This is a genomic window from Streptomyces sp. NPDC111516 (assembly GCF_055635345.1).
In genome coordinates this window covers 55,265-282,607 of sequence record NZ_JBVKBV010000006.1, presented here as the reverse complement: position 1 = coordinate 282,607, position 227,343 = coordinate 55,265, and the positions used below count along the sequence as shown (strand labels likewise).

196 protein-coding genes, 1 tRNA gene, 3 pseudogenes and 1 riboswitch (2 of these 201 only partly in view) are annotated in these 227,343 nt (G+C 70.6%); of the genes and pseudogenes, 106 read left to right on the top strand and 94 right to left on the bottom strand.

The genetic code is table 11. The features are described 5' to 3' along the window. A protein-coding gene (locus tag ACZ7L9_RS15205) for a phosphotransferase family protein (RefSeq protein WP_471415588.1) crosses the window boundary here: on the bottom strand, positions 1-825 show its 5' portion. It extends 228 nt beyond the left edge of the window; the window shows 825 of its 1,053 coding nt (coding positions 1-825); its start codon is at positions 823-825; its stop codon lies beyond the left edge, outside the window. Between the two features lie 191 nt (positions 826-1,016). Here ACZ7L9_RS15205 and ACZ7L9_RS15200 point away from each other — a divergent pair, with 191 nt between their 5' ends. Further along, positions 1,017-1,808, top strand: a complete 792-nt coding sequence (locus ACZ7L9_RS15200; RefSeq protein WP_471415586.1) for a hypothetical protein — start codon at positions 1,017-1,019, stop codon at positions 1,806-1,808. Between the two features lie 124 nt (positions 1,809-1,932). After that, on the top strand, positions 1,933-2,226 hold the full coding sequence (locus ACZ7L9_RS15195) for an SCO0607 family lipoprotein (RefSeq protein ID WP_471415701.1): 294 nt from the start codon (positions 1,933-1,935) through the stop codon (positions 2,224-2,226). A gap of 48 nt (positions 2,227-2,274) precedes the next feature. On the opposite strand, the gene ACZ7L9_RS15190 is transcribed toward ACZ7L9_RS15195, so the two are convergent. Together ACZ7L9_RS15190 and ACZ7L9_RS15185 are read right to left on the bottom strand one after the other, a co-directional pair. Beyond that, positions 2,275-2,517: a hypothetical protein gene (locus ACZ7L9_RS15190; RefSeq protein ID WP_471415585.1), complete on the bottom strand. Its 243-nt coding sequence runs from the start codon at positions 2,515-2,517 to the stop codon at positions 2,275-2,277. Continuing rightward, on the bottom strand, positions 2,514-2,762 hold the full coding sequence (locus ACZ7L9_RS15185; RefSeq protein WP_351202622.1) for a hypothetical protein: 249 nt from the start codon (positions 2,760-2,762) through the stop codon (positions 2,514-2,516). Before ACZ7L9_RS15185 ends, ACZ7L9_RS15190 begins: the two co-directional genes overlap by 4 nt. A gap of 323 nt (positions 2,763-3,085) precedes the next feature. Here ACZ7L9_RS15185 and ACZ7L9_RS15180 point away from each other — a divergent pair, with 323 nt between their 5' ends. After that, the gene (locus tag ACZ7L9_RS15180; RefSeq protein ID WP_471415583.1) at positions 3,086-3,664 is read left to right on the top strand and encodes a GNAT family N-acetyltransferase; all 579 of its coding nucleotides are present in this window, start codon (positions 3,086-3,088) and stop codon (positions 3,662-3,664) included. A 125-nt stretch (positions 3,665-3,789) separates the two neighbouring features. Here ACZ7L9_RS15180 and ACZ7L9_RS15175 read toward each other — a convergent pair whose 3' ends face one another. From ACZ7L9_RS15175 to ACZ7L9_RS15165, 3 genes are all read right to left on the bottom strand, one after another. Next, entirely contained in the window at positions 3,790-4,374 is a 585-nt protein-coding gene (locus ACZ7L9_RS15175) for a rhodanese-like domain-containing protein (RefSeq protein WP_471415581.1), read from the bottom strand. Positions 4,375-4,497: 123 nt separating this feature from the next. After that, the gene (locus tag ACZ7L9_RS15170; protein ID WP_471415580.1) at positions 4,498-5,886 is read right to left on the bottom strand and encodes an MBL fold metallo-hydrolase; all 1,389 of its coding nucleotides are present in this window, start codon (positions 5,884-5,886) and stop codon (positions 4,498-4,500) included. 96 nt (positions 5,887-5,982) lie between these two features. Next, the gene (locus ACZ7L9_RS15165) at positions 5,983-6,306 is read right to left on the bottom strand and encodes a rhodanese-like domain-containing protein (protein ID WP_471415579.1); all 324 of its coding nucleotides are present in this window, start codon (positions 6,304-6,306) and stop codon (positions 5,983-5,985) included. 170 nt (positions 6,307-6,476) lie between these two features. Here ACZ7L9_RS15165 and ACZ7L9_RS15160 point away from each other — a divergent pair, with 170 nt between their 5' ends. Then, on the top strand, positions 6,477-7,745 hold the full coding sequence (locus ACZ7L9_RS15160) for an MFS transporter (RefSeq protein ID WP_471415577.1): 1,269 nt from the start codon (positions 6,477-6,479) through the stop codon (positions 7,743-7,745). A gap of 243 nt (positions 7,746-7,988) precedes the next feature. On the opposite strand, the gene ACZ7L9_RS15155 is transcribed toward ACZ7L9_RS15160, so the two are convergent. Next, the gene (locus ACZ7L9_RS15155) at positions 7,989-8,750 is read right to left on the bottom strand and encodes a phosphoglyceromutase (RefSeq protein WP_471415575.1); all 762 of its coding nucleotides are present in this window, start codon (positions 8,748-8,750) and stop codon (positions 7,989-7,991) included. Positions 8,751-8,989: 239 nt separating this feature from the next. On the opposite strand from ACZ7L9_RS15155, the gene ACZ7L9_RS15150 reads away from it, so the two are divergent. Further along, positions 8,990-10,309: an MDR family MFS transporter gene (locus tag ACZ7L9_RS15150; RefSeq protein WP_471415574.1), complete on the top strand. Its 1,320-nt coding sequence runs from the start codon at positions 8,990-8,992 to the stop codon at positions 10,307-10,309. 89 nt (positions 10,310-10,398) lie between these two features. Here ACZ7L9_RS15150 and ACZ7L9_RS15145 read toward each other — a convergent pair whose 3' ends face one another. Continuing rightward, positions 10,399-10,548 carry a hypothetical protein gene (locus ACZ7L9_RS15145; RefSeq protein ID WP_351075307.1) on the bottom strand — a complete coding sequence of 50 codons (150 nt, stop codon included), beginning with the start codon at positions 10,546-10,548 and terminating at the stop codon, positions 10,399-10,401. 269 nt (positions 10,549-10,817) lie between these two features. Further along, on the bottom strand, positions 10,818-11,498 hold the full coding sequence (gene phoU, locus ACZ7L9_RS15140; protein WP_471415573.1) for a phosphate signaling complex protein PhoU: 681 nt from the start codon (positions 11,496-11,498) through the stop codon (positions 10,818-10,820). 198 nt (positions 11,499-11,696) lie between these two features. On the opposite strand from phoU, the gene phoR reads away from it, so the two are divergent. Together phoR and phoP are read left to right on the top strand one after the other, a co-directional pair. Further along, positions 11,697-12,971, top strand: coding sequence for a two-component system sensor histidine kinase PhoR (gene phoR / locus ACZ7L9_RS15135; protein ID WP_471415571.1), 1,275 nt, complete (start codon positions 11,697-11,699; stop codon positions 12,969-12,971). Positions 12,972-12,976: 5 nt separating this feature from the next. Further along, positions 12,977-13,648 carry a two-component system response regulator PhoP gene (phoP, locus tag ACZ7L9_RS15130; RefSeq protein WP_470916301.1) on the top strand — a complete coding sequence of 224 codons (672 nt, stop codon included), beginning with the start codon at positions 12,977-12,979 and terminating at the stop codon, positions 13,646-13,648. Between the two features lie 88 nt (positions 13,649-13,736). Here the strand turns inward: phoP and ACZ7L9_RS15125 are convergent, their stop codons facing one another. Continuing rightward, complete coding sequence (locus tag ACZ7L9_RS15125) at positions 13,737-14,378, bottom strand: copper chaperone PCu(A)C domain-containing protein (protein WP_471415570.1); 642 nt, start codon at positions 14,376-14,378, stop codon at positions 13,737-13,739. A gap of 632 nt (positions 14,379-15,010) precedes the next feature. On the opposite strand from ACZ7L9_RS15125, the gene ACZ7L9_RS15120 reads away from it, so the two are divergent. The 6 genes from ACZ7L9_RS15120 (at position 15,011) to ACZ7L9_RS15095 (ending at position 21,621) form a co-directional block, all read left to right on the top strand. Next, positions 15,011-15,493, top strand: a complete 483-nt coding sequence (locus ACZ7L9_RS15120) for a CarD family transcriptional regulator (RefSeq protein ID WP_006380568.1) — start codon at positions 15,011-15,013, stop codon at positions 15,491-15,493. A gap of 333 nt (positions 15,494-15,826) precedes the next feature. Continuing rightward, entirely contained in the window at positions 15,827-16,573 is a 747-nt protein-coding gene (gene ispD, locus ACZ7L9_RS15115) for a 2-C-methyl-D-erythritol 4-phosphate cytidylyltransferase (RefSeq protein ID WP_471415568.1), read from the top strand. After that, entirely contained in the window at positions 16,563-17,066 is a 504-nt protein-coding gene (gene ispF, locus ACZ7L9_RS15110; protein ID WP_471415567.1) for a 2-C-methyl-D-erythritol 2,4-cyclodiphosphate synthase, read from the top strand. Before ispD ends, ispF begins: the two co-directional genes overlap by 11 nt. Before the next feature lie 318 nt (positions 17,067-17,384). Beyond that, entirely contained in the window at positions 17,385-18,788 is a 1,404-nt protein-coding gene (gene cysS, locus ACZ7L9_RS15105) for a cysteine--tRNA ligase (protein WP_471415565.1), read from the top strand. Positions 18,789-18,872: 84 nt separating this feature from the next. Further along, entirely contained in the window at positions 18,873-19,829 is a 957-nt protein-coding gene (gene rlmB / locus ACZ7L9_RS15100; protein WP_471415564.1) for a 23S rRNA (guanosine(2251)-2'-O)-methyltransferase RlmB, read from the top strand. 166 nt (positions 19,830-19,995) lie between these two features. Beyond that, positions 19,996-21,621, top strand: coding sequence for a DoxX family membrane protein (locus ACZ7L9_RS15095; protein ID WP_471415562.1), 1,626 nt, complete (start codon positions 19,996-19,998; stop codon positions 21,619-21,621). An 86-nt stretch (positions 21,622-21,707) separates the two neighbouring features. Here the strand turns inward: ACZ7L9_RS15095 and ACZ7L9_RS15090 are convergent, their stop codons facing one another. From ACZ7L9_RS15090 to ACZ7L9_RS15080, 3 genes are all read right to left on the bottom strand, one after another. Then, complete coding sequence (locus tag ACZ7L9_RS15090; RefSeq protein WP_389991200.1) at positions 21,708-22,418, bottom strand: nucleotidyltransferase family protein; 711 nt, start codon at positions 22,416-22,418, stop codon at positions 21,708-21,710. Positions 22,419-22,452: 34 nt separating this feature from the next. Further along, positions 22,453-22,866, bottom strand: coding sequence for a hypothetical protein (locus ACZ7L9_RS15085; protein WP_471415560.1), 414 nt, complete (start codon positions 22,864-22,866; stop codon positions 22,453-22,455). Positions 22,867-23,097: 231 nt separating this feature from the next. Then, complete coding sequence (locus ACZ7L9_RS15080; RefSeq protein WP_471415558.1) at positions 23,098-24,234, bottom strand: ABC transporter ATP-binding protein; 1,137 nt, start codon at positions 24,232-24,234, stop codon at positions 23,098-23,100. A gap of 179 nt (positions 24,235-24,413) precedes the next feature. Between ACZ7L9_RS15080 and ACZ7L9_RS15075 the strand changes: the two genes are divergently transcribed. Beyond that, a tRNA-Thr gene (locus tag ACZ7L9_RS15075) sits at positions 24,414-24,487 on the top strand. Between the two features lie 244 nt (positions 24,488-24,731). Further along, positions 24,732-24,929 (top strand): ABC transporter ATP-binding protein, encoded by a 198-nt coding sequence (locus ACZ7L9_RS15070; protein ID WP_471415557.1) that lies wholly within the window; start codon positions 24,732-24,734, stop codon positions 24,927-24,929. Positions 24,930-25,060: 131 nt separating this feature from the next. On the opposite strand, the gene ACZ7L9_RS15065 is transcribed toward ACZ7L9_RS15070, so the two are convergent. Further along, on the bottom strand, positions 25,061-25,561 hold the full coding sequence (locus ACZ7L9_RS15065) for a hypothetical protein (protein ID WP_471415555.1): 501 nt from the start codon (positions 25,559-25,561) through the stop codon (positions 25,061-25,063). 852 nt (positions 25,562-26,413) lie between these two features. Beyond that, positions 26,414-27,190, bottom strand: coding sequence for a polysaccharide deacetylase family protein (locus tag ACZ7L9_RS15060; protein ID WP_471415553.1), 777 nt, complete (start codon positions 27,188-27,190; stop codon positions 26,414-26,416). A gap of 310 nt (positions 27,191-27,500) precedes the next feature. On the opposite strand from ACZ7L9_RS15060, the gene ACZ7L9_RS15055 reads away from it, so the two are divergent. Both ACZ7L9_RS15055 and ACZ7L9_RS15050 read left to right on the top strand, forming a co-directional pair. Further along, positions 27,501-30,815 carry a right-handed parallel beta-helix repeat-containing protein gene (locus ACZ7L9_RS15055; RefSeq protein ID WP_471415551.1) on the top strand — a complete coding sequence of 1,105 codons (3,315 nt, stop codon included), beginning with the start codon at positions 27,501-27,503 and terminating at the stop codon, positions 30,813-30,815. Positions 30,816-30,861: 46 nt separating this feature from the next. Beyond that, complete coding sequence (locus ACZ7L9_RS15050; RefSeq protein WP_471415550.1) at positions 30,862-32,055, top strand: S8 family serine peptidase; 1,194 nt, start codon at positions 30,862-30,864, stop codon at positions 32,053-32,055. Positions 32,056-32,192: 137 nt separating this feature from the next. Here ACZ7L9_RS15050 and eccCa read toward each other — a convergent pair whose 3' ends face one another. Next, positions 32,193-36,203 (bottom strand): type VII secretion protein EccCa, encoded by a 4,011-nt coding sequence (gene eccCa / locus ACZ7L9_RS15045; protein WP_471415549.1) that lies wholly within the window; start codon positions 36,201-36,203, stop codon positions 32,193-32,195. Positions 36,204-36,419: 216 nt separating this feature from the next. Between eccCa and eccD the strand changes: the two genes are divergently transcribed. From eccD to ACZ7L9_RS14995, 10 genes are all read left to right on the top strand, one after another. Next, positions 36,420-37,808: a type VII secretion integral membrane protein EccD gene (eccD, locus tag ACZ7L9_RS15040; protein ID WP_471415547.1), complete on the top strand. Its 1,389-nt coding sequence runs from the start codon at positions 36,420-36,422 to the stop codon at positions 37,806-37,808. Between the two features lie 153 nt (positions 37,809-37,961). After that, positions 37,962-39,467 (top strand): type VII secretion protein EccB, encoded by a 1,506-nt coding sequence (eccB, locus tag ACZ7L9_RS15035; protein ID WP_471415546.1) that lies wholly within the window; start codon positions 37,962-37,964, stop codon positions 39,465-39,467. 109 nt (positions 39,468-39,576) lie between these two features. Then, positions 39,577-39,924: a hypothetical protein gene (locus tag ACZ7L9_RS15030; protein ID WP_471415544.1), complete on the top strand. Its 348-nt coding sequence runs from the start codon at positions 39,577-39,579 to the stop codon at positions 39,922-39,924. 67 nt (positions 39,925-39,991) lie between these two features. Beyond that, the gene (locus ACZ7L9_RS15025; protein WP_471415542.1) at positions 39,992-40,276 is read left to right on the top strand and encodes a WXG100 family type VII secretion target; all 285 of its coding nucleotides are present in this window, start codon (positions 39,992-39,994) and stop codon (positions 40,274-40,276) included. A 2-nt stretch (positions 40,277-40,278) separates the two neighbouring features. After that, entirely contained in the window at positions 40,279-40,695 is a 417-nt protein-coding gene (locus ACZ7L9_RS15020; protein ID WP_471415541.1) for a hypothetical protein, read from the top strand. Between the two features lie 140 nt (positions 40,696-40,835). Continuing rightward, positions 40,836-42,854: a hypothetical protein gene (locus ACZ7L9_RS15015; RefSeq protein WP_471415539.1), complete on the top strand. Its 2,019-nt coding sequence runs from the start codon at positions 40,836-40,838 to the stop codon at positions 42,852-42,854. Beyond that, positions 42,854-43,315, top strand: a complete 462-nt coding sequence (locus ACZ7L9_RS15010; RefSeq protein WP_471415538.1) for a YbaB/EbfC family nucleoid-associated protein — start codon at positions 42,854-42,856, stop codon at positions 43,313-43,315. Before ACZ7L9_RS15015 ends, ACZ7L9_RS15010 begins: the two co-directional genes overlap by 1 nt. Then, positions 43,308-43,634, top strand: a complete 327-nt coding sequence (locus ACZ7L9_RS15005; RefSeq protein ID WP_471415536.1) for a hypothetical protein — start codon at positions 43,308-43,310, stop codon at positions 43,632-43,634. Before ACZ7L9_RS15010 ends, ACZ7L9_RS15005 begins: the two co-directional genes overlap by 8 nt. Positions 43,635-43,647: 13 nt before the next feature. Next, on the top strand, positions 43,648-64,443 hold the full coding sequence (locus ACZ7L9_RS15000) for an EndoU domain-containing protein (RefSeq protein ID WP_471415534.1): 20,796 nt from the start codon (positions 43,648-43,650) through the stop codon (positions 64,441-64,443). Between the two features lie 126 nt (positions 64,444-64,569). Next, positions 64,570-66,222, top strand: a complete 1,653-nt coding sequence (locus ACZ7L9_RS14995; protein ID WP_471415533.1) for a hypothetical protein — start codon at positions 64,570-64,572, stop codon at positions 66,220-66,222. Between the two features lie 190 nt (positions 66,223-66,412). On the opposite strand, the gene ACZ7L9_RS14990 is transcribed toward ACZ7L9_RS14995, so the two are convergent. Next, the gene (locus ACZ7L9_RS14990) at positions 66,413-67,813 is read right to left on the bottom strand and encodes an NAD(P)/FAD-dependent oxidoreductase (RefSeq protein ID WP_471415531.1); all 1,401 of its coding nucleotides are present in this window, start codon (positions 67,811-67,813) and stop codon (positions 66,413-66,415) included. 60 nt (positions 67,814-67,873) lie between these two features. After that, positions 67,874-68,554, bottom strand: a complete 681-nt coding sequence (locus tag ACZ7L9_RS14985; RefSeq protein WP_471415530.1) for a rhomboid-like protein — start codon at positions 68,552-68,554, stop codon at positions 67,874-67,876. 6 nt (positions 68,555-68,560) lie between these two features. Between ACZ7L9_RS14985 and ACZ7L9_RS14980 the strand changes: the two genes are divergently transcribed. Genes ACZ7L9_RS14980 through ACZ7L9_RS14970 form a run of 3 tightly spaced genes read left to right on the top strand, consistent with a single transcriptional unit; the run spans position 68,561 to position 70,726 of the window. Further along, on the top strand, positions 68,561-69,496 hold the full coding sequence (locus tag ACZ7L9_RS14980; RefSeq protein WP_471415528.1) for an aminoglycoside phosphotransferase family protein: 936 nt from the start codon (positions 68,561-68,563) through the stop codon (positions 69,494-69,496). A 31-nt stretch (positions 69,497-69,527) separates the two neighbouring features. After that, positions 69,528-70,004: a GNAT family N-acetyltransferase gene (locus ACZ7L9_RS14975; RefSeq protein ID WP_471415526.1), complete on the top strand. Its 477-nt coding sequence runs from the start codon at positions 69,528-69,530 to the stop codon at positions 70,002-70,004. 44 nt (positions 70,005-70,048) lie between these two features. After that, positions 70,049-70,726, top strand: coding sequence for a pentapeptide repeat-containing protein (locus ACZ7L9_RS14970; RefSeq protein ID WP_471415524.1), 678 nt, complete (start codon positions 70,049-70,051; stop codon positions 70,724-70,726). Positions 70,727-70,748: 22 nt separating this feature from the next. Here the strand turns inward: ACZ7L9_RS14970 and ACZ7L9_RS14965 are convergent, their stop codons facing one another. Genes ACZ7L9_RS14965 through ACZ7L9_RS14955 form a run of 3 tightly spaced genes read right to left on the bottom strand, consistent with a single transcriptional unit; the run spans position 70,749 to position 73,243 of the window. Continuing rightward, positions 70,749-71,246, bottom strand: coding sequence for a hypothetical protein (locus ACZ7L9_RS14965; protein ID WP_471415523.1), 498 nt, complete (start codon positions 71,244-71,246; stop codon positions 70,749-70,751). Between the two features lie 36 nt (positions 71,247-71,282). Next, entirely contained in the window at positions 71,283-71,912 is a 630-nt protein-coding gene (locus tag ACZ7L9_RS14960; protein ID WP_471415522.1) for a response regulator, read from the bottom strand. Next, positions 71,909-73,243 carry a sensor histidine kinase gene (locus ACZ7L9_RS14955; protein ID WP_471415520.1) on the bottom strand — a complete coding sequence of 445 codons (1,335 nt, stop codon included), beginning with the start codon at positions 73,241-73,243 and terminating at the stop codon, positions 71,909-71,911. The genes ACZ7L9_RS14960 and ACZ7L9_RS14955 overlap by 4 nt, the downstream gene beginning before the upstream one ends. Positions 73,244-73,459: 216 nt before the next feature. On the opposite strand from ACZ7L9_RS14955, the gene ACZ7L9_RS14950 reads away from it, so the two are divergent. Together ACZ7L9_RS14950 and ACZ7L9_RS14945 are read left to right on the top strand one after the other, a co-directional pair. Next, on the top strand, positions 73,460-74,017 hold the full coding sequence (locus ACZ7L9_RS14950; protein WP_471415700.1) for a GlcG/HbpS family heme-binding protein: 558 nt from the start codon (positions 73,460-73,462) through the stop codon (positions 74,015-74,017). A gap of 67 nt (positions 74,018-74,084) precedes the next feature. Then, complete coding sequence (locus ACZ7L9_RS14945; RefSeq protein WP_471415519.1) at positions 74,085-75,494, top strand: M1 family metallopeptidase; 1,410 nt, start codon at positions 74,085-74,087, stop codon at positions 75,492-75,494. A gap of 34 nt (positions 75,495-75,528) precedes the next feature. Here the strand turns inward: ACZ7L9_RS14945 and ACZ7L9_RS14940 are convergent, their stop codons facing one another. From ACZ7L9_RS14940 to ACZ7L9_RS14930, 3 genes are all read right to left on the bottom strand, one after another. Then, on the bottom strand, positions 75,529-77,109 hold the full coding sequence (locus ACZ7L9_RS14940; RefSeq protein WP_471415518.1) for a M4 family metallopeptidase: 1,581 nt from the start codon (positions 77,107-77,109) through the stop codon (positions 75,529-75,531). A 228-nt stretch (positions 77,110-77,337) separates the two neighbouring features. Beyond that, entirely contained in the window at positions 77,338-78,840 is a 1,503-nt protein-coding gene (locus tag ACZ7L9_RS14935) for a M4 family metallopeptidase (protein ID WP_471415699.1), read from the bottom strand. 319 nt (positions 78,841-79,159) lie between these two features. Beyond that, the gene (locus ACZ7L9_RS14930; RefSeq protein WP_389791906.1) at positions 79,160-79,735 is read right to left on the bottom strand and encodes a TerD family protein; all 576 of its coding nucleotides are present in this window, start codon (positions 79,733-79,735) and stop codon (positions 79,160-79,162) included. Positions 79,736-79,961: 226 nt separating this feature from the next. Between ACZ7L9_RS14930 and arfB the strand changes: the two genes are divergently transcribed. After that, positions 79,962-80,396, top strand: coding sequence for an alternative ribosome rescue aminoacyl-tRNA hydrolase ArfB (arfB, locus tag ACZ7L9_RS14925; RefSeq protein ID WP_471415517.1), 435 nt, complete (start codon positions 79,962-79,964; stop codon positions 80,394-80,396). Positions 80,397-80,466: 70 nt separating this feature from the next. On the opposite strand, the gene ACZ7L9_RS14920 is transcribed toward arfB, so the two are convergent. Further along, positions 80,467-80,973, bottom strand: a complete 507-nt coding sequence (locus tag ACZ7L9_RS14920; RefSeq protein ID WP_471415516.1) for a flavin reductase family protein — start codon at positions 80,971-80,973, stop codon at positions 80,467-80,469. 370 nt (positions 80,974-81,343) lie between these two features. Here ACZ7L9_RS14920 and cdgB point away from each other — a divergent pair, with 370 nt between their 5' ends. Continuing rightward, positions 81,344-82,987, top strand: a complete 1,644-nt coding sequence (gene cdgB, locus ACZ7L9_RS14915; RefSeq protein ID WP_471415514.1) for a diguanylate cyclase CdgB — start codon at positions 81,344-81,346, stop codon at positions 82,985-82,987. Between the two features lie 151 nt (positions 82,988-83,138). Further along, positions 83,139-84,095, top strand: coding sequence for a carbohydrate-binding protein (locus ACZ7L9_RS14910; RefSeq protein ID WP_471415512.1), 957 nt, complete (start codon positions 83,139-83,141; stop codon positions 84,093-84,095). Positions 84,096-84,170: 75 nt separating this feature from the next. On the opposite strand, the gene ACZ7L9_RS14905 is transcribed toward ACZ7L9_RS14910, so the two are convergent. From ACZ7L9_RS14905 to ACZ7L9_RS14890, 4 genes are all read right to left on the bottom strand, one after another. Continuing rightward, positions 84,171-85,022, bottom strand: a complete 852-nt coding sequence (locus ACZ7L9_RS14905) for a class II fructose-bisphosphate aldolase (protein WP_471415510.1) — start codon at positions 85,020-85,022, stop codon at positions 84,171-84,173. A 59-nt stretch (positions 85,023-85,081) separates the two neighbouring features. Next, complete coding sequence (locus tag ACZ7L9_RS14900; RefSeq protein WP_471415508.1) at positions 85,082-86,077, bottom strand: 1-phosphofructokinase family hexose kinase; 996 nt, start codon at positions 86,075-86,077, stop codon at positions 85,082-85,084. A gap of 163 nt (positions 86,078-86,240) precedes the next feature. Next, complete coding sequence (gene nagA / locus ACZ7L9_RS14895; RefSeq protein ID WP_471415507.1) at positions 86,241-87,395, bottom strand: N-acetylglucosamine-6-phosphate deacetylase; 1,155 nt, start codon at positions 87,393-87,395, stop codon at positions 86,241-86,243. Then, on the bottom strand, positions 87,395-88,327 hold the full coding sequence (locus ACZ7L9_RS14890; protein WP_471415505.1) for an ROK family protein: 933 nt from the start codon (positions 88,325-88,327) through the stop codon (positions 87,395-87,397). Before ACZ7L9_RS14890 ends, nagA begins: the two co-directional genes overlap by 1 nt. Before the next feature lie 206 nt (positions 88,328-88,533). Between ACZ7L9_RS14890 and ACZ7L9_RS14885 the strand changes: the two genes are divergently transcribed. Next, positions 88,534-88,800: a DUF3263 domain-containing protein gene (locus tag ACZ7L9_RS14885; RefSeq protein ID WP_471415504.1), complete on the top strand. Its 267-nt coding sequence runs from the start codon at positions 88,534-88,536 to the stop codon at positions 88,798-88,800. A gap of 66 nt (positions 88,801-88,866) precedes the next feature. Next, a complete protein-coding gene (gene otsB / locus ACZ7L9_RS14880; protein ID WP_471415502.1) occupies positions 88,867-89,745 on the top strand; it encodes a trehalose-phosphatase in 879 nt (292 codons plus the stop codon). A gap of 5 nt (positions 89,746-89,750) precedes the next feature. Here otsB and ACZ7L9_RS14875 read toward each other — a convergent pair whose 3' ends face one another. Further along, positions 89,751-91,142, bottom strand: a complete 1,392-nt coding sequence (locus ACZ7L9_RS14875; protein WP_471415500.1) for an alpha,alpha-trehalose-phosphate synthase (UDP-forming) — start codon at positions 91,140-91,142, stop codon at positions 89,751-89,753. A 62-nt stretch (positions 91,143-91,204) separates the two neighbouring features. Then, positions 91,205-92,155 carry a glucosyl-3-phosphoglycerate synthase gene (locus tag ACZ7L9_RS14870; RefSeq protein WP_471415698.1) on the bottom strand — a complete coding sequence of 317 codons (951 nt, stop codon included), beginning with the start codon at positions 92,153-92,155 and terminating at the stop codon, positions 91,205-91,207. 153 nt (positions 92,156-92,308) lie between these two features. Next, positions 92,309-92,435: riboswitch (SAM riboswitch) on the top strand. Positions 92,436-92,452: 17 nt separating this feature from the next. On the opposite strand from ACZ7L9_RS14870, the gene thrC reads away from it, so the two are divergent. From thrC to groL, 4 genes are all read left to right on the top strand, one after another. Beyond that, positions 92,453-93,754 carry a threonine synthase gene (gene thrC / locus ACZ7L9_RS14865; RefSeq protein ID WP_471415498.1) on the top strand — a complete coding sequence of 434 codons (1,302 nt, stop codon included), beginning with the start codon at positions 92,453-92,455 and terminating at the stop codon, positions 93,752-93,754. Positions 93,755-93,784: 30 nt separating this feature from the next. Then, positions 93,785-94,063, top strand: coding sequence for a MoaD/ThiS family protein (locus tag ACZ7L9_RS14860; protein WP_391745890.1), 279 nt, complete (start codon positions 93,785-93,787; stop codon positions 94,061-94,063). Positions 94,064-94,485: 422 nt separating this feature from the next. Then, the gene (locus ACZ7L9_RS14855; RefSeq protein ID WP_003967346.1) at positions 94,486-94,692 is read left to right on the top strand and encodes a cold-shock protein; all 207 of its coding nucleotides are present in this window, start codon (positions 94,486-94,488) and stop codon (positions 94,690-94,692) included. A 333-nt stretch (positions 94,693-95,025) separates the two neighbouring features. Then, entirely contained in the window at positions 95,026-96,648 is a 1,623-nt protein-coding gene (gene groL, locus ACZ7L9_RS14850; protein WP_358861679.1) for a chaperonin GroEL, read from the top strand. Positions 96,649-96,766: 118 nt separating this feature from the next. Here groL and ACZ7L9_RS14845 read toward each other — a convergent pair whose 3' ends face one another. The 6 genes from ACZ7L9_RS14845 to ACZ7L9_RS14820 form a co-directional block, all read right to left on the bottom strand. Further along, entirely contained in the window at positions 96,767-98,008 is a 1,242-nt protein-coding gene (locus ACZ7L9_RS14845) for a hypothetical protein (protein WP_471415496.1), read from the bottom strand. A gap of 286 nt (positions 98,009-98,294) precedes the next feature. Continuing rightward, entirely contained in the window at positions 98,295-99,140 is an 846-nt protein-coding gene (locus ACZ7L9_RS14840) for an alkaline phosphatase family protein (protein WP_471415494.1), read from the bottom strand. 7 nt (positions 99,141-99,147) lie between these two features. Next, positions 99,148-100,236 (bottom strand): ABC transporter ATP-binding protein, encoded by a 1,089-nt coding sequence (locus ACZ7L9_RS14835; protein WP_471415493.1) that lies wholly within the window; start codon positions 100,234-100,236, stop codon positions 99,148-99,150. Beyond that, complete coding sequence (locus ACZ7L9_RS14830) at positions 100,233-101,024, bottom strand: ABC transporter permease family protein (RefSeq protein WP_471415491.1); 792 nt, start codon at positions 101,022-101,024, stop codon at positions 100,233-100,235. The genes ACZ7L9_RS14835 and ACZ7L9_RS14830 overlap by 4 nt, the downstream gene beginning before the upstream one ends. Next, positions 101,009-101,860, bottom strand: coding sequence for an ABC transporter permease (locus ACZ7L9_RS14825; protein WP_471415490.1), 852 nt, complete (start codon positions 101,858-101,860; stop codon positions 101,009-101,011). The genes ACZ7L9_RS14830 and ACZ7L9_RS14825 overlap by 16 nt, the downstream gene beginning before the upstream one ends. Next, positions 101,860-103,005 (bottom strand): ABC transporter substrate-binding protein, encoded by a 1,146-nt coding sequence (locus ACZ7L9_RS14820; protein WP_471415488.1) that lies wholly within the window; start codon positions 103,003-103,005, stop codon positions 101,860-101,862. Before ACZ7L9_RS14820 ends, ACZ7L9_RS14825 begins: the two co-directional genes overlap by 1 nt. A gap of 170 nt (positions 103,006-103,175) precedes the next feature. Here ACZ7L9_RS14820 and ACZ7L9_RS14815 point away from each other — a divergent pair, with 170 nt between their 5' ends. Then, positions 103,176-103,844: an HAD family hydrolase gene (locus ACZ7L9_RS14815; RefSeq protein WP_471415487.1), complete on the top strand. Its 669-nt coding sequence runs from the start codon at positions 103,176-103,178 to the stop codon at positions 103,842-103,844. Here ACZ7L9_RS14815 and ACZ7L9_RS14810 read toward each other — a convergent pair. Continuing rightward, positions 103,841-104,548 carry a GntR family transcriptional regulator gene (locus tag ACZ7L9_RS14810; protein WP_471415697.1) on the bottom strand — a complete coding sequence of 236 codons (708 nt, stop codon included), beginning with the start codon at positions 104,546-104,548 and terminating at the stop codon, positions 103,841-103,843. The genes ACZ7L9_RS14815 and ACZ7L9_RS14810 overlap by 4 nt on opposite strands. Positions 104,549-104,695: 147 nt before the next feature. Further along, positions 104,696-106,306: an adenosine deaminase family protein gene (locus ACZ7L9_RS14805; protein ID WP_471415484.1), complete on the bottom strand. Its 1,611-nt coding sequence runs from the start codon at positions 106,304-106,306 to the stop codon at positions 104,696-104,698. Positions 106,307-106,886: 580 nt separating this feature from the next. Between ACZ7L9_RS14805 and ACZ7L9_RS14800 the strand changes: the two genes are divergently transcribed. From ACZ7L9_RS14800 to ACZ7L9_RS14780, 5 genes are all read left to right on the top strand, one after another. After that, the gene (locus tag ACZ7L9_RS14800; protein WP_471415483.1) at positions 106,887-108,191 is read left to right on the top strand and encodes a N,N-dimethylformamidase beta subunit family domain-containing protein; all 1,305 of its coding nucleotides are present in this window, start codon (positions 106,887-106,889) and stop codon (positions 108,189-108,191) included. Positions 108,192-108,378: 187 nt separating this feature from the next. Next, the gene (locus tag ACZ7L9_RS14795; RefSeq protein ID WP_471415482.1) at positions 108,379-108,627 is read left to right on the top strand and encodes a hypothetical protein; all 249 of its coding nucleotides are present in this window, start codon (positions 108,379-108,381) and stop codon (positions 108,625-108,627) included. Continuing rightward, a complete protein-coding gene (locus tag ACZ7L9_RS14790) occupies positions 108,617-108,850 on the top strand; it encodes a hypothetical protein (RefSeq protein ID WP_471415481.1) in 234 nt (77 codons plus the stop codon). The genes ACZ7L9_RS14795 and ACZ7L9_RS14790 overlap by 11 nt, the downstream gene beginning before the upstream one ends. Before the next feature lie 279 nt (positions 108,851-109,129). Next, positions 109,130-109,594, top strand: coding sequence for a helix-turn-helix domain-containing protein (locus ACZ7L9_RS14785; RefSeq protein WP_471415479.1), 465 nt, complete (start codon positions 109,130-109,132; stop codon positions 109,592-109,594). 253 nt (positions 109,595-109,847) lie between these two features. After that, positions 109,848-110,108 (top strand): hypothetical protein, encoded by a 261-nt coding sequence (locus tag ACZ7L9_RS14780; protein ID WP_471415477.1) that lies wholly within the window; start codon positions 109,848-109,850, stop codon positions 110,106-110,108. Positions 110,109-110,214: 106 nt separating this feature from the next. Here the strand turns inward: ACZ7L9_RS14780 and ACZ7L9_RS14775 are convergent, their stop codons facing one another. Together ACZ7L9_RS14775 and ACZ7L9_RS14770 are read right to left on the bottom strand one after the other, a co-directional pair. Further along, entirely contained in the window at positions 110,215-110,547 is a 333-nt protein-coding gene (locus tag ACZ7L9_RS14775) for a hypothetical protein (RefSeq protein ID WP_471415476.1), read from the bottom strand. A gap of 393 nt (positions 110,548-110,940) precedes the next feature. Continuing rightward, positions 110,941-111,201 carry a hypothetical protein gene (locus tag ACZ7L9_RS14770; protein ID WP_471415475.1) on the bottom strand — a complete coding sequence of 87 codons (261 nt, stop codon included), beginning with the start codon at positions 111,199-111,201 and terminating at the stop codon, positions 110,941-110,943. Between the two features lie 341 nt (positions 111,202-111,542). Here ACZ7L9_RS14770 and ACZ7L9_RS14765 point away from each other — a divergent pair, with 341 nt between their 5' ends. The 7 genes from ACZ7L9_RS14765 to ACZ7L9_RS14735 all read left to right on the top strand — a co-directional run bounded on the left by ACZ7L9_RS14765 (position 111,543) and on the right by ACZ7L9_RS14735 (position 115,664). Continuing rightward, positions 111,543-111,761: a hypothetical protein gene (locus ACZ7L9_RS14765; protein WP_471415472.1), complete on the top strand. Its 219-nt coding sequence runs from the start codon at positions 111,543-111,545 to the stop codon at positions 111,759-111,761. A 30-nt stretch (positions 111,762-111,791) separates the two neighbouring features. Further along, positions 111,792-112,007, top strand: coding sequence for a hypothetical protein (locus ACZ7L9_RS14760; RefSeq protein WP_471415471.1), 216 nt, complete (start codon positions 111,792-111,794; stop codon positions 112,005-112,007). Positions 112,008-112,074: 67 nt separating this feature from the next. Further along, on the top strand, positions 112,075-113,928 hold the full coding sequence (locus tag ACZ7L9_RS14755; RefSeq protein ID WP_471415469.1) for a zinc metalloprotease: 1,854 nt from the start codon (positions 112,075-112,077) through the stop codon (positions 113,926-113,928). A 61-nt stretch (positions 113,929-113,989) separates the two neighbouring features. Next, entirely contained in the window at positions 113,990-114,679 is a 690-nt protein-coding gene (locus tag ACZ7L9_RS14750) for a hypothetical protein (protein ID WP_471415467.1), read from the top strand. 134 nt (positions 114,680-114,813) lie between these two features. Next, positions 114,814-115,107, top strand: a complete 294-nt coding sequence (locus tag ACZ7L9_RS14745; RefSeq protein WP_471415465.1) for a transposase — start codon at positions 114,814-114,816, stop codon at positions 115,105-115,107. A 20-nt stretch (positions 115,108-115,127) separates the two neighbouring features. Further along, positions 115,128-115,400 carry an IS3 family transposase gene (locus ACZ7L9_RS14740; RefSeq protein ID WP_471415463.1) on the top strand — a complete coding sequence of 91 codons (273 nt, stop codon included), beginning with the start codon at positions 115,128-115,130 and terminating at the stop codon, positions 115,398-115,400. 21 nt (positions 115,401-115,421) lie between these two features. Then, the gene (locus ACZ7L9_RS14735; protein WP_471415461.1) at positions 115,422-115,664 is read left to right on the top strand and encodes a hypothetical protein; all 243 of its coding nucleotides are present in this window, start codon (positions 115,422-115,424) and stop codon (positions 115,662-115,664) included. Between the two features lie 17 nt (positions 115,665-115,681). Here ACZ7L9_RS14735 and ACZ7L9_RS14730 read toward each other — a convergent pair whose 3' ends face one another. After that, positions 115,682-116,131: a helix-turn-helix domain-containing protein gene (locus tag ACZ7L9_RS14730; RefSeq protein WP_471415460.1), complete on the bottom strand. Its 450-nt coding sequence runs from the start codon at positions 116,129-116,131 to the stop codon at positions 115,682-115,684. 211 nt (positions 116,132-116,342) lie between these two features. Between ACZ7L9_RS14730 and ACZ7L9_RS14725 the strand changes: the two genes are divergently transcribed. Further along, positions 116,343-117,188, top strand: coding sequence for a COG4705 family protein (locus ACZ7L9_RS14725; RefSeq protein ID WP_471415459.1), 846 nt, complete (start codon positions 116,343-116,345; stop codon positions 117,186-117,188). On the opposite strand, the gene ACZ7L9_RS14720 is transcribed toward ACZ7L9_RS14725, so the two are convergent. Together ACZ7L9_RS14720 and ACZ7L9_RS14715 are read right to left on the bottom strand one after the other, a co-directional pair. Next, positions 117,169-118,563: an ATP-binding protein gene (locus ACZ7L9_RS14720; RefSeq protein ID WP_471415457.1), complete on the bottom strand. Its 1,395-nt coding sequence runs from the start codon at positions 118,561-118,563 to the stop codon at positions 117,169-117,171. The two genes, ACZ7L9_RS14725 and ACZ7L9_RS14720, sit on opposite strands and share 20 nt — an antisense overlap. Continuing rightward, positions 118,563-119,237, bottom strand: coding sequence for a response regulator transcription factor (locus tag ACZ7L9_RS14715; protein WP_471415456.1), 675 nt, complete (start codon positions 119,235-119,237; stop codon positions 118,563-118,565). Before ACZ7L9_RS14715 ends, ACZ7L9_RS14720 begins: the two co-directional genes overlap by 1 nt. 144 nt (positions 119,238-119,381) lie before the next feature. Between ACZ7L9_RS14715 and ACZ7L9_RS14710 the strand changes: the two genes are divergently transcribed. Both ACZ7L9_RS14710 and ACZ7L9_RS14705 read left to right on the top strand, forming a co-directional pair. Next, on the top strand, positions 119,382-120,068 hold the full coding sequence (locus ACZ7L9_RS14710; RefSeq protein ID WP_471415455.1) for a response regulator transcription factor: 687 nt from the start codon (positions 119,382-119,384) through the stop codon (positions 120,066-120,068). Positions 120,069-120,127: 59 nt separating this feature from the next. Continuing rightward, positions 120,128-121,522, top strand: coding sequence for a sensor histidine kinase (locus tag ACZ7L9_RS14705; RefSeq protein ID WP_471415453.1), 1,395 nt, complete (start codon positions 120,128-120,130; stop codon positions 121,520-121,522). Here ACZ7L9_RS14705 and ACZ7L9_RS14700 read toward each other — a convergent pair. Genes ACZ7L9_RS14700 through ACZ7L9_RS14685 form a run of 4 tightly spaced genes read right to left on the bottom strand, consistent with a single transcriptional unit; the run spans position 121,508 to position 126,127 of the window. Continuing rightward, positions 121,508-124,144, bottom strand: a complete 2,637-nt coding sequence (locus tag ACZ7L9_RS14700; RefSeq protein ID WP_471415452.1) for an ABC transporter permease — start codon at positions 124,142-124,144, stop codon at positions 121,508-121,510. The genes ACZ7L9_RS14705 and ACZ7L9_RS14700 overlap by 15 nt on opposite strands. After that, complete coding sequence (locus tag ACZ7L9_RS14695; RefSeq protein ID WP_366136986.1) at positions 124,141-124,866, bottom strand: ABC transporter ATP-binding protein; 726 nt, start codon at positions 124,864-124,866, stop codon at positions 124,141-124,143. Before ACZ7L9_RS14695 ends, ACZ7L9_RS14700 begins: the two co-directional genes overlap by 4 nt. Then, complete coding sequence (locus tag ACZ7L9_RS14690) at positions 124,863-125,564, bottom strand: ABC transporter ATP-binding protein (RefSeq protein ID WP_471415450.1); 702 nt, start codon at positions 125,562-125,564, stop codon at positions 124,863-124,865. Before ACZ7L9_RS14690 ends, ACZ7L9_RS14695 begins: the two co-directional genes overlap by 4 nt. Next, entirely contained in the window at positions 125,528-126,127 is a 600-nt protein-coding gene (locus tag ACZ7L9_RS14685; RefSeq protein WP_471415448.1) for a hypothetical protein, read from the bottom strand. The genes ACZ7L9_RS14690 and ACZ7L9_RS14685 overlap by 37 nt, the downstream gene beginning before the upstream one ends. A gap of 238 nt (positions 126,128-126,365) precedes the next feature. Here ACZ7L9_RS14685 and ACZ7L9_RS14680 point away from each other — a divergent pair, with 238 nt between their 5' ends. Continuing rightward, complete coding sequence (locus ACZ7L9_RS14680) at positions 126,366-126,971, top strand: Uma2 family endonuclease (RefSeq protein ID WP_471415447.1); 606 nt, start codon at positions 126,366-126,368, stop codon at positions 126,969-126,971. Positions 126,972-127,030: 59 nt separating this feature from the next. Here the strand turns inward: ACZ7L9_RS14680 and ACZ7L9_RS14675 are convergent, their stop codons facing one another. The 3 genes from ACZ7L9_RS14675 to ACZ7L9_RS14665 all read right to left on the bottom strand — a co-directional run bounded on the left by ACZ7L9_RS14675 (position 127,031) and on the right by ACZ7L9_RS14665 (position 130,628). Then, positions 127,031-128,581 (bottom strand): PTS transporter subunit EIIC, encoded by a 1,551-nt coding sequence (locus ACZ7L9_RS14675; RefSeq protein ID WP_471415445.1) that lies wholly within the window; start codon positions 128,579-128,581, stop codon positions 127,031-127,033. A 47-nt stretch (positions 128,582-128,628) separates the two neighbouring features. Further along, positions 128,629-129,594 (bottom strand): N-acetylmuramic acid 6-phosphate etherase, encoded by a 966-nt coding sequence (gene murQ / locus ACZ7L9_RS14670; protein WP_471415443.1) that lies wholly within the window; start codon positions 129,592-129,594, stop codon positions 128,629-128,631. A gap of 116 nt (positions 129,595-129,710) precedes the next feature. Beyond that, the gene (locus tag ACZ7L9_RS14665) at positions 129,711-130,628 is read right to left on the bottom strand and encodes a MurR/RpiR family transcriptional regulator (protein WP_471415441.1); all 918 of its coding nucleotides are present in this window, start codon (positions 130,626-130,628) and stop codon (positions 129,711-129,713) included. A gap of 134 nt (positions 130,629-130,762) precedes the next feature. Between ACZ7L9_RS14665 and ACZ7L9_RS14660 the strand changes: the two genes are divergently transcribed. Continuing rightward, on the top strand, positions 130,763-131,131 hold the full coding sequence (locus tag ACZ7L9_RS14660; RefSeq protein WP_471415439.1) for a hypothetical protein: 369 nt from the start codon (positions 130,763-130,765) through the stop codon (positions 131,129-131,131). Further along, complete coding sequence (locus ACZ7L9_RS14655) at positions 131,128-131,403, top strand: DUF4031 domain-containing protein (RefSeq protein WP_471415437.1); 276 nt, start codon at positions 131,128-131,130, stop codon at positions 131,401-131,403. The genes ACZ7L9_RS14660 and ACZ7L9_RS14655 overlap by 4 nt, the downstream gene beginning before the upstream one ends. Positions 131,404-131,452: 49 nt before the next feature. Here the strand turns inward: ACZ7L9_RS14655 and ACZ7L9_RS14650 are convergent, their stop codons facing one another. From ACZ7L9_RS14650 to ACZ7L9_RS14640, 3 genes are all read right to left on the bottom strand, one after another. Beyond that, on the bottom strand, positions 131,453-132,727 hold the full coding sequence (locus tag ACZ7L9_RS14650; protein WP_471415435.1) for a Cmx/CmrA family chloramphenicol efflux MFS transporter: 1,275 nt from the start codon (positions 132,725-132,727) through the stop codon (positions 131,453-131,455). A gap of 79 nt (positions 132,728-132,806) precedes the next feature. Further along, positions 132,807-133,490 carry an HD domain-containing protein gene (locus tag ACZ7L9_RS14645; RefSeq protein ID WP_471415433.1) on the bottom strand — a complete coding sequence of 228 codons (684 nt, stop codon included), beginning with the start codon at positions 133,488-133,490 and terminating at the stop codon, positions 132,807-132,809. 206 nt (positions 133,491-133,696) lie between these two features. Next, the gene (locus ACZ7L9_RS14640; protein ID WP_471415696.1) at positions 133,697-135,898 is read right to left on the bottom strand and encodes a heavy metal translocating P-type ATPase; all 2,202 of its coding nucleotides are present in this window, start codon (positions 135,896-135,898) and stop codon (positions 133,697-133,699) included. 334 nt (positions 135,899-136,232) lie between these two features. Here ACZ7L9_RS14640 and ACZ7L9_RS14635 point away from each other — a divergent pair, with 334 nt between their 5' ends. Continuing rightward, positions 136,233-136,922: a copper homeostasis protein CutC gene (locus ACZ7L9_RS14635; RefSeq protein ID WP_471415431.1), complete on the top strand. Its 690-nt coding sequence runs from the start codon at positions 136,233-136,235 to the stop codon at positions 136,920-136,922. A 276-nt stretch (positions 136,923-137,198) separates the two neighbouring features. Here the strand turns inward: ACZ7L9_RS14635 and ACZ7L9_RS14630 are convergent, their stop codons facing one another. Continuing rightward, complete coding sequence (locus tag ACZ7L9_RS14630; protein ID WP_471415429.1) at positions 137,199-139,343, bottom strand: HelD family protein; 2,145 nt, start codon at positions 139,341-139,343, stop codon at positions 137,199-137,201. Positions 139,344-139,749: 406 nt separating this feature from the next. Here ACZ7L9_RS14630 and ACZ7L9_RS14625 point away from each other — a divergent pair, with 406 nt between their 5' ends. Beyond that, complete coding sequence (locus tag ACZ7L9_RS14625) at positions 139,750-139,941, top strand: hypothetical protein (RefSeq protein ID WP_471415427.1); 192 nt, start codon at positions 139,750-139,752, stop codon at positions 139,939-139,941. 75 nt (positions 139,942-140,016) lie between these two features. Here the strand turns inward: ACZ7L9_RS14625 and ACZ7L9_RS14620 are convergent, their stop codons facing one another. Next, positions 140,017-141,660: a DNA repair helicase XPB gene (locus ACZ7L9_RS14620; RefSeq protein ID WP_471415425.1), complete on the bottom strand. Its 1,644-nt coding sequence runs from the start codon at positions 141,658-141,660 to the stop codon at positions 140,017-140,019. Between the two features lie 138 nt (positions 141,661-141,798). Beyond that, complete coding sequence (locus ACZ7L9_RS14615; RefSeq protein WP_471415423.1) at positions 141,799-144,258, bottom strand: helicase-associated domain-containing protein; 2,460 nt, start codon at positions 144,256-144,258, stop codon at positions 141,799-141,801. A gap of 75 nt (positions 144,259-144,333) precedes the next feature. On the opposite strand from ACZ7L9_RS14615, the gene ACZ7L9_RS14610 reads away from it, so the two are divergent. The 3 genes from ACZ7L9_RS14610 (at position 144,334) to ACZ7L9_RS14600 (ending at position 146,222) form a co-directional block, all read left to right on the top strand. Then, positions 144,334-145,416, top strand: a complete 1,083-nt coding sequence (locus ACZ7L9_RS14610) for a hypothetical protein (protein ID WP_471415421.1) — start codon at positions 144,334-144,336, stop codon at positions 145,414-145,416. A 180-nt stretch (positions 145,417-145,596) separates the two neighbouring features. Then, positions 145,597-145,818, top strand: a complete 222-nt coding sequence (locus tag ACZ7L9_RS14605; protein ID WP_471415419.1) for a type II toxin-antitoxin system VapB family antitoxin — start codon at positions 145,597-145,599, stop codon at positions 145,816-145,818. Then, positions 145,815-146,222: a PIN domain-containing protein gene (locus tag ACZ7L9_RS14600; protein ID WP_471415417.1), complete on the top strand. Its 408-nt coding sequence runs from the start codon at positions 145,815-145,817 to the stop codon at positions 146,220-146,222. Before ACZ7L9_RS14605 ends, ACZ7L9_RS14600 begins: the two co-directional genes overlap by 4 nt. A gap of 104 nt (positions 146,223-146,326) precedes the next feature. Here the strand turns inward: ACZ7L9_RS14600 and ACZ7L9_RS14595 are convergent, their stop codons facing one another. The 3 genes from ACZ7L9_RS14595 to ACZ7L9_RS14585 are packed head-to-tail and all read right to left on the bottom strand — an operon-like array spanning position 146,327 to position 149,282. Next, entirely contained in the window at positions 146,327-147,196 is an 870-nt protein-coding gene (locus ACZ7L9_RS14595; RefSeq protein ID WP_471415415.1) for an ABC transporter ATP-binding protein, read from the bottom strand. Then, entirely contained in the window at positions 147,193-148,275 is a 1,083-nt protein-coding gene (locus ACZ7L9_RS14590) for a FecCD family ABC transporter permease (protein ID WP_471415414.1), read from the bottom strand. The genes ACZ7L9_RS14595 and ACZ7L9_RS14590 overlap by 4 nt, the downstream gene beginning before the upstream one ends. Beyond that, complete coding sequence (locus ACZ7L9_RS14585; protein WP_471415412.1) at positions 148,272-149,282, bottom strand: FecCD family ABC transporter permease; 1,011 nt, start codon at positions 149,280-149,282, stop codon at positions 148,272-148,274. Before ACZ7L9_RS14585 ends, ACZ7L9_RS14590 begins: the two co-directional genes overlap by 4 nt. A gap of 109 nt (positions 149,283-149,391) precedes the next feature. Between ACZ7L9_RS14585 and ACZ7L9_RS14580 the strand changes: the two genes are divergently transcribed. After that, entirely contained in the window at positions 149,392-150,027 is a 636-nt protein-coding gene (locus ACZ7L9_RS14580) for an HAD family hydrolase (protein ID WP_471415410.1), read from the top strand. Between the two features lie 550 nt (positions 150,028-150,577). Here ACZ7L9_RS14580 and ACZ7L9_RS14575 read toward each other — a convergent pair. The 4 genes from ACZ7L9_RS14575 to ACZ7L9_RS14560 form a co-directional block, all read right to left on the bottom strand. After that, positions 150,578-150,904, bottom strand: a complete 327-nt coding sequence (locus tag ACZ7L9_RS14575) for a DUF1048 domain-containing protein (protein ID WP_471415409.1) — start codon at positions 150,902-150,904, stop codon at positions 150,578-150,580. A gap of 1 nt (position 150,905) precedes the next feature. Further along, a complete protein-coding gene (locus tag ACZ7L9_RS14570) occupies positions 150,906-151,262 on the bottom strand; it encodes a DUF1048 domain-containing protein (protein WP_471415407.1) in 357 nt (118 codons plus the stop codon). Beyond that, positions 151,259-151,585, bottom strand: a complete 327-nt coding sequence (locus ACZ7L9_RS14565) for a PadR family transcriptional regulator (RefSeq protein WP_171164436.1) — start codon at positions 151,583-151,585, stop codon at positions 151,259-151,261. The genes ACZ7L9_RS14570 and ACZ7L9_RS14565 overlap by 4 nt, the downstream gene beginning before the upstream one ends. Before the next feature lie 393 nt (positions 151,586-151,978). After that, positions 151,979-152,440 carry an ATP-binding protein gene (locus ACZ7L9_RS14560; RefSeq protein ID WP_471415405.1) on the bottom strand — a complete coding sequence of 154 codons (462 nt, stop codon included), beginning with the start codon at positions 152,438-152,440 and terminating at the stop codon, positions 151,979-151,981. 211 nt (positions 152,441-152,651) lie between these two features. Between ACZ7L9_RS14560 and ACZ7L9_RS14555 the strand changes: the two genes are divergently transcribed. The 6 genes from ACZ7L9_RS14555 to ACZ7L9_RS14530 all read left to right on the top strand — a co-directional run bounded on the left by ACZ7L9_RS14555 (position 152,652) and on the right by ACZ7L9_RS14530 (position 161,411). Next, positions 152,652-153,503 carry a helix-turn-helix domain-containing protein gene (locus tag ACZ7L9_RS14555; protein WP_471415403.1) on the top strand — a complete coding sequence of 284 codons (852 nt, stop codon included), beginning with the start codon at positions 152,652-152,654 and terminating at the stop codon, positions 153,501-153,503. 11 nt (positions 153,504-153,514) lie between these two features. Next, entirely contained in the window at positions 153,515-153,709 is a 195-nt protein-coding gene (locus tag ACZ7L9_RS14550) for a DUF397 domain-containing protein (RefSeq protein ID WP_471415401.1), read from the top strand. A gap of 695 nt (positions 153,710-154,404) precedes the next feature. Continuing rightward, entirely contained in the window at positions 154,405-154,812 is a 408-nt protein-coding gene (locus ACZ7L9_RS14545) for a CU044_2847 family protein (RefSeq protein ID WP_471415400.1), read from the top strand. Positions 154,813-154,882: 70 nt separating this feature from the next. Then, complete coding sequence (locus ACZ7L9_RS14540) at positions 154,883-156,982, top strand: VMAP-C domain-containing protein (RefSeq protein WP_471415398.1); 2,100 nt, start codon at positions 154,883-154,885, stop codon at positions 156,980-156,982. A gap of 116 nt (positions 156,983-157,098) precedes the next feature. Next, positions 157,099-157,983 (top strand): AAA family ATPase, encoded by an 885-nt coding sequence (locus ACZ7L9_RS14535; protein WP_471415695.1) that lies wholly within the window; start codon positions 157,099-157,101, stop codon positions 157,981-157,983. Positions 157,984-158,000: 17 nt separating this feature from the next. After that, positions 158,001-161,411, top strand: coding sequence for an SAV_2336 N-terminal domain-related protein (locus ACZ7L9_RS14530; protein ID WP_471415396.1), 3,411 nt, complete (start codon positions 158,001-158,003; stop codon positions 161,409-161,411). 104 nt (positions 161,412-161,515) lie between these two features. On the opposite strand, the gene ACZ7L9_RS14525 is transcribed toward ACZ7L9_RS14530, so the two are convergent. Further along, complete coding sequence (locus tag ACZ7L9_RS14525; RefSeq protein WP_469577301.1) at positions 161,516-161,740, bottom strand: hypothetical protein; 225 nt, start codon at positions 161,738-161,740, stop codon at positions 161,516-161,518. 210 nt (positions 161,741-161,950) lie between these two features. Between ACZ7L9_RS14525 and ACZ7L9_RS14520 the strand changes: the two genes are divergently transcribed. Further along, positions 161,951-162,334 carry a cold-shock protein gene (locus ACZ7L9_RS14520; RefSeq protein WP_471415394.1) on the top strand — a complete coding sequence of 128 codons (384 nt, stop codon included), beginning with the start codon at positions 161,951-161,953 and terminating at the stop codon, positions 162,332-162,334. Positions 162,335-162,346: 12 nt separating this feature from the next. Here ACZ7L9_RS14520 and ACZ7L9_RS14515 read toward each other — a convergent pair whose 3' ends face one another. Genes ACZ7L9_RS14515 through ACZ7L9_RS14500 form a run of 4 tightly spaced genes read right to left on the bottom strand, consistent with a single transcriptional unit; the run spans position 162,347 to position 165,844 of the window. After that, positions 162,347-163,204 carry a 1,4-dihydroxy-6-naphthoate synthase gene (locus tag ACZ7L9_RS14515; protein ID WP_471415392.1) on the bottom strand — a complete coding sequence of 286 codons (858 nt, stop codon included), beginning with the start codon at positions 163,202-163,204 and terminating at the stop codon, positions 162,347-162,349. Continuing rightward, entirely contained in the window at positions 163,185-163,895 is a 711-nt protein-coding gene (locus tag ACZ7L9_RS14510; RefSeq protein WP_471415391.1) for a futalosine hydrolase, read from the bottom strand. Before ACZ7L9_RS14510 ends, ACZ7L9_RS14515 begins: the two co-directional genes overlap by 20 nt. A gap of 29 nt (positions 163,896-163,924) precedes the next feature. Next, on the bottom strand, positions 163,925-164,404 hold the full coding sequence (locus tag ACZ7L9_RS14505) for a DUF2771 domain-containing protein (RefSeq protein WP_471415389.1): 480 nt from the start codon (positions 164,402-164,404) through the stop codon (positions 163,925-163,927). 27 nt (positions 164,405-164,431) lie between these two features. After that, positions 164,432-165,844 (bottom strand): MFS transporter, encoded by a 1,413-nt coding sequence (locus tag ACZ7L9_RS14500; protein ID WP_471415388.1) that lies wholly within the window; start codon positions 165,842-165,844, stop codon positions 164,432-164,434. A gap of 458 nt (positions 165,845-166,302) precedes the next feature. Here ACZ7L9_RS14500 and ACZ7L9_RS14495 point away from each other — a divergent pair, with 458 nt between their 5' ends. The 3 genes from ACZ7L9_RS14495 to ACZ7L9_RS14485 all read left to right on the top strand — a co-directional run bounded on the left by ACZ7L9_RS14495 (position 166,303) and on the right by ACZ7L9_RS14485 (position 171,878). Beyond that, complete coding sequence (locus ACZ7L9_RS14495; RefSeq protein WP_471415386.1) at positions 166,303-167,238, top strand: DUF3027 domain-containing protein; 936 nt, start codon at positions 166,303-166,305, stop codon at positions 167,236-167,238. Positions 167,239-167,535: 297 nt separating this feature from the next. Next, the gene (locus ACZ7L9_RS14490) at positions 167,536-170,799 is read left to right on the top strand and encodes a sacsin N-terminal ATP-binding-like domain-containing protein (protein ID WP_471415694.1); all 3,264 of its coding nucleotides are present in this window, start codon (positions 167,536-167,538) and stop codon (positions 170,797-170,799) included. 194 nt (positions 170,800-170,993) lie between these two features. Next, positions 170,994-171,878 carry a calcium-binding protein gene (locus ACZ7L9_RS14485; RefSeq protein ID WP_471415385.1) on the top strand — a complete coding sequence of 295 codons (885 nt, stop codon included), beginning with the start codon at positions 170,994-170,996 and terminating at the stop codon, positions 171,876-171,878. A gap of 51 nt (positions 171,879-171,929) precedes the next feature. Here ACZ7L9_RS14485 and ACZ7L9_RS14480 read toward each other — a convergent pair whose 3' ends face one another. Further along, entirely contained in the window at positions 171,930-174,410 is a 2,481-nt protein-coding gene (locus tag ACZ7L9_RS14480) for an HAD-IC family P-type ATPase (RefSeq protein ID WP_471415384.1), read from the bottom strand. A 125-nt stretch (positions 174,411-174,535) separates the two neighbouring features. Beyond that, positions 174,536-174,859, bottom strand: a complete 324-nt coding sequence (locus tag ACZ7L9_RS14475) for a DUF2530 domain-containing protein (RefSeq protein WP_471415383.1) — start codon at positions 174,857-174,859, stop codon at positions 174,536-174,538. Between the two features lie 219 nt (positions 174,860-175,078). On the opposite strand from ACZ7L9_RS14475, the gene ACZ7L9_RS14470 reads away from it, so the two are divergent. Beyond that, on the top strand, positions 175,079-176,533 hold the full coding sequence (locus ACZ7L9_RS14470) for an NCS2 family permease (RefSeq protein WP_471415382.1): 1,455 nt from the start codon (positions 175,079-175,081) through the stop codon (positions 176,531-176,533). Between the two features lie 33 nt (positions 176,534-176,566). On the opposite strand, the gene ACZ7L9_RS14465 is transcribed toward ACZ7L9_RS14470, so the two are convergent. Then, complete coding sequence (locus tag ACZ7L9_RS14465; protein ID WP_471415381.1) at positions 176,567-176,782, bottom strand: ribbon-helix-helix protein, CopG family; 216 nt, start codon at positions 176,780-176,782, stop codon at positions 176,567-176,569. A 146-nt stretch (positions 176,783-176,928) separates the two neighbouring features. Between ACZ7L9_RS14465 and ACZ7L9_RS14460 the strand changes: the two genes are divergently transcribed. Both ACZ7L9_RS14460 and ACZ7L9_RS14455 read left to right on the top strand, forming a co-directional pair. Continuing rightward, the gene (locus ACZ7L9_RS14460; RefSeq protein WP_471415380.1) at positions 176,929-177,369 is read left to right on the top strand and encodes a MarR family winged helix-turn-helix transcriptional regulator; all 441 of its coding nucleotides are present in this window, start codon (positions 176,929-176,931) and stop codon (positions 177,367-177,369) included. Positions 177,370-177,462: 93 nt separating this feature from the next. Beyond that, positions 177,463-178,797 carry an MFS transporter gene (locus tag ACZ7L9_RS14455; RefSeq protein WP_471415378.1) on the top strand — a complete coding sequence of 445 codons (1,335 nt, stop codon included), beginning with the start codon at positions 177,463-177,465 and terminating at the stop codon, positions 178,795-178,797. Between the two features lie 73 nt (positions 178,798-178,870). On the opposite strand, the gene ACZ7L9_RS14450 is transcribed toward ACZ7L9_RS14455, so the two are convergent. Beyond that, positions 178,871-179,431, bottom strand: coding sequence for a Uma2 family endonuclease (locus ACZ7L9_RS14450; protein ID WP_471415693.1), 561 nt, complete (start codon positions 179,429-179,431; stop codon positions 178,871-178,873). A gap of 130 nt (positions 179,432-179,561) precedes the next feature. Here ACZ7L9_RS14450 and thpR point away from each other — a divergent pair, with 130 nt between their 5' ends. Continuing rightward, positions 179,562-180,134 carry an RNA 2',3'-cyclic phosphodiesterase gene (gene thpR / locus ACZ7L9_RS14445; protein ID WP_471415376.1) on the top strand — a complete coding sequence of 191 codons (573 nt, stop codon included), beginning with the start codon at positions 179,562-179,564 and terminating at the stop codon, positions 180,132-180,134. 299 nt (positions 180,135-180,433) lie between these two features. On the opposite strand, the gene ACZ7L9_RS14440 is transcribed toward thpR, so the two are convergent. The 5 genes from ACZ7L9_RS14440 to ACZ7L9_RS14420 form a co-directional block, all read right to left on the bottom strand. Next, positions 180,434-180,589: a hypothetical protein gene (locus ACZ7L9_RS14440; protein WP_471415375.1), complete on the bottom strand. Its 156-nt coding sequence runs from the start codon at positions 180,587-180,589 to the stop codon at positions 180,434-180,436. Between the two features lie 52 nt (positions 180,590-180,641). Next, the gene (locus tag ACZ7L9_RS14435; protein WP_471415373.1) at positions 180,642-181,637 is read right to left on the bottom strand and encodes an aldo/keto reductase; all 996 of its coding nucleotides are present in this window, start codon (positions 181,635-181,637) and stop codon (positions 180,642-180,644) included. 122 nt (positions 181,638-181,759) lie between these two features. Further along, the gene (locus ACZ7L9_RS14430; RefSeq protein ID WP_471415371.1) at positions 181,760-184,048 is read right to left on the bottom strand and encodes a peptidoglycan recognition protein family protein; all 2,289 of its coding nucleotides are present in this window, start codon (positions 184,046-184,048) and stop codon (positions 181,760-181,762) included. 198 nt (positions 184,049-184,246) lie between these two features. Further along, positions 184,247-185,224, bottom strand: a complete 978-nt coding sequence (gene pip / locus ACZ7L9_RS14425; protein ID WP_471415369.1) for a prolyl aminopeptidase — start codon at positions 185,222-185,224, stop codon at positions 184,247-184,249. Between the two features lie 61 nt (positions 185,225-185,285). Then, positions 185,286-187,427 (bottom strand): zinc ribbon domain-containing protein, encoded by a 2,142-nt coding sequence (locus tag ACZ7L9_RS14420; protein WP_471415367.1) that lies wholly within the window; start codon positions 187,425-187,427, stop codon positions 185,286-185,288. Between the two features lie 356 nt (positions 187,428-187,783). On the opposite strand from ACZ7L9_RS14420, the gene ACZ7L9_RS14415 reads away from it, so the two are divergent. From ACZ7L9_RS14415 to ACZ7L9_RS14390, 6 genes are all read left to right on the top strand, one after another. Continuing rightward, positions 187,784-188,302, top strand: coding sequence for a hypothetical protein (locus ACZ7L9_RS14415; protein WP_471415365.1), 519 nt, complete (start codon positions 187,784-187,786; stop codon positions 188,300-188,302). 142 nt (positions 188,303-188,444) lie between these two features. Continuing rightward, entirely contained in the window at positions 188,445-188,909 is a 465-nt protein-coding gene (locus ACZ7L9_RS14410) for a MarR family winged helix-turn-helix transcriptional regulator (protein WP_471415363.1), read from the top strand. Continuing rightward, complete coding sequence (locus ACZ7L9_RS14405) at positions 188,906-189,784, top strand: ABC transporter ATP-binding protein (RefSeq protein WP_471415361.1); 879 nt, start codon at positions 188,906-188,908, stop codon at positions 189,782-189,784. The genes ACZ7L9_RS14410 and ACZ7L9_RS14405 overlap by 4 nt, the downstream gene beginning before the upstream one ends. Next, on the top strand, positions 189,744-190,607 hold the full coding sequence (locus ACZ7L9_RS14400) for an ABC transporter permease (protein WP_471415360.1): 864 nt from the start codon (positions 189,744-189,746) through the stop codon (positions 190,605-190,607). Before ACZ7L9_RS14405 ends, ACZ7L9_RS14400 begins: the two co-directional genes overlap by 41 nt. 417 nt (positions 190,608-191,024) lie before the next feature. Beyond that, positions 191,025-192,425 carry an isopeptide-forming domain-containing fimbrial protein gene (locus ACZ7L9_RS14395; protein ID WP_471415358.1) on the top strand — a complete coding sequence of 467 codons (1,401 nt, stop codon included), beginning with the start codon at positions 191,025-191,027 and terminating at the stop codon, positions 192,423-192,425. A gap of 315 nt (positions 192,426-192,740) precedes the next feature. Next, entirely contained in the window at positions 192,741-193,145 is a 405-nt protein-coding gene (locus tag ACZ7L9_RS14390) for a nuclear transport factor 2 family protein (RefSeq protein ID WP_471415356.1), read from the top strand. A 38-nt stretch (positions 193,146-193,183) separates the two neighbouring features. On the opposite strand, the pseudogene ACZ7L9_RS14385 reads toward ACZ7L9_RS14390, so the two are convergent. The 3 genes and pseudogenes from ACZ7L9_RS14385 to ACZ7L9_RS14375 form a co-directional block, all read right to left on the bottom strand. Then, positions 193,184-193,457: pseudogene (locus tag ACZ7L9_RS14385) on the bottom strand (transposase); the annotation flags it as partial. Positions 193,458-193,464: 7 nt separating this feature from the next. Further along, entirely contained in the window at positions 193,465-193,644 is a 180-nt protein-coding gene (locus ACZ7L9_RS14380) for a DUF397 domain-containing protein (RefSeq protein ID WP_471415355.1), read from the bottom strand. Then, positions 193,641-194,405, bottom strand: coding sequence for a helix-turn-helix domain-containing protein (locus ACZ7L9_RS14375; RefSeq protein WP_471415353.1), 765 nt, complete (start codon positions 194,403-194,405; stop codon positions 193,641-193,643). Before ACZ7L9_RS14375 ends, ACZ7L9_RS14380 begins: the two co-directional genes overlap by 4 nt. A gap of 129 nt (positions 194,406-194,534) precedes the next feature. Between ACZ7L9_RS14375 and ACZ7L9_RS14370 the strand changes: the two genes are divergently transcribed. Continuing rightward, a complete protein-coding gene (locus ACZ7L9_RS14370; protein ID WP_471415352.1) occupies positions 194,535-194,954 on the top strand; it encodes a hypothetical protein in 420 nt (139 codons plus the stop codon). 210 nt (positions 194,955-195,164) lie between these two features. On the opposite strand, the gene ACZ7L9_RS14365 is transcribed toward ACZ7L9_RS14370, so the two are convergent. Next, positions 195,165-195,920, bottom strand: a complete 756-nt coding sequence (locus tag ACZ7L9_RS14365; protein ID WP_471415350.1) for a helix-turn-helix domain-containing protein — start codon at positions 195,918-195,920, stop codon at positions 195,165-195,167. A gap of 239 nt (positions 195,921-196,159) precedes the next feature. On the opposite strand from ACZ7L9_RS14365, the gene ACZ7L9_RS14360 reads away from it, so the two are divergent. From ACZ7L9_RS14360 to ACZ7L9_RS14335, 6 genes and pseudogenes are all read left to right on the top strand, one after another. Next, complete coding sequence (locus ACZ7L9_RS14360; RefSeq protein ID WP_471415349.1) at positions 196,160-196,831, top strand: DUF4097 family beta strand repeat-containing protein; 672 nt, start codon at positions 196,160-196,162, stop codon at positions 196,829-196,831. A 27-nt stretch (positions 196,832-196,858) separates the two neighbouring features. After that, on the top strand, positions 196,859-197,815 hold the full coding sequence (locus tag ACZ7L9_RS14355; protein WP_471415347.1) for an ATP-binding cassette domain-containing protein: 957 nt from the start codon (positions 196,859-196,861) through the stop codon (positions 197,813-197,815). Beyond that, positions 197,812-198,576, top strand: a complete 765-nt coding sequence (locus ACZ7L9_RS14350) for an ABC transporter permease (RefSeq protein WP_471415345.1) — start codon at positions 197,812-197,814, stop codon at positions 198,574-198,576. Before ACZ7L9_RS14355 ends, ACZ7L9_RS14350 begins: the two co-directional genes overlap by 4 nt. Positions 198,577-198,581: 5 nt before the next feature. Further along, on the top strand, positions 198,582-198,716 hold the full coding sequence (locus tag ACZ7L9_RS14345; protein ID WP_471415344.1) for a hypothetical protein: 135 nt from the start codon (positions 198,582-198,584) through the stop codon (positions 198,714-198,716). Positions 198,717-198,880: 164 nt separating this feature from the next. Continuing rightward, positions 198,881-199,099, top strand: a pseudogene (locus ACZ7L9_RS14340) (cysteine hydrolase); the annotation flags it as partial. Positions 199,100-199,248: 149 nt separating this feature from the next. Next, entirely contained in the window at positions 199,249-199,911 is a 663-nt protein-coding gene (locus tag ACZ7L9_RS14335; RefSeq protein ID WP_471415342.1) for a hypothetical protein, read from the top strand. A gap of 67 nt (positions 199,912-199,978) precedes the next feature. Here the strand turns inward: ACZ7L9_RS14335 and ACZ7L9_RS14330 are convergent, their stop codons facing one another. Then, positions 199,979-200,749, bottom strand: a complete 771-nt coding sequence (locus ACZ7L9_RS14330; protein WP_471415340.1) for a class I SAM-dependent methyltransferase — start codon at positions 200,747-200,749, stop codon at positions 199,979-199,981. 420 nt (positions 200,750-201,169) lie between these two features. On the opposite strand from ACZ7L9_RS14330, the gene ACZ7L9_RS14325 reads away from it, so the two are divergent. Beyond that, positions 201,170-201,805 (top strand): TetR/AcrR family transcriptional regulator, encoded by a 636-nt coding sequence (locus ACZ7L9_RS14325; RefSeq protein WP_471415338.1) that lies wholly within the window; start codon positions 201,170-201,172, stop codon positions 201,803-201,805. 156 nt (positions 201,806-201,961) lie between these two features. On the opposite strand, the gene ACZ7L9_RS14320 is transcribed toward ACZ7L9_RS14325, so the two are convergent. After that, positions 201,962-202,648 (bottom strand): GDSL-type esterase/lipase family protein, encoded by a 687-nt coding sequence (locus ACZ7L9_RS14320; protein ID WP_471415336.1) that lies wholly within the window; start codon positions 202,646-202,648, stop codon positions 201,962-201,964. Positions 202,649-202,706: 58 nt separating this feature from the next. Here ACZ7L9_RS14320 and ACZ7L9_RS14315 point away from each other — a divergent pair, with 58 nt between their 5' ends. Beyond that, a complete protein-coding gene (locus ACZ7L9_RS14315) occupies positions 202,707-203,699 on the top strand; it encodes an SdiA-regulated/phytase-like domain-containing protein (RefSeq protein ID WP_471415334.1) in 993 nt (330 codons plus the stop codon). A gap of 48 nt (positions 203,700-203,747) precedes the next feature. On the opposite strand, the gene ACZ7L9_RS14310 is transcribed toward ACZ7L9_RS14315, so the two are convergent. After that, entirely contained in the window at positions 203,748-204,359 is a 612-nt protein-coding gene (locus ACZ7L9_RS14310; RefSeq protein ID WP_471415332.1) for a Uma2 family endonuclease, read from the bottom strand. A gap of 180 nt (positions 204,360-204,539) precedes the next feature. Here ACZ7L9_RS14310 and ACZ7L9_RS14305 point away from each other — a divergent pair, with 180 nt between their 5' ends. Further along, positions 204,540-205,091 (top strand): GNAT family N-acetyltransferase, encoded by a 552-nt coding sequence (locus tag ACZ7L9_RS14305; protein ID WP_471415330.1) that lies wholly within the window; start codon positions 204,540-204,542, stop codon positions 205,089-205,091. Here ACZ7L9_RS14305 and ACZ7L9_RS14300 read toward each other — a convergent pair. Then, a pseudogene (locus tag ACZ7L9_RS14300) lies at positions 205,042-205,532 on the bottom strand (Uma2 family endonuclease). The gene ACZ7L9_RS14305 and the pseudogene ACZ7L9_RS14300 sit on opposite strands and share 50 nt — an antisense overlap. Before the next feature lie 96 nt (positions 205,533-205,628). On the opposite strand from ACZ7L9_RS14300, the gene ACZ7L9_RS14295 reads away from it, so the two are divergent. Both ACZ7L9_RS14295 and ACZ7L9_RS14290 read left to right on the top strand, forming a co-directional pair. Further along, a complete protein-coding gene (locus tag ACZ7L9_RS14295) occupies positions 205,629-206,204 on the top strand; it encodes an IS607 family transposase (protein WP_471415329.1) in 576 nt (191 codons plus the stop codon). Next, positions 206,197-207,825, top strand: a complete 1,629-nt coding sequence (locus tag ACZ7L9_RS14290; protein WP_471415327.1) for an IS200/IS605 family accessory protein TnpB-related protein — start codon at positions 206,197-206,199, stop codon at positions 207,823-207,825. The genes ACZ7L9_RS14295 and ACZ7L9_RS14290 overlap by 8 nt, the downstream gene beginning before the upstream one ends. A gap of 169 nt (positions 207,826-207,994) precedes the next feature. Here the strand turns inward: ACZ7L9_RS14290 and serC are convergent, their stop codons facing one another. From serC to ACZ7L9_RS14255, 7 genes are all read right to left on the bottom strand, one after another. Further along, positions 207,995-209,113: a phosphoserine transaminase gene (gene serC, locus ACZ7L9_RS14285; RefSeq protein ID WP_471415325.1), complete on the bottom strand. Its 1,119-nt coding sequence runs from the start codon at positions 209,111-209,113 to the stop codon at positions 207,995-207,997. A gap of 106 nt (positions 209,114-209,219) precedes the next feature. After that, positions 209,220-210,428 carry a cytochrome P450 family protein gene (locus tag ACZ7L9_RS14280; protein WP_471415324.1) on the bottom strand — a complete coding sequence of 403 codons (1,209 nt, stop codon included), beginning with the start codon at positions 210,426-210,428 and terminating at the stop codon, positions 209,220-209,222. After that, a complete protein-coding gene (locus ACZ7L9_RS14275; RefSeq protein WP_471415322.1) occupies positions 210,425-211,717 on the bottom strand; it encodes a cytochrome P450 in 1,293 nt (430 codons plus the stop codon). Before ACZ7L9_RS14275 ends, ACZ7L9_RS14280 begins: the two co-directional genes overlap by 4 nt. After that, positions 211,714-212,364, bottom strand: coding sequence for a GTP-binding protein (locus ACZ7L9_RS14270; protein ID WP_389999830.1), 651 nt, complete (start codon positions 212,362-212,364; stop codon positions 211,714-211,716). The genes ACZ7L9_RS14275 and ACZ7L9_RS14270 overlap by 4 nt, the downstream gene beginning before the upstream one ends. Beyond that, entirely contained in the window at positions 212,345-212,707 is a 363-nt protein-coding gene (locus ACZ7L9_RS14265) for a DUF742 domain-containing protein (RefSeq protein WP_471415320.1), read from the bottom strand. Before ACZ7L9_RS14265 ends, ACZ7L9_RS14270 begins: the two co-directional genes overlap by 20 nt. Further along, on the bottom strand, positions 212,704-213,156 hold the full coding sequence (locus tag ACZ7L9_RS14260) for a roadblock/LC7 domain-containing protein (RefSeq protein ID WP_471415318.1): 453 nt from the start codon (positions 213,154-213,156) through the stop codon (positions 212,704-212,706). The genes ACZ7L9_RS14265 and ACZ7L9_RS14260 overlap by 4 nt, the downstream gene beginning before the upstream one ends. Further along, entirely contained in the window at positions 213,153-214,601 is a 1,449-nt protein-coding gene (locus ACZ7L9_RS14255) for a sensor histidine kinase (protein WP_471415317.1), read from the bottom strand. Before ACZ7L9_RS14255 ends, ACZ7L9_RS14260 begins: the two co-directional genes overlap by 4 nt. 369 nt (positions 214,602-214,970) lie before the next feature. On the opposite strand from ACZ7L9_RS14255, the gene ACZ7L9_RS14250 reads away from it, so the two are divergent. Beyond that, positions 214,971-217,817, top strand: a complete 2,847-nt coding sequence (locus ACZ7L9_RS14250) for an FAD-binding and (Fe-S)-binding domain-containing protein (RefSeq protein ID WP_471415315.1) — start codon at positions 214,971-214,973, stop codon at positions 217,815-217,817. 13 nt (positions 217,818-217,830) lie between these two features. Here ACZ7L9_RS14250 and ACZ7L9_RS14245 read toward each other — a convergent pair whose 3' ends face one another. Beyond that, positions 217,831-218,742, bottom strand: coding sequence for a LysR family transcriptional regulator (locus ACZ7L9_RS14245; RefSeq protein WP_471415313.1), 912 nt, complete (start codon positions 218,740-218,742; stop codon positions 217,831-217,833). Between the two features lie 151 nt (positions 218,743-218,893). On the opposite strand from ACZ7L9_RS14245, the gene ACZ7L9_RS14240 reads away from it, so the two are divergent. The 7 genes from ACZ7L9_RS14240 to ACZ7L9_RS14210 form a co-directional block, all read left to right on the top strand. Then, complete coding sequence (locus tag ACZ7L9_RS14240) at positions 218,894-219,871, top strand: EamA family transporter (protein ID WP_471415311.1); 978 nt, start codon at positions 218,894-218,896, stop codon at positions 219,869-219,871. A gap of 87 nt (positions 219,872-219,958) precedes the next feature. Continuing rightward, a complete protein-coding gene (locus ACZ7L9_RS14235; protein ID WP_471415692.1) occupies positions 219,959-220,378 on the top strand; it encodes a hypothetical protein in 420 nt (139 codons plus the stop codon). Between the two features lie 209 nt (positions 220,379-220,587). Then, positions 220,588-221,382 (top strand): TIGR03084 family metal-binding protein, encoded by a 795-nt coding sequence (locus ACZ7L9_RS14230; RefSeq protein WP_471415309.1) that lies wholly within the window; start codon positions 220,588-220,590, stop codon positions 221,380-221,382. Continuing rightward, complete coding sequence (locus ACZ7L9_RS14225) at positions 221,379-223,100, top strand: acyclic terpene utilization AtuA family protein (RefSeq protein ID WP_471415307.1); 1,722 nt, start codon at positions 221,379-221,381, stop codon at positions 223,098-223,100. Before ACZ7L9_RS14230 ends, ACZ7L9_RS14225 begins: the two co-directional genes overlap by 4 nt. Beyond that, positions 223,097-224,704 (top strand): acyl-CoA carboxylase subunit beta, encoded by a 1,608-nt coding sequence (locus tag ACZ7L9_RS14220; protein WP_471415305.1) that lies wholly within the window; start codon positions 223,097-223,099, stop codon positions 224,702-224,704. Before ACZ7L9_RS14225 ends, ACZ7L9_RS14220 begins: the two co-directional genes overlap by 4 nt. Positions 224,705-224,712: 8 nt before the next feature. Further along, complete coding sequence (locus ACZ7L9_RS14215) at positions 224,713-226,686, top strand: acetyl/propionyl/methylcrotonyl-CoA carboxylase subunit alpha (protein ID WP_471415303.1); 1,974 nt, start codon at positions 224,713-224,715, stop codon at positions 226,684-226,686. Beyond that, positions 226,683-227,343 carry the 5' portion of an acyl-CoA dehydrogenase family protein gene (locus ACZ7L9_RS14210; RefSeq protein WP_471415301.1) on the top strand. It continues 500 nt past the right edge of the window, so the window shows 661 of its 1,161 coding nt (coding positions 1-661); the start codon lies at positions 226,683-226,685; its stop codon lies beyond the right edge, outside the window. Before ACZ7L9_RS14215 ends, ACZ7L9_RS14210 begins: the two co-directional genes overlap by 4 nt.

The window sequence follows — 227,343 nt, the reverse complement described above, 5'->3', positions numbered from 1 at the left end:
CGCGTCGTCCTCCATGTTCGCGAACAGCGCGAGCGATACGAAGTCGGCGACCGGATCGCCCCAGAACATCCGCTCGCCGTCGACGATCCCGCCGATGGTGCGCGCGCCGGGCTCCCCGTCGACGAGCAGGTTGCCCTGCCACAGGTCGAAGTGGACCAGGGCGGGCCGGGTGACGTCGTCGAGCACGGGGGACGCGGCGGCGAACAGCGCACGGATACCGGCCGTCGAGCGCGGCAGCCGGGCGCGGTAGGTGTCGGCGTCGGCGAGGACGGCATCGGTCATCGCGGTGAACGCCTGCCGCCAGGTCGGCGACAGCGGTCCCAACGCCTGCCCCGGATAGCCGAATCCGGCGGGGCCCGTGACGGAGTGCAGGCGGGCGACGATCCGCCCCAGCTCGTTCCTCAGCCGGTGCTCCTCCGCATCGGACATGGCGTCAGGGGCGATCTCGGCCCAGGGCCGGCCCGGGCACGCCGACATGATCACGTACGGACCGGTCGGGGGCTCGGATGACGTGGATGCCTCCGAGAACTCCGCGAACTCCGAGAAAATTTGAGTGAGTTCGCTGTGCAGGACGTGGGGGACCACCGCTGTCGACGCCCTCGCACTGGTGTAGAACTCGACCTCGTTGACCAGCAGATCGCGCTCATAGCTCATGAGGGTCCCGGCGGCCGCGGGCGGCGGTATCTTCACCACCCAGTCGCTGCCATCGGTGAGAGCGATCCGGGTCACGGCGTTGAACGTGCCTCCGGCAAGGGGAGTGCACGTGGTTATCCGTTCCTCCGTCACGCCAACGGCTCGGAGAACACGCGAAGTTGTCTCATCCATCTGCACGAGCGGAAATGCCCCTCTGTGTCGGAAATCGTTAGGGCTTGCGGTGAGGGCCTGGGCCTTCACGGGACGATCACGGCGCCGTCACGATCACATCCCGTGCCCTCCTTTGTTGATCAACAAACCAACTCCCGCTCATAGAGTGGGCAAAACCCGAAGACCCCAGCTCAGAGAGACGGACCGGACTCATGCGATCCTCCGCCATACGCCGTACCGCTGTAGCCGCCGCCGCGGTGTCCCTGGCTCTGCTCGCCACCGGTTGCGGGGGCGGCTCGGACTCCGATTCCGCTTCCGGCGGCAAGAGTGCGGATGCCAAGGGCAAGGAGTCCGCGGCCGCGAAGCCGGCCAAGGCGCTGACCGCCGCCGAGCTGGAGAAGGCCGCGCTCACCCAGGGCGACGTCAAGGGGCACAAGATTTCCAAGGCCGCGGCCAAGGACGTCGTCCCCGTCGAAGACATCAAGGTCGAGAAGGAGGTCTGCGCCCCGCTCGCGCACGCGCTGATGGGCGCGCAGGTCGGTGAGCCCGGAGCGTTCACCAAGCGGACCGTCGTCAGCGAGCCCAAGAAGGGCAGCATGGACAAGGACGGCGCGGACCCCGAAGAGGCGTTCAAGACGGCCTTCGACATCACGACGACGCAGCTTGCCCTCGGCTCGTACGACGGCAAGGGTGCGGAGGAGTCCGTCGCCTCTCTGCGTACCGCGGCCACCGAATGCGCGGGCGGGTTCGACTTCACGGCGGCCGGTGAGAAGCAGAAGGTCGGCAAGGTCACCGAGGAGCAGGTCAAGGGCGGCGAGGAAGCGGTCGCCTGGACGGTGCAGCTGGAACAGGACGGGGAAAAGGTCCAGTTGAAGCTGGTGGCGCTGCGTCAGGGCCCCACGATCGCCTCGTTCTCCTCGATGAACCTGGCTGCGATGGGCGGGGGCGGGGACTTCGAGCTGCCGACCGCGGTGATCGACGCGCAGGCCGCGAAGCTGGCGTAGGGCTCCGCTGTAGACATGAGTACGTATTCGTGCTCGTGATCGGTGTCTCGCTTTCCGGGCAGGCTGGTCGTACCAACAGCCCCCGAGGGAGGCAACTGTGCACGGAAGCAACCGACATGGCCGCGTGGGCGGGTTCGCGGTCGGCGCCGCCCTGGTCTCCGCGACCGCGGCGATGCTGACCGCGGGCTGCTCGCTCCAGGACGCGATCTGCCGGGGCGGCGAATACCCGGTCATGACCGTCGGGAGCACCGGATCGGCGTGCGTGCCCAACGGCGAGGATCCGCCCAAGGGGTACGTCCGGTATCCGGAGGGCAAGGTTCCCAAGCACGTGGGCGACAAATGGGACACGTACTGGGAGACCCACTCCGTGGACGAGAACGGCAGGATCATCGACGTTCCGGCGGACTCCGGGGAGTGAGCAGGTCCCGCTCGTGGGCGCCGGTGTCCGCGTCCGGCACCCGTTTGTTCAGGGCAGTGGGACGAGCCTCACCACGGTGACGGTCAGGACCGACCCGGAGACGTAATAGAGCACGATCGCCCCGGCGACCGTCGCCTCGCGCCGGTCGCGCTCGCCCTTGACGGCCGACGACCCGTGTCCGTACGGGTCGAGGCCCAGGGTGCGTGCCATCTCGTCGCGGAAGGTCTCGCCTTCGCGCATCTTGGCCAGGGTGTCGTCGGCGGGCGGGGCGTAGGAGATGCGGAAGCTCAAGCTACGGTCCGCCTCTCGGCCTCGTCCTGCGCCAGCCGGTCCAGGATCTTCTCGGCCTCCGGATCGGGTACGGCCTCCAGCATCCAGTGCCGCATGACCGCCTGGATCTCGCCCACGCCGGCGTCGTTGATGGCGCGGTCGAACTCCTCGCGTCTCTCCTCGGGAAGGGTCGCCCGGATGTCCGGGATGCTGTTGGGCACGTCGACTTCGGCACCGCCGACGAAGGTCTTCAGGGGCTCGCCCATGGTTGCTCTCCCCGCTCTCCTTGCTCTCTCCGCACGGCCTGCCCGGTCGGCTCCGCCCTTGCGCGGGCCGGTACTTGGGTCACGTTAGCGCCAGGCCCGGAGACGGGGGCGGAGCCCACGCGATACGTTTCCGCCGGGGTCGGAACATCATGGGACATACTGCTGCGCGACGGGGCGTCAGGTGGCGGCAATAGTCGGGGGCCCACCAACTGGCCGCTGACCTGGCGGGTTTTGCGGCCGAGCACGTACGAAGCGTCCGGATCGCCACCGTCCGCGCCCCGGAGCCCGCGGTGGCCGGCGTCGCACCCGTAAGGTGCGGCCCCATGAACATCGACTTCCGGCGCCTGAGCGACTCCGATGCTGATGCCCTCATCCGCTTTCTGACCGGAGAGAGGTGGCCCTTCCATGTGATCAGCGAGGTGGACGATGCGACAGCACGCCAGTGGGTCGCCGAGGGGCGCTTCGCGAGCGAGGAGAACCGCAGCTTCTGGATCGTTGCGGACGGGACGTCCGTCGGTCTGGTCCGGCTCATGGAACTGTCCGACGATACGCCCCTGTTCGATCTGCGGATCCGGTCCGCGCACCGGGGCAACGGCATCGGGGCGCGGACCGTGACGTGGCTGACGCGATACCTGTTCACGGAGTTCCCGGAGATACGTCGCGTCGAGGGCACTACCCGACAGGACAACGTCCCGATGCGGCGCGTCTTCCTGCGCTGCGGCTACGTCAAGGAAGCGCACTACCGCGACGCGTGGCCGGCATACGACGGAACGGTCCACGACACCGTCGGCTATGCGATCCTGCGCCGCGACTGGACGGCGGGCACCGTAACGCCTCCCCTGTGGGACGACGATCCGATCGACAGGACAGGACCTGGACGATGCGGCACCAGGGATTCGTGATCGACTTCGACGAGGTGGCCGGCGCCGTCGAATGCATGACGACGGGCGAACACCGGCCCGCCGCCCACCACTTCGACGGCCTTCCGGACACCACACGGCTCACGGGTTCACGACGGTGTGCCCGATCATGACGTGCCTCGCAGTTCTGCGATCACGTTGCGGATATCGGTGCGCGGTCCGCGGTTGTAGGGGAGTTTGGACAGCAGGACGCCCATGGCACAGGAGTTGCTCAGAGCCGCGTACGTCAGGCCTGCGCCGACCGCGGTGCCGATGAGGTGCGCGCCGGGAACGAAGAGGCCCACCACTCCGGTGGCAAGGACGATCGAACCGGCGACGAGCCGGACCTGGCGCTCCATGTCCCAGCGGTCGGCGCCGCGGTTCGCGGGAGCGCCTGCCATCTCCCAGGCGCTGATGCCGCCCTCCAGCACACGGAGGTTCGGCAGGCCGGCCTCGGCCAGAGCCTTTTCGGCCTGGGCGGCACGGTCCCCGGAGCGGCAGACCAGGATGACGTCCTCGTCGAGGTGGGCCAGCAGTTCGTTCCGGTGCTCGCGCAGGGTCGCGAGGGGCACGTTGTAGGCGCCGGGGATGTGGACCGTGCGGAACTCGCCGGGCGTGCGCACGTCGAGGATTCGCGGTGCGCGTTCCTCCTGTACGAGTCGGTGCAGGACGGCCGGGGTGATTGAGGAGGTCTGGGCGGACTTCTCAGCCATGGGAGGCTCCGTTCGAAGAGGGGTGTGTGGATACCTGGGGGGATTCGGAATCGGCTGGGTGGCCGACCGGACGGGGGATGACCCCTGCCCGGGGCGTGCCGGGAGTTCGCGGGAGGAGGACGGTCAGACGCCGGCGGGTTCCGCCGACAGGGCCCAGGCGGCGTAGCCGCCGAGAAGGTCGGAGACGTCCTTGAAGCCGCGGTGGCGCAGCAGGCTGGCCGCGATCGAGGAGCGGTGGCCGCCGGCGCAGTGCAGGACGAGGGGCCGGTCGGTGGGGATCTCATCCAGACGCGTGGGCAGTTCGCTCAGGGCGATGTGCGTGGCGCCCTCGATGAAGCCGTTCGCGCCGCGCTCTCCGCAGGTGCGTACGTCGACGAGGAGCGGGGGGTTCTCCCCCTGCAGGGCGGTGCGCAGCTGTGCAGCGGTCAGGCGGCTTGCGGGAGCGGCCTCCTCGGCCAGCTCCTTCAGGGCGTCCTCGGGGTTGCGGAGGTAGCCCACCGCACGGTCGAAGCCGATGCGGGCGAGGCGGGTGACGACTTCCTCCTCCCGGTTCTCCGGAGCCATCACGATCAGCTCGTCGGACGGGTCGAGGACGGTGCCGGCCTGTTCGGCGAACCGGCCCTCGGCGGGTACGTTGACCGCCCCGCGCAGGTGACCGTTGGCGAACTCCTGCGGGGCCCGGGCGTCGACCACGACCGCCCCCGCCTGCCGCAGCTCGGTGAACTCGGTCAGGGACAGCGGGCGGGGCGCCGCGGCCGAGTCGAACAGGCCGCGGTCCTTGCGGTTGAGTTCCGCGTCGAAGGCGAAGTACCCGGGTGCGGCGGACTGGCCGGCGGTGACGAGTGCGACGAAGTCCTCACGACTCATCGGCGCACAGGCGTAGTTGGTGGCGCGCTGTTCTCCGATGGTGGACTGCTTCTCGGTGGAGAGGTTCTTGCCGCAGGAGGAGCCGGCGCCGTGGGCGGGGAAGACCCGGACCGCGTCGGGCAGCGCCATCAGCTTGTTCTGGACGCTGTCGTGAAGCATCGCACCGAGTTCGTCCGCGCTCACGCCCACGGAGGCGAGCAGATCGGGGCGGCCGACGTCGCCGATGAACAGCGCGTCGCCGGTCAGCACTCCGTAGGGAACCGTGTCGTCGGCGTGCTCGTACACCAGGACGCTGATCGACTCGGGGGTGTGGCCGGGGGTCTCCATGATCTGCAGGGTGACATCGCCGAGGGAGACACGTTCACCGTCGGTGAGCTTGCGGATGGGGTACTCGGTCTCGGCGCGGTGGCCGTAGCCGATCCAGGCACCGGTGTGGTCGGCCAGCTCCAGGTGACCGGCGATGAAGTCGGCATGGAAGTGGGTGTTGATTACGCCCACGACGGTGAAGCCGTGCGCCTGGGCGTCGGCCAGGTACTCCGAGACGTCTCTGCGCGGGTCGACGACCACGGCCCGGCCGGTCGTCTCGTCGGCGATCACGTACGACGCCTGGGAGAGGCAGTCGAGGTAGTACTGGGTGAAGAACACGGCAGACCCTCCGTCGGGGGACGCGCACCCGGCCGGGTGCGGAAAGTCGGTCGAAGGCGCGTTGGCGCCTTTTGAACAGGCCCGGGGTTTCGGGCTTCAGGCGGTCTCGGCCGCAGCACCGTGGTCGATGGGGCGACCTGCCCGGGCCCAGGCGGCGGTCCCGCCCGCGACCGAGACGGCGTCCACGCCGAGAGTCCGGAGGTGCTCGGTGGCCAGGCCACTGCGGTTGCCACTCGCGCAGATCACGTAGACGGTCCGGTCACCGGGCAGGGCGCTCACGACAGCGTCGAGCGTGGACAGTGGCGCGGGACGGGCGCCGGGCACGTGGCCGGCCCGGTACTCGTCCGGCTCCCGGACGTCGATCACGAACGCGCCGTTCGCGAGCTTTGCCGCGAAGACGTTCAGGTCCACTTCACGCATGAAGATGCCTCGTTCCAGATACCCCCCTAGGTATTGACGCCTTCGACCGTAGGCGGATGCGCGGCAGGAAGTCAAATACCCCCATGGGTATCCCATGTCACATGGTGAAAAATACCCTCGGGGGTATGCTGACCTGCGAGTAATCGGATCTTGAGAGGGATGGCGTAGCGATGGAACAGCGGACCGGCGCGGTCTCGCCCTCGCATGGAGTGCGGCTGGGCCTCCGGGAGAACTGGGCTCAGTTCACCCTGCTGGTGGTCGTCACGGCCAGTGTCGGTGCGCTCGTCGGTCTGGAGCGCACGACGGTTCCGCTCATCGGCACCGAGGTCTTCGGGCTGACGAGCAACCTGGCCGTCTTCTCCTTCATCGTCGCCTTCGGCCTCACCAAGGCCCTCACCAACCTCGCGGCAGGCACCCTCACGTCCCGTTTCCGCCGCAGGCAACTCCTCCTGGCCGGGTGGCTCGTCGGCATGCCGGTGCCCTTCATGCTGGCGTGGGGCCCGTCCTGGTGGTGGATCCTGGCCGCGAATGTCCTGCTGGGCGTCAACCAGGGCATGACGTGGTCGATGACCGTGAACATGAAGATCGACCTCGTGGGGCCGGCCCGCCGGGGTCTGGCCACCGGGCTGAACGAGGCCGCCGGATACGTCGCCGTCGGCACGACGGCCCTCCTCACCGGCTACCTGGCAGCCTCCCACGGCCTGCGACCGGCCCCCGAAGCGATCGGCATCGTCTTCGTCGCCGCCGGGTTCGGCCTTTCGCTCCTGGTACGGGACACCGGCGCCCATGTCGCCCTGGAACTGTCCCGGATGCCGCCCGCCCGGGCCCCCAAGGAACGGAATCCGTCATTCTCAACCGTGTTCGCGCGCACCTCGTGGCGCGACCGCTCCCTGCGCGGCGCGAGCCAGGCCGGCCTCGTCAACAACCTCAACGACGGCCTCACCTGGGGCGTCTTCCCGCTGCTCTTCGCCGACCACGGGCTCGGCATCGCCGCCATCGGCCTGATCAAGGGGCTCTATCCGCTCCTGTGGGGCATGGGGCAGATACCCGCGGGCCACCTGGCAGACCGGATCGGCCGTAAACCGCTCATCGTCACGGGAATGCTCGTCCAAGCCGGCGGTCTCCTCGCAGCGTTGGCGATCCTCGACCGTCCCCTCCTGGCGGGCGTCCTCTCCGCCGTAGCCCTTGGGCTGGGCACCGCGATGGTCTACCCGGCGCTCATCGCCTCCGTCTCCGACCGCGCCCACCCCGCCTGGCGGGCGAACGCGCTGGGCACCTACCGCTTCTGGCGCGACCTCGGCTACGCCGCCGGAGCTCTCGTCGCGGGCGTCCTCGCCGACGCACTCGGCCTGAAGGCGACCGTCCTCGCCGCCGCCGCCCTCACCGCGCTGTCCGGTCTGCTCGCCGCGCGCTGGATCACGGAACGACCGGGCCGCTAGGCCCTGTCCGGCCGGTCTTCGCGGGCCCGGAACGTCTGGCACGGCACCTCGCCGCGTTGTCGGAGTCGCCCGAGTACGTCCAGTGCGAGGACGATCCTCCGCCTCGCGATGCACCGCACCGGACGCCCCGGGCCGATCCACGAAGATCGACAGGACAGGGCCTGGTGCCCAGGAGCGGCCCCAGCGAAGCAACAAGCCCCCTGTCGCGGAAAAACCGCGGGCAGGGGGCCGGCAGCGGACGAACTACTTCTTCTTGCCCTGGTTCTTCACGGCCTCGATGGCGGCCTTCGCCGCGTCCGGGTCGAGGTACGTGCCGCCCGGCTTGACCGGGCGGAAGTCGGCGTCCAGTTCGTAGGCGAGCGGGATGCCGGTCGGGATGTTCAGGCCCGCGATGTCGGCGTCGGAGATGCCGTCGAGGTGCTTGACCAGGGCGCGGAGGCTGTTGCCGTGGGCGGCGATCAGGACCGTGCGGCCGGCCAGGAGGTCCGGGACGATGCCGTCGTACCAGTACGGCAGCATGCGGACGACGACGTCCTTGAGGCACTCGGTGCGCGGGCGCAGCTCCGGCGGGATCGTCGCGTAGCGCGGGTCGTCGCTCTGGGAGAACTCGGTGCCGTCCTCCAGGGCGGGCGGCGGGGTGTCGTACGAGCGGCGCCAGAGCATGAACTGCTCCTCGCCGAACTCGGCGAGCGTCTGCGCCTTGTCCTTGCCCTGCAGGGCGCCGTAGTGGCGCTCGTTCAGCCGCCAGGAGCGGTGGACGGGGATCCAGTGGCGGTCCGCGGCTTCCAGCGCGAGCTGCGCGGTGCGGATGGCGCGCTTCTGGAGGGAGGTGTGCAGGACATCGGGGAGCAGGCCGGCGTCCTTGAGCAGCTCACCGCCGCGTACTGCCTCCTTCTCGCCCTTCTCGGTGAGGTTGACGTCCACCCAACCGGTGAACAGGTTCTTCGCGTTCCATTCGCTCTCGCCGTGGCGGAGGAGGATCAGCTTGTACGGTGCGTCGGCCATGGGTCCGAGCGTAATCGAAGCCGTTCGGGCGCTGCGCGGCCGGTCACGGGGCGGACAGGTCGGGGACAGTGGGGGGACAGGTGGGGCGGGTGAGGGGTGTGAGGCCGGCCCGGGGGCGTGACGATTGACGGGCGGCGTCAATTGAGTAGCGGACCGGAATCCGGGATTCGTAATGTTCGGGTGGCCATCGGACCTCTTACTGATGGTGTCCGTTCTGTACTTCCCTGGGGGGATTCCGTATGTCTGTCGCCGGTCTCAGACGGGCCGCACATGAATCCGTGTCCGGCCTCCCCAGGGAGTTCTGGTGGCTGTGGACCAGCACGCTGGTCAACCGCCTCGGGGCGTTCGTCGCCACGTTCATGGCGCTCTACCTGACCCTGGACCGGGGGTACTCCGCCTCGTACGCCGGTCTGGTCGCGGCGCTGCACGGGCTCGGCGGGGTCGTCTCCTCGCTCGGGGCGGGGGTGATGACCGACCGGCTCGGCCGGCGGCCCACCATGCTCATCGCGCAGACCTCGACCGCCGTGTCCGTGGCCGTCCTCGGGTTCATGGTCCACCCGGTGGCGATCGCGGCCGTCGCCTTCGTCGTGGGCATGGCCAGCAACGCCTCGCGGCCCGCCGTGCAGGCCATGATGGCGGACATCGTCCGGCCCGAGGACCGGGTGCGGGCCTTCTCGCTCAACTACTGGGCGATCAATCTCGGCTTCGCCGTCTCCTCGGCCGGGGCCGGGTTCGTCGCCGAGTACAGCTATCTCGCCGGGTTCCTGGGCGAGGCCGCGATGACGCTGGTCTGCGCCTTCGTCGTCTTCATGAAGGTGCCCGAGTCGCGGCCCGAGAAGTCGGCGGTGCCCGGCCGTGCGGTCGGCGGCGCGGACGAGGTCCGGCTCTCCACGGTGCTGCGCGACGGGCGGTTCATGAGCGTCGTCGGGCTGTCCTTCGTGATCGCGCTGATCTTCCAGCAGGGGTACGTGGGGCTGCCGGTGGCCATGGGGGCGGACGGGTTCTCCAGCTCCGACTTCGGCACCGCCGTCGCCGTCAACGGTGTGCTGATCGTGGTGCTCCAGATCCCGGTCACCCGCTTCATCCAGCACCGCGATCCGCGCCGGCTGCTCATCATGTCGTCGCTGCTCGCGGGGTACGGATTCGGGCTGACCGCGTTTGCCGGGTCCGTCGCCGTGTACGCGCTGACCATCTGCGTCTGGACGGTCGCCGAGATCGTCAACTCGCCCATCCAGACCGGTCTCGTGGTCCGGCTCTCGCCCGCCCAGGGCCGGGGCCGCTATCAAGGCATGTACACGATGTCCTGGTCCGCGGCGGCGCTGATCGCACCCCTGATGTCGGGTGTGGTGATCGACCGCTTCGGGGCGGCGTGGCTGTGGGGCACCTGCGCCGTCCTGGGCACCGGGGCCGCGCTCGGGTACTGGCTGCTGATGCGCAATCTGCCGGCGGAGGACGCTGCCGCCTCCGGGGGCGGCAGCCGGGTGGCGGAGAGCGGCGGCGAGGGGAGCGGTGTCCCCACTGCTGCCGGGGCCGCGCCTTCCGCCGAGCCGGCGGGCTGAGACGGGCCACCCACACACGACGGCGCCCCGCGCGGAGCAGCGAGCAGCCTGCTCCGCGCGGGGCGCCCTTCGGCTCCCGTGGCGGCCGGTCAGCCGCAGCAGCCACCGCACTGGCACGGGGCCCCGGACTGGCAGCCGCATCCGCAGCCCGAGCCGCAGCCGCAGGCGCCGAGCACGGTCAGGTGCACCACGTCGGCGGGTGCCTCCTGCTGGGGGTCGGTCGTGGGGGAATCGGCCATGGTCCCTCCTCTAGGCGTACGACAGGGCCGTACGCCACAGCGACGCGCGCACGACCGGGGCGTACGGACAAGACGTGCCGCCCCACCCCATTTCATGCGCGCCCGGGCGGGCGCGTCAACGGCGCACACGCGCAGAGACGCATGTGCGACCGAATGCGACCGCGTACGCCCCGCACCCCTGTGTCACGGCCCGCCACGGCCCACGGCCCACGGCCCATGGCCCACGGTCCCGCGGGGCCACGCCCGCAGTGACCCCGCTTCCCGCCCCGCTACGCGCTCTCCACCGCCGTCTGCTGCTGCTGGATCTCGTCGGCGTGCTCACCCGTCACCAGGTAGACGACCCGCTTGGCGACCGACACCGCGTGGTCGGCGAAGCGCTCGTAGTAGCGGCCGAGCAGCGTCACGTCGACGGCCGTCTCGATGCCGTGCTTCCAGCGGTCGTCCATCAGGTGCTGGAACAGCGTGCGGTGCAGCAGGTCCATCTCGTCGTCGTCCTGCTCCAGCTGAAGTGCCAGATCGACGTCCTTGGTGATGATCACCTCGGCGGCCTTGGCCATCAGGCGCTGCGCCAGCTGCCCCATCTCCAGGATGGTGGCGTGCAGGTCGTGCGGCACCGCCGTTTCCGGGAACCGCAGCCGGGCCAGCTTGGCGACGTGCTGGGCGAGGTCCCCCGAGCGCTCCAGGTCGGCGCTCATCCGCAGTGACGTGACCACGATCCGCAGATCCGTCGCCACGGGCTGCTGGCGCGCGAGCAGGGCGATGGCCCGCGCCTCCAGGTCGTGCTGCAGGTCGTCGACCTTCTGGTCCGCGGCGATCACGCTCTCCGCGAGCTTGAGATCGGCATCGAGCATGGACGTCGTCGCCCGGCCGATCGCCGACCCGACGAGTCGGGCCATCTCGACCAGCCCCTCGCCGATCGAGTCGAGTTCCTCGTGGTAGGCGTCACGCATGGAAGTCCCTCTCCAGTCCTCTGTGCAATGCCGGGGCAGGCTGTGAGCCCCACGCTGCCACCCTGGGCGGCGTACGCGTCGGCTTCCGGCCGCCCAAGTGAACCAACCCTTGCTCCTCGGTGAACTCTGGGCGACGAGTGTTCGGACAGGCACTTGGATGGCTGGGAGAGTCCTCCCGGACCCGCATAACCTTGACGTATGGACGTGAACGCGGCAGTCGCCGCAGCTGCGGCGATCGGCGGTGCGTGTACCGGCGTGATCGCCATGCTGGCGTTCCGCTGGAGCGAGCGCGACCAGAAGAAACCGACGCGCACGTCCCTGCGGCCCGACAGCAATGCCTCCCTTCCCCCGGGGGTGGACACGGTCCTGTCGGTGCTCAGCTCCTCCGCGGTCGTGCTCGACGAGAGCGACAGCGTGGTCAAGGCCAGCTCCGCCGCCTATGCGCTGGGACTGGTCAGGGGCGGGCGGCTCGCTGTCGAGGCGATGCTGACCATGGCCCGGGACACCCGTCGTGACGGTGAGATACGCCAGGTCGAACTGGACCTTCCCCGGCGCGGTACCGGCCGCGGCGAGGCCCTCGCGGTCTCCGCCCGGGTCGCCCCGCTGGGTTCCCGGCTGGTGCTCCTGCTGGTCGAGGACCTCACCGAGGCCCGCCGTATCGAAGCGGTGCGGCGCGACTTCGTCGCCAACGTCAGCCATGAGCTCAAGACCCCGGTCGGCGCGCTCTCGCTGCTCTCCGAGGCCGTGATGGACGCCTCCGACGACCCGGAGGCGGTGGAGCGGTTCGCGGGGCGGATGCAGATCGAGGCGACCAGGCTGACCAACCTCGTACAGGAGATCATCGACCTCTCCCGGGTGCAGAACGACGACCCGCTGGAGGACGCCGAGCCGGTCCGGGTGGACGAGCTGGTGGCCGAGGCAATCGACCGCTGCCGCCAGCAGGCCGGCTCGAAACAGATCACCATGGCGGCGGGCGGCACCGCGGAGCTCCGCATCTGGGGCAACCGCGGCCAGCTCGCCGCGGCGCTCGGCAACCTCGTCGAGAACGCCGTCAACTACAGCCCCGCCCGTACCCGAGTGGGCATCGCCGCCAGGCGGCTGTCCGTACCCGGCGGGGACCAGATCGAGATAGCCGTGACCGACCAGGGCATCGGCATCTCGGAGAAGGACCGCGAGCGGGTCTTCGAACGCTTCTACCGCGTCGACCCGGCCCGCTCCCGGGCCACCGGTGGCACCGGCCTCGGCCTCGCCATCGTCAAGCACGTGGCCGCCTCGCACGGCGGGGAGGTCACGGTCTGGAGCTCGGAGGGCCAGGGCTCCACCTTCACCCTGCGGCTGCCCGAAGCGGGCTCCGTACGAGAACGCGACCGCAGCCCGGGCGGACCGCTCATCGTCAACGGCGACGAGGGCCCCTACGGACCCGCTCACCCCGACACCCGTGAACCATTCCCTGCCCCGGAGGTCCTTCCGTGACCCGAGTGCTTGTCGTCGAGGATGAGGAATCCTTCAGCGACGCCCTGTCGTACATGCTTCGCAAGGAGGGCTTCGAAGTCGCCATCGCGGCGACGGGCCCGGACGGACTCGACGAGTTCGAGCGCAACGGCGCCGATCTCGTGCTGCTCGACCTGATGCTGCCGGGCCTGCCCGGTACGGAGGTCTGCCGTCAGCTGCGCAGCCGGTCCAACGTCCCCGTGATCATGGTCACGGCCAAGGACAGCGAGATCGACAAGGTCGTCGGCCTGGAAATAGGCGCCGACGACTACGTCACCAAGCCGTTCTCCTCGCGGGAGCTCGTCGCCCGCATCCGCGCGGTGCTGCGCCGCCGCGGTGAGCCGGAGGAGGTCACGCCGGCCGCCCTGGAGGCGGGCCCGGTCCGGATGGACGTGGACCGCCACGTCGTCACGGTCTCCGGCGGCAAGGTCGACCTCCCGCTCAAGGAGTTCGACCTGCTGGAGATGTTGCTGCGCAACGCGGGCCGGGTGCTGACCCGCATGCAGCTGATCGACCGGGTCTGGGGCGCGGACTACGTGGGTGACACCAAGACCCTCGACGTCCACGTCAAGCGCCTGCGCGCGAAGATCGAGCCCGACCCGGGCGCGCCGCGCTTCCTGGTGACGGTGCGGGGCCTGGGGTACAAGTTCGAGCCGTAGACCGACCCGTGCGCGATGGCGGAGGGCGCCCCCTGGAGGGAGGCGCCCTCCGCCGTTCACGTGCCTGCGTGCGCGCGTCCCGCGTCGGTCAGCCGGTCTGCGCCGAGGCGGACGCGGAGTCGGTCGGAGCGACCCCCTCGTCCGTGGAACCGGAACCGGAACCGGACTCGGACCCGGGCGCGCCGGCGGTCGCCGAGGCGGTCGGCGCCACCGGCAGCGAGCTCGGGCCGAAGCCCGTGAAGTAGCTGGTCGCCGGAACGACGAAGGCGCCGAGCGGGATCTCCCCCGTCGAGCTGAACTTGAAGACGACGGGCTGCACGTTGCCCGCCTGCGCGGCCTCGCGGCCGTTCTCGATCACGGCGGACGCGTTGCCCTTGCCGCCGAGGACCACCTTGCCGCCGGCCGGAACCACGACGGGTCCCTTGCCCTGGGCGGCGTGCAGCTGCACCGCGGCGCTCGTACCCGGCAGGGTGATGGCGTCCAGGGTCTGCTGCTTGGTGCCGTTGTTGAAGAGCGTCGCGGAGACGACGGCCGGGCCCACCGCGTTGCGCTCGGGCTGGGTGATGACGTTCGCGTTCTGGATGCTGATGTCACCGGAGGTGGTGGCAGCAGAGTCCGGCCTGACCTTGAGCGTCGCTGCGTCATTGCCCGCACCGCACGCGGCGAGCGAGGCGATCGAGAACACGATGGCTGTGGCGGCGAGAGCGCCGTGTCGAAGGCTGCGGCTCACGGCGGCGGCAACTCCTTGAACGTTCGGACTGCGGACGGGAGGGGCGGGCGACTTAAAGCCGCCCTAAGGGTGTGTCAGCGGCCTTAGGCTACCGAGCCGCCCCTCCCGCCCCGCACCCGACCCGCCCCTACGCGCCCCTTCGTGGTCCGGCCCGGTGCCGTTCGGGGCCCGTCCCGGGGTCGGGGTTCACGGAACGGAGTACCACCGAAACCCTCGACACGTGCCGTTCACATATCGCTGGTGATCAATTCATGGAGCGCGTCATGGAGCGTGGCGCATTCCGTTCGTATTAACCGATCGATCGGGGTGCTGGGCAATATCCATTGATCAACCACGCGTGTGTCCGAGCGGGTGATCGATCTCCGAACGGAGTACGTAAAGTTCATCATCCTGAACCCGGCAAAACGGGACGTTCAACCACTTCGGAGCGGGGTTCCGATGCCTGTAACGTGCGTGTTTCGCCTCGCCTGTACAGCCGCTCCGACCTGCGAATACCGTCTCCCCTGAGCCTTCCGCAGCACGTACGTGTCGCTGTTGTCAAGCCCCGAGATATGCCCTGACCTGCGAAAACGCCATTCAGGAGAAGCTGTTCTCGTGTTACTCTTGATAGCCACGGAAGGGGTACCTGTCACATGACGTTCAAGGTTGGCGACACCGTGGTCTATCCCCATCACGGGGCCGCGCTGATCGAGGCTATCGAAACTCGCCAGATCAAAGGCGTGGACAAGACCTACTTGGTGCTCAAGGTCGCCCAGGGCGACTTGACGGTTCGTGTGCCGGCGGACAATGCGGAGTTCGTGGGCGTACGCGATGTGGTCGGGCAGGAGGGGCTGGACCGGGTCTTCGAAGTGCTGCGTGCACCGTATGCCGAAGAGCCGACGAACTGGTCCCGGCGCTACAAGGCAAATCTGGAGAAGCTCGCCTCGGGCGATGTCATCAAGGTCGCCGAAGTGGTTCGCGACCTGTGGCGTCGTGAGCGCGAGCGTGGACTCTCCGCAGGTGAGAAGCGAATGCTCGCCAAGGCTCGCCAGATTCTGGTGAGCGAGCTCGCTCTCGCGGAGAACACGAACGAGGACAAGGCCGAGGCTCTGCTCGACGAGGTACTCGCGTCCTGAACCGGCTCACGCCGGCCGTAAATAATGTGCCGCGGTGCCCGCTGACAACCGTATTCACGGGATGTCGTCGGGCGCTGCGGCATGTTTGGATTCGGCCACGACATGGCCGGATTTCGCCCCGACTCACCGATGCGTTGGCTTCATCGGCAATCCCCCGGATACGTTGCTCGCGATCTTGCGCAGCCCACCCTGAGCGGCCGGTGCGGCGTGTCCCTCGTCGGCCGGGTGTCACGGAAAGGGCCCGGTCGAGTCATGGCGTGGCGCCCGGCTCGCTTGTGGCCATACCCATGTCGGCCGTGGAAACAAACATGCAGAAGCTTCGGAGTGCAACCGATGTCTGATCAATCGCGTCCGTACCGCACAGCCGCCGTGATTCCCGCGGCCGGCCGCGGCGTACGGCTCGGCCCGGGCGCCCCCAAGGCGCTCCGTGCGCTGGGTGGGACGCCCATGCTCATCCATGCGGTACGGGCCATGGCCGCGTCCCGTTCCGTCTCCCTGGTTGTCGTCGTGGCGCCGCCGGACGGCGCCCCCGAGGTCAAGAACCTGCTCGACGAGCACGCCCTGCCCGAGCGCACCGACTACCTCGTGGTGCCCGGTGGTGAGACCCGCCAGGAGTCGGTGCGGCTCGGCCTCGACGCCCTGCCCGAGGGCATCTCCGCCGTCCTCGTCCACGACGCGGCCCGCCCGCTGGTGCCCGTCGACACCGTGGACGCGGTGATCGAGGCGGTACGGGACGGCGCGCCCGCCGTCGTGCCCGCGCTGCCGCTCGCCGACACCGTCAAGGAGGTCGAGCCGGGTGCGCCGGGGGAGCCGGAGCCGGTGCTCGGCACGCCCGTGCGGGCCCGGCTGCGCGCCGTACAGACCCCGCAGGGCTTCGACCGCGACACGCTGGTGCGCGCGCACGAGACCGTCGCCGTCAGCGGCGAGGGTGCCACGGACGACGCGGGCATGGTGGAGCGGCTCGGGGCGCCGGTCGTGGTCGTACCCGGGCACGAGGAGGCGTTCAAGGTGACCCGGCCGCTGGATCTGGTGCTGGCCGAGGCGGTACTCGCGCGCAGGAGGGCGAACGATGGCTTCTGAGGAACGGACCGGGCCCGTGATCCCGCTCGTCGGGATCGGCACGGACATCCACGCCTTCGAAGAGGGCCGCGAGCTGTGGTGCGCGGGGCTGCTGTGGGAGGGCGAGGGCCCCGGTCTGGCCGGGCACTCCGACGCCGATGTCGTCGCGCACGCCGCGTGCAACGCGCTCTTCTCCGCCGCCGGACTCGGCGACCTCGGGCAGCACTTCGGCACCGGGCGGCCCGAGTGGTCCGGCGCCGCCGGGGTCACCCTGCTGACCGAGGCGGCGCGGATCGTGCGGGCCGAGGGCTTCGAGATCGGCAACGTCGCCGTTCAGGTCGTCGGCGTACGGCCGAAGATCGGCAAGCGGCGGGACGAGGCGCAGCGAGTGCTGTCGGCCGCCGTGGGGGCGCCGGTCTCGCTCTCCGCCGCCACCTCCGACGGGCTCGGCTTCACCGGGCGGGCCGAGGGGCTCGCGGGGCTCGCGACGGCGCTGGTCTACCGGGTGGGCTGACACCGGGTGCAGGGTCGCCCCGGCGGGCGGTGCGGTTCTCGTCCTGGGCCCGGGGTGCGGGGTTTCGTCCTCAAGCGCCGGGCGGGCTGGATTTTCGGCACCGTGCCCCCGTGGGTGCGGGCCGCCTGCCCGGAGGGGCCCCGGGCCACCACCCGCCGGGCAGGCGACGGTGCCCCGGGACACGGCGCCGAAAAAATGGAGCCCGTCCGGCGATTGAGGACAAAGGCGGCGGGCACTTTCGGGCGCCGACAACACGAAGTTGTTCCGCAGGCCCCAAGGGGGCACTGCGCACAGCTGCGCGCCCACTACCCTTGAGGCGTGACTATTCGCCTGTACGACACCAGCGCCCGGCAGATCCGTGACTTCGTCCCGCTCACAGCGGGCTGTGTCTCGATCTACCTCTGTGGCGCGACTGTCCAGGCCGCCCCGCACATCGGGCACATCCGGTCCGGGCTGAACTTCGACATCATGCGCCGCTGGTTCGAGTACCGCGGCTACGACGTCGCGTTCATCCGGAACGTCACCGACATCGACGACAAGATCATCGCGAAGTCGGCCGAGCACGGCCGCCCGTGGTGGGCCATCGGATACGAGAACGAGCGGGCGTTCAACGCCGGATACGACGCGCTCGGCTGCCTCCCGGTCACCTACGAACCGCGGGCGACCGGCCACATCCCCGAGATGATCGAGATGATGCGCGGCCTGATCGAACGCGGTCACGCCTACGCCGCCGACGGCAACGTCTACTTCGACGTGCGCTCCTTCCCCGGCTATCTGGAGCTCTCCAACCAGGACCTGGACGATCTGCGCCAGCCGTCCGGCGAGGGCGAGACCGGCAAGCGCGACCAGCGCGACTTCGCGATGTGGAAGGCGACCAAGCCGGGCGAGCCCAGTTGGGAGACCCCGTGGGGCCGCGGCCGGCCCGGCTGGCACCTGGAGTGCTCCGCCATGGCCCACAAGTACCTCGGCACCGCCTTCGACATCCACGGCGGCGGCATCGACCTGATCTTCCCGCACCACGAGAACGAGATCGCCCAGGCCAAGGCCTTCGGCGACGAGTTCGCCAAGTACTGGGTGCACAACGGCTGGGTCACCATGTCCGGCGAGAAGATGTCGAAGTCGCTCGGCAACTCCGTGCTGGTCAGCGAGATGGTCAAGCAATGGCGTCCGATCGTGCTGCGCTACTACCTCGGCACCCCGCACTACCGGTCGATGATCGAGTACAGCGAAGAGGCCCTGCGCGAGGCCGAGTCCGCGTTCGCGCGGGTCGAGGGCTTCGTGCAGCGCGTCACCGAGAAGGCGGGCGAGACGGTCGAGCCCGCCACCGAGGTGCCGCCGGCTTTCGCCGAGGCGATGGACGACGACCTGGGCGTCCCGCAGGCGCTCGCGATCGTCCACACCACGGTCCGCCAGGGCAACTCCGCGCTCGCCGCCGACGACAAGGAAGCCGCCGTCGCCCGGCTCGCGGAGGTCCGCGCGATGCTCGGCGTCCTCGGCCTCGACCCGCTCGACGAGCACTGGGCGGGCGAGAGCGACCGCGGCGACGACCTGCACGGGGTCGTCGACACGCTCGTACGCCTCGTCCTGGACCAGCGACAGTCGGCCCGCGAGCGCAAGGACTGGCCCGCAGCCGACGCCATCCGCGACCAGCTCAACCAGTCCGGGCTCGTCATCGAGGACAGCCCGGCCGGACCACGGTGGACACTCGGCCCGCGCCAGTAGTCCCCCCATGTGCCGCCCGGCGATCCGGGCGGCACACTTCACTTATACGCACGCATGTCTGAGAAGCAACGAAACAGGTAGGTCATGGCCGGGAACAGCCAGCGCAGGAACCGCCGCACGTCCAACAAGAAGGGCGCGCAGGTCGGCAGCGGTGGGCAGCGACGCCGTGGCCTCGAAGGCAAGGGCCCGACGCCGCCCGCCTCCGCCCGCAAGGGACACAAGAAGAACCGCATCGCCAACGCCCAGGCCAAGCAGGCCGCGGCCCGCCGCCCCGCGCCGCGGCGCGGCGGCGCCAAGGGCACGTCCGAGATGGTCGTCGGCCGCAACCCGGTCTACGAGGCCCTGCGCGACGGCGTTCCGGCGACGACCCTGTACGTCCAGCAGTACATCGACAACGACGAGCGGGTCCGCGACGCGCTCCAGCTCGCCGGTGAGCGCGGCAACATCAACCTGATGGAGGCCCCGCGCCCCGAGCTGGACCGGATGACGAACGGCCTGAACCACCAGGGCCTCGTCCTCCAGGTCCCGCCGTACGAGTACGCGCACCCGGAGGACCTCACCGCCGCCGCGTACGACAAGGGCGAGGACCCGCTGATCGTCGCCCTCGACGGCGTCACCGACCCGCGCAACCTGGGCGCGATCGTCCGCTCCGTCTCCGCGTTCGGCGGCCACGGCGTGGTCGTGCCGGAGCGGCGCGCGGCCGGGATGACGGCGGGCGCCTGGAAGTCCTCCGCAGGCACGGCGGCCCGTACGCCGGTCTCCCGGGTGACGAACCTGACCCGGGCCCTGGAGAGCTACCAGAAGGCCGGCATCACCGTCGTCGGCCTCGCCGCGGACGGTGAGCACACCGTCGAGGACCTGGAGGCACTCGCCGGCCCCGTCGTCATCGTGATCGGCAGCGAGGGCAAGGGCCTCGGCCGTCTCGTCGGCGAGACCTGCGACTACCGGGTCCGCATCTCGATGCCGGGCGGCGCGGAGTCGCTGAACGCGGGTGTCGCGGCCGGGATCGTCCTGTACGAGGTCGCGCGGCGCCGGGCCTGACGTGCACCCGGACGGGGGGCGGCCGACCGGGGCGCCCCTTGCCGGAGACCATTGACGGGCCTCGGACACTTCGGGCCCGTCAAGGCAGTGTCCTAAACACACATCACTCGGTTAGATGAGTGTGGACACCAGAACGCCTCGGTTCGACGACCAACCTGCCCTGAGCATGACCAAGGTGAACTGCGACCCTGCGCAGGTCATCGTCAACCACGCCAGCTTCCGGGTGCAGCTCGCCCAGGGCCAGCGCGCGCGGCTGCGCGGTCCGGCCCCCGTCGGCGTGCCCAGGATCCCCGCCATGAGCGGCGGCACCGGAGCGGGGCGCGGCAGGCGCTCGCCCGTCGTATGGAGCGGCAGGTCCGCCCCAGGTGACCCCGGCGCCACCAGACTCCTGCAGGCCGTACGGAACTCCACCGCGGGCCGCCCGGCCACCGCGTACGACGCCTACGACCCCTATGCCGCCCACGCGGGCCACGAGTTCGACGGCGGGCTCGGCGCGGGCGGCACCCAGGTCATCGAGCGCCTGGAGGAGACCCGGCCCAACCCGGTCATCACCGCGCCCCACCAGCCGGGCCGCCACGGCAACGGCCCCCTGCTGCCGCCCATGCGCCGGGCGACCGGCGCCTACGACCCCGCCGACACCGGACCGTACGGCCGGGGAGCGTACGACCAGGACGACGCGTACGACGAGGACGCCGCGTACGACGAGGACGACTACGACGACAGCACCGCGGCCCGGGGCCGGCGCCACGGCTACGACTCCGTGCGGCACGGGTACTACCCCGGTCGCCGGATGAACCTCGGCGTCGTGCTCCTGCCCCTGCGGGTCTTCCTCGGCTTCATCTCGATCTACGCAGGCATGGGCAAGCTGTGCGACCCCGTCTACTTCGACGGCGGCGAGCGCGGCTCGATGGTCAAGTGGCTGACCTCGCTGCACCCCTGGGCGCTGGCCGAGCCGCTGCGCGACTTCGCGCTCTCGCACCCCGTCGGCGCCGGGCTGACCGTCGCCTTCCTCCAGGTCGTCGTCGGCGTCCTCACCGTCCTCGGCCTCTGGCAGCGGGTCGCCGCCACCTTCGGCGCTCTCCTCTCCGTCGCCCTGCTGGTCACCGTCAGCTGGCGCACCGTCGCCGCCTACGACGCGCCGGACATCATCTACCTTGCCGCCTGGAGCCCGCTGATCATCGCGGGCGCCCCCGTCTACTCCGTCGACGGACGCCTCGCCGGTGAGGCATGGCGCAGGCTCGGCCCGCGCTCGGCGATCTGGGACCTGCGCCGCCGGGTGCTCCGGCGGGGCGCCGTCGTCGCCGCTGTCGTCGTCGGCCTCACCCTGCTCGTGGGCTCCATGCTCGGTGGCGCGGTCCGCTCCTCCGAGGTCGTCACCGTGCCCGGCCCGGACGGCAACCCGACCAACCAGCTGCCCGGCTCCCCGCTCCCGCAGGAGTCCCGCAGCGGCCGGGCCTCCCACACGCCCGGCGGGCAGCGCCCCTCGCCCTCCCGCAGCAGCGCCGCCACCACACCCTCCGCCAAGGAGTCCACGCCCGCCGCGGGCTCGGTCCGCGAGTCCGGCCAGGCGGGGGCCGGTGCGGGACAGCCCAGCCAGACCCAGGGCACCGTCCAGCAGCCCCCCCAGCGGACGACCCCGCAGCAGCCCCCGTCCAGCAACTCCGGCCCGAGCTCCTCCGGCTCCACCGGCACCGGCGGCGGCTCCACCGGCGGCAGTACGGACAACGGCGGCGGCTCCACCGGCGGGACCTCCGGCGGCGGGCAGAACCCCATCGGCGGCCTGCTCGGCTGAGCCGCCGGGCCCGCACACGACGAAGGGGCGGTCACGGATGCGTATCCGATGACCGCCCCTTCGTCGTCCGGCGGGGGCCCGTCCGGCTACTGCCCGTCGAGCTCCTTGGCGGCCTCGGTCAGGTCCTTCGCCGTGTCGATGGCCCGCCAGTACGCCCCGTGCGGCAACGGGTACCCGGCCAGCCTGCGCTCGCGGGCCAGCCGCGGGAACGTCGTCCGCTCGTGGTCGCCCCGGTCCGGCAGCAGCGTCGTGAACGTCGGCGAGAAGACGTACACACCGGCGTTGATCAGATACGGGGACGGCGGCGACTCGATGAAGTCGGTGATGTGCCCGAACGCGTCCGTCTCCACGGCACCCCACGGGATCCGGGGACGGGCCAGGGCCAGGGTGGCGGTGGCGTCGCGCTCGGCGTGGAACGCGGCCATCTCGCGCAGTGAGAAGCGCGTCCAGATGTCGCCGTTGGTGGCGTACCAGGGCTGGCCCGGATCGGGCAGCCGGGCGGCGGCGTACTTCAGCCCGCCGCCGCGGCCCAGGGGCTCGGACTCCACGACGGTCGTCACGCGCAGCGGCAACACCGCCGAGTCCAGCCACTCCTGCAGCACCTCGGCCAGATGTCCGCACGACACCACGGCGTCGGTCACGCCCTCGGCGGCCAGCCAGGAAAGCTGATGGCCGATGATCGGAGTCCCGGTGCCCGGGATCTCGACCATCGGCTTGGGGCGGTCGTCGGTGTACGGCCGCAGCCGTGATCCCTGGCCACCTGCCAGGACCACGGCCTGCGTCGGATACGTATGCATGCCAGGCACGATATGCCGTGCCCGGACCGGCCGGTCAGCTGAACCGGGCGACGCCCGAGGCGAACGACGTGTCGCAGACGGGACGCGAGAACCGGTGGGCGCGCGTCGGACCGTACTGCTCGACCGCCGCACGGCCCAGTGCCCTGGCGATCGACATGCAGTGCCGGGCGAGCGAGGGACGGGCCTCGACGGAACGCTGCAGGTCGGTCAGCGCGACACCCGGGTCCTTCGCCCGGAGCTCCAGCAGCAGCCGGTCCCGCAGGACGTCCTGCGGGGTGCGCGCGTCGGCACGCTTCGATACGTCCTGAGTCGACGCGGCCAGGACCTGAGACTCGGAGTTGTGCGCTGCCCACGGCACGCTGGTGACGGCGAGGGTCCCGGAGAGGACCATCACGACGGGCAGTACGAAAGCGAGGGATCGGCCGATGCGGCGAGCGGTGTGGGTCACGCAGCGAGCGTAGCGGGCAGTGATGATTCGGCGACATTTCGTCACCCTTGAGGGGGACGGTTCGAGGGCGCTTTTCGAATCGAGCGTTGACGGGCCGCGGTGAAATGCCCGGTGTGCCGGGGAATCCAGCGCCCTGCGGACTCAAACCCGGACACGCCGCGCGGCGCGCGAGCGGCCCCGCACGGAGAACGTGCGGGGCCGCTGTGGTGCGCGTGCGCGGGGTGCGGGACGTCAGTCGGTGAGACGGGCGCCCGTCGAGGTGGAGAAGACGTGCAGCTCGTCCGGGCGCGGCACGACGTGCAGCTTGGTGCCCTTCTCCGGAACGGCGCGGCCGCCGACGCGGACGACCAGGTCCTTGTCCTCGCCGCCGACCTGCGCGGAGCCGTAGACGAAGCCGTCGGCGCCGAGCTCCTCGACGACGTTGACCGAGACGGCCAGACCGGCCGGGGCGTCGGCGCTGTCCTTCGAGAGGGACTTCGCGGCGGCGCCGCCGTGCTCGACGATGTCGAAGTGCTCGGGGCGGATGCCGACCGTGACGGTCGTGTCGCCCTTCTCCGCGGCGGCGGAGAGCGCCTCGCGGGAGACCGGGACGACGCTGTTGCCGAACTTCACGCCACCGTCGGTGATCGGGACCTCGACCAGGTTCATGGCCGGGGAGCCGATGAAGCCGGCCACGAAGAGGTTCGCCGGCTTGTCGTACATGTTGCGCGGCGAGTCGACCTGCTGCAGCAGACCGTCCTTGAGGACCGCGACACGGTCACCCATGGTCAGGGCCTCGACCTGGTCGTGCGTGACGTACACGGTCGTGATGCCCAGCCGACGCTGGAGCGAGGCGATCTGCGTACGGGTGGAGACACGCAGCTTGGCGTCGAGGTTCGACAGCGGCTCGTCCATGAGGAAGACCTGCGGCTCACGCACGATGGCACGGCCCATTGCGACACGCTGACGCTGACCACCGGAGAGCGCCTTCGGCTTGCGGTCCAGGTACTCGGTGAGGTCCAGCATCTTGGCGGCCTCTTCGACCTTCGCCCGGATCTCCGTCTTGTTCACGCCGGCGATCTTGAGCGCGAAGCCCATGTTGTCCGCGACGGTCATGTGCGGGTAGAGCGCGTAGTTCTGGAACACCATGGCGATGTCCCGGTCCTTCGGGGGCAGGTGCGTGACGTCGCGGTCACCGATGCGGATCGCGCCGCCGTTGACGTCCTCAAGACCCGCGAGCATGCGCAGGGAGGTCGACTTGCCACAACCGGAAGGGCCGACGAGGACGAGGAACTCACCGTCCGCGATGTCGATCTCGAGCTGGTCCACGGCCGGCTTCGTGGAGCCGGGGTATACGCGGGACGCCTTGTCGAACGTGACACTGGCCATGCTGAATCTTCTCCTTCACCGGCAGGAACGTGCCGGACGATCCGAGTAAGGGAGTGGTCTGGTCCACTTGGGTGAATCCTCAGCGACGCTACCTGGCCATGTGAAATCTGTCAGTAGTTCGAGGGGCGCGAAATTTTGGGACCGCGCAGGGAGCGGTGTTGGTTACACTGCTCCGGCACGCCTCCTTAGCTCAGCTGGCCAGAGCAACGCACTTGTAATGCGTAGGTCGTCGGTTCGAATCCGACAGGGGGCTCAGGCGGAACCCCAGCTCAGATGCGCTCTGAGCTGGGGTTCTTTCGTTCAGCGGACGCGGCGACGATGCCGGGAGCGGGTCGAGGGGGCGTCCGGACGCGAGTCCGCGAGTCGGACGCCGAATTCGCGGAGGCGTTCACCCATGGCTCAGAGGCTGACCGGACGGCCGGGCCGGCCGCTGGGGAGCAGTCAGGGCGAGTCCGTGCGCAGCTGTCGACGAGGCCCGCGCCGAACGCGGCCTGGCGATGCTGTTCATCACCCACGACCTGGCCGTCGTCCCGCACATCAGCGACGAGATGCTGGTCATGCAGCACGGCCGAGTCGTGGAACACGGTCAGGTCGACGCCGTCCTCGATCACCCGGCCGAGCCCTATACCCGGCGGCTCGTGGATGCGATCCCTCGCCCCGGCTGGGCCCCCAGGCGCGCAACTCGCACTCCCTGACCCACCGACAGCGCCGTCGGCGGGAAGGCGGCGGGCTCAGAGTGCGGAGGGACCCGTCGGCGATCGTGGCGTTCGACCCGATTGGAGCTGCTCCACCACTGTTCCCGACACCGTCGGCCCACCTGGCTCGGTCAGCTACCGACCTGGGAGCGTTCTCTTGGGGAAAGCTGCCTGGGCTCGTCGGCGGTGGCCGGGCTCGCGGGATGCTGCTGTCCGTCGGCTGTCGCGAACCGCGCGGGCGGCCGGACGTCGGCCATGCGCCGCTCCGGGCCGCGCCGCCGCAGCATGAGGTACCCGCAGAATGCGGCCGGGCCGAAGAAGATCTGGGTGAGGGGGACGACGGTGGCGAAGAACAGGTCGTACACGGCGAGCGCCAGCGCGAACCGGGAGACGTGCCGCAGCTTCAGGCCGCCCTGCGCGTTGAGGTTCGCGGCGCCGACCGCCATCAGCGTGATGACCAGGCTGTTGACCAGCCAGTACGGCGTGGCATGGGTGGGATCGTCCTCGGCGCTGCGCGCGGTGAGCCAGTCGGCGACCAGTAGACCGGTGATGAGCGACCAGCGCAACGGTCCCCGGCGGACGACCGGCCCGTAGCCGACCGCGAGACCACCGGCCAGGGTCAGCCCCAGCACGGGCGGCCTTGGTGGTGATGGGCACGGCGGTCAGTGCGGCCGGGTCGACTCCTGCTGCCGCGAAGTGGTCGGCGTAGAAGGGTGACTTGGCCGCGAGGCGTTCCGCGGTACGGCGCGGGGCCTTGTTCGTGAGGTCGGTACGCATCTGCGGGTCTGCGGCGGCGCCGCGCAGCAACTGTTCGACGTCCTCGCCGGGGGAGCCGAACTCGGCAAGTGTCGCCAGCGCGTCATCGACGAGCCTTTCGGCAGAGCGAATATTGATCGGACGGCCGAGCACCATGGCCAGCGCCATCCGGGGGTTCAATCTGCCTGTTTCTACGGCGAGTTCGCGCCACGGCGTGATCCGGAATCCGGACCACGGACGCGCGGAGCACGAGGGCATCGACAAGACGCTCGGCGCCGCCCCTTCCCGGATCGGCCGCCCGTCGGCCCGGTGGAGGCCCTCCGAACGGATACGTGAGCAGCGACAGGCAAAGCCGACGCCCGACGACAACGCGGGAGGCGGACAGGCAGAGCGGAGTGGAGCTGGCCTGGAACGCGGTCGAGGGCGCGACGGGCTACCGCGTGTACCGCTGGGACCGGGCCGCGGGCCGGTACGCGCCGCTGGCCGATCCCGACCTGCGCGCGTTCACGTGGTACACGGACACAACAGCGGCCTCCGGCACGACCCACTACTACTGGGTGACGGCCGTCCTCGCCGACGGCACGGAGACCGCCCCCCGGCGCGGGCCGGGACCGGATACCGCCGGCGGCGGGCCGACGGGTCGAGGCCTCACGGGCGGGGCGGGGGTTGTTCGTGTCTGTCTGCTGGTGCCGGGGGCGGGTCCGGATGTCAGTGCGGGCGAGCCTCACTCACCGCACGGGGAAGCCGAAGGAGTACCCCTGCTGCTTCAGCCAGGGCAGGATCTCGCGCAGAGCGGCCAAGGTCTGGGAGCGATCCCCTCCCGCGTCGTGGAAGAGGACGGTCGGCCCGTTGGAGATCTCGCTCTTGACGGTGGCGACCATGGTGTCCACACCGGGATGCTCGAAGTCTTTGGTGTCGACGTTCCAGCCCAGCGGTCGCATCCCCCGGGACGCGGCGAGCTGTCGGCTGTACGGGGTGAAAGCGCCGCCCGGGGCCCGGTAGTACTGCGGCCGGACGCCCCCGGACGCCTTGGTGATCATGCGTTCGGCATCCAGGATCTGCCGGGACTGGTATGCCTCGGACTTGGTGTCCATGGCGGTGTCGTGCGAGACGGTGTGGTTGCACAGCCGGTGCCCGTCTGCCACGACCGCCTTGACCAGGTCCGGGTACGCCTGGGCCTGCGTGCCCACCATGCAGAACGTAGCCTTCACACCGCTGTCCTTCAACAGTTGCAACACCCGCGGCGTCCAGACCGGGTCCGGTCCGTCGTCGATGGTGATGTTGACGCCCCGGGCGCCGCGGTCCGAGGCGTGAGCAATGTCCGCCGCCACCTTGGCCGCCTGGCCCTGGGGCTGGGCGGACGGCGCCGAGACACGCGCTTGAGGCCCCCCTCCGACGGAGTCGGCCTGCGCGGTCCACACCGAGGTGGCAGCGGCCAGCGCTGTCACCCCGAGCGCCGCCGCGAGAAGCCGGCCGTGCCGTGCCCTTCCCTTGTGCCGTGCCATGTCCGCCCACCCCTTTGCTGCCTCCGCCGATGCCGTGCACCCATGAAGACACACGAACGCCCCTACAAGATCCCTCGGTTACCAATCACGGACGAATCCGCAGGGGGCCGGCGACAATCGCGGGAGTTCCGCGACAGATGAGGGGGCGCAACGGCCTCGCCAAGGTGCCGGCGAGGGCGGGCCGGGTGACCACCTCCCCCGGACTCCGGCGGTGCAGGTCCGGCGCCCCGCGGCCGGAGATGCCTTGGCATGATGGGGTCCGGTCGGTCGGCCGTCGGCCCACCGGATTACCGAGCACGAGGGAGCCGCTGTGGCGCGCCATCTGATCGTCGTTGACCCGGCAGGGTCGGGCGACCACCGCACCATCGGCGAGGCGCTGACCGCGGCGCGCGGGGGCTCGGTGATCAGCGTCAGGGCCGGGCGGTACGACGAGAACCTCGTGGTGACGAAGCTGGTCACGGTCGTCGCCCACGAGCCGGGTTCCGCGGTCGAGATCGCACCGCGCAGCGGCAGCGCGGTGCAGGTGCTCGCGGAGGCCGTCAAGCTCTCCGGGCTGCGGCTGGTGGCGGGCGGGGGCGGGGACGAGGACGAACCGGTGGTGGACGTGCCGCGCGGTCAGGCCGCCCTGGAGGACTGCGAGGTGTACGGCAACTCCTGGGCCGCGCTGCTCTCGCGCGACGAGGGTTCGCTCGCCATCCGCGACACCACCGTCAGCAATCCGGCGGGCGCCGGGATCGTGGACCTGTCGTCGCGGACCAGCGTCGTCGAGCACTGCGTCCTGCAGCGGCTGGGCAGTTCGGGGATCGTGCTCGGCGAGGACGCGTCCACCGAGGTGCGCGGCTGCACCGTGCGGGACGCCGGGGGCAACGGCGTACTCGCCAACGGGCGGGCGCGCGGCAGCTTCACGGACGTCACGGTGGAGCGGACCGTGAAGCCCGGGGTCGCCGTGGAGGAGAACGCCACGACGCGGTTCACCGATGTACGGGTCGAGGACTGTGTGATCGGCTTCCACATATCGACGGCCGCGCAGACGGTACTGACCGACTGCGCGGCCACCGGCTCCACGACCCACGGCGTCACCCTCTCCGGCGCGACCGACCCCGAGCTGAACCGGATCCGGATCGACCGTCCGGGCGGCCACGGCATCGCCGTCACCGGGCGCTCCCGGGGCACGGTCGCCGATGCGCGGATCAGCGGGGCCCGTTCGGCCGGGTTGCTCGTGCAGGACGGATCGTCGACGACCGTGCTCCGTACGGAGATCGCCGAAGGCGCGGCGGACGGCATCCTCCTCACCGGCGGCTGCACCGCCCGTCTCGACCGGGTCACCGTGACCGCCGTCGCGGGGCACGGCATCGTCGTCGCGGAGGGCGCCGACCCGGTGCTGCGGCGGGTCGAGGTGGCGGACACCGGCGGGCACGGCATCGAGCTGCGCGGCGGGGCGCGCGGGAAGATCGAGGCGTCCGCGGTGACCGCGGCGGGCGGCTGCGGGGTCCGGGTCGACGGCGCCCGACCGGCTCTGCAGGGCACGGCCGTACGGTCCGCCGCGCGGGCCGGGGTGTCGGTCCTGGCGGGCGGCGTCCTCATGCTGGTCGACTGCGAGGTCGAAGGACCGGGCGGCGACGGGCTGGAAGTGGACGGCCCCGAGGCCGAGTTGACGGCGGTACGGGTCCGGGTGCGGGCTGCCGGACGGCACGGTGCGAGCGTCGGGGCGGAGGCGACGGCCGAGCTGACCGAGTGCGTCCTGACCGCGGGCGGCGGGGACGGGCTGCGGACCGTGAGCCGGCTGCGGGTGCGCGCCGCGGGGTGCACCATCACCGGCAACAAGGGTGCGGGCGTGCGCCGTACACCCACCGAGGGCGAGCTGGTGCTCGACCGGCTGACCAGCGAGGAGAACGGCGAGCCCGACATCACGGGCGACGCCGACGCCCCGGACGGCGCCCCCGGCGACCCGCGCGGGCCGCTCGCCCGGCTGGACGAACTGGTCGGGCTGCGTGCCGTCAAGGAGCAGGTCGCCACCCTGGTCAATGTCAACCGGCTGGCCCGGCGCCGCCGCGAGGCGGGCCTCCCGGTCCCGGCCACCGCCCGCCACCTGGTGTTCGCGGGCCCGCCCGGCACCGGCAAGACCAGCGTCGCGCGGCTGTACGGGAGCATCCTCGCAGCCCTGGGTGTGCTGCGCTCCGGGCATCTGGTGGAGGTGGCCCGCGCCGATCTGGTCGCGAAGGTGGTCGGCGGCACCGCCATGAAGACCACCGAGGTCTTCGAACGGGCCATGGGCGGGGTGCTGTTCATCGACGAGGCGTACGCGCTCACCCAGGGCGGCGGGTCGTCCGGTGCCGACTTCGGGCGGGAGGCGGTCGACACACTGGTGAAGCTGATGGAGGACCACCGGGACGACGTCGTCGTGATCGCGGCGGGCTACTCGTCCGAGATGCACACCTTCCTGGCGTCCAACCCCGGGCTGGCCTCGCGTTTCAACCGTACCGTCGAGTTCGAGAACTACACGGTCCCCGAGCTGATCACCATCGTGCGCAAGCAGTGCGAGCAGAACCGCTACACGCTGGGCGAGGACACCGAGCGGGCGCTGGCCGTGCACTTCGGGCGGATGCACAAGGACGCGTCGTTCGGCAACGCGCGCGCCGCCCGCAAGGTCTTCGAGGAGCTGATCGACCGGCAGGCGCTGCGGCTCGCCGAGATGCCGGAGGTCTCCGAGGACGATCTGACGACGCTGCTCCCCTCGGACGTCGGCGAGCAGGCGGCGGCAGCCATCGGCGCGGGTGAGAGCGAGCCCACGGACACCACCCGGTTCGACGCGATCATGGCCGAACTGGGCGCGCTGGTGGGCCTGGAGGAAGCCAAGTCGCAGGTGCAGGATCTGGTCAACCTGCTGTCGACGGCCCGCAGACGCCGGGCGGCCGGACTGCCCGCGCCGTCGGTCGGCCACCACCTGGTCTTCGCGGGCCCGCCCGGCACCGGCAAAACCTCGGTGGCCCGGCTGTACGGCGAACTGCTCGGCACTATGGGGGTGTTGCCCCGTGGCCAGCTGGTGGAGGTGGCACGGGCCGACCTGGTGGGCCGTTACGTCGGGCACACGGCGCAGCTCACCCAGGAGGTCTTCGCGCGGGCGCGGGGCGGGGTGCTGTTCATCGACGAGGCGTACGCGCTGACCCCGGCGGGCGGTTCGGGCGCGGACTTCGGGCAGGAGGCCGTCGACACCCTGGTGAAGCTGATGGAGGACCACCGGGACGACACGGCCGTGGTGGTGGCCGGCTACGAACGGGAGATGGACCGCTTCCTCGCGTCGAACCCCGGGCTGGGCTCGCGGTTCTCGCGCCGGGTGACGTTCGGCTCGTACTCGGCGGAACATCTGGTGGAGATCGTCCGGCGGCAGTGCGAACGTGACGGGTACGACTGCGCGCCGGAGACGGTGGAGTTGCTCACCCGGTACTTCGAAGAGGTGCCGCGCGACGAGAACTTCGGCAACGCGCGGTTCGCACGACGGGTGCTGGAGTCGATGATGACCCGGCAGGCGGGGCGGCTGAGCGGGATGCCGGAGGCCGGGCCGCAGGAACTGCGGATGCTGCTGCCCGAGGACCTGGTGGTCTCTTCGGGCCGGTCCGGCGGGTGAGGTACGGGGCTGGGGCAGCGGCCCAACGGGTCATAGGATCATGGCCATGCAGCCCCGCACCGCACTGCTTCCGGCCGCCGCGCTCGCCCTCATCGTGAGCGTCTCTGCAGCCGCCCCCGCCGAGGCCGCGGACAGTCCCAGCCTCCCCGCCGTCAGCGCCACTCCGCCCGACGACGGCAGTTGTGTCAAGCCGTCCACGAAGCACTCCGACCTCACTCCGTGGCCGCAGCGGTTCATCGCGCCGTCCCGGGCCTGGCCGTTGTCCCGGGGCGCCGGTGTCACCGTCGCCGTGGTCGACACCGGGGTCGATGCCGCGCGGGCACCTGCGCTCGCCGGGCGGGTGAAGGCCGGGCCCGATGTCGCCTCGGGCGGGACCGCCGGGAAGGACTGCACCGGGCACGGGACCTTCGTGGCGGGGATCATCGCGGCCGGGCAGAAGCCCGGCGTCGGCTTCGCGGGGGTCGCGCCCGACGCACTGATCCTGGCGGTCCGGGTGACCGCCAAGGACGGGTCGGTGACCGCCGACGGGGTGGCGGCCGGGATCCGGGCCGCGGTGGCCGGCGGGGCCCGGGTGGTGGACGTGCCCCTCGCGCTGGACCGCGGCAGTGCTGCGCTCACCTCGGCCGTACGGGACGCGGTGAGCCACGACGTGCTCGTGGTGGCCCCGGCGTACGGGAGTCCCGCCTCGTCGGGGGACGCGGCCCCGGCCGCCTATCCGGCGGCGCTGCCCGGTGTGCTGGCTGTCGCCGGGCTCGCTCCCGGGGGCGGCCCCGACCAGAAGGCCGCGCCCGCGACGGCCCCCGACATCGCCGCGCCGGGCACCAGTGTCATGAGCATCGGGCCCGGCGGCACCGGGCACTTCAGCGGCAGCGGGGCCGATCTGGCGACCGGGTTCGTGGCGGGTACGGCCGCGCTGGTGGAGGGATACCGTCCCGGTCTGACCGTCCAGCAGCTCACGGACCGGCTGACGTCGACGGCGTACCCGGGTGCCGGGAGCCGTGCGCTGAGGGGTGCCGGGACGGTCGATCCGGCGGGTGCGGTGACGGCCGTGCTGCCCACGTCGGCGCCCCGCCCCGCGCTCCCCGGTCCTGCCCCGCAGCTCGCGGCCAGTACCGGGGACAGCGCCCATGCGGGCGCCGTCGCGGTGGCCGGAGGCGCGGCGGGCATCGTCGCGCTGACGGCCTTCTTCGCGGTGGTGCTCCCGCGCGCCCGCCGCCGGGGCTGGCGCCCCGGGGTCTGACCCGGGGCTCGGGGCTCCGGAACGACGGGGCCCCTCAGCCGCGGAGCGTGGGCCCCCAGGACCACAGAGCCGGGACCACAGAGCCGGGACCACAGAGCCGGGACCACAGGATCCCGGTCCCTGTGGTCCCGGAGGGCTTACTCCGCCTCTTCTGCCTTCTCACCGCGCAGCGCCGTCTGCACCTGCACCGTGTTGCGGCGCGTGATGTACAGACCGCGTCCGGGCGGGAGCAGACGGGGCTTCGTACCGGTGATGATCTGGCCCTCGGTGGGCGGGCAGGACAGTTGCAGGACCGGGGTGTTGGCCTCGACGAGCCGGCGCAGCAGCTGGTCCGACATCATCGAGCGGGACGCGCCGTTGGCGCTGCGAGCCACGATTATGTGCAGACCCACCTCGGTGCCCTGCGCGAGATACGGAAGCAGCAGGGCGAACGGGTCGGGACCGCCGCTGCCGATCAGCTCGTAGTCGTCCACGACCACGAACAGCCGCGGCCCCTTCCACCAGTCGCGCCGCTTCAGCCGCTCCGGTGAGATCTCCGGCCCCGGCACCCGGTCGGCCATGGCGCGGGCGGAGCCGCTGACCATTTCCTGGAGCTGGGCCGGGCCGACCGCGTACCCGAGGCGGTAGGGCTCCGGTACGGCTCCGGCCAAGCGGCGACGGTAGTCGGTGACCATGACGCGGGCCTCGCTGGGCTCGTAGCGCCGGGTGACGGCCTCGCAGACCATGGCCAGCAGGTTGGTCTTGCCCGACTCGGCGTCGCCGACCACGACCAGGTGCGGGTTCTCCTCGAAGTCGTGGTGGAAGGTGTCCAGTTGGACGTCCCGCAGGCCGATCGGGACGCGCAGGTCGCCGTCCGGCTCGGGCAGTTCGGACGCGGGCAGGGTGAGCGGCAGCATCCGTACGGGCGGGGCCTCGGGCCCGTCCCACTCGGCGGCCGTCTCGCGGACCAGCGCGTCCACGCCGTCCGAGAGGGTGTCGACCGAGGAGTCCCCGTCGATACGGGGCAGCGCGGCCAGGAAGTGCAGCCGCTCGTCGGTGAGCCCCCGGCCGGGGATCTTCGGTACGGTCGCCGCCGCCCGCATGTTGATCGCGGAGTCGACCGGGTCACCGAGCCGCAGTTCGAAGCGGGTGCCGAGCTGGTCGCGCAGGGCGCTGCCGACCTCGCCCCAGCGGGTCGCGGCGATGATCAGGTGGACGCCGAAGTTGAGCCCGCGGGACGCGATGAGGGTGAAGGTGGGCACCAGGTCCATGAAGTCCTGGCGGATCGTGTTCCAGCCGTCCACGACGAGGAAGACGTCGCCGTACGGGTCGTCGGCGAACTCACCGGCCGCGCGCTTGCGCCGGAAGTCGGCCATCGAGCCCAGGCCGTGGTCGGCGAACTGCCGCTCGCGGCGAGCGATCAGCGCGGTGATCTCGGCGACGGTACGGAGCAGCCGTTCCGGGTCGAGGCGTCCGGTGACGCCGCCGACGTGCGGGAGGCCGGAGAGCGCGGCGAGCGCGCCGCCGCCCAGGTCCAGGCAGTAGAACTGCACCTCGCGCGGGGTGTGGGTGCGGGCGATGGCGGTGACGAGCGTACGGACGAGGGTGCTCTTGCCGCTCTGCGGTCCGCCCGCGATACCGACGTGGCCGCCCGCCCCCGACAGGTCGGCGGTCAGCTCGTCGCGCCGCTGGTCGAACGGCCGGTCCACGATGCCGACCGGCACGGTGAGCGGGCGGCGCGGCGTCGCCGAGCCGGGCGGGGGCAGCAGCAGGTCGAGCGTGGGCGGCTCGGCGAGCGGGGGCAGCCACACCTGGTGGGCGTGCGGACCCGACTCCTCCAGCCGCTCGACGGCGATGGTGAGCAGACTGGCGGAGGTCTCATCGGCTGCCGCCGCCTCGGCTCCCGCGATCGCCGGCGCGGGTTCGCTCTGCGGCAGTTGGCGCGGCGGAACCCAGCCCGCGTGGAAGGGGACGACCTGCCCGGCGACGACCGCCTGGCGTACCGCGGGGCGGACGACCCGGTAGGGACCGGAGACGAAGGCGGCCTTGAACCGGGTGAGCGTGCCGACGTCGTTCTTCAGCAGGCCGCTGCCCGGCTGCGGAGGCAGCTCGTACGCGTCCGGAACACCGAGCACACCGCGGCTCTCCATCGCGGAGAAGGTCCGCAGCCCCACCCGGTAGGAGAGATGGGACTCCAGCTGGTGGATACGGCCTTCGTCGAGCCGCTGCGAGGCGAGCAGCAGATGCACGCCGAGGCTCCGGCCGAGCCGTCCGATCATGACGAACAGGTCGAGGAAGTCCCGGTGCGCGGCGAGGAGTTCACTGAACTCGTCGACGACGACGAAGAGGGTGGGCAGCGGCGCGAGATCGGCGCCGCCTTCGCGGGCCTTCTCGTACTCCAGGAGCGAGGCGTAGTTGCCCGCCTTGCGCAGGAGTTCCTGGCGGCGTGTGAGTTCGCCGTGCAGCGCGTCGCGCATGCGCTCCACGAGCGCCGACTCGTCGGCGAGGTTGGTGATGACGGCGGAGGTGTGCGGCAGCCGGTCCAGACCGAGGAAGGTCGCGCCGCCCTTGAAGTCGACAAGCACGAAGTTGAGCGTCTCGGACGAGTGGGTGAGCGCGAGGCCGAGCACCAGGGTGCGCAGCAGCTCCGACTTGCCCGATCCGGTGGCGCCGATGAGCATGCCGTGCGGGCCCATCCCTCCCTGCGCCGACTCCTTGATGTCCAGGGCCACCTGGCTGCCGTCGGCGGCGAGACCGATGGGGACCCGCAGCCGGTCGCCGGGCGCGCGCCGTTCGTGCAGCTTGGTGAAGTCGGCGGAGTGCAGATCGTGGATGCCGAGCAGACCGGTCAGCTCCATGTCCTCCTGGAGCGGCTGCTCGGAGCGGGCGGTGGCGCCCAGCCGGAAGGGGGCCACGGCGGAGGCCAGGGCGCGGGCGGCGTGCGGGCCCAGGGTCTCGGGGCGGCCCACGGAGGTCTCGGAGGACTTGCCGTCCGGGTCGGTGGTGACCATCGAGAGGTCGTCGGGGGTGACCCGGAAGCGGAGTGTGCCGCGTGCGGGGGCGGCGTCGAGGGCCCCGCGTACGTCGATGACCAGGGCGTTGCGGTAGCCGGACCCGGCGATGCGCGCCCCGGCGGGGACCGCGGCGGTATCCAGGACGATGACCGTGTACGGCTCGTCGCGGCTCGGCTCGGAGCCCGGCTCGAACGGTGGACGCCCGCCGAACTCCTCGCCCAGCAGCGGCTCCAGCTCGGAGATGGCCTCGGCGACGAGGCGGGAGGTGCCCGCGCCGTCGGTGTCGGACGGGTGCTGGGCGTGCGGCAGCCACTTCACCCACTCCCAGCCGGGGAGCGCGCCGCCGTCGGCGACGACCGCAACGGCCAGGTCCTCCGGGGCGTGCAGGACGGCGAGCTGGGCGACCATGGCGCGGGCGGCGCCGCGGGCCGTCTCCAGGTTCCGCTCGGCAGTCGCGGCCGCGTCGGTCCCGGTCTCCTCCCCGCCCTTGCTGCCGGACAGCATGATGACCCGGGCGAAAGAGCGCATCCGGACCGCGATCGGCTGCCCCGGCACCGTCGAGTACGCGCGGATGAAGCGGCGCAGCGCGTGTGCGCAGAGCGGTTCGAGGTCCTCGACGGGCTTGGTGGAGAGGGGGTTGAGGGTGAGCGCGAGCTGACGGGTGCCGGTGGCGACCCGGACCTCGGCGAAGTCCTCATGGGTGGTGCGGCGTTCCCAGAGCCGTCCGCCGCGCGCCAGGGAGGCGAGCGAGCCGGGCTCGGGGTGGTGCCAGGCGTCGGCGCGCCGCTGCTCGTCGATGGCCTTGCGGATACGGCGGCGGCTGGTGGAGAGGTAGCGCAGGTAGTCGCGACGCTCGCCGCGCAGCCGCCGTTTGCGGTCACCGGCCGCGCGGATGAACTGGCTGACGAGCATGCCGACCGCGGACAGCAGCATCATGCCGATGGCGACCCACATCAGGACGCCGCTGCTCTCGCCGGGCCTGATGAAGATCAGTACCATGCCGAGCGAGCTGAGCGCCATGGGCAGATAGGTGATGACGCCGCTCATGGCGCTCTGGGGCTCGGGCAGTGCGGGTGGTTCCTGGAGGGTCAGCTCGCCCTGTGGCAGCTGCGGGCCCGGCCGGCGCGGCGGGCGCCGGAACGTGACGGTGCTCAAGAGGGCAGGGCCTTCCTGGTCCAAGGAGACAGGTGAATTACCTGTGGGTTAACGGGCGGACGAGAAACACTTGTCCGTTGTGCCGCAGGGCAATTTCAACAACCACCCACCAATGCCGGCGAGGTGGTTGATCCGGAGATCGGTTCGAACTCACGATAGTGTTCGCCCCGTTCCCGGGTCGACCCGCACACCCGGACGGGAGAGAATCGAAACGCCGTGAGCGACACCACCGTCGGATTGTGCCGAATAGCTGTAAGAGCGCCTGAAAATTCCTATGAGTTGGGCGTCCCGGTCGACGTACCGCTCGCCGATCTCATCCCGGTCCTCGTCGAGTACGCCGGCGGGGAACTGCACGACCAGGGTGCCGCCCACGGCGGCTGGACCCTCCAGCGGCTGGGCGCCGCACCCCTCGACGAGGAGGGAACCCCGCAGTCGCTCGAACTGCGCGACGGCGAAACCCTGTACCTGCGGGCCCGTCACGAGACGCTGCCCGAAGTCGACTTCGACGATCTGGTCGACGGCATCGGGGAGACGCTGCGGGCCCGCCCCGACACCTGGCATCCCGCGCTGACCAGACGGCTGCTGGTCGGCCTGGCCGTGGCCGGGCTCACCGCGGCCCTGTTCACCGTAGCGCTGCCCGGCCCCACCGGCTGGCGGACCGCCGCGGCTGCCGTACTCGCCGTACTGCTGCTCGCCGGGGCCACGGCCGCGTCGCGCGCCGTCGGGGACGCGGCGGCGGGCGCCGCTCTCGGGCTGATGGCCGTGCCGCATCTGGCCCTGGCCGGTGCGCTGTTGCCCACCGCCGGACACGGTGAGGACGTGTTCGGCCCCCGGTTGCTGGCGGGCGGAGCGGCGGCAGCCGGCGCCGCGGTCCTCGCGCTGGCCGCGGTCGGCGCGTTCGCCCCGCTGTTCCTCGGGGCCTTCACCGTCGCGCTGTTCGCGGCGGTCGGCGGCATGGTCTGCGCGGGCGGTGTGCCGCTGTCGCACACCGCCGGATACCTCGCGGTGGGCGCGGTCGCCACCGGGAGTTTCGTACCGGGTCTGGCCTTCCGCCTGGCGGGGCTGCGGCTCCCACCACTGCCGTCCAGCGCCGACGAACTCCAGGAAGGCATCGAGCCCTTCGAGGCCGAGCGGGTCCGGGTGCGTGCCCGGTCCGCCGACGCGTACGCCACCGGCTTCTCAGCCGCGCTCGGACTGATCCTGGCGGGCTGTGTGACGGCGCTGCTCACCGGGCCCGACTCGGACGGCTGGCCCGCGCCGGTCCTCGCGCTGACCCTCGGTGTACTGCTGCTGCTGCACACCCGGACCGTCGGCGGTGCCTGGCAGCGCCTGGTCATGGCGGTGCCCGGGGCGTACGCCCTGGTGCTCGCGGCCTGCATGGACGCGGTCGGAACCGGCATGCCGGGACGGCTGGAGGTCACCGGGTATCTGACGGCCGCCGCCGCGGTCGCGGTGATCGCCGCCTGGACCGTGCCCGGCCGCAGGCTGGTGCCGTACTGGGGCCGCGCGGCCGACATCCTGCACAGTCTGACCGCACTCGTGCTGCTGCCGCTCGCGCTGCTGCTGGCCGGGGTGTTCGGCACGCTGCGCGGCATCTGGGGCTGAGCTCCGGAGCCGGTCCGCCCGGCACCATGGAAGCGCAGGTCCGGGGCCGTACTCCGGTGATCCCGTGAGTGCAACCGAACCTCTTCACGTTCGGCACACTCACGGATCAGCCCGCTCACGATCAGCACACCGAGGTAGCAGTGAGGAACTCGCATGCAGTCCAGGCGTGACCAGGTCCAGGCCCATATGTTCGTCATGGGCCGGCTCTCCTCCGGCATGCAGCGCGCCGAGCCGGACGCGCCGGACAGTCCGACCGCCCGTACCTGGCGCGGCATCATGTGGGGTCTGCTGGCCGCCGCCCTCGCCGCGGTGGTCACGACGCTGTACGGGCTGATCTCGCCCGGTGGCGCGACCTCCTGGCGCACCGACGGCGCGCTGGTGGTGGTGAAGGACTCGGGGGCCCGGTACGTCTACGTCGGCGGCACGCTGCACCCCGTACTGAACGAGGCGTCGGCGCGGTTGCTGTCCGGGGACAGGCTGACCGTCCAGCAGGTCGCCGCCGCCTCCCTCGGGGACACCCCGCGCGGAACGCCGCTCGGCATCGTGGGCGCGCCCGACGGGCTGCCGAAGGGCGCGCTCGAACGGGGCACCTGGTCGGTGTGCGCGGGCCACGAGGACACCGGGACCGGCGGCACCAGCACGGTCACCTCCGTGGTGATCGGCGCCGAACCGGGCGGCGACGGACTGGGCGCGAAGGACGGCGTACTGGTGTCGTCACCTCACGGCGGGGTCCAACTCCTTTGGCAGGGAAGGCGGTTCGCAGTCGACACCAAGCACGGTGCGGCTGCGGCGCTCGGCTGGGCGGGGACCACGGCCCCGTACCCGGTCGGCGATGCCTTCCTCGCCTCGCTGGTGGCCGGGCCCGACCTGGCGGCGCCCGAGGTGCCGGGCCGCGGCGGGGCGGGTCCGCAGTTGGCGGGGGCGGCGAGCCGGATCGGCCAGCTGTTCACCGCCGACGGCGGCCAGCACTACCTGCTGCGCAAGGACGGGCTCGTGCCGCTGACCGACACGCTGCACCGGCTGGTGCTCGGCGACCCGCGCACCCAGGCTCAGGCGTACGGCGGCGGCGTGGTGAGCGAACGCATGGTGGGCGCCGCCGACCTGGCGGCCCATCAGGGTCCGGCGTCGGCGGCTGCGGCGCTCGCCGCCGACCTGCCCGTCAAGGCACCGCACCCGGTGTCGGTCGCCGCAGGTCAGGACGTGTGCGCGCGGGTCGCTTCCAGCGGCTCCGGGCACACCACGACGGTGGCGCTGGTCGCCGCCGCGCAGGTGCCGGGCGGGGCGCCGGACGCTGAACCGGGCGTACGGGCCGGGTGCCTGGCGGCCGACCGGATCTGGGTGCGGCCGGGCTCGGGCGCCCTGGTGACGACCCACTCCACGGCCGGGACCGGCGCCAGCCGCTACCTGGTCACCGATGCCGGCGCCGCCTACCCGGTGCCCGACGACGACGCTCTCAAGCAGCTCGGCTACTCGGCCAACGAGGCGGTACGGCTGCCCGCGCCGCTGCTCGACCTGCTGCCGACCGGGCCGAGTCTCGACCCGCAGGCGCTGGCTCAGGACGGAATCGTGCGGGCCGACCAATCCGCCTCGGAAGGCACCGGGAGCGAAAGAGTCGTACGCACCGGGAAACAACCCGATGAACGATGCGTCAACAATTGAAGCCAATGCTCAAGTGAAGATCAAATATTGCTCCTGCAGGGTCAGTTGAGCACTTCTGCTGAGTATCGTGGCGACACATGTCCGAATCCTGATGTGAATGAGGCCGACCATGGGTGACAGCACGCCTGGACTGTTCAACCGGCAGCAAGTAGACGTCGACAAGGCCCGCACCGCCCTGGAGAACCACGTGGCCACCATGGCCCGCGCGGGCGCGACGGTGTCAGCGATCCACGACGACGTGCGGATGGCGTACGTCGCCGACTCCTCCAGCATCTTCAGCAGCAAGCTCCAGCAGTGGATGCAGGCGTACACCGACGTCAAGGCCAAGGTCGACGCGCTGCACGCCTCGCTGTCGGCGGCCGACGTCATCCACAACACCAGTGAGATGGACGCCTCCCAGTACGCGAGCGCGTGGGACGGCGGCGGCAGCGGCTACTACCAGGCCCTCTCCGGCTGACCCACCGCCACTCGGCGCCACCAGCACTGCCTCTCCCCTCCCTCACCTCCTGAAAGGACGACCGGACATGGCGGACGTCACACTCGAAGTCTCGCGCGCCAACGCGGCCATCGACGACATGGTCAAGGCCAACACGGACATGGTGAACGCGCTCACGGAACTGCTCAGCCAACTCGGCGCCCTCAAGGCGTCCTTCTCCGGTCAGACCGCGGTCGTGTACCAGGACTTCCAGAACCAGGCCAACGCCGCCATCGAGACGATGAACGCCCAGTTCGGCACGGGTGCGCAGGCCCTCAAGGAAATGGTCGACGGCCAAATCGCGGGTGACAAGCGCGGCTCAGGGATGTTCTGACCATGGCCGACAACGAAGACGGGGGCACCGGCACCTTCAAGGTGACCGAGGGCTGGCTCAAGGGCGAGGCCCGCACGAAGGTCCTCGCGCTCCGGGACATGCTCCAGACGGGCCCCGACTACGGGACGCTGACCGAATTCGCGACCGAGGCGGGCGTCTACAAGGGAATCCTCACGGGCTCGGGCACCCTGGGCGCCGACGTGACTCTGCACAAGGTGTTCACTGCGCTCTGCTCAAGTCTCAAGACGCAGGTGGACGCCCTCGGGAACGGTTTCAACATCCTCTCGCTCGATATGGCGGCCGTCGACTCCATTCTCCAGAAGAGTGAGGACGACGCCGCCCTGACGGCCTCGGAGATGAACGCGGAACTGGCGGGAGCCATCAGGGCGTTCGGCGGCGCTCCCACGACCACCGCGTAACTCCGGTACGCCGCACCGGCACCGCTCGACGTCAGCGACGGGCGGTGCCGGCCCGCCCGTCGCCTGTACCGCTCAACCTCCGCACTGCTCACCTGTCTGCTCTGCTCAACTGTCTGCATCGCACTCGTAAGGAGCCCGCCATGGCCGAGCGGAAGTGGGAGGACGCGCTCGCCGTCGTCGCCCCCAAAGAAGGCGATCTGGCCAAGGTGACCAACCGTACTGAAGTGACCAAGGACCCGTGGTTCAAGACTGATCACCTGGTCACCGCAAAGGCTACGGCCGACGCCGGCACCCCCACAGGCTATGACTACGCCTGGTCGCAGACCTGGAACAAGCCCTTTGAGGCGAATTACACCTACCAGATCGGGTTCTCTCTGACGCCCGAAGTCGGGGACAACGCTCCGGATACCCCGCTTTCCAAGTTCATCCACGAACCCTGGGCCATAGTCGGGCCGCCGTTGAACACCCTGCTCGGCAACTCCTCGATCAGCCTGGGCAGTTTCGACACGGCTGGGATGATGCTGCGCGGGATGCTCAATCATCTGACCGATGTGCAGAACGAGCTCAAGTCGTGGGCCGAAGACATCGACGTGCCGGACTCCGAGATGCAGGGCACGGCGGCCGGGGCCTTCAAGCGGACCCTCGTGGCCGTGCAGCAGCAGGTGGCCTACCTCTACCAGGAGGTGACGAACTACGGGGACATCCCGGGTCGCCTCGACAGTGCGCGCAGCATGATCCAATCCGCGATGGGCGCGCTGGTCTACGCGGCCGATGGCTACCGCAACGGCGCGGGCGCCTGGCCCGCCAACCATGTCCACGACACGTTCTTCAATGCCCTCAACGGCGCGCATCTCCAGTTCGACGCGTCAGGCGATGCCTATCTCGACGTGCCGGGATTGGGAAATCCGAAGAATATCGACTTCTGGACCGCGCTGGAGCAGAAGTCGAAGGAAGCCTGGCTGGGCGGGCTGTCCTGGCTGGACACCGTCGCCAACGCGCAGATGAATTCCGTGGAAATCACCTACCAGCAGGCGATCGACGTGATCCCGCCGACCGCCCTCACTGCGCCGCCGTACCGCGATCCCAACGCGCCGAAGCCACCCGGCACGGACACGAACTCGGGCGACAAGCCCCCGGGCACCGACACCAACTCCGGCGACAAGCCGCCCGGCACGGACACCAACACCGGCGACAAACCCCCGGGCACCGACACCAACTCCGGCGACAAGCCGCCCGGCACGGACACCAACACCGGCGACAAGCCGCCGGGGTCGGCCGTCACCGGGCCGCCGAATACCAACTCCGACATCAAACCCCCGCCGCCGCAGTCGAAGACCACCGGTCCCCCGCAGACCAGCACAGGGAACGGCGCCGGCAACACGCTGCTCGACAAGAACAACCAGCCGATCAAGGACTCAAAGGGCAACGAAACCCAGATCCCGCCCGGGTCCCACATCAACAAAGACGGCACGATCACCGGTCCCGACGGCAAGCTGCTGTTGGGCGCCGACAAGAAGCCCCTCATGGCTCCGCCGAACTCCCACATCGGCCCCAGCTCCACGACCGGCAACAGCAGCAGCAACAGCAAGCAGCAACTGAAGGAACAGCAGGAGCTGCAGGAAAAGCAGCTCAGGCTGCAGAAGGCCAACCAGCAGCAGCAGCTGAAGAACCAGCAGGAACTGCAGGAACAGCAGCTGAAGCAGCGGAAGGCGCAGCAGGCCCGGGAGGTCGAGCAGGAGAAGGCCTACCAGCAGGCCCTCTCCCACGTCCGCGGTCAGGCCCGTACCGAGACCAGCATCAACGGGTACAAGACCGGAGGCGGCGGCAAGAACGGGCTGCACCTGGAGGAGACGCCGCCCCGGGTCAACGAGCGGCTCCCCACCAGCCGGAGCGTCGGCGACCCCAGGACCTCGGTCTCCGAGCGCGTCCGGGCCCGGACCTCGGCCAATGAGCCCAATCTGGCCGCCGCGACCGCGGCCAGGGAGTCCTCCGCGATGAACCGCACCTCGTCCAACGGCCAGCCGATGATGCCTCCCATGGGCGGCGGAGGCGGCGGCGCGGGCGGCGGCGAGCGCGACCGCGAGCGCCGCACCTGGCTGACCGAGGACGAAGAGACCTGGGGCACCTCCCAGGAAGCAGCACCGGGAGTGATCGGCTGATGGGTAACGGATTCCAGGAACAGCTCGACGAGATGATGGGAAAGCTCGCGGAGCACCGCGATTCCCTCCTCGCGACCCAGCGAGAGCTGGCCAAGTACACGGTCACCGTGCAGTCGAAGGACCGGATGCTGACGGTCGTCGCGGGCGCCCAGGGCGACGTGCGGGAGATCAAGTTCCATACGGACGCGTACCGCGATATGGCGCCCGCCGAGCTGGGTGCGGCGCTGGTCGAGGTCATCGGCCAGGCCAGGGAGCAGGCCGGGCAGAAGGTCCGCGAGACCATCTCGCCGTTCCAGGGAGCGGGCGCCGCCCTGCGCAAGTCGATGACGGGCGGCACCGAAATGGACGATTTGATGGGCCCGTTGCGGGAGATGTGGCCGGGGCCGGCGGGGCCTTCTGGCACGCCGGGCGTCGGCCGGAACGGCACGGGCAAGGGGAAGGGCGGTGCCTCGGATGGCTGAGAAGATCAGCACCATCGACCAGCTCAAGCAGCAGTTCGCTCAATACCCGCAGATCGGGTCGCTGATCAAGCAGATCGGCGACTACCTGGCCCAGATCGACAAGATCAATATCGCTGGCGGCGGCAAGGACGACGAGATCGCCAAGCAGTACCACGAGACCATCGACCCCGGCATGACACACCTGCACGACCTGCTGACCCTGCTCAAGACCCTGGTCGAACAGGTCGGGTACACGGGATCCGACGTGATGGGCCTGTTCGACCGGGTCGAGGAAGAAGCCAGGTCACTCGCGAGCAGCTGGTCGAGCGACGCCACATGATGAGAACACGCGGATGCTGACCCCCTCCCCCGCGGTCGAGTGGATAATGCATGCCCTCACGGGCATGAAGTGGCCACAGGCCAACGAGGACGAACTCCGGAACGCAGCGGATCTCTACGACTCCGTGGGCGAGGACTACAAGCAGCTCGACGATCAGCTCGTGCTCTTGCTCCAGAGCATCCAGAACAACTTCGAGGGCGACGCGGCCAATGCGTTCCTCAAGCTGGGCCAGGTCATCGCGGGCGGCGACAGTTCGTTCCTCGACGCGGCGGCCGAGCAGTCCCAGAACATGGCGAAGGTCGCCCGGGACACCGCGAACCAGGCCGAGTACACGAAGTGGATGATGCTCGCCCAGCTCATCGAGCTGCTGGCCGAGTTCATGTATGCCATGGCCTTCTCGTGGGTGCCCGGCTTCGGTGAGGCACTGCTGTCGGGACTGAGCTGGCGCACGCTCTTCACCCGGCTGTTCCTCAAGATGTTGATCAAGGAGCTGCTCAAGAGGATCGCTCAGCACGTCGCCCTCGGGGTCGGCATGGGCATAGCGATGGACCGCATCATCCAGATGATCCAGATAGACCAGGGCAATCGGGACAGCTTCGACAACAAGCTGCTGCTGGACGCGGTCAGGTATGGCGCGATCCAGGGCCTGGTCACCGGGCCGCTCAGCCTGCTCGCCCCAGGGATCGGCAAGTGGCTGGGCAACAAGCTCGGTACGGGCCTGTCGAAGCTCCTCACCAAGGAGCTGAAAACGGCCTTCAAGACCCTGGAGAAGGTCGGGGGCAAGGGCGGGGCTGGTGACCTGGCCAAGAACGTGGCCAAGGTACTCAGCGATCACGACCTCAGCCTCGCCAAGGGCTTCACCAAGGTCGGTGGAAAAGAGGGCGCCAAGGCCGCGAGCGACAACTTCATCAAGAACATGGGCAAGGAGTTCGCCAAATCCCCCTTCAACGGGCTGACGAAGGAGGAGGCCCGTCAGATCGGCAAGACCTGGGCCGAGACCGTCACCAAGCACTGGTCGGGCCCGACCAAGGGTGCGGCGGAAGCGCTCAGCAAGGAACTCACCAAGGAACTGAGCAGCAAGCTCGACAAGACCGCGCTGAAGGCGCTCGCCGACGACATGCCCCGGGCCCTGATGCACGTGGGATTCCAGGGCAACAAGCGCTTCCGACTGGGCATGGTGGGCAGTGGGCTGCTCGTCGAGTCCGTGGGCCAGAACCTCGGTGAGGGTTTCTACAACCTGATCTACCAGGACGGCTTCACCACGTCGTGGGACACCTTCGTCGCGGGCATGCTGACCGGCGGACTGAGCCACGCCGGACACGTGTATCTCGTCCACCCCGTTGTGCACGCCATGTCCCACCACTTCGACACGTCGGCGCTCGACGGCGGGTTCGACAAGGGCCTGGACAAGAACCTCGATGTGAGCGGCGGCGGATCGGACCCACTGAACAACGGGACGAACCCCACGACGACGAACACGACACAGAACACGGCTGCGAATACGACGCAGAGCACGACTGCGAATACGACGCAGAGCACGGAAAGCAACACCTCAAACCACACCACGACCGACGACGCGTCCGACAAAACCTCCGACAGCACGTCCAACCACACGGTCACGTCCCACGACCCGGTGACGCCGGTGAAGCCTGTGGTGACGGCCTCCTCGGACACGACGGTCCAGACCGTCAACCACACGAACGACGTGCAGCACACGGACACTTCGGACTTCCAGCACCAGTCCGAGGCCCCGGTGACGCCGGTCGCTCCGGTCACTTCCGTACCCCCGGCCAACCCGGCATCGACCACCCCGCCGAACCTGTCGTCCACAAACACGTCAACGGTCAACACGCCCAATGCGGCTTCCTCGCCCCGCCGGTCGAACCAATCCCCCCTTCTGCCGAACAATGGCGAAGGCAGCAGCAGCATCGAACTGAAGCCTCTGCGGCGCCCGACTTCCACGCAGACCACTTCCACCGACTTCGACTCGTCGCTCACGCAGACCAATGAATCGGTCTCGGCTCCGAAGTCCACGGCGAACAACGTCACGGAGACGGTCAACCAGACGGTTGATGTCAACGAGACGGTTTCGGAGACGCCGCCCCCTCCGAAGCCGCTGTCCCGCGACAGCGTCGTCTCCAGCGAGCACCGGGACAACTCGGCACTCGACACGGATCAGCTTCGGAACGAGCAGAACAGCCAGAGCAACCAGAGCAACCAGCAGGCCAACGAGCACTCCGTACAACAACAGCAGCAGTCCGACCAGCAGACCAACCAGCAGACGGATCAGCAGCTCAACCAGCACACCGGACAGCAGACCGACCAGCAGTCCAACGACCGGACGAACACGCAGACCAACGACCAGACGAACACGCAGACCAACGACCAGACGAACGAGCAGACGAACGAGCAGACCCCGGATGACGACCCCCGGCACGACGACACCCTGACGCCCCCCACGAATGGCCCCAGAGAGACCCCCGAGGGCGACCCCCGTCCTCCCCTCTGGCAGCACGACGTGAGCCAGTACGTCAAGCCGGCCGCCACGAATCCCCGTCCTCCGGAGACTCTCCCCACCGGCTCCGCCGCAGGCCACAGCAGCACCAAGCTGCTTCAGCCGCGCCAGGGCGCGAGCATCGGCCGGACGCTCCACGACAAGCTCAACGCCGCGCTCAACCGCAAGCTCAACGGCGACCGGGCCGATGACTCCGTGATCAAACAGATCGACGACGAACTGGCCCGGCACCCGGGCTCGTTCCTCGGCGACGGCCGCCGGTTCGTCGTCAAGCACAGCGTGCCCTTCCTCGGGACCAGCCTCACCAAGGCGAAGCGGACCGTGATGACCGTCAAGGCCATTCCGTACGCGGACGTATGGACCCACCACCCGGACTCCGAGGCGCGCGACCCGCACAAGCTGGACACCTCCCAGCAGCTCCAGCAGCAGACCGGTACGAACACCGGCACGTCCCGGGGCACTGGTCTCCAGGTGGGGTTCGCCGTCGGGGCGCTGCCGTCCGACGCCCGGATGCTGCTGGACCTCCGCGGGAGCGCCAGTCACAACCAGAAGCATGTCGTCGGCAGCCACGACCAGCGTTCGTTCCAGCGTGAGACGCGTACGACGGGCGGCAGCGAGTCCTTCCACCAGGACGTCTACTACCAGGTCGAGTTCCACCCGGACGAGCGGATCGAAGCCTTCGGCACGGGCGTCAAGAACGGTATGACGACCCGGGTCTCCAAGGGCTCCGCCGTGCCCAAAAAATCGGAGCTGCGCGTACCGCACAACTTCACCCCGCCGCCCGGCGCGCGCCTCGGCTCGCCGAGCACCGAGGGCTTCGGCCCGGTGAAGTCGCTCTTCGACTGGGCGGTCCAGAAGCTCGGAGCCAGGCCGGGCGGGTACAAGCACAAGCAGCTCAGCGACTACTTCAGCTCCGACCACTTCCACGGCATGTCCGACGAGCTGGCCCGTGGACCGCTGGCACCGCTCGATGTGCGCAGGCGCAACGGCAAGTCCGCGGGCAGCTTCCAGGTGGGCAAGGCGATATCCGGCGAGCACCATCTGATCGAGGTCGCGAACGACGCCGAGATGCGCATCACGGACGCCATCACGGTGAAGAACGAGGTCCTGGTCCAGGACAACCGGCGTTACGTGGTGGCCTTCTTCGGCGGGTCGCGGTTCGCCATCCCGACCGATCAGGCGCCACACATCTTCATGCAGCTCGGGCTCACCCTGCACTACAGCCACGACTCGAGCGAGGTCTCGCTCCAGGGCGGGAGCGTGGGCCGCAAGATCACCGGGCGGGTGAAGGGCAGCGACACGGCCCTCTACCTCCAGGAGCTTCAGGTCCCCGTCACCTTCGAGGGCGAGACGCGGATTCTCGACACCTGGAATCTCGTACGGCTGCCGGTGCGCGAAGCGCGCGAGCGGGCGGGCTGGGACCCCGACACCCACACCCGTCCCGAGGGGAGCGAGCCGCCGCTGCCCGCGCATTGGCGCAACGGCGACTACGACCTGACGCACACCAGGGCCACCGACCTCGTCATCGACAACAGTCACTCCCCGGACCCGACGTCCCCGAACGTACTCGTCGACCGGGTACTCGACTGGATCAACCGGACGCACGGCGACTCGGTGCTGGTCGCCCCGCGCCCGGGTGCGAACACAGCCGATCCGCGCAGCCAATGGACCAGGTTCACGCAGGCCATCAGCGGTGAGCGGGACCGGGCCATGGCCAACACCCGCATCATCATGGCCAAGTTCGACGAGCGGAACCTGGCGGCGACGCTCAACGAACTCGCCCACGACGGGCTGTCCGTCAAGCTGTTCGGCCGCAACCTCACCAAGGAGAACCTCTTCGCGCTGAACCTGAAGGCCGATCTCGATCCGCCGGTCTACCAGGGCACCGACCGTGACCGGATGACCCGCCAGAACAACAACGCCGGTGAGCGCGTGGGCAACGCCCACAGCACCACGCACACCTTCGGGGCCCAGGCGGGCGGCACCGTCGAACTGCGCTCGAACGCAACGTTCCGTACCGGTACGCCGGACCACATCGGTGTACTGGGGGCCAAGGCCGGCGCGAACCGCCAGCACACCCGGGGCAACGGCACCACGTTCACAGCCGGCCGCGAGGACGTGACGGCCACCCCGGCCGGGGTGCATTCCTTCCTGGCGACCGGCCGGTTCAAGGCCGAGCTGGTGGGCGTGCACCAGTGGCACGCGCCGTACCGCGCCCTCACGCTCGGCGGGGCGGGGCGCAAGATCCACGAGCCGGCCACCGTGGGCGGCCCCGAGGCCACGCTCGGGGACTTCAGCGTGATGCTCCATCTGTCGGAGCAGTACATGCCGAAGGTCGACCCGCATGCGGAGGGCGCGGCCAACCCGTTCGTCACCAGCCGCGAGACCACCTCGCGGGAGCTGGACTCGCTGACCGAGACCGAGGACCTGTGGGCGCCCTCGGAGTGGCAGCGCGGCGACTCGCTCAAGAACATCCCGCTCATCACCCTCTACGTGCCGACGGACCATCACCTCCAGCAGGCGGGCCCGCTGGTCGCGAACCGGGCGACCCGCGGTGAGTGGTCGCTGACCACCGAGGGGACCAGCCAGCACCAGCGGATGAAGAACGCCTTCGGTTCGATGTCGCTGACCTCCGACTCCGACCAGGTGTTCTCCCCGACGGGCAAGCAGCTCAACGACGTACGCGCCCCGGGTTTCCTGTACGGCGCGACGGGCGACATACGCCTCGTCGGACGGCGGGGGAACCCGACCGCCGTGGGCGGCCCCGTCGACCTCAAGCCGGAGATGAACCGCACCCTGGACCTGGCGGTCTCGGGCGGCGACAGCAAGGGCTGGGTGCTGTCGTTCGACGTGAACGTGGGGCACTTCCCCGCGCAGCAGACGGGCGTACCCACCACGACGCGTTACGGCTTCGGCGCCACCCCGTACCAGCGCTCCAGCGTGACCTCGAAGGGCGGCGGCAAGACCATCAGCCGGTCCGTCAACATCGTTCCGGAGAACGGGCAGTGGGTGCCGGTCACGACGGACGCCCAGTACCGCGTCGAGATGTCCGCCGACAAGCTCGGCGCTCTCACCCCGTTCCGCTCGAAGCTGCCCGCGTGGACCGGGCAGCTGGTGGACAAGGCGAACGCCTGGCGCGGACTGGTCTCCGAACAGGCGGCGCACGCGCTGAATCTGTTCAACACCGGTATCGCGCGGGTGCCCGGTCTCGCCGACGGGGCCGGGACCTGGTCGCACTCCTCGTGGTTCAAGGAGAGTCCGCTCGGGGTCGTCCCGGTGTCGGCGCCGAGCGGTCACGACGCGGGGCGGGCGCAGTTCATGCAGACCCTGCGCAATCTGCGGTTCACCCGCAACAGCCTGGAGTCCATCAGGACACTGCTGTCCGAACGGCACGGGCAGGCCATGGTCGAGTCCGGCATTCCGCAGCAGTACCGGGGCCGTGCGCCCTGGCGCGGTTTCACCGACAGCCTCCCTCTCGGGGGCAAGGAATACCGGGTGACGGTGAAGCAGGTCCCCGGCACCCGGACGGTCGAGGACTTCGGCTTCGGCGATGTGGAGAACGGCCACTCCGTCACCACCAGCAACAGCGCCTCGCGGGGCGTCACCCGCTCCCGCGGCCTTTCCGCGAACGCCACCGAACGCATCACCGGGCCGAACGGTTCGTCGGGCGGCCCGCTGGGGAACTCCAGCGGCTCGAAGGGGGAGAGCGGCGGCCAGAGCAGCTCTGAGTCGGAGACCGTGGCGCAGGTGACGGTGATTCCCGGCCCGCTCGCCACCGTCTCCACCACGTACGACGTCGTGGTCACGGTGGTGGACAACAAGGGCAACGTCGTCCTGGAACACACCTGGGGCGCCGGCAACGCGAAGAGCCAGGAGCCGCTGGCACTGCTCAAGCCGGGCGGGGAGAACGAGGGCGATGTGTACACACCGCCGCCCGCCGCCGTGGACGTGTGGCCGTCGAACAACGCGACGCCGGACAGGATCGGCCGGCACCTCACCCAGCACGTGTCCGGCGACAACCGGCCCGCCGGGCTGGTCCCCGGCAACGGGGTGCATTTCACGCGGGTACTCGGCTCCAAGAACGTCGAGGACCTGGCCCACATCACCCTGGCGAAGGCCGAGAGCCAGCACCTCAACGGCGGACACGCGGGCAAGGGGGTGGAGACCCAGGGTGTGCTCACCGGTGACCAGCTGGCCGAGGCCCGTGCCAAGGCCGCGAAGGTCAAACTGCTGTCGCCCGGCAAGGGTGGCGGCGACACGCTGACGACCGGCACCAGCGAGATGTCCCTGACCGGTTCGCTCATCGACGGTTCGGCGCTGGACGAGAACGGCTACCAGCCGCTCGGCCTGGTAGACGACACCGTCGTCGGCGGCGCCACCGGCACCCTCCAACTCCACCCGGCCTTCGACCTGTCGGGGGCCAAGCTCCTCGCGACGGCCGATGTGCGGATGGAGTTCGCCACCGGCACGGGTGAGAGCTTCGACGTGGGTGAGGGGCAGTCCCACAGCAAGAACGGCGGGATGGGCGGTGACGCCATCGGGGCCGACTCGCACAAGACGACCTACCAGGTCACCCCGGTCATCGCGCCGGGCGTCGGCTCGTCGGAGGAGTTCAAGTTCAACGAGGCGACCGCCGCCAAGATCAATATGAAGCCGGACACCGGGCGGGCGTTCCTCTTCTCCGTACCCACGAAGTGGCTGGCCGTCGCCGGGGTGCACCATCACATCAAGGACAGCTCGGTCGGCCGGCTGGCAGCCCGCGGGCTGACCTGGGAGGGCTACGACCCGCCGGGTCTCCAGGCCGGTGAGGCGGACACCGAGGTGCTCGCCTGGATCCGCGAGGACGTGGCCCGCGACCTGGGGCTCATCAACGACCAGAACCACCCCGAGGCGCTGTCCAATCAGTGGGACGACGTGACCAAGGGGTGGAAGGCCTGGAAGGCCAACCACGACGCGTACTGGAGCACCTACCGCCCGCTGACCGACCTGGCGTTCGTGGTGCAGGACGCGCAGCACCGGCTGGACGCGGCGACCACCCCCGAAGCCCGGCAGACGGCGCAGCAGGCGCTGGACGCGGCGAACGCCGAACTGAACGCGGTACGGGAGACGGTCCGGCCGAAGCTGGAGTCGCTGGAGCAGAAGCTGAGGGCCGCGGGCGAGCACTACCACGCGCTGCGGTCGGCCGCCGACGCCCTCAACGACTGGCACCGGCTCCCGGCGAACGAGCGCGGTGACACCACTGAGCCCCAGGTGCTGGCCTACGACCCGACCGTGAAGCACGACCACGGCGTGGAGAAGCCCGAACCCCCCGCCGACAGGTACTCGGAGTTCACCGACGACCAGGGTGAACTCCTGGGCGTGGAGGACCTTTCGTCCGGTCGGATCCACCCGGTCGGCCCGGTCTCGCACGACGGCAACGGCTTCTTCCGCTCCCTGGCCGAGCACCTGGTCCGGATCGATCCGAACCTGCTGGCGCAGCAGGGCATCGCCGTCCCGAAGGACCATGACCTCACCGGTGTGGCGAACGAGCTGCGTGCGCTGTTCGGAGAGACCCTCCGCGGGGGCGGGGACAACCCCCTGGCGGACTACACCCACCCGGACCTCACCGACAGGTTCGAGCCCGACGAGGTCCGCGCGGCCGGGCTGGAGAACCTGCTGGACAGGTCGACCCCGCAGGGCCGGGAGTACACCGAGGGCAAGTGGATTCCGCACTCGGCGGGCGCCCCCACCGAGAACCACCGTGCGGTACTGACCCCGGAGCAGCGGACCGCGCTCGCCGCGTCGCAGACGCAGCGGCCCGCCAACGAGGAGTCCGCGGCCAAGGACAGCGCGGGCGACCTGTACCCGCCGTTGGCAGCCCAGCTGTTCGGGGTGCCGGTGACGGTGATGGTGGACGGCAGACGCCATACGTTCCTGCCCGACGGGAGCGAGGCGACGGGCCACGAGGGCGCCGGAGCCGTCGAGCTGCTGCTGAAGGACGGCCACTACCGGCATGTGGATCAGACCAAGGACCTGAAGCCTCCGCAGGACCTGCCGTCCGACAACGACTCGATCTCTGAGAACCACTCCATCTCCGACAAGAATTCGGTGTCCGACAACGATTCGGTCTCCGACAAGCACTCGGTCTCCGACGACGGGTCCGACCTCGAACCCGTGCCGGGTGCGGCCCGCCCGGTGCTCAAGGTGCCGGACGACGCCTACTCGCAGCTCACTTCGCTATTGGTCAGCGCCCCCTCGGCAGTCGGGCCGAAGCTCCCCCACCTCGGGCAGAAGCTGAGGGCACTGGTCGACTCGCCGGACGAACTGCGCGCCACCGCTTCGACCGCGTCCGATGTCGAGAGCCACCAGGACCTGCACACGCTGGTGCTCGGCATGAAGGAGGCCGTGCACGCCCATGTGAGGGATCTGGGCCCGCACGGGCTCGCCGAACTGCTCCCCGATCTTCTCCCGCACACCTCCGTACCGACCAGTGAGGCGGCGGCCCGCAGGGCCCGCAACCTGCTGTTCAAGGAGGTGCAGAGGGCCGTCTCCGAGTGGGAGCACAGTGGGGACTCCCCCTGGTCGAAGAGTTTCCTGCCGCTGCTGGCCGGAACGTTCCACGTGGACCTGACCGTGCACACCCCGCCGTCGGGGACGAACCCCGGCGGGTCGGACCAGTTCCGGCCGGCGCCGGGGGGCGGTGCGCCGCTCTCCGTACACCTTCAGCAGAGCGGCTCGCACTTCGACGGGACGACGGAGCCGACCGCCCAGCAGCGGACCGAGTCGGCCCATGCCCCGAACACCTCGCCGAACGCCCCTCTGCAGACGCAGCACACCAGCCCGCACGATTCCCCGGCACCCGTCCTCCCGCACAAGCCCGCCGCCACGCCCACGCTCACCGCCGACTACTCCGTCGCCGAGCTCCCCCCGGCTCCCCTCCCGAAGCCGGTCACCGACGTCCAGTCGCTGGGCAAGGCCGAGATTCTGCCGCCCAGTGAGCGGACCATGGACAGGGGAGGGGCCGCCGCGTCCGTCTGGGAGCGCGGGTTCGCCGTCGAGCGCACCCTGCTCAGCGACGGCAGTGTGCGCTCCGATGTCACGGTGCGCATCCATCTGGACCTCCAGCCGGGCACCACCAGGAAGCACGTCGAGAACGCCAAGGAAATGGCGAAGCGCGGCGTCGACAAGTACTACAACGACCCGAAACACCGTCTCCCGAACGGTGATCTGCTGCATGTGAAGATAGATTTCGTCTTCGATCCCGCAGACGCGCACCGACAGGTGAAGCTGCACCCGGACCCGGACGGCACGGGCCGCGACAACAGCGCCACCTGGTACGTCTCGGAGGGCGGGGCGGGCTCGATCGACAAGTCGTACGTCATCGCGCACGAGACCGGCCATCTCCTCGGCTTCCAGGACCAGTACCGCGAGGCCATGGAAGGCCGGCCGTTCCGGCCGGTGTACGACGACCATTCGCTGATGTCCGGTTACGGCATCGACGACGCGGGACTCGTGCAGTTCGACATGGACCACATGACGTCCGACCACTACCTCTCGCCGTCACTGCGGATCATGCCGCGGGATCTGCTGCTGCTCTCCACGGCGGTCGACGCCGCCTGGTCGCACACCCCCGGCGTGGGCGCGGGCCCGCACGACAGGGCCAGGGTGCACATCCCGCTCGACGTACGGGAGCGGGTCCTGCGCGGCAGTGCCGGCACCGGCGCCAACGGTCTGCTCGCTCCGCGCGGCCCGTCCGGGCGGGTCCGCCTCGAAGCCACGGGACCGATGAACCCCAATGGCACCTACCAGGCGGGCAAGCGCCCGGACGGCAGCGACCAGACGATGTTCCCGGACCACTGGAGCCCCGAAGAGGTGCTGCACGCGGCCCGCCAGGTCTACCTCGACCACGTCAGGACCGACAGCCTGACCACCGACACCGAACGCTCCGGACGCAGGACGTTCGACGGTGTCTACCAGGGCGTACGGATCAAGGGCACCGCCGACACCATCGGCACCATCATCGACTTCGCGCCCCACTCCGACCAGAGCGGCCTGCTGCCGCCCACCCACCTCGAACCGCCGCCGCCCCGCGAGCTGTCCGACGAACCCGCGTTCAGCGAAGCCTCGATGCGCTTCGTGCTGCGCGGCGACCCCTCGACGCTGACCGGGGTGCAGTACGCACACGGCGAAGAGAAGCGCGAGCTGGCGCAGACGGACCGTGGCATCCGCTTCGAGAAGCTGACGGACCCCGACTTCAACGGCGTGCGCCGGGCCGAAGTGTGGTTCCGGAACCCGCCGACGGGACCGGGTAGGGCGACCCTGAAGGTCGGCGAGGGAGACTCGCCCGACGGGGTCATCCAGGACGGCTGGGGCACCAATCCGCGGATGCTGTTCCCCGAGGAGTGGACCGCCGGTGATCTGCGCGAGGGCGTACGCGACGCACACAACAGCGCCCTGGCCAACGGCCTCTTCGAGGTGCTGCCCGACGGCGGGTACCTGTGGGAGGGCGCGGCGGGCGGCGTGCGGATGCAGGGGGGCGTGAAGGACGGCGCGCACCGCTGGTTCCGTCCGACCCGCTTCCAGCCGCACCCGGAGTGGCACGCCGAGGACATCGTGGCGGTCACCTCCGAGACCCCGATGACATACGCCAGGGCGTCCGGCGGACTCGCCGACTTCCGGGTGTCGCACGTGGTGTTCACCAACGGGGACCGCGGACTGAACCTCACCCGGATCGTCCACTACCCGGGGAACATGCACCCACAGGCCCTCGCCGAACTGCGCGACAAGCTGGACGCGGTGCAGGAGCACATCGACGACACATACAACTCCGGGGAAGAGAGCAAGGAGAACGGCCGGCTCCCCAAGACCCGGTTCACCGTGGAGCTGCGCCCGACGACGCGGCCCGACCAGCCCGAGGACGGCGCGGACATCGGAGCACTGTCCGTGCACAGCCCCGAAGAGGCCGCGGCCCGGCTGCTGGGCTTCGACGTGGACCCGGACGTGGGCCGCCAGAATCTCGTACGCCAGGTCCTTGAGCACCGGCGCCCGACGCCCCAGTCCACCGACTCCTGGATCGCCCCCCACGATCAGCAGGGCGGGATACCGAACCCGCTGCTCACGGCAGACGTCGAGGCCGCGCTGCGCCGCAACACGCACGCCGGGCTCTTCGACGAACCCGGCCTGCTGGAACTGCTGGCCGCCCGCCGGTCCCAGGACCACGCCCCGCACGTCACCAAGGAGTCGACCGAGGCGGCGCTGGCCGCGCTCACCCAGGACGCATTCGCGTCCGACTACACCCACACCCCGGACGGCCGGCTGCCGGACGGCTGGACCCCGGACCGGCTGCGGCTGGCCGCACTGCGGGCGGCCCGGAGCAGCGCACCGCGCACCCCCGACCTGGACCAGCCGGGCACGCTCACCATCGTGACGACGCCCGAGCCGGGCGTGCAGCTCACCACTCGCATCAACAGCACCTCGCTGCTCATTCTCGGGGCCGAGATCGTCGAACTGCCGCAGCCGACGGCCCCGACCGGACACATCGAGGGCCCGGCCACACACCCGAGCGACCACACGCCGGTCAACCTGGACAGCACGGTCACTCCCGTCAACCCGGTCCATCTGGCCGCCGTCTCAAAGGCGTTGGGCCTGCACCCTGGATATCTGCGCAGTGTCCTGCCCGTTCTGTACCATGCCGCCACGCCGAGCGAAGCACTGCACACCCTGCAGACGCTGGCGACACGGCTCGGCGCGGGACCGGAGCTGGGCCCGTTCGTCCGGCGGATGTCGGAACTCGGGGTCTCCGCCGACGACTGGTGGGACCTGTCGACCCACCTGCACAGCCAGGGCGAGAGCATGCGCAGCCTGCTCGGCCCGGACACCCAGGAGAACCAGCGGCGGATCGACCGGTGGCAGCACACCGACGTGGTGGACACCGACGCAGTCACCGACGCCACCGCGCACGAGTTGGGTGTGCATCCGCTCGCCCTCACCCGGATCGCCAACGCCGTTCGGCTGCACACCCCTTCGGACGTGACCCGGCTCAATGTGGATGCCGAGTTCTGGCAGCGCCCCGCCACCCCGGAGGAGCTGGCGCTGGAGTATCTGGTCGACCACCACACGGAGATCGAGGATCTCCGCGCCGAGATCGACCGGCAACGATTCGACGAGGTGGCCGACGAACTCCTCGGCGAGGACCGCCACGAGAACGGCGACGCCGACCTCGACTACCACGGCTTCCTGAACTGGAGCAGGATGTCCCTCGAAGGTCTGCGGCACTTCACCGCAGCCGAGTTGGACTTCCTGGTCGGCAACTGGTCGGCGGTCAGGGACATCGTGCCGCCACCGCCCGGCTTCGACCTCGCTGACCTGCGGAGCAATCTGTACGAGGTGGAACACCTGTGCAACCTGGCCAAGTTCGCGGCCGTCAAGGCGAGCCGGGCCCAGGACCCGGCGGCGCTCGACAGTGCGCGGGACCGCCTGGCTCAGCTGGATCCCTACATCACGGAGCACCGCGCCGAGGTGGAGCAGCGGCTCGCCCAGCTGTGGTCCGAGAACCCCATGACCCCTGCCACTCCGGGCGCACAGACCCCTCCGGCCCACCAGGCCACACAGACGTACCCGGACTTCGACGAGGACACCGTGATGGGCGAGGACGCCCCGGTGGACTCGGACGGGGACATCGTGATGACCCCGAGCCCGCACCGGCCCCATCAGTCCCCGCCCGGGGGCGGTATGCCGCAATCCATACACGTTCAGCAGAGCGGCTCGCCGGTGGCCCCGACACACACCCCCATGCCCGCCCCCACGCCCAGGCTCAGCGCCGACTACTCCGTTGCCGAACTCCCCCCGGCTCCCCGCCCCGAGCCGGTCACCGACGTCCGTTCGCTGGGCACGGCCGAGATCCGGCGGCCCAGCCGCCTGACACAGGAGCTGGGCGGGGCCGCCGCGTCCGTCTGGGAGCGCGGGTTCGCCGTCGAGCGCACCCTGCTCAGCGACGGGAGTGTGCGCTCCGATGTCACGGTGCGCATCCATCTGGGCCTGCAGCCGGGCACCACCGCGAACCACGTCGCGAACGCCAAGGAAATGGCGACGCGTGGCGTCGACAAGTACTACAACGACCCGAACCACCGGTTGCCGAACGGTGATCTGCTGCGGGTGAAGCTGGAGTTCGTCGACGCTCCCGCACTGGCGCACCGAAGGGTGAGGCTGTACCCGGACCCGGACGGCACGGGCCGCGACGACAGCGCCACCTGGTACGTCTCGGAGGGCGGGGAGGGCTCGATCGACAAGTCGTACGTCTTCGCGCACGAGACCGGCCATCTCCTCGGCTTCCAGGACCAGTACCGCGAGGCCGAGCCGGGCGAGCCGTTCCGGCCGGTGTACGACGACCATTCGCTGATGTCCGGTTACGGCATCGACGAGTCGGGGCTCGTACAGTTCGACATGGATCACATGGGCCCCTCCCAGCAGATCTCGCCGACGCTGCGGGTCGTGCCGCGGGATCTGCTGCTGCTCTCCACGGCGGTCGACGCCGCCTGGTCGCGCACTCCGGGCGTGGGCGCGGGCCCGCATGACAAGGCCAGGGTGCACATCCCGCTCGACGTGCGGGAGCGGGTCCTGCGCGGCAGTGCCGGCACCGGCGCCAACGGTCTGCTCGCTCCGCGCGGCCCGTCCGGGCGGGTCCGCCTCGAAGCCACGGGACCGATGAACCCCAACGGCACCTACCAGGCGGGCAAGCGGCCTGATGGCAGCGACCAGACGATGTTCCCGGACCACTGGAGCCCCGAAGAAGTGCTGCACGCGGCCCGCCAGGTCTACCTCGACCACGTCAGGACCGACAGCCTGACCACCGACACCGAACGCTCCGGACGCAGGACGTTCGACGGTGTCTACCAGGGCGTACGGATCAAGGGCACCGCCGACACCATCGGCACCATCATCGACTTCCGCCCCCATCCCGACCAGAGCGGCCTGCTGCCGCCCACCCATCTCGAACCGCCGCCTTCCCGCGAGCTGTCCGACGAACCCGCGTTCAGCGAGGCGTCGATGCGCTTCGTGCTGCGTGGCGACCCCTCGACGCTGACCGGGGTGCAGTACGCCCACAGCGAGGACAGTCGCGAACTGGCGCAGACGGACCGCGGAATCACCTTCGAGAAACTGACGGACCCCGACTCCAATGGTGTGCGCCGGGCGGAAGTGTGGTTCCGGAACCCGCCGACGGGACCGGGGAGGGCGATCCTGAAGGTCGGCCAGGGCGACTCGCCCGAGGTGATCACTCATGACGGGCTCGGCGGCCATCCGCGGATGCTGTTCCCGGAGGCGTGGACCGCCGGTGACCTGCGTGAGGCCGTACGCGACGCACACAACAGCGCCCTGGCCAACGGCCTCTTCGAGGTGCTGCCCGACGGCGGGTACCTGTGGGAGGGCGCGGCGGGCGGCGTGCGGATGCAGGGGGTCGTGAAGGACGGCGCGCACCGCTGGTTCCGTCCGACCCGCTTCCAGCCGCACCCGGAGTGGCACGCCCACGACATCGCGGCAGTCACCTCCGAGACCCCGATGACATACGCCAGGGCCTCCGGCGGACTCGCCGACTTCCGCGTGTCACACGTCGTGTTCACCAACGGGGACCGCGGACTGAACCTCACCCGGATCGTCCGGTATTCGAGGAACATGCACCCGGAGGCCCTCGTCGAACTGCGCGAGAAGATGTCCGACGTACAGGAGCACATCGACGAGACATACAACTCGGGGGAAGAGGCCAACGAGAACGGTCGGCTCCCCAAGACCCGGTTCACCGTGGAACTTCAGGCGACGAAGCGGCCCGGCCAGCGGGAGGACGGCGCGGACATCGGAGCACTGTCCACGCAGAGTGTCGAGGACACGGCGGCCCAGCTGCTGGGCTTCGACGTGGACCCGGACGCGGGCCGTCAGGATCTGGTACGCCAGGTCCTCGAACACCGGCGCCCGATACCGCAGTCCACCGACGCCTGGGACGCCCCGGACGGGCAACAGGGCGGGACACCGAACCCGCTGCTCCCGGCGGACGTGGAGGCCGCGCTGCGCCGCAACACGCACGCCGGGCTGTTCGACGAGCCCGGTCTGCTGGAACTGCTGGCCGCCCGCCGGTCCCAGGACCACGCCCCGCACGTCACCAAGGAGTCGACCGAGGCGGCGCTGGCCGCCCTCACCCAGGACTCGTTCGCGTCCGACTACACCCGAACCTCGGACGATCAGCTGCCGGACGGCTGGACCCCGGACCGGCTGCGGCTGGCCGCACTGCGGGCGGCCCGGAGCAGCGCACCGCGCACCCCCGACCCGCTCCAGCCGGGCACCCTCTCCATCGTGACCACGCCCGAGCCGGGCCTGCAGCTCACGACCCACATCAACAGCACCTCGCTGCTCATTCTCGGGGCCGAGATCGCCAAACTGCCGCAGCCGACGGCCCCGACCGGACACACCCAGGCCCCGGCCACGCACGCGGTCGATCCGGTCACATCCGTCACGCCCGTCAGTCCGATCAACTCGGTCACTCACGTCAACCCGGTCCATCTGGAGGCTGTTTCCCGGGCCTTGGGCCTGACCCCCGCGCAGCTGCACAGCGCCCTGCCCGTACTGCACCATGCCGCCACGCCGAGCGAAGCACTGCATGCCCTGCAGACGCTGGCGGCGCGGGTCGGCTCGGGACCGCAGGTGGGCAGGTTCGTCCGGCGGATGTCGGAACTCCAGGTCCCCGCAGCCGGCTGGTGGGACCTGTCGAGCTTCCTGACCGGCCGGGGCGAGAGCATGCTGAGCCTGCTCGGCCCGTACACCCCGGAGGTCCAGCGGCGGGTCGACGAGTGGCAGCACAGCGATGTGACGCACACCGACGAAGCCACCAACACCACCGCACGCGAGCTGGGGGTGCATCCGCTCGCCCTCACCCGGATCGCCAACGCCGTTCGGCTGCACACCCCGTCGGACGTCTCCCGACTCAATGTGGACGCCGAGTTCTGGCAGGGCGCCGCCAGCCCCGAGGAGCTGGCGCTGGAGTATCTGGTCGGCCACCGCACAGAGATCGAGAACCTCCGCGCCGCGATCGACCGGGACCGGTTCGACGAGGTCGCCGACGACCTCCTCGGCGCGGAACGCCACGACATGGGAGAGAGCGACCTCGACTACCACCGCTTCCTGTACTGGACCGGGGTGGCCCACGAGGGTCTGCGGCCCTTCACCGCAGCCGAGTTGGACTTCCTGGTCGGCAACTGGGCGCCCTACCGGGACACCGGGCCGCAGCCGCCGCCCGGCTTCGACCCCGCCGACTACCGGAGGCATCTGGACGAGCTGGAGCACCGGCGGAACCTGGCCAAGTTCGCCGCCGTCAACGCGGGCCGGGCCGGGGACCGGGCGGCGCTCGACAGGGCGCGGGCCACCCTGAACCAGCTGCGCCCCTACGTCACGAGGCACCGCGCCGACCTGCGGCAGCGGCTCGCCCAGCTGTGGTCGCAGAACCCCATGACCCCCGCCACTCCGGGCGCACAGACCCCTCCCACCCAACCGGCCACGCAGACGCACACGGTCGCCGACGAGGACATCGTGATGGGCGAGAACGCCCCGGTGGACCCGGACGGGGACATCGTGATGACCCCGACCCCGCGCCTGCTCCACCAGTCCCCGCCGGGGGTCGGTGAGCCGCAATCCGTACACCTTCAGCAGAACGGTTCGCACTTCGACGGGACGACGGAGCCGCCCCTCGCCCAGCCGCCCGCCTCGCCGACCGCCCCGCTCCACACGCAGCACACCGGCCCGCAAGAGCCCCCGGCTCCCACCCTCACGCCCACCCTCACACCCGCCGCCAAGTACGCCGTCGTCGAACTCCCCCCGTCCCCCTTCTCCCCGGCCCCCCTCCCCGAGCCGGTCACCGACGTCCGTTCGCTGGGCACGGCCGAGATCCTGCCGCCCAGTAACCGGACCTTGCGCAGGGGCGGGGCCGCCGCGTCCGTCTGGGAGCGCTCGTTCGCCGTCGAGCGCACCCTGCTCAGCGACGGCAGTGTCCGCTCCGATGTCACGGTGCGCATCCATCTGGACCTCCAGCCGGGCACCACCGCGAACCACGTCGCGAACGCCAAGGAAATGGCGAAGCGCGGCGTCGACAAGTACTACAACGTCCCGAAACACCGTCTCCCGAACGGTGATCTGCTGCATGTGAAGATAGATTTCGTCGACGCTCCCGCACTGGCGCACCGACAGGTGAAGCTGCACCCGGACCCGGATGGTACGGGCCGCGACAACAGCGCCACCTGGTACGTCTCGGAGAGCGACAAGAAGGCGACCGACAAGTCGTACGTCATCGCGCACGAGACCGGCCATCTCCTCGGCTTCCAGGACCAGTACCGCGAGGCCGATTCGGGCGAGCCGTTCCGACCGGTGTACGACGACCATTCGCTGATGTCCGGCTACGGCATCGACAACGCGGGACTCGTGCAGTTCGACATGGACCACATGGCTTCCCCCGGACAGCTCTCGCCGACGCTGCGGATCACACCTCGGGATCTGCAACTGCTCTCCACGGCCGTCGACGCCGCCTGGTCACACACCCCCGGCGTGGGCACGGGCCCGCACGACAAGGCCAGGGCGCACATCCCGCTCGACGTACGGGAACAGGTCCTGCGCGGCAACCCCCGCACCGGCACCGCCGGCCTGCTCGCCCCGCGCGGCCCGTCCGGACGGTTCCGCCCCGAACCGACCGGACCGCGCAACCCCAACGGCACCTACCAGGCGGGCAGGCGGCCTGACGGCAGCGACCAGACGATGTTCCCGGACCACTGGAGCCCCGAAGAAGTGCTGCACGCGGCCCGCCAGGTGTACCTCGACCACGTCAGGACCGACAGCCTGACCACCGACACCGAACGCTCCGGACGCAGGACGTTCGACGGTGTCTACCAGGGCGTACGGATCAAGGGCACCGCCGATACCACCGGCACCATCGTCGACTTCGCGCCCCACCCCGATCAGAGCGGCCTGCTGCCACCCACCCACCTCGAACCGCCGCCGCCCCGCAAGCCCACCGACGATCCCGCGATCGGGGACGTCGCGCTGCGCTTCGTGACGTACGGCTCCACCCACAACAGGACCGGCGTCCACTACCAGCTGCCCGGTACGAACGGGACCGACGCGCAGCACGCCCAGGGCGTCTCCATCTACCCGATGTGGACCGCGCACCCGAACGGCACCCGGTGGGCCCAGGTCTGGTTCCAGGACCCGAACCTGCGGGGGCGGACGGAACAGGCCGCCGCCAAGGGCACACCGCCGCCGTCCCCCTATCTGCCCGGCGACCGGGAGAACGAAGCCGTGGTCGGCGTCGACGGCGAGGTGGCCGGCGCCCATCTGCTCTTCCCCTCCAACTGGTCGACGGGGGAGCTCCGGTCGGCGATCGTCAACGCTCACCGCAACGCACAGGCCACCGGTTCGCTGGTGGAGGTCCCGGAGGGCGGCTATCTGTGGGAGGGCGTGCACGACGGCGTACGGATGCACGGGCACGTCCGCGACGGCGAGCAGCTCTGGGTCCGTCCCTCGTCGTTCCAGCCGCCGCCCCCGGACCGCTCGCCCCAGGTGCTCGCGGTCACCACCCCCGTACATTTCTCGATGGGACGACCGGACGGCACGCCGGCTCCGTTCCGCGTCCAGCGGGTGATCCACCAGGACGGCTCCCTGGGGATGCGCATCACCCGGGTCCTGCCGCATCCGGAGCTGACGTCGGAGCAGCGCAACGAACTGTCCGAGCTGCTGCCCGAGATACGGCTGCAGCTGGCCGCCGATTTCAACCGGTCCGACCCGTACGGACGCCGCGAACTGAGCGTGGTCACCTTTGACGTGGAGCTGGCGCCGACTGACGACACAACGATGATCGGGTACAGCACGGAGCTGTCGAACATCGTGGCGGACTTCTCGAACCCGAGCACTGTGGAACACCTGATGGGACTCGACCTCTCCGACCAGCAGGGCGTGGACACCTTCGTGTACCAGGTCGCCGGTCTGCTGCCGCCGGTACCGGAGCTACCGGCCGGCTGGGAGGGCCCGGCGGGTCAGCCGCACCACGAGCAGGGCCCGGTCTGGACCCATGACGTGGCGGCCTCACTGCGCCGCAACACCCCGGCCGGACTGCTCGACGAGCCGGGCGTACGGGGATTGTTGACCCAGTACCGGAGCGAGAGACTGACCGGCCCCGGTACAGGCACGCATACGGGAGCGAGCACGGACACGGGCACGAACACCACCGGGAACGAGAACACCACCGCACCCACCAATGGGCCCACGGACGCGAGCACCGACCGCACGGCGGTGGCGGCCCAGGATCTCGGACTGCTCCCCTCCGACCTGACGAGCATCGCGGTCGCCCTGCGCGGTCCCGCCCCCCTCGGCCCGGCCCTCACCGCGCTCAAAGCCCTGACCGCACGCCTGGGCGCAGGCACCGGGCCACACTCCACGGCCGCACTCGTCCGGCGAATGACGGAAATCGGTGCGCCGCTCTCCTACTGGTGGCAGCTCTCGTCCCATGTGCACACCCAGCAGGGCTCGCTGCCCGGCGGGGCCATCAGGCGGCTCACGATGTCCGACGTGATCAACATGGATCTCGCCGACGCCAGGAGGATGTTCGCGCACTCGCTCGCCCACCAGCCGCCCCCCTTCTCCCAGGAGACAGCGGCTCAGGCCTTCACCCTCGGCGTACATCCGCACTATCTGACACGGTTGGCGGACGCCCTCCACTTGCACACGGACGATGTCATGAAGCTGCCCAGGACCAGGTTCATCTCGCGGCAGGCTCTCTCGCCCGAGCGCGTGGCGCTGGACTACCGGATCAGTGACCGCCGGAGGCTGGGGGATCTCGGCTTCGCCCGCGACCGCACACGGTTCAACGCCATTGCCGACGACGTGCTGGGCAGCGGGAGCGCCCCCTCGGAGGAGCTGTTCCGCTCCTTCATGTACTGGTCCACGGTCGCGGACCTGGGGCTCCACGGCTTCACGGATCAGCGCCTGAGACAGTTGGTGGAGCACTGGTTCATGGGCCCGACGGCCAACACCTCCCCGGTACCCACCGACTTCGACCCGCGGGCGGAACGGGACAGGCACACCGACCTGCTCCACGAGGTGGACCTCGCCGAGCGGTCGGGGCAGATGACCGCCGCACTGGCGAAGAAGCTGAAGGCGTACGAGCACCACGTCGAGCAGCAGTTGAAGCTGCTGGACCTTTGGTTCGAGGGGGGCGTGTTCCGGGAGGAAGGCCCACCCGCGACACTGTCCACGCAGATCTTCGCCGCACTGTCCGGCACGGACGACTGACACACACGACCGACGCACACGACCGACGCACACGACCGACGCACACGACCGACGCACGCCAGCGATGCACGCGACCGACGCACATGAGCGATGCGCTTGAGCAGGACGAGAAGCAGGAGAGGCGAAGTGGCCAAGGGGAACACGGAACCCGAGTCGAACAGCGAGGTGTCCGCTGCTGCGGAGACACCGGAGGAGGCGGTACCGGAAGCGGGTACGGAGACGGGAGCCGGAACACCGAAGCCCGCCGCTGCGACCAGTGCGCCCCCCACGGCCGGTTCCGCCAAGGTGACAGAGTCCGGGGCCGGTTCCTCGCAGGGAGCCGCCGTGGTGCTCGCCGGAGGCGTGATCGGCGCGGAGGTGCCTGCCGCCGCCCGCGTGACGGAGAGCACCGCACCGACGCCGGCACCGGCACCCGACCCCGAGGCCGCGAAGGAGCCCAAGACGGCGAAGGCAGCGACCGCGTCCTCGACGCCCGCAGTCGAGCCGGTTGCCGCCGAGAAGTCCGGGCCGCAGGCCATCGTGCAGCCCGCACCGGCTCCTGAACCGACCACGGAACCAGTCGCCACAGCAGCAGCAAGCGTTCCGGAGGCCACAGCAGCCACCACCACCGCGTCCGCGACGGCCGCCGCCACGACGTCCCGTGGACTTCCGGCACTCACCGCCGTACTGGGCACCCTCACCCGGACCCGGACCCGTACCGCCTCCGCGACCACCGCCATCACCACCGACGGTGCGGGCAACGGCCCCGAAGGCGTCGGCGCGAAGGACGAAGGACCGGCGCCCGGCAAGGTCTCCCGGCCGATGGTCGCGGCTGCCGTGATCGGCGGCGTAGTGCTGCTGTCCCTCCCGTTCGTCGTCGCCTCCTCGACCGGCGGGGACGGCCCCAAGCACAACAGCAGGAACACCGCCGCCGGATACACGGACCCCGCCCCGGGTGCGGACGGCTACGTACCACAGGTGGATGCTTCCAAGGGACCGCTGGGCAAGGGCAGTCCGAAGGCACCAGGAGGCACGGCGGGGACGACGGGCGGCGTGAACGCTCCCCCCATCATCGAAGCCGCGTCTGCGGACAACGTCGGCTCCGGGGAGCTGCCCACCGACACCAAGGCGGGTGACAAGGCCCCGAAGGACAAGGCGGGCGACAAGACCACGCAGACCAAGACGGGCTCCGACTCCGGCAAGCAGACCGGAACGAAGACGGACTCCTCGACGGGAAACAGCGCCGCCCCGACCCCGCAGAAGACGGCGGCCTCACCCACGGTGCTCTTCTCGGCGGTCGGCGGCCTGCACTGCACCAGCAGCGCGGTCACCTTCACCGAACGCGGCAAGTACACCGACGGCCAGAAGGGCTGGACCACTCACGACGGCTCCTACGCCGCAGGCGGCTGCAACGGCTGGTACCGCTCGATTCCCATGTCGGGCGACTCCAACGACAGCGACAACAGCGCGGTCTGGAACTTCCGTACCGGTGACGTGAGTTCGGGCAGTTGCAAGGTCAGCGTCTACATACCGAACGACAGCAACATCGGCCACGTCGGTGGCCAGCCCACGTACTACACCGTCCACGACGGCACGAGCACCGCGGGCTCCACCCAGCTCGGCCACTTCACGATCAACCAGGTGAGCCACCTCGGCCAGTGGATCGCAGCCCCCTCGTACAAGATCAACAGCGGCGTGCTGAGCGTCAAACTGCACGACCGCGGCGACGACTGGAGCTCGCCGTCACGGGCGAACGCCCACAACGCCGCCGCACCGATCCGGGTGGAGTGCACCAAGTAGCCGGACAGGACAGGGCCCAGGCCCTGTCCTGCAACGGTGTTTGCCGTGAACGGGTGGGCAGGTCGGTCGCTGGTGTTGTCATGAGTGGAGATCTTGCCGAGGTCGGTTCGTGGGCCGGTGAATTGAGTGCGGTGCAGGGGCGGTTCCTGCACCGATTCAGCAGGTCAGGGCCGCGCGAGTCCGGAGAGGGTCAGTGCCGCCCCGCCAGCCGGTCCGCGGCCTTCGCGACGGGGTCCGTGCCGGGACGGGGCGAGGTGAGTTCGCGGCGGTCGGCGGCCCGGTATGCGGCGTACATGCCGTGGACGCCGAGCCAGCGGAAGGGTTCCGGTTCCCACCGACGGACCTTGTGGTTGACCCAGGGGAGGGTGGTCAGGTCGGTGGGGCCCGACTGGCCGGAGTCCTGCTGGATCAGGTCGCGCAGGGTGCGGGCGGCGAGGTTGGTGGTGGCGACGCCGGAGCCGACGTAGCCGCCGGCCCAGCCGAGTCCGGTGGAGCGGTCGAGGGTGACCGTGGCGCACCAGTCGCGGGGGACGCCGAGGACGCCGGACCAGGCGTGGTCGATGCGGGCGCCCGCGGTGGTGGGGAAGAAGCGGACCAGGATCTCGCGGAGGGCCTCGATGGTTGCGGGCTGGGTGCGCCCGTCATTGTCGGTGCCGGAGCCGAAGCGGTACGGGACGCCCCGGCCGCCGAGTGCGATGCGGTCGTCGGCGGTGCGCTGGGCGTACATGTAGGCGTGGGCCATGTCGCCGAGCGTCTCGCGGCCGTCCCAGCCGATGGTGTCCCAGACCGACTTCGGGAGCGGTTCGGTGGCGATCATCGAGGAGTTCATCGGGAGCCAGGTGCGCTTCTGGCCCTTGAGGTTGGCCGTGAAGCCCTCGGTGCAGCGCAGGATGTACGGGGCGCGGACGGTGCCGTACGGGGTGTGGGCGTGCTTGGGCTTGATCTCGGTGACGGGGGTCGACTCGTGGATGGTGACGCCGAGCGCCTCGACGACGTCGGCGAGCCCCTTGACGAGTTTGACCGGGTGCAGGCGGGCGCCGTGCGGCGTCCAGGAGGAGCCGACGGCTCCGGTGACGCGGATGCGTTCGGCGGTCTCGCGGGCGCCGCGCAGGACCCGGCCGGTCTCACCGAAGGCGATCTCGACGGAGTGGAAGTCCTTGAGGCGGGCCAGCTGGGCCGGCGTGTAGGCCACTTCGAGTACGCCGCCCTGGTGGATGTCGGCGTCGATGTTCTCCTCGGCGGCCACACGGACGACTTCGCCGACGGTGTCGTTCATCGCCTGCTGGAGGCGTACGGCGGCTTCGTGGCCGTGGAGTTTCGCGTAGCGGTCGCGGCCCGCGATGCCGTTGTAGAGCCAGCCGCCGTTGCGCCCGGACGCGCCGTAGCCGCAGAACTTGGCTTCGAGAAGAGTGATGTTGAGGAAAGGGACGGCCTTCTTCAGGTAGTAGGCGGTCCACAGACCGGTGTATCCGCCGCCGACGATGCAGACGTCGGCGGTGGTGTCGCCGGGCAGGGGTTCCCGGGGGGCTGGGGTGCCCTGGTCCGCGTACCAGAACGATATGCCGCCGTTGGCGGTGTTGACGGTGCTCATGTTGCCCCTGCTTTGTCCGGTGTGAAGCCGTGGTTGCAGCTGTTCTCTATGGGCGGGAGGTTACTGCGCCGGAAGGGTCTTCGTCTGCGGCCGGGACCGGGACCTTGCCAGTGGGTAGCAGGCCAGGCCGATGAGTACGGAGGTGAAGTGGCCGAGGTCGGTGAAGGTGCGGCCGGTGATGAGCGGGATGCCGTAGAAGACGACGACGGCGAAGAGGTACACGTACCGCCAGGGATGCGGGACACGGTACGTGAGGATGGCGATGACGCCCGCGAGCGCGTAACTGACCCCGATGTCGAGCGTGTTGGCGGCGGACTCCGGTACCTGGCTGTGCCGGACGGCCCAGGCGAGGACGCCTTCGCTGACGAGGGTGGCGAGGATATGGGCGGCGATGACGACGGCGAGCCAGCGCAGGGTGCCGAGCCAGCGTTCGGCGGTGGCGTGGAAGACGGTGTAGAGCGCGGCGTAGGGGACCCAGTGGCCGCTGTCGATCCAGAAGGCGCTGGCGATCAGTGCGCGTACGGGGTCCCGGGAGAGTTCGTGGATGTTGGTCGAGCGCTGGCGCAGGAAGTCCTCTTCGAAGTCCGGTGACATCTGGTGGATGATCACGGTGGTGATGAAGAGTGCGGTCAGCCAGATGTAGGTGCCGGGTGCGCTGCGGATCCATGAGCCGGCGCTGCGGATCCACGAACCGACGGTGGTACGGCGCCGGGTGGGCGGGGCGGGGCTGCTCGGAGTCATATCCGATTGACGCACGGCTTTACGATCGTCCGCGTGATTGACATTCCGGCCGAGCTGATCGAGACCCAGTCCGCATACAACGGAGCGGCCGGGCGGGCCTTCGTCGCGGCGCTGCCGGGGTTGGCGGCGGAGTTTCTGGAACGGTGGGGGCTCCGTCGGGACGGTGCGGCGTTCCACGGGGTGTGCGCGCTGGTGCTTCCGGTCGTGCGGGTGGCGGACGGCCGCCGGGCGGCGTTGAAGCTGCAGCCGGTGGACGAGGAGACGGTGGGGGAGCCGGTCGCACTGCGGGTGTGGGGCGAGGCGGGTGCGGGGGCCGTGGAGCTGCTGGACCACGACGCAGCGACGGGGACGCTGCTGCTGGAGCGGCTGGACGGTCACCGCTCGTTGACGGGTGTGGCGGATGAGCGGGAGGCGGTGCGGATCCTGGCGGGGCTGCTGGGCCGGCTGTCGTCCGTACCGGCTCCGGCGGATCGCGGGCTACGGGGGCTCGGGGACATCGCGGCATGGATGCTGGAGGCGGCGCCGGGGGCGGTGGCGGAGTCGCCGGACGCTCAGGAGCGGCGGCTGCTGGCGGACTGCGCGGCGGCGGTGCGGGAGGTCGCGGGGGAGCCGGGGGACCGGTTGCTGCACTGGGACCTGCATTACGGGAATGTGCTGGCCGGGACGGAGGAGGCGCACCGGTGGGTGGCCATCGACCCGAAGCCGCTGGTCGGCGATCCGGGGTTCGAGCTGCTTCCGGCGCTGGCCAACAGGTTCGACGCGGCGGCGGTGCGGTGGCGGTTCGATCTGATGACGGAGGCGCTGGGCCTGGACCGGGAGCGGGCGCGGGCGTGGACGCTGGGGCGGCTGCTGCAGAACGGTCTGTGGGCGGTGCCCGGTGGGGTGCGGCGGCTGCAGCCGCACCAGGCCGAGATCGCCCGGCAGTTGCTGGGGCGGGTGTAGCGGGATACGCGCCCGTGTTTACGCTGCCCTCATGATTCGTACCGCTACCCCTGCCGATGTCCCCGTCATCCACGCCATGATCCGTGAGCTGGCCGACTACGAGAAGGCCCTGCACGAGGTGAAGGCCACCGAGGAGCAGCTGCACGAGGCGCTGTTCGGCGAGCGGCCCGCCGCGTACGCGCACATGGCCGAGTCGGACGAGGACGGCGAGGTGGTCGGCTTCGCGCTGTGGTTCCTGAACTTCTCCACGTGGCGCGGGGTGCACGGCATCTACCTGGAGGACCTGTACGTACGTCCGGAGCGGCGTGGCGGCGGGCACGGGAAGGCGCTGCTGACGGAGCTGGCGCGGATCTGCGTGGAGCGCGGCTACGAGCGTCTGGAGTGGTCGGTGCTGAACTGGAACGCCCCGTCCATCGCGTTCTACGAGTCGCTGGGCGCACGGCCGCAGGACGAGTGGACGGTGTACCGGCTGACGGACGGGGCGCTGGCGAAGCTCGGCGCACGGTAGGTCGCCGGCCTGGCATTGTCAGTGGCGTGGTTCACGATGGGGCCATGGCACGAAGCAGCAGGAAGACGGACACCATCGCAGCGGCGCGGCGGCCGGAGGTGCGGCTGCCGCCGCTCGTTCCGTACGAGGGGAACGGACTGGAGCCCGACGGGGACTACGACGGGGTGCGCTTCGAGGGGACGGATCTCGCGGACGAGTCGGGTCCGGGGGCCCGGTTCATGGACTGCGCGCTGGACGGCTGCGCGCTGGACCGTACGGAGCTGGTCAGGTCCCGCTTCATCGACTCGGTGCTGACGGGGGTACGGGGGGTGGGCACCGATCTCGCGGGGGCGTCACTGCGCGACGTGGAGGTGGTGGACGCTCGGCTGGGCGGGGTGCAGCTGCACGGTGCGGTGCTGGAACGGGTGCTGGTGCGCGGCGGGAAGATCGACTACCTGAATCTGCGGAAGGCGCGGCTGAAGGACGTGGTGTTCGAGGGCTGTGTGCTGTCCGAGCCGGATTTCGGGGATGCGCAGCTGGTGCGGGTGGAGTTCCGTGACTGTGTGCTGAAGCGGGCCGACTTCGGTTCCGTGCGGATGGAGTCGGTGGACCTGCGGACGGTCGCGGAGCTGGACATCGCGCGCGGGGTCGAGCGGCTGGCGGGTGCGGTGATCAGCCCGGCGCAGCTGATGGAGCTGGCACCGGCGTTCGCGGCGCAGATCGGGGTGCGGGTGGAGGCGTAGGGCCCGAGCGGGGGCAGGGGGGTCAGACCCGGGGGAAGCGGGCCTGGAGGTCCCAGATCACGGGGTTGTCGGCGAGACCGTCGTGCATGTCGGCGAGGTCGGCGATCAGATCGTGCAGGAAGTCGCGGGCCTCGCGGCGCAGCAGCGAGTGGCTGAAGGTGAGCGGGGGCTCGTCGCCGGGCATCCAGTCGGCCTCGACGTCGACCCAGCCGAAGCGGCGCTCGAAGAGCATCCGGTCGGTCGACTCGGTGAAGTCCAGCTCGGCGAACTGCTGCCGGTGCGAGCGGTTGCCGCGCGGGTCCTGGTCGATCTGCTCGACGATGTCGCACAGTGCCCACGCGAAGTCGAGCACCGGCACCCATCCCCAGGCTGTGGACACCTCGCGGTCCGCCTTGGTGTCCGCCAGGTAGACGTCCCCGGAGAACAGATCGTGCCGCAGGGCGTGGACGTCCGCGCGGCGGTAGTCGGTCTGCGGGGGATCGGGAAAGCGTCGGGAGAGGGAGTAACCGATGTCGAGCACAGTTCGATGGTGTCATGCCCGAAGGCGCCTCGACGCCTACGGCAGCAGCCGCTGCTCCTTCGCCACGGCGACGGCGCCGGCGCGGGTGTCGACGCCGAGCTTGTCGTAGATGCGGCCCAGGTGGGTCTTGACCGTGGCCTCGCTGATGAACAGGGCGCGGGCGATGTCCCGGTTGCCCAGGCCCTGGGAGAGCTGGGCCAGGATGTCGCGTTCGCGGTCGGTCAGGGTGGGCCGGGGCTTGCGCATGCGGGCCATGACGCGGCTGGCCACGGGCGGGGAGAGCGTCGTGCGGCCCTGCGCGGCCGAGCGGATCGCGGCGAACAGTTCCTCGGGGCGCTCGGCCTTCAGCAGGTAGCCGGTGGCGCCCGCCTCGATGGCGCGGGTGATGTCGGCGTCCGTGTCGTACGTGGTGAGGACCAGGACATGGGCGTCGGTGGCGGCGATCCGGCGGGTCGCCTCGACGCCGTCGATGCCTTCGCCGAGCTGGAGGTCCATCAGAACGACTTCCGGGGCGAGCTTGGCGGCCAGGGCGACGGCCTCCTCGCCGCTGCCGGCCTCCCCGACGACCTCGATGTCCGGTTCGCTGCCGAGGAGGGCGAGCAGCCCGGCGCGTACGACGGCGTGGTCGTCGCAGAGCAGGATGCGTACGGGCGGCGTCGCGTTCATGCGAGGTCCTCCGGGGCGGGGGTGAGGGGGACTGCGGCGGACAGGACCGTACCCTCGCCCGGTGCCGACTCGATCGTCAGTGTGCCGCCGAGCTGATGGAGCCTGGCACGCATCGCGGGCAGCCCGTGCCCGCGTACGCCACCGGTGGCCGTCCCGGTGCGCCCGGCGGGCGTGAAGCTCTGCCCGTTGTCGGCGATGTCCAGGACGACCCGGTCGCCGAGATGGGTCAGCGTCAGCGCGGCCTCCGTCGCGTGCGCGTGTTCCCGAACATTGGCCAGTGCCCCCTGCGCGATGCGCAGCAGCGCGGACTGCACACGGTCGGGCAGTGCGGTGTGCCGCTCGCCCTCCACATGGCAGCGGACGGTGAGCCGCCCCTGCGCCTGGGCCGTCTCGCGTGCGGCCAGCGCGTGCAGGGCCGCCTCCAGACCGCCGCCCTCCGCGAGATCGGCCGGGGCCAGGTCGTGGACGAAGCGGCGGGCCTCGGCGAGATTGCGCTCCGCGATGCCCGTCGCCGTACGGACATGGCGGCGGGCGGTCGCCGGGTCGGCGTCCCAGGTGCGGTCGGCGGCCTGGAGCAGCATCTGCTGGCTGGACAGGCCCTGCGCGAGGGTGTCGTGGATCTCCATCGAGAGCCGTTGGCGCTCGGCGAGGGTTCCCTCGCGGCGCTCGGTGGCGGCCAGTTCGCGGCGGGTGCGCAGCAGGTCGTCGATCAGTTCGCCCTGCCGCTCGGACAGTTCGCGCTGGCGCACGGCCTGCCGCTGCATGTGGACGAAGACCGCTGTCGCGACGGCCGCCACCGCGGGCGGGGCCAGCACCAGGTTCGGGTCGAAACCGTGGGCCAGCCGCAGTTGCGCGGCGACGACGAACACGGTGAGCAGGGCGACGAGCACGAGCGCCGCACGTGGCGGAAGGATCCGCAGCCCGGTGTAGAACAGCGGGACCGCGCACCACGCGAAGCTCGGCGCGAGGACGACCAGCACCATCCACACGGCGACCAGCACTCCCAGCCACACCACACTGCGCGGCGTCGGACGCGAACCGAGCACCGGCCCGAGCACGTACAGGACCGCGAGGGCGACGGACAGCGCGATGATCCACGGGGTGCGGGCCTCGCCGGGGTGCCGCAGCAGGAAGCGGGCGAGCGAGGCGCCGAGCAGCAGGAAGAACGCGGCATGCATCAGGAGCGTGAGCCGGCGCGCATCAGGGTCGCCGGCCCCGGAGCCGCCGTCCCCGCTCACGAGGGCGCCGGAGCCGCCGGTCCGCCCTGTGACGGTGCCGCGTGCCGGCCGGGTTCGGTGTTCCACCTCGTCCCCCTCGCTCCTCACCGTCATCAGCTCTGCTGACCTGCACAGGCACATCCATGGTCACCCCGGCTGACCACTCCCGCATCAACCGATCGGCCGATGGGACCGTCGGCCGTCCCGCGCGCCGCGTCGAGCCGGTTCGTCGACCGTACGGCCCCGGACACGGCAGGAGGATCGATCACAGAGCCGAACGGGCTCATCCAGTTCAACCACCGCACCGCACCGCTGCCGAAGGAGCCCACCATGAAGAAGCCGTCGCTGCGCACCCGCGTCCTGACCGGTGCCGTTGTCGCCGCCGCCCTCGGCGCCGGAACCTTCGGCGCCATGTCCGCAGGCGCCTCCACCCCGGCCGCCGCGCCCGCCGCCGCCGTCCAGGCCGACGCCGCGAACCGGAACCTCCAGCAGACCACCCACCTGACCGTGGCCGCCGCCACCAGGGCCGCACAGGCCACCCTCGACGCCGCGCAGAAGGAGAACCAGCGCGTCTCCGTCGCCGTCGTCGACCGCAACGGCAACACCATCGTCACGCTGCGCGGCGACGGCGCGGGCCCGCAGGCGTACGAGTCGGCCGTGAAGAAGGCGTACACCGCCGTCTCCTGGAACGCGCCCACCTCCGAGCTGGCCAAGCGCCTGGAGCAGGCCCCGAACCTCAAGGACATCCCCGGCACCCTGTTCCTCGCGGGCGGCGCCCCGGTCACCACCAAGGGCGCGCCGATCGCCGGCATCGGCGTGGCCGGAGCCCCCAGCGGCGACCTCGACGAGAAGTTCGCGAACGCCGGCGTCGCCGCCCTCGCGAAGTAGGTTCCCGGCGTGCCGACGTACCGCCGTTCAGAGGTTCCGCCCCCGGGGTCGGCCTAGGATCACAGGCGTGAACCAGCGAACACCAGTACGCCGCACGGCCTGCGCCGCAGTCCTCGGCCTGCTGGTTCTGACGACCTCCACCGGTTGCGTCGGCGGCGTCGAGGGCACCCCCGGCGCCGCCGGTCTGCGCGACCCGTACTTCCCGAAGCTCGGCAACGGCGGCTACGACGTCACGCACTACGACCTCGTCCTCGACATCGACCCGGTCGCCCACCACCTGAGCGGCACCGCCACGATCACCGCGCGCGCCACCCAGGACCTCAGCTCCTTCAACCTCGACCTCGCCGGGCTCACCGTCCGGTCCGCGATCGTCGAGGGCCGTCCGGCCCTCGTCAACCGGGCGGGCCACGAGCTGACGCTGCGGCCCGCCGCCGACGTCGGGAGCCGGCTCCGCAAGGGCAGGACGTTCCGTACGGTCGTCCGCTACTCCGGCACTCTGCAGACCCTCACCGACCCGGACAATTCGAAGGAGGGCTGGCTGAGGACCGCGGACGGATCGGTCGCGCTCGGCGAGCCGACCGGGTCCATGGCCTGGTTCCCCGGAAACAACCACCCGAGCGACAAGGCGTCGTACGACATCACCGTCACCGTCCCGAAGAGTCTGACGGCCGTCTCCAACGGAGAGCTGACATCGCGTAGGACCGCGGACGGCACCGCCACGTACCACTGGCACGTCGCCGAACCGATGGCGAGCTATCTCGCGACGGTCGCCATCGGCCGGTTCGACACGAAGACGTCGACCACGCCGGACGGCATCAAGGTGTTCACCGCCGCGGACACGAAGGTGGCGGCGGACAGCGCGCGGGTGCTCGTCCGCGTTCCGGAGGTCGTGAAGTGGGAGGCGGAACGTTTCGGCCCGTACCCCTTCTCCGCCACGGGCGCGATCGTCGGGCGGCCCGGGGACGCCGGATACGCGCTGGAGACCCAGAATCGGCCGTACTTCCCGGGACCGCCGAGCGCCGGGCTGCTCGTCCACGAGATGGCCCACCAGTGGTTCGGGAACTCCGTCACGCCCGAGAGCTGGCGGGACATGTGGCTCAACGAGGGCTTCGCGACCTACGCGGACTGGCTGTGGGAGGACGACAAGGAGGGCAAGCCGGTCCAGGGCCTGTTCGACGCGGCCTTCGAGGACGACGCCAACTGGGCCTTCCCGCCCGCCGATCCGCCGACCGCCGCGGACATCTCGCAGGCGCCGGTGTACGGGCGCGGTGCGATGGTCATCCACAAGATCCGGCAGGCCGTGCACGACGACAAGCGGTTCTTCGCGCTCATCAAGGGCTGGACGAAGGCCCACCGGCACGGCAACGCGTCGACCGCCGACTTCACCGCGTACGTGGAGAAGACGACCGGGCAGGATCTGACGGAGCTGTGGAACACCTGGCTGTACGGGAAGAGCCGGCCCGCCTCGAAGGGCTGACCGGCTCCCGCGTACAAGAAGTACGGCAGTGACGCTACTTCACGTTGACGCCGCTCCAGGCGGCGTCGACGGCCGCGAGCTCGGCGCTGTCGGCCCCGTACAGATCGGTCGCCGCCTTCTCGGTCGCCGTGCGGGCGGCCGCGTAGTCGGTGGTCGACGTCATGTACTCGGAGAGGGCCTTGTACCAGATCCGGACGGCCTTGTCCCGGCCGATGCCGGTGACCGTGGAGCCGTCGATGGTCGGGGAGTCGTAGTCGACGCCGTTGATCGTCTTCGCGCCGCTGCCCTCGGACAGCAGGTAGAAGAAGTGGTTGGCGACGCCGGAGGAGTAGTGCACGTCGAGGTCGCCGACGCTGCTGTCCCAGTAGTCCGCGGAGCCGCCGTCCTTGCTCGGCTCGTCCATGTAGCGCAGCGGGGTGCCGTCGCCGTTGATGTCGATCTTCTCGCCGATGAGGTAGTCGCCGACGTCCGTGCTGTTGTCGGCGGCGAACTCCACCGCGGTGCCGAGGATGTCGCTGGTCGCCTCGTTCAGGCCGCCGGACTCCCCGTAGTAGTCGAGGTTGGCGGTGGACGCGGTCAGACCGTGGCTCATCTCGTGGCCCGCGACGTCGAGAGCGGTGAGGGCGCTCTTGTTGTCGGCGCCGTCGCCGTACGTCATGCAGAAGCAGCTGTCGTCCCAGAACGCGTTGACGTACGCGTCGCCGTAGTGGACCCGCGAGTACGCGGCCTTGCCGTCACCGGCGATGCCGTCGCGGCCGAACGCCGACTTGTAGAAGTCCCAGGTCTTCGCGGCGCCGTAGGCGGCGTCGACGGCGGCGGTCTGGCGGTCGTTGCCGGTGCCGTCGCCCCAGGTGTCGTCGTCGTCCGTGACGAGGTCGCCGGTGCCGCTCTCGCCCTGGTTGAGGTCGTACGTCTTGTGGCCGCCGCGGTCGCCGTCGGTCAGCTCGAACCCGGAGCCGGACTTGGTGGTCGTCAGGTCGACCTGGCCGCTGTACTGGCTGTTGCCGACGCCGGTCTCGATCGCCTCGTAGCTCTGGAGCTTCTTGCCGGTGGTCGCGTCGGTGATGATGTGCAGCCTGCTGGGCGTGCCGTCCTTCTGTACCCCGGTCTTCACCGTCTCGAAGGCGAGGACGGGCTTGGAGCCGCCCGCCCAGATCACCTTGCGGGCGGCGGCCGCGGTCTTGATCTTCGCCGTCGTCGACGGCACCGCTATCCGGGCCCTGGTCGCCTTGGTGACGCCCTTGAGCTTTCCGCCGCGGGCGGTGTGGGTGACGAGATCGCCGCCGAGGACCGGGAGTCCGTCGTAGGTGCGCTCGTAGCGGGTGTGGACGGTGCCGTCGGCGTCCTTGATCACATCACGGACGATCAGCTTCTCCTGGCTGCCGAGCCCGAGGGACTCGGCGGTCGAGGAGGCGTCGGTCTGCGCCGACTTGATGGCGGCGGTGCGCTGTGCGGCGTTGTTCGCGCCGAAGGGGACGACGCTGCGAGTGGCGGAGGGGCCGGCGTTGCCGTTGTCGGGTGCGGCGTCGGCCGAACCGGTCTGGACGCCGACGACGACCATCGCGGCCACGGCGGCCAGGGCTGCGGCGCGACGGGTGTTCATGTGGGGGGTCATGCGTTCTCCGTTGCTCGTTCCGTGGGGGGTTACGAGCCGAGAGCGTGCCACCGAATGAGCGAAATTGACGGTGCACTAACAAATACCTCACATTTTTTTGACCACTTCTTGTCCGAATGGGGTTCGCCTGTGTTCGCTATGCGGCGGCAGAAACTGACGCCGCGTCCGGCCGGTCCCGAGGACCGGTCGGACGCGGCGTACCGCTCATCCACTGGCTCGCCTGATTGCCTAGTTGACGTTGATCCCTGACCAGGCGGCGGCGACGGCCGTGTACTCCGCGCTGCCCGCCCCGTACAGATCGGTCGCCGCCTTGAGGGTGGCGACGCGTGCCGCGGCGTAGTCGGTGGACGACGTCATGTACGTGGTGAGCGCCTTGTACCAGATCTGGACGGCCTTGGCGCGCCCGATCCCCGTGACGGTGGAGCCGTTGGAGGTCGGGGAGTTGTAGGAGACGCCGTTGATGGTCTTCGCGCCGCTGCCCTCCGACAGCAGGTAGAAGAAGTGGTTGGCGGGCCCGGACGAGTAGTGGACGTCGAGCCGGCCGACCGTCTTCGACCAGTAGTCGGCCGAGGCGCCGTCCTTGCTGGGCTTGTCCATGTAGCGCAGCGGGGTGCCGTTGCCCCTGATGTCGATCTTCTCGCCGATGAGGTAGTCGCCACTGTCGCTGCTGTTGTTGGCGTAGAACTCGACCGCGGTGCCGAACATGTCGCTGGTCGCCTCGTTGAGCCCGCCCGACTCACGGCTGTACTTCAGTCCGGCGGTGGACGCGGTCAGGCCGTGGCTCATTTCGTGTCCGGCGACATCCAGCGAGGTGAGCGGCTTGAGGTTGCCCGAACCGTCGCCGTACGTCATGCAGAAGCAGCTGTCCGACCAGAAGGCGTTGACGTACGCGTTGCCGTAGTGGACCCGGGAGTACGCGGCCTTGCCGTCGCCGGCGATGCCGTTGCGCCCCAGCTCGTTCTTGTAGAAGTCCCAGGTCATGGCGGCGCCGTAGTGGGCGTCGACCGCGGCGGTCTGACGGTTGGTGGGCAGACCGTTGCCCCAGAGGTCGTCGGCGTCGGTGAAGAGCGTCCCGGTGCCGGTGGTGGAGCCGTTCAGGTCGTACGTGGTGTGGCCGCCGCGACCGCCGTCGGTCAGGTTGTAACCGGACCCGGAGGCCGTGGTTCCGAGAGGCACGGTGCCGCTGTACTGGCTGGTTCCGGAGCCCGTGTCGATGGCCTCGTACGCGTAGAGCTCCTTGCCGCTGGTGGCGTCGGTGATGACGTGGCGCTCGCTGGGTGTCCCGTCCGGCTGGGTGCCCGTGACCACGTTCTCGTACGCGAGTGCGGGCTTTCCGGTGGCGGCCCAGATCACCTTCCGCGCACCGGCCTTGGCGCTGAGGGCGGCGTCCGACGACGCCACGGATATCGTGGCCGACGTCGCCCGGGACACTCCCTTGAGGGAGCCGTCCTTCCTGGCGTGGGTGACGAGATCGCCACCGAGCACGGGCAGTCCGTCGTAGGTGCGCTCGTAGCGGGTGTGGACGGTGCCGTCGGCGTCCTTGATCACATCGCGGACGACGAGCTTCTCCTTGCCGCCCAGCTTGATCTGCGCGGCGACGGAATCGGCCCGGCCCTGGGCCTCCTTGATGGCCGTGGCGCGCTGAGAGGCGCTGAGCGGCAGGGCGCTGGCGCCGGCCGCACGGTCCGGGGCGGCTCCTGCCGAACCTGCCTGTACTCCGACGACGACCATGGCGGCGGACGCGGCGATCGCAGCAGTACGCAGAGCGATTCTCACTCGGTCTCCTTCGCTTGGCACACACGATTCGTGAGGGGGGCCCGGAGAGAGTGGCACCGGTCGCCGCAAATTTGACAGTGGTCGGTCAATCTCTTGACCGGATCTTGTCCGAAGTCCGTTACCCGGTGTTCGCTATGCGGTCAACTGTGATTGTTCGCAGATTACTTGCGCAGAGCAGGCCGGGATCAAACCCGCTCGGCGCACACGAACCCCCCGGCCGTGACGGCCGGGGGGTTCGTGGGAGAGCTCTCGCGTCAGAGGCTGACGCCGCGGGTCAGAGGTTGACGCCGAAGTCCTGGGCGATGCCGCGCAGACCGGAGGCGTAACCCTGGCCGACGGCGCGGAACTTCCACTCCGCGCCGTTGCGGTAGAGCTCGCCGAAGACCATGGCGGTCTCGGTGGCGGCGTCCTCGCTCAGGTCGTAGCGGGCGATCTCGGTGCCGCCGGCCTGGTTGATGATGCGGATGAACGCGTTGCGCACCTGGCCGAAGTTCTGGCTGCGGGTCTCGGCGTCGTAGATCGAGACCGGGAAGACGATCTTGTCGACCTCGGCCGGCAGGCCCGCCAGGTTGACGTTGATCTGCTCGTCGTCGCCCTCGCCCTGGCCCGTGACGTTGTCACCGGTGTGGACGATGGTCTGATCCGGCGTCGACTTGTTGTTGAAGAAGACGAAGTGGCCGTCGGAGACGACCTTGCCGGCCGGGTCGACCGCGATCGCCGAGGCGTCGAGGTCGAAGTCGGTACCGGTGGTGGTGCGGACGTCCCAGCCGAGGCCGACCGTGACGGCGGTCAGGCCCGGGGCCTCCTTGGTGAGCGAGACGTTGCCGCCCTTGGACAGGCTTACAGCCATGGGAAGTCCCTTTCATCGTCGAGTGCGGGCTTCGTGCCATCACGAAGCTACCGTCACAGGTCATAACGCGGACAAGGGACCGGGAGGTTCCTGCTCCCTTTGCTTTCTTTACCGAAGCCCCCCGGCCGGCCCGACGGCCGATGCGGCCCGCACGGCACCCGTAAGGGCGCCCGCACGGCACCCGGACGGCAAAAGAAGGTGACGAACGCCCGGTGGGACGGGGAACATGGGTGCCATGTCCGGGCCCTATGTCATCCGCGGTTCGGTCTCCCTGCCGGAGGCCGAGCTCATGTGGCGTTTCTCGCGGTCCTCCGGGCCCGGCGGGCAGCACGTCAACACCAGTGACTCCCAGGTGGAGCTCCGCTTCGACCTCGCGGCGACCGAATCGCTCCCCCCGGTGTGGAAGGAGCGGGCGCTCCAGCGTCTGGAGGGCAGGCTCGTGGACGGGGTGATCGCGGTACGGGCGTCCGAGCACCGCTCCCAGTGGCGCAACCGCGAGACGGCTCTCGTACGGCTCGCCTCCCTGCTGGCCGAGGCCACGGCGCCGCCCCCCAGGCCGCGCCGCAAGACCAGGATTCCGCGCGGCATCAACGAACGCCGCCTGCGCGAGAAGAAGCAACGCGGCGAGACGAAGCGCGGCCGCTCCGGCCGCGACTGGTAACCGCGCCCCCTCACCTCGGCCCGGCGATTCCGGCGAGCCCCGTCACCTCAGCCGTCGACGCGACGCCCCGTCACCCCAGCTGCCGGTACCGCCCCCGGAAGTACGTCAGCGGCGAACCGTCCCCGCTCGGCAGGTCCGCGCTCAGCACCCGGCCGATCACCAGCGTGTGGTCGCCCGCCAGGACCCGCTGCTCGGTGCGGCACTCCAGCGTTGCCAGTGCGCCGCCGACCAGCGGTGCGCCGGTGACCTCTCCCCTCTTGTAGGGGATGTCCTCGAACAGCAGCCGGTCGCTGATCCGGCCCTTCATCGCGAACCGTCCGGCGATGTGCCGCTGGCTCTCGGCGAGCACCGAGACCGCCCACAGCGGCTGCTCGGACAGCAGATCGTCCATCCGTGAGTCGTTGCGCAGGCTGACCAGGACCAGCGGCGGGTCGAGCGACACGGACATGAAGGCGGTCGCCGTCATCCCGACGTCCTCGCCCCGGCCGCACTCGTCGAGCGGCGGCTCCTCGGCGGTGATCAGCACGACACCGGCGGCCAGCCGGGCAAGGGCGGCCCGGAACTCATCGTTGCTCACCCCCTCAGCATGGGGGATGGACTCGGAACGCGGGGCGGGGGGCTTCGTCTGCAACACATCCGGCACGCTAGCCGCGGATGGCGCGCCGTCGCATCGGGCCAGGGGACCAGACCGGTCCTAGGACTCCGGGCCCGGAGCGCCGCAGCACCGGCACTGCAACGCCCGGATTTGCGTTCAAGAAAAGGACGGACCGCAGTCACGCACCGCCGGAACTCCTTTACCATCTGTTGTGACTTGAGTCACAGAGCGCAATATTTGCTGACCCTGTGTACCGGCTGCACAGCTCACTGTGATTCAGTGACCGTGACACTGCGGTAAGTGCGTCGATATGAAACCTGGAGTGCTGTCGAGGTCTCGGGGAGTGCGAGCGATGGAGGCCGAGTCGGAGCCGTACGTCCGTCTTGCGACGATGCGGCAGCTGCACCAGGCCGTGGCCGATCTCAACACGGCGCGGAGCCTGGCCGACACACTGCAGACCGTGGCCGACGGAATCGTCGCCGGTCTCGGCTACGAGCTTGCCTGCGTGAACCTCGTCCGACCCGACGGTGATCTCGTCGTCGCCTCCTTCGCCGGCAACAGCGCAGCGGAAACGCTGATCACCGGCCGCGTCGGCTCGCGCAGCTCCTGGGAGCGCAGGCTGTCGATGGGTGAGGCCTGGGACGAGCTCCGTTTCATACCCCACACCGATGGCTGGGTCCTCCTCGACGACGACGTACCGCAGTGGCACACCGAGGGTCCCGAGCCCCGTTTCGAGGACGAGTGGCACCCCGAGGACCGGCTCTACGCCCCGATGTATGCGTCCGGCGGCGGCCTCGATCTCCTGGGCGTCATCTCCGTCGACCGCCCGCGCAACGGCCGCCGCCCCGGCGCCTGGGGCCGTGAGGCCCTCCAGATGTACGCGTCGCAGGCGGCCATTGCGATCAGCAACGCCCGGCTGAGAGCAAACATGCAGCGCGCCCTGGTCCGTCTGGAGCGTGAGCAGCAGGCGCTGCGGGCCAGCGAGGAATCCTTCCGTCAGGCCTTCGAGTACGCGCCCAGCGGCATGGCCATCGCCGAGATGGGCGGCGACCAGCACGGCCGGCTGCTGCGCACCAACGACGCCCTGTGCCGACTGCTCGGCCGCCCCGCGTCCGTCCTGCGCCGCTACTCCTTCGCCGACCTCGTCCACCCCGAGGACATCGGCACCCTGCTGCGCACCTCCGCCGAGGGCGGCCGCGCCGAGCTGCGGCTGGGGCGGCGGGACGGCACCTACCTCTGGGTCTCGCTGCGCAACTCCGTCGTCGCCGACACCACGGACGGTCCCCGCTTTCTGCTCACCCACGTCGAGGACATAGAGGAGCGCAAGCGCCACGAGCTGCATCTCGCGCACCGTGCCTCGCACGACGCGCTCACCGGCCTGCCCAACAGCGCCGAGCTGCGCTCCCGGCTCAGCTCCCGGCTCTGCGAGCGTCCGCACTCCGTGGCCACCACCGCGGTCGAGGCGCTGGACGCGGCGTACGGCGACGTCGACGATCCGGACACGCGGACGCACGGCTACGACGTGGACCCGGCGCCCGCCGGCCCGTACGACCACCATGTGCACGCCGTCGCACCCGACACCGGGCACGACGACGGCGCCAAGGGCCTCGCGGTCCTCTTCTGCGACCTCGACGGCTTCAAGTCCATCAACGACCGCTTCGGCCACCACACCGGTGACGCCGTACTGATCGAGGTCGCCCGCCGCCTCACCACCTGTGTCCGCGACGGCGACACCGTCGCCCGGCTCGGGGGTGACGAATTCGTCGTCCTCGCCGACGGACTCGGTGCCGCGGACGCCGCGGACCTGGCCGTACGCCTGCGTAACGCCATCATTCCGCCCATTCGGGTCGACGGCCGGGCGGTGCGCGTCGGGGCGAGTTTCGGTATCGGCTGGGCCGCCTGCGGGATGACGGCCGAAGAGGTGCTGCGCTCCGCCGACCAGCGGATGTACGTGGAGAAGCGGTCGCGGTCGAAGGTTCACCGCAGGGCCGGCTGACGTTCACGGCGGCGCTGCTCCGCTACTCGGGGGCGATTCCGGGACGGGCGACGGCAATTCTTGGTGCGGTCCGTTCGGGGTAGGCTCGGCCGGTCGGCCACGGCTGGCGATATTCGGCGACGGCTGGCGACATGGTGAGGAGTGACCAGGGATGACGGCCGGGAACAACGGCGCAAACAAGCCCGAGGACGACGATCCGTTCGGCTATCTGTATGAGGACGGACAGGCAGCGGGCGCCCAGCCGCCGCGAACGGGCGGCTACGGCTACCCGGGTCCGGCGGCCCCGCAGCCCGGGGTGCCCCGGACCTCGTACAACCAGGTGCGGACCGTCGGTGAGCGCCAGTACGGGCAGCAGGTGCCGCACCAGCAGCCGTACGGCCAGCCGAACGCGCAGTACGCCGCCCCGGAGACGTACCCCGGTGCCCCCACCGCGCAGGTTTCGCAGCAGGGCGGCCGCGGCCGCACCGGCGGTCCCGGCAAGGGCGGCCCGAACACCAAGGGCCTGCTGATCGGCGCGGTCGCGGTGGTCCTGGTCGTGCTCATCGGCATCGGCGCGGCGCTGCTCACGGACAACGGCAAGAAGGACAAGAAGAAGGACGAGGCCACCACCTCCGCCGGTCCCGCAGGTCAGGTCGAGGAGTCCCCGAAGCCGAAGCAGTCCGAGACGTCCTCCGAGGCCCCGGCGGAGCTGCCGAAGCAGGACGCGGCGACGCTGAAGCTCGGCGGTACGGCCCAGCTGGACAACACGACCAAGGGCGCCGAGAGCGCCAACGGCCAGTACATCAACCTCAACGAGGTCGGCAGGTCGGCGACCTGGTCGGTCGAGGTGCCGGAGGCGGGTGCGTACACGCTGTTCGTGACGTACGGCGTGCCGGGCAAGGACGCCAAGACGTCCCTCACGGTCAATGCCGAGGCTCCCCGGTCCATCAGTATGAAGAATTTCGCGAACGCGCCGGAGGGCGACCTGGAGAAGGGCTGGACGACCACGTTCGCCTGGATCCAGCTCAACAAGGGCCCGAACACGATCATGATCTCGTGCAACGAGGGTGACCAGTGCGACGCCAACCTGGATCAGCTGTCGCTGAAGGCCGGTCACGTGAAGCGCTGACCGTCCCCGGACGCACTCCGGCCCCCCTTGCCTCCGGGCGAGGGGGGCCGGACCGTTTTCCGGGCGCGGAGCGGGTCAGCCCATCAGGCTCAGGAACCCCGCCACCGTCGCGGCCATCGCCTCGCGGCCCGGGGCGATGTACTTGCGCGGGTCCACACCCGTGGTGTTCTCGGCCAGGTACGCCCGTACCGCGCCGGTGAACGCGGTGTTCAGCGCCGTGCCCACGTTGATCTTGACCATGCCGGAGGAGGCGACGGCCTGGCGGATCTCCTCGTCCGGGACGCCGCTGGAGCCGTGCAGCACCAGCGGGACGGGGACCGCGTCGCGCAGCCGGCCGATCAGGGCGTGGTCCAGGGCGGCGGTGCGCTCGGTCATGGCGTGCGAGGAGCCGACCGCGACGGCCAGCGCGTCCACACCGGTGTCGCGGACGTACGCGGCGGCCTCGGCCGGGTCGGTGCGGACGCCCGGGGCATGGGCGTCGAGCGGCGCCTCGCCCTCCTTGCCGCCGACCTTGCCGAGCTCGGCCTCGATCCAGATGCCGCGCTCGTGCCCCCAGGCCACCGCCTCGGCCGTGGCCCGCACGTTCTCCTCGTAACCGAGCTTGGAGGCGTCGAACATCACCGATCCGAAGCCCTCCGTGTGCGCCTGGTGCAGCAGCTCCACGGACTCGACGTGGTCGAGGTGGAGTGCGAGGGGGGCGGCGGAGGCGCGGGCGACGGCGGCGGCCGCGGCGGCGATCGCGGAGAGCCGGCCGCCGTGGAACTTCACGGCGTTCTCGGAGATCTGCAGGATGGCGGGTGCTCCGGCGCGCTCGGCGCCGGCCGCGATCGCCTCCGCGTGCTCCAGCGTGATGACATTGAAGGCGGCGATTCCGCGTCCCTGGGCCTGTGCGGCGGAGACGAGTTCACCAGTGCTGACGAGCGGCATGCTGACCCCTGTTGCTTCTGCTGAACGGACCGGTCGGGCGGTCCGGTACGGGTGGCGGCTCAGGCCGCCGCGGTGTGTTCCTCGACGTCGACGCCCGGCAGCAGCTCCTCGTACGCCGCGCGGTCGAAGTCACCGGCCGTCGGGGAGAGCACGGTCGCCGTCGACAGTGCCACCGCCCGCCGCAGCCGGTCCGGCCAGCTCAGCCCCTCGACGAGGCCGGACAGCAGCCCCGCCACCGCGGAGTCGCCCGCCCCGGTCGGATTGCCCAGGACCCTGGCGGGCGGCGACGCCCGCCAGACGCCGTCGGGGGTGACCGCCAGCATGCCGTCCGGGCCCAGTGACGCGATGACGCCGTGCGCGCCGCGGCGGCGGGCGTCGCGGGTGGCGCGCAGCGGTTCGCGGGAGCCGGTGAGCTGGGTGAGCTCCTCGGCGTTGGGCTTGATCAGGTCGGGGCGGGCGGCGATGCCGCGGCGCAGCGGTTCGCCGCTGGTGTCCAGGAGCACGGGGACGCCCGCCGTGCGGGCCAGCCGGACCAGTTCGGCGTAGGCGCCGACGTGGATGCCGGGCGGCAGGCTGCCGCAGAGGGCGACGGCGTCGGCCCCGGTGAGGAGCTCCTCGTACCGGCCGAGGAGGGCGGCCCATTCGTCGGCGGTGACGAGCGGGCCGGGTTCGTTGAGCTGGGTGGTGTCGCCGGTGGCCCGGTCGACGACGGCGATCGTGCGACGGGTGTTCCCGGCGACGGTGACGAGTGCGTCGGTGATCGGCGCGGGGACGGGTATGGCGGTTGCGATGGCGGCGGCCTCGGTGTCCGTTCCCGTCGTGTCCCCCGGTGGGAGTTGCGCCAGCAGTTCGCGCAGTACGGCTCCGGTGGAGCCTCCGGCGAAGCCGGTGACCACGGTCGGCCGGCCGAGGGCGGAGAGCACCCGGGCCACGTTGAGGCCCTTGCCGCCGGGCCGTTCGGCTATGTCGCTGACGCGGTGGCTGGCGTGCGGGACGAGCTCCGGGACGCCGTACGTCAGGTCGAGTGCCGTATTCAGTGTGACCGTGAGGATCACTGCGGCCGCTCCCTCGATCCCTGCTCCGAGCGCGAATCCGTGGCTGGAATGCGCTTTCTCTTTCCGAGGCGATCATGCCAAAGAGGTGGTGGTCGGCCCAGGCCTCCGGACCAACCGCCGTCTCTTCGTTACGTATTCGGCTCACCGCCAATAGCGGGTCAACTCAACCGATATGGGGCTCGATGATCCATTCGCCCTTGCGCATGACGCCCTTGAGCGTGAAGTCCGCGTCCAGGACCACCAGGTCCGCGTCCTTGCCCGGTTCCAGCGAGCCGACCCTGTCGTAGACGCCGAGCAGCCGGGCCGGGTTGGCTGAGATGGACCGCACGACATCCCCGACCGGGATCCTGTCGATCGTCACGGCACGGTGGAACGCGGTGTCCAGGGTGAGCGTGGAGCCCGCGATCGAGTTGCCCTCCACCAGCCGCGCTACGCCGTCCTTGACCTCGACGGCGAGCGGGCCGAGCTGGTAGCGGCCGTCGCCGAAGCCCGCCGCGTCCATGGCGTCGGTGATCAGCGCGACGCGGTGGGCGCCCGCGTGGTGGTAGGCCAGCTCCAGGGCGGCGGGGTGCAGATGCGTACCGTCGTTGATCAGCTCGACGGTGATCCGCTCGTCCTCCAGCAGCGCCGCGATCGGGCCGGGTGCGCGGTGGGCGAGCGGCGGCATCGCGTTGTAGAGGTGCGTGGCGACGGTGGCGCCCGCGTCGATCGCCTCGACGGTCTGCTCGTACGTGGCGTCGGTGTGCCCGATCGCGGCGATGACGCCGTGCTCGGCGAGCAGCCGCACCGACTCGATGCCGCCCGGGAGTTCGGTGGCGAGCGTGAACATCTTCGCGGTGCCGCGCGCCGCGTCCATCAGCTTGCGGACCTCGGCCGGGTCCGGGTGGCGCAGCAGATCCTCGCTGTGCGCGCCCTTGCGGCACGGCGAGATGAACGGCCCCTCGAAGTGGATGCCGGCCAGGTCGCCCTGCTCGACCAGCTCGGAGAGGATGCCGGCCCGCTGGGCGAGGAAGTCCATCTCGCCGGTGACGGTGGAGGCGACCAGCGTGGTCGTGCCGTGCTCGCGGTGGGTGCGGATGCCGGTGAGGACCTCGTCCACGGTGCCGGAGGTGAAGGACGCGCCGCCGCCGCCGTGGTTGTGCATGTCGACGAAGCCGGGGACCACCCAGTGGCCGCTCAGGTCGATGGCCTGAGCGCCCTCCGGCGTCGAGCCGGCGATCCGGGTGCCTTCGACGGTCACCCGGCCGTCCTCGACGGTCCCGGTGGGAAGCACCACCCGGGCACCTGTGAGAACGGTGCTGTCTGCGCGTCCGGCCATCAGGCGGATACCTCCGTGGAGAGAAGATCCCAGGCGAGCAGCCCTGCGCCCAGGCATCCGGCGGTGTCCCCGAGGGCCGCCGGGACGATGTGGGGCAGCTTCTGGAACGTGACACGTTCCTCGACGGCCGCACGGAGTGGTGTGAACAAGGTTTCCCCGGCCTCGGCGAGTCCGCCACCGATGATGAGCATGCGGGGATCGAGCAGGGTCAGCGCCGTGACCAGCCCGGCGGCGAGCGCGTCGACGGCGTTCCGCCAGACCTCCACGGCAGTCGGGTCGCCCGACTCGACGGCCTTCGCGCAGTCCGCGGAGTCCGCCGTCGGATCGCCGGACGCGGCGGCCCAGGCCCGGGTCACGGCGGCGGCGGATGCCAGGGTCTCCAGGCAGCCGCGCTGGCCGCAGCCGCAGTCCGGGCCGTCCGGCCGGACCACGATGTGGCCGATCTCGCCCGCGTACCCGTGCGCGCCGGACTCGATGGTGCCCGCGATGCCGATGGCACCGGCGATTCCGGTGCCCAGCGGTACGAAGAGGAAGCGGTCGGCGTCCTTGCCGGCGCCGATCCGGCCCTCGGCGAGGCCGCCGGTGCGCACATCGTGGCCGAGCGCGACGGGGACGCCGCCGAGCCGCTTGCCGAGCAGTTCCCGCATGGGTACGTCGCGCCAGCCCAGGTTCGAGGCGTAGACCGCGATCCCGTTCTCGGCGTCGACGATGCCGGGCACGGCGACACCGGCCGCGACGGCGCTCTCGCCGAAGTGCTCCTCGCCGTACGCCCGCAGGGCCGCGGCGAAAGCGAGGATCGACTCCACGACGGCGTCGGGACCGCGCTCTCTGCCGGTCGCCCGCCGCGCCTCGTGCAGCAGGGTGCCGTCGGCCCCGACCAGTGCGGCCTTCATTCCGGTGCCGCCCACATCGAGGGCGATGACGTGTTTCACGGGAAACAGTTTCGCCCGAGGAATCAAAAAGGTCTAGTCCACTATTGGGGTTTGTTGCGCATCCATACAAAATCGGCGCGCCGCGAAAGCGACACACCGATGGTGTAGACCTCCGGGGATCGTCCGGGAGGGGATCGCGGCTCATTCGGAAGCCCCACAAGGGCGAACCGGTGGCGCCCGCCCGGCCGGGCGATATGTTGGCTGATATGACCACCCCCCCGAATGGCCCCGACGCCACGGACGGCCCCGGCGGCCTCTCGGACCGGGATCGTGCTGTGCTCTCCGTCGAGCGGCAGTCGTGGGCCGGGCCCGGGGCGAAGGACCGCGCGATCCGCGAACAGCTCGGCATCTCGCCCACGCGCTACTACCAGTTGCTGAACGCCCTCCTCGACGACCGCCGCGCCCTGGAGGCCGACCCGGTGACGGTGAACCGCCTGCGCCGGGTACGGGAGGCGAGGCGGGGGCGGCGCTGACCGGGACTCCGCCCCGGGAACGCCCACAGGGCACCCCGGCGCCGCGCCCCGCTATAGGCTCGCCCCATGGGCAGCAACCCGCACGCACCCACGCCGAGCGAAACCCCGTCCGAGTTCCCCGCCCCCACCACCCCACCCGGCCGAGAAGCCCTCGCCGCGATCCTCGCGCGCCCCGACCGCGCCGTCATCGCGGTCGACTTCGACGGGACCCTCGCCGACATCGTCCCGGACCCGGAGCAGGCCCGCGCCCACCCCGGAGCCGTCGACGCGCTCGTCGCGCTCGCCCCGAAAGTGGCGTCCATCGCCGTGATCACCGGCCGCCCGGCGGGCGTCGCGGTCCGGCACGGCGGCTTCGCCGGAGTGCGGGGACTGGACCACCTCGTCGTCCTCGGCCACTACGGCACCGAACGCTGGGACGCCGTGTCCGGCACCGTCCGCACCCCCGCCCCGCACCCCGGCGTCGCCGCGGTCCGCGCCGAACTCCCGGGCGTGCTCGACCGGTTCGACGCATGGCACGGCGCCTGGATCGAGGAGAAGGGCCAGGCGCTCGCCGTCCACACCCGCCGCGCCGCCGACCCGCAGGCCGCGTTCGACGCCCTGCGCGAACCCCTCGGCGAGCTCGCCGCCCGGCACGGGCTGATCGTCGAACCGGGCCGCCTGGTCCTGGAGTTGCGCCCGCCGGGCATGGACAAGGGCGTGGCGCTCGCACAGTACGTGCGGGAGACCGACGCCGAGTCCGTCCTGTACGCGGGCGACGACCTGGGCGACCTCGCCGCGTACGCCGCGGTGGAGAAGCTCCGCGCCGAGGGCCCCGACGGCATCCCCGGCCTCCTGGTCTGCAGCGGCAGCGCGGAAGTGCCCGAGCTGGCCGAACGCGCGGATCTGCTGCTGAACGGCCCCGGAGCCGTTGTCGGCTTCCTGGCGGCCCTGGCCGAACGGATCTGACCGGCTCACTCCCGCCGCAGCGCGTCCAGCTGATCGAGGAACCACTGCTGCGGCGGGAGCGCCACCGCCGCCGCGGCCAGCCGTTCCGTGCGCGCCGCCCGTTCGTCGTCCGCCATGGTGAGCGCCTCGTGCAGCGCCGCGGCCGTCGCGGACACGTCGTACGGGTTCACCACGACCGCGTCGCTGCCCAGCTCCTCGTACGCCCCCGCCTCCCGCGACAGCACCAGCGCGCAGCCGTGGTCGGAGACCACAGGGACCTCCTTGGCGACCAGGTTCATGCCGTCGCGGATCGGGTTGACGAGCGCCACGTCGGCCAGCCGGTACGCGGCGAGCGAGCGGGCGAAGTCGTCCTTGACGTGGAGCACGACCGGCGTCCAGCCCGCCGTGCCGTACGCGGCGTTGATGTCGTCGGCGACCTGCCGCACCTCGGCCGTGTAGTCGCGGTACACCGCCAGGTCCTGCCGCGAGGGGTACGCGAAGGCGACGTGGACGACGCGCTCGCGCCATTCGGGCCGCTCCTCGAGGAGCGTGCGGTAGGCGAGCAGCCCGCGCACGATGTTCTTGGACAGTTCCGTCCGGTCCACTCGTACGATCGTCCTGCGCCCGGGGCCGATCTGCTCCCGCAGCGCCGCCATCCGCTCGTCCACGTCCGCCTCGTGCGCGCGGCGGCGCAGGAAGTCGGCGTCCGCCCCGAGCCCGTGCACCCCGATCCTGGTCCGCCCGGTGCCGCCCAGGAGCTCCGTGCAGCAGCCGATGAAGGCATCCGCCCAGCGCCGGGTCAGGAAGGCCGCCCGGTCGGCGCCCAGGATGCCGTGCAGCAGCTGCTCGGCGATGTCGTCGGGGAGCAGGCGGAAGTAGTCGACGGGCGCCCACGGGGTGTGCGAGAAGTGGCCGATCCGCAGGTCGGGGCGGAGGCCGCGGAGCATGCCGGGCACCAGCGCCAGGTGGTAGTCCTGAACCAGCACCGCCGCCCCGGGGCCCGCCTCCTCGGCGAGCGCCTCGGCGAAGGCCCGGTTGTACGTCTCGAACGACGCCCACAGCCGCCGGAACTCGGCGTCGAAGACCGGCTCCAGCGGGGTCTGGTACAGCATGTGGTGGACGAACCAGAGCACCGAATTCGCGATGCCGTTGTACGCGTCCGCGTGGACGGCCGCGTCGATGTCGAGCATCCGTACGCCGGGCTCACCGACCCCGCGCCGGACCGCCTCCCGGTCCCCGTCACCGAGCGCGGCGCACACCCACAGCTTTTCCTTGACGGCGCTCAGCCCGGAGACGAGCCCGCCGCCGCCCCGCTTCGCGTCGAGTGATCCGTCCGTGCCCAGCGTGTACGACACCGGGCCGCGATTGGACGCGACGAGGACCTGGGCGGCGGACTGGGCTTCGTGCTCGGAGACCATATTGCGGAATCTAGCCAGATCACGGACCGCCCAAACGTGCAAACGTGCGAAGTCGGGCCACGTCAGGCCGCGCGGCGCGAAACGTACTCCTCGATCTCACGCATCGGAGGCCGCTCCTCGGTGTCCACCGCATGGGTGCGCGGTACGAAACCGTCCTCGCCGCGCTCGAACTGGGTGAGCGAAGGCCGTACCAGGTGCCCGCGGGACAGCCGGAGTTGCGCGGTCCGGTAGATCGCCGCCGCCATCCGGCCGAGCGCCTGCCCGTCCTGGTGGCGGTGCCTGCGCACCCCCACGTCGACCTGGGCCAGCGCGTCCAGACCCACGGTGTGCAGCGCGTCGACCAGGAGGCCCAGCTCCACTCCGTACCCCACGGGGAAGGGCAGCTGTTCGAGGAGGGAGCGGCGTACGGCGTACTCGCCGCCCAGCGGCTGGACGAAGCCGGCCAGCTGCGGCCAGTGCAGATTGAGCAGCGGACGGGCCACCAGCTCGGTGACGCGACCGCCCTGACCTGCTGTGTCACCGAGCGGGCGGTCGTACATCGCCTTGACGAACCGGACGTCCGGATCGGTCAGCAGCGGGCCGACGATGCCGGAGACGAAGTCGGCCGAGAATTCCTTCAGGTCGGCGTCCACGAAGCAGACGATGTCCCCGCCGGTCACCAGGAGCGACCGCCAGAGCACCTCGCCCTTGCCGGGCACGGCGGGTATCCGGGGGAGTATGTCGTCCCGGTGCACCACTCGTGCGCCGGCCTCCCGGGCCACCTTCGCGGTGGCGTCCGTGGAACCGGAATCGATCACCACGAGTTCGTCGACCAGCTGGACCTTCTCCATCAGCTCGCGCCGGATCGTCGCGACGATCGCACCGACCGTCGCCTCTTCGTCCAGCGCGGGCAGCACGACACTCACGCTCCCGCGACGCGGGTCCCGGGCCTTGGCGGCGAGGAGCCGGTCCAGCGGGCGGTCGGCGGCCGACCAGGAACGCCTGGCCAGCCAGCTTTCGACCTCTTCCAGCACGGTCGATACTCCCTGCATGTGATCCATCTCGCGGTTCGGACGACTATCTCAACCGTCCGGAGCTTCGGTTACAGTCTTGAACAACGCGGACGGCCGTCGCATGTCGGGGTCGGTCCGCCAATAAACGCCTGGATCGGAGATCCAGCGCCATAGCGCTCATCCAGAGGGACTGAGGGAACGGCCCGTTGAAGTCCCGGCAACCCTCCTGCCGACCGCGAGGTCAGGTGGGGAAGGTGCCAATTCCGTCTCGTGGCGAAATGCGCCGCGAGGAAGATGAGGAGAAAGGGCCTCGCCTCCATGGCTGCGCAGACTGTTGCAGTAAGCACCGACTCTTCCGCCGAGGTTGTCGATCTGGGCCCCGCCGCGGCGCTTTCCTGCCGCGAGTGCGGCGAGCGTTTCGAACTCGGTCCCATTTTCGCCTGTGCGTCCTGTTTCGGGCCGCTCGAAGTGGCGTACGACCTGCCGAGCGGCTCCCCCGACGAGCTGAAGAAGCGCATCGAGGCCGGACCCGACAACATCTGGCGTTACGCGCCGCTGCTGCCGGTCCCCGCCGATGTCGCGGACAAGCCCAACATCAACCCCGGCTTCACCAAGCTGGTCAAGGCCGACAACCTCGCCCGTGAGCTCGGTGTCACCGGCGGTCTGTACGTCAAGGACGACTCCGGCAACCCGACGCACTCCTTCAAGGACCGCGTCGTCGCCATCGCCGTCGAGGCCGCCCGCGCCTTCGGTTTCACCACCCTCTCCTGCTCCTCCACCGGCAACCTCGCCGGCGCGGTGGGCGCCGCCGCCGCCCGCGCCGGTTTCCGCTCCTGCGTGTTCATCCCGCACGACCTGGAGCAGGGCAAGGTCGTCATGGCCGCGGTGTACGGCGGTGAACTGGTCGGCATCGAGGGCAACTACGACGACGTCAACCGCTTCTGCTCGGAGCTCATCGGCGACCCGCTCGGCGAGGGCTGGGGCTTCGTCAACGTCAACCTGCGCCCCTACTACGGCGAGGGCTCCAAGACCCTGGCGTACGAGATCTGCGAGCAGCTCGGCTGGCGGCTGCCCGACCAGATCGTCATCCCGGTCGCGTCCGGCTCGCAGCTCACGAAGATCGACAAGGGTCTCCAGGAGCTGATCAAGCTGGGCCTGGTCGAGGACAAGCCGTACAAGATCTTCGGCGCCCAGGCAGAGGGCTGCTCCCCGGTCTCCACCGCCTTCAAGGCCGGTCACGACGTCGTACGGCCCCAGAAGCCGAACACCATCGCCAAGTCCCTGGCGATCGGCAACCCGGCCGACGGCCCGTACGTCCTGGACATCGCCCGCCGCACCGGCGGCGCGGTCGAGGACGTCGACGACGAGCAGGTCGTCGACGCGATCAAGCTCCTCGCCCGCACCGAGGGCATCTTCGCGGAGACGGCGGGCGGCGTGACGGTCGGCGTCACGAAGAAGCTGATCGAGGCCGGTCTGATCGACCCGGCGCTGACCACCGTCGTCCTCAACACGGGTGACGGCCTCAAGACCCTGGACGCGGTGGCCGCCACCTCGCAGGCGACCGCCACGATCCGCCCGAGCCTGGACGCGTTCCGCGCCGCCGGACTCGCCACCAGCTGACCACCCGAGACTCCAGGAAGGGCACCCACCATGAGCGTCAAGGTCCGTATCCCCACCATCCTCCGCACCTACACGGGCGGCCAGGCCGAGGTCCCGGCCGAGGGCTCGACCCTCTCCCAGGTCATCGCGTCCCTGGAGCAGAACCACCCGGGCATCGCCGCACGCGTCCTCGACGACCAGGGCAAGCTGCGCCGCTTCGTGAACGTGTACGTCAACGACGACGACGTGCGCTTCGAGGGCGGCCTGGAGACGGCCACGCCGGACGGTGCCGGCATCTCGATCATCCCGGCGGTCGCGGGCGGCTGCTGATCCCCCGTCCGGCTTCACCGCGTCACCGGAATTGCCCCCTCCGCGAGAGAAACGGAGGGGGCAATTCTGCATGGTTGAGCGCGGTACAGTGTGGGAAGTCCCTCCAGCTGCCCGTGCCGCCCGCATATGAGAATGCGCCCGGCCGCGACAAGAAGCAGCCAAAGTGCTCGATCCCCTTGCGCCATAAGTCGCCTTTGCCCGGCCCGACTTGCCCTGGAACCGTATGAATTCCTCATATTCGGGCGTTCGGTGCTGCCCAGAATTCTCGTCCGATTGACCTGTTGCAGAGGGCAGTTGGGCAGATACATTCGGCCGCGGTCGACGCGTTCCGGCGCACGCACCCTCTCCTGTCGGAGGGTGAGTTCTGACCCGGGTCCGCGAAGTGCGGTCCTGTGCAAGGGCCAGTAATAGGGGAGTTAGGCATGGCTCAGGGCACCGTCAAGTGGTTCAACGCGGAGAAGGGGTACGGCTTCATCGCGGTCGACGGTGGTGCGGATGTTTTCGTCCACTACAGCGCGATCCAGATGGACGGGTACCGCACCCTCGAAGAGGGTCAGCGAGTTGAATTCGAGATCTCGCAGGGCCAGAAGGGGCCGCAGGCGGACATGGTCAAGCTCGCCGTCGGCTGAGCTCGACGCGGTCGGCCAACGACACTACTCACGCACGGAGGGCCCGTACCCCTGGGGTACGGGCCCTCCGTGCGTCCGTGTCGTCCGGGGCCGTCCGAGGGCGGTCGTCGCTGTCCACATCCCGAGGCGGACGCGTCGAAGGCGCTTGCACTCTCCGGGGTCGAGTGCTAATCATTGGCGTTAGCACTCTCCAGGTGAGAGTGACAGAACTTGGACCGGGCCGGTGAGGCCCGCAGGTCCGGTGGGGCAAGGAACCACCGGTCAGGCAGGCCGTCCGTCGCGGGCGCCACTCGGTCCGGAGCAATCCACCCCTGTCCGGGAGGACCACTTCACATGGCCAAGATCATCGCGTTCGACGAGGAGGCCCGGCGCGGTCTCGAGCGCGGCATGAACCAGCTCGCCGACGCCGTCAAGGTCACCCTTGGCCCCAAGGGTCGCAACGTCGTCCTTGAGAAGAAGTGGGGCGCCCCCACGATCACCAACGATGGTGTGTCCATCGCCAAGGAGATCGAGCTGGAGGACCCGTACGAGAAGATCGGTGCGGAGCTGGTCAAGGAGGTCGCCAAGAAGACGGACGACGTCGCCGGCGACGGTACGACCACCGCCACCGTTCTCGCCCAGGCTCTCGTCCGCGAGGGCCTGCGCAACGTCGCCGCGGGTGCCAACCCGATGGCCCTCAAGCGGGGCATCGAGAAGGCCGTCGAGGCCGTCTCCGCCGCCCTCCTGGAGCAGGCCAAGGACGTGGAGACCAAGGAGCAGATCGCTTCGACCGCCTCCATCTCCGCCGCCGACACCCAGATCGGCGAGCTCATCGCCGAGGCCATGGACAAGGTCGGCAAGGAAGGCGTCATCACCGTCGAGGAGTCCCAGACCTTCGGTCTGGAGCTGGAGCTCACCGAGGGTATGCGCTTCGACAAGGGCTACATCTCGGCGTACTTCGCCACGGACATGGAGCGCATGGAGTCGTCGCTCGACGACCCGTACATCCTGATCGTGAACTCCAAGGTCAGCAACGTGAAGGACCTCCTTCCGCTGCTGGAGAAGGTCATGCAGTCCGGCAAGCCGCTGCTGATCATCGCCGAGGACGTCGAGGGCGAGGCCCTGTCGACCCTGGTCGTCAACAAGATCCGTGGCACCTTCAAGTCCGTTGCCGTCAAGGCCCCGGGCTTCGGTGACCGCCGCAAGGCCATGCTCGGCGACATCGCCATCCTCACCGGTGGCACCGTCATCTCCGAGGAGGTCGGCCTCAAGCTGGAGAACGCCGGTCTCGACCTGCTCGGCCGCGCCCGCAAGGTCGTCATCACCAAGGACGAGACGACGATCGTCGACGGCGCCGGTGACACCGACCAGGTCCAGGGTCGCGTCAACCAGATCCGTGCCGAGATCGAGAACTCCGACTCGGACTACGACCGCGAGAAGCTCCAGGAGCGCCTCGCGAAGCTGGCCGGCGGCGTGGCCGTCATCAAGGCCGGTGCCGCGACCGAGGTCGAGCTCAAGGAGCGCAAGCACCGCATCGAGGACGCGGTGCGCAACGCCAAGGCCGCCGTCGAGGAGGGCATCGTCGCCGGTGGTGGCGTGGCTCTGCTCCAGGCCTCGGCCGTCTTCGAGAAGCTGGAGCTCTCGGGTGACGAGGCGACCGGCGCCAACGCCGTCAAGCTGGCGCTGGAGGCCCCGCTGAAGCAGATCGCCGTCAACGGTGGTCTTGAGGGCGGCGTCGTCGTCGAGAAGGTGCGCAACCTGGCCGTCGGCCACGGTCTGAACGCCGCGACCGGCGAGTACGTCGACATGATCGCCGAGGGCATTCTCGACCCGGCGAAGGTCACGCGCTCCGCCCTGCAGAACGCCGCGTCCATCGCCGCGCTGTTCCTCACCACCGAGGCCGTCATCGCCGACAAGCCGGAGAAGGCCGCCGCGGCCGCCCCGGGCGGCATGCCGGGCGGTGACATGGACTTCTGATCCTGACGGATCGGTAGTTCCTGTACAGCTCTGCCACATCGACCCCCGGGACCGACAGGTCCCGGGGGTCGATGTCGTTTCGTCGGTGTCTGTCGCAGTCCGTTGCGGTCCGTCGTCGTTACGGCAGCCGGTCGAGGAGCCAGGTGCTGAGTTCCTCCGTCACGAGGGTGTGCCCCTCGTTGCGGGACGCGAGTTTGAACTCGTCCAGCCCGCTCTCCTCCTCCGGGAGCGAGGAGATGTCCGCGTACAGCTCCTCGTCCGTGTCCAGATCGCGGATGTCGACCGCGCTGACCGCCGGTACGAAGCAGTGCGAGCGGATACGTACGTCGGTCTTGAAGCCGAGGATGGGGTTGAGGGCGTTGAAGGCGTCGGCGAGGATGCCGAAGCCTTCCAGCGAGCCGCCGGGTGCGCCATCGATCGACGGGAGTCCGGACGTATGCACCTCGTTGGTCTTGAGCGTCACCACCCGCAGCTTCGCGACGAGTTCCTCGTCGCCGGGGGACTGGGTGTAGAGCTTGGTGCCGACGACCGACAGGCCCTTGCCCTCCAGGGCCAGTTCGCCCGCCCGCACGTCGGTGCCGGTGCCGTCGGCCACGCCGTTGGCGACACCGATCAGCCGCGGCCGCCGCGGCCATTCGCCGACGGCCGCCATCTCCGCGAGGAACGCGGCGCGCTCGGCACTCCGGTCCGGCGTCCCGTCCCACTTCGCGATGTGCCGCCACAGCAGCTGACGCGCGGCGGGGCTGTTGATCTGGTCGTAGAACCGGCTGTCGAGATCGCGGATGTAGTGCGCGAACGCCTGGAGCGCGATCGGGATCCAGGCGCCGCGGTGCGGGCTGTCGTACGAGAAGTACAGCGCGGTCTGGTGGTCGATGCGCCGGCTCTCCATCTTGGCCAGCGCGTGCCGGGTGACGAGCCCGCCCATGCTGAACCCGCCGACGGCCAGCGGTGTGTCGCCCTGCCGCTCCATGACGGCCTGCATGACTGCCGCCTGCGCGGTGACGGAGTTGTCCAGAATCGATGCACTGCGTTCGTGGAAGCCGAGCAGGATGACGTCGTGTCCACGGCGGCGCAGTTCGCTGATGAGCGCGTAGTCGCCGAACTCCATGACCTCCCAGGAGAAGTCCAGGCTGCTCGGCCCGGTGTTGAATCCGTCGGCGAAGATCACGGGTCGTACGAGGCCCGGGTTCCCCTCGCCGTAGTAGACCCACGCGGTGCCGCCCGGCAGGTCCCACACGGTGCTGGGCGGCAACGGGAGCGCACCGTGCGGCTCGGCTTCCAGGCGGGGGCCGGGGGCCAGGGTGATGGCGGGCTTGCGGTGGAGCTCCGAGACGATTTGCTCGCGGGTCGGTTCGGACATGGGGCGTCCCCTTTCGGTCGATTGGTTACGATGTGCGCCGAGATGGACACGCAGCGTAGCGACCAAATGGGGAAAGTGGATCAAACCACTCCCAGGTGGGAGCCGGTTTCGGACACCCGGTGAGCTCGGGAGGGAGGCTCCCGTCCTATGCCCTTGGCGAGCGCCCGTGGATCGAGCGGGTCGAAGTCCAGGCCGCCACCCGCCACTCACAAACGATCAGGCATCCCCGCGGGCGCGCGAACGTGCGGTGATGCTCCGAGCTTTCCGGGCGCTCGGCGCCGACCGCTTACCGGACGAGTTCCCGTTCCGCGAGGATCAGGTCGAGCAGTTCGTGTGGGGCGACCTCGTCCGGCCATGCGCTCAGGGGCAGGGTCGGCGACCAGCGCAGGATGAACGAGGTGCGCTCCTCGGGGGTGTCGCCGCCGTGGCCTCCTTCGTCGCGGTGGCCGTGGTCGGCTACGACCACGACGAGCCAGTGTTCCCCGTGCTCGTTCGCGCGGGCGTGTACGGCGTGGGTGAGCCTGGCCACGTGACGGTCGACGCGGCCGAGCGCCGCTTGGTATTCCTCGGTCAGTGCGCCGTAGATGTGACCGGCGTCGTCCACGTCGCAGAAGTAGACGAACGAGACGTCCGGCGCCTGCTGGGACGCGAGCGCTTCCCTTGAGAAGTCGGCGACTTCGGCGTCGATCCGGATGTAGCCGTGCACCTCGCCGTCACGGGCGACGACGGTGTGCAGTCCGGCTTTCTGCTGTTCCGTGCGCTGGTGGATGACCGGGCCCAGGTCGTCCGGGGAGACCAGCGGGGGCCATCCGGCCGCTGCGAACGTCCGGGTGTTCTGATCCTGGTAGTAGGCCCGCGACAGCAGGTCGGGGTGGTGGTGGAGCCGGTGGCCGATGAAGGTGTTGTCCTGGACGCCGTGTTGGGAGTGGGTGGTCCCGGTGAGGATCGAGGACCAGCCCGGTCCGGAGATGGTCGGCACTTCCATGGTCATGGGCATCAGGTGTCCTTCGCCTGCCATGGCGCGGAGCGTGGGAGCGGCAGGTGAGTCGGCGCACAGGTCCCAGCGGAGTCCGTCGATGCCGATCAGGAGGACGCGGGTTCGGGCAGGGGACGATGTCGATCGAGTGGGCATGGGTGGTTCAGCTTTCTACGATGGTGCGGGTGCGGGTGACGCCGAGGGCCACGCGGGTGCCCACGGGGTAGGAACAGGCCGTCGGCGTGGCCAGGTCGACCCGGAGGTCATGGGCGCCCTGGCGTACGACGAGCGAGCTGAGGGGCCCGCGCAGGATGTGCTCGACGACGACTCCTGCGGTATCCCCGGCTCCGGCGGGCTTCACGGAGATGTCCTCGGGGCGGATCAGGGCGGTTGCCCGGGCCGAGGTGACGGGGTCGCGGTTGGCGATCTGGAGGCCGGCTCCGAGCACGGTGATCCGGCCGTTCTCCACCAGTCCCTGGATGCGGTTGACGACGCCGACGAACTGCGCGACGAACGGTGTCTCGGGTTCGTTGTAGAGGGTTTCGGAGGTGGCCAGCTGTTCGATGCGCCCGTCGAGCATGACTCCCACCCGGTCGGCCATGGTGAGCGCCTCTTCCTGATCGTGGGTGACCATCAGCGTGGTGATTCCCTCCTGGCGCTGGATCCGGCGGATCTCGTCCCTCAGGCGCCCGCGGACGCTCGCGTCGAGGGCGCTGAGGGGCTCGTCGAGCAGGAGCAGCTGGGGCTGGATCGCGAGGGCGCGGGCCAGGGCGACACGCTGCTGCTGCCCGCCGGAGAGCTGGTGGGGAAACTTGGCGCCGTGCTCGGCGAGCCCGACCAACTCAAGGAGCTCCTCGGCCCGTTGTGCGCGTTCGCGGCGGTCCATGCGCCGGATGCGCAGCCCGTAGGCGACGTTCTCGCGGGCGGAGAGGTGGGGGAAGAGTGAGTAGTTCTGGAAGACGACGCCGATGTTGCGTGAGCGCGCAGGTGCCGTGGTCACGTCACTGCCGGCGATGGTGACGCGTCCGGCATCGGGCCGCTCCAGCCCGGCCAGGATCCGCAGGGTGGTGGTCTTGCCGCAGCCCGAGGGGCCGAGCAGCGCCACCATCTCGCCCTGGACGAGGTCCAGGTTCAGGTCGTCGAGCACGGTCCGGCCGGCGTAGGCCTTGCGGACCGCGGCCAGCGAGACGTGCCCCGGACGGGCTTCGGTGCCCGCCGAGCGGGCCGCACCAAGGGCATCGAGGGAACTCATGTTTCGGTTCGTTTCTGTCGTTGGGCGAGCCACGAGATGCCCGACAGGAGCAGCCACGTGAGCATCATGGTCAGGAAGGACAGGGCGGCGGCGCCCCGCGGAGAGTCGGCGCCCGCCTGCACGGTGTAGACCGGGAGCGTGAAGTGCAGCAGGAGGGAGGCCACGGCGAATTCACTGAGCACGAGCGCGATGCACATGAGCGAGGCGGACAGCAGCGCGGTGCGCATGAGGGGCAGCACGACGCGTACCAGGGTGCGGAGGCTTCCTGCGCCCAGCGAGCTGCTCGCCGCCCAGAGGGTGGGCAGATTGCCCGAGCGCATCTGGGCGTCGAGGGCGCGGTACGCCAGCGGCAGGCACAGCACCACGTAGAACGGCACCAGCGAGAGCGGCGAGACCAGGAATCCGGGCATCGTGGCTCGGAAGAACAGCCCGGCCCCGGAGACCAGCGTCACGGCGGGCACCACCAGCGGGAGCAGCGAGAGCGACTCCGCCAGGTGACGCAGCTTGGCCGATCCGTGCAGATGGAGGACCAACAGCGTCGGCAGCAGCAGCCCGAGCGTCGCGAGGGTGGACAGGACGGCGAGCATCGCCGTCGTGCTCAGCGCCTCGCTGGCGCCCGCCGCGGTGAAGATGGTGGCGAGATTGTCGAGCGTCACGCCGGACTTGCCCGGAACCGTGAACCCGAAGACTGCGGCTCCGGCCACGGGCACGAGGAATCCGATGAGGGCGACGGCCAGAACTGTGGTGCGCAGCGCGCTCCGGCCGCGGGACGTCAGTGGCTGAGCCATGCTCGGCTCCTTCGCTCGAGAAGCGCCCGCGCGCTCATCGCGACCACGATGACGAGCATCATGACCGTGGCGAGGGCGGCTGCGAACGAGTCGTCGATCATCACGTTCCCGGAGATGAAGAACCCGATGACCAGCGGTACGAGATTCAGGCTGCCGCCGGCCAGGGCGTACGCGGTGGCGTACGACGAGAACGCGTTGGCGAAGAGCAGCAGCAGGGCCCCGCCGAGCGAGGGGGCGAGCACGGGCAGGGCGATGTCCTTCGCGTACCTCCATCCGGTGGCGCCAAGGGTGGTCGCGGCCTCGTGCCATTCGCGGCGCAGGCCCGCGAGCGCGGGCAGCATCAGCACAGCCATGAGCGGAATCTGGAAGTACAGGTAGACCAGTGCGACGGCCAGGAACGAGTCAAGGCGGATTCCCTGGAACAGACCGGGCAGCAGCCAGGTCAGGAGACCCTGCCCGCCGATCGTGGCGATGAAGGAGAACGCCAGCGGCACGCCGCCGGACTGCGAGGCCATGGCCGCATAGGACATGACCAGGTTCTTCAGCCACCGCGGACGGTCCGCCCCGACCAGCGCCCAGGCAAGGACGAGGCCGGCCGCGCCGCCGACGACAGCCGTCAGCAGGGACAGGTTCGTGGTCAGGACGAAAGCGTCGAAGTACTGGGGCTCGAAGACCCGGGCCACCGACTCGGTCGACCACGCCCCGGAGACGTTGAATGCCTGGAGCACATTCGCCCCGACCGGCAGGGCCAGGAACACCATGAGGAATACGAAATAGGGCAGGGTGCCCACGACCGGGCGCCGCAGCCCGAGGGCTGCGGCCTTCGTACCCGCCATCAGACCCGAACCTTCGCAGCCCAGGTGTCGGTCACGAGCTTGGCGGCCTTCTGGCCCTGCTCGATGGTCGGGAACGACACCTTGCGGAGGATCTCCGGCGACGGAAGGCCGGCCAGCGCTTCCTTGGACAGCTTGCCGGCCTGCGCCAGCTCGGTGAAGCGCGCGGGCACCGCGCCACCGAGGGCGAACTGCTCGGAGCCCTCGTCGCTCGTGAGCCAATCGATCCACAGGCGCGCCGCGTTCGGCTGCGGCGAGGCCTTCGTGACGGGCTGCGCGTAGTACGTGCCGAAAACGCCCTCGGCCGGGACGAAGAATTCGAGGTCCACGCCGCTGCGCTTCATCTCGGCGCTCATGCCCGTGAAGTTGTAGTTCCAGTCGAAGACGACGGCCGCCTGTCCGGAGGCGAGCCCGGTGGACGTCTCGGAGATGATCACGAGGTTGCCACGCTTGGCGAGGTCCGCGAAGTATTCGATTCCGGGCGTGATGTCATCCGCCGAACCGCCGTAGGCAATGGCGGCGGCGAACACCGCGGCGATGGAGCCGGCGCCGGTCCGCGGGTCGCCCGGGAGCGCCACCTTGCCCTTGTACTCGGGGCGCTTGAGATCCTCGAAACTCGCCGGGCGCCGGGTGGTCTTGGTGTTGACGCCGATCGAGACCACCCCGTAGTAGGCGCCGACCCACAGGCCGTTCGGGTCCTTGAGGCCGGCCGGGATCTTGTCGAAGTTGCTCGGCTTGTAAGCCTCGATCAGTCCCTGGTCGGCCGCGGGCTTCGTGAAGGAGTAGCCGATGTCGATCGTGTCCGGCTGGGAAGCCTGCCCGAGAAGGGTCTTGACGGCCTTGATCTCTTCCGCAGAAGAAGCGTCCGGCGACGCGACAGGGGTCGCGATGCCGTACTTGGCGTGGAACTTCTCCAGATGCCCCTTGTAGTTCGCCCACGTGTCCGGCAGGGCGATGAGCTGGACCTTGCCCTCCTTCTTCGCGAGCTCGGTGATTTCGGCCAAGGACGTTCCGACAGTCTTCCGCGAACCGGCGGACGAGCCGCTGGAGCACCCGGCAAGTGATCCGATGGCGGCCGCCCCCAGGCCGAGTGCGGACAGGCGCAGCAGACTGCGGCGGGAGGGGCTGAACTCGGACAGCTTGGACATGGTGACGCCGTTCTCTCGGACGGAAGGTGAGCTGATCGCCCGCCACCATGCTGTTCGCCGACCGTGACCAGTGGCCGTTGTCAAGGCGAACAGCCGGCAAACTTTGGTCTAGACCGAAAACTGCTATGCTCGCTCGCGCCACAGCCAGGCCTCAGAGGCGAAGGAGCCCCATGCCAGCCCCCACCATCGACCTCGACGCCGCCCTCGCCGTGCTCCGCGGGGCGCACGGCGTGCTGTTCGACTTCAACGGCACGCTCTCCCTCGATGAGGACCTTGTCGGGCTGCTGTATGCGGACGCGGCCAGGGAGCTGTGCGGCATCGAGTTGGGATGGGACGAGTACGAGCGTCGCTTCGTAGGCATCAGCGACCTCGAGATCTGCGCCGCGCTCTCGCGCGGCGACGCGCGCCTCGCCGACCGGATCCTCGACCACATGTGTGCGGCCTACGCGCGCGAAGTGTCCGAACGACCGCGCATCCCTGCCGAGCACGTCCGACTCGTTGAGGCCCTGACACGGGCGGGCGTCGAGGTCGCCGTGGTCACCGGGACCATGCGGCGGCTCCTCGAACCGGCCCTCGCCTCGACCGGCCTGGACCGCGTCATCAAGGCCACGGTGTGCTGCGAGGACGTCTCCGTCGGAAAGCCGAGCCCGGAAGGCTTCCTGCGCGGAGCCGCCCTTCTGGGCGTGTCTCCTGAGCACACCGTCGTCTTCGAGGACTCCCGTGCGGGAATCGGCGCCGCACACGCCGCAGGCATGGCGTGCATCCTCGTCGGACCGCTCGCGCACAGCGCGCCCGAGGGCACCTACCCCGTCGGCGAACTCGCAGCGCTCGCCCGTTAGAGCTCCGGCGCAGTCCCGCTGGTCACGCGCACGCGCAGGGCATCCGTCCGATAGACGTCGTGCGAGTACTCGACCGCCCGGCCGTCCGACCGGTAGGAGGTACGCACCACCCGCAGTACTGGATTACGGGCACCCACGCCCAGCAGCTCCCGCTCCTCGACCGAGGTGACAGCCGGCAGCAGGTCCTCGACCTTCCGGACCGGCGCGGAACCGTTCTCTGCCAGCACCGCATACACCGAACCCGTGATCCGCGAGAGAGGGAACCCCGGCAGGAGCACCCCCGGAAACCACGAATCCTCGATCGCGACCGCCTCGTCATCCGCGAACCGAAGCCGCCACAGATGATGCACCTCGTCCCCGACCGCCAGCCCGAGCGCGGCCGCGACCTCGGGCGACGCCTGCACACTCTCCGCGTCGAGGATTTTCGATACGACCTCGACCCCCTCCACGGCAAGCTGCTGGACCAAGCCCACCATGGAGGCGAGTTCAAGTACCGGGGCCCCGGCGGAGACGAAGGTCCCCCCGGCACGGCCAGGGCGTCGCTTCACAAGGCCCCGGAACTGCAGCGACTCCACCGCTTGGCGCAGCGTCATCCGACTGACACTCAAATCCGCAGCCAGCTCACGCTCTGCCGGAAGCCTCGCTCCTGACGCGTACTGCCCCGACACGATCCGAGCACGAAGGATGTCCTCGATCCGCTGCACTGAAGAATCCGAGGTCACAGCCGCACTTTACCCGGCAACGTGCACGGGCTTATCACGGGCCTCACGGGCACGGGGTGGCTTCTCAGACGTCAGGGCCCGGGGCTCAAGCCCCGGGCCCTGACGTGTGCTGACCTGTGCGGTGCGCGGTTACCGGTGACGGGCCTCGAACGTGGCGAAGGCCGTCTCCTGGCGCCACTCGGTCGCCGCCTTCGGGTTGTCGGCGAGGTAGCGGGCGCAGCGGGCGCTCGGGTGGGCGGTGCCCGGCCGGTTGCCCTTGCAGGCGGCGACCAGGCGGTAGCCGGAGGGGGCGGAGCCGGTGGCCCACAGGCTGCGGCCGTTGCGGAACGCGTACTCCAGCGAGGCGCGCGCCAGGTCCTTCAGTTCGGTGTAGCGCAGGCCGTACGTCCTGGCCGCGTACTGGTACTCGTGGCTGATGTCGATCCGCGAGACCCCCGGGTCGTCCGTGGCCAGGACCACCGGAACGCCGTAGCGGCGGTACGCGTTGAACGGGTGGTCGGCGCCCGCGATACCGAGGATCTGCTTGTTGCTGGAGAACGGCACCTCGACTGCGATCTTGCGCCGTGCCATCGTCCGGGCGAGCTGCCGCCAGTCGTCCTCGTGGACCAGGTCCACGCCGTGTCCGATGCGTTCGGCTCCGGCGACGAGCACGGCCTCGCGGATGTGGAACGTCAGGTCCTCGGGCTTGACCAATCCGGGGGCCAACTCGCCGGCGTGCAGGGTGAGGTGAGCGCCGGGATACTGGCCGCGCAGGTACTTCAGCATCCGCATCTGGAGGCTGTAGTTGGCCAGCGAGCTGTCCCAGTCCTCGGGCTGTACGAGGTTGACGGCGACGAACCTCGGGTCGCGCTCGGCCAGCCGCATGCCGAGCGCCATCTGCGTGAACACCCGTGCCGGGGAACTGCCCCGGGACACCTGGGAGATCCACCTGACGGGGAGCCGGCAGCCCGGGTCGGGGCGCGCGGTGTCGCAGTGCGCGGCTTTGCGGAACTGGACGTTGCTGTCGTCCGCCTCCTGCACCGCCTCGTCGACGACCCGGTCGAGCTTCCCGTCGGCCAGCAGCTTGCGGTGGAACGCCGCCAGGTCGGCGTCGTAACCCACGGACTCGGCAAGCGCCTTGGCGCTGTCCGACGCGGGGGAGACCATGGTCTCCAGATAGAACTGGTTCTGTTCGACGACGGTGTTGGCCACGTTGGCGAGCATCTTGCCGCGGGCGTACCAGGTCGCCATGCCGAACTTGTTGAACGTGTCGAAGAAGTGGTCGTGCCCGGACTGACCGGCCGGGAAGTCCTGCATCGACCAGGCCCGGATGATCTCCCGCTTGAACGCGGCGTCGGTCCGCGCGTCGGCTGCGGGCCTCGTGCCCGGTCCGCAGGGCGGCGCGACCGCCGTCATCGTCGCGTCGATGCACAGGCCGTTCTCGGTCGCGAGCTTGATCAGGTACTCGGTGGTGACCGCGCCGGAGAGGTGGTTGTGGAGGTCGCCCCCCTTGGGCAGCGCCCTGAAGAAGGACTTCAGCCTCTCGGGCCTGTTCCGCAACGAGTCGAGATACGCGGAGGTCCTGCGCTCGGCGGCTGTCACCACGCGGGGCGACGCGTACGCGGCGACGCGCGACGAGGAGTCCTTCGCGGGTGCGGCGGTGGCCGGGATCGCCGGAAGCAGGGTCAGCACGGCGAGTGCGCCGAGCCCGGCCGGGAGCAGTGACTTGGGACGGTGAGACGTCCGGTTTGATGAGATCACGGCCGAATGATTGCGTTCTGAGGAGTCGCTCGGGACCCGAATCACGTTGGTGGCCGGGAACGTTCACCCGATCGAGGAGCCTGGCCCGTGAGCCGAGAGTCCGATTATTTGACAACCAGTGGCCCGCCCAGGCTGACCGTACGTTCGCAAAACCGGTGAGCAGCTGCGGGGTCTCGCCCCGATGTAGCCGGCGAATCATCAAAGTGCGGCCCATCACATTTTCCCCGCATCCACGTTTCCTCGCCATCACATCCATACGATGAGTGATCGCTGACGGGAAGCACGCAGGGAGTTCGGTGTTCACCGGTCAAGCGCGTCACGACGCGTGAGGCACGAGGCCTGGCGTCCAGGTCTCGGAGCGTGCTCTGTGTCAAAGGTGTCCCGTCGGGCTGCACTCGGGGCTGTGGGGCTCGGTGCGGTGGCGATTGCCGGATATCAGCTGCGTGGTGAAGAAGCCGCGCCACTTGTGCGAAGACCGGCGGCACGTACCGGGAACAACCCCGTGGTCCGGGAGAACCGTGCGGCCGGTTCCGACGGGTGGGCACTGGGCCGTGGCGGCACGAGCGGTGTCACGGACATATTGGCCCAGATTCAGGGCTTCGCGTCGAAGACGTCGGTGGAGCATGGTGAGTCCATCGCTTTCCACCTGGCGTCCCACATCGCCCAGAAGTGCACGGTGGCGATATACCGCGTCGGGCACTACGGGGGCGCCGGCGCACGGCACCTGACGACCAGTGAGCCAGTGGCCGTGGATCCCCAGGCCAAGCCGAGTGCGGATGCCGCCACCGGGCTCATCGCCTGCGACTGGCCGGCTTCCTGGACCCTGGACATACCGAACACCTGGGTGTCAGGGATATACCTGGCCGTGTTCACGTCCGAGGACGGCCATCGCAGCTACACACCCTTCGTCGTACGCGACACCGCCCGCCGTTCCGACATCCTGATGGTCGTCCCCTTCACCACGTACCAGGCCTACAACATCTGGCCGCTCGACGGACGCACCGGCAAGAACCTGTACAAGGGCTACACCCCCGAGGGCGAGGTGGGCGGAAATGCCGAACGCGCCTTAAAGGTGTCGTTCGACCGGCCCTATGCACAGGCCGGTCTGCCTCGCTGGTTCGACATGGACACCAGCGCCGCACGATGGGCGGAGAGCGTCGGTTACGACATCACTTACGCCGGCAGCATTGACCTGCACGACGGACGGATCGACCCGTCGAAGTACACCGCCATCGTGTTCTCCGGGCACGACGAATACTGGTCCGAAGGCATGCGCGACTGCGCGGAGGAAGCGGTCGGAGCCGGGACCCATCTCGCCTTCCTCGCCTCGAACAACATCTACTTCCACATACGCCTCGAACCCAATGCCGAGGGACAGCCGGACCGCGTGGTGACCTGCTACAAGGAAGCCCCCGACCCCGAACCCGGCACAGCCGGGCCCACCGTGCGCTGGCGCCACCTCGGCAAACGGCACCGCAAGGCGGAACAAGGGCTGCTGGGCGTGCAGTACAACGGCATCCTCAAGGCCCCCGTGCCGCTCGTGGTCCGCGAAAGCAGTCACTGGTTCTGGTCGGGCACCGGCCTGCGGGACGGCGACGAGATCCCGGACCTGATCGCCGTCGAGGCCGACGGCTTCGACCCGTCCATGCCCCGCCCCGACGGGCGGCAGACGCTGCTTTCCGCGTCCCCGTACGTCGACAGCTGGGGCCGCGGCCGCACCGTCCAGAACACCAGCCTGTGCGAGAACAAACAGGGCACGCTCGTCTTCGTCGCCGGGACCTTCCACTGGCCACTGGCCCTCAACGACTCCGAACACATCAACCCACAGGTCCAGCGGGCCACCCGCAACCTCCTGACTCGCATGCTGGAGCCGAGGAACACCTGACGCCCTGGCACACATAGCGCTGTCGCGCGCCAGGACGCGCCTCGAAGCCCAAGGACTTCTTGGGGCCTGGCATGACAACTCCCGGTGACACACGTGCGTTTGTTGGTTCTGCGCCCCTTCCAGGCCGGCCGCGCGTTGGACACGCTGGGTATGCATTGTCATTACTCAGCGTGGAAAGGGATGGGGCATGACCATCAAGGAACGGCGCAGGGCGGCAGAGGGCGGAGTGCGGGCGGCGGAGGACGCCGTGGCGCGGCTGAAGGAGGGGTTCTCGGGGGTGGGGATCACGTTGCCTTCGCTGCGGGTCGACCCGGTGACGTGTGCGGGGAGCGAATCGGCGTCGCCGCTGGTGGACCTCGGCCGGTGCAACCTCGACACGGCGCTGCGGCTGAGTGTGGTGCTGGAGGCGCAGGGGTTGGCCGGTCATGACGGGTGAGGCGCTTGAGCCGTGCGGGCCGGAGCCCGGGTCGTTCGCGGTGGACACCCGGGACGGGCGGGTGGGGCGCGTGATGGGGCGCGTCGGGCCGTACGTACAACTGCGGGCTCCGGGCGGCGGGGAGGAGTGGGACTGTCCGCCGGAGTCGCTGCGCCCGGCCCCGCTCGGGGAAGTGCTGCGGGCCAGGGTCAGGGAGGTCAACCGGGAGGGGCGGCTGCCGTGAGGGTGTCGGTCGGGGAAGGGGCGCCGTCCTGCTGCCGGGCGCCGTTCGGCGCGCAAGGGCGCCGGAAAGGGTGAACCGCGCCGGGCCGTGACCCGCCCCGGGCGCGAAGCGTTGAACCCGTGGGTCGAGTTGCGGCAGCAGGGCACCCACGAAGCAAGGCGTCCAATGTTTTCGGACGGACCGTCCGGACTTGTTGGACGCTAGCGTGTCCGGTGCCTCGCCGCAAGCCGGTTTCAGGAGTTGTGGTCAGCCGATGTGTCGGAAGGAAGAATCCCTCGCGTGGCCAATGCACTGCAGGAATTGGTGAAGAGCCGGCTGGAGCAGCAGGGCTGGTCCTATGGCGACGTGGCCCGGCGCGGCGGCATTCCGCGGTCCACCGTGCATCATCTGGCCACTGTCGAGCGGGTGACCCGCATGCCTCAGCAGGCCACCCTGGAGGGTCTTGCCAGGGGACTGGAACTGCCCCTGGACTCCATACGCAGAGCGGCCGCCGAGGCCTGCGGGATCCATCTGTACTTCGAGGAACCGGCCCCCACCGCCACCGACCCCGAGGTCGCCACCCTCATCGCCAGCCTCCAACAACTGTCCGTCACCGACCGCCGACACGTCACCGCGCTCGTCGAATCCCTCCTGCGCAACACCTCAACCCCCGACACCGAAACCAACCCCGGATCCGACACCGCCGCCGACCCCGGATCCGACGCAGGCACCGACGACGACTCCGTTTCCCGCGAGCGCTCTTGATCGGTGGCCGGCCGTCGCGTGCGGTTGGTGTCCCCGGTCGGTGTCCCATGACGTGCCCACGGCCTGCGGGGCTGCCTGTGCCTCATGTGGCCATGGAGATCGGGGACTTGGGGTCGGCGGCGCCCATTGCATATCCAGACATGCATATGTCCTGGCGAAACAGTAGATCAGGCAAGAAATAGGCTTGATTGGGGCTACTCTCGTCCCCTGCGGGTGGGGTGGACCGCCCGGTTCCTCCGCGAGAGGGGTGCACGTGCTTGTCGTTCCAGAAGCCGGCGCGACCGCCGTCGTCCGCGACAGGACAGGAGAGCCGATCGTGCTGCTCTCCGGCGAACTCCCCGCAGCTCTCACCCCCTCCGGCGTGAACGATCTGCTGAACCTGGCCGCCGCCGTGCTCGATGCCGAGGAACTGGCACTCTTCCGCAGCTGCCTCGCGGCAATGCGCTGCGGCGAAAGACTCGAGGAAAGACATATTGAGGTGAGCGGCGCCATGCTGACCATCTACCGCAGCTGACCACGGAACAGCAGTGGGCTCCCGGGAGTTCTCCCGGGAGCCCACGCTCGGTTCCGATCCGAGCAAGATCCGGAGCAAGGCCCGGGGCAAGCCTGCTCAAGCCGACTCAGCGGCGGCGATAGCAGTCCCTCGTGTAGTCCCCTCCGTATCCGTTGTAGTCGCGGTAGCTCCCGTAGCCGTAGTTCCAGTGCCAACGGTGCGCGCCCCGGTGGTCCGAGCGGTTGCGGCAGTCATCGGCCCAGCGGTTCCCGCGGTGGTCCCAGTCGTTGTGCCCGAGTCGCCGGTGGTCGAAGTCGACGCACCGGAAGTCGAAGTGGCGAACGCTGTGCACCTGCACCGGCGAATGGGCTGGGGCGGCCATGGCCGTGCCCGTCAGAGGAATGGCGATTGCGGTCACGGCCAGGGTCGCCGTCGCAGCGGCCCGCGCGAATGCTCTCACTACGTTTCTCCTTGGTTCGAATTGATTTCCTGCTGGCCCTCCGGACATTACTCTGAGCCTGCAGTCGATTCCATCGAGTAATCGGGCCGTGGGGGCTTGTCGGCGCATTGCCGATTTCTGCTCAAGATGTGCTGAAAACCAGCTCCGAGCTCTTCTTCGTGATGTTTCAAAAAATTGCGGATGTGGTGCCGGCAAACACCCGCCAGGGTTACTCGACTGCGGTGTGTTGTTGGCTGGTTGCGGGCTTGGACGGATGTGCTGAAAGGATTCGGGGGTGCACCGTGTTATGCGTTGAAGAATTCATGTGCTTTGCCGTTCGAGGCGGGGCCGGCCTGCGGGAATCCCCGGTTCGAACGGCATTTTGCCCCGTGTTCTGCGCAGGCGGGTCCGTGGTCAGCTGCGGTAGATGGTCAGCATGGCGCCGCTCACCTCAATACGTCTTTCCTCGAGTCTTTCGCCGCAGCGCAGTGCCGCGAGGCAGCTGCGGAAGAGTGCCAGTTCCTCGGCATCGAGCACGGCGGCGGCCAGGTTCAGCAGATCGTTCACGCCGGAGGGGGTGAGAGCTGCCGGGAGTTCGCCGGAGAGCAGCACGATCGGCTCTCCTGTCCTGTCGCGGACGACGGCGGTCGCGCCGGCTTCTGGAACGACAAGCACGTGCACCCCTCTCGCGGAGGAACCGGGCGGTCCACCCGCCCGGAGCGACGAGAGAATAGCCATCGAAGGCCAGGGGGTTGCCGGTCGGGATGCGCCGGACTGGGCCGATCGGGTGAGGGTGGACGGGTGCCGGCATCCACTGCCGCCTCGCCCGTCACCCCTCCTGCCTGCTGTTTTCGTGGATGTGCTGCGTATCCGGTGGCGAGCGCAAAGTGTGAGTCGCTTGTCCGGGGCGGTCCGGCACCCCTAGTGTCCAATCTCGTCAGACAGATTGTCCGGCATGGCTGGACGCGTTCGGATCGGGCGCCGTCCGTCCATGCCCTACATGCAAAGGACCCCACATGCTTGGCATTCGAGAGCTGGACGCCGAGGCGGCCGCGGAACTGCTGCCCGGTCGCGAGGCCCTGGGCCGGCTCCGGTTCAACTTCGCCAGGACCACGAACGTGACGAAGCACATCGCCTACGTCAACGCCCACAACGAGTCGCTCGCGGCCAACGTCTGCTCCCCGGACGCCATCGCGGCGTCCACGGCCAACCAGTCCATCAACGTCAGCCAGTAGCGAGCGCTTCTTTCCCGGAAGGGTTTCACCATGACCAACGATCAGCTCATTGCCGAGGCGGCCGCGGAACTGCTGCCCGGTCGCGAGGCCCTGGGCCGGCTCCGGTTCAACTTCGCCAGGACCACGAACGTGACGAAGCACATCGCCTACGTCAACGCCCACAACGAGTCGCTCGCGACCAACGTCAGCTCCCCGGACGCCATCGCGGGATCCGAGGCCAACCAGTCCATCAGCATCAGGCAGTAACAACGCCCGGAAGCGTGCGGGCCGCGTTCTTGGGGGCGCGGCCCGCCCCGGGAGGAAGAGCAGGGCGGTGACCGAAAGCCAAAGGGTTCACCCCGGTCCCGCGGGGGCAGTGGCCTGCGACGCGGACGAAACGTATCCGTCGTACGAGTACACGGAGATACTGTTTCCCGTTCCGCGACTCGGCGCGGGACTTCAACTCCTCGGCGAGTACAAGGGATCCGGCTCCACGGAGCGCAAGTACCTGGTCCGCCGGGGGGACGGGCAAGTGGTCCAGCTGTCCCGGTTGCTCTACCTGGTGACCGAAGCCATCGACGGTGTACGGAACACCGATACCATCTCGCACCGGGTCAGCGGGCGCTTCGGGCGTGAGGTCAGCGCGGACAACATCGAGTACCTCATCGAGCAGAAGCTCGAACCGCTCGGCGTCACCGTCCCGTTCGGCCAGGAGGGCGACCAGGTCCGCGGCCCCACCAACGATCTCCTCCTGGTCCTCAAGGGCCATCGGGTGATATTCCGCGAGCAGCAGGTCGCCCGCATCGCGAAGGCACTCGCGTGGCTGCACCGGCCGCCGGTGGTGGTTCTGGTGCTGCTGGCAGCCCTGTGCATCGACTTCTGGCTCTTCGCCGTTCACGGCGCCATTCAGCCGGTGCTGCAGGTGCTCGAGCAGCCGGTGCTGATGCTGGCCGTCTTCGTGCTGATCGTGGCATCGCTGGTCTTCCACGAGTTCGGCCATGCCTCGGCGTGCAGATACGGTGGCGCGCGGCCCGGATGCATCGGATGCGGTCTCTTCCTGATCTGGCCGTCGATGTACACCGAAGTCACCGATGTCTACCGCATCGGGCGGGCCGGCCGGCTCCGGACCGACCTGGGCGGGGTCTACTTCAACATCGTGTACGTGCTGGGCCTCGCCTGCGCGTACTTCCTCACCGGTCAGCCGTTCTTCCTCGCCGCGATCTACCTGGTGCACTTCGAGATCCTCGAACAGCTGCTGCCGGCGGTCCGGTTGGACGGCTACTACATCCTCGGGGACCTTGCCGGAATCCCCGACCTCTTCGGCAAGATCAAGCCCATCCTCCGGAGCATGTGGCCGGGCCGTCCGGTGCCTTCGGAGGTGGCCGCTCTCAAGCGCCCCGCGAGGATCATCGTCACGGTCTGGGTGCTGACCATGGTGCCGCTGATCGTCGCCGAGCTCGCCTACATGCTCTGGAACCTCCCGCGTCTGCTCAGCACCGGCCTGCGCTCCCTGACGGAGCAGCTGGGTGGGACCTGGTTCGCCTTCGTCGACGGTGAGATCGCCGCAGGACTCGTCGGCGTCGTCGGAAGCTTCATGCTCGTCTGCCCTCTGGCCGGCGCGGCGTACCTCACCGTGCGCCTGGTGGGACGGCTCGTGAAGGTCACCGCCCGTGCCACGGAGGGCAACACCTGGCTGCGCCTGGCCGTCTGCGGCGGCGTGGTGGCGGGGGGCGGCGCACTCTGCGCGGCGTGGCTCGCCGGCATGACCCCCGAGGCGCTCCCGCGGCAGCCACCTATCACCCCCATCATCCAGCCCGGCGTCCCCACGGCCCGCCCGACGCCGTCGGCACCTGCCGAAGGACGGCCGAGCCCGGCCCCGACCGACCCGTTCGTCCCCGCCGACTCGCCGTCCGAGGCGCCCGCTCCGGAGTCCGGTCCCGAGGACAGCGTCTCCGGCGAGGCCGCCGGCGCGAGCGGTTCCCCGTCCGCGAGCCCCGCTTTGACCACTCCGAAGCCCACGCGGACGAGCCCGACGCCGAAGGGCGGCCGCGCCTCGGGATCAACGTCGCCGTCGGCCGGCGTCAGCTCTTCCCCCAAGCCGTCGAGCCCCACGTCGTCCGGATCCCCCTCGCCCTCGGAGACCCCCTCGGAGACCCCCTCGGAGTCACCGGGCCTCCCGGAGAACTGACACCCGCCTCTCCCCATCGAGAACCCCTGATTCTTCCCGTACGTCCGCAAAGGAGCACCCAGTGACGCACCGAAAGCCACGCACCAGCCAGGTCGGCCGCACTGCCGCACGGTTGGGGATGCTGGCCGTCGCCTGCACGGCAGGCATCGCCACGACCGCGAGTTCGGCCGGAGCAACCTCATCCGCATCGACGGTCACCCGCGACGTCGGCATCGCGATGGACGAGGCGCACGCCAAAGCCACCCCCAGGAACCGCTTCGACTACGACGACGAGTTCGCGATCCGCGAACTCGGAACGCGTATCGGCGTCGGTGCGCGGAACAGGGCGGTCGCCCGCTCCGTGGGCTGCTCGCTCGACAACCCGTGCCGGTCAATCGCCCTGTCCTTCCAGGTCGTCACCACGAACGGCGCCCTCACGCACCTCAACGCCGCGAACACCAGCCGCGCGGTCAACGACCACTGCGAGGGCTGCCAGACGTTCGCCGGTGCCTACCAGTTCATCGTCTCCACCCCGTACTCGTTCACCCTGAGCCGCTCGACCAGGGACGAACTCGCCCGGCTGGAGAGGCGACTGGGCGAACTGGAGCGCAGCCGTGAGGCGATCCACGTCGTCAAGGCTCGCACCGACTCCCTCGCAGCCGAGGTCGTGACCCTGCTCCGGCAGGCGATGGCCGCCGCACCGCGCGGCGCGAACGTGAGCCCGCCGGGCAGCTTCACGCCCACGGTCACCATGCGGCGGCACATCGACTAGGACCGCCCGGCCGGTCGGGCCGGGCGGGCGCCTGTGGCCCCGTACCGAACCTCGACGACTCCCGGGCTCGGGGACCCGTTCCCCGGGCCCCGGAGTCGGACCTCGTCTCCCCGTCTCCCGGAGGGCTGACATCCATGAGCCACCCACCCGAGCTGCGTCGTCGGGCCCTTGACCTGCTCGCCGTGGGCGAGCCCGTGAAGAAGGTCGCCGTCGAGCTCGGCCTCAAGGAGCGGACGGTCTACCAGTGGCGGCGCAGATACCTGCCGCACCTCCGGAACGGGCGGTCCGTCCCGTACGCCGGGTCCGAACTCAAGGCCGCGCGCAAACGCATCGCCGAGCTGGAGACCGAGCTCGCCGTCCTCCGACGCGCGACCGAGCTGCTGTGCGGTGCGGCCGCCCCAAAAGGCGATTCGCCGCGGTGCACGTGATGGTCTGCGAAGGCTTACCCGTGCGGACCGCCACGAGTGCCCTGGGGGTGACGGAGTCCGGGTACTTCACGTGGCGCTCCCGCCCTCCCTCCGCGAGGTCCGTTCGCCACTCCTGGCTCACCGAAGTCATCACCACGATCCACACCGCGTCGCACGGGACCTACGGGTACCGGCGCATTCACGAAGAACTCGCCCTCGGGTACGGCATCACGGTCAGCCACGGAACGGTGCAGCTCCTCATGCGCCGGGCCGGCCTCCAGGGTGCCGGCGGGCGTTCGAGGCTTCGTAAGTGAGAGAGCAATTGGAGCATGACCATGGACCATCCCGCATTCCCGACACCCCCGCTGCCCATCTCCGCATTCCTGCGTCCCTGCCTGCGCGTGGGTGAGCACCTGTCGGCCGCTCAGGCGCACCAGGTGATGCTGCACTGCGCGCTGGACGCGGCATGCCTTCCCGTACGGCTGAACGACGCCCAGGCCGTTGCCCGGATCGCCGAGCTCGACTATCGGACGGTGAACGCCGTGATCAGCTGGCTGCGGGCCCTGAGCGATCGGTGAGCGTCCGGAAGTCTCGCTCAGTCGGAGTCGGCGTCGGTGCCTGCGTCGGATCCGGGGTCGGCGGCGGTGTCGGATCCGGGGTTGGTTTCGGTGTCGGGGGTTGAGGTGTTGCGCAGGAGGGATTCGACGAGCGCGGTGACGTGTCGGCGGTCGGTGACGGACAGTTGTTGGAGGCTGGCGATGAGGGTGGCGACCTCGGGGTCGGTGGCGGTGGGGGCCGGTTCCTCGAAGTACAGATGGATCCCGCAGGCCTCGGCGGCCGCTCTGCGTATGGAGTCCAGGGGCAGTTCCAGTCCCCTGGCAAGACCCTCCAGGGTGGCCTGCTGAGGCATGCGGGTCACCCGCTCGACAGTGGCCAGATGATGCACGGTGGACCGCGGAATGCCGCCGCGCCGGGCCACGTCGCCATAGGACCAGCCCTGCTGCTCCAGCCGGCTCTTCACCAATTCCTGCAGTGCATTGGCCACGGGAGGGTTCTCTCCTGTTAGCGACGGATTGACGCGTACGGGCGAGGCCGAGTCTATCCCGGACAAACGCGAAAGGGCGTTCTCGCAATCCGAGAACGTCAAGGTCAGCGACCTAATCGCTTGAGGAGTGTGCGGCCACTGATCGACAAGCGAGTCGGGTGCCGTGCGCAGTCAGGAAAATTTCAGGGAGACCCTGCCAGCGTGCCGTTCCATGACAACCGACACGACTGACACGTATGCGCCCGGCACACGCTCCCGGGCGCGGCAGATGCTGAACAAGGTCCCGGAAGTAACCCTCTACTTCTGGGTGATCAAGGTGCTGTGCACCACCGTGGGCGAGACCGCGGCCGATCTGCTCAACAGCAACCTGGGCATGGGGCTGACCAACACCTCGTACCTGATGAGTGCGCTGCTGCTCGTCACCCTGTTCTTCCAGTTCCGGGCGCGTAAGTATGTGCCGAGCCTGTACTGGCTGTCCGTGGTCCTGATCAGCGTCGTCGGCACGCTGATCAGCGACAACCTGACCGACAACCTCGGCGTTCCGCTCCAGACCACGACCGTGGTGTTCGCGGTGGCGCTCGCCGTCACGTTCTTCGCCTGGTACGCGAGCGAGCGGACGCTGTCCATCCACTCGATCCGGACGACGCGCCGTGAGGCGTTCTACTGGCTGGCGATCCTGTTCACGTTCGCGCTGGGCACGTCCGCGGGCGACCTCACGGCGGAGAAGCTGAACCTGGGGTACTGGCTCTCCGCGGTCGTGTTCGCCGCGCTGATCGCGGCCGTGGCGCTCGCGCACCGCACGCTGGACTTCAACGCGGTGTGGTCGTTCTGGATCGCGTACGTCCTGACCAGGCCGCTCGGTGCGTCGCTGGGCGACTACCTGTCTCAGCCCACGGCGGACGGCGGGCTGGGGCTGGGCACGGTCGGCACCAGCCTCCTGTTCCTCGTCGTCATCCTCGGCCTGGTCGTCTTCCTGACCCGGACCCGGCGGGATGTGGCGGAGGAGGGCGTCGCCGAGACGGGCGGCGCACGGGAGGTCAGCCCGCGGGAATGGTGACGACGAAGCGTGCGCCGGGGGCGGCGGTATCCAGCGCGATGTCGCCGCCCGCGGCCCTGGCCAGACGGCGGGCCAGGGCCAGACCGAGCCCCGCGCCGTCGTGTCCGTCCTCGGGGTGGGCGCGGCGGCCGGGCTCGAAGAGCGAGGCGGCGAAGTCCTCGGGGACCCCGGGGCCGTCGTCGCTGACGTACACCGTGACCTCGCCCGCGCTCGCCGCGCAGGTGAGGGTGATCGAGTGGGCGGCGTAGCGGCGGGCGTTGTCCAGGAGCGGGGTCAGGATGCGCTCGGCGACGTCCTGCGAGACGCCGATGGTCACGTCGGGCGGCGGTGTGCCGGGCGGTGCTGTGCCGTCCGCCGCGACGGTCACCGGCGGGGCTGCGGGAAACAGGGTCGCGTTGCGTTCTGCCAGTCGGTGTGCGATGTCGGCGAAGCGGGAGCGGCCGGGGGTCTGCGCGTTGCGGGTACGGACCTCCGAGAGCAGCGAGTCGCAGATCTGCTGCATGGTCGCGGCGGCGCCCGCAATGGCCTCCAGGGAGGTCCCCCGCTCCTGCGCGGAGCGCGGGCGTCCGGTCAGCCACTCGGTTTCGGCGGCGATGCGGGCGAGCGGGGTGCGCAGTTCGTGGGAGAGCTCGGCGGCCTGCTCCTGCTCGTGGCGCAGGACGGCGGCCAGCCGGTCCAGCAGGGCGTCCAGGCTGGTCGCGAACGCGGCGAGTTCGGCGGGCCGGCCCTCGGCACCGAACCGTTCGGGGGCGCCCGCGGCGCTCCACCGGTTGGCCTGCTCGCTCATCGAGGCGACGGGACGCAGGGCCCGTCGTACGACGAGGCGGGTCAGCAGATAGATGGTGGCGAGCAGGAGTACGGCCAGTGCGATCGACCCGACCAGGGCGGTGTCCGCCGTGCTGCGGTACGGGTCGAGGCTCACGGAGCTCACGACGGTGCCGGCCTGCGTGGGCGGGTGCCCCGGCCGGGCGGGAGTGTCGACGGGGAACGCGTACAGCCGCCATGACCCGGGGCCCTCGGTGTCGGTGAACGTCTCGCGCCGTCCCGCGAGCCGGGCCGCCCGGGTCTCCAGGCCGCTGGGTGCGGTGGGGGGCTTCTCGACCACCGTGTCGCCCTGGAAGATCCAGACCCCGACGTCCAGGGCCCGGTCCTCGGTGGGCTCCCGGACGACGAGCCGGCCGTCCGGGCGCACGTCCACCGTCGCCGCCACGGCCTCGGCGCGGGTGCGCAGGATGTCGTCGGCCTGTGCGTGCAGCCGGTTGTCGAGGGTGATGTTGAAGACGGTGGTCAGGACGCCGATCCACAGGGCGCTGGTGGCGAGGGCCATCAGGGCGAGGCGACCGCGGAGGGTGCGGGGGGTGAAGTAGCGGTTCATCAGCCGAAGCGGTAGCCGATGCCGCGGACGGTGCCGATGGTCTGCGGGCTGTCCGCCTCGCGGAGCTTGCGGCGCAGGCGGGTCAGGTACTGGTCCAGGGTGTTGTCGCTGACCTGCGCCCCCTCCGGCCAGCCCGCCCGCAGCAGGGCCCGGCGGCGTACCACGCTCCCGGGTCCGGACATCAGGCACGCCAGCAGGCGGAACTCGGTCGGCGTCAGGGCCACGGGCCGGCCGTGGACCGTCAGCTCGTGCTTCATCGGGTTCAGCCGCATCGAGCCCGCGCTGTCGGCGAGGGCGCCGCCGTGGTGACCGGTGCGGTTCAGGACGGCGCGGACGCGGGCCGCGAGCTCACTGAGGTGGAACGGTTTCACCAGGTAGTCGTCGCCGCCCGAGGCGAACCCGGAGAGCCGGTCGGTGAGATTGCCGTGTGCAGTGAGGAAAATCACCGGAACGGTGACCCCCGCACCGCGCATCGCCTGGCACACATCGCGCCCGTCCGAGTCCGGCAGCCCCACGTCGAGCACGACCGCGTGCACCGACTCGTCGACGGTCTTCAGTGCGGTGGCGCCGTCGACGGCGGTCACGACGTCGAAGTCCTCGTCGCGCAGGCCACGGGCCAGGACATCGCGCAGGCCGTGGTCGTCCTCGACGACGAGAATGCGTGCAGCGGTCACCCGGCCAGTATTACCCGACCCGCACGGGGCACCCCAGCGCGTTCAGGTTCCGTTCAGGTGGCGTGCGACACCATCGGGCCGTGGCCGGGGCGGAGCAGTATGTGCGGACGGACCGGCGCCGGCCGGTCGCGGTAGCGTGACGGGGTGGCGCGCATCGTGGTCATCGAGGACGACCCGGCGATCGGCAGTCGGCTGGTCGCCACCCTGCGGGTGCTGGGCCACGACAGCCAGTGGTGCCCCGACGGCGCGAGCGCCCTCGCCGTCACGGAGCGGCTACCCGCCGCCGATCTCTTCCTCGCCGATCTGGGGCTGCCGGACATCGACGGCTTCGAACTCTGCCGCAGACTCCGTGAGCGGGCGCCGGACGCGGTGCTGGTCGTGCTGACCGCCCGTACCGGGGAAATGGATGTGATCCAGGCGCTGGAGTGCGGCGCCGACGACTACCTGACCAAGCCGTTCCGGCTCGCCGAACTCCAGGCTCGGGTCAGCGCCCATCTGCGGCGCGCCGCGCCGCACACGAACGGCGGTGCACCTCACCTCCGTGTCGGGGCGCTGGTGATCGACCGGTCGGCGCGGCGCTGCACCACCCCGATGGGCGAGGTGGAACTCAGGCCCCGCGAATTCGACCTGCTGGTGCGTCTCGCGGTCCGCCCGGGGCAGGCGGTGAGCCGGGAGGATCTGATGAGCGACGTGTGGGACGAGAATTGGTTCGGCCCCACCAAGACCCTCGACGTCCATGTGGCCGCCCTCCGCCGCAAGCTCGGCGACCAGGTGCGCATCACGACGCTGCGGCAGTTCGGGTACCGGCTGGAGGACCCCACCGGGCCATGACCGTGGCCCGGTCACGAGAAGCCATGACCGTAGCCCGGTAGGTGGAGGAAGGGCGTGCCGTGCGTCGTCGCATTCTGAGAGCCACCGTTCTCGCCGTGGCGTGCGCGGTGCTGCTCTTCGCGCTGCCGCTCGGTTACGCGGCGCTGCGGCTGTACCAGCAGGACGAGGAGCGGGAGGCGCAGTCGCTGGGCGAACAGGTCGCGCTCAGCCTGCCCGAGCGGATCACCGCCACGGGCGACCCGATCGAGCTGCCGCGCGTCGAGTCCGGTACGGACATCGCGGTGTACGGGACCGACGCCCGCCGCATCCTCGGGGCGGGTCCGGGCGCGGGTGATGCCCCGGTACGGGAGGCGAAGGCGGGCCGGGTCGTCACCCGGGAGATCGGCGACAGCCTGGTCGCGGCCGTTCCCGTGGGGGGATCGGAGCAGGTGCGGGCGGTCGTACGGGTCGCCTCACCGGCCTCCGAGCCCTTGCGGCGGGCCGCGCTGACCTGGGCCGGAATGCTGGCGCCGGCGGCGGTCGCGGTGGGTGGGGGAGCCCTGCTGGCCGTACGGTCGAGCAGACGGCTGGCCCGCCCGCTGGAGGAACTGGCCGGGGTCGCCCGGGAGATGGAGGGCGGCGATCTGACGGCCAGGGCGGAGCCGTCCGGGCTTCCGGAGCCGGACGCGGTCGGCCATGCGCTGGCGCGGGCTGCAGCGCGCATCGATGAACTCCTGCGCCGGGAGCGGGCGTTCAGCGCGGACGCCTCGCATCAGCTGCGTACGGCACTGACCGGCGTACGACTGGAACTGGAGATGTCCGTCGCGGCCGGTCCGGACGCTGATGTTCCGGACGCTGATGTGGAGGGCGGTGCGGATGCCGGTGTGGGTGCCGGGCCACGCGCGGCCGTCCGCTCGGCCCTGGCGCAGCTCGAACGCATGGAAACCACCCTGGACGATCTGCTCGCCCTCGCCAGGGACGTACCCGAACGGGCGCCGCTCGACCTCGCGGCCCTGCTCGCCCGTGCCGAGGGGGACTGGCACGGGCCGCTCGCCGCAAAGGGGCGGCGCCTGGAGATCAGGATCGACGACGCCCTGCCGCAGGCGCTCGGCTCGCGGCGGGCCGCCCGGCAGATCCTCGACGTGCTGCTCTCCAACGCGGTGACGCACGGCAGGGGCACGGTGACCGTGCACGCGAAGGAGACGGCCGGGGTCGTCGCCGTCGATGTCGAGGACGAGGGGGACGGCATCCCCGAAGCGGCTACGGACGGTGTCTTCGAGCGGCGGGGTGGTGAGGCCGCGCGGGCGGGCGGACCGGCCGCCGGAGGCCACGGGATCGGACTCGCGCTGGCCCGGTCACTGGCCGAGGCCGAGGGCGGGAGGCTGTTCGTCTCCCGGCCCCGGCCCCGGCCCCGGTTCACCTGGCTCCTGGCGGCGTCACCGGTGGAGGAGCAAGAAGCCTCACAGTTCCCGTAGTTCGGTCAGCGGAGGTCTGCGTGCGTGTCGCGCCGCCGCCCAGGCCGCCACCGCCAGCGTGGCCGCGGTGATGCCGGCCAGCGCGACGAGATACGCCCACGGCACCGCCACCTGGTCCGGGGGCGGGTCGAAGACCCCGGAGAGCACCTTCACCAGCATCTGCGACAGGGCCCATCCCACGACCGCACCGGCCGCGCCACCCGCCACCGCGACCAGCGCCGCCTCGCTCCACACGAACCCGGACAGTTGCCGGCCCCTGGCCCCCAGCACCGAGGCCAGCGCCAGCGTGCGACGCCGTTCGGCCAGGCCCAGAGCCAGGACGAGACCGCCCGCCGCCGCACCGATCACCAGGGCGAAGCCCAGCTCGACCCGGGTGAGTCCGGCGAGATCGACCGCGGTCAGGCTGGAGCCGACGACGGTCTGCGACGACGGCAGATCCGTGACATGGGCGCTCGGGCCCAACGCCTTCTTCGCCAGGTCGGCCACCTGACGCTGGCCGGTGCCCCCGGTGTCGGCGAGCAGCGTCCCGGCGGCGCCGCTGCCCGTCGTACGCGCGATGTACGAGGCGTTGGCGACCAGGAAGCTGTCCTTCGGGGCCGTCGGGAACTCCTTGACGACACCCTGGAAGTGGAAGGGGATCGTCCGCAGTTGGCCGGTCCGCGCGTCGGTCAGACGCAGGCGCACCTGATCGCCGGGGTGCAACTGGAAGTCGTGCGCCGTCTCCGCGCTGACCAGCAGCCCGTCCGGGCGCTGAGCCAGACGGTCCATCAGGGACCGTGCGGTGCCGCCGGAGAAATAGGCGTCCTGGAGCCGCCCCGCCGACACGATGCTCGCGGGTCGCACCCCGTACAGATCCTGCAAGTCGGCGCCCACATAGGCGAACCGGTGCTGGAGCGGTTCCACATGCCGTACCCCCGGCACCGCCGCCAGCTTCGCGGTGTCCGCCGCGGAGAGGGCAGGCTGGGTGACCGTGACATCGGCGCCGTTGGTCAACATCGCGTCCACCGACGCCTGTTGGCGGTACGTGGAGTTGAAGACGCCGGTCGACACGGCGAACGCGCAGGCCAGTGCCAGCAGCACCACCGAGCGGACCACGGTGCCGCGCTGCCGGGACAGGCCGGCCGCGACCGTGCCGGACAGGACCCCGGCCGCCGGGCGGAACAGCCGGGCGAGGACCGGCCTGCCGCGGCGCAGCAGCAGATCCACCAGCAGCCAGACCACCACCGCGCCGCCCGCCCACAGCAGCGCGGGACCGGCGAACGCCCAGTAGTCGACCGACAGGGTCGGGGTGCCTTCGGGCGCCAGGACCAGGGCGTAGTTGGTGCCGCTCGTGGCGCGGAAGACGGCCAGCGAACCGGCGAGCAGGCCGAGCCCCAGCACCCACCACGCGGTACGCGGCACCGTACGCCGCTCGACCGCGGTGCGCCCCGAGACGATCGTCGCCCGGCGGGCGTCGTATCCGGCGGGCATCAGCACGGTCGCCGCCGCGACGAGGGCGCCGACGACGCACCCGATCAGCATCCAGGACAGTGGAATGCCCTTGCCGTGGAAGGCCCAGCGGTCCACCAGCGTGGCCAGCCCCAGACCACCGGCCGCGCCGAGCACCGCGACCACGGCCGCCTCCACACCGGCCAGGCCCATCAGCCGGCCGACGGTCGCGCCGCGCGTCCGCAGCAGCGCCTGCTCCTTGCGGCGACGGCCCGCACCGGACTGGGCGACCGCCCAGGTCAGGGCCGCGGCCAGCACGGCCCCGGGCACGCCGAGGAAGAGGAAGAGCAGCTGTGCGTACAGGGCGTCGGACCGGGCGGCGTCCAGGACCGAACCGAGATTGTCGCCGACCAGGCCGGTACCGGCGAGCTGCACCTCGGCGTGGTGTGCGTTGCCGGTGGCCGTCGAGTACGCGGCGGCCGGGTCGGACGGCAGGGAGTGGGTGCGCAGGGTGTGGACCTGCGACTGCACCAGGTCGGGGCGGGCCGAGGCGAGCGGACCGAAGACCGTGTCCCAGGTCTGCCGGGGCATCAGGACGACATTGTCCGGCGGCGCGGAGGGCTGCGACTGGGGCGGGGCGCCCACCTTCTGGAACAACGAGTCCGCGAACGGCAGATCGACGACACCGGCCACCTTCACCGGCACGGGCGGCAGACCGCCCGCCCGCTTGACGGTGATCGTGTCACCGGGGGCCGCGTGCAGATTGGCGGCGGTCTGCTGGGCGAGGAGCACGCCCTGCTCCCGGCCGGCCAGCAGCCGTATCTCGCCGGGGAACGTGGCGGCGTAACCGGGAGGCAGGCCGAGGACCGAACCCGCGCCGGTGTTCTGTGTCGTTCCGCCGGTGTGCGCGCCCAGACCACCGGTCTGTGCGTACCCGACCGGCAGGGCCGCCCTGGTGCCGGGCAGGCCCCGTACGGTGGACAGCACGTGCTGCGCGTCCGCGCCGGTGGCCACCTGCACCTGCCAGTCCACGGACACCGAACGCACCGACTGGGACGTCATGGTGGCGCGGGTCGTGGACAGGAAACCGCCGAGCGCCGCGAGCAGCGCGACGGCGACCATGACACCGAGCGCCGTCCCGATCAGGCGTCCGCTGCGCACTCGCAGCAGGCCCGAGAGCCAGATTCCGATCATCGCAACTCACGTTCCCGGTCGGGGGTTTCGGGCTGTACGAGACGGCCGTCGGCCATGTACCAGCGCTCGTCGAGGGCGCCCGCCACCCGGGCGTCATGGGTGGTGATCAGGACGGCCGCGCCGAGCGAGTCGGCGGCCGACAGCAGCACCTCCAGCACGTGCCGGGCGGTCTCGCGGTCGAGCTGGCCGGTCGGCTCGTCGGCCAGGATCAGCCGCGGCCGGCGGGCCAGCATCCGGGCGACCGCGACGCGTTGCGCCTGACCCGCGGACATCTCGTCCGGGAGTTTGGCGGCCAGCGTTCCGAGCTCCAGCTCGGCCAGGGCGGCGGACGCCCGGCCGGCGGCCTCGTCCGCCGTGAGGCCGTCGATGAGCAGGGGCAGGGAGACGTTCTCCAGGGCGGTGAGCGGCGGCAGCAGGCTGGGCCCCTGGAAGACGACCCCGATGTCCCGGGCCTGCAGGATGTCCGCAGCGCCTTCGGGGTCGGCGGTCAGCCCGGGGTGGCTGACCGTACCGGCCGTGGGCCGGTCGAGGGCCGCCATCAGATGCAGCAGGGTCGACTTGCCGGAGCCGGAGGGGCCGACCACGGCGATCCGCGCACCGGCGGGGACGACGCAGTTCGCCCCGTGCACGGCGACGACGGCGTTCGGCCCCGAGCCGTAGGTACGGGCCGCGTCCACGCAGACGACGAGCGGCTTCGCGGCCGTGGGACCGACGCCGGTCATCGCACCCACCTCCCGTCACGCAGCCGGAGCACCCGGTCGGCGACGGCGGCCACCGCGCGCGAGTGGGTGACCAGCACCATCGCCGTGCCCGCACGCGCGCGTTCGCGCAGCAGCGCGAGGACGCGGCGCTCCGTCTCCCCGTCGACCTCGCCGGTCAGCTCGTCGGCCAGCAGAACGGCCGGGTTGTTGGCCAGTGCGACGGCCAGCCCGGCGCGAGCGGCTTCACCGCCCGACAGCTGCCGGGGCAGTGCGCCCGCACGGGGGGCGATGCCGACGTCCCGGAGCAGCTCGTGCACACCGGGGCGGTCCGTGCCGCCCGAAATTCCCTGCACCAGCCGGATGTTGTCGCGGACGGTGAGGTGTTCCAGCAGGTTGCCGGACTGGAACAACACGCCGATGTAGCGGGCGCGGAGCCGGCTGCGCAGGTGTTCCTGCTGGTGGGAGAGGCGTTCACCAGCGATGTGCACGGTGCCGCCGTCGGGTTCGTCGAGCCCGGCCAGACAGCTCAGCAACGTGGTCTTCCCGGAACCGGAAGGGCCGGTCACCGCGACGATCTCGCCCCTCTCGACCTGGAGCCCCACGCCCTGGAGCGCGAACGTCTCCTCCTCGCCCGCGCGGAAGAACCGGTACAGGGAATCGGCGGTGAGCCGGGTCTCGGTCATCACGCCCACCGGAAGGAGTCCGTCACGATCTGCCACGGATCGACGTTGTCGGCGCCCACCGCACCGGACAGGGTCAGCACGACCTGCGTGCCGTTCTTCCAGAACGCGTACCGCTCGACATCCTGGCGCACGCTCTTCCCGGTCACCTGGTCGGGCGCCGAGTCGGCCCGGTAGGTGGCCAGCACGGCGGTTCCGCCAGAGCGCTTCACGGTGCTGACCTTCTCCACCGTGACGTTCTTCGCGCTGCGCTGGACGGCCGGCAGATCGGCCGAGCGGACCGACTGGACGGTGGGGGCCTTGTTCGCCGGACTCCGGTCGATCCGGACGCTGTTGAACTTGTCGCTGAACACCGTGGCCCCGCCCACCTGCTGGCGGGCCCACCCCTCGGGCACCTTCACCGTGTAGCCGCCGCCGGACGGCGACCACGCGACGAACACCTGGTCGTCGGGGATGTCACCGGCCGGATTCACCTCCTTCGGGGGCGCGACCGTGGAGGAGGACGACGAGTGCGAGGAACCGGACGAACCGGAGGAGGAACAGGCCGCGGCCCCGGTGACGACCACAAGGCCGGTCACCACGGCTGACAAGGTACGACGCATGGGGAACACCTCTGCGCGAGCGAAGGAGCCGACCGGGATGCCGACCCCACTGCGACGCTAGAAACCCACCGGCCAGCGCCGTGGTCGTGGAGGGTTAGCGGGAGGTTAACGCCGACTAGCGCACGGCGGAGGGTCGCTGCGCACGTCACACGATCGTGGGACGCTGGTGGGAGCGGCGAACCGCCGCAGAACCGTCGATCTACGCTCCTTTGACAGGCCACAGGAGAAGGGACCCGCGATGACTGCCGCGATGGTCGAGAACGACCAGGCCTCTGAGGGCCGCCCGTGGGACTACCTGCTGCAGACATGGCGTGAACTGGACGTGCCCGAGGGGTGGCGCGCCGAGATCGACGAAGGGCAGATCGTCTTGGTACCTCCGCCTCATGCGCATCACAACGCCATCGCCGAAATGGTGCAGCATCGCCTGTATCGGGCGCTCCCCGAAGAGTTGGGCATCTACCAGACCCTCGGCGTCCACGTTGCGCCACTCGACAGGCTCTACGTCCCCGATCTGGTCATCATGGAGCGCGAACTGATCATGGCCGCCGACCCGGAGACCAGCGATCCGATGGACGCGTCGGACGCGTTGCTCATCGTCGAGATCACCTCGAAGGGCAATGCCCGGGACGACCGGACGAAGAAGTACCGCGCCTATGCGCGCGCGGGCGTACCCATGTACCTGTTGATCGACCGGTTCGACACGCGTGGCGCCATGGCCACCCTGTTCACCGAGCCGAACGAGGACGGGACGTACAAGCACTCCGACCCGGTGCCGTTCGGGAAGCCGCTCACGTTGCCGGAGCCGTTCGGGACGACGCTTCTCACCGAGGAGTTCCCGGTCTGAGAAGACATGGAAGCGGCGGCACCCGATGGCCGGGTGCCGCCCACTTCCATGTGCTGGGGTCAGACCCCTGCCGGTTCCTTCGCCGGGGTGTCGGGGCCGGCCGTCGGTGCGGCCGGCCCGCCCGTGGCCGTGACCGCGGGGGCCGCCGGTTCCTGGGAGACGTTGAACTCCGTCAGCAGGTCCTTGCTGAAGCCGAAGAAGTACGTCGCCAGGAATCCGGCGAAGTAGCCGACCAGCAGGCCGCCCGCGTAGATCGCGATCGTACTGCCCAGGCCGTGGTTGCCGTCGAGGAGGGGGAACAGGGCCCAACCGGACGGGCCGATGGCCGTGGAGCCGACCTTGTCGCCGAGCTGGTTGAACAGGCCGATGAAGCCGCCACCGAACGCACCGCCCACGCACGCCGTGATGAACGGGCGGCCCAGCGGGAGGCTGACGCCGTAGATCAGCGGTTCGCCGACGCCGAGCAGACCGGCCGGCAGCGCGGACTTGATCGTCCGGCGGATCGACTCGTTGCGGGGGAGACGGAAGTAGACCGCCGCGGCCGCGCCGACCTGGCCGGCGCCCGCCATCGCGAGGATCGGGAGCAGGACCGTGTAGCCCTGCTGCTCGATCAGGGTGGTGTGGATCGGGATGAGTGCCTGGTGCAGGCCCAGCATCACCAGGGGCAGGAAGAGTCCGCCGAGCACGAAGCCCGCGCCCGCGCCGCCGTTGGAGAGCAGCCAGTCGGCGAACGTACCGATGGCGGTGGAGACCTCACCGGCCACGTACATCAGACCGAAGATCGTCACCAGACCGGAGACCAGGACCGTGAGCGTCGGCGTGACCAGCACGTCCAGGGCCTCGGGCACCCAGCGGCGACACCACTTCTCCACGTACACCGCCAGCACCGCCGCGCCCAGCGCACCCAGCACACCGCCCTGGCCGGGGGAGAGCTTCTGGCCGAACGCCTCGATGTTCGCGACGCCCGGGAAGACGATGATCGCGGCGACCGCACCGCCCAGGATCGGCGTACCGCCGAACTCCTTCGCCGTGTTGAACCCGACGAACACGGCGATCAACGCCATGAATCCGGACGCGATCGCGGCCAGCGCGGGCGTGACCGAGGTCAGCCAGCCGAGGTTCACCAGCAGGCCGTTGAGACCGGCGATGATGCCGCAGCCGATGAGGGCCGGGATCAGCGGGACGAAGATGTTCGCGACCCGGCGCAGGAACAGCTTGAACGGCGTGGCGTTCTTCGCCTTCCGCGCCGCCCTTATCGCTGCGCCCTGGGCGGCCAGCTCGTCCGCCGAAACGGAGGGCGAGGGCGAGGGGGAAGCGGGGGCGGTTGCGGGTTCGGGGGCTGCTGCCTTGCCCTCTTCCACCAGCTGCTCGAACTCCGGCGTGACCCGGGCGACGGTGCCCGGGCCGAGGACGATCTGGTACGTGTCGTCCTCGACCACGCCCATGACGGCGGGTATCGCCTTCAGGGCCTCGTCGTCGACGAGCGAGCGGTCGTGCAGGCCCAGCCGGAGCCGGGTCATGCAGTGGGCGATGGAGCTGACGTTCGCGGCGCCACCGACGAGCGGAAGGATCGCGGCGGCGGTGGCGCGGTTCTTGTCTTCTGTTGCCATGGTGCGTGGTGCCTTGCTGTGCGGGGGTACGGGGTGGAGCCGGTGGGTCAGGTGGTGCGGGGGGCGGTGGCGAGGGCGGCGCGGAGGTGGCCGCCGGACGCGGTCAGCAGGGTGGCGGCGGTGGGGCCGTCGATCTGGCCGAGGATGGTGAGGATGGCGTTCTTCACCTCGCCGTCGGTCGCGGCGAGCGCGGCCTCGATCTCCTCGTCGGACGCCCCGGTGGCGAGCGCGACGATCCGGCGGGAGCGGGCGCGCAGCTTCTCGTTGGAGGCGCGGACGTCGACCATCAGGTTCCCGTACGTCTTGCCGAGCCGGATCATCGTGATGGTCGAGAGCATGTTGAGGACGAGCTTCTGGGCCGTGCCCGCCTTGAGCCGGGTGGAGCCGGTGAGCAGCTCCGGGCCGACGACGACCTCGATGCCGTGCTCGGCCGCGGCCCCCAGGGCGGAGTCCGCGTTGCAGGACAGCCCGATGGTCAGCGCGCCCTTGGTGCGGGCGTGTTCGACGGCGCCGATCGCGTACGGCGTACGGCCGGAGGCGGAGATGCCGACCACGGTGTCGTCCGCGGTGAGGTCCAGGGCGTCGAGGTCGGCGGCGGCCAACTCCTTGCTGTCCTCGGCGCCTTCGACCGCCTCGACCATCGCGGACGGGCCGCCCGCGATCAGGCCGACGACCTCGGCGGGGTCGGTGTTGAAGGTGGGCGGGCACTCACTGGCGTCCAGGACGCCGAGCCGGCCCGCGGTGCCTGCGCCCGCGTAGATCAGCCGGCCGCCGCGGGCCATGCGCTCCGCGGTGCTGTCGATCGCGGCGGCGATCTCGGGCAGCCGGGCGCCGACCGCGGCCGGGACGGACCGGTCCTCGCCGTTCATGATCCGGGCTATCTCAAGGGTGTCCAGGCGGTCGATCTCGGCGAGCTCGGGCCGGAACGCCTCGGTGGTGAGCGTTTCGAGCTGGGCGCGCAGTTCCCCGTATCCGTCGGGGGTGGTGGTGTCGGCGTCGGGGGTGGAGGTCATGGAGAGCGGCTCTGCTTTCTCGGTCGCGTACTGGTACGGCTCCGCGGGTGCGGGTGCGGGTGCGGGTGCGGGTGCGGGTGCCGGTGCGGGGGTGGAGGTCGGTGTTCGGGGCGGGGTCAGCGGGGGCGTGGGGTGTGGCGGTGGGCCAGCGCCTCGTAGGAGGCGGCGAGCGCCGGTGCGGCTGTTTCGTACGTGCGCTGTGCCACGCCTATGAACAGGCAGTCGACGACGAGCAGTTGGCTCGTACGGCTCGACATGGCGGCGGGCCGCAGCTCGCTCTCCCGGGCGGTGGACGTGGTCAGCACGTGGTCGGCGTACTGCGTCACGGGACCGTCGGGGCGGCCGGTGATCGCGATCGTCGTCGCACCGCGGTCGAAGGCGACCCGCAGCGGCTCGATGACGTCGACGGTGGAGCCGGAGTGCGTGATCGCGATGGCGACATCGCCGGAGCGGAGTTGCACGGCGTTGGTCACCGCGAGGTGCGGGTCCGTGTGGGAGTGCGCGATCAGGCCGATACGGGCCAGCTTCTGCGCCAGGTCCTGGCCGACGAGGGAGGAGGCGCCCACGCCGTAGATGTCGATGCGCCGGGCGGTGGCGGCGGCGGACACCGCGGCACCGAGCTGGACGGTGTCGAGCCCGGCGGCCGTGTCGGCGAGGGTCTGCTGCTCGTCGTAGGCCAGCTTGGCGACCACATCGGCGATCGGGTCGTCGACCGCTATGTCCGCAGTGACTGAGGGAGCCCGGCCCGACTGCTGATGCGCGGCGAGCCCGGCGAGGGCGAGGCGCAGATCGCGGTAGCCGGGGTAGCCGAGGAGGCGGGCCGTGCGGACCACGGTCGCCTCGCTCGTGCCGGTGAGTTCGGCGAGACCGGTGACCGTGAGGGCCGCGCAGCCGGCCGGGTCACCGGCGACGGCCTCCGCGACGCGCTGCATGGAGCGGGTCATGGACGGCGCGAGCGTACGCACCTTGGCCGCGAGAGCCGCCGGGGCGGGCGGGGCGTCAACGCTGAAACTTTCCTTCAGGTCATTGGTCACCTTTGAAAGATATTTTCAACCCGGTTGCCCGTCAACCCCCCTTTGGTCCCTGCCTCCGACGGCACCTCCGACAGCGCGGAAATGGCGCGGGCGGGCGCGAGAAGCGCGCTCGCGGGCAGGGTGACAATGGGCCCATGGAGATGAACCCCCTGGAACAGGCGTTGCACACGGCCCGCGCGCTGGTCATGGCCGATCTCGCCGCCGGTGACGTCGCCGATGCCGGGATCGTCTCGCTGGTCGAGGACGCAGTGACCCACCGCCGCTGGTGGGTCGAACAATGGCCCGACGGTGTCTCGTTCGTCGTCGGCCTCGTCGCGCAGGACGTGCAGGACGCGTTGCTCGAACGGTACGGACGCTGGCCGCTCTGCCCGGTCTGCGACGCGGGTGACCCGCACGCCCTGGACGTCGAACCGGAACTGGGCCCGGACCCGCACTGGGTCTGCACCAAGGCCGCCGTGGCGGTCGCGCCGGTCGGTGCGCTGAGCGGGATACTGCGGCGGTGACGGTCTACATCGACCCGCCGGACTGGCCGGGGCACGGGCGGTTCTGGTCGCACCTGGTCAGCGACGTGTCCTTCGAGGAGCTGCACGCCTTCGCGGCATCCATCGGCTGCCCGCCCCGCGCGTTCGAGCGGGACCACTACGACGTACCGGAATCGCGGTACGAGGACGCGGTGCGGGCCGGGGCGAAGCAGATCGGCTCGAAGGAACTCGTCCGCCGGATCACGGAGGCCGGCCTGCGGCGGCCCAAGGGGCGACCCGCACCCGGCGACTGACGGGTGGGGCAGGGCGGCCACGGCCGGTGCCGGCCGTGGCCGCGCGGTGTCAGCCGGCGGAGGTGCCCGCGTCCGTGCATGCCTCCGTCAGAGATGCCGCCTCCCGCACGGACGACTTCTCCGTCACGGATGACCCCGACGACACCGTGGCAGGCGACCCCGTCACCCGTCGCGACCTGCGCCCGCCCTGCAGCCGCAGCGAGAACACCACAGCCACCAGCGCCAGCACCGTCATCGCCGCCCCGGCCCATGCCGTCGCCGCGAAACCGAAGTCCGCGTCGATCACCGTGCCGCCCAGCCAGGGACCGCCCGTGTTGCCCAGGTTGAACGCGGCCGTCGTCGTCGCGCCGGCCAGCGTCGGGGCGGCGCCCGCGACGTTGAACATCCGGGCGTTCAGCGCCGGGGCGGTGTAGAACGCCGACAGACCCAGCAGGAACGAGAGGCCGACCGCCGCGACCTGGTTCGACGCGAACAGCGCCAGCGCGACCAGGAAGACCGTCGAGGCCGCGATACCGCTCATCAGCACCCCGAAGAGGTGCGCGTCCGCGACCCTGCCGCCGATCGTCGTACCGACCAGCGCACCGATCCCGAACAGCGCGAGCACCGTCGGTACCCAGCCCGAGTCCAGCCCGGCGACATCCGTGAGCAGCGGGGCGAGATAGCTGAACGCGCAGAAGACACCGCCCGCGGCGAGCGCCGTGACAGCGATCGACAGCCACACCTGCCGGTCCTGGTAGATGCTCATCTCCTGCTTGAGCCGCGGCTTCTGCTCCGGCAGCGGGATGCGCGGAATCAGCGTCACCACCCCGACCAGTGCCACGGCGGACGCCACGCCCACGGCCCAGAACGCCGACCGCCAGCCGAGGTTCTCACCGAGGAACGCACCCAGGGGCACGCCCAGCACGTTCGCGATCGACAGACCGCCGATCATCACGGCCATCGCACGGGCCCGCGTGTTCACCGGCACCATCGCGATGGCGACCGCCGCCCCCACCGCCCAGAACCCGGCACAGGCGAACGCGCTCACCACCCGGGATGCGAAGAGGACCTCGTACGTCGGAGCCAGCGCGCCCGCGACCTGACCGAGGCCGAAGACGGAGATCAGGGCGATCAGCGTGGTACGGCGCGGCAGCCGGAGCGTGGCCACGGCGAGCAGCGGGGCGCCGATCACCATGCCGATCGCGAAGGCGGATATGAGAAGTCCGGCACGGGGGATCGACACGTTCATGTCGTCGGCGATGGGCGGCAACAGCCCGGAGAGCATGAACTCGCTGGTTCCCAGGGCGAAGACCGAGAGACCCAGGATGTATACGGCCAGGGGCATGCGAGAGCGGCGAGCAGCAGAGTGGGGCACGACAGCTGCCAACAGCGATCACGGCCCGCGCATTCCCCGCTGCCGCAGGTCAGTGGCTGAGCAGCTGCAATTCGGTCAGCAGGTTCTGCCGCGCCTGTGGCTCCCAAAGATCCGCCCCGTGCAGCGTACGGAACAGCCGCGGCAGCCCGAGCAGCTGACGCAGCACCGTCGCCCGCCCCTCCCGGAACGCGTCGTCGGGCACGAAGCCGTACTCCTCGCGCACCTGCGCCGCGTACGCCGCGTACTCCCTCGGGGCCGCCGCGAGGATCGCCAGATCCGCGTCGCAGAGCACCTCGCCGTTGGCGTCGCCGTCCGCCGGGTCGTGGGTGACGGTGAGGCGCACGAGACGGGCCACCTCGGCCGTGACACCGTCCGGTACGCCGGCCTCCGGGAGGGCACGCTCGGCGAGCGCGGCGCTGCGCTCCTCGTTCTCGGACCGGTCGGGACGGTACACCGCGTCGTGGAACCAGGCGGCGAGGCGTACCGCGTCCGCGTCGGCCGCGTACCGGGCGAGCGTGTCGATGTGATCGAGCACCGCGACCAGGTGTGCGGTGGTGTGGTACCGCCGCTGCGGCTCGGCCCAGCGCGCGAGCAGGTTGGTGGCGTACGGCAACGGATCGGGCCCGGGAGCCCCGCCCCGGGCGCCGATGAGCGCCTCCCGCCAGCGGCCGCGGAGGGAGCCCTCGGTCGTGCCTGCCCCGTGGGCACTGATGTCGCGCGAGCTGTCGGTCATGGGACGACCCTAAAGGCCGGCCCGATCAAGCCGGGGACGGTGGATTCAGTGGCCCGGCAAGGTGGCGAGCGCCTGAGAGGGCCCGGCAGCAGGTGGCGCGGGCGATGCCGCGCCACCTGCTGCCGGGCCCTCTGAAGCCGTCGACGTCGTCCGGGCAGGGGGCGCTGACGGCCGTTCAGGTCGCGGGGCGCGTCGGCCGGCCGCGCCTACGCCGCCTTGAACCGCCGCAGCCGCAGCGAGTTGCCGACGACGAAGACCGACGAGAACGCCATCGCCGCACCCGCGATCATCGGGTTCAGCAGCCCGGCCGCGGCGAGCGGGAGGGCGGCCACGTTGTAGGCGAAGGCCCAGAAGAGGTTCGTACGGATGGTTCCGAGGGTCTTCCGCGACAGCCGGATGGCGTCCGCCGCGGCCCGCAGGTCGCCGCGGACCAGCGTCAGGTCGCCGGCCTCGATCGCGGCGTCCGTGCCCGTGCCCATCGCCAGGCCCAGGTCGGCCTGGGCGAGGGCGGCCGCGTCGTTGACCCCGTCACCGACCATGGCGACCGAACGGCCCTCGGCCTGGAGGCCCTTGACGACGTCGACCTTGTCCTCCGGCATGACCTCCGCGTACACCTTCTCGATCCCGACCTCGGCCGCGACCGCGTCGGCAACCGCCCGGTTGTCGCCGGTCAGCAGGATCGGGGTCAGGCCGAGGGCACGCAGCCGCTCGATGGCCTCCGCGCTGGTGTCCTTCACCGCGTCCGCGACGGCGAGGACCGCCCGCGCCTCGCCGTCCCAGGCGACCGCGATGGCCGTCCGTCCGGCTGCCTCCGCCTCGGCCTTGTGCCGGGCCAGCTCCACCGGCAGGTGGATCTCCCACTCGGCGAGCAGCTGCTCACGGCCGACGAGGACGGCGTGGCCCTCGACGACGCCCTGGACACCGAGGCCCGCGACGTTGGTGAAGTCCTCGGGGGCGGGGAGAGCGGCACCGGTGCGTTCGGCGGCTCCCGCGGCGACGGCCTGTGCGATGGGGTGCTCGGAGGAGTGCTCCAGGGCGCCCGCGAGCCGCAGCACGTCGCGCTCGTCCGTACCGTCCGCCGTGTGCACGTCCAGCAGGGTCATGCGGCCGGTGGTGACCGTGCCGGTCTTGTCGAGGACGATCGTGTCGACGCGGCGGGTGGTCTCCAGGACCTCGGGGCCCTTGATCAGGATGCCGAGCTGGGCGCCGCGTCCCGTACCGACCATGAGGGCGGTGGGGGTGGCCAGGCCCAGGGCGCAGGGGCAGGCGATGATCAGTACGGCGACGGCGGCGGTGAACGCGGCGGTCAGGCCCGCGCCGCTGACGAGCCAGAAGCCGAGCGTGCCGAGCGCGAGTGCGATGACGACGGGGACGAAGACGGCGGAGATCCGGTCCGCGAGGCGCTGGGCCGCGGCCTTGCCGTTCTGTGCGTCCTCGACGAGCTTCGCCATCCGGGCCAGCTGGGTGTCGGCGCCGATCCGGGTGGCTTCGACGACCAGCCGGCCGCCCGCGTTGAGCGTGGCTCCGGTGACACTGTCGCCGACACCGACCTCCACGGGCACGGACTCACCGGTGAGCATCGACGCGTCCACGGCCGACGCGCCCTCCACGACGGTGCCGTCGGTGGCGATCTTCTCGCCGGGGCGGACCAGGAACCGGTCCCCGACCCGGAGGTCGGCGGTCGGCACGGTCACCTCACGGCCACCGCGCAGCACGGTCACCTCCTTGGCCCCGAGCTCCAGCAGCGCCTTGAGGGCGGCGCCCGCCTTCCGCTTGGAACGGGCCTCGAAGTAGCGCCCGGCGAGGATGAAGGCGGTGACTCCTGCGGCGGCCTCCAGATAGATGTTCCCCGCGCCGTCGCTCCGCCCGATGGTCAGCTCGAAGGGGTGCGTCATGCCGGTCATCCCGGCGGTGCCGAAGAACAGCGCCCACAGCGACCACAGGAACGCGGCGGAGGTGCCGACCGAGATCAGCGTGTCCATCGTCGCCGCGCCGTGCCTGGCGTTGGTCCAGGCGGCGCGGTGGAAGGGCCACGCGGCGTACGTGACGACGGGGGCCGTCAGGGTCAGCGAGAGCCACTGCCAGTAGTCGAACTGGAGCGCCGGGATCATCGACATCGCGATCACCGGCACGGCGAGCACCACGGCGGTGAGCAGCCGCTGCCGCAGGGACCGCAGCTCGTCGGGCTCCGCGGTCTCGGGGCCTTCGCCCTCGACGCGTACCGGGGGCGCGGGCTCGTGCGCGGTGTAGCCGGTCTTCTCGACGGTGGTGATCAGGTCCTGTACGGAGACGTCCTCGCCCCGGTAGCTGACCTTGGCCTTCTCGGTGGCGTAATTGACGGTGGCCTCGACGCCGTCCATCCGGTTGAGCTTCTTCTCGATGCGGGCCGCGCAGGAGGCGCAGGTCATGCCACCGATCGCGAGCTCGACCTCTGCGGTGGTGCCGGTGCCGGCTGTGGCGGTGTGCGCTGACACGATGTCCTCCCTGGCTTGTTCATACCCCTAGGGGGTATCCATTGGAGGTTCAGGTATACCCCCCACCCCTATGAAACGCAAGGGTGGGCATGGCGTCGGGGGTCGGAGTGCGCGTGTGTGCCCGGCGCCCGCTCACCGGAAGTGCGTCTGACCTCACGTATCTTCACGTCACATCGGGCTGCGCCCCCGGCCGGTCGGCCCGTAGGCTGGTCATTGGACTAGACCTATTGTCTAGACCTATTTCCGCTTCCTGGAGGATTGGGATCCCATGAGCAACCGTGCAGTCCTGGAGGTGATCGCTCTCGACGCGGAGGACGCGGTCGCTGCCCAGGCGGGTGGTGCGGACCGGCTTGAGCTGGTCACCGACATGGCGGCGGACGGCCTGACCCCGTCCCGTGCGACCTTCGCGGAGATCCGGGCGGCGGTGGACATTCCACTACGCGTGATGCTCAGGATGGAGGACGGCTTCGCCGCAGGCGACATCGACGAACTCGTCGCCAGGGCGCGCGAGCTGCGGGCGGAGGGCGCCGAGGAGTTCGTCATGGGCTTCCTGGACGCCGAGGGCCACCCGGACCTGGTCGCCGTCGAACGGCTCGTCGCCGAGCTGGACGGCTGCCGCTGGACCTTCCACCGCGCGATCGACCGGGCCGCGGACCGGGACGCCCTGCGCAAGCAGCTGGCGGACCTGCCCGGCCTGGACACGTACCTCACGGCGGGTTCGCCCGAGGGCGTCGACGACGGCATCCCGACGCTGCTCGTCGAGGCGGCACGCAAGGGCGAGCCCGGGTACGAGCCCCGGATCCTGGTGGGCGGCGGGCTCCGCCTGGACCACCTGCCGGAACTGCTGGGTGCGGGCATCGATGCGGTACACATCGGCAGCGCGGCCCGCCCGCACGGCTGGTCGGGACCGGTGGACGTGGCGGCGGTACGCGAGTGGCGCGCGGTCCTCGACCGGTAGCGGGTGCCCGACGCGTAGGCCCTGTCCTGCCGATCTTCGCGGGCCCGGAACGCCTGGCACGGCACCTCGCCGCGTTGTCGTCAGTCGCCCGAGTACGTCCAGTACGAGGACGATCCTCCGCCTTGCGATGCACCGCACCAGACGCCCCGGGCTGATCCACGAAGATCGACAGGACAGGACCTAGCGGGGCGGGGAGGGGCGGGTCGCCTGCGGCGGGCCTGTTCCCCTGCCCGCCCCTTCCCGTAACCGGGGGCGCTGCCCCCGGGCCTCCGCTCCTCAAACGCCGGAGGGGCTTGCGGGTGCCAACTCGCCCGGCAGGTCCGCCGCGTGGACCACCGTCAGCCCCGACACCGCACGCGTCAGCGCCACGTACAGCCGCCGCAGCCCCGTGCGCTCGTCGGGCTCGCCGTCCACCACCGCGGCCGGCTCGTCCAGCACCACGTAGTCGTACTCCAGGCCCTTCGCCAGCGACGCCGGGACCAGGGTCAGCCGGGACTCGGCGGTCGTCTCCTCACCGGGGGAGAGATACGCGTGCCCCGCCGCGGCCAGCGCGTCCGCCAGCGCCGGAATCCGCGCGTCCGCCGCGATCAGCCCGATCGACCCCTCGTGCCGCAGCGACTCCTCGCACGCCGCCAGCACCGCCGCGTCCAGATCCGCCGGACCGGCCACCTCCCGTACCTCCAGCGAACCCGGCGACTCACGCACCGACTCCACCGCCGCGAGGCCCGGCGAGATCACCGGCAGCAGCCGTGACGCGTACGCGATCACCTCGCGCGGCACACGGAAGCCCGCTGTCAGCTCCTCCACCACCGCGTCCGACTTGCCCAGATGGTGCAGCGCCTGCGCCCAGCTCTCCGTCGACCACGGCGTCGTTCCCTGCGCGAGATCGCCGAGGACCGTCGCCGAACCGGTCGTGCAGCGGCGGCCCACCGCCCGGTACTGCATGGGGGACAGGTCCTGCGCCTCGTCGAGCACGACATGGCCGAGCGAATGCGTACGCGCCACCAGATCGCTCGCCTCGTCGATCAGCACCGCGTCCGCCGCCGACCACTTCGCGGACTTCACGCTGCGGACCGGCCTGGTCCACAGGATCGTCTTCTGCTCGTCCTCGGTGAGCAGCCCCGCCGCGTGCGCGGCCAGGAACTCCGCGTCCGACAGCAGTCGCAGCACCAGCCTGGCCGGTTCGACGACCGGCCAGATCGCCTTAACGGCCGCCTTCACGGCGGGGTTGCGGGCCACCGCGTTCTGCACCCGGTCGTCGGGCGCCTCGCCCGCCTCCTCCATCCGGACCAGGACGGAGTGCGCGATCCGCTGCGGAAGCGCCTCGTGGGCGGCCCCGTACCGCATGTCCCGGGCCAGGAGTTCGGTGACGATCTCCTCCAGCTCGTACGCCGGCACCCGCCACCGCCGCGAGCCGCGCACCACCATCACCGGCTCCGTCGGCAGCGTCACATGCGAACGGATCGCCCGCCGCAGCACCTGGGCCATCCTGGCGTCGCCCTTGACGACGGCGGCGGCCGCCGAGTCCGTGCCGCGCACCTCGATGCCCGCCGTCACCAGATCGTCGACGGTCGCCTGCTTCACCTCCAGCTCACCGAGGGCCGGGAGCACCTGCTCGATGTAGTGCAGGAAGGACCGGTTCGGGCCGATGACCAGCGTGCCGGTACGGGCGAGCCGCTCCCGGTGCGCGTACAGCAGATACGCGACCCGGTGCAGGCCGACGGCCGTCTTGCCGGTGCCGGGCCCGCCCTGCACGCAGACCGTCCCGCCGAGGCCGCTGCGGACGATCTCGTCCTGCTCGGGCTGGATCGTCGCGACGATGTCACGCATCGGACCGACGCGCGGCCGCTCGATCTCCGCCTGGAGGAGCCTGCTGGTCTGCGCGGCCTCGGTGGGGTCGGTGAGGTGCTCGTCCTCGTACGCGGTCAGCTCACCGCCGGTGTAGCCGAAGCGGCGGCGCCGGCCGACGTCCTGCGGGTCCTTCCTGGAGGCCCGGTAGAACGGCTGCGAGACGGGCGCACGCCAGTCGACGACCATCGGATCGCCGTCGGCGTCGTGGACGTGGCGGCGCCCGATGTAGAACTGCTCGCCCTCCCGTCGCCCACCACCGCCCTTGGCCGAGGCGCTGCGCGCCGCCCCTCCTGATGCCCCCTCGGCCTGCTCGGCACCGACCGTGTGCAGATAGTCCAGGCGCCCGAAGAAGAGCGGGGTGTGGGCGAGATCGGCGAGGGACTTGATCCGCTCGTCGATCTGGGACTGCAGAACGGCCGCGTTGACCCAGTTCGCGGTGACGTCGCGGATGTCGAGGGCCTGGGCGTCCTCGCGCATGGCGCGCAACGCGGAGCGGGACGCGGCGAGATGGGCGCGTTCAAGGGCCAGGGGATCGGTGGTGGTGTCGCTTTCGGGTGCGTGCGCGGGCACGGTGTTGCCTCCGGCTTTCAACGCAGGACGGCGGACCGCACCTCGCCCCGGGGCACTGCTCGGGGCGACGCGGTCCGCTCGGGGATCGATCACGGGGTACACACGCAGGCGGTGCGTACGGCTGCCGGCCGGTTTCCGTCCGGTCGGCGGCGCTCCCCCGGCTGCCGGCGATGGCCGGTACCACGGTGCGGGAGGCGGGCAGACCGGCGATTGTATCGACCGCCCGCGTCGGGGTCGAACGGATTTGATGCCGGTTCAGTGCCGGTGCCGGCGCCGGTCCAGCGTCGGTCCGCTGCTGGGCCCACCCCGTAGGGGACGGCATGCGACCGGAGACCTACGCGCACCGCTCCCGGATTCCGTCCGCGGATCGATGACTTCGCGGGCGGGGCGCAGCACCATGGATTACATGAGTACAGTCACCCTGAACCCTCGCAGGACCGGCCCGGCGCACGGCGCGACCGCGGCCACCGGTCACCGGCACAGCCACCGCGTCGGCGACGCCCTGCGCGCCGTCAAGGTCTACGCCCGCGCCGCGTTCGGCGTGGTCGTCCTCGGCGAGTACGCGGAAGAGGCGGGCGTCCACCGCCGCGAGCACTGAGTACGCGCGACCTCTCCGGCACACGACTCGCAACCGCCCGGCAACCGACCGCCGTAAGCGGATCGGCCACCGGCCTCAGTTGTCGGCCAGCAGCTCGTCCGCGTCCACGATCCGGTACGCATACCCCTGCTCGGCCAGGAACCGCTGGCGGTGTGCTGCGAAGTCCTGGTCGATCGTGTCGCGGGCGACCACCGAGTAGAACCGCGCCTCGTGCCCGTCCGCCTTCGGCCGCAGCACCCGGCCGAGCCGCTGCGCCTCCTCCTGGCGCGAGCCGAACGTCCCCGACACCTGGATGGCGACGGTCGCCTCCGGCAGGTCGATGGAGAAGTTCGCGACCTTCGACACCACGAGGACGCTGAGCTCGCCCTCCCGGAACGCGTCGAAGAGCTTCTCCCGCTGGGCGTTGCTCGTCTCGCCCTTGATCACCGGGGCGTCGAGATGCTCACCCAGCTCGTCGAGCTGGTCGATGTACTGCCCGATGACGAGGGTCTGCTCGCCCCGGTGCTTGCGCACCAGCGCCTCCGTCACCTTCCGCTTCGTGTCGGTCGTCGCACAGAACCGGTACTTCTCCTCGGTCTCCGCGGTCGCGTACGCGAGCCGCTCCGAGTCCGTCAGATTGACCCGTACCTCGACACAGTCGGCGGGCGCGATGTAGCCCTGCGCCTCGATCTCCTTCCACGGGGCGTCGAACCGCTTGGGCCCGATCAGCGAGAAGACGTCCGACTCGCGGCCGTCCTCACGCACCAGCGTCGCGGTGAGGCCGAGGCGCCGCCGGGCCTGCAGGTCGGCGGTGAACTTGAAGACGGGCGCGGGCAGCAGATGCACCTCGTCGTAGATCACCAGACCCCAGTCGCGGGAGTCGAACAGCTCCAGGTGCGGGTAGACGCCCTTGCGGCGGGTCGTCAGCACCTGGTACGTGGCGATGGTGACCGGCCGGATCTCCTTGCGCGTACCGCTGTACTCGCCGATCTCGTCCTCGGTCAGCGAGGTCCGCTTCACCAGCTCGTGCTTCCACTGCCGGGCCGAGACGGTGTTCGTCACCAGGATCAGCGTCGTCGCCCTGGCCTGAGCCATCGCACCGGCCCCGACCAGCGTCTTCCCCGCACCACAGGGCAGTACGACCACACCCGAGCCGCCGTGCCAGAACCCTTCGACGGCCTGCTTCTGGTACGGCCGCAGCGCCCAGCCGTCCTCGGCCAGCTCGATCGGGTGCGCCTCGCCGTCGACGTAACCCGCGAGGTCCTCGGCGGGCCAGCCCAGCCTCAGCAGCGTCTGCTTGATCTGCCCGCGCTCGGACGGGTGCACGGCCACGGTGTCCGGGTCGATCCGCGCCCCGACCAGCGGCTGGACCTTCTTCGAGCGGAGGATCTCCTCCAGCACGGGCCGGTCGGTGGAGGTCAGCACCAGACCGTGCACCGGATGCTTGGACAGGGTGAGGCGGCCGTACCGGGCCATCGTCTCGGCGATGTCGACGAGCAGTGCGTGCGGTACGGGATAGCGCGAGTACTGCACGAGCGCGTCGACGACCTGCTCGGCGTCGTGCCCGGCGGCGCGCGCGTTCCACAGCCCGAGCGGGGTCAGCCGGTAGGTGTGGATGTGCTCGGGTGCGCGCTCCAGTTCGGCGAAGGGCGCGATCGCCCGACGGCAGGCATCGGCCTGGTCGTGGTCCACTTCCAGGAGCAGTGTCTTGTCGCTCTGGACGATGAGGGGTCCGGTCACGCGCGTCGGCCCTTTCTGCTGCGGGGACGGCCGGGAACGGCCAAACGTCCAGTGTGCCGCATGTGGGGGCCGCGGTGCGGTGTGCTGCTCGGCACAAGGACGTACGAACTCCGGGCTCCGGGCCTCGGGCCAGGGGCCTCAGTGCGCGGCGTCGTCGGCCAGTTCGGCGACGCCGGTGATCCGGTGCAGAGGATAGGTGCGGACCTCGTCCGCCGTGTGGTCGTACGCCGTGACGAAGCCGCCCTCGACCCGGACCGGGGCGATGACACGCTGACTGGCCGCCCCGTCCGCGTTGACGTAGCCGATCCAGAGCGCCGAGCCGGTCATCGCGGCGGCCTGGACGGTGGCGAGGGTCTCGGCCGGCGTCGTACGGGGCAGGGAGCCGGCCGGGGCGTCGGGGGCGTCGGCCGGGTCCTTGCGGGCCACCGTGGCGGCCGTGTCCCCGGCGCGGATCGCCCGTACCGCCGCACCGAGCAGCGTGGCGTCCGGGACCGGAGGACCCTCGGGCACGGGGGCGGGGGCGGTGCGCGGCGGGGTGCGGCGGGCGCCCGCGCGGGTGATCAGGACGTCGCCCTCGGCGGATTCGGCGGCCGGGGCGTAGCCCATCTCGCGCAACCCCTCGAGCAGGGACGCCGGGTCGACCTGGGCGGCCAGGGCCGTCGGCGCGAGGCGGCGCAGGCGCAGGGTGGCCGAGCGTCGGTCGGCGAGGATCTCGTTCAGCGCGGCCTCGTCGTCGCAGCGTACGTACGAGGAGGCGGCGCCGATCCGCAGATGGCCATGGCGGCGGGCGACGTCGTCGATGAGGTAGCTGAGCGGCTGCGGCACCGGCGTACGGCTGTGGGTGGCGAGGAACGCGTGCAGATCGGCCGCGGACTGTCCGGCGTCCAGGGCGCGGCGTACGGACCCGGGGGTGAAGCGGTAGACCGTCGCGCCGCCCTTCGACTCGATGTCGGCGAGGGCGGAGAGCAGGTCCGCCAAGGGGCGTTCCAGCGGGCCGGGGGCGACGGCGGTCAGGTCGGCCTGGAGCAGGACATGGTCCAGCGGCTCAGGGATGAGGGGAGCGAGCAGCGCGGCGGCCTCGGCCGGCCCGGCGTCGAGCAGGGCGCGGGTGTGCGAGGCGAGCGCGCCGCGTCCGGTGATGCCGAGGAGCTCGCATTCGTTCAGCGTCCACAGGGCGATCCGGGACCGCAGGTCGGTGGTGTCCCCGGCGGTGGCGGAGGCGCCGCGCAGGGGGCGTTCCCAGCGGAGGCGGGCGAGCACGGTCTCCGGGTCGGGGGCGGTGCCCGGTTCCAGGACGGCGAGGAGGGCGAGGACCCGGTGACGCACCTCGGGGGCGGCGGAGCGGTCGAGGCCGGGGCCGAGGGCGGACAGGGCCCGGCCCTTGGCGTCCTGGCCGCCGACCAGTCCGGGGGTGCGGGTGGCGGCGAGCCAGGCTGTCGCGAGGTGCGCCCAGCGGTCCTGGGCGGGGAGTTCGGCCCAGTCGTCGTACGCGGGCGTCGGCGCGTACCGCTCGTCGGCCTCCCCGTCGGAGGCCAGCAGCCCGGCCGCGTAGGCGAGTTCGACCCAGAACGCCGCGAGCGGCTCGGAGACGTCGAGGGCGGTGGCGGTCTTCTTCAGGTCGCGGACGCTGAGCCCACCGGCGCGCAGTATCGCGGGGCCGCCGCCGTTCCAGCTCTTCAGCAGCTCCTCGACGGTGGTCACCGCCAGGAACGCCTGACCGGCCGCGGCGCTGTCCACAGCCTGGGGATCACGAACGGCGACCGCTGCCACGGCGGGCGGCCGGGGTTCCGGTACGCGGTGGGCGCGCCCGGCCCGCAGATGCAGGGCGGCCTCGCGCGGCAGCACCACGGTGCGGGTCGACACGGGCAGCAGCAGCCCGTGGTCGCGAAGCCATTTCACCGGCGGGGTGGGGTTCGGGGTCACTTCCCCGTACGGTGGCCCCCACACCAGCCGGTCCAGTACGGAGAGGGCCTCGGCGGGGGCGGTGTCCAGCAGCTCGCCCATCCTGGCCCGGTCGGTGAAGAGCGCGGACAGGGACGCCACGGCGGATACCGGGTCATGGGTGGCGGGCAGTCCGACGGCCGCCAGGATCTCCTGGAGCCGGCCGGGCGACATACCGGCGGTCGCCTCCGCGACGGTCGGGCCCAGGCCGGTGGGGGAGGGGTGCTGCGGGGACGGTGCGAGGAGTTCGCGCGCGGTACGCACCAGCCGCAGCCGGTCGTCCTCGCCCCAGACGAGGGCCTGCTCGCGCAGGGTGGTCAGGGCCTCGGGCAGCGCTCCCTCGATCGCCGCGTCCGCGTCGTCGCGGTGCTCGCCGTGGTCCCGGCCGTCGCCGGTGAAGAGGCCGAGCAGCGTCTCGTACGGGGCGGGGTCGGGGGCCACGGCGAGCGCCTCGGCGGTCTGCAGGGAGAACCGGTCGAGGTGTTCCAGCGCGCGTACGACGGAGGCGCGCGTGCCGGCTCTCGTCGCGAGCTGAGTGATGTCGCCCGGTACCGGGGTGAGGAGATCGGGGCGGGCACGCAGCAGCCACCCCAACGACTCGTCGTCCCGGGCGCGGAGAGCTTCGGCGAGCGTCCGCGGTGGTGTGGTCATCCCCATCCGTCCCACGGTAGTCGCTCCGGACAGGCCTGAGGGCGCTACCGTCGGTGCAGGGCGGTAGAGGGGAACGATCGCGTGGGGATCGAGAGCGACCAGCTGGTCTACGACTATCTGAGCCGGGTCGGGGACCTGGCACAGCAGCAACAGCTGCCCTCGGCCGCCCGGATGGGGCTCGTGTCGACGCTCCGGGGCGAGATCGACCGGCAGCGCGGAAAGCAGTCGGCGGACAGCCCGGCGGCCGTCCGCCGCATCATCGGGAGGCTCGGCACCCCCGACGAACTGGTCGCTGCCGCGGCCGCGTCGGCGGACGGGACGGTCCAGCTGTCCCAGCGGCCGGAACCCGCCGTGGGGGAGGGGCGAGGCATCCCCCGGCCGCGCAAGGGGATGCTCCGGAAAGACAGTTCCGGCAAGGGCGCGTCGCAGGCGCCGGACGGGGCATCAAAAGCCCCGGAGCAGTCGGCGGAAGCCGCTCCGGAAGCGGCTCCGGAAGCGGCCGCCGGGCGCGCGCCGTCGCCGCCGCACATGGCCGGAACGGACGAGCTGGGGCCGTCCGGGAGCGAGCCCGACTGGTGGCGGATCGAGCCGGGGCCGTTCGGTGACGGAGTGGACGTGCCGGGATTCGCCGGCGGCGTGGAGATCCCGGACATGATGAGGCCGCCGCCGTCCCGGGACGCGGTTTTGGGCTCCCGCGCCGCGGACGACGCGCCGGACGACGACGCCCCCGCCGAGGAAACCGGCGCCGACGAGGCCGCACCGCGACGCCGACGGCTCCCGCGCCTGCGCCGCCGCGCCCCTGGCGAGTCGAAGCCGACGGCCCGGGGCTTCTCCCACCCCTTCATGCTGCTCGCCGCCGCGCTGCTGGTCGTGGGCGCCGTGACGGGTTCCTGGCTCGCCCTGGCGGGCGGCTGGCTGCTCGCGTACGGCTCACGCACGTTGTCGCGCGCGGAGGCGAAGTGGGCCGCGATGGGCCTGCCGGGCGTGGTCGTGGCGGGTGCCCTGGTCTGGCTCTGGGGCCGGACGGAGGGCCGCTGGGGCGAACCGATCCCGCAGGACGGGATGGCGGACGCGCTGACCGGGGTGTGGCCGGTGGTGGTGCGGACGGCCGCGGTGGCGTCGGCGGCGTTCCTGGTGTGGCGGGCGCGGAAGCGGGTGGGGTAGGCGGGGATGCAGGAGTGCGGGAGTTCGGCTCCGCTGGGCTGCACACGTTGAACCGCTGACCGGGCCTTGCCGTTCGCGGAATTGTCGACGGCATCTCCGGCGCGCTCGGGATGTTGGTGACCTATAATTCTTTGTACATCACCAATATGTACGACGCGAACGTTTGCAGGGAGGTGCGACGTGTCTGTGACCCAGATCGACATCGACGATGACGCCCTGGAGCGTGTCATGGCGCTGTCCAAGGTGAGGACCAAGAAGGAGGCCGTCAATCTCGCCCTCCAGTTCTACGCCGAGCGGCAGGAGCGTGCGGCGCGCATCAGCCGCCACTTCGAGCGTGCGCGCCAGTGGGGGGCGGTTGAGGACGCCGAACGTCAGCACCGGGCGGAGAAGGACAATCGGTGATCTATCTGCTCGACACCTCCGGCCTTGTCCGGTTGCTCGGCGACTCCAAACTGCAGTCGGCCTGGTACGACGCGATCGACGCCGAGGCCGTCGCCTCCTGCTATCCGCAACGCGCCGAGTTCCTGTACAGCGCCCGGAACGCCCGCGAGTACGACGAGATCGCGGAGATGTTCACAGACCTCTACCCGGACGTGTCGGTGCCGAAGAACGCGGGACGCTGGATCGGTTCGGTGCAGCATCGGATGGCCCGGGCCGGGGAGCATCGCAGTGCCTCGGCAGTGGATCTGATCATTGCGGCTACTGCGGCCCACCACGGCCTGACCGTCCTTCATGACGACGCCGACTACCAAACCGTCGCTCGGCATGCGGCCGACCTCAGCGAGCACAGCGTCCACGACATCTAGCTAGCTAGCCCAGGCGGAACCGAAGATCCTGGCCTTGTCAAGATCTTCAGTTCCCTCCCGGCCCGGCACATCGGCCGCAGGCGCCGGGCAGGGCCGCAGAGGCTTCAGTGCGGAACAGGAGCTGTCCAGGGAGCCCCCGGCACCACCAGCGGCGAACCCGTCACCGGGTCCGGGACGATCACCGCGTCCAGGCCGAAGACCTCGCGTACGAGACCGGCGGTGACGATGTCCTTCGGGCGGCCCTCGGCGACGATCCGGCCCGCCTTCATGGCGACCAGGTGGTCCGCGTAACGGGCGGCCTGGTTGAGGTCGTGGAGCACCGTGACGACGGTCCGGCCGCGGGTGCCGTCCGCCGCCGGGGCGGTGAGCCGGCGCACCAGGTCCAGGACCTCGACCTGGTGCGCGATGTCGAGGTACGTGGTCGGCTCGTCGAGGAGCAGCAGATCCGTCTCCTGGGCGAGCGCCATCGCGATCCAGACCCGCTGGCGCTGGCCGCCGGACAGCTCGTCCACCGACCGTTCGCCGAGCGCGGTGATGTCCGTACGCTCCATGGCGTCCGTCACCGCCCGCTCGTCCTCCTCGGACCACTGTTGCCACCAGTGCTGATGCGGCTGCCGGCCGCGGGCGACGAGATCGGAGACGGTGATCGCCTCGGGGGCGACCGGGGTCTGCGGCAGCAGTCCGATCGACTGGGCGATCCTCCGCGTGGGGATCTTCGACAGCTCGGTGCCGTCGAGGAGCACCGCCCCGCCGCGCGGCTTGAGGAGCCGGCCGAGCGCGCGCAGGGTGGTCGACTTGCCGCAGGCGTTCGGGCCGACGATGACGGTGACCCGGCCGTCGGGAACGGCGAGGTCCAGCTCGTGGACGACGGTGCGGTCCTCGTAAGCGAGCGTCAGTTCCCGCACGGTGAGTCGGCTGGTCGCGGTCGGGGTCGCCGTGGCGTCGGACGTGCCGGACGTACGGGTCGAACTCATGCGGTGCCTCCACTACGGCCGCGGCCGCCGCCCTGACCACGGACGATCAGCCAGATCAGATACGGGGCGCCGACCGCCGCCGTCAGAACACCCACCGGCAGTTCGGTGGGCGAGAAGAGCCTGCGCGCCAGCAGATCCCCGAACACGACGATCACCGCACCGAGCAGCGCCGAGCAGAACAGCGGGATCTGCGCGGTCCGGGTCATCCGGCGGGCGATCTGCGGGGCGAGCAGCGCCACGAAGTCGACCGGCCCGGCCGTCCCGGTCGCCACGGACGCCAGGATCACCCCGAGGGCGACGAGACCCAGCCGTACGCGCCCCAGACGCACCCCGAGCGCGGTCGCGGTGTCGTCGTCCATCGAGACGGTGCGCTGGGCGCGGGCGGCCCACAGGATGGCCGGCAGCAGGACCAGCAGCGTCCAGCCGATCGGCGCGGCCTCGGACCAGCCGCGGCCGTTGAGCGAGCCGGTCATCCAGATCTGCGCCTGCTGCGCGACCAGGTAGTCGCCCTTCGTCAGGAACAGCGTGGTGACCGACCGCAGCGCGATGGCGAAACCGATGCCGATGAGGACGAAGCGGGTGGCATGCAGCCCGCCGCGCCAGGCGAAGACGTACACGAGGGCCGCCGCGGCCACCCCGCCGATGACGGACAGATACGGCAGCACGGTGTACGAGGTGACGCCGAAGGTCATCGCGCCGACCGTGAGCGCGCTCGCCCCCTGGCTGATGCCGATGATGTCGGGGCTGGCCAGCGGGTTGCGGGCGACGGTCTGGATCAGCGCACCGGCGATCCCGAACGCCGCGCCGACCAGCAGCCCCACGACCATCCGCGGCAGCCGCAGCGTGCCGACGACCAGCTCGTCCGGGGACGGCTGCCCCAGGACCACCTTCACGACCTCGCCGGGCGCGACGAAGCTCTCGCCGACGCAGAGGTACGCGACACAGACCGCGGCCAGCAGCACGACGAGGGAGGCGGCGACGACGGCCGCCCGCCGGTGCAGCAGGAACCGGCCCCGGACCCCGATCCGTACGACGTGGTACCCGGCGGGCCGGACCCGCACCGAGGTGTCGGCACTCATGCGGGCACCGCCTTCCGGCGTACCAGCGTGACCAGGAAGGGAACGCCGATCAGCGCCGTCATCACACCCGCCGGGACCTCGCTCGGCGGGAAGAGGACACGGCCGACGACGTCGGAGACGAGCAGCATGACGGGCCCGATCAGCGCCGCCATCGGCAGCACCCAGCGGTGGTCGCCGCCGACGATTCGGCGGGCGATGTGCGGGACGGCGAGGCCGATGAACGCGATCGGCCCGGCCGCCGCGACGCCGACACCGGTCAGCACCGTGGCCCCGATGCCGCCGACGATCCGTACCGTCGCGACCTTCTGCCCGAGGCCCTTCGCCACGTCCTCGCCGAGCGCCAGAGCGTCGAGCCCACGGGCGACGGACAGCACGAGCACGGTCCCGACCAGCATGAAAGGCCAGATCTGCTGGGCCACATCGGCCTCGCGCCCGCCGATCGAGCCGACCTGCCAGAAGCGGAACTCGTCCAGTGCGGACGCCTCGGTCGTCAGCACCGCCGTCGTCACCGACACCAGCAGCGCGTTGATCGCGGCGCCGCCCAGGGCGAGTTTCACGGGGGTGGCACCACCGCGCCCGCTGGAGGCGACGGCGTACACGGCGACGGAGGCGATCGCCGCCCCCGCGAACGCGAACCACACGTACCCCGTCAGGGTGTGGATCCCGGCGTACGCGATGGCCAGCACCACGCCCACCGAGGCGCCCTGACTGATACCCAGGATGCCGGGGTCGGCGATGGGGTTACGGGTGATGCCCTGGAGCACCGTGCCCGCGAGGGCCAGTGCCGCGCCGACCATCAGCCCGATCAGGGTGCGCGGCACCCGCATGTTCCGGACGACTTCGGCGGCGTCGGAGTGCCCGCCGTGCAGCAGGGCGTCGAACACCTCGGACGGGGGTATGGAGCGGGCCCCCACGGCGAGGCTGAGGAGTACCGCCACCAGCAGCGCCGCGACGGCCGCCGCCGTCGCGAGTGCGCGTCCGGGGCGGCGTGGAGCGGCGGCTGACATCGGACCCCATCGAAAGGCGAAGCAAAGTTAGGCTTGGCTAAGTCTAAGCATCGTCGTTTTCGGGCCCGAGGGCCGTACCGGGACCGCCCCTTCGCCCGGCCCCGCGACAATGGATGCCATGCCTGCACATCCGCTGACGGTCGGCTTCGACCTCGACATGACGCTCATCGATTCCCGGCCCGGCATCAAGGCCGCCTACCTGGCGCTTTCCGCCGAGACGGGGACGCCGATCGACACGGACCTGGTGGTGAGCAGGCTCGGGCCGCCGGTCGACGAGGAGCTGCGGAACTGGTTCCCGGCCGATGTGGTGGCCGCGACCGCCGACCGGTACCGCGAGATCTACCCCACATACGCCATCACTCCGAGCCTCGCGCTGCCGGGCGCCCGGGAGTCGGTCGCCGCGATCCGCGGGCGGGGCGGCCGGACGATAGTCGTCACCGCCAAGCACCGGCCGAGCGCGGAACTCCACCTCGACCACCTCGGGATCGAGCCCGACGCGGTCATCGGCGGCCTGTGGGCGGAGGCCAAGGGCCAGGCGCTGCGCGAACACGGGGCACATGTGTACGTGGGCGACCACACCGGGGACGTACGGGGCGCCCGCACGGCCGGGGCGCTGTCCGTGGCGGTCACCACAGGCCCGTGCGACGTGGAGGAGCTCCGGGCGGCGGGCGCGGACGTCGTGCTGTCGTCGCTGACGGAGTTCCCGTCCTGGCTGGACGGGTACCTGGACGGGGACGCGGCTTAGAGGAGCTCACAAAATGGGAGTCCGATCAGCTCGCGGCGTCTGGTGCGTGCGATCGCAAGGCGCTGGAAGGTCCTCGTAGCGGAGCTACTAGGGCGTTTCGGCAACGCAGCGAGCGTGCGTGCCAGGCGCCGCGAGCCGGGCGCCCATTTTGTGAGCTCCTCTTAGCCCCCACAGGCCTCGATCCGGGCACGGGCGGCCTGCAGCCTGGCCCGCGGCGGAACGCCCCGCTCGGCAGGCCCTGCACGGAGCTCCGGCCGGGCAGGTGCCTGCCCATCGACGCACCGGGGGCCGGGCGGATCTCCGCCCAGCCCCCCCCGCATCGCATCGCCTCGGAACGGGATCAGAGGGCCGGCAGAGGCACAGTGCCGTACAGGGTCCAGTGGTCGGACTTGCCCGCAGTGGCGGAGACCGAGCACCGGGAGAACGTGTGCGGCGCGAAGATGTAGTCGAGCTTGCGCGTGGGGTTGCCGTTGGCGTCGGCGTTGGCTACATAGGCCCCTCCGCCTGGACTGCTGCCCCGGGGACGTCGCCGGCGTTGGCGCGGCGGGCGTCACTTCTCGTTCGCGCCGGGTTCCGCGCTGATGGATGCCTGGTAGACATCCGTGTAGGTAGGGGAGTCCTTGACCAGGTCGTCGCAGAACGCGGCGACGTCGGTGCCGATGAGTTCCAAGACGCCCTTGCCTGCGGCGACGCCCTCCTCGAAGAAGTCGACGATCCCGGGGAGCAGGGGCCCGTCAGGCAGGCTGATCGGTCCGACCTTGAACAGGTACCTCTGCATCTCCTTGTAGACGATCTGGTAGTCCGGCGGGAGAGCCTTGACCCGAGCCACGTGCGCCCGCCACTGTTTCTTGCCCTCGATGATGTCTTGGATGCTCACGTCAGCCTCCCAGCCGGCTCAATTTCCTTGCGACGTTCCTGTTCAACTGCTCGCGCCACCGGTCGCGATAGGTTCGAGCCCCTTCTCCACCGGCAAGCGCGGTGCAGAAGCCTTGGATGTCCTCGCCGAGCACCTCGTGGACGCTCTGCCCGTCCGCCGCTGCTACTTCGAGCAGCCCCAGAGCGGCGTCGAGGATCGCCATCAGGTTGCGGCCGGTGAAGTCCCCGTAGGGGAAGAGGTGGGCGATGATCTGTCCCCACGCCGCCCGGTAGTCGTCCGGCAGGGCCTCGGCCCGGGCTTCGAACGCCTTCCATTCCCTGGTGAGATCGCTGCCTGTGACCTTCTCCCAGAAGTTCATCTCCCGCCCTCCTTGAGCCTGTCGATGCGTGATGAGAGGTACTGCCATTTCGCCCAGAACTTCGCGAGTTCCTCGCGTCCGGCGTCGTTGAGCGCGTAGAACTTGCGCGGCGGACCGACCCCGGATGGTCGTTTCGTCACCTGGACGAGCCCGTTCCTCTCCAGCCGCAGCAAGATGGTGTACACCGTGCCCTCGATGACGTCGGCGAAGCCGAGCTCGTTCAGCTGGCGGGTGATGGCGTACCCGTAGGTTTCCTCGCTGCCGATGATTTCGAGCACGCACCCTTCGAGCGTGCCCTTCAACATCTCCGTCAGGTCGTCCATCGCCGGTGCTCCTCAGCCCTGTCAGTACTGCGTGATACCGAGTACCACTATACGGTACCACTGAATAGTGGAGGGTGGCAGTTCTCCGGTAGGCGTAAACCCGGGACCGGTCGGCGAGGACCCCGCGCGGCCGCCAGCTTCTGGCCCGCTGCCGGCCCCTCGGCGGCGGCCAAGGCACCCCGACTGTCCCGGCACAGCGCAAGGCCTGCCGGCGACTCCGCCGTGGGACCGAGCCCGCAGTGGTCAGTGCCTTGAGCGTGCAGGGCCACCCGAGGCGGTCAGTGAATGTCACCAAGCGTGACAGGTCGCCGAAGTTCGTGGCCTATGTAGGGGAATTGCACCTCTCAAAAGCCTTCTCGTCACCACCCCGGCTGATTCAGGGCGGGTGCGGGTTCACTGAACGCCGTACGACGGAGCGTCGTCCGTCTTGGCCGCGCACTCCACCCAGAGCAGTTTTCCGCCTTGCCCCGGCAGCCCGGTCCCCATGGGGTGGGCGCCCCAGCTCTCCGCGTAGAGGGTGACGAGGTACAGCCCGCGCCCGCGTTCGGCGAGCTCCGCCGGGGCCTCGGCGCTCCACCGGAACGGGGCGGGGATGTGCGGGTTGGTGTCCCAGACGCTCAGCCGGAGGCGGCTGCGCCCGGCGTCGCGCAGGCGCAGGGAGTAGGCGCCCGAGGAGTGCAGGTAGGCGTTGGTGACCAGCTCGCTCGCCAACAGTTCGGCGATTTCGGTGAGTTCGCGCATGCCGTGGACGCGCAGGATGGTGCGGAGGGTGGAGCGGGCCACGCCGGGGGCGCGGGGATCCTGCGGGAGTTGGAGGGTGTACGTCCAGGGCGGGGATACCGTGGCACTGACCATGGAAGTCTCCGTTCACGGAGGGAAGTTGAATCATGGGTTTCCGGTTGCCCGGTGACGAGGCCGCTCCGTCGAGCGGGGTACTTCCGGGCGGGTGGCCTGAGTCAGAGACTGGATTCTCTGCAAGTTCTATTTGCGCTGTATTCATGAAACGGCATGCAGATTCCCTCGCGTGAGTGATGAGTCGAACTCAACCCCGCCAAGGAGGAGTTACATGGCAGGAAGGTCCGCCCCCACCGGTCGGCGCATCCGAATCGCTACCGAACTGCGCAAATTGCGTGAGCGCGCCGGTCTCACAGCAACCGAGGCCGCCCGAGTGCATGGCATCAGCCAGGGCCAGCTGAGCAACATCGAGACCGCCAGGTTCGGAGTGAGCGGCGAGCGGCTGCGCGCCATGGCGCAGAACTACGAGTGCTCCGACCATGCCTTCATCGAAGCCCTGGTCGACATGGTCAAGGACCGGAAGCGAGGCTGGTGGTCCGAGTATCAGGAGCTCCTGCCGACGCCTCTCCTGGACCTTGCGGAGCTGGAACACCATGCCGAACGGCTGCGCGGCGCCATCACGGCACACATTCCCGGGCTGCTCCAGAGCGCTGACCACGCGCGGGAGATCTTCCGGCAGCACGTCCCGGAGTTGCCGCCGCCGGATGTCGAGCACCGTGTCTTATTCCGCATAAAGCGCCAGGCAGTGCTGCACGGGGCCGCGCCGACCCCGTACCAGGCGCTCATCCACGAGGCGGCGCTTCGTACCGAGGTCGGCGGCTCCGAGACGGCACGGACGCAGTTGCAGCACCTCCTCGACATGAGCGAGCAGGACCACATCACCATCCAGGTCATCCCGTTCAAGGCAGGCGCCATTCCCGGCTCGGGCCAGTCCATCTACTACGCGTACGGCCCAGTCCCCGAGCTGGACACCGTTCACCTCGACCAGTCCCACGGCCTCGCATTCCTCGACGCTGATACCCAACTCCGGAACTACCGGACCCTGTTCAGCAAGATCGAGGACGCAGCGCTGTCGCCGGAAGACACCCGGGATCTCATCCACCACATCAGTCAGCACCTGTGAGGGGAGCATTCATGCCCACGTACGACCACTGGCAGAAGTCGTCCTACTGCGCCCAAGGGGACTCGTGCATCCACATTGCCAAGGGCACCGGCGGAAGGGTCAAACTCACAGAGAGCAGCGACCTCACCGGGGCGATACTCCGCACCACACCCGCAGCCTGGGCATCCCTCGTACGCGTCGTCAAGGAGAGCCCCCGCCATGGCTGATCCCGGCATCTCCACCGACCTCACCTGGATCGGTGCTGCCCCGGAGGGCGAGGAAGCCCCGGTCCCTGGATCGAGGTGGCGTACGGACCGGACGATCTGGACCCCGGGAACGAAATCGACCGTCGGGCGGATCTGGAGTCATCGGCCGTCACTCCGGTAGCAGGCGGTCACCTCGTTGGCTTCGACCACGGCAGGGTGTGGCCGGCGCGTTTTGAGTACCGGCCTCGTCGTGAGCGTGGGTTGCGGCGGGCCGCCGTCGCCAAGCTCTGGACGGTGTGGGCGCGTCCGGATCGACGCGATCGCTGACCCCGGGGTTCGCCTCGATCCGTTGCCTTGCCCCGGCCGCCCTCCGGACACGGCGCGTTTGAGGGGCGGTCGGCATGTGGTCCTGTGGGTACGGAGCCTGGGCGCTGTTCTGCGGGCCGAAGTCGAGAGTGAGGAAGGCGCCTGTCCAGGTGCCTGCCGGGATTGGTCGGGCATCTCGACGGCGGGGCCGCTGCTGGAGCCGGTGTCGCCGCCGAAAGTGGGGCCGGAGTGTTCTACGTATCGCAAGCTGGGCCGACCGGTCCGCGAGAGCGACCCCGGGCCTTGGCTGTACGCAGCCCAAGGGCGCGGCGGCGGGCAGTATCGCCCACAGCGAGCCTGATCTCTGCGAACTGATCGCACCAGGCAGGAAGTTGGGCACAATGAGGCACATGGCGACCTTCACTGAACTGCAACTGGGCGACGGCACACCCATCCGGTTCGAGGTGGTGTCCGCGACCGAGATCGAGACCGTCGATCCGGTGGATCCGATGGATCCGGAAGCGGAAGTGGAGTACGAGGAACTGCCGGAAGGCATGGGCGTCAGTGTGCCCGTGGCCCGGGGCAGGCGCGTCGGGGTGACGGCCGTGGAGGCACTACGGACCACACTGAAGCCGCTGGGGCTGCTGCTTCAGGAAGTGCATGACGCGGTGACCACCGCGGCGAGTCCGCCACAGGAGGTCAACGTGACCTTCGGGCTGCAGATCGGTCAGGACCTCAGGCTCGGCGTCGTCGGTGGCAGTGGGCAGGCGCATCTGACCGTGTCCGCGACCTGGCAGCCCGCGCCGCACGCGGGCTGACGGGGTGGGTTGGTTCCACCGCTGGGGCGGCACGCAGAATGCGGACCCCCGGTACATCGTGGTGTCCGTCATGCGCCGTGGCGACAACGTTACTGCCGGTGCGGGGGTGTTGCTGACCTCCCGGTATCTGCTGACATGCGCCCACGTGGTCAACGACGCACTGGACAGGCCGGTCCTGGAGCACCGGCCGCCGGGTGACGCGGCGGTCGAGGTGACCCTACGAACGCCGTCGACGGTGTACCGGCGCCGGGCGCGCGTGGCGTACTGGATACCGCCGCGGCGCCGCGACGGCAGGCTGCCGGTGCGCGAGAAGCGGGACCACGACTGGTACGGGGACCTGGCTGTCCTGGCCGTCGACCGGGCCGGGGAGGTCCACCAGAGCCTGCCGCCGGAGTGGGCGGCCATGAAGCCGGGCCAGAGGCTGCGGGCCTGGCACAGCACAGGGCTGGGCAGCTCGTTCGCCGATGTGCGTGTCAAGTCCGTCGACGGGCCGATCGGCTACGTGGACGGCGAGCCGACAGGGATGGCCATCGGACCGGCGTACAGCGGGGGTCCGCTGTGGTCCGACGACGAGCAGGTGGTCGTGGGACTGGTCACCGGGCACATCATGCCGCCCACCGACCCGGTCAGCGGGAGGCCGCTCCCGTACGGTAGCCAGCAGATCGCCCGCCGCAGCTGGTGCATTCCCTGGCAGGCGATCCAGGAGGAGCTACGAGCGGTGGACGCGGCGGCGCTCTTCGAGGATGTGGCGGCCGAGGCCGATCCGGAGGATCCCGCGCTGCCGCTGCTGAGCGATCTGCTGGAGATGGTGATGTCCTCGCCCGAAATACGCCGGGACCGGGCGCGGGCGGTGGCCGAGCGCTGCGGCTACGCGTATCCGCGTGACGGATCGGCGCCCACCAACGAGGAGTTTGCCCGGCTCCTGGTGACTGACCCGCGGGCGCTGGCGGCGCTCAGCGAGGTGATGCGCCTGCAGGACCCACCGGCCACCGAGCGGATCCTGCAGGCGCGGCTGCTCTCGCAGGTGCCGCTGCTCCTCTCGCCACGGGAGTTCGACCGGCTGAGCGGCCAGCTGGACGAGCTTCCGGAGAGCCTGCGGGCCCGGCTGCCGCAGGCGATGCGGGCCGCGCTTCCGCTGGCCGCGGCGCTGCCGGACGGAGAGCGTCTCGACGAGACGCTGACCAGCCTGGAGCGGCTTTCCGGCGATAGCCACGGTGATCCGGGGGGCCCGCGGGTGCCCGGACTGCTGCGGATGGTGGAGTACCTGGCGGCCCTGTGCGGCTCCGGGCCGCGGGCCCGGCTGCGGCTCTGGTCCGACGGAGTGGCCGACCGGCTCGGTATCCCCCGCTCGGCGTTGGCCGAGCGCCGCTCCGATGCCGAGGAGTGGGCCCGTGCGCAGGGCACGCGGACAGCGCCGCTGCGGGTGCTGGTGCAGGTGCAGACCCTCGCCGGGACGGACCGCTACCGGCTCCGGCTGTGGTGCGACGAGGGAGCGGGGCCCCGCCAGGTCTCCACCGAGGGCGAGCGCGTGTACAGCGGGGCGCAGGCAGCCCGGGAGGTGTTGCGCGCCCTGGAGTCGCTGTGCCGGGCCGCGGACCCGGGTGAGCGTCGGCCGCTGATCGAGGCCCTGGTGGACCGGGCCGGTCTGAACCTGCCCATCGACGAGTGGGAGACGGACGACCCCGACGACGTGGTGCCGGCCGTGCTCGGTGCGGAGTACCAGGTGGTCATCAACTGCCCGGAGCTGCTGCGCCGCAACGAGCGCTTCCTGCCGGACTGGCGGCGCCGCTGGCGCCAGCTCGACACCGGGACCTCGCTGCTGTTCAGCGACGAGGCGATGGGGCCCCGGGAGATCTACGGGACCTTGATGGACCGGGCCGATGCCGTACGGGTCTCGGTTGCGGTTCCGGCCGGGCTCCGTGAGGAGATCGTGCAGGTGTGTCTGGCCGTGGGAATGCCGGTGGTGGTCTGGGACCGGGCGGGCGAGAGTCGGTCGGTGGCGCAGATGGACGTGGTCTCCACCCGCGAGCTGCCCGAGGGAGTGCGCTCGTACCGGGCCAAGACGGTGCACCGGCCTCAGGACTACCCCGGCCGGCCCGTACTGGCCTGGGCCGACGCCGATCGGACCGTCCCTCAGCTGTATCTGGCCGAACCACAGGAGAGCGTATGAGCGGGGCAGGGCAAGGGACCGGACCGGCGAATGCGGCCCGGGGGAGCGGGGGCAACGAAGCGGACGCCGGCGGGTGGCGGCTCTTCCGGGGGGACGGGGTGCCGCGCCCGGTGTCCATGCCTCCGGCTCCGCCGTGGCGGCGGTTCAAGCGGGCCGGTGTGCCCGCGCCGCAGCTTCCGTACCTGATCGCCCCGCAGCATGCCGACGTGGTCAACGCGGCGCTCCACCTGCGGCGGCCGCTGCTGGTCACGGGGCCCGCGGGGACCGGCAAGTCGTCGCTGGCCAAGGCCGTGGCGCACGAGCTCCGGCTGGGCCGCCTGCTGCGCTGGTCGGTCAACAGCCGTTCCAGCGTGCAGGACGCGCTGTACCAGTACGACGCCATCGGGCGGCTGCGCGAGACCACGCTGAGCCGGGACCGCGGCGAGGGCGATCCCGGCATCGGACGGTTCGTCCGGCTGGGCCCGCTGGGCACGGCGCTGGTCCCGGGGACGAAGCCCCGCACGCTGCTGGTCGACGAGATGGACAAAGGGGACGTGGACCTGCCCAACGACCTGCTCACCGTTTTCGAGGACGGCGTCTTCGATATCCCGGAGCTGGCCCGGCTGCCCGACGGGACGGACGCCGTGGAGGTGCTGACCGCGGACCACCAGGGCACGGCCCTGGTGGAGCGGGGCATCGTGCACTGCACCGAGTTCCCCGTGGTGATCATCACCAGCAACGGCGAGCGGGACTTCCCGCCGGCCTTCCTGCGCCGCTGCATCCGCCTCGACCTGCCGGTGCCCGACGAGGCGCGCCTGCGGGCCATCGTCACGGCCCACCTGGGAGACCAGGCCCTGCTGGAGGTCGACGACCTGCTCCAGGCCTTCCTGCGCCGCCGCGCACCGGGCGAGCTGGCCACCGATCAGCTGCTGAACGCGGTGTTCCTGCGGGCGGGCGGGGTGGATCTGGACGCGGACGGGCTGCTGGATGCGGTCCTGCACCAGCTGACCGGGGCCGGCTGAGCATGAGCGGGACCGGCGTGCCCGAACCCGACCGGCTCGGCACCGTCCTCCGGGTGCTGGCCGCCGCCGGTCAGGATCTGGATGCCCAGGGTGTACTGGACATCCTGTGGCTGGCCCACAGCCTGTCCGGCGATCCGGCGACCCTGCCTCTCGCCGCCGCCCGATCCCGTTGCCCGCTGCCCGCCGACGGCACTGTCGCCGAGGAGGAATCCTGGCCGGAGCCGGAGCGGGTGGCGCCCGGGGAGCTGAACCTGCCCGACGAGGACCTGCCCGACCTGACCCTGCCCGGCCTGCACGCGGCGCCGCTGCCTCCGCCCACCGGCGTACGGGAGTCCGCGGAACACTCCGTACCTGACCGTGAGGAGAAGTCGCAGCCCGGCATGCCGGTCCGGGTTCCGGAGGAGAAGGCCCTGGCGCAGGAGCTCCTGGTGGGCCGGTCGTTGCGGCCGCTGAAGCGGAAACGGCCGAGCCGGTGGCGGTTCGAACTGGACGAGCGGGCCACCGCTGCCGCGCTGGCGGAGACCTGGTTGCCGGACGTGGTGATGCGCCCGGTGCGCGAGCGGTGGCTGGACCTGGTCCTGGTGGTGGACGACGGTATCTCGATGCTGCTGTGGGAGCGGCTGACCGCGGACATCCAGACGACCCTGCAGCGACTCGGGGCGTTCCGCTCACTGAGGGTGTACGGGCTCGACAGCACCGGCTCCGGGGAGCCGGTGCTGCGCGGGCGCCCGTTCGATCCGGCGAGTGCGCCGCTGTCCACCTCGCTGTCCGTGGACCCCTCCGGGCGGACACTGGTGCTCGTCCTGAGCGACGGCATGGGCGCGGCTTGGCGCCAAGGGCGGATGCATCCGGTGCTGGAGCGGTGGGCGCGCTGCGGGCCGACGGCCCTGGTGCACACCCTGCCACCGGCACTGTGGGACGCCTCGGGTATCCAGGCCGACCGCTGGCAGGTCACCACCCGGCACCCGGGCGCGCCCAACTCGCGCTGGCTGATCACCGACCAGCTGCTGCCGCCGGAGCTGTCCGAGTTCCCAGGAACGCCGGTGCCGGTGCTTGAACCGACGGCCGAGGCGCTGCGCGACTGGGCCCGGCTGCTCACCTCGCCGGGGACCACAGTGGGCCTGCCGCTGCTGGGCCCCGCCCGGCTACGGACCCTGATGGCACCGTCCCGGGGCGAGCGCGGGGTACAGCACTTCCGGGACGCGGCCTCACCGGAGGCGTACCGGTTGGCGGCGCACCTGGCCGCGGTGAGCCCGGTCTCGGTGCCGGTGATGCGGCTGGTGCAGAACGAGGTGCCGTGGCAGGCGCGGACCACACATCTCGCGGAGGTCTTCCTGGGCGGGCTGCTGCGTCCGGTCGCCGCTCCCGTGAACGGGCCGCTGCCCGTCCGGCACCAGGTCTTCGACTTCACCGAGGAGGTCAAGCCGGCCCTGCTGGACGCACTGCCCAGTGCGGAACTGGTGGCGACCGGCCGACGCATCGGGCGGCGTCTGACTCAACTGGCCGGCCGCTCACCCGACTTCCCGGTGTGGCTGGCCCACCAGGACGGCCAGGACCGGGTGCCGGAGGCCCTGCGCTCCTTCACCGCGGTGGAGCGCAGGCTGCTCGTGAGGCTGGGCGTCACCATGGAGCCGCTGCCCCGGCCCGTGCAGGGCGGATACGAACCCGGCTCCGCAGCAGGCCTGTTCGGTGACCCGGGGTCTCCGGAGACATCGACCGCGTGGGCGCCGCTCACCCCGCAGGACCCGGTCCGGCTCGGCCCGTACCGGCTGCTGTCCCGCCGCACCGACGACCGGTCCGTCCTCTACCGCGCGCACGACGCCCAGGGCGGCGAGGCCGCGGTCCGGGTGATCCGTCCCGATCTTCCGCCGGCCACTGTCCGGTTGCTGGTCACCGAGGCGGAGGCGCTGCGCCGGATGAACGGCCGATACGCGCCGGCCCTCCTGGCCAGCGGGCTTGGCGACGATCCGCCGTGGATCGCCATGCAGTTAGTCAGCGACGCCACCGCGCAGGCCGCGCAGCCGGCCACACTCGGTGACCTGATCAGGCTCCACACCGAGATGGACCGGCCCCCCTTCGACATCCTGACCGGACTCACCCTGGGCTGGCATATGGCGGGCGCGCTGAGTATCTGCCACATGAGCGGGCTGGTGCCGGCCTCGCTGACCGAGGACACCGTGGTGGTGCTCCAGCGTTCGGTGGTGCTGACCGGGCTGTTCGACTGTGCAGTGGACGGCGAGTACGTGGGAAGCGGCCCGCTGCCCAGTCAGGCCGACAACGTCCGGGCGCTCGGAGAACTGCTGCGCCGCATCAGCAGCAAGCGGCAGGGCACCTCGTACGGGATGCAGGACGGCATGCACCTGTGGCAAGGAGACACCTGGCAGTCCCTGCGGGAGGTCGTCGGCCGCTGTCTGGCCCCGGATCCGCTCCGGCGCCCGACCGCCGCCGAGGTCACTACGATCCTCGCCCGGTACGTGGCGCTCGCGCGCGGAGGCCCGCTGCCGGGAGTCCGCCGTGCCGACGAGACCCGCAGCGCAGGGCCCCGGCCAGCGCTCCGGCTCCGTCCGGGCGGGACGCGCCCGGACGTCGCCGCGCTGCGGATCGGGAGCCGGTCGCTGTTCCCGACGGCCCGCGCCTTGAGGCGGAGCGGGTTCTACCGACTGCTGGCCGAGCTGCGCAGGCCGCTGACCCGGAGCTTGCGGATCACCATCGCCGGCGCTCAGCCCGGCTGCGGAAGGGCCACCACGTGCCTGGTGCTGGGCGGGATGTTCGCCGCGGTACGCGGCGAGCCCGTCATGGCCATGGACGGAGCACCGACCGCCGGCGACCTGTACGGCTACCTTCGGGACCGCAACCCCCGCACCCCGCACGAACTGGCCGAATTCCCGGCTGACGCCTCGTACGAGGAGATCCGCTCCTACACGACGCGCAGCACCGGCGGGCTGGAGGTGCTCGCCCATGCCGGCACCCATGCGACCGCGAGTCCGGCTTACGCGGACGAGTACCGCCGCATCATGGCGATGACGGCCCGCCACTACCCCGTGGTACTCAGCGACTGGGCGGGAGGCCGGATCACCCGGGGCGCGGAGACCGTACTGGCGCACACCGACCGGCTGGTGCTGTGTTGTACCAACGCCGAGTACTCGGTCGAGGCGGCGGTCCGCCAGTTGGCCGAACTGCGGGCCGACGGCCGGGAGCGGGTGGCCGACGAGGCGGTGGTGGTGTGCACCGCACTCGGCGGCATCGATCACCTGATGGACGAGTTCACTGTGCGGGCCACGTTCGCCAGCCAGGCGCGGGCTGTGATGGTCGTACCGTTCGACCTGCACCTGGCGGGCCCGCGGGAGCGGGACCTGTCCAGGCTTCGGCCACGGGCGGCGGAAGCCTTCGCGCAGGTGGCGCGGGAGTTGCTGGTGGGCGCGCCGTGAGCGGGAGTGCCGGGCCGGTGACGCCGGGTGGGTCAGGCGATCTCGATGAGCAGGTCGCCAGCCTCCACCTGCTGGATCCTGCCGATCGTGAGGCGCCGCCACACCTACCGCTTCGGCGCCCCCGCCCGCACCGACCGGACCACGCCCGCCGCGGCGATCAGGAAGCCGACGCCCATCAGCATGCACAGCGACCACGCGATGGACGGAAGCGGATGGGTGTGGAGGAACAGCGGGGCCACCGTGACCAGCGTGGCCAGCGCTCCGATGAAGAAGACGATCGCGCCGATCCGGACCAGCCGGTCACCTGCGCCAGAAGGTGTAGTACTCACCCCGCCAGGGTAGTTCCCGACACCGGCGAACCACTCCGCGGCAGGCCACGTACAGAACCAAGTACCGTTTCTGGACACAGGCCGGATGACCAGGCTTGACGAGGGGTACGTCACCTGGGGAGGCTTCTGCCAGCAGGGGAGCACCACCACTGGATAGCCTGACCTGCTGAGGCTTTGTTCCGGCATACGGGTTGAGATGGGGTGCGTGCTTTGCCGACTGGCAAGGTCAAATGGTTCAACAGCGAGAAGGGCTTCGGCTTCCTCTCCCGCGATGACGGCGGCGACGTCTTCGTGCACTCCTCGGTGCTGCCCGACGGCGTCGACGCCCTCAAACCGGGCCAGCGCGTCGAGTTCGGCGTCGTGGCCGGTCAGCGCGGAGATCAGGCGCTGTCGGTGGCGATCCTGGAGCCGGCCCCGTCCGTCGCGGCCGCGCAGCGCCGCAAGCCGGACGAGCTCGCGTCCATCGTGCAGGACCTGACCACCCTGCTTGAGAACATCACGCCGATGCTGGAGCGCGGCCGCTACCCCGACAAGGCGGCCGGCAAGAAGATCGGCGGCCTGCTGCGCGCGGTCGCCGACCAGCTCGACGTGTGACCCGCGAAGTACTCAGACGAACGACAGCGCGTCCGGGCCGAGGGGCGGTACCAGCCCCTCGGCCGCCGCGCGCGTCAGCAGTCCGCGGATCGCCGCGTAGCCGTCCTCGCCGAGGTCGGCCGTGAACTCGTTGACGTACAGCCCGATGTGCTGGTCCGCCACGGCCGGGTCCATCTCCTGGGCGTGCTCCAGCACGTAGGGCCGTGACGCCTCGGGGTCGTCCCAGGCCATCCGTACCGAGGTGCGCACCGAATCGGCGAGCAGCTTCAGCGTGTCCGAGCCCAGCGACCGCTTGGCGATGATCGCGCCGAGCGGGATCGGCAGCCCGGTCGTGTCCTCCCAGTGCCGGCCCATGTCGGCGAGGTTGTGCAGCCCGTAGTTCTGGTACGTGAAACGCGCCTCGTGGATGACGAGACCGGCGTCCACCTTCCCGTCGCGCACGGCGGGCATGATCTCGTCGAACGGCAGGACGACGATCTCGCCGACCCCGCCCGGCACCACCTCGGCCGCCCAGAGCCGGAACAGCAGATACGCGGTGGAACGCTCGCTCGGCACGGCGACGGTCCGGCCCGTCAGGTCCGTGCCCGGCTCCTTCGTGAGGACGAGCGGCCCGCAGCCCCGCCCGAGCGCCCCGCCGCACGGCAGCAGCGCGTATTCGTCGAGGACCCAGGGCAGCACCGCGTACGAGACCTTGAGGACGTCGAGCTCGCCGCGCTCGGCCATGCCGTTGGTGATGTCGATGTCGGCGAAGGTGACATCGAGGGCGGGCGCGCCGGGGACCCTTCCGTGCGCCCAGGCGTCGAAGACGAACGTGTCGTTCGGGCACGGCGAGAAAGCGATGTTCAGCCGGTCACGCGTGGTTCTGGTCATGGTGGGTCCAGCCTTCCAGTACGGGTATGAGCTTCCCGAACGCCCCGGTGAGCGCGGTCAGCGCGTCGCCGATGCGCCAGGCGGCGCGGTCGCGCGGGCCGACGGCGTTCGAGACCGCCCGGATCTCCAGCACCGGCACGCCTGCCCGCTCGGCGGCCTCGGCGACCCCGAAGCCCTCCATGGCCTCGGCGGCGGCCGCGGGGTGCGCGGCGAGCAGAGCGGCGGTGCGCTCCGCGGTGCCGGTGACGGTGCAGACGGTGAGGATCTCCCCGGCCGCCCCACCTGTGGCCCCGACCACCTCCCGTACCAGCGCGGGCGGTGGCGTGAAGCGGTCGCGCCCGAAGCCCAGGGCGGTGACGGGCAGGAAGCCGTCCGGGGTGTCGGCGCCCAGATCGGCGGCGACGATCGCGCTCGCGACGACGAGGGAGCCGAGCGGGGCGGCGGGGGCGAACCCGCCGCCGATGCCGGCCGAGACGACGAGACCGTACGGCTCGGCCGCGGCGGCCAGCGCGAAGGCGGCCGCAGCCGCGGCGGCGGCCGGTCCCGCGCCGCCCGCGAGGACGTCGAAGGGCCCGGCACGGTGGATCTCCGCACCCCCCGCCTCGCGCACCGGCGCCGCGGAGCCGTCCCCGAACGCGCGCGTGACTGCGTCCCGTTCCACCGGGACAGCGGTCACGACAAGCACACGCACGGGGGGAGTCCTCCGAGGTCAGGAGGGGATCAGCTGCTCTTCTTCAGCTCGAAGTGCCAGACGCCCGTGAGCTGCTTGCCCTTGGTCTCGACGATGCTGATCTGCGTCGTGTTCGCCGTCTCGCCGGTCTGGCTGGAGAAGAAGGCGCTGCCCGGGATGGACCGGTAGGTCTTCTTGTACGGCTCCGGCTCGGCCTGCTGGCCGTTGATGAACAGCGTCCAGCCGTTGTCCGCGATCTCCGGGTCGACGCCGAAGCGGACCTTGTCGTCCATGGCGACCTCGATGGACTTGTCCGCCTTCTTGTTGAGGCAGCTCTGGTATTCGGAGGACTTGAGGGGCTTGCCGTCGTTGTAGCAGGACGCCTCGGACGTCACCACGTTGCCGCCGACCGTTACGGTCGCGAGCGGCGTCGGCTTGTCGCAGGCGGAGAGGACAAGGAGTCCCGCGGACACGGCACCAAGAGCGACGCCGATTCGACGGCCCTTACCGGAGAAGAACGCAACGGTCATGGGCCGAAGGCTATCGGTCGCTCCGGCTCACGCCACGCGGGGGTGCGGCGAGCCGCGCCGCGCGGCGACCAGCAGCCCCCGTACGGACGTGGCCGCACCCAGGCCGAGGATGCCCGAGGCGATCGACATGCCCAGTACGCCGTTGAGGGGGAGGGCGATGCCGATGCCGCCGCCGACCACCCACGCCATCTGGAGCACGGTCTCCGACCGGGCGAACGCGGAGGTCCGTACCTCCTCGGGCACGTCGCGCTGGATCATCGCGTCCAGCGAGAGCTTCGACAGGGCCTGGGTGAAGCCCGCCGTCGCGCTGAGCGCGGCGACCATGACGGTGCTGAAGAAGAGGGCGGCGAGCACGGCGATCCCCAGCGCCAGGGTCAGCACGGAGGCGACGATCATCTCGGGGCCGCGAGCCCTCAGCCAGGCGCCGAACGCCGTGCCGAGCGCGTTTCCGGCACCGGCCGCCACGCCGACGATGCCGAGCGAGACGGCGGCGCTCTGCCCGGCGAGCGGGTGCTCGCGCAGCAGGAACGCCAGGAAGAAGATGAGGAAGCCGGAGAGCGCGCGGTGCGCGGTGTTGGCCTGCAGGCCGTTCAGCACGGACGGTCCCACGGACCGCAGCCCGGGCCGTTTCTCGCCGTTCTTCTCCCGGCCTCTCGTCCGCCCGTTCCGCTTCGTCCCGGGCCGCGGGGTCGCCGCGCCGTACGTCGGTACCAGCCGGGCCTTGCGCTCACCCTTCGCGGAGTCGACCGTGTGCGGCAGCGTGAAAGCGAGGACGGTCCCCCCGATGAAGATCACGCACGCCCCGTACAGCGGCCAGGGGGACCCGATGGTGTGCAGCCCCGCGCCGATCGGGGCGGCGACACCGGTCGCCAGGAGACCGGCCAAGGTGACCCGGGAGTTCGCCTTCACCAGGGAGAAGCGCTGCGGCAGCAGGCGCGGCACGACGGCGCTGCGGACCACCCCGTACGCCTTCGAGCAGACCAGGACGGCCAGCGCGGCCGGATACAGCTCCAGGCCGCCGGTGGCGACCGCGCCCGACATGGTGAGCGCCAGCACCGCACGGGCCAGCATCGCACCAGCCATCGCGGCGCGGCGGCCGTGCGGCAGATGATCCAGGAGCGGGCCGATCACGGGCGCGAGGAGGGTGAAGGGCGCCATGGTGATGGCGAGATAGAGCGCGACGCGGCCCCGGGCCTCGTCCGTCGGCACCGAGAAGAACACCGTCGACGCGAGGGCGACCGTGATCATCACATCGCCCGCGCCGTTCACGGCGTGCAGTTCGATCAGCTTGCCGAGCCCGGACTCCCCGGCGCCGTGGGCGTGCGTCGCCTTCCGGATGCCTTTCGCGGTGCCGGTGAACGGGGTGTGGAGGGCATGACCGATCGCCCGGACCGCCCTGCGGAGCGGGCCGGAATCCTTGTGCGACCTGGCGGAAGTCACTTCGACATAGTGCCCCAGTCGCCACGGTGACGAACCGGCATCGGTCCGGGACGCCAGTGCACTCCGCCCTGTCGGGTCAGTGCTCCGCCCGGCCCGCCCTGCTTGCACCGGCTGGCCGTCCGGCTGGGCATCGACCGGTTGTCCGACCTCTCTTTATGCAGGCCGCAAGGCGGTCTTCGCACCGGACACGGCGCCGGATACGGCCTTGTTCCGGACGGGCAGGTGGGCGGGGGGCGGCGGAGAGGGTAGCGTGCGTAGCGCGCCACCGGCGGTTGTTCTCGGCCGCGCGCCTATCGGCGATCCCGCAGAATGGATGGCAGAAGGTGCGCCCGAGGCAGGCACAACGGGTGTGGACGTCGACGCGGCCCCCAGGTCCGCTCCGCCCGCAGCCGTCATGGCCGAAATCGATGGATGTGCTGGCGCGCTCGTGAGACTGGCGTAGGAGAGAAGCGAGACCTGTGAGTGCTGCGACGACGCGAAGCCGTACGGCCCGTACCCCTGCCCCCGACCGACTGTGCGCCGAGGCCGTAGACCTCGCCCGCGCGGCGGCCGAGGAAGCAGCCGCGCCGGGGGTCGTCGGCGAGCATGTGGGCCTGGTCTCCGAGGGCGACCGGGTCGTTACGCATTTCTTCGAGTGCGGGGAGCCCGGCTACCGGGGCTGGCGCTGGGCGGTGACCGTCGCCCGGGCATCCCGCGCGAAGAACGTCACCCTTGACGAGACCGTGCTGCTGCCCGGCAGCGATGCGCTCCTCGCCCCGGAGTGGGTGCCGTGGAGCGAGCGCCTGCGCCCCGGGGACATGGGGCCCGGCGATCTGCTGCCCACCGAGGCGGACGACCTCCGCCTGGAGCCCGGCTACACCGGCGAGGACGAGCCGCCGCCGAACTCCGCGGTCTCCGAGGTTTCGGAGGAGATGGCCGACCTCGTCGACGCGGAGGACGCGGAGCTGACGACGCGCCCCGCGACGACCAGCCGGGGCTCGATCGCGGCGGTCGCCGAGGAGCTCGGCATGCGGCGGGCGCGGGTGCTGTCGCGGTACGGGCTGCACACGGCGGCCGACCGGTGGGACGAGGGGTTCGGCGCGAAGACGCCGATGGCCCAGGCAGCACCGGCCTCGTGTGTCACCTGCGCGTTCCTGGTGCCGTTGGCGGGTTCGCTGAAGCAGGCGTTCGGGGTGTGCGCGAACGAGTTCGGCCCGGCGGACGGGCATGTGGTGTCGCTGTCGTACGGGTGCGGTGGGCATTCGGAGGCGGCGGTGATGCCGAAGCCGCCGAAGCCGGCGCCGCACGCGCTGGACACGATGCAGGTGGACGAGTATCCGTTGCGGCCGGCGCGGGACTCCGGCTCGGTCCCGGCGGAGCCGGACGTTCCGACGGAGGATCTCGGCCACTCCTGACCGGGCGCGGGTTTGCGGGGTGCGGGCTTTCGGGCGCTCCGGCGCGGCCGGTGGCACAGACCGCGGGCCCGCCCGGCGAACCGGTCCCGTCCTCGAACGCCGGGCGGGCTCGAATCTGCCGCCGTACGTCGATGAGCCCTGCCCGGAACCGGGGCCCCGTGTGCCGGGGCAGACGCGTTGCCGCCCGCGTGGAGCGCCGTTCGCGGTGCCCGTCCGGCGAGAGGACCCGGTACCTTCAGGCGCACACTGGCGGCACGGGCAAGGCGTAACCGGAAAGAGCGGAGTCAGAGCGTGAGCATGAATGCGACCGAGGGGGCCGATCCGTTCGGGACCGCACGGATGCGACGCGGCGTGCTCGACGCCTGGGGCGCCGGCCCCGCCAGGTTCCGCGAGGACGCCAACGCCGAGGAGGACCTCGCGCTCGGCGGCTACCGCGACCGCCTCGTCGTCGAGCTGGCCCAGAACGCCGCCGACGCCGCCGCCCGCGCCCAGGTCCCCGGGCGGCTCCGCCTCACCCTGCACGCGGCGACCGCGGACGCCCCCGCCGTACTCGCCGCCGCCAACACCGGCGCCCCCCTCGACGCCACCGGGGTGGAATCGCTCTCCACCCTGCGCGCCTCCGCCAAGCGCGAGGGCCACGAGGGAGCCGTCGGCAGGTTCGGTGTCGGGTTCGCCGCCGTGCTCGCGGTGAGCGACGAGCCCGCCGTCGTCGGCCGGCACGGCGGCGTCCGCTGGTCCCTCGCCGAGGCCCGCGACCTCGCCGCCCGCGTGGCCGTCGCCAGCCCCGGCCTCGGCGACGAGCTGCGCCGCCGCGACGGTCACGTACCGCTGCTGCGGCTCCCGCTGCCCGCCGAAGGCACCGCACCCGACGGGTACGACACCGTCGTCGTCCTCCCGCTGCGCGACGGCGGCGCCGAGGACCTCGTGGTCCGGCTGCTCGACGCGGTCGACGACGCCATCCTGCTCACCCTGCGCGGTCTCGACGAGATCGTGATCGAAACCCCGGACACCGTACGGACGTTGCGCCGCTCGCAGCACGGCCCGTACACCCACGTCGAGGACTCCGCGCACGGTACGCACCGCTGGCGCACCATCACCCACCACGGCCCCGTCGAGCCCGCCCTGCTCGCCGACCGGCCCCGCGAGGAACGGCTGCGCCCGCACTGGTCGGTCACCTGGGCGGTCCCCGTGGACGCGGAGGGCGCCCCGGTACGCCCCCGCACCGCCCCCGTCGTCCACGCGCCGACCCCCACCGACGAACCTCTCGGCATCCCCGCGCTGCTCATCGCGTCGCTGCCGCTCGACACCACCCGCCGCCACCCCGCGCCCGGCCCGCTCACCGACTTCCTGGTGCAGCGCGCGGCCGACGCGTACGCCGAACTGCTCGCCGGCTGGCAGCCGGTGGCGGTCGACACCATCGACCTCGTCCCCGGACCGCTCGGTAAGGGCGAACTGGACGGCGCCCTGCGCGGCGCGATCCTGGCGCTGCTGCCTCGTGTCGCCTTCCTGGCGCCCGCCGCCCCGCGCGACGCCGCGGCCGAAGCGGACCGGTGGGACACCTGGGACGCGCAGCCGGACGGCATCCGCGAGGCGGCCACCACCACCGCGCTGCGCCCCATCGAGGCCGAGGTGCTGGAGGGCGTCGGCGCCGAGACCGTACGGGTGCTCGCCGAGGTCCTGCCGTGCCTGCTGCCCGCCGGGCTGGAACGCCGCAGCGAGCTGCGCACCCTCGGCATCGCCCGCGTCCCGCTGACCGAGGCGATCGACCGGCTCGCCGGACTCGAGCGCGACCCCGGCTGGTGGCGGCGGCTGTACGACAGCCTGTCCGGCATCGACCCGGACCGCCTGTCCGGTCTGCCCGTCCCGCTGGCCGGGAAGCCGGAGACACCGGAATCGGAGGCCCCGGCCGCGCCCCGCACCACCATCGGCCCCCGCCAGGTCCTCCTCCCGCTCCCCGACGCGCTCACCGGACCGGTCCTGGGCCGGCTCGTCCGACTCGGGCTGAAGGTCGCGCACCCGGACGCCGCCCATCCGCTGCTGGAGAAGCTGGGCGCGCTGCCCGCCACGCCGCGCGCGGTGCTGACGACTCCTCAAGTGCGGGCAGCCGTCGCCGGATCGCTGGACGCGGGCGAGATCTGGGACGAGGAAGCGCTGGACGTCGACGAGCTCGCCGAGACCGTCCTCACCCTCGTACGGGACGCCGACCTGGCCCCCGGCGACGAGCCCTGGCTCGGTGCGCTCGCCCTCCCCGACGAGGACGGCGAGCCGGCCCCCGCCGGTGAACTCGTCCTGCCCGGGAGTCCGTTCGCAGCCATCATGCGTGAAGGCGAACTCGCCCTCTGCGACCAGGAGTTGACAGACCGCTGGGGCGAACAGCCGCTCACCGCCTGCGGTGTGCTCGCCACCTTCGCCCTCGTGAGGGCCACCGATGTCGTCCTGGACCCGGACGAACTGGAACCCCGCGAGGGCGACTTCGCCGAGCCGGACGACGCCGGTCTGCTCGACGCCGTGGACGTGTGGTGCGAGGACCTTCTCGACCAGCTGCAACTGAGTCTGCCGCCGCGCAGCGGTGACGGCGAGGGGTGGTGGTCGGGCGACGGGCGGGTCCCCGTGCCGCCGGTCGCCACCGAACTCGTCGCCGTCCGCGACCTGGACCTCGTCGACGACGACGCCTGGCCGCAGGCACTCGCCCTGCTCGCCCAGCCACCGCTGCGCGACGCGCTGACCCAGCCCGTGCGGGTGCTGCTGCCCGACGGCACCACCCGGTCCGTCCGCCCGTACACGGCCTGGTGGCTGCGCGACCACCCCGTGATCGGCGGCCGCCGCCCGGCCGGTCTGCGCGCGGCGTCCGGCGACCCGCTGCTGGCCGGACTGTACGAATCCGCCGACGCGGCCGGCTTCGACGACGCCCAGGTGCTGCGCGCCCTCGGTGTACGGACCTCCGTGGCCGCCCTCCTCGACGAGCCCGGCGGCGCCGCCGAACTCCTCGGCCGGCTCGCGGACGAGGACCGCGAGGTCGGCCCCGTACAACTGCACTCCCTGTACACGGCGCTGGCCGATCTCGACCCCGAACAGGTCACGCTGCCCGACGAGGTGCGGGCCGTGGTCGATGGCGAGGTCCGGGTCGTCGACGCGGCGGACGCCGTGATCGCGGACGCCCCGGATCTGCTGCCGCTGACCACCGGGCTCCCGCTGCTCCCGGTCGCCCCGACGCGCGCGGCCGATCTGGCCGAGCTGTTCCAGGTGCGGCGGCTCGGCGAGACGGTGGCGGCCGAGGTGACGACGGAGGGCGAGGAGCACCGGGTACCGGATTCGGTACGGGTCCTGCTCGGCGCCGGCACCCCGGACATGTACATCGAGCACGGTGAACTGCGCGCGGGCGGAGTCGAACTGGACTGGCGCCGCACCCCCGACGGGACCGTGCATGCCGCCACGCTGGAAGGTGTCGCGGCGGGCCTGGCGTGGGCGGCGGGTCAGTGGCCGCGCCGCTTCGAGGTCGCGGCGCTGTTGGAGGACCCGTCCCGTACGGAGGAACTGGCCCGGGACCGCTGGTTCGACTGAGGGCCCGTCGGGCGGCCTCGGATCGGGCGGGCACGGGCGCCGGAGCGGGATCTTCGCAGAAAAGTCGGTTTCGTGTGCAACCCTTCACATGCGTGGTGAGTCTGGTCTGACGAGTCACCAGACTCTCAGACCGAACGAGCCCCGCACGAGTCGCGTCACGTACTCGCGGGGCCCTTTCTCCACTGGGGAAAAACATGCGTATTCGTGTCACTGTCGCAGCCGCTTCCGGCGCCCTGGCTCTGTCGGCTCTGGCCGTTCCGGCCGCCCACGCGGGCGACCACCCCGCTGCGAACCAGCACAAGCCGACGTCGGCCGCCGAGGTCTTCGGCACCGCCGCTCAGGGAACCTCGAAGGCCGCCGCGGCCGCCCGTGCCGCCACCGCGGAACCTGTCATCTCCAAGGTCGTCGTCAACGGCGGCAAGAACATCGTCCTCGGCACCACGGCCTCGAAGACGATCTCCGTCTCCGTCACCGCCTCGCACCCGACCGGTGTCGCCGACGTCTACGCCGACCTGTGGCACGGCTCGGACCCGTCGTCGCCGGACACCATCGACGGGGCCATCCTGCCGAACGAGGACGCCGCGAAGTGCACCAAGGTCAACGCGACGACCTCCACGTGCAAGCTGACCTTCACGATCTACCCGCGCTACGACCTGTACAAGAACGCCCTGGCCGGCACCTGGCACGTCTCCGCGGGCGCCCTCGCCGGTAACGACACCGACGTCGCCTACACCGACTTCTACGGCACCGCCCGGGTGCAGCGGCTGTCGAAGCTGACGGTCGACGCGGCCCCGGAGCCGGTGAAGAAGGGCGGCACGATCACGGTCACCGGAAAGCTGTCGCGGGCGAACTGGGAGGACTACAAGTACCACGGCTACACCGGCCAGCCGGTGAAGCTCCAGTTCCGCAAGAAGACCAGCTCCACGTACACCACGATCAAGACGATCAAGACGAACAGCACGGGCAACCTGAAGACGACCGTCAAGGCGTCGGTCGACGGCTACTGGCGTTACAGCTTCGCCGGTACGTCCACCACCCCGGCCGTCACGACCGCGGGCGACTTCGTCGACGTGAAGTAACCACGCGGTAGCCCCGTAGCAGGCCCCGCAGGCGGGGAAGTGCTCGGGGAATCACACCGGGAAGCGGCGGCCGACCAGCCGCCAGGCGTACTCCAGGCCGGCCGCCGCCACCACCGCGATCCCCACCGCGGTCCACGGCATCGCCGCTCCCACCAGCTTCAGCGCGAAGAACTCCTGCAGCCACGGCACCACCAGCACGATCAGGAACGCCAGCCCCATCGCCGCCACCAGACACGCCCGCCACCAGGTGTACGGGCGGGCGATGATCGCCAGGACCCACATCGAGACCAGGAACAGCGTGAGTGTTGCCGCGCTGGTCTCCGCGTCCAGCGCGCCTGTACCGGAGTAGTGGTTCTGGGCGACCATGTACGTCACGAAGGTGGCGACGGCCGCGATGGCACCCGACGGGATCGCGTACCGCATGACGCGGCGCACGAAGTGCGGATGGGCCCGTTCCTTGTTGGGGGCGAGGGCCAGGAAGAACGCCGGGACGCCGATCGTCAGTGTCGACAGCAGCGTCAGATGGCGGGGCAGGAACGGGTAGTCGACCTGGAAGCAGACCACGAGGATCGCCAGCAGCACCGAGTAGACGGTCTTGGTCAGGAACAGGGTGGCGACCCGGGTGATGTTGCCGATCACCCGGCGGCCCTCGGCGACGACGGACGGCAGCGTCGCGAAGCTGTTGTCGAGCAGCACGATCTGGGCGACGGCCCGGGTCGCCTCGGAGCCCGACCCCATGGCGACGCCGATGTCGGCGTCCTTCAGCGCCAGCACGTCGTTGACGCCGTCGCCGGTCATCGCGACGGTGTGGCCGCGGGACTGGAGCGCGCCGACCATGTCCCGCTTCTGCTGCGGGGTGACCCGGCCGAAGACCGCGTTCTCCTCCATGGCCGTGGCCATGTCGTCCGGGTCGGTGGGCAGCCGGCGCGCGTCCAGGGTGTTCCCGGCGCCCGGCATGCCGAGCTTTCCGGCGACCGCGCCGACGGAGACCGCGTTGTCGCCGGAGATGACCTTCGCGGCGACCCGCTGGTCGGCGAAGTAGGCCAGCGTCCGGCCGGCATCGGGCCGCAGCCGCTGCTCCAGGACGACCAGCGCGCTCGGTACGGCCCCGGCGGCGATGTCCGGCCCTTCGAGCTTGCCCTCCGCACGGGCCAGCAGCAGCACCCGCAGCCCCTGCTCGTTGAGCTGCTCGATCTCGGTGAGCGCCGGGTCCTGCTCGGGCAGCAGGACATCGGGGGCGCCGAGCAGCCAGACCGAGGCCCGGCCGCCGCCCTCGTCGAACGCGGCGCCGCTGTACTTGCGGGCCGAGGAGAACGGCAGCGCCTGTGTGCACCGCCACTCCTCGCCGTCGGGGTAGGCGTCGACGATGGCCTGGAGGCTGGCGTTGGGTCGCGGATCGGAGGCGCCGAGGGCGCCCAGCACGCGCCGTACGTACGTGTCGTCCGCCCCGCCCAGCGTCCGTACCTCGGTGACGTCCATGCCGCCCTCGGTGAGGGTGCCGGTCTTGTCCAGGCAGACGACGTCGACGCGGGCCAGCCCCTCGATGGCGGGGAGCTCCTGCACCAGGCACTGTTTGCGACCGAGCCGTACGACGCCGATCGCGAAGGCGACCGAGGTGAGCAGCACCAGGCCTTCCGGGATCATCGGGACGATGCCGCCGACGGTCCGGGCGATCGACTCGCTGACGTTGTTGTCCTTGACGAAGAGCTGGCTGATGATCAGGCCGAGCGCGGTCGGCACCATCATCCAGGTGACGTACTTGAGGATGGTGGAGATGCCTGTGCGCAGCTCGGACTGGACGAGGGTGAAGCGGGACGCCTCCTCGGCGAGCTGCGCGGCGTAGGCCTCGCGGCCGACCTTGGTGGCCGCGAACGAGCCGCCGCCCGCGACGACGAAGCTGCCGGACATGACGGGGTCGCCGGGCTGCTTCAGCACCGGGTCGGCCTCGCCGGTGAGCAGCGACTCGTCGATCTCCAGGCTGTCGGCCTCGGCGACCGTGCCGTCCACGACGACCTTGTCGCCGGGGCCGAGCTCGACGAGGTCGCCGAGGACGATCTCGGAGGTGGAGATCTCGGCCGAGACCCCGTCGCGCCGCACGGTGGGTTTCGCCTCGCCGATGACCGCGAGGCCGTCCAGGGTCTTCTTGGCCCGCCACTCCTGGACGATGCCGATGCCGGTGTTGGCGATGATCACGAAGCCGAAGAGGCTGTCCTGGATCGGCGCGACGAACAGCATGATCAGCCAGAGCACGCCGATGATCAGGTTGAACCGGGTGAAGACGTTGGCGCGGACGATCTCGCTGAGGGAACGGGACGAGCGGACGGGTACGTCGTTGACCTCACCCCGGGCGATCCGCTCGGCCACCTCGGCAGCGGTCAGCCCACGGGTGTTCACGGCCGGGGCCGGCAGCTTCACGGGGTGGACCGGGTCGAGCTCGGATCCTGCGTCGATCCCGACCGGCCCGAGGCGGTCGGCGGAACCGGAAGCCCCGGGGGACTGTTCGCCGGAGGAATGGGGTGCCCGCTGCGTCATGGTTCCGACGGTACGGGTGGAACGTCCCAATCACCCACCGAGGGTCCGAAGATCAGACCGGGGGAGGAGGGGAATGGTCCTACGGGGGTACGGAGCCCGGAGCTCCTGGTGAGACGCGTCACACGTTACGCGGAAGCGTCCGAGGCGCCCTTGTCGTCCGGTCCGGTGCCGGAGGTCGAAACCCCGGCCGACTTCTCGGCGGCGGCCGCCGCGGCCCGCTTGATCGCCGCGTCCCGTCCCCGTACGTACCAGATGCCGATCAGGCCGAGCCCCGCGCCGGCCAGACAGGTCCACACCCACCACGCATGCCCGTGGTCGTCGAACCAGCCGTAGAACGGGAGCTGAACCAGGAAGAGGACGAACCAGAGGATCGTGCCGCCCGTGATGGTGGCGACGACGGGCCCCTCCAGGGGCTCGGGTGCCTCGTGCTTCGGTGTCCACTTCGCCATGACGTCAGTGTATGGGGCTCCCTGCGGCCCCCTCCCGTACCCCGTAAGGACGGCATGCATAAGACCCACCGGCCGAGGTGGCCCACGAGTCTACGCGCGGAGATAGCGATCTTCGCCTTATGTATTCATACTGAATCTGCTTACGGCTGTCTCGAATTATTCGTCTGAACATCCAAAGCTGACCACTTTTAACCCCCCGACGTACGACTGAGGTCCTACATGTCCCCCTCGGCCACCGCTCCGGTCGATTCCACGCAGTCCTCGGGCCCTCAGCCGCACAACGGACTGGATCGCTTCTTCAAGATCTCCGAGCGGGGGTCGTCGGTCGCACGCGAGATCCGCGGCGGATTCGCCACGTTCTTTGCGATGGCGTACATCATCGTGCTGAACCCGATCATTCTCGGCAGCGCGAAGGACATGTACGGGCACCAGCTCGACAGTGGTCAGCTGGTCACCGCCACCGTGCTGACCGCCGCGTTCTCCACACTCCTGATGGGCGTCATCGGCAATGTGCCGATCGCGCTGGCGGCCGGCCTCGGCGTCAACACCGTCGTGGCCCTCCAGCTCGCCCCCAGGATGAGCTGGCCGGACGCGATGGGGATGGTCGTCCTCGCGGGCATCGTGGTCATGCTGCTGGTCGCGACCGGGTTGCGCGAACGCGTGATGCACGCCGTACCGACGTCGCTCCGCAAGGGCATCGCGATCGGTATCGGCCTCTTCATCCTGCTGATCGGCCTGGTCGACTCGGGCTTCGTCTCCCGTATCCCGGACGCCGCGCACACCACCGTGCCGCTCCAGCTCGGCAGCGACGGTCACCTCAACGGCTGGCCGGTCCTCGTCTTCGTCATCGGTGCGCTGCTCACCCTCGCGCTGCTCGTCCGCAAGGTGTCGGGCGCCATCCTGATCTCCATCGTCGCGATGACGGTCGTCGCGCTGATCATCGACGCGGTCGCCCATCTGCCGGGCGAGGCGTGGGGCCTGACCGTCCCGCAGTGGCCGGGCAACCCGGTCGCCACCCCGGACTTCGGGCTGCTCGGCAAAGTGAGTCTGTTCGGCGGCTTCGACAAGGTCGGCGTGCTCACCGGCATCCTGTTCGTCTTCACCGTGCTGCTGTCCTGCTTCTTCGACGCGATGGGCACCATCCTCGGTGTCGGCGACGAGGCGAAGCTGACGGACAAGGACGGCAACTTCCCCGGCATCAACAAGGTGCTGTTCGTCGACGGCATCGCGGTCGCCGCGGGCGGTGCGACCTCCGCCTCCGCGGGCACCTGTTTCGTGGAGTCCACGGCGGGTGTCGGTGAGGGCGCCCGCACCGGCCTCGCGAGCATCGTGACGGGTCTGCTGTTCACGGTGGCGCTCTTCCTGACGCCGCTGGCGACCATGGTCCCGTCGCAGGCGGCCACCCCGGCGCTGCTGGCGGTCGGCTTCCTGATCATCTCGGGTTCGGTGCGGGACATCGACTGGAGCGACTACACGCTCGCCATCCCGGCCTTCCTGGCCATGGTGATGATGCCGTTCACGTACTCGATCACCAACGGCATCGGCATCGGCTTCATCGCCTTCACCGTGCTGCGGGTCGTGGCCGGGCGCTGGCGCGAGGTGCCGGCGGCCATGTATGTGGTGTCGGCGGTCTTCGTCTTCTACTACGCGATGCCGGCCCTCGGCCTCACGTGACCTCTGCCCCCCTGATCCCCGCGGTCCCGAGGCTCACGTGACCTCTTCTGCCCTGATCCCCGCGGTCTCTTCCGACCCGTAGAACTTCTCCGTCTCGTCGACGGCCGCCTTGAAGCGCTCGTCGAAGTCATCGCGAATGAGCGTCCGGACGACATAGTCCTGGACGCTCATTCCGCGTTTGGCGGCATGCTGCCGGAGCCGGTGGAGCAGCTCACCGTCTATCCGCAGGCTGAGCACAGTCGATCCCATGGCAAGCAGGGTTACGGCCCGGGAGGTCGTTCAGCGTCACTTTCCGGATCCGACTCACTCGTTCGGGTGATCGATTGGGCAGTCTGCTCCCTCGCGCGTGTAACACGAATGGTCTTTAGGGTAGGTAATGAGTTACTCTAATAAACATGCCTGACCTGATCCACGACGGCGACAGTGCGGCCGCCGTGAGCTCCCTCCGCTCAGCCGTGATGCTGCTCGGCCGACGCCTGAAGCACCAGCGTGTCGACGAGTCGCTGAGCCCCACCGAGATGTCGGTGCTCGGCACGCTCGCCCGCTGCGGCTCGGCCACGCCGGGTGAGCTGGCCCGCAAGGAGCATGTGCAGCCTCCGTCGATGACTCGCATCGTCGCGCTGCTGGAAGCGAAGGGGCTGGTCAGACTGGAACCGCACCCCGATGACCGTCGTCAGAAGATGGTCAGCCAGACCGAGCGGGCGGAAGCCATGCTCGAAGAGAGCCGCACCAAGCGGAACGCCTGGCTGGCCACCCTCGCCGAGGGTCTGGACGAGGACGAGTGGGAGACGCTGCGCAAGGCGGCGCCCGTGCTGGAGAAGCTCGCCCACCTGTAGCGGGGCCGGCCGCGCCGGATCACCGGCGCACCGCCCGCACCGCCGCATCCTTGTCAGTCAGCAACTTGTACATGCCCGAGGAGGCGAACCCTTTTGAGTACGGGATCCGGAGCAGACTCCGCCCCCGCACCGACTTCCACCCACGAGAGCAAGCCCGGCGGGACCTTCTCGTCGCTGAAGATCCGCAACTACCGCCTGTTCGCCACGGGCGCCGTGATCTCCAACACCGGTACCTGGATGTCCCGCATCACGCAGGACTGGCTCGTCCTGAGCCTCACCGGATCCGCCACCGCCGTCGGCATCACCACGGCCCTCCAGTTCCTCCCGATGCTTCTCTTCGGCCTGTACGGCGGCGTCATCGCCGACCGTCTCCCGAAGCGGAAGCTCCTTCTCGTCAGCCAGGCGGCGCTCGGCCTGTGCGGGATCGCCCTCGCGGTGCTCACGCTCTCCGGTGTCGTCCAGGTGTGGCACGTCTACCTCATCGCGTTCCTGCTCGGCATGGTGACGGTCGTCGACAACCCGGCCCGCCAGTCGTTCGTCTCCGAGATGGTCGGCCCCGCCCAGCTGCGGAACGCGGTCAGCCTCAACTCGGCGAACTTCCAGTCCGCCCGCCTCATCGGCCCCGCCGTCGCCGGTGTCCTGATCACCACGGTCGGCAGCGGCTGGGCCTTCATGTTCAACGGCCTGTCCTTCGCCGCCCCGCTCGTCGGCCTGATGCTGATGCGTACGAGCGAGCTGCACAAGCCCACCGTCGTACCCCGCGCCAAGGGGCAGCTCCGGGAGGGCCTGCGCTACGTCTCCGGCCGCCCCGAGCTCATCTGGCCGATCGTCCTGGTCGGCTTCGTCGGCACGTTCGGGTTCAACTTCCCGATCTGGCTCACGGCCTTCGCGGACGAGATCTTCCACGGCGGCGCCGGGATGTACTCGTTCTTCAACATCCTCATGGCGGCAGGCTCCCTCGCCGGCGCCCTGCTCGCCGCCCGCCGCGGCTCCTCGCGGCTGCGGATGCTGGTGGCCGCGGGCACCGCGTTCGGACTGCTGGAGATCATCGCCTCCCTGTCGCCGTCCGTCTGGCTCTTCGCGATCCTGCTGGTCCCGATCGGCATGATCGGTCTGACGACCAACATCAGCGCGAACACGAGCGTCCAGATGGCCGCCGACCCGGCCATGCGCGGCCGGGTCATGAGCCTGTACATGATGGTGTTCGCCGGGGGTACGCCGGTGGGCGCCCCGATCGTCGGGTGGATCAGCGACGCCTACGGGGTCCGTACCGGCATGGCGGTCGGCGGTGCGTTCTCGCTGGTCGCCGCGGTCGGCGTCGGCCTCATGCTGGCCCGCGTCGGCGGCCTCCGCCTCCGGGTCGACCTCCGGCCGGGGCGCCCGCACGTCCGCTTCGTCCCGCGCGAGGAACTGGCCACGGCGGCCTGAGGGCCGTCGAGGAAGCACACATGGCCCCGGCCGGTGGGTACCCGGCCGGGGCCGTCGCGTTCCGGGGAACGCGTCAGTCGCGGGGGAATTCGCTCGTGCGCAGGACGAGGCGCACCGGGGTGCCGGTGAGGTCGATGTCCGTACCGAACAGCACGGTCAGCTTGGATCCGTACACACCATTGGCGGGACTTCGGAAGACGTGACACTCGCCGCTGTACGGATCGGCGATCAGGTAGACGGGAACGCCGGCCGCGGCGTAGGCATCCTTCTTGGGTCCGTAGTCATTCGTCGCGGTGCCTTGCGAGATCACCTCTGCCACGAACTCCACACCCTCGAAGAGCCAGTTTCCCTTGCTGTCCTTCGGGGCGTCCTCCTTGAGCGCCAGCACGTCCGCAGCGAACCCATTGAGATGCCCGGGGAAGTCGACGCGCACGTCGGACTTCAGGCGTCGCCGCGGATATGTGCCCCGAAGCTGCTCGAAGAGATCGGCGATGATGTCCCAGTGGTTGTCCCGCTGCGGTGACATGAAGATGTTTCCCCCGACGATCTCGGCCTTGAATCCCTCGGGGACGGGCAACTTGTCGAGCCACTCGAACATGGCGTCCAGAGTCCGCTCGTCGCTCTCCTCGGCCATCTCGATCCTGTCGCTCGCTACGACGGTCACCGTGCCGCTCCTCCCCGCCGCCACGCGGGCGGGGGCAGCCGCGTGGTCCAACGATACGTACGCAGGCCGGGACACGCCGGTTCGGTGCGACACTCGGCCCATGAGCAGCCTCAGACTCTTCGTCGCCGTTCTGCCGCCCGACCCGGCCCTGCGGGAACTGCGCCGCGCCGTCGCCCCGCTGCGCGCGCTCCCCGATGCCGGCAGACTGCGCTGGGCCGGTGAGCCGGGCTGGCACTTCACGCTCGCGTTCCTCGGGGCCGTGGACGAGGAGCTGCTGCCCGAGCTGCGGGCGCGCCTCGCACGGGCGGCCCACCGCACCGAGCCCTTCCCGCTGCGCCTCCACAGCGGCGGCCGGTTCGGTGGGCGGGTGCTGTGGGTCGGGGCCGCGGGCGAACTCGACACGCTGCGGCTCCTCGCCGAACGCGTCGACGCCGCCGCCCGCCGCTCCGGCGTCCCGATGGACGAGCACCGCCGCTACAGCGCGCACCTCACCCTCGCCCGCAGCCGCATCGAGACCAATCTGCGCCCCTACGTCACGGCCCTCGAGGGTTTCGAGGGCACCCCGTGGGAGGTCGGCGAGGTCGCCCTCGTGCGCAGCAACCTGCCGGTCGGCGGGGTGGCCGGGGAGCGACCGCGGTACGAGGTGATCGGATCCTGGTCGCTGGGCCACTGAGACCGGCGGTTACGCTCGAAGGGTGGATCCGAAGACCAGAAACCGCATCATGGCGGCCGTGCTCGTACTGATGTTCGTCGTCGTCGCCGTGGCAGCCGCCGTCGGTCAGTGACGGCCGCCGTCAGCGGCCGGGCCGCAGACGCCCGAGCGTCGGGCCCCGAGGGCCAGGGCCGTCTCCCCGGCGAATGCGCGGTTGCCGCGGGAGGAGTAGGCCTTGTCGGGGTGCCGGTAGGGGCCGTGCCACCAGCCGCAAATGGCGGCGTTCCGGCTTTCGCGTACTCCGTCAGGAGCGCTTCACCTCACCGCGAGGGGGCGAGTGCCTTCCAGAAGGCGTAGTGGTGGTCGGCCGCGAAGTCGGTGTGCCCGATGCGGCTGGACGTGAGCCGCTGCACGTACGGGCCGCCGTCGCCCTCGCCCCCGGTGACGCGGGGACGGGGCAGCGGCGGCCCGTACATATCGGACGGACGGCCCGTCAGACCACCCGCCTGGCCATCCGTCGGATCACCGTCACCAGGCGAACGCCTCCGGTGACGGCCCCGGACCGGGGAAGATCTCGTCGAGCGACGCCAGCAGCTCCGCGGAGAGATCCAGTTCCACGGCCCGCAGCGCCGAGTCCAGCTGCTCCTGGTTGCGCGGTCCGACGATCGGCCCCGTCACCCCCGGCTGCGCGAGCAGCCACGCCAGTCCGACCTCGCCCGGCTCCAGGCCGTGCTTGTCGAGCAGGTCCTCGTACGCCTGGATCTTCTCGCGCTGCGCCGAGTTCTTCAGCGCGTCAGCGCTCCGGCCGGAGGCCGAACGCCCCGCCGTTCCCTCGCGCTCCTTCTTCAGCACGCCGCCCAGCAGGCCCCCGTGCAGCGGGGACCACGGGATGACGCCGAGTCCGTACTCCTGAGCGGCCGGGATGACCTCCATCTCGGCACGGCGCTCGATCAGGTTGTAGATGCACTGCTCACTGACCAGGCCCAACGAGCCGCGCCGGGCGGCCAGTTCATTGGCCTGGGCGATCTTGTAACCGGCGAAGTTCGACGAGCCCGCGTAGAGGATCTTGCCTTGCTGGATCAGGACGTCGATCGCCTGCCAGATCTCCTCGAAGGGGGTGTTCCGGTCGACGTGGTGGAACTGGTAGAGGTCGATGTAGTCCGTCTGGAGCCGCTTCAGCGACGCCTCGACCGAGCGCCGGATGTTCACGGCGGAGAGCTTGTCGTGGTTGGGCCAGGCCTCGCCGTCAGCGGCCATGTTCCCGTACATCTTGGTGGCCAGGACCACCTTGTCGCGGCGGTCGCCGCCCCGGGCGAACCAGGTGCCGATGATCTCCTCGGTGCGGCCCTTGTTCTCGCCCCAGCCGTAAACGTTCGCGGTGTCGAAGAAATTCAGACCGGTCTCCAGCGCCGCGTCCATGATGGTGTGGCTGTCGACCTCATTGGTCTGCGGGCCGAAGTTCATGGTGCCGAGGACGAGACGGCTGACTTTGAGTCCGGTGCGTCCGAGCTGCGTGTACTCCATGGGCACCAAGCCAACGCCTTCGAGTCCGCTCGAAGCAAGAGCGACCCGGAACGCGCCCTGCCCCCGGCGGAGTGCTTGCCGGGGGCAGGGCGTCACGCGAATGCCTCGCGGAGGCGGCTACTTCACTTCAGGTAGACGATGCCGTCGGTGGTGACCGTCGGCCGGCCGGAGGTGGCCACGACGACGATCTTGACGGTGTGCTTGGCGCTCGCGGACCAGCTCTTCGTCCACAGCGCGTCGCGGTACTTGGTGGTGCTGGACTTCAGGTCCGCCGTGGACACCTTCACGCCGTCCACATAGACGTACACCTGGCCGGAGGTGGCAGCCCGCGAGGCCACCAGGGCGACCGAGCGGCCGGTGAACGTCCAGCTCAGGCTCGCGCTCTTCGACGAGCTGGAGTACGACTTGCCACCGAGGTAGCTGGTCGAGGACTTCGTCGTCCAGGTGCCGGTCTTCGTCGCCGAGCTCTCCTGGACGATGACCGGCGTGCCGGAGACCGATGCGGTGGCGGTGTTGCCTGCCTGGTCGTACGCGGTCATGGCCCAGCTGGTCGCCACACCCGACTTCGCGGTGTGCGAGGCGCTGGTGGTCGTCGGGCCGTAGGTCTTGGCCAGGGGGGCCGTGAGCCTGACCTCCTTGAGCGCAGCGGCGTCGGTGGCCTTCCACGCCAGGGTGACGGGGACGGCCGTGGTGTTCACCGTGCCGGTGCGCAGGACCAGGTTCGGCTTGGTCGTGAAGGCGGGCGCCGTCTGGTCGGCGACCACGGTGGCCGCGGCGGACGAGGCGACCTTGCCCGACTGGTGGGTGGCGCGGACCTGGACCTGGTGGCTGCCGACGGCCAGCGTGGCCTTGGCGGAGGTGGCGGTGCCCGCGGTGGTCGCGACGACCTTGCCGTCGACCAGCAGCTCGTACTTGGAGATGAACGCGCTCGGGGTGCTCGCCGACCAGCCCACGGTGACCGCGGACTTGGTGTAGTACTTCGTGCCCGAGAGCCCGGCGCCGGTCACCGACTTGATGGCCAGCCCGGTGACGGGGCCCGCGGCGAGGCTGCGGATCGCGGGCAGCTGCCCGTACAGCTTGGTACCGGGGCACTCGGTCGCGAAGCCGTCGCGGTGGCCGGAGATCTGCTTGAAGGAGTACTGCGTACCGGCGGTGAACTTGGTGCCGGCGAGGTTGCTGCCGGTGGCGCCCGCGGTGAGCGTGGTGCTGCCCGCCGGGTCGCCCTTGTACTGGCCGAGCTTCCACGCGGCGATCCGGGCCACCGAGGTGGTCACCGCGCTCGGGGCGGTCGTGTCCGTGTACGTGCCGAGGACCGAGATGCCGGCCGTCTGCCGGTTGAAGCCGTAGGTGTGCGCGCCGAAGACCGGCCGATCCACCCCGCCCTTACGGCCCTCGAAGACCGTCCCGCACTTGTCGACCAGGAAGTTGTAGCCGATGTCCTTCCAGCCGTTGCTCTTGACGTGGTACGCGTACACGCTGCGCACGACGGCCGCGGAGTCGGCGCACGAGTAGTTGTTGGTCCCGGCGGTGTGGTGGACGAAGACCGCCTTGACGGTGTCCGTGTACTCCGGCGCCTCCGGGCTGATCGATTCGTCGGCGCCCCAGCCCGCGCGCGAGGTGATGGGCGGCTTGGGCACGGTCGACGGCGGCGCGGGCGGCAGGGTCTCGGTCGGGGACGGACTCGCGGTCGGCGAAGGGCTCTGGCTCGCCGGGGGAGTGGGCTCCGCCGTGGCCGGGGCGGACGGGGTGGGCGACGCCGGTTCGGACGGCGTGACCTCGGCGGGCGGTTCCGTGCTGTCGCTGGGCGCGGGCGGCTCGGGGGTGGCGGAGTCCGTCGCGTCGGCGGAGGGCGTGGCCGAGGGGTCGTCCGCAGCGGGGAGGTCGGCGGCGAACGCGGCCGGGTCCGCGTTCAGGGTGTCGCTGCGGCCCGGGTCCACGGTGTCGAGGCGCAGCCCCGCGGGCAGCTTCGAGGAGACCTTGCCACCCGCGTTGATCCGTACCTCGACACCGTTGGACGGGCCGACCCAGCGCGGCTCGGTGCTGCCGCGTACGCCGGACCGGCCGGTTTCCGTACGCCCGTCGACGTCGGTTTCGAGCGGTATCCAGGACGTCCAGTTCCCGTTGGCGGCGGACCGGGTGCGCACCTCCACGGCTCCGGTGACCTTGGCCGCCGGGTCGGTCCAGGTGATGCCCAGCATGCTGAACGGTGCGGTGTCCCGCTTGCCGAGGGCGGCGGACGTGCCGTCACCACCGACCTTCAGCGCGGTCTCGTGCACATCGGTCTTGGCCGGGCCGGACTTGGCGTCCGAGTCCACGGAGGAGTTGCCCGTCACCCCCTCGAAGACCAGGACGCCCGCCAGGGCGGAGGTGGCCACGGCGGCCGTGACCCAGATTCTTCGTTTCGATCTCAAGTCGTACCCCACGGGTGGTGTCGGACGGCGGATTCGTCAGGCGCTGCGTCCGGCGACAGCACTGGCTCATGCCGAGACCAGTGGGGGGTACGAGTGCTCTCGCGCGTACAGCGAGGACACAGCTTGCCATGCCACTGCGACAAACGAACCCCTGCCCCCGCCTCTGTTACCCCCGGGCGCCGCGAATTCCGCTTCCGTTCACCACCGGGCAAACCCGTCCAGCGCCGCCAGCACCGCCCGGCTCGTCGCCGGACCGCCCAGATGTCCCGCACCGTCGAGCACGGTCAGTTCCGCGTCCGGCCATGCCTTCGCGAGCTCCCACGCGGTGATCAGCGGCCCGCCCAGGTCGAACCGCCCGTGCACCAGCACGCCCGGAATCCCCGCCAGCCGCCCCGCGTCCCGGATCAGCTGTCCCTCCTCCAGCCAGGCGCCGTGGGAGAAGTAGTGCGAGCAGATCCGCACCAGCGCCTGCCGCGCCCGGCCGGGGCGCCCGCTGTACGGCGGCGGTCCGGTGTACGTCTCCTGGGAGAGCACCGCGTCCTCCCAGGCGCACCAGTCGGCCGTCGCCTTCTCCCGCACCCCGGTGTCGGCGCTCTCCATGCGCCGGGCGTACGCGGCGAGGACGTCCGGCGTCGCATTCCCCTCGGCCTCCGGCACCCCGGCCCGGAACAGGTCCCAGGCCTCCGGGAAGATCCGGCCCGCGCCCCGGTACAGCCAGTCGATCTCGGAGCGCCGGGTCGTCGTGACGGCCGGGATCACGATCTCGGAGACCCGCTCCGGGTGCTGCTCGGCGTACGCGAGGATCAGTGTCGAACCCCAGGACCCGCCGAACAGCAGCCAGGTGTCGATCCCGAGCCGGACGCGCAGCCGCTCCATGTCGGCGATCAGCCGGTCGGTCGTGTTGTACCGCATGTCGGCGGCGAGGTCGCTCGCGTGCGGGGTGGAGCGGCCGCAGCCCCGCTGGTCGAAGAGGACGACGCGGTAGCGGTCCGGGTCGAAGTACTGCCGGGTCCGCTCGTTGCAGCCCGACCCCGGGCCGCCGTGCACGACGAGTGCGGGTTTGCCGTCCGGGTTGCCGCACACCTCCCAGTACACGAGGTTGCCTTCGCCGACATCGAGCATGCCCTGCTCGTACGGTTCGATCGGCGGGTACATCTCGTCGGGCTCGCGGTCCATGGCGCGGTGGCTCCCTCGGCTCGGCCGGCAAAGGGGTGAGCATAGGGCGGGCGTAGCGTCTCTAGAACTCTGTGTGTGCCTGTGGTTTCCGGGCTTTTCGGGCGCGGCGTGGCCGTGTGCGGTCGCCTTCGTGGGGTCCGATCCTCGGGGTGAGGGGGTGGACTGCGGTGGCGTGCAGGTGGTGGAAGCCGGTCCGCTCGGCGGCGCGGGTGCGTCGTCGACAGGTTCTGCGCGAGAGCCGCCTGCGTCCGGAGGGTGGAAGGTCTTCTTCCGGCTGGGCGTGGGCGGGTACTCCATGACCTGGCACAGGCCCTGTGGGGGCTGGTGTCGTGGTGTCATGCCCCGCCGGACGCTGAACCATCCCGGTGGGGGTGGTGGCGGGGGCCGTACGCGCTTCGGGCATACGGCGGGAAGTCTTCGGGCTCGGGCCTGGGCCCGGGGTTGCGGCAGGGCGCGGAACGCGACGCCCACGGGGGCTGGTGGGGGTGGGGTGGCGCTTGCCCGGTGTGGTGTTGGTTCCGCGCGGTCGGGGCGGGGCCGTCTCCGCTTGGCGTTGTCGGCGTAGTCGGCGGGTGGTCTTCTTCGGGCGGCGGACCAGGGTGACGGTGCCGTCCACAGTGGTGCGGATGGTGCGGGTGTGGGTGGTGCGGTCGGTGGCGGTGTGGGTTTGGGCGAGCAGGCCGCGGGAGACGATCCGGCGGGCGGCGGCATGGTCGCGGTCCATGGACAGCCCGCACCCGGTGCAGTGCGCCCACTTCCAGCCCCGTTCGGCCAGCCGATCGGGGGCGGGGTGGTGGGTCAAGGTGGCCAGGCAGCCGGGGCACAGCTTGGATGTGCCCCGGGCCGGAACGGTGACCACCGCTATGCCCGCCTTCGCGGCCAGGTGCCGCATCGCCTCGGCCACCGTGCCGCGCACCTGCCCCGACAGGCGGGCATTGCCACGTCGTTGGCCACGCGCCTCCAGGGTGGCCAGGTCTTCGAGGTAGATGACGCTCGCGCCAAGGCTGAGCGCCTGGTCGACGGCCCAGCGGGCCGCCGCCTGGGCCAGCGCCGCGTTCAAGTGCCGGATGCGGGCGCACACCTTTACATGTTCCGCCTCCAGAACCTTTGCCCGCGCAAGGTGCTCACCCCAGCGAAGGTGCGGGGAGCCGAGCCCGTCGGCCAGCGCCTGGTAGTGGTCGCGTTTGGCCGCGAGGTGTTCACGCACATCGCGCAGCCGGTGCAGGGTCGCGCTGATGGTGGTGGCGTCGAAGATCAGCGGACGGCCGTCGGTGAGTACGCGTTGAGCCTGCCCTTTGCCGGTAAGGCGGCCCAGCGTGCCGGTGAGCAGGGTGTTGACGCCCCAGTCGAAGCCGATTCCCACCCGATGCCCGGTCGCCTTGGTGGCGGGAACCGGCCGGGAGTGCGGCAGATCCACCGCGATCCTCCCGGCCCGGGTGGGGCGCAGGGTGGGGGTGTGAAGCACCCCGTCCGGTGTGACGGTGCCCGGGAGGCGGATGTCGATCACGTGCCAGGCCCAGTCGCGACCCGAGGCGGGGGCCGCCCGCATGGGGAGTTTGACCCGCAGTCGGGCGGTGCTCTCGTCCACCCTCACCAGGGTGACCTGCTGGCGGTCCATCGCGGCAAGCAGCACCAACTCACCGACCTGCGGGGGTCCCTCCAGGGCGCACAGCCCGGCGGGCAGGCGCCCGTGCTCGGCCACGTAGGCACGGATCTGGCGGGTGCGGTTGCGGATCTCGGCACCGCTCACCGAGGCGGGCAGCGTGGCCCGTAGCGCCGCCCACTCCGCCTCGGTACGGCGACGAGGGTCAGCGGGCCATGTCGCCAGGACCGCGGTCACGATGGTGCGCCGGTGCAGGGCCAGGCGCAGCGTCCGGGCTGCGTACTCCTCGGCACCTCGCCGCACCCGGTCCGACATATACACCCCGGTGAGAGGCGTGACAGCCTGCGGCCAGCCCAGGCGGCGCATCGCCATCCACCCCTTGGACGGCAGGTCCTCACCCCGCTCATCCACCCCGGAAGCCAGCACGTCCAGCGAGTCCTCGTCCCACCGGAAAGCCACCAACGCACCGGTCAGCTCCTGGCTCAACCGGGCCAGAAACCCCACCCGTTCCCACAACAGGGGCTGCCCGACCCGCTCACCACTGCCCTCGAGAACACCACGGAAGGCGGTACACGAGGCCGTCGCCATCAACCTGCGCACCCGCACCCCCCTTCCCCGCACGATCCTGGTCAGTCCCCAGGAGCGGCCGCCCCCGGTACTCCGATCGACCTAACGACTGACCATCACACAAGGACACGGCCTCGCCTTGCCCCGTCGATCCGCCCGGGCCCCCGCGCGGCCCGAGGGCACCGCAACGCGCAGGAATCCGCGATCGTCGACATCCCACGTCACCGAGAATGAGGAGCACGCCCACTCACAAAGCAGAGGAAACCATTACCGGACACGTGGAAACGGGTGGCAGAGTCCAAGAAACCGTCCCGATAACGCGAAGTAGCATCAACCAGCCTGCGTAAGCCAGAGCCCCAAAGTTGAGCTGAGCTGAGGACCTGTTTGCTGTGAATTCCGCACCCCGGGTACTGGCCGTACTCGACGACCTGCTGACCGCCGCCGCCCACGACGCCCGCGGTGCGCTGTGGCAACTGGCCGAACAGGGCCGGGAGTTGGATGCCAATCTGGTGCGCCTCCCGCCGGGCGTCGAGGTCGGTGAGCATCAGGAGGACGTCCTGGACGTCCTCCTCGTCGTCGTCGCGGGCAGCGGCCGGGTCGTCGCCGGCGGCGGCGAGCTGGACCTGACGCCGACCACCGTCGTCTGGCTGCCCCGCACCTCCCGCCGGGCCCTGGCCGCGGGACCGGACGGTCTGGCCTACGTGACCGTCCACCGCCGCCGCCCCGGCCTGACCATCAAGTCCCCGGTCGCGGCCCGGGCCACGCCTCTGGTCGCGCCTTCGGCCGCGTACGAGGGCGGCGAGGCGCCCTGCATGCTGGACCGGGTCTGCCCCGCGTGCGGCCGGCTCTCGCAGGACCCGGAGCCGGTGTTCTGCAGCCGGTGCGGGGAGCGGTTCGCCGAGCGTTGACCACTGACCACTGACCACTGACCACTGACCACTGACCACTGACCGCGGCGGCCTGTTCGCGCAGCGGCATGGCATCTGCGTGCGGACAAGGCGACTCCGTACGGACAAGATATCGGGACATTAGCTCGCATACGGAGCTAAAATGGGCGGCGTGGCGGCGGGTGATCTCCCTGATGAACTCGCCGGACTTCTGCCCCGCATCCAGAGGCTCGCCCGGCGAAGGCTCTGGAGCGGCCTGCCGGCGCCCCGGCTGCGCGGGGCGCACGCCGAACTGCTGCGGCTGGTGGCCGACGGGCCCGGCATCCGGGTCTCGGCGGCCGCACACCGCCTCTGTCTGGCACCCAACACCGTCAGCACCCTGGTCAACCACCTCGTCGCCGAAGGGCTGCTGCGACGGGAGAAGGACCCCCGGGACGGGCGGGCCGCGCTGCTGTACCCGACCCCCGCGGGCATCGGGAAGCTGCGCGACTGGCACGCCCGTCGCGAGGCTCTCTTCCGCGAACACCTGGCCGGGCTCGACGCGGCCGACCGGGCGGCACTCGCCGCCGCACTCCCGGCTCTGCACAGATTCGCCGCCTCCCTGCGCGAAGGGGATGAGATCGCGTGACCACCCCAACCGCAACCGCCCTCAGCTGCACCGGTCTGAGCTACAGCTTCGGTGACGCGAAGGCCGTCGACGGCCTGGACCTGCTGGTCGGCCAGGGGGAGGTGTTCGGTCTGCTGGGGCCCAACGGTGCGGGCAAGACCACCACCATGCGCGCGATCACCACACTCCTGCCCGTGCCACCCGGCGTCATCGAGGTGTTCGGCCATGACGCGGCCCGGCACAAGATGGCGGTACGGCGCCTGCTCGGCTACGTACCGCAGCAGCTGTCGGCCGACGCGAGCCTCACCGGCCGGGAGAACGTCCAGCTCTTCGCCCGAGTCTTCGACGTACCCCGCCGCCAGCGCGCCGCACGGGTCTCCCAGGCGCTGGACGCGGTCGGCCTCGGCGATGTCGCGCACCGGCTCGTCGGCACGTACTCCGGTGGCATGGTCCGCCGCCTCGAACTCGCGCAGGCCCTGGTCAGCGCGCCCCGGCTGATGATCCTGGACGAGCCGACCATCGGCCTGGACCCGATCGCACGGGACAGCGTCTGGGACCGCATCACCGAGATACGGGTCGGCACCGGCATGACCGTGCTGGTCACCACCCACTCCATGGACGAGGCCGACCAGCGCTGCGACCGGCTCGCGCTGATGCACCTCGGCAGACTCCGCGCGTCCGGCACCCCCGCCCAGCTCAAGAGCGAACTCGTCGCCCACCGCCGGAAATCGGGCGAGACGGGCCTTCCACCGCCGTCCCTGGAAGACGTCTTCCGGTACCACTCCGGAAGCGGACTGAACGACCCCCGCTCGGGTTCCGACTCCGGTTCGGCCGAAGGAAAAGGAGCGTTCCAAGATGTCCGCCGTACCCGTCGCACCGCATCCCGCCTCGGCTGAGCCCGGCCCGGTGGATCAGCGGTTCGCGCTGCTGCTGAACCCGCCCCCGCCCCGTACCGGCTGGCGCGTCGTGCCGGCGAGAGTGGTCGCGATGTGCGTCGTCGAGATGCAGAAGCTGCGCCACGACCGCACCGAGATCTACACCCGCGCCGTCCAGCCCGCGCTCTGGCTGCTGATCTTCGGCGTGACGTTCTCCCGTATCCACGCCATCCCGACCGGCGGTGTCCCGTATCTCGACTTCCTGGCGCCCGGCATCATCGCCCAGTCCGCCATGTTCATCGCGATCTTCTACGGCATCATGATCATCTGGGAGCGGGACTCGGGCGTTCTCACCAAACTCATGGTCACGCCGACGCCCCGGACCGCCCTGGTTACCGGCAAGGCCTTCGCCGCCGGGGTGAAGGCCACGATCCAGGCGGCGGTCGTCATCGTGATCGCCGCTCTGATCGGTGTCGGCATGACGTGGAACCCGCTGCGGCTGCTCGGCGTGGTCGTGGTGGTCGTCCTCGCCTCGGCGTTCTTCTCCTGCCTGTCGATGTCGATAGCCGGGATCGTGCTGACCCGCGACCGTTTGATGGGCATCGGCCAGGCCATCACGATGCCGCTGTTCTTCGCGTCCAACGCGCTCTACCCGGTCGCCCTGATGCCCGGCTGGCTCCAGGCCGTCAGCAGGGTGAACCCGCTGAGCTACGAGGTCGACGCCTTGCGCGGACTGCTCATCGGCACCCAGGCACACCTCGGCCTCGACCTCGGGGTCCTCGCCTTCGCGGCACTGGTCGGCATCGGCGCCGCAGGTTCGCTGCTGGGCCGCCTCGCGCGCTGAAGGTACTCGGGGGCCGCCTTGGTGCTGATGGTTCACAGCGTGCGCGGCCGGTCGAACCAGATCGTCAGCAGCGTCGGTACGAGTCAACTTCGCTGGTGGCTGATTCACCCGGAATGAGAGTGACCACAGCAAATGCCACGGAGTCTTTCGGCCATACGGGAGGTGGGTTGGGGAGGATCCAGAAGCGCGTGTGGTGGGAGTGGTGCACCGGCGAGGCATGGATGACGGCGCAGCGGCGGTTGCTCGAGTCCGGGTCTCGCAAACCTGCCGCGCGGCATTGGCCAAAGACATCCATGCATCACTGTACGCAACCGCAATAACGCGCTGCGCTATTGGGCGTTCAGCTCCGCCGTGACGCGCAAAGGTGCGGCCTGTCGGCGGTGCATTCCAGCAGTGCCGACACAAGGGGAAAATCCCATGGCCACACCTCCTGCCGCGCCGCTCCGGGTCGCCCTGGTCAACGGCAGCTTCGAACAGCCCGCCGTCACCAGTGTGGAGATCCTGCCGGACGCCTCGCAGACGCAGGCGCCCAAGCGGGTCCCGGGCTGGCTCACCACCGCCACCGACCACATGATCGAGCTGTGGCATTCAGGCTACAACGGTGTGCCGGCAGCCGACGGCGCACAGTTCGCCGAGCTCAACGCGTACCAGGTCTCCACGCTCTACCAGGACCTGCCCACCACGCCCGGTACGAAGCTGTACTGGCGGCTGTATCACCGCGGCCGCCTGGGCGACGACACCATGGCGTTGGACATCGGCGCGCCGGGCTCCACAGTGCAGCAAAGGCGCTTCACCGACGGCAACACCGCCTGGGGTTACTACACAGGCACTTACACGGTCCCGGCAGGCCAGACACTGACACGCTTCGCCTTCCGTTCCGTCTCTGCCGCCGGCGGCAACCAGAGCGTCGGCAACTTCCTGGACGGCGTCTTCTTCGGCACCGCTCCCTACGTGGTGCTCGACAAGACCGCGATCCCCGCGGGGCCGCTGGATGTGGGTGACGTCGTCACCTACCGCGTCACCGCCAAGAACGAGGGCGGCGGCGCAGCCGAAAACCTCATCCTGACCGACCTCATCCCGCAGGGCACAACGTATCTGCCGGGCTCCCTGCGCATCGTCGACGGCCCGAACGCCGGAGCCAAGAGCGACGCCCAAGGTGACGACCAGGCGTACTACGACGCCCAGACGAACAAGGTCGTCTTCCACCTCGGCAACGGCGCCACCGCCTCGAACGGGGGCAGCCTGCTCGACACTGGAACCGTGCCGGCGGGCACCACGGTGGAGTACCGGGCCACCATCGACCGGGCCAGCGGCGGCAAGCAGATCAGCAACACCGCCACCGCCTCCTACGAGAACCGGCTCGGCGACAAGCCGGAGCCCTTGACCTCCAGCTCCAACGAGCAGGTCACACAGGTCAAACCGGCTGCCGACCTGATCGCGACGAAGGCAGCCGACGCGACCACCGTCACCGTCGGCCAGACGGTGACCTATCGCATCACCGTCCACAACGCCGGACCGAACGACGCCACCGGCGTCACCGTCACCGACCAACTCCCCGACGGCCTCACCTTCCTGTCCGCCGACGGCCCCGGAAGCTACGACCCGGCCACCGGCCAGTGGGCCGTGGGCGACCTGGCCGACGGTGCCACAGCCACCCTCGTGCTGCGGGCCAAGGCCACCAAGACCGGCCTGATCAGCAACACCGCCACCGCCACCGGCAGCGAAAAGGACCCCGACACCACCAACAACACCGATACCGTCAGCGTCTGCGTCGAACAGGCCCCCTCCTGCTGCGACCCCTGCGCCGGCCAGAAGTAGCCCCCAGCCAGTCGCCGCGAGGACTACCACTCAACCACCCCGGCCCACCGGAGGGACGTGGCCGGGGGCACGGCCTCCGCGTCCCCAGGAGCGTGCTGCAACGCGACGGCGGCCTCGCCCCGGCTCAGAACTCCTAACAGAACGGATCGAAGATGCGGTGAGCTGAGTGGCGGTCGCTCGATGCCGTTGCCACGGTGGACGGCTGCCGCCCTCTGATCCGGCCAAAGGGAGGACTTGGCAGCCCGCGTCCGCCGGGCCCCGTGCTGGCTGTGGCCCGGAGTGCCTAGGCTGTCACCGCTGCGGAAGGGCGGTGTCATGGATGCTGACTCCCGGACCAGGGCCGCGATCGAGGAGCATTGGCGGGCCTCGGAACGAGGGAACACCGAAGCCGAGCACGCCATCTACGCCACGGACGCGATCCTGGACTACCCGCAGTCAGGTGAGCGGTTCCGGGGCCGAGCGGCGATTTCGGCGCAACGCGGCGGGCACCCGGCCGACCGACACTTCACCGTCCAGCGGATCACCGGCCATGGGAATCTGTGGGTGAGTGAATGCGTGATCACCTACGATGGTGTGCCTTCGTACTCGGTGAGCATCATGGAATTCGCTGAGCAGCACGTGGTGCACGAGACGCAGTACTTCGCCGACCCCTTCGGCGCGTCGGCCTGGCGGGCCGCGCTCGCGGAGCCGATGCCTGGCCGAACCATCGCTGGAGCCTGATTCTTGGCCCCGTTCGTGTCAGCCGGCCGGCCAGCCTGTCACTTTGTTGAGGTTCCAAGAACTCCAATCGCGAGCGATTTCAAGCGTCTCCAGCAGATGAGCGCGCACGCGAGGGGGAGGAAGGCTTCATGGACGTCGCCGCGGACCTCTCGGCGGATCCGCAGGCGGCGGAACCCAGTGCAGGCGGGCGAACGTGCGCTCCACGACCCAGCGTTGGGTGCCGAGTCCGGAACCGTGCTCGGTGCCGCGCCGGGCTGTCAGCGGTTTCACGCCGAGGTCCCGAACCAGCCGGCGGTGCTTGTCGTGGTCGTAGGAGTTCTTACTGCGCGGCGTACGGGAGGAAGTCGGCCCAGGCGGCGGGGGAGAGGGCCAGGGCGGGGACGGTCAGGTCCTTGGAGTCACGGACGTGGACGAGGTCGGGGCAGGCGGCGACCTCAACGCAGTTGCCGCTGTTTTCGCCGCTGTAGCTGCTCTTGAACCAATTGAGGCCGGTGTTCATAGGTCTTTCGCCACCTGTTCGATCACGTCTCTGGACTCTTCGGGGCTGAGGGCCTGCGCTCGCAGAATGCCATACTTCCCGAACAGGTCTCCCAGCGCCGGTTGTTCGCTGATGAGGAAGTTGTGGTCCTGCACTTCGACGTAGGCGAGCTGGCGCCGTTCCTTGGTCTCCAGCAGAACGAACGGACCACTGAGACCGGCATGAGTCTGCCGATGTGGCGACATCACCTGCATCTGCACATGTCGTAGCTCCCCGACCTCCAGGATGTGGTCGAGCTGCTCCTTGTGCACCCGACGCCCCCCGATGGGGCGGGTGAGAGCGGCGAGCTCCAGGACAAAGCCGATGTCCGGCACGGGCTTTCGGGACAGGAGCCTCTGGCGTGCCAATCGGGCCGCGACTCGACCCTCGACCTTGTCGTCGTCGACGGGCGGGTAGCCGCTGCCCAATACGGTGCGGGCGTAGCCCTCGGTCTGCAACATCCCGGGCACGACGTGAGTCTCGTACTCGTGCCTGGCGGATGCGGTGATCTCTTCCTCGGCGAACGGCTCGAACCAGGACGCCAGATAGCCGAACGTCACCTCCTCGCCTGCGGCCTTCAGTGCACCTTGTGCACCCAACGCGCAGTCCGCCTCCGCGATGAATTCGTCCTTGGGAGGCCGTTGCCCCCGCTCGACCATCGCCACCTGCGACTTGGAATAGCCGATCTTCAAGCCGAGCGCCTCCTGCGAGAGCCCGGCCCGTTCACGGAAGAAACGCAGCATTCTGCCGAACATTTCGGCGTTGCTGCTGCCACGACCACTGGAGTGCACAATCTCTCCCCTGCGAACACAACAGTGCACAGAAGCCCTGTGTCCCTGGTCACACTAGGTGTTGGCCGCAACGCTTTCCGCATGGAACGAGAAAGTTCACTCAGTCCGGTGCCCTCGTGGATTCCCGCATCCGGACATGCCCTGCGTCACGTCGGCATTCACTTCGACGCGGTACGGATTTCCGGCGTACGTGGCGAGCAAGTGGCCTACGAGATCATGCAGTTCACCAACTTCCAGGCGGGCCCGATCGTGCGGTCGGGGATCGGGGAGCGCAGCATGTACTTCCTGCTGCCGCCGCAGAGCGCCCGCGCACACCGGTGGCCGTCGGGGGCGCAGGTGATGGGGTGCTACGGGCAGAAAGCGGCGTTCGTCGGGGTGCCGGCGTTGAACGGGCTGACCTGGCCGCTGGACTGGCGCTCACTGCCTACGGCCGAGGCACCGTTCGTGGATGGCGGCCTGCTGCACGAACTGGTACGGGAGGTGGCGGTCAGGGAGGGGTGAGGACGTGATCCAGGGACCCGGAGCGTGAGTTACAGGCTGCGGTAGACCTCGCCGCGGTGCGCGACGGCGGGGGCGGGGGCCGCATCGTCCTCCGCGGTGTCGGACGCACTGCGGCGCACCGCCGGGATGACGAGGGCGATCGCCGCGGCGACCAGGGCGACGCCGTAGCCGATGATCAGGCCGGTGCGGAAGCCGCTCTCAGACGGCTGTCTATCCGCAGTCCGAACTTGGTTTGGCAGTGCCCTCCGAGGTCGTTTCGGGTTTCGTGTAGAGGACGTCGCGGGCCTGATCCGCGGCGCGGGCGATGCTTTCGGAGACGAAGTCGAGGAAGCGGGCGACGTTCTCGAGGCGGGCAGCGGCGGCGGTGCCGGGGCCGAGGACGCCGACGCCCTGCCGTGCGGTCTCGACGATCTGGGCGGTGGACCGGGCGCTGGCCATGATCGACTGGTACCAGATGTCGTCGTCGACGATGTAGCGCTCGCGGCGGCGTTCGTCGCGTTCCCGGCGGACGAAGCCTTGGCTCTCGAGGAACGCGATCGCTTTGGAGATGGACGGCGGGCTGACCTGGAGGCGCTCGACGAGTTCGGACGAGGTGAGGCTGCCGGAGTCGGTGAGGGTGAGGCAGGCCATCACCCGGGACATCATCTTGGGCATGCCCGATCCCATGAGGACGGTGGTGAACACCTCCTCGTACTCGCGGACGGCCTCGGCGTCGCGTCCGTGGGCCTCCGGGGCCGTCTTGGGGTTCCGGGGTGCGGCCTGCCGGCGGCGGTGGGCGCGGTGTTCGGTGGCTCGGTGGGCGAGGTCGGCACGGTAGGCGGTGGGGCCGCCGTTGCGCATGACCTCGCGCGTGATCGTCGAGGTCGGGCGGTCGAGGCGTCTGGCGATCTCCGCGTAGGCGAGCCCGTCGGCCAGTCCCAGTGCGATCTCCTGGCGCTCCTGCTGAGTGAGTCTGCCTCCGGGCATCGCGGTCTCCTTCGTGGTCCGTGGTGTCTCCAGCATAGCGTTAGCTTCCAATTCATTGCAACGGAATAGGGCAACGCTGTTGCATTAGACTCCAAGTCACTGCAACGATTTCAATGCTCCTACCTGCGATGATGTCAATTGTACGCAACGAACCTGTTGCTGGAACCGCGAACGCAACATAGCGTTTCCATCATCGGAAACAGCGGGCCGCAGGGCGCGCGATACAGAAGGAGCACACGATGCAGAAGTTCGGCACCCCCGCCCCGGTCTCCGCCATCCTCGACATCCCCGCAGGACGCATCCGGTTCATCGCCGCCGACCGGGCCGACACCACGGTCGAGGTCCTGCCCGCGAACGCCTCCAAAAGCCGCGACGTCAAGGCGGCGAAGGAGATCGAGGTCGCATACGGCGACGGTGTCCTGCGGATCGAGGCCCCGGAGGCGAAGAACCGGATCCTCGGCAGCTCCGGATCCATCGAGGTGACCATCCAGCTGCCCGTCGGCTCCCGCATCGAGGCGAAGGCGGCCAGCGCAGAGTTCCGGGGCGTCGGACGGCTCGGCGACGTCGCCTTCGAGGCCGCGCAGGGCTCGGTCAAGCTCGACGAGACCGAAAGCGCCCGCCTCACCCTCCAAGCCGGCGACGTCTCGGTCGGCCGCCTGGGCGGCCCCGCGGAGATCAGCACCCAGAAGGGCGACCTCCACATCGCCGAGGCCGTGCACGGCACGGTCACGCTGCGCACCGAGCACGGCGAAATCTCGGTCGGTGCCGCCCGCGGAGTCTCCGCCACTCTGGACGCCGGCACGGCCTACGGCCGGATCCAGAACACGCTCCAGAACTCCGACGGTGCCGCCGCAGGACTGAACATCCACGCGACCACCTCCTACGGCGACGTCACCGCCCGCAGCCTCTGACCCCGAAGCCTCCGAGGAGCACCCATCATGACGAACCTGGCCATCGCGGCGAACGGGCTGCGCAAGTCCTACGGCGACAAGGTCGTCCTCGACGGCATCGACCTGGCCGTCCCGGAAGGATCGATCTTCTCCCTGCTCGGCCCGAACGGCGCCGGCAAGACCACCGCCGTGAAGATCCTCTCCACCCTCGTCACCGCCGACGCCGGCCGGATTCACGTCGGCGGCCACGACCTCGCCACCGACCCGCAGGCCGTGCGCGCCGCGATCGGCGTCACCGGACAGTTCTCCGCCGTCGACGGCTTGATCACCGGCGAGGAGAACATGCTCCTCATGGCCGACCTGCACCACCTCTCCAAGCGCGAGGGACGGCAGGTCACCGCCGAACTGCTGGAGCGCTTCGACCTCACCGAGGCCGCGAAGAAGCCCGCCTCCACCTACTCCGGCGGCATGAAGCGCCGCCTGGACATCGCCATGACCCTGGTCGGCAACCCGCGGATCATCTTCCTCGACGAGCCGACCACCGGCCTCGACCCGCGCTCCCGCCACAGCATGTGGCAGATCATCCGCGAGCTCGTCTCCGACGGGGTCACCGTCTTCCTCACCACCCAATACCTGGAAGAAGCCGACGAACTCGCCGACCGCATCGCCGTCCTCAACAACGGCAAGATCGCCGCCCAGGGCACCGCAGAAGAACTCAAGCGACTCATCCCTGGCGGACACGTCCGGCTCCGCTTCACCGACCCGACCGCCTATCGGAGCGCCGCCTCCGCCCTGCACGAGGTCACCCGCGACGACGAAGCACTGTCCCTGCAGATCCCCAGCGACGGCAGCCAGCGCGAACTGCGCTCCATCCTCGACCGGCTCGACACCACCGGCATCGAAGCCGACGAACTCACCGTCCACACCCCCGACCTCGACGACGTCTTCTTCGCCCTCACCAGCAACACCACCCTCCCCACCCAGCCCAAGGAGACCGTCCGATGAGCTCCCTCTCCCTCGCCGTACGCGACTCCTCCACAATGCTGCGCCGCAACCTCCTGCACGCCCGCCGCTACCCCTCCCTCACCCTGAACCTCCTGCTCACCCCCGTCATGCTCCTGCTGCTCTTCGTCTACATCTTCGGAAACACCATGAGCGGAGGCGCAGGCCGCTCCGCCTACATCGCCTACATCGTCCCCGGCATCCTGCTGATGACCATCGGCTCCACCACAATCGGCACCGCCGTATCCGTCTCCACCGACATGAACGAAGGCATCATCGCCCGCTTCCGCACCATGGCCATCCACCGCGGCTCCGTACTCATCGGACACGTCATCGGCAGCGTGCTGCAGTCGATCATCAGCGTCGTCCTCGTCGGCGCCATCGGCTTCCGCTCCGTCGACGCCACCGCCCTGGAGTGGATCGCAGCATTCGGACTGCTCACGCTGTTCGCCCTGGCGCTCACCTGGATCGCGGTCGGCATGGGCCTGATCAGCCCCAACGCCGAAGCAGCCAGCAACAACGCCATGCCACTGATCTTCCTCCCCCTCATCTCCAGCGCCTTCGTCCCGGTCGACTCCATGCCCGGCTGGTTCCAGCCGATCGCCCAGTACCAGCCCTTCACCCCCGCCATCGAAACCCTGCGCGGCCTCCTCCTCGGCACCGAAATCGGCAACAACGGCTGGCTCGCCCTCGCCTGGTGCCTGGGCCTCGCGGTGCTCGGCTACTACTGGTCGACCTCGAAGTTCAACCGCGACCCGAAGTAACCGCCATGGCAGCGCGGGCCACCTCCCGCAACTCGTCCCACCCGAGGGCGGCGCACACCGACACCCCGTCGGCGTACGCCGCCCCGTACGTGTGCAAGGAGGACATCATCCCGGCCGCTGATCCGCTCGGTGATCGGTAGCCGGCCGGCGGCTGAAGCTCGGCCACATCGCGCTGCGGAACTCGGCCCCCGCAACCAGCAGTGCACCTTGTGCACTCAATGAGCCGTTCCCAACCTGGCTGGCACGTCGATCAGTTGGTGCTGGAGGTGGGGTTGGAGAAGGGATGAAGCTCCTGGTAAACGGGGTGTCGATCAAAATCCGCACTGCCCTGACCCTGGGGTACCGGGTCGTCATGCCGCACGACGCCCACGCGACGCACGACATCCTTGCCGCACCGGGGATCAGCGACGCGGTCCCGGCTGCCGTGGTCTCCCGGGTCGCCGAATGGGCTGTCGGCAGCGAGCCGGAGGTCGTTGCGCACGCCGCGGACGTCGCGTTCGCGGCCCCGCCCGGGCGATGCTGAAGCGTCAAAACCTGTAGGGGAAGCGGGAGTTGGTCGCGCGCCGCTCGTGAGATGGGCGGCTCGTTCCGGGAACCGCGGGGCTCCGTCCTGTCGTCCTCACGCGCGCCCCCATGCGGGCCACCCCCACATTCACGGACTCGAGGAGAAGCATGAGCGTTGACGGCAGCACGCGATCCCGGAGCGGCAGTCGAAGCAGCGGCGGTACTGTTTCCCCGACGCGGCGCGGTTCTCGTACGGCTCTCCTGGACTGCTCAAAGGCTGTGCTCGCCCTCGCACTTGTCCTGGGCGCCGCCACCGCCTGCAGCCAGTCGTCCGACAGCGGGAGTCACGAGGCCAAGGACTGGAAGGTCGGCGATTGTGCCGGGCCCGACCACAGCGAGTCGAAGGACGGCTACCGGGCCATGGACTGCGACGACTCCAAGGCGACGATCAAGGCTCTCGTCATCAAGGACGGTGCCCTCTTCGCCGATTCCATCCAGTGCCCGGCCGGGACGGACGCGATCATCTCGGTGAAGGTCGCCATCGGCACCGGCGACGCGAGCGCCGGCATCCCCAGCAAGACCATCTGCGGCCGCAACCTCTCCGGCGACCACCCCGGTGACGCGGGCGCGGGCGGCGGCCAGCTGGTGAAGGGCGACTGTGTGGACGACGAGGCCAAGGAAGTTCCCTGCGGCAGCGGGGGCAGCGGTGTGAGCAAGGTGCTCGACCTGACGAAGACTGCCGAGGAATGTCCGTCCGGGACGGACCACCCCCTGGAGCTGTTCCCGAGCCCGGGCAGGCCGTACAACACGATCTGCACCACCAAGGCCTGACGGCCCGAGCCATGCCACGGCCGGTGAGGCCCGCGCTTCACCGGCCGTGCGGTGCCTTCGTGTCGTCTTACGACGTCGGGTCCGGGGCACGGTCCTCGCCGGCACCGGCATTGCGGAACAGAGCCGTCCAGAGGAACGGCTCGCCGAAGTGCGGGGACTCGGACGGTTCGTCGTGCATGCGGCGCAGTTCGATCTCCGTCAGGCCGGCGAAGATCCGGCGCAACGACTCCGGTGTGTAGGCCAGGCCGCCGTGGAGGCCTCCGGTTTCGTAGAAGGAGGCGTCGGGGAGTTCGGAGCCCATGCCCCTCTCGCCGGCCGCGAAGCAGGAGAGGGCGAAGTGGCCGCCGGGGGCGAGGACGTTGTCGAGGAGGCCGAGGTAGCTGATGCGACGGTGCGGCGGCAGGTGGTGGAAGCAGCCGGAGTCGTAGATCAGGTCGTACGGACCGGTCAGCTCCACCCCCGCGAGGGCGAACGCGTCGCCGCAGTGGAACCGTACGTCGGCCCCCGCCTCCCGCGCGCGGTCCTCGGCCCAGGAGATGGCCGCCGGGGACAGGTCCACCGCGTCGACCTCGAAACCCAGGGAAGCGAGGTGGAGGGCGTTGCGGCCCGGGCCGCAGCCCAGGTCAAGCGCGCGGCCCGGGGTGATCAGGCCGCGGTCCACGTACGAGGCGAGACTCTCGTCGGGCTTCGCCACGAAGAACGGAACCGGCTTCGTCCGGTCCGCGTAGAAGCTGTCCCACCAGGGGGCCCCGTCGGCCGTCCAGCGGTCCGCCTCCCGTGTGAACAGGCCGTCCAGAAGCCTGAGTACGTCGTCCACCGTGCGTATGTCGCGGTCCACGCGGACCCCCCTTTCCCGGAGGGGGAAATCGTAGATTCGCTCGGCTCCGGAGCACAGTTCCGCACCCGCCGACGGCGGTCGCGGGAGGCCATGGGTGGACTCCTGGTGACCCCGCGCCGCCGGGTCCGCATCCTCGCTCGCGCGCGGGTTCTTCGGGGGTGAGGGCCCCCATGGAGCGGCGGGAAGTGGCTTGTTCCAGCTCCCCTGGGGTCTGTTTCTTTCGTGGCTTTCCGCGTTCCGTGTTCCGCTTGTGCGCCGGGCCGGGGCCGAGGAGTTGACACCGTAGTAGCAACGGTTCGATGGGCATTCGGACTTGATCGAGGCGTCACCATCCACGTGGTCGAGCGCGTGGCGGACACCCCACCGGCCCGGCGGAGCGTGGAGAGTGGGGGCAGCGGTACGGACGACGAAGGAGAACCGATGGGTGTCGTGGCGAAGCAGCGGAACGGGGGACCCGGACAGGCCGTGGAGGGGCCGGGGGCGCGGGACCGACTCCTCCGCGCCGGGCGCCAGTTGTTCGCCGCGTACGGGTTCGCGCACACGAGTGTCGAGGCTCTGTGCGAGCAGGCGAAGGTGCCCGTCCACATCTTCCGGCAGGAGTTCGTCTCGCGGGAGGTGCTCCTGATGGCGATCTACGACGAGGTGGCGACCCACGGGCTGCGCGCCGCCGAGAACGCCCTGATGGCCGAGGGGATGGAGGACTGTCCGACGGCGGAACGGGTGCGGCTGCTCTTCGACGCCTATGTGAAGGCCGTCACCGAGGACCCGTGCGCGGCCAGGGTGGCGTTCGTCGAGGTGCTGGGGGTGAGCAGGGAGGTGGACAACCACCTCGCGACCTGGCGGGCGATGTGGATCGAGTTCCTGACCTCCGAGGCCGAACGGGCCGTGCGACGGGGCGAGGCGGTGCCGAGCGACCACGTCGTGACGGTCACGGTGCTGAACCACTCGGTGGACGAACTCATGGCCCACCACGGCCGCCGGCCCCGGCAGGTCGACGCCGAGTGGCTGACCGATGAGCTCACCCGGCTCTCACTGGCCATGATCCTGCCGTCCTGACGCCGCATGCGGGCGGGGCAGGGCTCGGGGGGTGAACGGCCGTGCTGGGCAGCGTTCAGAGGCGGAGGCCCGGCGGGAAGCCTGTCCAGCACAGCTCGTCTTCGCCGGCGGTCTCCGCGACCCGGAGGGGGCCGTCGCCGTGTTCGTCGCGGCCGGTCAGGGACGGGCCGCGTACGGGCCGCCCACGCCCCACGCCTGGTGCATCGCGTCGGCGAAGGCGGCCGCCAGTTTGTGTTCGCCGGTGGGGCCGGGGTGCGTCCCGTCGTACGTGTCCCGGTGGATGTCGTATCCCGGTGGGCGGGAGGCCAGCAGGATCGGTGACATCGGGTTGTCGAGGTCGGCGACGGCCTTCGCGAGGAGTTCGTTGAAGCGGTCGCACTCGGCAGCGAACGGGGCGTCCGACTCGGCCCGTACGTTCGGTATCACGGGCAGGAGCACCATCTTGACGTGCGGGTTCGCGGTGCGGGCCGCCGTGATGAACGCCCTTGCGTTCAGGGCGGTCTGGCCACTGTCCGTGTAGAACCCGAGGTCTATGAGGCCGAGCGAGACGAGCAGGATGTCCGTGCGGTGCTCGGTGACCGTGTCGGCGATCACCGGGGCCATGTGCAGCCAGCCCTCGCCCCAGCCGGCCAGATGGGTGCGGGCCTCGGCGGGGAAGTCCGGCGCGCCGTACTCGTAACCGACGGGGGTGTCCGCCCCGGTGTCGTACAGCTCACTGCGCGGGCCGACGATTGCGAACGGGGCACCGAGGGTGGAGGCGAGGTGCTGCCACATCCGGTAGCGCCAGGTGAAGTCGCCGGCGCGGCCGATCGTCATGGAATCGCCGACAAACGTGAAACGCATGGCCTCATCATCGCGGATCACACCTGCGGCCTGCGACGTGACGATGGACACTGGCGGCATGCGTTCGTACCTGACTGTGTCCACAGCCGCCGCGCTGTTCCTCCTCGCCGGGGCGGTTCCGGCCGTGGCCGGAGACGGGGCCGATCAGAGCTTCACGATCGAGGACCCCCGGATCACCGAGTCCAGCGGCCTCGCGGCGAGCCGTGCCCACCCCGGCATCTACTGGACGCACAACGACAGCGACGACGGCCCGTACATCTACGCCGTCGACTCCCGCACCGGGAAGACCGTCGCGACGATCACGATGCGCGGGGTGGGGCGGCCGCGCGACGTGGAGGCCATCTCGCTCGGGCCCGACGGCAATCTGTACGTCGGTGACATCGGCGACAACCTGAACGGCAGCTGGGACCACGTCTGGATCTACCGCTTCCCCGAACCGAAGCAGCTGCGGGACGCGACGGTCGACGCCACACAGTTCGATGTGAAGTACGCCGACGGGCCGCGCAACGCCGAGGCGCTGATGGTCCATCCCACGACCGGGCGGGTCTACATCGCGTCGAAGAACGAGGACGGCGGCGGACTGTACGAGGGCCCCGCGAAGCTCACCACCGGCGCCACCAACGTCTTCCGGCGGGTGGGGGAGGTGCCGTGGGTGACGGACGGGGCGTTCTCGCCGGACGGCAAGGAGCTGGTGCTTCGCTCGTACTTCAGCGCACGTGGGTACGCCTTCGAGAACGGCAGGCTCGGCGCCGACCACGCGGTCCGGGCACCGCTGCAGCGGCAGGCCGAGTCGGTGACGTATACGGCGGACGGCTCGGCGCTGATGTTCGGCTCGGAGGGGCAGCGGAGCGATGTGGTGCGGGTGGACGTCGCGGGCGGCAGCGGCGGCGACGGGAAGTCTCCGTCCCGGGACGGAGACTCGGCAGCGTCGTCCGCCGGAGCGGGGGGCGGGGGCGACGGAGATGCGAAGGGCACGACCCTGACCGGTGTGCTGTTGCTCGCGGGGATCGGCTTCCTGGTGTTCATGGGGCGGCGGCGGAAGGCGAGCTGACACGGCGCCGTCAGGTGCTGGTGGGGGCAGGCGGGTGATGCCGGGTGATCAGGTCTTGGGGCGGCCGGCCCGGATCAGCTCGGCCACATCAAGAGTCACCGGGGCGCCGATCGAATCGGGCAGCGTGACCGTCTGCCCGGGGGCGTACACCTGGTGGTTGTCGTAACCGCCGCCCATGGGTTCGGTCAGGACGTGCATCCGGCCGTGCTTGCGGTCGACGATCACATAGACCGGGATCTTGGCCTCGGCGTAGGCGGCGACCTTGTTGCGCAGGTCGTTGTTGTAGTTGCTGGAGGTGACCTCCAGGACGAGGCGGAAGACGGCGGGGTCGTAGCAGTTGTTCTCTACCGGATGCTGGTCGAAATCGGCGCCGACGACCGCGAGGTCGGGGATGGCGTAGTCCTCGGGGCCGCCGGGCAGCCACAGGCCGATCCCTTGGAGGACCTTGGTCTCCTCACCGTGGAGCCCCGCGGCAAGCAAGGGAATCATGAGCGTGGTCAGCGCATCGGCGTGCGGGCCGTCCGGGCGTGGGGCCACGGTGATGACGCCTCCGATGATCTCGACGCGGTAGCCCGGGTGCTGCTCCGTGAGCATGTTGGCCGTTTCGAGCAGCGGTTCCGGCTCACCGTCACAGAGGTGCTCGACTGCTGCTGCAGACATTCGGGCCTCCTGAAGGTGGTGATGTCGAGGCCATCTTCGTGGGACGATCCGGCCGCCCGTGCCTGGAAGCCCTTCCGCCACTCGGTCGAGTGAACGACGAAGGGCCCCGTGCCCGACCCCGTCGGCGCACGCCCGGGCCCGGAATTATCCCCTGATGCGCCGCGCGTAGGGTCGGGCGCTATGACGGATCACGGGCCCGAGACCTTCTCCACCGAGCGGCTCGACGCACTGCCGCTGCGAGCCGCGCACGCCGACGAGATGGCGGCGGTCCTCGCCGACCCGGCTCTGCACACCTACACGGGCGGTGAGCCGGAGGACCTGGACACCCTCCGGGCCCGCTATACCCGCTGGGAAGCCGGCTCCCCCGACCCGGCGGAAGACTGGTGGAACTGGGTTCTCCGGGTCCGCGCCGACGGTTGTCTCGCGGGCTGGGTCCAGGCCACGGTGGTGGGCCCTCGGGCCGAGATCGCCTGGGTCCTCGGCATTGAGTGGCAGGGCCTGGGCTACGCCAAGGAAGCGGCGGCCGGACTGGCAGCGCACCTGCTGGCCGGCGGAACAGTCCGTACGGTCGTCGCCCACATCCACCCCGACCACACCGCGTCCGCCGCGGTAGCCGCGGCGGCGGGACTTGTGCCCACCGAAGAGTGGGAGGACGGGGAGCGGCGGTGGCGCCGCACGGACGTCACTTCCGGCGCTGCCCGGCCTTCAGTAGATCCGCGACGTCGAGGGTGACCTCGGCGCCGATGGAGGCGGGGAGGGTGACCTGCTGCCCGGGGCGTGCACCTGGTGGCTGTCGTAACCGCAGCCCATGGGCTCGGTCAGGACGTGCACCCGGCTGTGCTTGCAGTCGACGATCACGTGCACCGAGATCTTGGCCTCGGCGTAGGCGGCGACCTTGTTGCGCAGGTTGCTCCTGTAGTTGCTGGAGGTGACCTCCAGGACGAGGCGGAAGACGGCGGGGTCGTAGCAGTTGTTCCCGGCCGGATAATCGTCGAAATCGGCGTCGACGAGGGATGGCGTAGTCCTCGGGGCCGCCGGGCAGCCACAGGCCGACCTTGGAGGACCTTGGTCTCCTCACCGCGGAGCCCCGCGGCAAGGAAGGGAATCATGAGCGTGGCAAGTGCATTGGCGTGCGGGCCGTCCGAGCGTGGGGATGTTGGCCGTTTCGAGCAGCGGTTCCGGCTCACCGTCACAGGGGTCTTCAGCTGCTGGCCTTCGAAGTCGGGTGTGTGAGCGTAACCATGTATGAGTGAGTGTCGTTGTCGGAGTATGAATCTGACGGAGTGGGCGAAGTCGCAGGGTGTGCATCCGCAGACCGCGTATCGCTGGTTCCGTGAGGGGACGCTGCCGGTACCGGCTCAGCGGGTTGGTCCGCGCACGATCCTGGTGAACATTGAGGCCAACACCGCGCCCGGGGCTGTTGGGGGTCTGGGCCTGTATGCCCGTGTTTCGTCGCACGATCAGAAGGACGATCTGGAACGGCAGGTCGCCCGTTTGAGGAAGTGGGCTCTGGCCGCCGGTCACCGGGTGGTGCGGGTCGAGTCGGAGATTGCCTCCAGTATGAACGGAGCGCGGCCGAAAGCGAAGCGGCTGCTGGCCGACCCGGACGTGACCACCGTGGTGGTCGAACACAAAGACCGGCTGGGCCGGATGAATGTGGAACTGGTCGAAGCCGCACTGTCCGCCACCGGTCGTTGTCTCGTCGTCCTCGACGAGGGTGAAGCCGAAGACGACTTGGTGCAGGACATCGTGGATGTGCTGACGTCGTTCTGCGCGCGGCTGTACGGGCGCCGTTCGGCGAAGAGCCGTGCCCGGAAGGCGTTGGAGGCTGCCGAGCGTGGCTGACCTGCGCCCCATCGGCCCGTCGTTCGTCGCCCTCGGCCCGTCCGGTGTCGCGATCCGAGACCGGCTCAAGGGCCTGACCGCCGAGGACGAGAAGGTTGTCCGTCTGGTCGGTGACCATCTCGCATCGCTCGCTGGGCGGGACTTGAGGGCCCGCACCCAGGCCGGTTCGGATCACGACACCGGCGCGTGGGCGGAGCGGAAGCGTTCCCTGACCGAGGAGTCGTCCTCGCGCTGGGCCGGGTCGATCACCAAGGCCACGAATGATCAGTGGGCGCTGTCCCGGCGCGCCCAGTCGGCGCACATCGAGAACCTCGAAGCCGGCGTGCGTACGATCACGGACCGGCTGGCCCTCCCTGTCGGGGAGAAAGGCTCCAAGCGGGCTCCGGGCGGGTACCGCACCCGGCAGGAGTGGTTCACCAAGACCAGGCGCCTGCGCATCCTCAGCGAGCGGCTGGACGCTGCACGGGCAGACCGTGAGCAGGGCCGGGTGCGTGTGGTGCGGGGCGGGAAGCGCCTGGCTCGTAACCGGCACAACCTCCAAGCCGCGCAGCTCACCGCCGAGCAGTGGCGTCGGCGCTGGGATGCCGAACGCCGCTTCCTGCAAGCCGACGGGGAGTCCGGCAAGAGGTTCGGGAACGAGACGATCCGGGTCACGCCCGAGGGTGAAGTGTCGATCAAGCTCCCGGCACCGCTCGCTCACCTGGCCAATGCCCGGCACGGCCGGTACACCCTGGCCGCGACCGTGCGGTTTCCGCACCGCGGCGACCAGTGGCGCGACCGCATCACCGCCAACCGGGCCGTGGCCTACCGCATCCACGAAGACACCGCACGCGGACGCTGGTACCTCACCGCATCGTGGTCCATCCCCCCGGTCAGGACCGTGCCCCTGGACACGGCCCGCGCCGGTGGCCTGATCGGTGTCGACACCAACGCCGACCACCTTGCCGCATGGCAGCTCGACGTGAACGGAAACCCAGTCGGCGAGCCCCGCACCTTCACCTACGACCTCACCGGCACCGCCGACCACCGCGACGCACAAGTCCGGCAAGCCCTCATCCGCCTGCTGCACTGGGCAGCCCGCAACGATCTTGCGATCGCGGTCGAAGACCTCGACTTCACCGCAGAGAAGACCCGCGAGAAGCACGGACGCCGCAAACGGTTCCGCAACCTGATCTCCGGCATGCCCGTGAGCAGACTGCGGGCCCGGCTCGTCTCCATGGCCGCCGAGCTCGGCATCACCGTCATCGCGGTCGATCCCGCATACACCTCCACATGGGGCGCCCAACACTGGCAAAAGCCCCTCACCAGCAAGAACAGAAAGACCACTCGCCACCACGCGGCATCGGTGGCGATCGGCAGGCGCGCCCTGGGACACCCGATCCGGCGACGGACGGCACCGCCCCCTGCTCACCGGAGCGATGAGCAGGGGCATCGGACCGTCCAGGCCGGCCGTGGTGCCCCAGGGCGCGAGGAACCCCGCCCCCGTATCCCCGGACCACGGACACGATCCGTCGGCGCTGGGCTCGGCGAGAACGCGGGGAACCAGAACGCCCAACACCGTTCGGGGCGTTCGGCTGAGCATGAGACCTGGCGACAGGACTCACTCCCGCTCAGTCTTTAGAAACGGTGCTCGACTGCTGCTGCAGACAGCGGGCCTCCTGAAGGAGCGATGTCGAGGCCATCGTCGTAGGACGACCCGGCTGCTCGTGCCCGAAAGCCATTCCGCCACTCGGTCGAGTGAACGACGAAGGGCCCCGCGCGGCGCGGGGCCCTTCTCGTGGGTGTGCTCGTTACAGCTTCTCGATCACGTAGTCGACGCAGGCCGTCAGCGCCTGGATGTCCGACGGGTCGATCGCCGGGAACATCGCCACGCGCAGCTGGTTGCGGCCCAGCTTGCGGTACGGCTCGGTGTCGACGATGCCGTTGGCGCGCAGCACCTTGGCGACGGCCGAGGCGTCGATCTCGTCCGCGAAGTCGATCGTGCCGATGACCTGCGAGCGCTTCGCCGGGTCGGTGACGAACGGGGTCGCGTACTTGGATTCTTCCGCCCAGCCGTACAGGTTCCGCGCCGAGGTGGCCGTGCGGCGGACCGAGAAGTCCAGGCCGCCCTGCGAGTTCAGCCAGTTCAGCTGCTCGTTGAGGAGGAAGAGCGTGGCCAGGGCCGGGGTGTTGTACGTCTGGTTCTTGAGGGAGTTGTCGATCGCCGTGGGCAGGCTGAAGAACTCCGGGATGTGGCGGCCCGACGCGTGGACGCGCGCGGCGCGTTCCAGGGCGGCCGGGGAGAAGACGCCGATCCAGAGCCCGCCGTCGGAGGCGAAGGACTTCTGCGGGGCGAAGTAGTAGACGTCCGACTCGGTGATGTCGACGGGCAGGCCGCCCGCGCCGGAGGTGGCGTCCACCAGGACCAGGGAGCCCTCGTCGGCGCCCGCGACGCGCTTGACCGGCGCGGCGACACCGGTCGAGGTCTCGTTGTGCGTGAACGCGTAGACGTCCACGCCCGCCTCGGCGCTCGGCTCCGGGTGGGTGCCGGGGTCGGAGGCGATCACGGTCGGGTCGGCCAGCCACGGGGCGAGCTTGGCGGCCTTCGCGAACTTCGACGAGAACTCGCCGAAGGTGAGGTGCTGGGACTTCGTCTCGATGAGTCCGTGCGTCGCGATGTCCCAGAAGGCGGTGGAGCCGCCGTTGCCCAGGATCACCTCGTATCCCTCGGGGAGGGAGAAGAGGTCGCGCACGCCCTGACGTACCGCGCCGACCAGGTTCTTGACCGGGGCCTGGCGGTGGGACGTACCGAGAAGAGACGTACCGGTGGCGGCCAGCGCGTCGAGCGCCTCCGTCCGCACCTTGGAAGGACCGGCGCCGAAGCGTCCGTCGGCGGGCTTGATGTCAGCGGGAATCTGGATATCGGCCACGAACCGGAGCGTAGTACCTCACGGACACGGTCGAGGACCGTGTCCGTCGGATGAGACGTCCGCTCCGGTACGTGGGCGGCCTACCGGGAGGCCGTGGGGACGCCGCTCAGCCCAGTTCCACGGGCAGGTCGTACAGGTCGTTCTGGGTGACGATCGGCTTGTTCCGCAGCTCGGACGCCGGAACGGCGAGCTCCAGATCCGGGAACCGTTCGTACAGCGCGGGCAGGGCCACCCCCGCCTCCAGCCGGGACAGCGCCGCACCCGGGCAGACGTGCGGGCCGTGGCCGAACGCGATGTGGCGATTGGGGGAGCGGGTGATGTCGAAGTCGCCGGCCGTCGGCCCGTGCTGCGCCTCGTCGCGGCCGAGCGCGCCGAAGGAGACGATCAGCGCCTCGCCCTTGGGCAGCACCTTCTCGCCCACCTCGATGTCCTGGGTGGCGAACCGGATCAGGACATGGGACGTGGGGGTGTTCCAGCGCAGCGTCTCCTCGATCACGTTCTCCCACGGCACCTCCCCGTTCAGCACCTGCTTGCGCTGCTCGGGGTGGGTCTGGAGCGCGGCTACCGCGTTGACGACGAGGCTGATCGTGGTCTCGTGACCGGCCGCAATGATCAGCTGGAGGGTGTTGACGATCTCCTCGTCGGTGAGGTGGTCGCCGTCCTCCGAGGCCGCGATCAGGGCGCTGGTGAGGTCGTCGCCGGGGTTCTCCCGCTTGGCGTCGACGATCTTCGTGAAGAGCGCGGTGAGGTCCGCCATCATCTGCGGAACCTCCTCGGGCGGCGTCTGCGTCGAGAAGAACTTCTCGAAGAGCTCCTTCAGCCGCGGGTGGTCCGCGCTGTCCACGCCCATCAGCTCGCTGATCACGTTCATCGGCAGCGGGTACGCGAACTCCGCCTTCAGGTCGACCTTCTCACCCGCGGGCAGCGCGGCCAGCCGGTCCAGGCTCGCCGTGGTCAGCGCATCGATGCCGGCCCGCAGCCGCTCCACCCGCTTCACGGTCAGCGCCTGCGCGACCAGGGTGCGCAGCCGCCGGTGGTCCGCGCCGTCGACCGTGAGCATGGAGCGGCCCGGGTTGGCGAGGCCGATCAGCGGCCAGTCCATCGGTATCTCGCCGCGCTGCCAGGCGCCCCAGACGTTGATGTCCTTCACGAGCCGGCTGTCGGTGAGCAGTTGGCGCGCCTCCGCGTGGTGGGTGACCGCGTAGCAGCGCACCCCGCCCGGCAGTTCCACCTCGGCGAGCGGGCCCGCGGCCCGCAGCCGGGCGCTCTCGCCGTCGAGGTCGGTGACGAAGGGGTCGAGGGCGATCCGGGTCATCTCTGGCCTCCGAGGGCGGTTCCGAGGGTGCTTCCGATGGTGGTTCCGAGGGCGGGCGTGGGCGTGAAGACCACCGGCAGGTCCGTCAGGCCCCGCAGCCACGGGGACGGGCGCCGGGTGAGCTGCTCGGCGGGGACGGCGAGGTCGATGTCCGGGAGCCGGTCCAGCAGCACCTCGATGCCGGTACGGGCGATGACCTCGGCGGTCTCCTGGGCCGGGAACGGGCAGCGGTGCTCGCCGTGGCCGAAGGAGAGGAAGGCGTTGTTGCCGCCGGTCAGTGCGGAACCATCGGTACGGACCTGCGGGTCCGCGTTGGCGGCGGCGATGCCCAGCAGCAGCAGGTCGCCCGCCTGGATGTGGCGCCCGCCGAGACGGGTGTCGCGCGACGCCCAGCGGCCCGCCACGTTCTGCGTCGGGGTGTCCTCCCAGAGCACCTCGTTCATCGCCTCGGCGACGCTGTGCCGGCCGCCCGAGAGGGAGGCGGCGAACCGGTCGTCGGTGAGCATCAGCCGCAGCGAGTTGCCGATCCAGTCGGCGGTCGGCTGGTGGCCCGCGGCCATCATGACCATCAGGTCCTGGGCGACCTCCTCGTCGGTGAAGCCGCCGGTATCGGCGAGCATCCGCGTCGCGACGTCGTCGCCGGGGGCGGCGTGCTTGTCGACCAGCAGCTGGACCATGGACGAGGCGAGGTGCTGCTGCCCGGCCAGCGCCCGCTCCCGGCCGTCGATCATGTCGTTGATCGAGCCGACGAGCTCCGCGCCGACGGTGTTGCTGAAGCCGTAGATCTTCGCCAGGACGAGGGCGGGGAGCAGCATCGCGTACTCGGCGATGATCTCCGTCCCGTCCGTGGAGCAGAACCGGTCGATGAGCCCGTCGGCGAACTCCTCCGCGTACCGCTTCAGGGCGAACGGGTCGACGGACTCCAGCGCGTTGCTGATCATCGCGGCGCGCTCGGTGTGCCGGGGGCCGACCGTGTAGAGGATCGACGGCTGCTTGCGGCCGATCATCGGCAGCAGCGGCCAGTCGTCGGGGATGCGGTCCCACTGGTTCCACAGGTCGGAGTCGCGGCTGAACAGCATCGGGTCGGCGGTGACCTGGTGCAGTTCGCGGTAGCCGAGCACGAGCCAGGCGGGTACGTCGCCGTCGAGGACGACGGGCGCCACGGCCCCGTGGTCGCGGCGCATCTCCCGGTACAGCCGGGTCGGTTCGGTCTGGAACCGGGGGCCGGAGAGCGGCGCGCGGCCCTGGGACACGGGGCAGCCTGCGGGCGGCGCCGGGGACTGGGTCACGAGGTGGGCTCCGGGGTCTTCGCCGGCGTGATCTCCGGACCGGCGGCGGACGGGGTGGCGGCCTTGCGCTGCGAGAGGGCGTGCAGGTGCTCGACCAGCGTGATCAGTACGTACTTGCTGGACGAACGGTCCCGGGCGTCGCACTCCACCAGGGGCACGTCGTCCGAGAGGTCGAGCGCCTCGCGTATCTGCTGTTCGGTGTGGAGCGGTCCGCCGAAGTCGTTGCACGCCACGATGAACGGCGTGCCGTGGTGCTCCAGGCGGTCGATCGCGTACCAGGAGTCGGCGAGCCGGCGGGTGTCGACGAGGACGACGGCGCCGAGCGTGCCCGAGAACAGCCGGTCCCACAGGAACCAGAACCGTTCCTGGCCCGGGGCGCCGAAGAGGTACAGCACCGAGCGTTCGTCGAGCGAGATCCGGCCGAAGTCGAAGGCGACGGTCGTGGACGTCTTCGCGTGCACGCCGTCGAGGTGATCGACGGCCTCGCCCGCGCGGGTCATGGTCTCTTCCGTGTTCAGCGGACGGATCTCGCTGACGGACCGGACCATGGTGGTCTTGCCGACCCCGAAGCCGCCGACGACAACGATCTTCAGTCCGTTGTCGGCCGTCGGCCGCAGGGCGGCACGGTCAGAGGTTGCGGAGTCCAACGAGCACCTGTTCCAGGATGTCGGGGTCGGGGAGCCGGTCCGCGACACGGGCGGTACGGGGATGGCGGGCGCTGATCCGGCCGGTGTCCAGCAGATCGGACAGCATGATCCGGACGATGCTGACGGGCAGGCCGAGGCCCGCCGCGATCTCCACGACCGCGGTGGGCAGTTGGCACATCCGCAGGATCGTGGCGTGCTCCGACTGCATGCCGGGGGCCGGCTCGCACTCGGAGACCACCAGCGTCACCAGGTCGAACGCGTCCGAATCGGACCGGCTGCGGCCACCGGTGAGGGTGTACAGCCGGTCCGGGGCGTCGTCCCGGCCGGGGCGGGGGCGAGTCATACGGATGTGGTCGCGTCTGCTGCGACGGCCTCGGTGGCCGAGGTGGCCGAGGGGGAGCGCGGCGGGGCGCTCAGGTGCTCGCCGAGCTGCTCGACGAGTTCGCTCATGTTGTGGCCGATGAGGCCGACGTCGGCCTCGTCGGAGGCGATGACCGCGAGATGGGCGCCCGCGCCCGCCTCGACGATGAACAGCACACCGCCGTAGAACTCCGCCATCGCGGACCGTACGCCGCCGGTGCCGTCACCGAACTCGACGGACGCGCCGTGCGACAGGCTCTGGATACCGGCGGAGATCGCGGCCAGCTGATCGGCCTGGTCGACGGAGAGCTCGGGGGTGCGGCACAGCTTGAGGCCGTCCCTGGACAGGACGAGGGCGTGGCGGGTGCCGGGGGTGCGCTCCAGGAGCCCCTCCAGCAGCCAGTTGAGCTTCTCGTCGGTGGTCGCGGTCATCGGGTGTTGCCTTCTTCCGGGTGCGGGGGATTGGGCCGGACAGCCTGGCGGAAGCTGCTGAAGCGGGCTGCCTGTTCCTTGGGGTCTGCGGTACGGGGCCGGGGGTTCGCGGAGCCGTCGGAGTGGGCCTGGGCACGGGCCTCGGCGGCGGCGAGGGTGCGGCCGCGGGGGCGCTTGGGCAGCCCGCTCTCGCCGAACCGGGGGAGGTTGCGGGTGGTCTCGGACGGGGAGTCCGGGGCTTCGGTGGCGGGAGCCGTGGTGGCCGTTCCGTGCGTGGGCTCCGGCTCCGGCATCGGCTCGGACGCCGGGCCGGACGACGGCTCCGCGACCGGGGCCGGGGGCGGCACCTGCACCGCGGCCCGGGTGAGGAGCTCCTGCGGGAGCATCATCAGGGCGCCCGTGCCGCCGCGCGCGGACGGCCGGAACGACACGGTCAGACCGTGCTTGCGGGCCAGCCGGCCGACGACGGCGAGGCCGAGCCGGGTGCCGGAGAGCCCCGTCAGATCCTGGTGGGTGGCCGACACCGCACGCTCGGCGCGACGCAGCTGCACATCGCTCATGACCAGGCCGCTGTCCTCGACGGTCAGCACGATGCCGGCCGGTACCTCCTCGACGTACACATGGACCTCGGCCGTGGGCGGCGAGAAGTTGGCGGCGTTGTCGAGGAGTTCTGCGAGTGCGTGCATGACGCCCTCGGCTGCGTGGCCGGCGACCGCGACGTCGCTGGTCGAGTGGAGACGTACCCGCTGATAGCCGCTGATCCGCCCCATCGCGCCGCGCAGGATCGACTCCATCACGATCGGCTTCGCCCAGCGCCGCCCGGAGCGGGCACCGGTCAGCACGGCGATGGAGTCGGCGAGCCGGCCCGCCTGGGCGGTGCGGTGGTCGAGATGGAGCAGATCGCCGAGCACGTCCTCGGCGGAGTGCCGGTGCTCCATCTCGCGCAGGTCGGCGAGCATGCTGGTGGCCAGGGCCTGCATCCGGCCGGCGGCGTTGGCGCAGGCGGCGATCGCGGCGGAGCGCTCGGTGTCGCTGCGGGCCGCGCGGGCGGTGAGTCGCTCGACCTCGCCGGTGAACCGTTCGGTGTCGGTGGCGGCCTGCGCGGCGATCCGGGCGGTCTCGGCCTCGGCGGCGGCCTTGATCCGGGCGGTCTCGGCGGTGAACCGCTGGCCCTCGGCCGCGGAGGCGGACACGAGCCGGCTGATCTCGCCGGTGAACCGCTGGGTCTCCGCCGCGAGACGGGCGCGCAGGCGGTTCGCGGCGGCGCGGGCGTGGACGGCGGTGGCCACGGCGGCGGACAGCGCCACGGCGGCGGCGCCCGCACCCCAGGCCAGCGTGGTCCGCACCGAGTCGGGGGCCGCGACGACCGCCCACAGGCACAGGGAACCGGTGACGACCAGTGAGATCAGCAGGGCCAGCACGGTCGGCCGGGATGAGGGGCGCAAGTGGAGTCCTTGGGGGCGGACGGGATGAACAGGGGGATTACAAGGCTTAGGGTGGCTTATGGGGGCTTACGGGGCAGGCGTGGCCTGCGGGTGTGACGGGGACAGTTCGGTACGGCGGGGGTGAACGCGACAACTGGAGCTGATGATTCCCAGACAAGTCGTGGTCACTATATGAGAATTGACGCTCCTTTTGGGAAGAGCTTGTGGCGTTCTCTGTCACGTATGTGACTAAGACCGACCGCCCCCCATTTGCCGGTCGGTCTGAGCCTCCGACGTATTCCGACGTATTGGCGTATTCGTATGGACGTATTCGGGGGACTCGCACGGGTGCGGGCCGCCGGGTGACCGGTTCGGCGGCATCCTGGGCCCATGGCCGCACATCAGAAACCGACGGAGCGCGACGCACTAGCACAGGCCCTGCGCACCGCGGTCCGCGGAGAGGTCGACTTCGGCCCCGCCGCACGGGCGCTGACGACGATGGACGCCTCCAACTACCGCCGCGTACCGCTCGGTGTCGTCGCCCCGCGCGACGCCGACGACGTGGCCGCCGCGCTCGCCGTCTGCTGCGCGCACGCGGTGCCCGTGGTCCCGCGCGGCGGCGGGACCTCCATCGCCGGGCAGGCCACCGGCACCGGTGTCGTCCTCGACCTCACGCGCCATATGCGCAGGATCGTCGAGCTGGACGCCGGGTCCCGTACCGCGGTGGTCCAGCCGGGCGTGATCCTGGACGACCTGCGCACCGCCGCCGCCCCGCACGGACTCACCTTCGGCCCCGACCCCGCCACGCACAGCCGCTGCACGCTGGGCGGCATGATCGGCAACAACTCCTGCGGCGCGCACTCGGTCGCGTGGGGCACCACCGCCGACAACGTGCGCGGCCTGACCGTGGCCCGCTACGGCGGCGACATCCTGCGGCTGGTCGGGGGCCGGGAGCCGGCACCCCCGGCCGGCCTCCCGGGCCCCGCCGACGGTCTCCCCGGCGACCTCCCCGGTCTCCCCGAGTTCATCGCCGAGAACCTCGCCCTCCTGCGTACCGGATTTCCCGAACTCCCGCGCCGCATCTCCGGATACGCCCTGGACGCGCTCCTCCCCGAGCGCGGAACCGACCTCGCCCGCGCCTTCTGCGGCAGCGAGGGCACGCTCGGCGTGGTGACGGAGGCGACCGTGCGTCTGGTCGAGGTACCGGAGGCCTGCGCGCTCGCGGTACTCGGTTACGCGGACGAGTCCGCGGCCGCCGAAGCCGCCGCCGGCCTGCTCCCGTACCACCCGCTGACCGTCGAGGGCATGGCCGCCGATCTCGTACGGGAACCGGCCGGGCTGCCGCGCGGCGCGGCCTGGCTCTTCGTCGAGACGGGCGGGGCAACCCCGGCCGAGGCGCGGGCGCACGCCGAGCGCATCCTCCGGGCGGCCGACGCGTCGGCCGGTGCGGTCGTCACCGACCCGGCCGGGCAGCGGTCCCTGTGGCGCATCCGCGAGGACGCGGCGGGCACCGCCACCCGGATGCCGGACGGCACGGAGGCCTGGCCCGGCTGGGAGGACTGCGCCGTACCGCCCGCCCGCCTCGGCCCGTACCTCCGCGACTTCCGAGCCCTGCTCGCCGCCCACGGCCTGCGCGGCACCCCGTACGGCCACTTCGGCGACGGCTGCATCCACGTACGGATCGACTTCGACCTGCTGAACGCCGACGGAGTCGCCCGCTTCCGCCGCTTCTCCGGGGAACTGGCGGACCTGGTCGTCGCGCACGGCGGGTCCCTGAGCGGGGAACACGGTGACGGCCAGGCCCGCGCCGAACTGCTCCCGCGCATGTACGGGGACGAACTGGTCGCCCTCTTCTCCCGGTTCAAGGACATCTGGGACCCGGACGGCGGCATGAACCCCGGCATCCTCGCCCGCCCTGCCCGGCTCGACGAGAACCTCCGCTTCGAGGTGCTGCCGAAGCGCCCGGTGGACGTCACGTTCGGCTACCCGCACGACGGCGGGGACTTCTCCGCCGCGGTACGCAGGTGCGTGGGCGTCGCCAAGTGCCGTACGGCGGAGCCGACGGGCGCGGGCGTGATGTGCCCGTCCTTCCGCGCGACCGGCGAGGAGGCGCACTCCACCCGCGGCCGGGCCCGGCTGCTGCACGAGATGCTCGCGGGCGAGGTGATCACGGCCGGCTGGCGGTCGACGGAGGTGCGCGACGCGCTCGATCTCTGCCTGTCCTGCAAGGGCTGCCGCAGCGACTGCCCGGTGGGCGTCGACATGGCCACGTACAAGGCGGAGTTCCTGCACCACCACTACCGGGGACGGCTGCGCCCGGCCGCCCACTACGCGATGGGGCGGCTGCCGCAGTGGCTGCGCCTCGCGTCCCCGTTCGCACCCTTCCTGAACGCCCTGGCCCGGATCCGTCCCCTGGCAGCCCTGGCCAAACGGCTGGCGGGGATCGCCCCGGAGCGAACGCTTCCGGTGCTGGCGCGCGAGACGTTCACCCGGTGGCACCGGGGCAAGGGGACGGTGATCCTGCCGCGCGACCGCACAGTCACCCTCTGGCCCGACACGTTCACCAACCACCTCTCGCCCGAGGTGGGGCGGGCGGCGGTCCGGGTCCTGGAAGCGGCCGGCCGCCGAACACTGCTGCCCGGCCGCGGGCTGTGCTGCGGCCTCACTTATGTGTCAACAGGGCAGCTGGACCAGGCCCGCAAGGTGATGCGCCGCACCCTGGACCGGATGGACGGCTCCCTCGGCGATCCGCTCGTCGTCCTCGAGCCGAGCTGCGCCGCCACCCTCCGCACCGACCTGCCCGAACTCCTCCCCGACGACCCGCGTGCCGCGCGACTGGCCTCCTCGGTCCGCACCCTGGCGCAGTACCTGGAGGAGTACGCCCCCGACTGGCAGCCCCCGCGCCTGAACCGCCCGGCCACCGGCCAGACCCACTGCCACCAGCACGCCGTCCTGGGCGACGCGGCGGATCGCCGCCTGCGCGAACGGGCCGGACTGACCGGTGAACTGAGCGGCGGCTGCTGTGGACTGGCCGGAAACTTCGGCTTCGAGCGCGGCCACTGGGAGGTATCGGCGGCCTGCGCCGAGGAGACCCTGCTGCCGGCGGTACGGGCCGCGGAGTCCGGCACGGAGTTCCTGGCGGACGGCTTCTCCTGCCGGACGCAGCTGGAGCAGCTGGGCGGTGTGCGGGCCCGGCATCTGGCGGAGGTGCTGGCGGAGGGGCTGGACGCGGGGTAGCGCCGAGGCCCGGTCACGGGGCTGCCGAGCGCACGATCTCGCGGGCGAGCGCCGCGAGCTTCGGCAGCGCGGGATGGCCCGGGGTGTCGCGCCGGGCCAGCAGGACGGGGACGGTCGGGGCATCGACGAGCGGGCGGTAGGCGACCCCCGAGTGCGGGTGCATCCCGGCGGTGGACGCGGCGGAGACCCCGACGCCGCGCCCCGCCGCGATGGCGGTCAGCCAGTCGTCGGTGTTGGCGACGGTGAGCGTCGCGACGGGCCGGGTATCCGGCGGCCACAGGTCGACGGTGGTCGTGCCGGAGACGGTGTTGAGGACGACGGTGCTGCCCGCCAGATCGGCGAGAGTGAGCACGGCGTGCCCGGCGAGCGGTCCGTCGGCAGCGACGGCCGCCACCCGGTCCTCGTCGAACAGCACCTCGGTGACGAGCCCCGGCGCCTCGACGGGCCCCCGCAGCAGCGCGGCATCGACCTCGCCGCGGGTCAGCCCGGCGGTGCGGTCGTCGATCCGGAGCAGTTCGAGCGGGATCTGCGGGTACCGCTCCTGCCAGCGGCGGAGCAACGGCGTGGTGTACGGGCCGAACGCGGACCAGGCGTGCCCGATCCGCAGCGGCCAGTGGCGCGGCCCGCCCGCGTCGAGCGCCTCGTCGAACGCGGCGATCGCGACGGCGGCCTTGTCCCGGAAGGCGATGCCTTCGGGCGTGAGGACGAGATGGTGGGTGGACCGGTCGACGAGCCGGATGCCGAGGTGCTGCTCCAGGGCGGCGAGCGTACGGGAGACCGCGGGCTGGGTGAGGTGGAGCCGGGCGGCGGCGCGGGTGACGTTGCCCTCGTCGGCGACAGCGAGGAAGGCGCGCAGATGGCGGATCTCGATGCCGCGGCTCGACGGGCTTCCGGTACGACCGTCACCGCTGCGTCCCAGGCTCATGCGCGGGGAGCATAACGGGAGCACAGCAGGCATTTCACGTGCCACGCGGAGATACCTACCGTAAGAGCGGGTGCCGCATGGTGGGAGTGCAGTATCTTCAATCGAGCAGTGCATTGAAATGAACTTTTTGGGCTCGGGAGGAACACCCCAGGTGAACGACCAGCGCAGTGCAGCAGACGCGGCGGCCACGGGGCGGGCCGCGGCCGTCGCCGTACCGGAGGCGGTGCCCGCCCTGGACGAGGTGGCGGCACCTGCCCGCCCCGGGCGCCGCGGGGCAGCGCTCGCCCCGGTCGCGCTGGTGGTCGCCGGCGGTCTCTCCGTCCAGTTCGGCGCCGCGATCGCCGTCCTGCTGATGCCGCGGGCCGGAGCGCTCGGGGTGGTCACCCTGCGCCTGGCCGTCGCCGCGCTCGTTCTGATGATCGTCTGCCGCCCGAAGGTGCGCGGCTACACGCGCGCCGACTGGGGCACGGTCCTCGCGTTCGGGGTGGCCATGGGCGGCATGAACACACTCTTCTACCAGGCCGCCGACCGCATCCCGCTGGGCGCGGCCGTCACCCTGGAGGTGCTGGGCCCGCTGGCCCTTTCGGTGATCGCCTCCCGCCGGCTGATCAACGTGGTGTGGGCGGGCCTCGCACTGGGCGGCGTGGTGCTGCTGAGCGGCGGGGGCTTCGACCGGCTCGATCCGGTGGGCGCCGCGTACGCCCTGGGCGCGGGCGCCATGTGGGCGGCGTACATCGTCTTCAGCGCCCGCACCGGCCGCCGCTTCCCCCAGGCGGACGGGCTGGCCCTGGCACTGGTGGTCGCCGCGCTCCTCTCCCTGCCCCTCGGCATCCTGGAGTCGGGCTCGAAACTGCTGGTCCCGTCCACGCTGGGGCTGGGCGCGGCGGTGGCACTGCTGAGCTCGGTCCTCCCGTACACCCTCGAACTCATGGCGCTGCGCCGTCTGCCCGCGCCCACCTTCGCGATCCTGATGAGCCTGGAACCGGCGATCGCGGCCGCGGCCGGCTTCCTCATCCTCGACCAGGCCCTCTCCGCGACGGATGCGCTGGCCATCGCCCTGGTCATCGGCGCGAGCATGGGTGCGGTGCGCAGCCAGGTGCGGAGCGGGAAGGGCCGCGACCACACCTGACCGCCCGCCCATGTTGTGAGCTCCTTTTAGGCTTGCTCCTGATCCGAACGGAAAGGGGCGGGGCGCGTGGCGACTTGGGGACTGGTCATGGAGACGACCGTGGGGATGGGGGAGCGCAAGCACGCGGAGGCATACGTGCTGGCGCACGTGGAGGGCACACGTGAAGACGCCCTGGTGGAGCTGGAGCGGCGCGCCCGGAACCATACGCCGGAGCACCCCCGGAGCCCGAAGCGCCGTCGGCTCTTCCGGGAGGGTGGCGGCTTCCTGCTGGTGATCGACGGCGCCTGGCAGTCCTTCAGCACCCGGTTCACGGTGGCGGAGCTGCTGGACGACAGCGCCGCACCGCCCCCGCCCGCAGCTGAACCGGAGCCGGTCGAACCGGAGCCGGCCGCCGCGGTGCCGCCACCTCCGCCGTCACCGCCGTCGCCCGCATCGCCGACGGTGGAGCGATACGCGGACGGGGTGCCGGTCCGGCCGAGCTGGCTGGGCCGCACCGACGTGCAGTGACGTCCTGCCAGGACCGTTCCGGTTCGGCTCACCGGCCGGTGGCCCGGTTCGAACTCGTCCTGGAAGGCGCAGGGTGCTGCCGGACGCGGTGGGCGCACAGCCCGCCGGCGCTCCGGTTGCGGGGCAGAAAATAATGCAAGCATGCTTGCTTGTTTATGGGTCCGCTGCCATGCTCCTGGGCACATCGCCTGCCCCGAGGGGAGCGCACCGTGCCCGATGTCGCAGCCGTGATCGACGATCTGCGCGAAGAAAGCCAGGAACTCGACGTACTCGTACGGGAGTTGAACGCCGGGCAGTGGGCCGCGCCGACCCCTGCCCCCGGTTGGAGCATCGCGCACCAGATCGCCCATCTCGCCTGGACCGACGAGGTCGCCCTGCTGGCCGCGACCGACGCCGACGCCTTCGCCCGGGAGGCCACCAAGGCGATGGAGGCCCCCGAGACCTTTGTCGACCGGGGGGCCGAGGAACTGGCCGTGCTGGATCCGGTGGCACTCCTCGCGCGGTGGCGGCGCGGGCGGGAGCGGCTTGAGGCGGTGCTGCGGGACGCGCCGGCCGGGGCCCGTATCCCCTGGTACGGGCCGCCGATGAGCGTCGCCTCCATGGCGACCGCCCGGATCATGGAGACCTGGGCGCACGGCCAGGACATCGCCGACGCCCTCGGGGTCACCAGGACCCCCACCGCCCGGCTGCGGCACGTCGCCCGGATCGGGGTGCGGGCCAGGGACTACGCCTACCTGGTACGGGGCATCGAGGCGCCCGAGGAGGAGTTCCGGGTCGAACTGGAAGGGCCCGACGGTGAGGTGATCGCGTTCGGTGCCGAAGGCGCATCGCAGCGCGTCGGTGGACCACTGGTCGACTTCTGTCTCCTCGTCACCCAGCGCGCCCACCGCGACGACCTGGCCGTCCGGGCCACCGGCCCCGATGCCGACCGGTGGCTCGACATCGCCCAGGCGTTCGCCGGGCCGCCCGGCCCCGGCCGGGCGGCCCGGGGAGGCGGGAAGTGACCGGGCAGGTCCTGCGGATCGGCAACGCCTCCGGGTTCTACGGAGACCGCTTCGACGCCGTGCGCGAGATGCTCACCGGTGGGCCGCTCGACGTTCTCACCGGCGACTACCTCGCCGAGCTGACCATGCTCATCCTCGGCCGGAGCCGGCTCAAGGACCCCGGTCGCGGGTACGCCACCACCTTCCTGCGCCAGCTCGAAGAGGGCCTCGGGCTCGCCCACGAGCGCGGGGTGCGGATCGTGACCAATGCCGGAGGGCTCAATCCGGCCGGACTGGCCGAAGCCGTGCGGGAGTTGGCGCGGAAGGTCGGCGTGCCCGTGCACGTCGCCCATGTGGAGGGCGACAGCCTCCCCGTACCGGAGGGGTATCTCACCGCCAACGCTTACCTCGGCGGCGCCGGGATCGCCGCCTGTCTGACCGCGGGCGCCGATGTCGTCGTCACCGGGCGGGTCACCGACGCCGCCCTCGTCACCGGACCCGCCGCCGCCCACTTCGGCTGGGGCCACGACGACCACGACGCGCTCGCCGGGGCCGTCGTCGCCGGACACGTACTGGAGTGCGGGACCCAGGCCACCGGGGGGAACTACTCGTTCTTCCGTGGCCACGACGTGCGTCGGCCCGGCTTCCCCGTCGCCGAGATCCATGCCGACGGTTCGTCCGTCATCACCAAGCACGACCACACGGGCGGAGTTGTCGATCTCGGCACCGTCACCGCCCAGTTGTTGTACGAGACCGGCGGGGCCCGGTACGCCGGGCCGGACGTCACCGCCCGGCTCGACACCGTGACGCTGACCCAGGACGGCCCCGACCGGGTGCGGATATCCGGCGTGCGCGGCGAGGCCCCGCCACCCACCCTCAAGGCCGGCCTCAACCGGCTCGGCGGCTGGCGCAACGAGCTCGTCTTCGTGCTCACCGGGCTCGACATCGACGCCAAGGCGCAGCTGGTGCGGGACCAGTTCGCGGATTCCTTCGCCCGGTCCGGCAGCCGACCCGGCGAAGTGGGGTGGGAGTTGGTGCGGACCGACCGGGCCGGCGCCGCCACCGAGGAGACCGCGAGCGCGCTGCTCCGGCTCGTCGTCCGCGACCAGGACCCGGAGACCGTCGGACGCGCGGTCTCCGGTGCCGCCGTCGAGCTCGCGCTCGGCAGCTACCCGGGCTTCCATGTCACCGCCCCGCCCGGAAAGGGCGAGCCGTACGGGGTGTTCGAGGCGAGATACGTACCGGCCGGCGAGGTCCCGCACGTCGCCGTACTCCCCGACGGGCGGCGCGAGAGCCAGGCACCTCCCGTACACACGCGGCTGCTCCGGGAAGCCGACGAGCCGCCGCTGCCCGAACCGCTGCCGTCGTCCGCCGGGCCCACCCGGACCGCCCCGCTCGGCCGGGTCGCGGGCGCCCGCAGCGGGGACAAGGGTGGGGACGCCAACGTGGGGGTGTGGGTGGTCGGCGACGACGCCTGGCGGTGGCTGGCCCACGAGCTGACCGTCGACCGGTTCCGGGAGCTGCTGCCGGAGACCGCCCCCCTCACCGTCGTACGCCATGTCCTGCCGAACCTCCGCGCCCTGAACTTCGTCGTCCACGGGCTGCTCGGCGAGGGCGTCGCGGGCCGGCACCGGTTCGATCCGCAGGCCAAGGCGGTCGGGGAGTGGCTCCGGTCCCGGCGCCTCCCCATTCCCGTATCGCTGCTGGAAGCCGTCCACGCACCGGAGGTGAACGCATGACCGTCCTGCCCACCGGGCTCGACACCGCGAGCCCCGAATACGCCGCGAACCGCGCGGCCATGCTCGCGAAGCTCGACGAGCTGGCCGGCGAGCACACCAAGGCGCGGGCGGGCGGCGGCGAGAAGTACGCCGAACGGCACCGCGCCCGCGGCAAGCTCCTGGCCCGCGAACGGATCGAGCTGCTGATCGACCAGGACACCCCGTTCCTGGAGCTTTCGCCGCTCGCCGCCTGGGGCAGCGAGGCCCCCGGGTACACAGTCGGCGCCTCGCTCGTCACCGGGATCGGAGTGGTGTCGGGCGTGGAGTGCCTGATCACCGCCAACGACCCGACCGTACGCGGCGGCGCCTCCAACCCCTGGACCCTGAAGAAGGCCCTGCGGGCGAACGAGATCGCGTTCGCCAACCGGCTGCCCTGCATCAGCCTCGTGGAGTCCGGAGGCGCCGATCTCCCCGCACAGAAGGAGATCTTCATTCCGGGCGGGGCACTGTTCCGCGACATCACCCGGCTGTCGGCGGCCGGCATCCCGACCGTGGCCGTCGTCTTCGGGAACTCGACCGCGGGCGGGGCGTACGTCCCCGGCATGTCCGACCACACCGTCATGATCAAGGAACGGTCCAAGGTCTTCCTCGGCGGACCGCCCCTGGTGAAGATGGCGACCGGTGAGGAGAGCGACGACGAATCGCTCGGCGGCGCCGAGATGCACGCCCGCACCTCCGGGCTCGCCGACCACTTCGCCGTCGACGAGCAGGACGCGCTGCGCCGGGCCCGCCGGATCGTCGCCCGCCTCAACTGGCGCAAGGCGCACGCCGATCCGGGGCCCGCCGAACCGCCGAAGTACGACGAGGACGAGCTGATCGGCATCGTGCCCGGCGATCTGAAGGTGCCCTTCGACCCGCGCGAGGTGATCGCCCGGCTCGTCGACGGTTCGGACTTCGACGCGTTCAAGCCGCTGTACGGGACCAGCCTGGTGACCGGGTGGGCCACGCTTCACGGCTATCCCGTCGGCATCGTCGCCAACGCGCAAGGGGTGCTGTTCAGCGAGGAGTCGCAGAAGGCCGCCCAGTTCATCCAACTCGCCAACCAGCGCGACATTCCGCTGCTCTTCCTGCACAACACCACCGGCTACATGGTCGGCAAGGAGTACGAACAGGGCGGCATCATCAAGCACGGCGCGATGATGATCAACGCGGTGTCGAACTCGAAGGTCCCGCATCTGTCCGTGCTGATGGGCGCCTCGTACGGAGCCGGGCACTACGGCATGTGCGGCCGGGCGTACGACCCGCGCTTCCTCTTCGCGTGGCCCAGCAGCAAGTCCGCCGTCATGGGCCCGCAGCAGCTCGCCGGGGTGCTGTCCATCGTCGCCCGCGCCTCGGCCGCGGCGAAGAGCCGGCCCTATGACGACGAGGCCGACGCCGCGCTGCGCGCCATGGTCGAGCAGCAGATCGAGTCCGAGTCGCTGCCGATGTTCCTGTCCGGGCGGCTGTACGACGACGGGGTCATCGACCCGCGCGACACCAGGACCGTCCTCGGGATGTGCCTGTCCGCGATCCATACCGCCCCGGTGGAAGGCGCCCGCGGCGGCTTCGGAATCTTCCGGATGTGAGGCCACAGATGATCTCCACACTGCTCGTCGCCAACCGGGGCGAGATCGCCTGCCGGATCTTCCGCACCTGCCGCGCGCTCGGCATCGCCACCGTCGCCGTGTACTCCGACGCGGACGCCGACGCGCTCCACGTACGGGAGGCGGACACCGCCGTACGGCTGCCGGGCGCCACCCCCTCCGACACCTATCTCCGCGGCGACCTCGTCGTACGCGCCGCGCTCTCGGCGGGCGCCGACGCCGTCCACCCCGGCTACGGCTTCCTCTCCGAGAACGCCGTATTCGCTCAGGCCGTGCAGGACGCCGGACTCGTCTGGGTGGGGCCGCCGGTCAAGGCCATCGAGCTGATGGCGTCCAAGACCCGCGCCAAGGAACTGATGGCCGCCGCCGGAGTGCCGCTGCTCGCACCCGTCGACCCGGCGAAGGCCGGCGGCGACGACCTGCCGCTGCTGCTGAAGGCGGCGGCGGGCGGCGGCGGGCGCGGAATGCGGATCGTACGCCGACTCGCCGACCTGCCGGCCGAGTCGACGGCCGCCTCGGCCGAGGCCGCTGCCGCCTTCGGGGACGGTGAGGTCTTCGCGGAGCCGTACGTGGAGCGCGGCCGGCACGTCGAGGTACAGGTCATGGCCGACGAACACGGCGGGGTCTGGGCGCTCGGCACCCGGGACTGCTCACTCCAGCGACGCCACCAGAAGGTCATCGAGGAGGCCCCCGCACCCGGGCTCGACGACGCGCTGCGGACCCGGCTGCACGAGGCCGCCGTGACCGCCGCCCGCGCGGTCGGATACCGGGGCGCGGGCACCGTCGAGTTCCTCCTCGGGGCCGACGGGCAGCCGTACTTCCTGGAGATGAACACCCGCCTCCAGGTCGAACACCCCGTCACCGAAGCGGTCTTCGGACTCGACCTCGTCGCCCTGCAACTGCGCGTCGCGGAAGGCGAACCGCTGCCCACCACCGCACCCCCCGAGCCGCACGGCCACGCCGTCGAGGCCCGGCTCTACGCCGAGGACCCCGCCCGCGACTGGCAGCCGCAGACCGGAGCACTGCTCACGCTGGAGGTGCCGGACGCACCCGGACTGCGCCTCGACACCGGATACACCGGCGGCGACACCATCGGCGTGCACTACGACCCGATGCTCGCCAAGGTCATCGCGCACGCCCTCACCCGCAACGAAGCCCTGCGCCTCCTCGCCCGCGCCCTGGAACGCGCCCGCATCCACGGCCCGGTCACCAATCGCGACCTGCTCGTACGATCCCTGCGCCACACCGACTTCCGCGCCGCCCGCCTCGACACCGGCTTCTACGACCGCCACCTGGCCGACCTCACCGCACCCCCGGACGAGGCGGAGCCGCGCCTCGCCGCCCTGGCCGCCGCCCTCGCCGACGCCGCCACCCGGCAGCACGGCCCCGGTCCGGGCCCCGCCCGCTTCGGCGCCTGGCGCAACATCTCCTCGCAACCCCAGGTCAAGCGCTACCGCGCCGAACCCGACGGCGCCGAACACGAGGCCGCCTACCGCACCGGGCGCACCGGCCCCGTCCCCGAAACCGGAGAACGGGTCATCGCCGCCCGCCCCGGCCACGTCACCCTCGAAGTCGGCCCGGTCACCCGCCACTTCGCCGTAACCCTGCACCGGGACAAGGCGTACGTGGACACCGCCACCGGCTCGTACACCTTCACCGCCCTGCCCCGCTTCACCGACCCCACCGAGCGGACCGAACCCGGCTCCCTGCTCGCCCCCATGCCCGGCACCGTCGTCCGTGTCGCGGACGGGCTCGGGGCCGGGGCGGCGGTCGAGGCCGGGCAGCCGCTGATCTGGCTGGAGGCGATGAAGATGGAACACCGCATCCTCGCCCCCGCCTCCGGAACCCTCACCGCACTGCACGCCGCTCCCGGCCTCCAGGTGGACGTCGGCACCCTGCTCGCCGTCGTCACCGACCCCGCGGACGCCGCCACCGAACCCGCAGACCCTGAGGAGAACGCATGAGCACCGTCCTCGAAACCGATGAGCACCAGGCCCTGCGCGCAGCCGTCGCCGCCCTCGGGAAGCGCTACGGGCGGGATTACCTGACCTCCGTCGTGCGCGAGGGAGCCCACCCGCGCGAGCTGTGGACCGAAGCCGCGTGGCTCGGCTACCTCGGCGTGAACCTCCCCGAGGAGTACGGCGGCGGAGGCAGCGGAATGGCTGAACTCTCCATCGTCCTGGAGGAGTTGGGCGCAGCAGGCAGCCCACTGCTCATGATGGTCGTCTCCCCGGCGATCTGCGGCACCGTCATCGCCCGCTTCGGCACCGAAGCCCAGAAGCGGAAGTGGCTCCCCGGCCTCGCCGACGGCAGCCTCATCATGGCCTTCGGCATCACCGAACCCGACGCGGGCTCCAACTCGCACCGCATCACCACCACCGCCCGCAAGGACGGGGAGGACTGGCTGCTCACCGGGCGCAAGGTCTTCGTCTCCGGCGTCGACATCGCCGACGCCACCCTCGTCGTCGGCCGCACCGAGGACGCCAGGTCCGGCAAACTCAAGCCCTGCCTCTTCATCGTTCCGCGTGACGCACCCGGCTTCCAGCGCTCGCAGATCGACATGGAACTCCAGGCCCCCGAGAAGCAGTTCGAGCTGGTCCTCGACGACGTTCGGCTGCCCG

What these genes read in the sequence shown, in the direction of transcription:
- groL (WP_358861679.1), top strand. Translation starts at nt 95,026, where the DNA reads ATGGCCAAGATCATCGCGTTCGACGAGGAGGCCCGGCGCGGTCTCGAG.
- ACZ7L9_RS14410 (WP_471415363.1), top strand. Translation starts at nt 188,445, where the DNA reads ATGGGCGGCGTGGCGGCGGGTGATCTCCCTGATGAACTCGCCGGACTT.
- ACZ7L9_RS15060 (WP_471415553.1), bottom strand. Translation starts at nt 27,190, where the DNA reads ATGGCACGGCACAAGGGAAGGGCACGGCACGGCCGGCTTCTCGCGGCG.
- ACZ7L9_RS14295 (WP_471415329.1), top strand. Translation starts at nt 205,629, where the DNA reads ATGAATCTGACGGAGTGGGCGAAGTCGCAGGGTGTGCATCCGCAGACC.
- ACZ7L9_RS14245 (WP_471415313.1), bottom strand. Translation starts at nt 218,742, where the DNA reads ATGAGCCTGGGACGCAGCGGTGACGGTCGTACCGGAAGCCCGTCGAGC.
- ACZ7L9_RS14960 (WP_471415522.1), bottom strand. Translation starts at nt 71,912, where the DNA reads ATGAACGCGACGCCGCCCGTACGCATCCTGCTCTGCGACGACCACGCC.
- ACZ7L9_RS14305 (WP_471415330.1), top strand. Translation starts at nt 204,540, where the DNA reads ATGACGGATCACGGGCCCGAGACCTTCTCCACCGAGCGGCTCGACGCA.
- nagA (WP_471415507.1), bottom strand. Translation starts at nt 87,395, where the DNA reads ATGGCCGGACGCGCAGACAGCACCGTTCTCACAGGTGCCCGGGTGGTG.
- ACZ7L9_RS15200 (WP_471415586.1), top strand. Translation starts at nt 1,017, where the DNA reads ATGCGATCCTCCGCCATACGCCGTACCGCTGTAGCCGCCGCCGCGGTG.
- ACZ7L9_RS15050 (WP_471415550.1), top strand. Translation starts at nt 30,862, where the DNA reads ATGCAGCCCCGCACCGCACTGCTTCCGGCCGCCGCGCTCGCCCTCATC.
- ACZ7L9_RS14555 (WP_471415403.1), top strand. Translation starts at nt 152,652, where the DNA reads ATGGCAGGAAGGTCCGCCCCCACCGGTCGGCGCATCCGAATCGCTACC.
- ACZ7L9_RS14735 (WP_471415461.1), top strand. Translation starts at nt 115,422, where the DNA reads ATGGACCATCCCGCATTCCCGACACCCCCGCTGCCCATCTCCGCATTC.
- murQ (WP_471415443.1), bottom strand. Translation starts at nt 129,594, where the DNA reads ATGACCTCCACCCCCGACGCCGACACCACCACCCCCGACGGATACGGG.
- cdgB (WP_471415514.1), top strand. Translation starts at nt 81,344, where the DNA reads ATGGAGGCCGAGTCGGAGCCGTACGTCCGTCTTGCGACGATGCGGCAG.
- ACZ7L9_RS14550 (WP_471415401.1), top strand. Translation starts at nt 153,515, where the DNA reads ATGCCCACGTACGACCACTGGCAGAAGTCGTCCTACTGCGCCCAAGGG.
- ACZ7L9_RS14650 (WP_471415435.1), bottom strand. Translation starts at nt 132,727, where the DNA reads ATGCCCCTGGCCGTATACATCCTGGGTCTCTCGGTCTTCGCCCTGGGA.
- ACZ7L9_RS14845 (WP_471415496.1), bottom strand. Translation starts at nt 98,008, where the DNA reads ATGTCCGAACCGACCCGCGAGCAAATCGTCTCGGAGCTCCACCGCAAG.
- ACZ7L9_RS14985 (WP_471415530.1), bottom strand. Translation starts at nt 68,554, where the DNA reads ATGACTCCGAGCAGCCCCGCCCCGCCCACCCGGCGCCGTACCACCGTC.
- ACZ7L9_RS14250 (WP_471415315.1), top strand. Translation starts at nt 214,971, where the DNA reads ATGGCCGCACATCAGAAACCGACGGAGCGCGACGCACTAGCACAGGCC.
- phoR (WP_471415571.1), top strand. Translation starts at nt 11,697, where the DNA reads ATGGACGTGAACGCGGCAGTCGCCGCAGCTGCGGCGATCGGCGGTGCG.
- ACZ7L9_RS15180 (WP_471415583.1), top strand. Translation starts at nt 3,086, where the DNA reads ATGAACATCGACTTCCGGCGCCTGAGCGACTCCGATGCTGATGCCCTC.
- ACZ7L9_RS14440 (WP_471415375.1), bottom strand. Translation starts at nt 180,589, where the DNA reads ATGTACGGGCCGCCGCTGCCCCGTCCCCGCGTCACCGGGGGCGAGGGC.
- ACZ7L9_RS14760 (WP_471415471.1), top strand. Translation starts at nt 111,792, where the DNA reads ATGACCAACGATCAGCTCATTGCCGAGGCGGCCGCGGAACTGCTGCCC.
- ACZ7L9_RS14910 (WP_471415512.1), top strand. Translation starts at nt 83,139, where the DNA reads ATGACGGCCGGGAACAACGGCGCAAACAAGCCCGAGGACGACGATCCG.
- ACZ7L9_RS14635 (WP_471415431.1), top strand. Translation starts at nt 136,233, where the DNA reads ATGAGCAACCGTGCAGTCCTGGAGGTGATCGCTCTCGACGCGGAGGAC.
- ACZ7L9_RS14490 (WP_471415694.1), top strand. Translation starts at nt 167,536, where the DNA reads ATGAATGCGACCGAGGGGGCCGATCCGTTCGGGACCGCACGGATGCGA.
- ACZ7L9_RS15120 (WP_006380568.1), top strand. Translation starts at nt 15,011, where the DNA reads ATGACGTTCAAGGTTGGCGACACCGTGGTCTATCCCCATCACGGGGCC.
- ACZ7L9_RS14790 (WP_471415481.1), top strand. Translation starts at nt 108,617, where the DNA reads ATGACGGGTGAGGCGCTTGAGCCGTGCGGGCCGGAGCCCGGGTCGTTC.
- ACZ7L9_RS15160 (WP_471415577.1), top strand. Translation starts at nt 6,477, where the DNA reads ATGGAACAGCGGACCGGCGCGGTCTCGCCCTCGCATGGAGTGCGGCTG.
- ACZ7L9_RS14855 (WP_003967346.1), top strand. Translation starts at nt 94,486, where the DNA reads ATGGCTCAGGGCACCGTCAAGTGGTTCAACGCGGAGAAGGGGTACGGC.
- ACZ7L9_RS14955 (WP_471415520.1), bottom strand. Translation starts at nt 73,243, where the DNA reads ATGACGGTGAGGAGCGAGGGGGACGAGGTGGAACACCGAACCCGGCCG.
- ACZ7L9_RS14640 (WP_471415696.1), bottom strand. Translation starts at nt 135,898, where the DNA reads ATGACCTGCGCCTCCTGCGCGGCCCGCATCGAGAAGAAGCTCAACCGG.
- eccB (WP_471415546.1), top strand. Translation starts at nt 37,962, where the DNA reads ATGCAGTCCAGGCGTGACCAGGTCCAGGCCCATATGTTCGTCATGGGC.
- ACZ7L9_RS14875 (WP_471415500.1), bottom strand. Translation starts at nt 91,142, where the DNA reads ATGGTCTCCGAGCACGAAGCCCAGTCCGCCGCCCAGGTCCTCGTCGCG.
- ACZ7L9_RS14310 (WP_471415332.1), bottom strand. Translation starts at nt 204,359, where the DNA reads ATGTCTGCAGCAGCAGTCGAGCACCTCTGTGACGGTGAGCCGGAACCG.
- rlmB (WP_471415564.1), top strand. Translation starts at nt 18,873, where the DNA reads ATGGCCGGGAACAGCCAGCGCAGGAACCGCCGCACGTCCAACAAGAAG.
- ACZ7L9_RS14380 (WP_471415355.1), bottom strand. Translation starts at nt 193,644, where the DNA reads ATGAACACCGGCCTCAATTGGTTCAAGAGCAGCTACAGCGGCGAAAAC.
- ACZ7L9_RS14465 (WP_471415381.1), bottom strand. Translation starts at nt 176,782, where the DNA reads ATGGGATCGACTGTGCTCAGCCTGCGGATAGACGGTGAGCTGCTCCAC.
- ACZ7L9_RS15025 (WP_471415542.1), top strand. Translation starts at nt 39,992, where the DNA reads ATGGCGGACGTCACACTCGAAGTCTCGCGCGCCAACGCGGCCATCGAC.
- ACZ7L9_RS14745 (WP_471415465.1), top strand. Translation starts at nt 114,814, where the DNA reads ATGAGCCACCCACCCGAGCTGCGTCGTCGGGCCCTTGACCTGCTCGCC.
- ACZ7L9_RS14645 (WP_471415433.1), bottom strand. Translation starts at nt 133,490, where the DNA reads ATGACCGACAGCTCGCGCGACATCAGTGCCCACGGGGCAGGCACGACC.
- ACZ7L9_RS14570 (WP_471415407.1), bottom strand. Translation starts at nt 151,262, where the DNA reads ATGAACTTCTGGGAGAAGGTCACAGGCAGCGATCTCACCAGGGAATGG.
- ACZ7L9_RS14395 (WP_471415358.1), top strand. Translation starts at nt 191,025, where the DNA reads ATGGCCACACCTCCTGCCGCGCCGCTCCGGGTCGCCCTGGTCAACGGC.
- ACZ7L9_RS15070 (WP_471415557.1), top strand. Translation starts at nt 24,732, where the DNA reads ATGCTGTTCATCACCCACGACCTGGCCGTCGTCCCGCACATCAGCGAC.
- ACZ7L9_RS14835 (WP_471415493.1), bottom strand. Translation starts at nt 100,236, where the DNA reads ATGAGTTCCCTCGATGCCCTTGGTGCGGCCCGCTCGGCGGGCACCGAA.
- ACZ7L9_RS14615 (WP_471415423.1), bottom strand. Translation starts at nt 144,258, where the DNA reads ATGGGGATGACCACACCACCGCGGACGCTCGCCGAAGCTCTCCGCGCC.
- ACZ7L9_RS14975 (WP_471415526.1), top strand. Translation starts at nt 69,528, where the DNA reads ATGATTCGTACCGCTACCCCTGCCGATGTCCCCGTCATCCACGCCATG.
- ACZ7L9_RS15155 (WP_471415575.1), bottom strand. Translation starts at nt 8,750, where the DNA reads ATGGCCGACGCACCGTACAAGCTGATCCTCCTCCGCCACGGCGAGAGC.
- ACZ7L9_RS14820 (WP_471415488.1), bottom strand. Translation starts at nt 103,005, where the DNA reads ATGTCCAAGCTGTCCGAGTTCAGCCCCTCCCGCCGCAGTCTGCTGCGC.
- ACZ7L9_RS14585 (WP_471415412.1), bottom strand. Translation starts at nt 149,282, where the DNA reads ATGTCAGCCGCCGCTCCACGCCGCCCCGGACGCGCACTCGCGACGGCG.
- ACZ7L9_RS14695 (WP_366136986.1), bottom strand. Translation starts at nt 124,866, where the DNA reads ATGACCGGCGTCGGTCCCACGGCCGCGAAGCCGCTCGTCGTCTGCGTG.
- ACZ7L9_RS14825 (WP_471415490.1), bottom strand. Translation starts at nt 101,860, where the DNA reads ATGGCGGGTACGAAGGCCGCAGCCCTCGGGCTGCGGCGCCCGGTCGTG.
- ACZ7L9_RS14265 (WP_471415320.1), bottom strand. Translation starts at nt 212,707, where the DNA reads ATGACTCGCCCCCGCCCCGGCCGGGACGACGCCCCGGACCGGCTGTAC.
- thrC (WP_471415498.1), top strand. Translation starts at nt 92,453, where the DNA reads ATGGCTGCGCAGACTGTTGCAGTAAGCACCGACTCTTCCGCCGAGGTT.
- ACZ7L9_RS14930 (WP_389791906.1), bottom strand. Translation starts at nt 79,735, where the DNA reads ATGGCTGTAAGCCTGTCCAAGGGCGGCAACGTCTCGCTCACCAAGGAG.
- ACZ7L9_RS14560 (WP_471415405.1), bottom strand. Translation starts at nt 152,440, where the DNA reads ATGGTCAGTGCCACGGTATCCCCGCCCTGGACGTACACCCTCCAACTC.
- ACZ7L9_RS15175 (WP_471415581.1), bottom strand. Translation starts at nt 4,374, where the DNA reads ATGGCTGAGAAGTCCGCCCAGACCTCCTCAATCACCCCGGCCGTCCTG.
- ACZ7L9_RS15080 (WP_471415558.1), bottom strand. Translation starts at nt 24,234, where the DNA reads ATGGCCAGTGTCACGTTCGACAAGGCGTCCCGCGTATACCCCGGCTCC.
- ACZ7L9_RS14935 (WP_471415699.1), bottom strand. Translation starts at nt 78,840, where the DNA reads ATGGTCGTCGTCGGAGTACAGGCAGGTTCGGCAGGAGCCGCCCCGGAC.
- ACZ7L9_RS15015 (WP_471415539.1), top strand. Translation starts at nt 40,836, where the DNA reads ATGGCCGAGCGGAAGTGGGAGGACGCGCTCGCCGTCGTCGCCCCCAAA.
- ACZ7L9_RS15010 (WP_471415538.1), top strand. Translation starts at nt 42,854, where the DNA reads ATGGGTAACGGATTCCAGGAACAGCTCGACGAGATGATGGGAAAGCTC.
- arfB (WP_471415517.1), top strand. Translation starts at nt 79,962, where the DNA reads ATGGGTGCCATGTCCGGGCCCTATGTCATCCGCGGTTCGGTCTCCCTG.
- ACZ7L9_RS14950 (WP_471415700.1), top strand. Translation starts at nt 73,460, where the DNA reads ATGAAGAAGCCGTCGCTGCGCACCCGCGTCCTGACCGGTGCCGTTGTC.
- ACZ7L9_RS15095 (WP_471415562.1), top strand. Translation starts at nt 19,996, where the DNA reads ATGACCAAGGTGAACTGCGACCCTGCGCAGGTCATCGTCAACCACGCC.
- ACZ7L9_RS15185 (WP_351202622.1), bottom strand. Translation starts at nt 2,762, where the DNA reads ATGGGCGAGCCCCTGAAGACCTTCGTCGGCGGTGCCGAAGTCGACGTG.
- ispD (WP_471415568.1), top strand. Translation starts at nt 15,827, where the DNA reads ATGTCTGATCAATCGCGTCCGTACCGCACAGCCGCCGTGATTCCCGCG.
- ACZ7L9_RS14595 (WP_471415415.1), bottom strand. Translation starts at nt 147,196, where the DNA reads ATGAGTTCGACCCGTACGTCCGGCACGTCCGACGCCACGGCGACCCCG.
- ACZ7L9_RS14475 (WP_471415383.1), bottom strand. Translation starts at nt 174,859, where the DNA reads ATGGCGAAGTGGACACCGAAGCACGAGGCACCCGAGCCCCTGGAGGGG.
- ACZ7L9_RS14885 (WP_471415504.1), top strand. Translation starts at nt 88,534, where the DNA reads ATGACCACCCCCCCGAATGGCCCCGACGCCACGGACGGCCCCGGCGGC.
- ACZ7L9_RS14360 (WP_471415349.1), top strand. Translation starts at nt 196,160, where the DNA reads ATGCAGAAGTTCGGCACCCCCGCCCCGGTCTCCGCCATCCTCGACATC.
- ACZ7L9_RS14260 (WP_471415318.1), bottom strand. Translation starts at nt 213,156, where the DNA reads ATGACCGCGACCACCGACGAGAAGCTCAACTGGCTGCTGGAGGGGCTC.
- ACZ7L9_RS14460 (WP_471415380.1), top strand. Translation starts at nt 176,929, where the DNA reads ATGCCTGACCTGATCCACGACGGCGACAGTGCGGCCGCCGTGAGCTCC.
- ACZ7L9_RS14320 (WP_471415336.1), bottom strand. Translation starts at nt 202,648, where the DNA reads ATGCGTTTCACGTTTGTCGGCGATTCCATGACGATCGGCCGCGCCGGC.
- ACZ7L9_RS14345 (WP_471415344.1), top strand. Translation starts at nt 198,582, where the DNA reads ATGGCAGCGCGGGCCACCTCCCGCAACTCGTCCCACCCGAGGGCGGCG.
- ACZ7L9_RS15150 (WP_471415574.1), top strand. Translation starts at nt 8,990, where the DNA reads ATGTCTGTCGCCGGTCTCAGACGGGCCGCACATGAATCCGTGTCCGGC.
- ACZ7L9_RS14355 (WP_471415347.1), top strand. Translation starts at nt 196,859, where the DNA reads ATGACGAACCTGGCCATCGCGGCGAACGGGCTGCGCAAGTCCTACGGC.
- ACZ7L9_RS14940 (WP_471415518.1), bottom strand. Translation starts at nt 77,109, where the DNA reads ATGACCCCCCACATGAACACCCGTCGCGCCGCAGCCCTGGCCGCCGTG.
- ACZ7L9_RS14830 (WP_471415491.1), bottom strand. Translation starts at nt 101,024, where the DNA reads ATGGCTCAGCCACTGACGTCCCGCGGCCGGAGCGCGCTGCGCACCACA.
- ACZ7L9_RS14375 (WP_471415353.1), bottom strand. Translation starts at nt 194,405, where the DNA reads ATGCTGCGTTTCTTCCGTGAACGGGCCGGGCTCTCGCAGGAGGCGCTC.
- ACZ7L9_RS14990 (WP_471415531.1), bottom strand. Translation starts at nt 67,813, where the DNA reads ATGAGCACCGTCAACACCGCCAACGGCGGCATATCGTTCTGGTACGCG.
- pip (WP_471415369.1), bottom strand. Translation starts at nt 185,224, where the DNA reads ATGGACCGCGAGCCCGACGAGATGTACCCGCCGATCGAACCGTACGAG.
- ACZ7L9_RS14315 (WP_471415334.1), top strand. Translation starts at nt 202,707, where the DNA reads ATGCGTTCGTACCTGACTGTGTCCACAGCCGCCGCGCTGTTCCTCCTC.
- ACZ7L9_RS14660 (WP_471415439.1), top strand. Translation starts at nt 130,763, where the DNA reads ATGGAGATGAACCCCCTGGAACAGGCGTTGCACACGGCCCGCGCGCTG.
- ACZ7L9_RS14280 (WP_471415324.1), bottom strand. Translation starts at nt 210,428, where the DNA reads ATGACCCGGATCGCCCTCGACCCCTTCGTCACCGACCTCGACGGCGAG.
- ACZ7L9_RS14235 (WP_471415692.1), top strand. Translation starts at nt 219,959, where the DNA reads ATGGAGACGACCGTGGGGATGGGGGAGCGCAAGCACGCGGAGGCATAC.
- ACZ7L9_RS15020 (WP_471415541.1), top strand. Translation starts at nt 40,279, where the DNA reads ATGGCCGACAACGAAGACGGGGGCACCGGCACCTTCAAGGTGACCGAG.
- ACZ7L9_RS15165 (WP_471415579.1), bottom strand. Translation starts at nt 6,306, where the DNA reads ATGCGTGAAGTGGACCTGAACGTCTTCGCGGCAAAGCTCGCGAACGGC.
- ACZ7L9_RS14725 (WP_471415459.1), top strand. Translation starts at nt 116,343, where the DNA reads ATGACAACCGACACGACTGACACGTATGCGCCCGGCACACGCTCCCGG.
- ACZ7L9_RS14370 (WP_471415352.1), top strand. Translation starts at nt 194,535, where the DNA reads ATGGAACGAGAAAGTTCACTCAGTCCGGTGCCCTCGTGGATTCCCGCA.
- phoU (WP_471415573.1), bottom strand. Translation starts at nt 11,498, where the DNA reads ATGCGTGACGCCTACCACGAGGAACTCGACTCGATCGGCGAGGGGCTG.
- ACZ7L9_RS14220 (WP_471415305.1), top strand. Translation starts at nt 223,097, where the DNA reads ATGACCGTCCTGCCCACCGGGCTCGACACCGCGAGCCCCGAATACGCC.
- ACZ7L9_RS15090 (WP_389991200.1), bottom strand. Translation starts at nt 22,418, where the DNA reads ATGCATACGTATCCGACGCAGGCCGTGGTCCTGGCAGGTGGCCAGGGA.
- ispF (WP_471415567.1), top strand. Translation starts at nt 16,563, where the DNA reads ATGGCTTCTGAGGAACGGACCGGGCCCGTGATCCCGCTCGTCGGGATC.
- ACZ7L9_RS14680 (WP_471415447.1), top strand. Translation starts at nt 126,366, where the DNA reads ATGACTGCCGCGATGGTCGAGAACGACCAGGCCTCTGAGGGCCGCCCG.
- ACZ7L9_RS14450 (WP_471415693.1), bottom strand. Translation starts at nt 179,431, where the DNA reads ATGGCCGAGGAGAGCGACGAGCGGACTCTGGACGCCATGTTCGAGTGG.
- ACZ7L9_RS14435 (WP_471415373.1), bottom strand. Translation starts at nt 181,637, where the DNA reads ATGGAGTACACGCAGCTCGGACGCACCGGACTCAAAGTCAGCCGTCTC.
- ACZ7L9_RS14545 (WP_471415400.1), top strand. Translation starts at nt 154,405, where the DNA reads ATGGCGACCTTCACTGAACTGCAACTGGGCGACGGCACACCCATCCGG.
- ACZ7L9_RS14480 (WP_471415384.1), bottom strand. Translation starts at nt 174,410, where the DNA reads ATGACGCAGCGGGCACCCCATTCCTCCGGCGAACAGTCCCCCGGGGCT.
- ACZ7L9_RS14505 (WP_471415389.1), bottom strand. Translation starts at nt 164,404, where the DNA reads ATGACCGTTGCGTTCTTCTCCGGTAAGGGCCGTCGAATCGGCGTCGCT.
- ACZ7L9_RS14485 (WP_471415385.1), top strand. Translation starts at nt 170,994, where the DNA reads ATGCGTATTCGTGTCACTGTCGCAGCCGCTTCCGGCGCCCTGGCTCTG.
- ACZ7L9_RS14335 (WP_471415342.1), top strand. Translation starts at nt 199,249, where the DNA reads ATGAGCGTTGACGGCAGCACGCGATCCCGGAGCGGCAGTCGAAGCAGC.
- ACZ7L9_RS15005 (WP_471415536.1), top strand. Translation starts at nt 43,308, where the DNA reads ATGGCTGAGAAGATCAGCACCATCGACCAGCTCAAGCAGCAGTTCGCT.
- ACZ7L9_RS14540 (WP_471415398.1), top strand. Translation starts at nt 154,883, where the DNA reads ATGCGCCGTGGCGACAACGTTACTGCCGGTGCGGGGGTGTTGCTGACC.
- ACZ7L9_RS14685 (WP_471415448.1), bottom strand. Translation starts at nt 126,127, where the DNA reads ATGCGTCGTACCTTGTCAGCCGTGGTGACCGGCCTTGTGGTCGTCACC.
- ACZ7L9_RS14860 (WP_391745890.1), top strand. Translation starts at nt 93,785, where the DNA reads ATGAGCGTCAAGGTCCGTATCCCCACCATCCTCCGCACCTACACGGGC.
- ACZ7L9_RS14565 (WP_171164436.1), bottom strand. Translation starts at nt 151,585, where the DNA reads ATGGACGACCTGACGGAGATGTTGAAGGGCACGCTCGAAGGGTGCGTG.
- thpR (WP_471415376.1), top strand. Translation starts at nt 179,562, where the DNA reads ATGAGCAGCCTCAGACTCTTCGTCGCCGTTCTGCCGCCCGACCCGGCC.
- ACZ7L9_RS15030 (WP_471415544.1), top strand. Translation starts at nt 39,577, where the DNA reads ATGGGTGACAGCACGCCTGGACTGTTCAACCGGCAGCAAGTAGACGTC.
- otsB (WP_471415502.1), top strand. Translation starts at nt 88,867, where the DNA reads ATGGGCAGCAACCCGCACGCACCCACGCCGAGCGAAACCCCGTCCGAG.
- ACZ7L9_RS14970 (WP_471415524.1), top strand. Translation starts at nt 70,049, where the DNA reads ATGGCACGAAGCAGCAGGAAGACGGACACCATCGCAGCGGCGCGGCGG.
- ACZ7L9_RS14390 (WP_471415356.1), top strand. Translation starts at nt 192,741, where the DNA reads ATGGATGCTGACTCCCGGACCAGGGCCGCGATCGAGGAGCATTGGCGG.
- ACZ7L9_RS14675 (WP_471415445.1), bottom strand. Translation starts at nt 128,581, where the DNA reads ATGGCAACAGAAGACAAGAACCGCGCCACCGCCGCCGCGATCCTTCCG.
- ACZ7L9_RS14400 (WP_471415360.1), top strand. Translation starts at nt 189,744, where the DNA reads ATGTCCGCCGTACCCGTCGCACCGCATCCCGCCTCGGCTGAGCCCGGC.
- ACZ7L9_RS15000 (WP_471415534.1), top strand. Translation starts at nt 43,648, where the DNA reads ATGCTGACCCCCTCCCCCGCGGTCGAGTGGATAATGCATGCCCTCACG.
- ACZ7L9_RS14325 (WP_471415338.1), top strand. Translation starts at nt 201,170, where the DNA reads ATGGGTGTCGTGGCGAAGCAGCGGAACGGGGGACCCGGACAGGCCGTG.
- ACZ7L9_RS14840 (WP_471415494.1), bottom strand. Translation starts at nt 99,140, where the DNA reads ATGCCCACTCGATCGACATCGTCCCCTGCCCGAACCCGCGTCCTCCTG.
- ACZ7L9_RS14700 (WP_471415452.1), bottom strand. Translation starts at nt 124,144, where the DNA reads ATGATCGGAATCTGGCTCTCGGGCCTGCTGCGAGTGCGCAGCGGACGC.
- ACZ7L9_RS14350 (WP_471415345.1), top strand. Translation starts at nt 197,812, where the DNA reads ATGAGCTCCCTCTCCCTCGCCGTACGCGACTCCTCCACAATGCTGCGC.
- ACZ7L9_RS14515 (WP_471415392.1), bottom strand. Translation starts at nt 163,204, where the DNA reads ATGACCAGAACCACGCGTGACCGGCTGAACATCGCTTTCTCGCCGTGC.
- ACZ7L9_RS14365 (WP_471415350.1), bottom strand. Translation starts at nt 195,920, where the DNA reads ATGCCCGGAGGCAGACTCACTCAGCAGGAGCGCCAGGAGATCGCACTG.
- ACZ7L9_RS14215 (WP_471415303.1), top strand. Translation starts at nt 224,713, where the DNA reads ATGATCTCCACACTGCTCGTCGCCAACCGGGGCGAGATCGCCTGCCGG.
- ACZ7L9_RS14815 (WP_471415487.1), top strand. Translation starts at nt 103,176, where the DNA reads ATGCCAGCCCCCACCATCGACCTCGACGCCGCCCTCGCCGTGCTCCGC.
- ACZ7L9_RS14535 (WP_471415695.1), top strand. Translation starts at nt 157,099, where the DNA reads ATGCCTCCGGCTCCGCCGTGGCGGCGGTTCAAGCGGGCCGGTGTGCCC.
- ACZ7L9_RS14765 (WP_471415472.1), top strand. Translation starts at nt 111,543, where the DNA reads ATGCTTGGCATTCGAGAGCTGGACGCCGAGGCGGCCGCGGAACTGCTG.
- ACZ7L9_RS14905 (WP_471415510.1), bottom strand. Translation starts at nt 85,022, where the DNA reads ATGCCGCTCGTCAGCACTGGTGAACTCGTCTCCGCCGCACAGGCCCAG.
- ACZ7L9_RS14625 (WP_471415427.1), top strand. Translation starts at nt 139,750, where the DNA reads ATGAGTACAGTCACCCTGAACCCTCGCAGGACCGGCCCGGCGCACGGC.
- ACZ7L9_RS14580 (WP_471415410.1), top strand. Translation starts at nt 149,392, where the DNA reads ATGGATGCCATGCCTGCACATCCGCTGACGGTCGGCTTCGACCTCGAC.
- ACZ7L9_RS14720 (WP_471415457.1), bottom strand. Translation starts at nt 118,563, where the DNA reads ATGAACCGCTACTTCACCCCCCGCACCCTCCGCGGTCGCCTCGCCCTG.
- ACZ7L9_RS14590 (WP_471415414.1), bottom strand. Translation starts at nt 148,275, where the DNA reads ATGAGTGCCGACACCTCGGTGCGGGTCCGGCCCGCCGGGTACCACGTC.
- ACZ7L9_RS14795 (WP_471415482.1), top strand. Translation starts at nt 108,379, where the DNA reads ATGACCATCAAGGAACGGCGCAGGGCGGCAGAGGGCGGAGTGCGGGCG.
- ACZ7L9_RS15145 (WP_351075307.1), bottom strand. Translation starts at nt 10,548, where the DNA reads ATGGCCGATTCCCCCACGACCGACCCCCAGCAGGAGGCACCCGCCGAC.
- ACZ7L9_RS14470 (WP_471415382.1), top strand. Translation starts at nt 175,079, where the DNA reads ATGTCCCCCTCGGCCACCGCTCCGGTCGATTCCACGCAGTCCTCGGGC.